The 193,820-nt window shown below is 66.5% G+C and carries 186 protein-coding genes and 1 pseudogene (1 of these 187 running past the window's edge); 103 read left to right on the forward strand and 84 right to left on the reverse strand.

Annotation, left to right across the window (positions count from 1 at the left end; all coding sequences use genetic code 11):
* Positions 1-2,128, reverse strand: partial view of a cadherin domain-containing protein gene (locus DES45_RS16540; RefSeq protein ID WP_114771123.1) — the 5' portion only. 1,280 nt of this gene lie to the left of the window's left edge; only the first 2,128 of its 3,408 coding nucleotides appear in the window; the start codon lies at positions 2,126-2,128; its stop codon lies off the left edge, out of view.
* Positions 2,129-2,344: 216 nt separating this feature from the next.
* Between DES45_RS16540 and xseA the strand changes: the two genes are divergently transcribed.
* Both xseA and DES45_RS16550 read left to right on the forward strand, forming a co-directional pair.
* Complete coding sequence (gene xseA, locus DES45_RS16545) at positions 2,345-3,919, forward strand: exodeoxyribonuclease VII large subunit (RefSeq protein WP_114771124.1); 1,575 nt, start codon at positions 2,345-2,347, stop codon at positions 3,917-3,919.
* Between the two features lie 72 nt (positions 3,920-3,991).
* Positions 3,992-4,207, forward strand: a complete 216-nt coding sequence (locus DES45_RS16550; protein ID WP_114771125.1) for a DUF2093 domain-containing protein — start codon at positions 3,992-3,994, stop codon at positions 4,205-4,207.
* On the opposite strand, the gene lpxK is transcribed toward DES45_RS16550, so the two are convergent.
* Genes lpxK through DES45_RS16575 form a run of 5 tightly spaced genes read right to left on the reverse strand, consistent with a single transcriptional unit; the run spans position 4,199 to position 8,360 of the window.
* The gene (gene lpxK / locus DES45_RS16555) at positions 4,199-5,218 is read right to left on the reverse strand and encodes a tetraacyldisaccharide 4'-kinase (protein ID WP_114771126.1); all 1,020 of its coding nucleotides are present in this window, start codon (positions 5,216-5,218) and stop codon (positions 4,199-4,201) included. The genes DES45_RS16550 and lpxK overlap by 9 nt on opposite strands.
* Complete coding sequence (locus DES45_RS16560) at positions 5,218-6,507, reverse strand: 3-deoxy-D-manno-octulosonic acid transferase (protein WP_114771127.1); 1,290 nt, start codon at positions 6,505-6,507, stop codon at positions 5,218-5,220. Before DES45_RS16560 ends, lpxK begins: the two co-directional genes overlap by 1 nt.
* Positions 6,504-7,259 carry a lysophospholipid acyltransferase family protein gene (locus DES45_RS16565; RefSeq protein WP_114771128.1) on the reverse strand — a complete coding sequence of 252 codons (756 nt, stop codon included), beginning with the start codon at positions 7,257-7,259 and terminating at the stop codon, positions 6,504-6,506. The genes DES45_RS16560 and DES45_RS16565 overlap by 4 nt, the downstream gene beginning before the upstream one ends.
* A gap of 12 nt (positions 7,260-7,271) precedes the next feature.
* Entirely contained in the window at positions 7,272-7,505 is a 234-nt protein-coding gene (locus DES45_RS16570; RefSeq protein WP_114771129.1) for a DUF4170 domain-containing protein, read from the reverse strand.
* 57 nt (positions 7,506-7,562) lie between these two features.
* Entirely contained in the window at positions 7,563-8,360 is a 798-nt protein-coding gene (locus DES45_RS16575) for a 3'(2'),5'-bisphosphate nucleotidase CysQ (protein ID WP_114771311.1), read from the reverse strand.
* Positions 8,361-8,600: 240 nt separating this feature from the next.
* Here DES45_RS16575 and DES45_RS16580 point away from each other — a divergent pair, with 240 nt between their 5' ends.
* Positions 8,601-9,059: a DUF6101 family protein gene (locus DES45_RS16580; protein ID WP_245571776.1), complete on the forward strand. Its 459-nt coding sequence runs from the start codon at positions 8,601-8,603 to the stop codon at positions 9,057-9,059.
* A gap of 3 nt (positions 9,060-9,062) precedes the next feature.
* On the opposite strand, the gene ubiA is transcribed toward DES45_RS16580, so the two are convergent.
* Positions 9,063-10,001 (reverse strand): 4-hydroxybenzoate octaprenyltransferase, encoded by a 939-nt coding sequence (ubiA, locus tag DES45_RS16585; protein ID WP_114771131.1) that lies wholly within the window; start codon positions 9,999-10,001, stop codon positions 9,063-9,065.
* Positions 10,002-10,016: 15 nt separating this feature from the next.
* A complete protein-coding gene (locus DES45_RS16590; RefSeq protein ID WP_114771132.1) occupies positions 10,017-10,487 on the reverse strand; it encodes a hypothetical protein in 471 nt (156 codons plus the stop codon).
* A 281-nt stretch (positions 10,488-10,768) separates the two neighbouring features.
* Here DES45_RS16590 and DES45_RS16595 point away from each other — a divergent pair, with 281 nt between their 5' ends.
* The 3 genes from DES45_RS16595 to DES45_RS16605 all read left to right on the forward strand — a co-directional run bounded on the left by DES45_RS16595 (position 10,769) and on the right by DES45_RS16605 (position 14,340).
* Positions 10,769-11,515, forward strand: a complete 747-nt coding sequence (locus DES45_RS16595; RefSeq protein WP_114771133.1) for a 16S rRNA (uracil(1498)-N(3))-methyltransferase — start codon at positions 10,769-10,771, stop codon at positions 11,513-11,515.
* A 172-nt stretch (positions 11,516-11,687) separates the two neighbouring features.
* A complete protein-coding gene (locus DES45_RS16600) occupies positions 11,688-12,827 on the forward strand; it encodes a carboxylate-amine ligase (RefSeq protein ID WP_114771134.1) in 1,140 nt (379 codons plus the stop codon).
* A gap of 142 nt (positions 12,828-12,969) precedes the next feature.
* Positions 12,970-14,340, forward strand: coding sequence for a glutamate--cysteine ligase (locus tag DES45_RS16605; RefSeq protein ID WP_114771135.1), 1,371 nt, complete (start codon positions 12,970-12,972; stop codon positions 14,338-14,340).
* Positions 14,341-14,358: 18 nt separating this feature from the next.
* On the opposite strand, the gene DES45_RS16610 is transcribed toward DES45_RS16605, so the two are convergent.
* The 4 genes from DES45_RS16610 to DES45_RS16625 all read right to left on the reverse strand — a co-directional run bounded on the left by DES45_RS16610 (position 14,359) and on the right by DES45_RS16625 (position 19,359).
* Entirely contained in the window at positions 14,359-15,852 is a 1,494-nt protein-coding gene (locus DES45_RS16610; protein ID WP_114771136.1) for a sensor domain-containing diguanylate cyclase, read from the reverse strand.
* A 21-nt stretch (positions 15,853-15,873) separates the two neighbouring features.
* Positions 15,874-16,191, reverse strand: a complete 318-nt coding sequence (gene sugE, locus DES45_RS16615; RefSeq protein WP_114771137.1) for a quaternary ammonium compound efflux SMR transporter SugE — start codon at positions 16,189-16,191, stop codon at positions 15,874-15,876.
* A gap of 181 nt (positions 16,192-16,372) precedes the next feature.
* Positions 16,373-16,702 carry a hypothetical protein gene (locus tag DES45_RS16620; RefSeq protein ID WP_114771138.1) on the reverse strand — a complete coding sequence of 110 codons (330 nt, stop codon included), beginning with the start codon at positions 16,700-16,702 and terminating at the stop codon, positions 16,373-16,375.
* 206 nt (positions 16,703-16,908) lie between these two features.
* The gene (locus tag DES45_RS16625; RefSeq protein WP_114771139.1) at positions 16,909-19,359 is read right to left on the reverse strand and encodes a glycoside hydrolase family 113; all 2,451 of its coding nucleotides are present in this window, start codon (positions 19,357-19,359) and stop codon (positions 16,909-16,911) included.
* A gap of 268 nt (positions 19,360-19,627) precedes the next feature.
* Here DES45_RS16625 and DES45_RS16630 point away from each other — a divergent pair, with 268 nt between their 5' ends.
* Both DES45_RS16630 and DES45_RS16635 read left to right on the forward strand, forming a co-directional pair.
* Positions 19,628-20,458, forward strand: coding sequence for a class I SAM-dependent methyltransferase (locus DES45_RS16630; protein ID WP_114771140.1), 831 nt, complete (start codon positions 19,628-19,630; stop codon positions 20,456-20,458).
* Positions 20,459-20,542: 84 nt separating this feature from the next.
* Positions 20,543-20,788 carry a hypothetical protein gene (locus DES45_RS16635; RefSeq protein ID WP_114771141.1) on the forward strand — a complete coding sequence of 82 codons (246 nt, stop codon included), beginning with the start codon at positions 20,543-20,545 and terminating at the stop codon, positions 20,786-20,788.
* A 9-nt stretch (positions 20,789-20,797) separates the two neighbouring features.
* Here the strand turns inward: DES45_RS16635 and DES45_RS16640 are convergent, their stop codons facing one another.
* Positions 20,798-21,235 (reverse strand): YqaA family protein, encoded by a 438-nt coding sequence (locus tag DES45_RS16640; protein WP_114771142.1) that lies wholly within the window; start codon positions 21,233-21,235, stop codon positions 20,798-20,800.
* A gap of 173 nt (positions 21,236-21,408) precedes the next feature.
* Between DES45_RS16640 and DES45_RS16645 the strand changes: the two genes are divergently transcribed.
* Together DES45_RS16645 and DES45_RS16650 are read left to right on the forward strand one after the other, a co-directional pair.
* A complete protein-coding gene (locus DES45_RS16645) occupies positions 21,409-22,470 on the forward strand; it encodes an alpha/beta fold hydrolase (RefSeq protein WP_114771143.1) in 1,062 nt (353 codons plus the stop codon).
* Between the two features lie 202 nt (positions 22,471-22,672).
* On the forward strand, positions 22,673-23,851 hold the full coding sequence (locus tag DES45_RS16650; protein ID WP_114771144.1) for a BaiN/RdsA family NAD(P)/FAD-dependent oxidoreductase: 1,179 nt from the start codon (positions 22,673-22,675) through the stop codon (positions 23,849-23,851).
* Between the two features lie 26 nt (positions 23,852-23,877).
* Here DES45_RS16650 and DES45_RS16655 read toward each other — a convergent pair whose 3' ends face one another.
* Positions 23,878-24,126 (reverse strand): DUF6894 family protein, encoded by a 249-nt coding sequence (locus DES45_RS16655; protein WP_114771145.1) that lies wholly within the window; start codon positions 24,124-24,126, stop codon positions 23,878-23,880.
* A 404-nt stretch (positions 24,127-24,530) separates the two neighbouring features.
* Here DES45_RS16655 and DES45_RS25800 point away from each other — a divergent pair, with 404 nt between their 5' ends.
* Both DES45_RS25800 and DES45_RS16670 read left to right on the forward strand, forming a co-directional pair.
* A complete protein-coding gene (locus DES45_RS25800) occupies positions 24,531-25,175 on the forward strand; it encodes a helix-turn-helix transcriptional regulator (protein ID WP_245571752.1) in 645 nt (214 codons plus the stop codon).
* 200 nt (positions 25,176-25,375) lie between these two features.
* Positions 25,376-27,970, forward strand: coding sequence for a peroxidase family protein (locus DES45_RS16670; protein ID WP_114771147.1), 2,595 nt, complete (start codon positions 25,376-25,378; stop codon positions 27,968-27,970).
* Positions 27,971-27,982: 12 nt separating this feature from the next.
* On the opposite strand, the gene DES45_RS16675 is transcribed toward DES45_RS16670, so the two are convergent.
* A complete protein-coding gene (locus tag DES45_RS16675; RefSeq protein ID WP_173945648.1) occupies positions 27,983-30,451 on the reverse strand; it encodes an ATP-binding protein in 2,469 nt (822 codons plus the stop codon).
* 397 nt (positions 30,452-30,848) lie between these two features.
* Here DES45_RS16675 and DES45_RS16680 point away from each other — a divergent pair, with 397 nt between their 5' ends.
* Positions 30,849-31,223, forward strand: a complete 375-nt coding sequence (locus DES45_RS16680; RefSeq protein ID WP_114771148.1) for a hypothetical protein — start codon at positions 30,849-30,851, stop codon at positions 31,221-31,223.
* A gap of 12 nt (positions 31,224-31,235) precedes the next feature.
* Here the strand turns inward: DES45_RS16680 and DES45_RS16685 are convergent, their stop codons facing one another.
* Positions 31,236-32,447: an FAD-dependent monooxygenase gene (locus DES45_RS16685; RefSeq protein ID WP_114771149.1), complete on the reverse strand. Its 1,212-nt coding sequence runs from the start codon at positions 32,445-32,447 to the stop codon at positions 31,236-31,238.
* Positions 32,448-32,701: 254 nt separating this feature from the next.
* Positions 32,702-34,144, reverse strand: a complete 1,443-nt coding sequence (locus tag DES45_RS16690) for an aldehyde dehydrogenase family protein (protein WP_114771150.1) — start codon at positions 34,142-34,144, stop codon at positions 32,702-32,704.
* Positions 34,145-34,341: 197 nt separating this feature from the next.
* Here DES45_RS16690 and DES45_RS16695 point away from each other — a divergent pair, with 197 nt between their 5' ends.
* The 4 genes from DES45_RS16695 to DES45_RS26125 all read left to right on the forward strand — a co-directional run bounded on the left by DES45_RS16695 (position 34,342) and on the right by DES45_RS26125 (position 39,130).
* Entirely contained in the window at positions 34,342-35,394 is a 1,053-nt protein-coding gene (locus DES45_RS16695; protein ID WP_114771151.1) for a phosphotransferase, read from the forward strand.
* Between the two features lie 5 nt (positions 35,395-35,399).
* Positions 35,400-36,740: an aspartate aminotransferase family protein gene (locus DES45_RS16700; protein WP_114771152.1), complete on the forward strand. Its 1,341-nt coding sequence runs from the start codon at positions 35,400-35,402 to the stop codon at positions 36,738-36,740.
* A gap of 35 nt (positions 36,741-36,775) precedes the next feature.
* Complete coding sequence (locus DES45_RS16705; RefSeq protein ID WP_114771153.1) at positions 36,776-37,822, forward strand: histone deacetylase family protein; 1,047 nt, start codon at positions 36,776-36,778, stop codon at positions 37,820-37,822.
* Positions 37,823-37,966: 144 nt separating this feature from the next.
* Complete coding sequence (locus DES45_RS26125) at positions 37,967-39,130, forward strand: hypothetical protein (protein ID WP_281024094.1); 1,164 nt, start codon at positions 37,967-37,969, stop codon at positions 39,128-39,130.
* Positions 39,131-39,245: 115 nt separating this feature from the next.
* Here DES45_RS26125 and DES45_RS16715 read toward each other — a convergent pair whose 3' ends face one another.
* A complete protein-coding gene (locus DES45_RS16715; protein WP_114771155.1) occupies positions 39,246-40,847 on the reverse strand; it encodes a catalase in 1,602 nt (533 codons plus the stop codon).
* A gap of 448 nt (positions 40,848-41,295) precedes the next feature.
* On the opposite strand from DES45_RS16715, the gene DES45_RS16720 reads away from it, so the two are divergent.
* Positions 41,296-42,984 (forward strand): methyl-accepting chemotaxis protein, encoded by a 1,689-nt coding sequence (locus tag DES45_RS16720; protein WP_114771156.1) that lies wholly within the window; start codon positions 41,296-41,298, stop codon positions 42,982-42,984.
* Between the two features lie 70 nt (positions 42,985-43,054).
* Here DES45_RS16720 and DES45_RS16725 read toward each other — a convergent pair whose 3' ends face one another.
* The gene (locus DES45_RS16725; RefSeq protein WP_114771157.1) at positions 43,055-44,182 is read right to left on the reverse strand and encodes a site-2 protease family protein; all 1,128 of its coding nucleotides are present in this window, start codon (positions 44,180-44,182) and stop codon (positions 43,055-43,057) included.
* A 2-nt stretch (positions 44,183-44,184) separates the two neighbouring features.
* On the reverse strand, positions 44,185-45,606 hold the full coding sequence (locus DES45_RS16730) for an NAD(P)/FAD-dependent oxidoreductase (protein ID WP_245571753.1): 1,422 nt from the start codon (positions 45,604-45,606) through the stop codon (positions 44,185-44,187).
* A gap of 204 nt (positions 45,607-45,810) precedes the next feature.
* On the opposite strand from DES45_RS16730, the gene DES45_RS16735 reads away from it, so the two are divergent.
* Positions 45,811-45,978, forward strand: coding sequence for a YqaE/Pmp3 family membrane protein (locus DES45_RS16735; protein ID WP_114771315.1), 168 nt, complete (start codon positions 45,811-45,813; stop codon positions 45,976-45,978).
* Positions 45,979-45,983: 5 nt separating this feature from the next.
* Here DES45_RS16735 and DES45_RS16740 read toward each other — a convergent pair whose 3' ends face one another.
* Both DES45_RS16740 and DES45_RS16745 read right to left on the reverse strand, forming a co-directional pair.
* Positions 45,984-46,691, reverse strand: a complete 708-nt coding sequence (locus DES45_RS16740; RefSeq protein WP_114771158.1) for a DUF502 domain-containing protein — start codon at positions 46,689-46,691, stop codon at positions 45,984-45,986.
* A 130-nt stretch (positions 46,692-46,821) separates the two neighbouring features.
* Positions 46,822-47,856: a patatin-like phospholipase family protein gene (locus DES45_RS16745; protein ID WP_114771159.1), complete on the reverse strand. Its 1,035-nt coding sequence runs from the start codon at positions 47,854-47,856 to the stop codon at positions 46,822-46,824.
* A 300-nt stretch (positions 47,857-48,156) separates the two neighbouring features.
* On the opposite strand from DES45_RS16745, the gene DES45_RS16750 reads away from it, so the two are divergent.
* From DES45_RS16750 to DES45_RS16775, 6 genes are all read left to right on the forward strand, one after another.
* Complete coding sequence (locus tag DES45_RS16750) at positions 48,157-49,584, forward strand: protein adenylyltransferase SelO (protein WP_114771160.1); 1,428 nt, start codon at positions 48,157-48,159, stop codon at positions 49,582-49,584.
* 57 nt (positions 49,585-49,641) lie between these two features.
* Positions 49,642-50,622, forward strand: coding sequence for an aldo/keto reductase (locus tag DES45_RS16755; protein ID WP_114771161.1), 981 nt, complete (start codon positions 49,642-49,644; stop codon positions 50,620-50,622).
* A gap of 82 nt (positions 50,623-50,704) precedes the next feature.
* Entirely contained in the window at positions 50,705-52,036 is a 1,332-nt protein-coding gene (locus DES45_RS16760) for a DUF2254 domain-containing protein (RefSeq protein WP_114771162.1), read from the forward strand.
* Positions 52,026-52,538, forward strand: coding sequence for a DUF421 domain-containing protein (locus DES45_RS16765; protein ID WP_114771163.1), 513 nt, complete (start codon positions 52,026-52,028; stop codon positions 52,536-52,538). Before DES45_RS16760 ends, DES45_RS16765 begins: the two co-directional genes overlap by 11 nt.
* 63 nt (positions 52,539-52,601) lie before the next feature.
* The gene (locus DES45_RS16770; protein ID WP_114771164.1) at positions 52,602-53,123 is read left to right on the forward strand and encodes a hypothetical protein; all 522 of its coding nucleotides are present in this window, start codon (positions 52,602-52,604) and stop codon (positions 53,121-53,123) included.
* Positions 53,124-53,204: 81 nt separating this feature from the next.
* On the forward strand, positions 53,205-53,450 hold the full coding sequence (locus tag DES45_RS16775) for a DUF3297 family protein (RefSeq protein ID WP_114771165.1): 246 nt from the start codon (positions 53,205-53,207) through the stop codon (positions 53,448-53,450).
* 4 nt (positions 53,451-53,454) lie between these two features.
* Here the strand turns inward: DES45_RS16775 and DES45_RS16780 are convergent, their stop codons facing one another.
* Complete coding sequence (locus DES45_RS16780; RefSeq protein WP_114771166.1) at positions 53,455-53,901, reverse strand: MarR family winged helix-turn-helix transcriptional regulator; 447 nt, start codon at positions 53,899-53,901, stop codon at positions 53,455-53,457.
* A gap of 147 nt (positions 53,902-54,048) precedes the next feature.
* Between DES45_RS16780 and DES45_RS16785 the strand changes: the two genes are divergently transcribed.
* Positions 54,049-54,495 carry a YybH family protein gene (locus DES45_RS16785; protein WP_114771167.1) on the forward strand — a complete coding sequence of 149 codons (447 nt, stop codon included), beginning with the start codon at positions 54,049-54,051 and terminating at the stop codon, positions 54,493-54,495.
* 41 nt (positions 54,496-54,536) lie between these two features.
* Here DES45_RS16785 and DES45_RS16790 read toward each other — a convergent pair whose 3' ends face one another.
* Together DES45_RS16790 and DES45_RS16795 are read right to left on the reverse strand one after the other, a co-directional pair.
* Positions 54,537-54,887 (reverse strand): hypothetical protein, encoded by a 351-nt coding sequence (locus DES45_RS16790; RefSeq protein ID WP_114771168.1) that lies wholly within the window; start codon positions 54,885-54,887, stop codon positions 54,537-54,539.
* A 120-nt stretch (positions 54,888-55,007) separates the two neighbouring features.
* Positions 55,008-57,647 carry an AMP-binding protein gene (locus DES45_RS16795; protein ID WP_245571754.1) on the reverse strand — a complete coding sequence of 880 codons (2,640 nt, stop codon included), beginning with the start codon at positions 57,645-57,647 and terminating at the stop codon, positions 55,008-55,010.
* Between the two features lie 342 nt (positions 57,648-57,989).
* Here DES45_RS16795 and DES45_RS16800 point away from each other — a divergent pair, with 342 nt between their 5' ends.
* From DES45_RS16800 to DES45_RS16825, 6 genes are all read left to right on the forward strand, one after another.
* Positions 57,990-58,430: a YsnF/AvaK domain-containing protein gene (locus tag DES45_RS16800; RefSeq protein WP_114771169.1), complete on the forward strand. Its 441-nt coding sequence runs from the start codon at positions 57,990-57,992 to the stop codon at positions 58,428-58,430.
* 86 nt (positions 58,431-58,516) lie between these two features.
* Positions 58,517-58,882, forward strand: coding sequence for a PepSY domain-containing protein (locus tag DES45_RS16805; RefSeq protein ID WP_114771170.1), 366 nt, complete (start codon positions 58,517-58,519; stop codon positions 58,880-58,882).
* A 78-nt stretch (positions 58,883-58,960) separates the two neighbouring features.
* Positions 58,961-60,091 carry a YsnF/AvaK domain-containing protein gene (locus DES45_RS16810; RefSeq protein WP_245571755.1) on the forward strand — a complete coding sequence of 377 codons (1,131 nt, stop codon included), beginning with the start codon at positions 58,961-58,963 and terminating at the stop codon, positions 60,089-60,091.
* Between the two features lie 609 nt (positions 60,092-60,700).
* Positions 60,701-61,381 carry a helix-hairpin-helix domain-containing protein gene (locus DES45_RS16815; protein ID WP_245571756.1) on the forward strand — a complete coding sequence of 227 codons (681 nt, stop codon included), beginning with the start codon at positions 60,701-60,703 and terminating at the stop codon, positions 61,379-61,381.
* 94 nt (positions 61,382-61,475) lie between these two features.
* Positions 61,476-62,597, forward strand: a complete 1,122-nt coding sequence (locus DES45_RS16820; protein WP_114771171.1) for an SDR family oxidoreductase — start codon at positions 61,476-61,478, stop codon at positions 62,595-62,597.
* Positions 62,598-62,608: 11 nt separating this feature from the next.
* A complete protein-coding gene (locus tag DES45_RS16825) occupies positions 62,609-64,249 on the forward strand; it encodes an alpha-amylase family protein (RefSeq protein WP_114771172.1) in 1,641 nt (546 codons plus the stop codon).
* Between the two features lie 45 nt (positions 64,250-64,294).
* On the opposite strand, the gene DES45_RS16830 is transcribed toward DES45_RS16825, so the two are convergent.
* Positions 64,295-65,032, reverse strand: coding sequence for an SDR family oxidoreductase (locus DES45_RS16830; protein WP_114771173.1), 738 nt, complete (start codon positions 65,030-65,032; stop codon positions 64,295-64,297).
* Between the two features lie 35 nt (positions 65,033-65,067).
* On the reverse strand, positions 65,068-65,463 hold the full coding sequence (locus tag DES45_RS16835; protein ID WP_114771174.1) for a (R)-mandelonitrile lyase: 396 nt from the start codon (positions 65,461-65,463) through the stop codon (positions 65,068-65,070).
* Positions 65,464-65,750: 287 nt separating this feature from the next.
* Here DES45_RS16835 and DES45_RS16840 point away from each other — a divergent pair, with 287 nt between their 5' ends.
* Positions 65,751-66,827, forward strand: a complete 1,077-nt coding sequence (locus tag DES45_RS16840; RefSeq protein WP_114771175.1) for a 50S ribosomal protein L11 methyltransferase — start codon at positions 65,751-65,753, stop codon at positions 66,825-66,827.
* A 141-nt stretch (positions 66,828-66,968) separates the two neighbouring features.
* A complete protein-coding gene (locus DES45_RS16845) occupies positions 66,969-67,388 on the forward strand; it encodes a nuclear transport factor 2 family protein (protein WP_170151533.1) in 420 nt (139 codons plus the stop codon).
* A gap of 18 nt (positions 67,389-67,406) precedes the next feature.
* On the opposite strand, the gene DES45_RS16850 is transcribed toward DES45_RS16845, so the two are convergent.
* The gene (locus DES45_RS16850) at positions 67,407-68,354 is read right to left on the reverse strand and encodes a PepSY-associated TM helix domain-containing protein (RefSeq protein WP_114771177.1); all 948 of its coding nucleotides are present in this window, start codon (positions 68,352-68,354) and stop codon (positions 67,407-67,409) included.
* Positions 68,355-68,588: 234 nt separating this feature from the next.
* On the opposite strand from DES45_RS16850, the gene DES45_RS16855 reads away from it, so the two are divergent.
* The 9 genes from DES45_RS16855 (at position 68,589) to DES45_RS16895 (ending at position 75,553) form a co-directional block, all read left to right on the forward strand.
* On the forward strand, positions 68,589-69,245 hold the full coding sequence (locus DES45_RS16855) for an SGNH/GDSL hydrolase family protein (protein ID WP_114771178.1): 657 nt from the start codon (positions 68,589-68,591) through the stop codon (positions 69,243-69,245).
* Positions 69,246-69,339: 94 nt separating this feature from the next.
* Positions 69,340-69,948: an exopolysaccharide biosynthesis protein gene (locus DES45_RS16860; RefSeq protein ID WP_114771179.1), complete on the forward strand. Its 609-nt coding sequence runs from the start codon at positions 69,340-69,342 to the stop codon at positions 69,946-69,948.
* Between the two features lie 101 nt (positions 69,949-70,049).
* The gene (gene chrA, locus DES45_RS16865) at positions 70,050-71,270 is read left to right on the forward strand and encodes a chromate efflux transporter (RefSeq protein WP_114771180.1); all 1,221 of its coding nucleotides are present in this window, start codon (positions 70,050-70,052) and stop codon (positions 71,268-71,270) included.
* Positions 71,271-71,392: 122 nt separating this feature from the next.
* A complete protein-coding gene (locus DES45_RS16870; protein WP_114771181.1) occupies positions 71,393-71,923 on the forward strand; it encodes an ankyrin repeat domain-containing protein in 531 nt (176 codons plus the stop codon).
* A 124-nt stretch (positions 71,924-72,047) separates the two neighbouring features.
* Positions 72,048-72,782: a hypothetical protein gene (locus DES45_RS16875; RefSeq protein ID WP_114771182.1), complete on the forward strand. Its 735-nt coding sequence runs from the start codon at positions 72,048-72,050 to the stop codon at positions 72,780-72,782.
* A 282-nt stretch (positions 72,783-73,064) separates the two neighbouring features.
* Positions 73,065-74,111, forward strand: coding sequence for a PAS domain-containing protein (locus tag DES45_RS26230; protein ID WP_114771183.1), 1,047 nt, complete (start codon positions 73,065-73,067; stop codon positions 74,109-74,111).
* Positions 74,023-74,589 carry a sensor histidine kinase gene (locus DES45_RS25810; protein ID WP_245571757.1) on the forward strand — a complete coding sequence of 189 codons (567 nt, stop codon included), beginning with the start codon at positions 74,023-74,025 and terminating at the stop codon, positions 74,587-74,589. The genes DES45_RS26230 and DES45_RS25810 overlap by 89 nt, the downstream gene beginning before the upstream one ends.
* A 149-nt stretch (positions 74,590-74,738) precedes the next feature.
* Positions 74,739-74,945, forward strand: a complete 207-nt coding sequence (locus tag DES45_RS16890) for a hypothetical protein (RefSeq protein ID WP_114771184.1) — start codon at positions 74,739-74,741, stop codon at positions 74,943-74,945.
* A gap of 62 nt (positions 74,946-75,007) precedes the next feature.
* Positions 75,008-75,553, forward strand: a complete 546-nt coding sequence (locus DES45_RS16895) for a pyridoxamine 5'-phosphate oxidase family protein (protein ID WP_114771185.1) — start codon at positions 75,008-75,010, stop codon at positions 75,551-75,553.
* A gap of 35 nt (positions 75,554-75,588) precedes the next feature.
* On the opposite strand, the gene DES45_RS16900 is transcribed toward DES45_RS16895, so the two are convergent.
* From DES45_RS16900 to DES45_RS16915, 4 genes are all read right to left on the reverse strand, one after another.
* On the reverse strand, positions 75,589-76,983 hold the full coding sequence (locus DES45_RS16900; protein ID WP_114771186.1) for a sensor histidine kinase: 1,395 nt from the start codon (positions 76,981-76,983) through the stop codon (positions 75,589-75,591).
* Complete coding sequence (locus tag DES45_RS16905) at positions 76,980-77,636, reverse strand: response regulator transcription factor (RefSeq protein WP_114771187.1); 657 nt, start codon at positions 77,634-77,636, stop codon at positions 76,980-76,982. Before DES45_RS16905 ends, DES45_RS16900 begins: the two co-directional genes overlap by 4 nt.
* Positions 77,637-78,162: 526 nt before the next feature.
* On the reverse strand, positions 78,163-78,621 hold the full coding sequence (locus tag DES45_RS16910; RefSeq protein WP_114771188.1) for a DoxX family protein: 459 nt from the start codon (positions 78,619-78,621) through the stop codon (positions 78,163-78,165).
* A 269-nt stretch (positions 78,622-78,890) separates the two neighbouring features.
* Positions 78,891-79,373, reverse strand: a complete 483-nt coding sequence (locus DES45_RS16915; RefSeq protein ID WP_147282431.1) for a hypothetical protein — start codon at positions 79,371-79,373, stop codon at positions 78,891-78,893.
* A 187-nt stretch (positions 79,374-79,560) separates the two neighbouring features.
* On the opposite strand from DES45_RS16915, the gene DES45_RS16920 reads away from it, so the two are divergent.
* From DES45_RS16920 to DES45_RS26130, 4 genes are all read left to right on the forward strand, one after another.
* Positions 79,561-79,797 (forward strand): BrnA antitoxin family protein, encoded by a 237-nt coding sequence (locus DES45_RS16920; RefSeq protein WP_114771190.1) that lies wholly within the window; start codon positions 79,561-79,563, stop codon positions 79,795-79,797.
* The gene (locus tag DES45_RS16925; protein ID WP_245571758.1) at positions 79,794-80,135 is read left to right on the forward strand and encodes an MliC family protein; all 342 of its coding nucleotides are present in this window, start codon (positions 79,794-79,796) and stop codon (positions 80,133-80,135) included. The genes DES45_RS16920 and DES45_RS16925 overlap by 4 nt, the downstream gene beginning before the upstream one ends.
* A gap of 199 nt (positions 80,136-80,334) precedes the next feature.
* A complete protein-coding gene (locus DES45_RS16930) occupies positions 80,335-82,983 on the forward strand; it encodes an EAL domain-containing protein (RefSeq protein ID WP_147282432.1) in 2,649 nt (882 codons plus the stop codon).
* Between the two features lie 118 nt (positions 82,984-83,101).
* The gene (locus DES45_RS26130; RefSeq protein WP_281024095.1) at positions 83,102-83,227 is read left to right on the forward strand and encodes a hypothetical protein; all 126 of its coding nucleotides are present in this window, start codon (positions 83,102-83,104) and stop codon (positions 83,225-83,227) included.
* A 140-nt stretch (positions 83,228-83,367) separates the two neighbouring features.
* Here DES45_RS26130 and DES45_RS16935 read toward each other — a convergent pair whose 3' ends face one another.
* A complete protein-coding gene (locus DES45_RS16935) occupies positions 83,368-83,760 on the reverse strand; it encodes a hypothetical protein (RefSeq protein ID WP_114771192.1) in 393 nt (130 codons plus the stop codon).
* Positions 83,761-84,185: 425 nt separating this feature from the next.
* On the opposite strand from DES45_RS16935, the gene DES45_RS16940 reads away from it, so the two are divergent.
* Positions 84,186-84,443 (forward strand): hypothetical protein, encoded by a 258-nt coding sequence (locus tag DES45_RS16940; RefSeq protein ID WP_147282433.1) that lies wholly within the window; start codon positions 84,186-84,188, stop codon positions 84,441-84,443.
* A gap of 146 nt (positions 84,444-84,589) precedes the next feature.
* Here the strand turns inward: DES45_RS16940 and DES45_RS16945 are convergent, their stop codons facing one another.
* Together DES45_RS16945 and DES45_RS16950 are read right to left on the reverse strand one after the other, a co-directional pair.
* Positions 84,590-84,889, reverse strand: coding sequence for a hypothetical protein (locus DES45_RS16945; RefSeq protein ID WP_114771194.1), 300 nt, complete (start codon positions 84,887-84,889; stop codon positions 84,590-84,592).
* Between the two features lie 148 nt (positions 84,890-85,037).
* Positions 85,038-86,141, reverse strand: coding sequence for a helix-turn-helix transcriptional regulator (locus DES45_RS16950; protein ID WP_170151534.1), 1,104 nt, complete (start codon positions 86,139-86,141; stop codon positions 85,038-85,040).
* 406 nt (positions 86,142-86,547) lie between these two features.
* Here DES45_RS16950 and DES45_RS16955 point away from each other — a divergent pair, with 406 nt between their 5' ends.
* Complete coding sequence (locus DES45_RS16955) at positions 86,548-87,228, forward strand: LysE family translocator (RefSeq protein WP_170151535.1); 681 nt, start codon at positions 86,548-86,550, stop codon at positions 87,226-87,228.
* A gap of 97 nt (positions 87,229-87,325) precedes the next feature.
* Here the strand turns inward: DES45_RS16955 and DES45_RS24810 are convergent, their stop codons facing one another.
* On the reverse strand, positions 87,326-87,619 hold the full coding sequence (locus tag DES45_RS24810) for a hypothetical protein (protein WP_147282435.1): 294 nt from the start codon (positions 87,617-87,619) through the stop codon (positions 87,326-87,328).
* Between the two features lie 8 nt (positions 87,620-87,627).
* On the opposite strand from DES45_RS24810, the gene DES45_RS16960 reads away from it, so the two are divergent.
* The 3 genes from DES45_RS16960 to DES45_RS16970 all read left to right on the forward strand — a co-directional run bounded on the left by DES45_RS16960 (position 87,628) and on the right by DES45_RS16970 (position 93,254).
* Positions 87,628-88,725, forward strand: coding sequence for an efflux RND transporter periplasmic adaptor subunit (locus DES45_RS16960; RefSeq protein ID WP_114771197.1), 1,098 nt, complete (start codon positions 87,628-87,630; stop codon positions 88,723-88,725).
* Positions 88,726-88,744: 19 nt separating this feature from the next.
* Positions 88,745-91,930 (forward strand): efflux RND transporter permease subunit, encoded by a 3,186-nt coding sequence (locus DES45_RS16965; protein WP_114771198.1) that lies wholly within the window; start codon positions 88,745-88,747, stop codon positions 91,928-91,930.
* Positions 91,931-92,033: 103 nt separating this feature from the next.
* The gene (locus DES45_RS16970; RefSeq protein ID WP_114771199.1) at positions 92,034-93,254 is read left to right on the forward strand and encodes an adenylate/guanylate cyclase domain-containing protein; all 1,221 of its coding nucleotides are present in this window, start codon (positions 92,034-92,036) and stop codon (positions 93,252-93,254) included.
* Here the strand turns inward: DES45_RS16970 and DES45_RS16975 are convergent.
* From DES45_RS16975 to DES45_RS16985, 3 genes are all read right to left on the reverse strand, one after another.
* The gene (locus DES45_RS16975; protein WP_114771200.1) at positions 93,251-94,273 is read right to left on the reverse strand and encodes a S1C family serine protease; all 1,023 of its coding nucleotides are present in this window, start codon (positions 94,271-94,273) and stop codon (positions 93,251-93,253) included. The two genes, DES45_RS16970 and DES45_RS16975, sit on opposite strands and share 4 nt — an antisense overlap.
* A gap of 76 nt (positions 94,274-94,349) precedes the next feature.
* Entirely contained in the window at positions 94,350-94,685 is a 336-nt protein-coding gene (locus DES45_RS26350) for a helix-turn-helix domain-containing protein (protein ID WP_114771321.1), read from the reverse strand.
* Between the two features lie 257 nt (positions 94,686-94,942).
* Entirely contained in the window at positions 94,943-95,860 is a 918-nt protein-coding gene (locus DES45_RS16985; RefSeq protein ID WP_114771201.1) for a S1C family serine protease, read from the reverse strand.
* A gap of 167 nt (positions 95,861-96,027) precedes the next feature.
* On the opposite strand from DES45_RS16985, the gene DES45_RS16990 reads away from it, so the two are divergent.
* The 3 genes from DES45_RS16990 (at position 96,028) to DES45_RS16995 (ending at position 97,600) form a co-directional block, all read left to right on the forward strand.
* Complete coding sequence (locus DES45_RS16990) at positions 96,028-96,504, forward strand: lytic transglycosylase domain-containing protein (RefSeq protein WP_114771202.1); 477 nt, start codon at positions 96,028-96,030, stop codon at positions 96,502-96,504.
* A gap of 102 nt (positions 96,505-96,606) precedes the next feature.
* The gene (locus DES45_RS25210; RefSeq protein WP_170151536.1) at positions 96,607-96,744 is read left to right on the forward strand and encodes a hypothetical protein; all 138 of its coding nucleotides are present in this window, start codon (positions 96,607-96,609) and stop codon (positions 96,742-96,744) included.
* 175 nt (positions 96,745-96,919) lie between these two features.
* A complete protein-coding gene (locus DES45_RS16995) occupies positions 96,920-97,600 on the forward strand; it encodes a transglutaminase-like cysteine peptidase (RefSeq protein WP_114771203.1) in 681 nt (226 codons plus the stop codon).
* Positions 97,601-97,639: 39 nt separating this feature from the next.
* On the opposite strand, the gene DES45_RS17000 is transcribed toward DES45_RS16995, so the two are convergent.
* The 6 genes from DES45_RS17000 to DES45_RS17025 all read right to left on the reverse strand — a co-directional run bounded on the left by DES45_RS17000 (position 97,640) and on the right by DES45_RS17025 (position 102,871).
* A complete protein-coding gene (locus DES45_RS17000; protein ID WP_170151537.1) occupies positions 97,640-98,050 on the reverse strand; it encodes an NUDIX domain-containing protein in 411 nt (136 codons plus the stop codon).
* Between the two features lie 22 nt (positions 98,051-98,072).
* Positions 98,073-99,539 carry an aldo/keto reductase gene (locus tag DES45_RS17005; protein WP_114771205.1) on the reverse strand — a complete coding sequence of 489 codons (1,467 nt, stop codon included), beginning with the start codon at positions 99,537-99,539 and terminating at the stop codon, positions 98,073-98,075.
* Between the two features lie 105 nt (positions 99,540-99,644).
* Entirely contained in the window at positions 99,645-100,916 is a 1,272-nt protein-coding gene (locus DES45_RS17010; RefSeq protein WP_245571760.1) for an ABC transporter substrate-binding protein, read from the reverse strand.
* Positions 100,917-101,035: 119 nt separating this feature from the next.
* Positions 101,036-101,467: a hypothetical protein gene (locus DES45_RS17015; RefSeq protein WP_114771207.1), complete on the reverse strand. Its 432-nt coding sequence runs from the start codon at positions 101,465-101,467 to the stop codon at positions 101,036-101,038.
* A gap of 5 nt (positions 101,468-101,472) precedes the next feature.
* Complete coding sequence (locus tag DES45_RS17020) at positions 101,473-102,522, reverse strand: aldo/keto reductase (RefSeq protein WP_114771208.1); 1,050 nt, start codon at positions 102,520-102,522, stop codon at positions 101,473-101,475.
* Between the two features lies 1 nt (position 102,523).
* Positions 102,524-102,871 carry a TIGR04076 family protein gene (locus DES45_RS17025; RefSeq protein ID WP_114771209.1) on the reverse strand — a complete coding sequence of 116 codons (348 nt, stop codon included), beginning with the start codon at positions 102,869-102,871 and terminating at the stop codon, positions 102,524-102,526.
* Between the two features lie 93 nt (positions 102,872-102,964).
* Here DES45_RS17025 and DES45_RS25820 point away from each other — a divergent pair, with 93 nt between their 5' ends.
* Genes DES45_RS25820 through DES45_RS17040 form a run of 4 tightly spaced genes read left to right on the forward strand, consistent with a single transcriptional unit; the run spans position 102,965 to position 106,339 of the window.
* Positions 102,965-103,723: an ABC transporter ATP-binding protein gene (locus tag DES45_RS25820; protein WP_245571761.1), complete on the forward strand. Its 759-nt coding sequence runs from the start codon at positions 102,965-102,967 to the stop codon at positions 103,721-103,723.
* A complete protein-coding gene (locus DES45_RS25825; RefSeq protein WP_245571762.1) occupies positions 103,720-104,442 on the forward strand; it encodes an ABC transporter ATP-binding protein in 723 nt (240 codons plus the stop codon). The genes DES45_RS25820 and DES45_RS25825 overlap by 4 nt, the downstream gene beginning before the upstream one ends.
* Complete coding sequence (locus tag DES45_RS17035) at positions 104,439-105,359, forward strand: branched-chain amino acid ABC transporter permease (protein ID WP_114771210.1); 921 nt, start codon at positions 104,439-104,441, stop codon at positions 105,357-105,359. Before DES45_RS25825 ends, DES45_RS17035 begins: the two co-directional genes overlap by 4 nt.
* Positions 105,359-106,339 carry a branched-chain amino acid ABC transporter permease gene (locus tag DES45_RS17040; RefSeq protein ID WP_114771211.1) on the forward strand — a complete coding sequence of 327 codons (981 nt, stop codon included), beginning with the start codon at positions 105,359-105,361 and terminating at the stop codon, positions 106,337-106,339. The genes DES45_RS17035 and DES45_RS17040 overlap by 1 nt, the downstream gene beginning before the upstream one ends.
* A 30-nt stretch (positions 106,340-106,369) precedes the next feature.
* Here the strand turns inward: DES45_RS17040 and DES45_RS17045 are convergent, their stop codons facing one another.
* Positions 106,370-106,726 (reverse strand): lysozyme inhibitor LprI family protein, encoded by a 357-nt coding sequence (locus DES45_RS17045; RefSeq protein WP_114771212.1) that lies wholly within the window; start codon positions 106,724-106,726, stop codon positions 106,370-106,372.
* A gap of 201 nt (positions 106,727-106,927) precedes the next feature.
* Between DES45_RS17045 and DES45_RS17050 the strand changes: the two genes are divergently transcribed.
* The gene (locus tag DES45_RS17050; protein WP_170151538.1) at positions 106,928-107,869 is read left to right on the forward strand and encodes a D-alanyl-D-alanine carboxypeptidase family protein; all 942 of its coding nucleotides are present in this window, start codon (positions 106,928-106,930) and stop codon (positions 107,867-107,869) included.
* 39 nt (positions 107,870-107,908) lie between these two features.
* Here DES45_RS17050 and DES45_RS17055 read toward each other — a convergent pair whose 3' ends face one another.
* Positions 107,909-108,898, reverse strand: coding sequence for an MBL fold metallo-hydrolase (locus tag DES45_RS17055; RefSeq protein ID WP_114771214.1), 990 nt, complete (start codon positions 108,896-108,898; stop codon positions 107,909-107,911).
* 273 nt (positions 108,899-109,171) lie between these two features.
* Here DES45_RS17055 and DES45_RS17060 point away from each other — a divergent pair, with 273 nt between their 5' ends.
* The 8 genes from DES45_RS17060 (at position 109,172) to DES45_RS17095 (ending at position 119,661) form a co-directional block, all read left to right on the forward strand.
* Positions 109,172-110,551, forward strand: a complete 1,380-nt coding sequence (locus DES45_RS17060) for an ABC transporter substrate-binding protein (RefSeq protein WP_114771215.1) — start codon at positions 109,172-109,174, stop codon at positions 110,549-110,551.
* On the forward strand, positions 110,548-112,452 hold the full coding sequence (locus tag DES45_RS17065) for an ATP-binding protein (protein ID WP_114771216.1): 1,905 nt from the start codon (positions 110,548-110,550) through the stop codon (positions 112,450-112,452). Before DES45_RS17060 ends, DES45_RS17065 begins: the two co-directional genes overlap by 4 nt.
* Entirely contained in the window at positions 112,449-113,798 is a 1,350-nt protein-coding gene (locus DES45_RS17070; protein ID WP_114771217.1) for a sigma-54-dependent transcriptional regulator, read from the forward strand. Before DES45_RS17065 ends, DES45_RS17070 begins: the two co-directional genes overlap by 4 nt.
* Before the next feature lie 199 nt (positions 113,799-113,997).
* The gene (locus tag DES45_RS17075) at positions 113,998-115,320 is read left to right on the forward strand and encodes an ABC transporter substrate-binding protein (RefSeq protein WP_114771218.1); all 1,323 of its coding nucleotides are present in this window, start codon (positions 113,998-114,000) and stop codon (positions 115,318-115,320) included.
* 70 nt (positions 115,321-115,390) lie between these two features.
* Positions 115,391-117,133 carry an ABC transporter permease gene (locus tag DES45_RS17080; RefSeq protein ID WP_245571763.1) on the forward strand — a complete coding sequence of 581 codons (1,743 nt, stop codon included), beginning with the start codon at positions 115,391-115,393 and terminating at the stop codon, positions 117,131-117,133.
* 29 nt (positions 117,134-117,162) lie between these two features.
* Complete coding sequence (locus DES45_RS17085) at positions 117,163-118,260, forward strand: ABC transporter ATP-binding protein (protein ID WP_114771219.1); 1,098 nt, start codon at positions 117,163-117,165, stop codon at positions 118,258-118,260.
* A gap of 92 nt (positions 118,261-118,352) precedes the next feature.
* Positions 118,353-119,021: a phosphoglycolate phosphatase gene (gene gph, locus DES45_RS17090; RefSeq protein ID WP_114771220.1), complete on the forward strand. Its 669-nt coding sequence runs from the start codon at positions 118,353-118,355 to the stop codon at positions 119,019-119,021.
* A 10-nt stretch (positions 119,022-119,031) separates the two neighbouring features.
* Positions 119,032-119,661, forward strand: coding sequence for a histidine phosphatase family protein (locus tag DES45_RS17095; RefSeq protein ID WP_114771221.1), 630 nt, complete (start codon positions 119,032-119,034; stop codon positions 119,659-119,661).
* Between the two features lie 5 nt (positions 119,662-119,666).
* On the opposite strand, the gene DES45_RS17100 is transcribed toward DES45_RS17095, so the two are convergent.
* From DES45_RS17100 to DES45_RS17125, 6 genes are read right to left on the reverse strand one after another with little or no spacing between them, the layout of a single operon-like run.
* The gene (locus DES45_RS17100) at positions 119,667-120,488 is read right to left on the reverse strand and encodes an SURF1 family protein (protein ID WP_173949473.1); all 822 of its coding nucleotides are present in this window, start codon (positions 120,486-120,488) and stop codon (positions 119,667-119,669) included.
* A complete protein-coding gene (cyoD, locus tag DES45_RS17105; protein ID WP_114771223.1) occupies positions 120,419-120,829 on the reverse strand; it encodes a cytochrome o ubiquinol oxidase subunit IV in 411 nt (136 codons plus the stop codon). The genes DES45_RS17100 and cyoD overlap by 70 nt, the downstream gene beginning before the upstream one ends.
* Positions 120,826-121,452, reverse strand: coding sequence for a cytochrome o ubiquinol oxidase subunit III (gene cyoC / locus DES45_RS17110; protein ID WP_114771224.1), 627 nt, complete (start codon positions 121,450-121,452; stop codon positions 120,826-120,828). The genes cyoD and cyoC overlap by 4 nt, the downstream gene beginning before the upstream one ends.
* 4 nt (positions 121,453-121,456) lie before the next feature.
* Complete coding sequence (gene cyoB, locus DES45_RS17115) at positions 121,457-123,460, reverse strand: cytochrome o ubiquinol oxidase subunit I (RefSeq protein WP_114771225.1); 2,004 nt, start codon at positions 123,458-123,460, stop codon at positions 121,457-121,459.
* Positions 123,461-123,477: 17 nt separating this feature from the next.
* On the reverse strand, positions 123,478-124,722 hold the full coding sequence (gene cyoA, locus DES45_RS17120) for a ubiquinol oxidase subunit II (RefSeq protein WP_114771226.1): 1,245 nt from the start codon (positions 124,720-124,722) through the stop codon (positions 123,478-123,480).
* A 3-nt stretch (positions 124,723-124,725) separates the two neighbouring features.
* Positions 124,726-126,069 carry an MFS transporter gene (locus tag DES45_RS17125; protein ID WP_114771227.1) on the reverse strand — a complete coding sequence of 448 codons (1,344 nt, stop codon included), beginning with the start codon at positions 126,067-126,069 and terminating at the stop codon, positions 124,726-124,728.
* Between the two features lie 373 nt (positions 126,070-126,442).
* On the opposite strand from DES45_RS17125, the gene map reads away from it, so the two are divergent.
* Positions 126,443-127,192, forward strand: a complete 750-nt coding sequence (gene map, locus DES45_RS17130) for a type I methionyl aminopeptidase (RefSeq protein WP_114771228.1) — start codon at positions 126,443-126,445, stop codon at positions 127,190-127,192.
* A 192-nt stretch (positions 127,193-127,384) separates the two neighbouring features.
* A complete protein-coding gene (locus tag DES45_RS17135; protein WP_114771229.1) occupies positions 127,385-128,866 on the forward strand; it encodes a DUF1254 domain-containing protein in 1,482 nt (493 codons plus the stop codon).
* A gap of 81 nt (positions 128,867-128,947) precedes the next feature.
* On the opposite strand, the gene DES45_RS17140 is transcribed toward DES45_RS17135, so the two are convergent.
* The 5 genes from DES45_RS17140 to DES45_RS17160 all read right to left on the reverse strand — a co-directional run bounded on the left by DES45_RS17140 (position 128,948) and on the right by DES45_RS17160 (position 133,888).
* Entirely contained in the window at positions 128,948-129,805 is an 858-nt protein-coding gene (locus tag DES45_RS17140; protein WP_114771230.1) for a c-type cytochrome, read from the reverse strand.
* A gap of 97 nt (positions 129,806-129,902) precedes the next feature.
* Positions 129,903-130,094, reverse strand: a complete 192-nt coding sequence (locus DES45_RS17145) for a hypothetical protein (RefSeq protein WP_147282436.1) — start codon at positions 130,092-130,094, stop codon at positions 129,903-129,905.
* Between the two features lie 173 nt (positions 130,095-130,267).
* Positions 130,268-131,428 carry a M20 aminoacylase family protein gene (locus tag DES45_RS17150; protein WP_114771232.1) on the reverse strand — a complete coding sequence of 387 codons (1,161 nt, stop codon included), beginning with the start codon at positions 131,426-131,428 and terminating at the stop codon, positions 130,268-130,270.
* 19 nt (positions 131,429-131,447) lie between these two features.
* Positions 131,448-132,683: a Zn-dependent hydrolase gene (locus DES45_RS17155; protein ID WP_114771233.1), complete on the reverse strand. Its 1,236-nt coding sequence runs from the start codon at positions 132,681-132,683 to the stop codon at positions 131,448-131,450.
* Positions 132,680-133,888, reverse strand: coding sequence for a diaminopropionate ammonia-lyase (locus DES45_RS17160; RefSeq protein WP_114771234.1), 1,209 nt, complete (start codon positions 133,886-133,888; stop codon positions 132,680-132,682). Before DES45_RS17160 ends, DES45_RS17155 begins: the two co-directional genes overlap by 4 nt.
* A 109-nt stretch (positions 133,889-133,997) precedes the next feature.
* On the opposite strand from DES45_RS17160, the gene DES45_RS17165 reads away from it, so the two are divergent.
* Positions 133,998-134,483: an Lrp/AsnC family transcriptional regulator gene (locus DES45_RS17165; protein ID WP_114771235.1), complete on the forward strand. Its 486-nt coding sequence runs from the start codon at positions 133,998-134,000 to the stop codon at positions 134,481-134,483.
* 8 nt (positions 134,484-134,491) lie between these two features.
* Here the strand turns inward: DES45_RS17165 and DES45_RS17170 are convergent, their stop codons facing one another.
* Entirely contained in the window at positions 134,492-135,289 is a 798-nt protein-coding gene (locus tag DES45_RS17170) for an AraC family transcriptional regulator (RefSeq protein WP_114771236.1), read from the reverse strand.
* 129 nt (positions 135,290-135,418) lie between these two features.
* Between DES45_RS17170 and DES45_RS17175 the strand changes: the two genes are divergently transcribed.
* Together DES45_RS17175 and DES45_RS17180 are read left to right on the forward strand one after the other, a co-directional pair.
* Entirely contained in the window at positions 135,419-136,738 is a 1,320-nt protein-coding gene (locus DES45_RS17175; protein WP_114771237.1) for a tetratricopeptide repeat protein, read from the forward strand.
* 17 nt (positions 136,739-136,755) lie between these two features.
* On the forward strand, positions 136,756-137,970 hold the full coding sequence (locus DES45_RS17180; RefSeq protein ID WP_245571778.1) for an MFS transporter: 1,215 nt from the start codon (positions 136,756-136,758) through the stop codon (positions 137,968-137,970).
* A gap of 43 nt (positions 137,971-138,013) precedes the next feature.
* On the opposite strand, the gene DES45_RS17185 is transcribed toward DES45_RS17180, so the two are convergent.
* Positions 138,014-139,249, reverse strand: a complete 1,236-nt coding sequence (locus tag DES45_RS17185) for a cation:proton antiporter (RefSeq protein WP_245571764.1) — start codon at positions 139,247-139,249, stop codon at positions 138,014-138,016.
* A gap of 535 nt (positions 139,250-139,784) precedes the next feature.
* On the opposite strand from DES45_RS17185, the gene DES45_RS17190 reads away from it, so the two are divergent.
* The 11 genes from DES45_RS17190 (at position 139,785) to DES45_RS17240 (ending at position 149,943) form a co-directional block, all read left to right on the forward strand.
* Entirely contained in the window at positions 139,785-140,762 is a 978-nt protein-coding gene (locus DES45_RS17190) for a phosphate acetyltransferase (protein ID WP_114771240.1), read from the forward strand.
* Positions 140,763-140,765: 3 nt separating this feature from the next.
* Positions 140,766-141,974, forward strand: a complete 1,209-nt coding sequence (locus DES45_RS17195) for an acetate/propionate family kinase (protein WP_114771241.1) — start codon at positions 140,766-140,768, stop codon at positions 141,972-141,974.
* A gap of 15 nt (positions 141,975-141,989) precedes the next feature.
* Positions 141,990-142,502, forward strand: a complete 513-nt coding sequence (locus DES45_RS17200; RefSeq protein WP_114771242.1) for a hypothetical protein — start codon at positions 141,990-141,992, stop codon at positions 142,500-142,502.
* 31 nt (positions 142,503-142,533) lie between these two features.
* Complete coding sequence (locus DES45_RS17205) at positions 142,534-144,972, forward strand: DUF3141 domain-containing protein (RefSeq protein WP_114771243.1); 2,439 nt, start codon at positions 142,534-142,536, stop codon at positions 144,970-144,972.
* Entirely contained in the window at positions 144,969-145,775 is an 807-nt protein-coding gene (gene fabI / locus DES45_RS17210) for an enoyl-ACP reductase FabI (protein WP_114771244.1), read from the forward strand. Before DES45_RS17205 ends, fabI begins: the two co-directional genes overlap by 4 nt.
* A gap of 39 nt (positions 145,776-145,814) precedes the next feature.
* Positions 145,815-146,924 (forward strand): AI-2E family transporter, encoded by a 1,110-nt coding sequence (locus DES45_RS17215; protein ID WP_114771245.1) that lies wholly within the window; start codon positions 145,815-145,817, stop codon positions 146,922-146,924.
* Between the two features lie 89 nt (positions 146,925-147,013).
* Entirely contained in the window at positions 147,014-147,496 is a 483-nt protein-coding gene (locus tag DES45_RS17220; RefSeq protein ID WP_114771246.1) for a hypothetical protein, read from the forward strand.
* Positions 147,489-148,724, forward strand: coding sequence for an HlyD family secretion protein (locus DES45_RS17225; RefSeq protein WP_114771247.1), 1,236 nt, complete (start codon positions 147,489-147,491; stop codon positions 148,722-148,724). The genes DES45_RS17220 and DES45_RS17225 overlap by 8 nt, the downstream gene beginning before the upstream one ends.
* A 23-nt stretch (positions 148,725-148,747) precedes the next feature.
* A complete protein-coding gene (atpC, locus tag DES45_RS17230) occupies positions 148,748-149,149 on the forward strand; it encodes an ATP synthase F1 subunit epsilon (protein ID WP_114771248.1) in 402 nt (133 codons plus the stop codon).
* A gap of 29 nt (positions 149,150-149,178) precedes the next feature.
* Positions 149,179-149,517, forward strand: coding sequence for a phasin family protein (locus DES45_RS17235; protein WP_114771249.1), 339 nt, complete (start codon positions 149,179-149,181; stop codon positions 149,515-149,517).
* A gap of 99 nt (positions 149,518-149,616) precedes the next feature.
* Positions 149,617-149,943 (forward strand): ATPase inhibitor subunit zeta, encoded by a 327-nt coding sequence (locus DES45_RS17240; RefSeq protein WP_114771250.1) that lies wholly within the window; start codon positions 149,617-149,619, stop codon positions 149,941-149,943.
* Between the two features lie 35 nt (positions 149,944-149,978).
* On the opposite strand, the gene DES45_RS17245 is transcribed toward DES45_RS17240, so the two are convergent.
* Positions 149,979-150,668 carry a hypothetical protein gene (locus tag DES45_RS17245; protein WP_210210231.1) on the reverse strand — a complete coding sequence of 230 codons (690 nt, stop codon included), beginning with the start codon at positions 150,666-150,668 and terminating at the stop codon, positions 149,979-149,981.
* A gap of 349 nt (positions 150,669-151,017) precedes the next feature.
* On the opposite strand from DES45_RS17245, the gene DES45_RS17250 reads away from it, so the two are divergent.
* The gene (locus tag DES45_RS17250) at positions 151,018-154,344 is read left to right on the forward strand and encodes a SwmB domain-containing protein (protein WP_170151539.1); all 3,327 of its coding nucleotides are present in this window, start codon (positions 151,018-151,020) and stop codon (positions 154,342-154,344) included.
* Positions 154,345-154,399: 55 nt separating this feature from the next.
* Here the strand turns inward: DES45_RS17250 and DES45_RS17255 are convergent.
* A pseudogene (locus DES45_RS17255) lies at positions 154,400-155,281 on the reverse strand (LysR family transcriptional regulator); the annotation flags it as partial.
* Positions 155,282-155,417: 136 nt separating this feature from the next.
* Between DES45_RS17255 and DES45_RS17260 the strand changes: the two are divergent.
* The gene (locus DES45_RS17260) at positions 155,418-156,845 is read left to right on the forward strand and encodes an MFS transporter (protein ID WP_114771254.1); all 1,428 of its coding nucleotides are present in this window, start codon (positions 155,418-155,420) and stop codon (positions 156,843-156,845) included.
* A 120-nt stretch (positions 156,846-156,965) separates the two neighbouring features.
* On the forward strand, positions 156,966-157,439 hold the full coding sequence (locus tag DES45_RS17265; RefSeq protein ID WP_114771324.1) for a VOC family protein: 474 nt from the start codon (positions 156,966-156,968) through the stop codon (positions 157,437-157,439).
* 135 nt (positions 157,440-157,574) lie between these two features.
* Here DES45_RS17265 and DES45_RS17270 read toward each other — a convergent pair whose 3' ends face one another.
* A complete protein-coding gene (locus DES45_RS17270) occupies positions 157,575-158,156 on the reverse strand; it encodes a DUF2239 family protein (protein ID WP_114771255.1) in 582 nt (193 codons plus the stop codon).
* Positions 158,157-158,311: 155 nt separating this feature from the next.
* On the opposite strand from DES45_RS17270, the gene DES45_RS17275 reads away from it, so the two are divergent.
* Positions 158,312-158,647: a GIY-YIG nuclease family protein gene (locus tag DES45_RS17275; RefSeq protein WP_114771256.1), complete on the forward strand. Its 336-nt coding sequence runs from the start codon at positions 158,312-158,314 to the stop codon at positions 158,645-158,647.
* Positions 158,648-158,847: 200 nt separating this feature from the next.
* A complete protein-coding gene (locus DES45_RS17280) occupies positions 158,848-159,558 on the forward strand; it encodes a L,D-transpeptidase family protein (protein ID WP_114771257.1) in 711 nt (236 codons plus the stop codon).
* Between the two features lie 43 nt (positions 159,559-159,601).
* Here the strand turns inward: DES45_RS17280 and DES45_RS17285 are convergent, their stop codons facing one another.
* Together DES45_RS17285 and DES45_RS17290 are read right to left on the reverse strand one after the other, a co-directional pair.
* On the reverse strand, positions 159,602-160,240 hold the full coding sequence (locus tag DES45_RS17285; protein ID WP_114771258.1) for a hypothetical protein: 639 nt from the start codon (positions 160,238-160,240) through the stop codon (positions 159,602-159,604).
* 40 nt (positions 160,241-160,280) lie between these two features.
* Positions 160,281-161,675 (reverse strand): selenium-binding family protein, encoded by a 1,395-nt coding sequence (locus DES45_RS17290; RefSeq protein ID WP_114771325.1) that lies wholly within the window; start codon positions 161,673-161,675, stop codon positions 160,281-160,283.
* Between the two features lie 280 nt (positions 161,676-161,955).
* On the opposite strand from DES45_RS17290, the gene DES45_RS17295 reads away from it, so the two are divergent.
* The 6 genes from DES45_RS17295 (at position 161,956) to DES45_RS17325 (ending at position 168,164) form a co-directional block, all read left to right on the forward strand.
* Positions 161,956-162,339, forward strand: coding sequence for a hypothetical protein (locus DES45_RS17295; RefSeq protein WP_114771259.1), 384 nt, complete (start codon positions 161,956-161,958; stop codon positions 162,337-162,339).
* Positions 162,340-163,559: 1,220 nt separating this feature from the next.
* The gene (locus DES45_RS17305) at positions 163,560-163,811 is read left to right on the forward strand and encodes a hypothetical protein (protein ID WP_114771326.1); all 252 of its coding nucleotides are present in this window, start codon (positions 163,560-163,562) and stop codon (positions 163,809-163,811) included.
* A gap of 505 nt (positions 163,812-164,316) precedes the next feature.
* Positions 164,317-165,063, forward strand: a complete 747-nt coding sequence (locus DES45_RS17310) for a Crp/Fnr family transcriptional regulator (protein WP_114771261.1) — start codon at positions 164,317-164,319, stop codon at positions 165,061-165,063.
* Positions 165,060-165,305: a hypothetical protein gene (locus tag DES45_RS17315; RefSeq protein WP_114771262.1), complete on the forward strand. Its 246-nt coding sequence runs from the start codon at positions 165,060-165,062 to the stop codon at positions 165,303-165,305. Before DES45_RS17310 ends, DES45_RS17315 begins: the two co-directional genes overlap by 4 nt.
* A 549-nt stretch (positions 165,306-165,854) precedes the next feature.
* The gene (locus DES45_RS17320; protein ID WP_114771263.1) at positions 165,855-166,196 is read left to right on the forward strand and encodes a hypothetical protein; all 342 of its coding nucleotides are present in this window, start codon (positions 165,855-165,857) and stop codon (positions 166,194-166,196) included.
* A gap of 270 nt (positions 166,197-166,466) precedes the next feature.
* Positions 166,467-168,164: a sensor histidine kinase gene (locus DES45_RS17325; protein ID WP_170151540.1), complete on the forward strand. Its 1,698-nt coding sequence runs from the start codon at positions 166,467-166,469 to the stop codon at positions 168,162-168,164.
* Between the two features lie 130 nt (positions 168,165-168,294).
* On the opposite strand, the gene DES45_RS17330 is transcribed toward DES45_RS17325, so the two are convergent.
* Positions 168,295-168,774, reverse strand: coding sequence for a toll/interleukin-1 receptor domain-containing protein (locus DES45_RS17330; RefSeq protein WP_342633533.1), 480 nt, complete (start codon positions 168,772-168,774; stop codon positions 168,295-168,297).
* 668 nt (positions 168,775-169,442) lie between these two features.
* On the opposite strand from DES45_RS17330, the gene DES45_RS17335 reads away from it, so the two are divergent.
* Positions 169,443-169,775 (forward strand): hypothetical protein, encoded by a 333-nt coding sequence (locus DES45_RS17335; RefSeq protein ID WP_245571765.1) that lies wholly within the window; start codon positions 169,443-169,445, stop codon positions 169,773-169,775.
* Positions 169,776-169,812: 37 nt separating this feature from the next.
* Here the strand turns inward: DES45_RS17335 and DES45_RS17340 are convergent, their stop codons facing one another.
* The gene (locus DES45_RS17340) at positions 169,813-170,529 is read right to left on the reverse strand and encodes a hypothetical protein (protein WP_114771267.1); all 717 of its coding nucleotides are present in this window, start codon (positions 170,527-170,529) and stop codon (positions 169,813-169,815) included.
* A 622-nt stretch (positions 170,530-171,151) separates the two neighbouring features.
* On the opposite strand from DES45_RS17340, the gene DES45_RS17345 reads away from it, so the two are divergent.
* On the forward strand, positions 171,152-172,081 hold the full coding sequence (locus tag DES45_RS17345) for a DMT family transporter (protein WP_114771268.1): 930 nt from the start codon (positions 171,152-171,154) through the stop codon (positions 172,079-172,081).
* A gap of 174 nt (positions 172,082-172,255) precedes the next feature.
* On the opposite strand, the gene DES45_RS17350 is transcribed toward DES45_RS17345, so the two are convergent.
* Positions 172,256-173,146 (reverse strand): LysR substrate-binding domain-containing protein, encoded by an 891-nt coding sequence (locus tag DES45_RS17350; protein WP_114771269.1) that lies wholly within the window; start codon positions 173,144-173,146, stop codon positions 172,256-172,258.
* Positions 173,147-173,410: 264 nt separating this feature from the next.
* Between DES45_RS17350 and DES45_RS17355 the strand changes: the two genes are divergently transcribed.
* Positions 173,411-173,740, forward strand: a complete 330-nt coding sequence (locus tag DES45_RS17355; protein WP_114771270.1) for a DUF1127 domain-containing protein — start codon at positions 173,411-173,413, stop codon at positions 173,738-173,740.
* A gap of 2 nt (positions 173,741-173,742) precedes the next feature.
* On the opposite strand, the gene DES45_RS17360 is transcribed toward DES45_RS17355, so the two are convergent.
* Genes DES45_RS17360 through DES45_RS17370 form a run of 3 tightly spaced genes read right to left on the reverse strand, consistent with a single transcriptional unit; the run spans position 173,743 to position 177,751 of the window.
* Positions 173,743-174,480 (reverse strand): DUF937 domain-containing protein, encoded by a 738-nt coding sequence (locus DES45_RS17360; RefSeq protein WP_170151541.1) that lies wholly within the window; start codon positions 174,478-174,480, stop codon positions 173,743-173,745.
* Between the two features lie 38 nt (positions 174,481-174,518).
* Positions 174,519-175,898 carry an MATE family efflux transporter gene (locus tag DES45_RS17365; protein WP_114771272.1) on the reverse strand — a complete coding sequence of 460 codons (1,380 nt, stop codon included), beginning with the start codon at positions 175,896-175,898 and terminating at the stop codon, positions 174,519-174,521.
* Positions 175,898-177,751 carry a monovalent cation:proton antiporter-2 (CPA2) family protein gene (locus tag DES45_RS17370; protein ID WP_114771273.1) on the reverse strand — a complete coding sequence of 618 codons (1,854 nt, stop codon included), beginning with the start codon at positions 177,749-177,751 and terminating at the stop codon, positions 175,898-175,900. Before DES45_RS17370 ends, DES45_RS17365 begins: the two co-directional genes overlap by 1 nt.
* Before the next feature lie 144 nt (positions 177,752-177,895).
* On the opposite strand from DES45_RS17370, the gene ispH reads away from it, so the two are divergent.
* Genes ispH through rnhA form a run of 3 tightly spaced genes read left to right on the forward strand, consistent with a single transcriptional unit; the run spans position 177,896 to position 180,282 of the window.
* Positions 177,896-178,855 carry a 4-hydroxy-3-methylbut-2-enyl diphosphate reductase gene (ispH, locus tag DES45_RS17375; RefSeq protein WP_114771274.1) on the forward strand — a complete coding sequence of 320 codons (960 nt, stop codon included), beginning with the start codon at positions 177,896-177,898 and terminating at the stop codon, positions 178,853-178,855.
* 3 nt (positions 178,856-178,858) lie between these two features.
* Positions 178,859-179,824 (forward strand): homoserine kinase, encoded by a 966-nt coding sequence (locus DES45_RS17380; protein WP_114771275.1) that lies wholly within the window; start codon positions 178,859-178,861, stop codon positions 179,822-179,824.
* Positions 179,821-180,282: a ribonuclease HI gene (gene rnhA, locus DES45_RS17385; RefSeq protein ID WP_114771276.1), complete on the forward strand. Its 462-nt coding sequence runs from the start codon at positions 179,821-179,823 to the stop codon at positions 180,280-180,282. The genes DES45_RS17380 and rnhA overlap by 4 nt, the downstream gene beginning before the upstream one ends.
* A gap of 115 nt (positions 180,283-180,397) precedes the next feature.
* Here the strand turns inward: rnhA and DES45_RS17390 are convergent, their stop codons facing one another.
* Positions 180,398-180,880, reverse strand: coding sequence for a peroxiredoxin (locus DES45_RS17390; protein ID WP_114771277.1), 483 nt, complete (start codon positions 180,878-180,880; stop codon positions 180,398-180,400).
* 40 nt (positions 180,881-180,920) lie between these two features.
* Positions 180,921-181,634 carry a protein-disulfide reductase DsbD domain-containing protein gene (locus DES45_RS17395; protein ID WP_170151542.1) on the reverse strand — a complete coding sequence of 238 codons (714 nt, stop codon included), beginning with the start codon at positions 181,632-181,634 and terminating at the stop codon, positions 180,921-180,923.
* 217 nt (positions 181,635-181,851) lie between these two features.
* Here DES45_RS17395 and DES45_RS17400 point away from each other — a divergent pair, with 217 nt between their 5' ends.
* A complete protein-coding gene (locus DES45_RS17400) occupies positions 181,852-182,460 on the forward strand; it encodes a YqgE/AlgH family protein (protein ID WP_114771279.1) in 609 nt (202 codons plus the stop codon).
* A 15-nt stretch (positions 182,461-182,475) separates the two neighbouring features.
* Here DES45_RS17400 and DES45_RS17405 read toward each other — a convergent pair whose 3' ends face one another.
* The 4 genes from DES45_RS17405 to DES45_RS17420 all read right to left on the reverse strand — a co-directional run bounded on the left by DES45_RS17405 (position 182,476) and on the right by DES45_RS17420 (position 188,852).
* Positions 182,476-185,355, reverse strand: a complete 2,880-nt coding sequence (locus DES45_RS17405) for an EAL domain-containing protein (RefSeq protein WP_173949471.1) — start codon at positions 185,353-185,355, stop codon at positions 182,476-182,478.
* 200 nt (positions 185,356-185,555) lie between these two features.
* A complete protein-coding gene (locus DES45_RS17410) occupies positions 185,556-186,839 on the reverse strand; it encodes a M16 family metallopeptidase (protein WP_114771280.1) in 1,284 nt (427 codons plus the stop codon).
* Complete coding sequence (gene thrC, locus DES45_RS17415; protein WP_114771281.1) at positions 186,836-188,251, reverse strand: threonine synthase; 1,416 nt, start codon at positions 188,249-188,251, stop codon at positions 186,836-186,838. Before thrC ends, DES45_RS17410 begins: the two co-directional genes overlap by 4 nt.
* A gap of 73 nt (positions 188,252-188,324) precedes the next feature.
* A complete protein-coding gene (locus DES45_RS17420) occupies positions 188,325-188,852 on the reverse strand; it encodes a GNAT family N-acetyltransferase (RefSeq protein ID WP_114771282.1) in 528 nt (175 codons plus the stop codon).
* A gap of 223 nt (positions 188,853-189,075) precedes the next feature.
* Here DES45_RS17420 and DES45_RS17425 point away from each other — a divergent pair, with 223 nt between their 5' ends.
* On the forward strand, positions 189,076-189,432 hold the full coding sequence (locus tag DES45_RS17425; RefSeq protein WP_114771283.1) for a hypothetical protein: 357 nt from the start codon (positions 189,076-189,078) through the stop codon (positions 189,430-189,432).
* Here DES45_RS17425 and DES45_RS17430 read toward each other — a convergent pair.
* From DES45_RS17430 to DES45_RS17455, 7 genes are all read right to left on the reverse strand, one after another.
* On the reverse strand, positions 189,420-190,178 hold the full coding sequence (locus DES45_RS17430) for an SURF1 family protein (protein ID WP_114771284.1): 759 nt from the start codon (positions 190,176-190,178) through the stop codon (positions 189,420-189,422). The genes DES45_RS17425 and DES45_RS17430 overlap by 13 nt on opposite strands.
* The gene (locus DES45_RS17435; protein ID WP_114771285.1) at positions 190,175-190,546 is read right to left on the reverse strand and encodes a DUF983 domain-containing protein; all 372 of its coding nucleotides are present in this window, start codon (positions 190,544-190,546) and stop codon (positions 190,175-190,177) included. Before DES45_RS17435 ends, DES45_RS17430 begins: the two co-directional genes overlap by 4 nt.
* A 122-nt stretch (positions 190,547-190,668) precedes the next feature.
* Positions 190,669-191,526: a cytochrome c oxidase subunit 3 gene (locus DES45_RS17440; RefSeq protein ID WP_114771286.1), complete on the reverse strand. Its 858-nt coding sequence runs from the start codon at positions 191,524-191,526 to the stop codon at positions 190,669-190,671.
* A gap of 68 nt (positions 191,527-191,594) precedes the next feature.
* Positions 191,595-192,188: a cytochrome c oxidase assembly protein gene (locus tag DES45_RS17445; protein WP_114771287.1), complete on the reverse strand. Its 594-nt coding sequence runs from the start codon at positions 192,186-192,188 to the stop codon at positions 191,595-191,597.
* Positions 192,189-192,196: 8 nt separating this feature from the next.
* Positions 192,197-192,358 carry a hypothetical protein gene (locus DES45_RS25215; RefSeq protein WP_170151543.1) on the reverse strand — a complete coding sequence of 54 codons (162 nt, stop codon included), beginning with the start codon at positions 192,356-192,358 and terminating at the stop codon, positions 192,197-192,199.
* Positions 192,359-192,361: 3 nt separating this feature from the next.
* On the reverse strand, positions 192,362-193,318 hold the full coding sequence (locus tag DES45_RS17450; protein ID WP_114771288.1) for a heme o synthase: 957 nt from the start codon (positions 193,316-193,318) through the stop codon (positions 192,362-192,364).
* Positions 193,319-193,445: 127 nt separating this feature from the next.
* Positions 193,446-193,820: cbb3-type cytochrome c oxidase subunit I (locus DES45_RS17455; protein ID WP_210210232.1), on the reverse strand; the 375-nt coding region annotated here is incomplete at its 5' end.

Here is a 193,820-nt window from a genome sequence, read left to right on the forward strand (position 1 = left end):
AGGTTACCTCCTTCCTGAGGGACGGATTCGCTCGATCGAAGGCGACCACGACGAGTTCTCTGGTGCCCGGGCTTTCGTCGAAGATTTCGTTGTTGGTTCTGATCTGACCGGTATTCTCGTTAATCGAGAAGCCGCCATTCGTGATGAGCAATTCGCCATTCACCAGGAACGCGAAGATGTTGTCGGCGTAACCGCTTGCTGCTCCGTCCGGATCCGCCCAGTCGGTATCGACAAGATCAACATTCTCTCCGGTGACGCCAACGCGGATTGAATGCTGTTGTCCGCCGAAAGTCACTGCCGTCGGTGCTTCGTTCACGTCCCTCACATTGATCGTGAGTTCCTGAACGGCGCTGTAGGACGTGCGGTCAAAGGCCTTCACATAGACCTTGTAGATCGCACCCGCTTCATAATCGAGGACGCCGCTGGCGATCTTGAGCTCCTTCGTGCTCGGCTCGATGATGAACTTGCCGTTGGCATTGCCACCGTCGGCTCGGGAATCGTCGAACACGAAGCTGATCCCCGCCGCAGCCGTATCGTCGTCCGTCGCGGTCAGCGCAGCGGCAAGATCTGTTCCTTCGTCAATCGTGATCTCGATTGCGTCTTCGATCTTCACATTCCTCGGGATGCTGTCCACGACTGTCACGATGGATGTTGCGGCCCGGTCGAAATCGTCCGTCACGCTGACCCGAATGTCGCGCGCTTCGAACGTGTCGCCAGCCGAACGTGTATAGGTCAGGGCCTGCACCAGTGCTTCTGCGGCAGCGGCGCTCCCGCCGCTGAGGAACGCGATCTCGATCCGGTCAGCTTGCAAAGTCGTCAGGATACCTTGGGCGACGCCACCGATCTGAATCCTTCCACCTTCCTGAAGCCCATCCGTAAGGACGATCTCATCGTCCGTCTGAATGCCGAGAAGGTCGCCGGCAACGCCGTCGACCATCTCGACTCTGACCTTGCGGATCACGTCGCCGTAGGTCACCGCAATGGGCTGGCCTGCATCGAGCAGGGTGGTTGCGCCGGGCGCGACTCCGACGGTATCGCCGTTGAGGTTCGTTGCCGTGGGTCCGCCCGCTGAGGGAGTGTTGAGGCTGTCATAGATGTTGCTCGCGGCAAAGCCGAGGGCCTCGAGTGCCGTCCTCTGGTCTTGCAGGAGAGCACCACCGGAGAGCCTAAAGACCGCGTTCCCCGCTCCTGAAGCGAACTGGAGGCGAGACATCGTGCCGGTGGCGTCGAATATCGCGCTGATGTTGCTCATGTCGAAAACGAAGACCGGGCTGGTTCCCGACATGTGCTGAATGGAATCGATTCCAGTCAGTGTCTTGCCGCGGAAGTCGAAGTAGCTTCCGCTGAGCCGGAGGGTGTTGCTTGTCGCTTCCGTTCCGTCCTGCAGGCCGCCGTCGATCCCGAAGAGGGCGAGCAAGTGCGCGCTCCGAAGGCTGAACGTATCTCCCTCCGCGGAACCGCGAATCGCCTCGACTCCTCGGAGCGTCGAGAAGTTCGAGAGGTCCAGAGTTCCGCCTCCGACGAAATGGAGTGCATCGTTCCCGTTGCCGCCAGACAGGTTTGCATTTTGCAGCGTGGTCGAGGAGCTGAGAACAAAGACATCGTCGCCAGCCGTGCCCGATATGAGCGTGAGATCCGAGGTGAGAACAATCGCATTGTTGGGACTGACGAGAACATTCTTGTCCGCGGCGTAGATTAAAGGAGAGTTCTCGTCTCCGTATGCAAGGGAGACCCTGACGGTTCTCTCCTCCGCGGTCGGTGTCACCGACGAGGTATTCGTGTAGCTGATCGCACGGAGAGCGGCCGTGACGCTTTCGTTCGTGACGGCAGGGCCGTCGAGCTGAAGAGTCAGTGCGCCGGTCACTCCATCCCGGCTGGCAAAACCGATATATTGGTTATTGTAATAGATCTCAGGACTCTCGGTGGCGAGATTCAGGGTGATGGGACCTACCTCCTTGACTTCTAGGAAGTCGAACGTGGGTGTGCCGCTGAACTCGATTAACTCGACCGTAATTGACCGGAGCGGTTCGGCCACTGCATTCCCTGTAATCGCCGCATCGGCGTCGAGAAGGACGTATTGCCCAGCTTCCGTGCTGACGGATCCGCCGAAGTTGACGATTGCGGCCATTGGAGGTCTCTTCCTTAATGGAGGCGGCTCGCGGCCGCGTCGCTATTTGTATTACGTTTTAACGTTACGAAAGGTCCGGCTGCGAAGCAACCCTGAAGGTCCGCAGCCGCGGCCGCTCGCCGCACCGTTGCACAAGGGAAACGCTTCCCCGCTATCCCCACCTGACGAACGGGGCGGCCTTGGCAGACCCCCGCCCGACCCGGTACTGTTCTCGGCATGTTCGCGGAAAAAGCCCCTTCCAACGCCCCCGAATGGTCGGTCTCCGATCTCGCGGGCGCCCTCAAGCGCACCCTCGAGGATGCGTTCGGTCATGTGCGCCTGCGCGGCGAGGTGTCGGGCTACCGTGGGCCCCATTCGTCGGGGCACGTCTATTTCTGCCTCAAGGACCAGAACGCCCGAATCGATGCGGTGATCTGGAAGGGCTCCTTTGCCAAGCTGAAGATCCGGCCGGAAGAGGGGATGGAGGTGATCGCCACCGGGCGCATCACCACCTTCCCGGGCTCGTCCAAGTATCAGATCGTGGTCGAGACGCTGGAGCCCGCCGGCATCGGCGCCCTCATGGCGGTGCTGGAGGAGCGTCGGCGCAAGCTCAACGCGGAAGGGCTCTTCGCGGCCGAGCGCAAGCGGCGGCTGCCCTATCTGCCGCGGGTGATCGGCGTCGTGACCTCGCCCACCGGCGCTGTGATCCGCGACATCCTGCACCGGCTGGAGGACCGCTTCCCGCGTCAGGTCCTGGTCTGGCCCGTGCGCGTGCAGGGGGATACCTGCGCGGCTGAGGTGGCGGCTGCGATCCGCGGCTTCAACGCGCTCCAGCCCGGCGGCCGGGTGCCGCGGCCCGACGTCCTGATCGTCGCCCGCGGCGGCGGCTCGATCGAGGATCTGTGGGGATTCAACGAGGAAATCGTGGTCCGCGCCGCGGCCGAGAGCGCGATTCCGCTCGTCTCGGCGGTCGGGCACGAGACCGACTGGACCCTGATCGACCACGCGGCCGACGTCCGCGCGCCGACGCCGACGGGCGCCGCCGAGATGGTGGTGCCGGTGCGCATCGAGCTCATGGCGACCGTCAACGACCTCTCACGCCGCCATGTGGAATCGGTGCTGCGGGTGATCGACCGGCGCCGCTCCGACCTGCGCGCCACGGCCCGCGCCCTGCCGACGCCGGAGGTCCTGTTCTCGCCCAAGCGCCAGCGGCTCGATCTCGCGGCCACGAAGCTTTACCCAGCCCTGTCCCGCAATGCCCGCGGGCACGAGGAGCGCCTGCGCCGGCTCGCGACCCAGCTGGCCAACCTGTCGCCGGTGGCCCGCGTCGCCAAGATGCGGGCGCGGCTCGACGCAGTCGAGGTCCGGCCGCAGGAGGCCATGAAGCGCATCCTCCAGAGCCGCGCCGATAAGCTCGACCATATGCGCCAGCGGCTGGAGGCGGCCCGCGCGGCGCTGCTGCGGGCCGAGGTGGTGCGGATCGGCCAGCGGCGAGAGCTGGTGACCGGTCTGGCCGAGCGCCTCGGGCCGGCCCTCGAGGGCCAGATCGCCCGCAAGGCCGATCGTCTGGAATCCGTGGCCCATCTCTTCGACAGCCTGAACTACAAGTCGGTGCTCAAGCGCGGTTTCGCCCTCGTGCGGGATCTCGACGGGCAGCCCTTGCGTTCGGCCGATGCGGTTCTGGACGGGCAGGCCCTCGTGCTCGAATTCGCGGACGGCAAGGCGGATGCGACCGGCGGGCGCATCGGGACGCGGCCGAAGATCGCCAAGCCCAAGATCGCGCTCGCGGAGGAGCAGGGCGCCCTGTTCTGAGGTGTCATTGAAAAGACCGGTCCCATGCCCCTATGTGAAGGGCAAGCCCTCTAGACATCGGCGATTCAGCGCATGAACAAGCATGAGCGCACCGGCGGCGAGGCCGTGGTGCAATATCTCGACAGCAACCTCAGGGTCGTGAAGCCCGGAGCCTTCGTGCGCTGCGGCGTCACGGGGCAGCCGATCCCCCTCGACGAGCTCAAGTACTGGAGCGTGGAGCTTCAGGAGGCCTATGCGTCGCCCGAGGCGGTGATGATGCGCATCACCGGCAAGGCCCCGTCACGGTGACATGGCGCCGATGCGCCGCTCCTCCACATGGCGGAGGAGGAAATTGCGGAAGGCGCTCTCGTCCTCAAGGGTGAGCCGCACCGGCAGGGCCATCAGATCCGTCCAACGCTCCGCCAGGTGAGATCCGGCCATGCGGGCAAGGTCCTTCTCGGTCGTCACCGCCTGAAGTCCCGCGTCCCGCGCCTCTCGTCTCAAGCGCTCGAGATCCACCATCCTGAAGGAATGATGATCCGCGAAGGCATGCATGCGCTCGACCGCGGCGCCGCATTCCCGCAGGGTGTCGAAGAATTTTCCCGGCCGGCCGATCCCGGCGAAGGCCAGGACCCGCTTTCCGCGCAGCGACCCGGCCACGGCCGGATCGGGAGCAAGGCGCCCGAAGAAGGCCCTTTTCCCGTACCGCTCCGCCTCACGGGCGACGGCTTCTCCGGCCGTGCCGCTTCCGATCACCAGCACCGCATGAACGGCTCTCCACTGCGCCGCCAGCGGCGCCCGCAGAGGGCCGGAGGGCAGGGGCAGGCCGTTGCCGATGCCGGTCGCACCGTCGACCACCGCGATGGCGCAGTCCTTGCGGAGCGATGGGTTCTGCAGGCCGTCGTCCATGACGACGACGGTCGCGCCGATCTCCACGGCAAGCCGCGTTCCGGCCGGACGGTCGCGGGATACGATGGTGCGCGCGCGGCGGGCGAGCAGCAGCGGTTCGTCGCCCACGTCCGTAGCGGTATGATGGCGTGCGACCTCGATCGGACCTGCGAGCTTGCCGCCATAACCCCTGGACAGGAAGGCCGGGCTCTCGCCGGCGGCTCCGAGCAGGTCCGCGACCGCGAGGGCGGTCGGCGTCTTGCCGGCACCGCCGGCCGTGAAATTGCCGATGCAGATCACCGGCAGCTCGGCCTGTATCCCAGGACGTCTCATACGCCGCCCGGCGATGCCGCCGTAGATCAGGCTTGCGGGACGAAGAAGGTGCGCGAGGGAAGAGGGCGTTGCCTGCCACCAGAAGGCGGGCGCACGCATCAGCGGCGCGCCCCGAGCTTTGCCTGGACGATGAAGGGCTCGATCGACTGCATGGTCCGGTCGACCGCGCCCCCGAGCACATGTACGGCGTCGGCCGCCGCGCGAGCCATGTCCCGGGTCAAAGCGGGGTTCGAGAGGAGCCGGCTGACCGCCCGCGCGAGCGCAGCGCTGTCCTTCACCATCAGGGCCCCGCGCGCCTCGTCGATCGCCGCGTAGATCTCTGCCGCGCTGTGCACGTGCGGGCCGTGCAGGATCGCCGCGCCGAGCTTTGCGGGTTCGATGGGGTTGTGGCCGCCGATGGGCACGAGCGTACCGCCCATGAGCACGATGTTGGCGAGGCGGTAGAACAGGCCCATCTCGCCCACCGTGTCGGCGACATAGACGTCTGTTGCCCGGTCGGGATGCATGCCCTGCGAACGCCGCCCGGCGCGCAGGCCCGCCCGCTCGGCCATCGCGGCGACCTCCGGGCCCCGGTGCGGATGGCGGGGCGCGATGATCGTCAGGAGATGCGGATGGTGCTGGGCCAGCGCCCGGTGCACCGCGACGACGGATTCCTCCTCGCCCGGATGGGTGCTTGCGGCGAGCCAGAGGGGGCGTCCGGCCACGAGGCCCGACAAATGGGCGACCACCCGGGGATCGGCCGGTGGCGGAGCGGAGTCGAACTTGAGGTTGCCCGAGACGAGCACCCGCGGCGCGCCGAGGCGCGCCAGGCGCTCCGCGTCCTCCTGCGTCTGGGCGAGGCAGAGGGCGAAGCGCTCCAGCAGGGACCCGATGATGCGCGGCAGCTTCTGCCAGCGCTGGAACGAGCGGTCGGACATGCGCCCGTTCACGAGCACGAGCGGGATGTGACGCTGGTCCAGGGCCATGACCGTGTTGGGCCAGATCTCTGATTCCGCCACGAGGGCGAGGTCCGGCTGCCAGTGGTCGAGGAAGCGCCGGATGTAGCGCGGCACGTCGACTGGGACGAACTGGTGGACAGCGCCCGGGGGAAGCCGGCGGGCGATCAGGGACGCCGAAGTCTTCGTGCCGGAGGTGACCAGCACCGCCACCCCGCGCTGGGTGAGGCGCTCCACCACGGGCAGGAGCGACAGGGTCTCGCCGATGCTGGCGCCATGGACCCAGACCAGATGCCCCTTGGGACGGGCGCGGCTGGGATAGCCCTGGCGCTCGCCCAGGCGGGTGCGGTCCTCGCGCCCTTTTCGCTGGCGCCAGTAGAGCAGCCCGACCACGGCCGGCTCGAGGATTGCAGTGGCGGTGCGGTAGGTCCTGACCAGGAAGGGAAGGCTCATGCGCGCGAGCCTCCCGCGAGCGCCGTCCCATGCCTCTCGGCACGAACCTTGGCGCCGGGATCCTTTTGGCCGATCAGCCCGTAGGCGCGCTCGTGCACGGCATCGAGCTCCCTCTCGACGGACTGGCGCAGGGCCTCGAGTGTCTGAGGATCAGCATCGCGCGGCACGTGGATGGGGTCGCCCAGCACCATGGCGCCCCGGCCGAAGGGCAGGCCGATGCTGGCCTTGTCCCAGCTGTCGAAATCCATGCGCCGGCTCGTCACCACCGCGACGGGCACGATGGGGCGCCCCGACATCTGGGCCAGGGTCACGATGCCCTCGCCGCAGACCCGGGCGATCTTCGGAATGTCGGCGGTCATGACCACCATCTCGCCGTCGCCCAAGGCCCGCAGCATTGCCCGCATGGCCGCCACGCCGCCCTTCTTGCGGATGTCGCGTCCCCGCGCGCCGGAGCCGCGGATCGCCCTCACGCCCAAGTGGCGCAGCGCGATGGCGTTGAACTCGCCGTCGCCGGAACGCGACACGAGGCTCGCGGCCCGGTCCTCGGGCCGCTTGGCGAAGTGAATCATGAAATGCTGCCCGTGCCACATGGCGGCGATCACGGGCATCATGGGGCCGATCCGGTCATAGGCATCCGCCGGTTCCATGACGAACCGGTTCGTGCGCCGCACGAGCTTGAGATAGCCCGCGACGAGCCCGCCCAGGGCTTCCTGGACGGGGCGCGCACGGATGATGCGTTTGACGAAGCTCATCGCCTGCGACGATCAGCTCTGCTGCGGATCCAGCAGGCGGTGCAGGTGCACAATGAAGTAGCGCATGTGCGCATTGTCCACGCTCGCCTGCGCCTTGGCCTTCCAGGCCGCATGGGCGGTTGCGTAATTCGGGTAGATCCCGACGATGTCCAGCTTCGAAAGATCCCGGAAATCCACGGAATCGAGATTGGTGAGCTCGCCTCCGAAAACCAGGTGAAGGAGTTGCTTGCCGGGCTGGTCGGTCATGGTGAAAGGATTCTCCTAGGGAAAACGCAATAGAGTTGCCGAACGAGGCTGTTCCGTTCAGGTCCTCATGGCTCCAATAGCACGGGGATGCAACCGTGACGCAACGGCAACCATCTCGCCATGGCGCGGTTGCGGCTTGTTGTAGGCAGGAGCGGTCCCGGCGAAGTCGGTCAGCAGGGCGCCGGCCTCGTGCAGGATCAGGTCGGCCGCGGCGATATCCCAGTCGTGGGCGTTGGACGAGACGAGGCCCACATCGATGGAGCCTTCCGCCACCCGGGCGAGGCGCAGCGCCAGGGACGGCACCTTCGGCAGATGCTGAATCGGGCCGATATGGCGGGCGAACCGGTCCACCAGCGGCTTCGGGCCGGCGACCCGCGGATCCTTCGGGACGGCTCCCGACAGTTGCAGCCGTTCGCCGTTGCGCCACGCGCCGCTGCCGATCCGCGCCTCGTAGAGATGATCGTGAATCGGCGCATAGATGACGCCGAGCACGGGCCGCCCGTCCTCGACGAGAGCGATGGAGACGGACCAATCCGGATGTCCGGTCGAGAAGGCGCGGGTGCCGTCGATCGGGTCGACGATCCAGACGAGCCGCTTGTCGAGACGCGTCGGATTGTCCGCCGTCTCCTCCGACAGCCATGCGGCCTCGGGCAGAAGCCCTGCGAGATGGTTCTTCAGGAAGGTGTCGACGGCGATGTCCGCCTCCGTCACGGGCGAGGAGTGCTCCTTGTACCAGAGGCGCGCCGCCGTCTTCGTGCCGGAGCGGTAGAAGGGCAGGGCGATCGCGCCCGCCTGACGCGCCGCATCGCGCACGGCCTGACCGAGGGAGGGGGAAAAATCGGAAGGAGCAAGCATCAGGAGGAGATGGGGAGCAGCGGCGGAAGATGCCACCCGGGCCGATACCATACCGGAGTTGCCTGAGCGAGATGGAAGGTTTTGTTGATCATCAGAGGCGAAACCATCCCGGCAACGCTCCCTTAACCTAAGCTCTTAAGCCGATCGGCACGGGAAGCGGTCCAGGTTGCTCCCGCCGCGAGCGGTCCGCAGAGGCAGCCGGCCGGCGCGAAACCAACGACTTCAGGGATGGGACAGGTGATGCACAGGAGCGGGCTCAATCCTTTAACCGGTGGCGCAGGCCATGCGGTCCAGGTTCACGCTTATCCCGAAGCCATCATCGGTCGGTTCGGAACCTCTGCCACGGCGCTGGCCCTCCAGGCCGACCCGAACGGACGAGACTTCCGCCTCGTACTCCTCGCCGGCACCCGGCCGCTCATGACCCTTGGCCCTTACGCGGAGGAGGACGTGGTGGCTGAGTGGCGCGCGCTTGGCGCCGCAGCCGGTCTTCCCCTGACCGTGAGGTTCTCCAACGGGTCGGTCATGGCCTTGTACCGGCAGGTCGGGCGGCTCCAAGTCGGGCCGTTGTGGCCGCGCAGCCGCCACAAGCTGCTCACCTCACGCCGCCCCCGCTTCCTGACGCGGCGAAAGACGGGGTGCATGCCTGCCCGGCCGCACGTGTTCCGGGAGCAGGAGATTATCGCGCGTCTGGACGTCTGAGCCTCAAAGAGCCCGGAGGGCGCTTTCCAGCGTCATCGCCGCAAACAGGATCAGGCCCGCATCGCGGTTGGAGCGGAACAGGCGCAGCGCGCCGGCCCCGTCCGAGCGGTCGATCCGGACCACCTGCCAGCCGAGGTGGAGGGCAAAGGCCGCAAGGCCCGCGAAGGCGATCGGGCCCGCATCGGCCAGGATGAACGCCACCACCATGAATATGACTGTCAGGGCGTAGCAGGCGGCGACGCCGAGCCGGACCTTCTCGCCGAAGAAGCGGGCGGAAGACTTGATGCCCACAACCTCGTCGTCCTCGATGTCCTGGAGGGCATAGATGGTGTCGTAGCCCACGACCCAAGCGATGCTGCCGAGATAAAGCGCGACGGCTGGGGCGCTCAAGGACCCGAAGGCCGTGGCCCAACCCATCAGGGCGCCCCAGGCGAAGGCCAGCCCCAGCACGATCTGCGGCATCCAGAAGAAGCGTTTCATGAAGGGATAGAGCGCCACGATCCCGAGCGACGCAAAGCCTGTGGCGATGGCGAAGCCGTTGAACTGGAGCAGGACGGCGAGGCCCACGAGGCATTGGAGGATCAGGAACGCGACGGCGCCCTTGAGGCTCACCTGACCCGACGGCAGGGGACGTCCGCGAGTCCGCTCCACCTTGGTGTCGAGGTCCCGGTCGACGATGTCGTTATAGGTGCAGCCGGCGCCGCGCATGGCGACGGCGCCGATGAGGAACAGGATACAATGGAACGGATCCGCCCAGGGACGGCCCGCCGCGAGGGCCGCAAGAGCGGCGGACCACCAGCAGGGGAGGAGCAGGAGCCACCAGCCGATCGGCCGCTCGATGCGGGCAAGGCGCAGATAGGGCCTTAGCCTGGCCGGAGCCAGGCGATCGGCCCAATGGCCCCGGACGGCATCGGGAAGGGACGGCGCGGCGGGGCGCTCCATCGGAGGGCCGTCGCCTTAGAGCGCACCCTTCGGCATGGTGTAGGAGCCGGTGAGACCGCCGCCGCCGAGCAGGCCCTGGCGGCCCTGCTGCTGAGCCTGCTGGGCCTTCTTCTGCATTTCGGCAATCTTCGCGGCCGCCGTGCAGGCCTGGCCCTTCATGTTCTGGGCGCGCTTGTGATCTTCCGTAAAGCTCTGGGCGAACTGGTCGGGAACCTGGCACCAGTCCTTGTTGGCGTTGAGCCACTTCACGCCGGTCTCGCCGTTCGCGACGAGCTTGGTGAAGATGCCGCAGGCGGCGCGCGGATCGATCTGCTTCTTCTTGTTGCCCTCGCCGCCGAGCTTGTTGATCTGCTGAATCAGGCCCTGGCGTTCGCTGAGGAATTTCTGCGCGTCCTGGCAGGAACTCGACTGAGCCAGGGCCGGAGCGGCCGCAAAAATGCCAGCGGCGGCAATCGCAGCCGTAAGGTGCGAACGGAGATGCGTCATTGGCAAAGTCCTTCAAACAAGCGCGCGACGTCTCGCGAGCCGGTGCTCTGTTAGCAGGTTAAGACCCTTCAGGCCAAGCGGCGAATGGCCCCGCGCAGGTAATAAGGTGTCCTGGCGCACCTAAATTCCGTGTGAGCGAGCGCCGCTCGCCTCTCCCATGAGAGGGGGCAAATTGCTAAGAGAGGGTTTCCCTCTGCCCGGGGCGGCACCTGTCCAGGCGGTCCGACGGGCTGCGGAAGCGCCGCTTCGCCTCATTCTCGATCGTCAATTGCGGGATGATCATGGCTGCTTACGACTTCAATGCTCCCCGCCTGTTCGTGGATGCCCCGCTCCGGACAGGGGCGCGCATCTCCCTGGATCGCGGCCAGGCCAATTACCTGCTGAACGTCCTGCGCCTCAAGGCCGGCGAACCGGTCCTGGTCTTTAACGGTCGCGACGGCGAGTGGCGGGCCGAGGTTTCGGTCGAGGGGCGCAAGTCGGCCGACCTGGTCTGCGTCGAGCAGACCCGCACGCAGATCCCCCAGCCGGATCTCGTCTATGCCTTCGCACCCCTCAAGCACGCGCGCCTCGACTATATGGTGCAGAAGGCGGTCGAGATGGGGGCGGGGGTCCTCCAGCCGGTCATCACCCGCCGGACCCAGAGCACCCGGGTCAATCTTGAGCGCATGCGGAGTAACGCCATCGAGGCGGCGGAGCAGTGCGGCATCCTGTCGATCCCTGAGATCCGGGACGAGATGAATTTCGACAAATTCATCAATGGGTTGGAGAAAGATCGACTGGTCGTTTTCTGCGACGAGGACGCCCCCGTCTCCAACCCGGTCGAGGCATTGTCAAGCTTCGGGAACAAGAAGGCCGGTCTTGTCGTTGTCGTGGGCCCCGAGGGGGGCTTTACCGACCCGGAGAGAGCGCTTGCTGTCGCCCACGAAAGTTGTGTTCGCGTATCGTTGGGACCGCGAATCTTGCGCGCCGACACAGCCGCCGTTGCGGCGCTGGCGGTCGTTCAGTCCGTGCTTGGCGATTGGAGCTGATCCGACCATCCGACGATGGCCGGCCGCGATCCTCCTCTAGCTTCAGAAGCTTAGCAGTTTATGCCAGACAGGCCCCAATCTCGCCCCATTCAAGGGCAGGTTGGAGCCCGCGCTCGCAAGAAGATCTCCCCAGATCGTCGGCAACAGGAATAATAAGTTTGAGGAAGACAAAATGAGCGGGGATTACAAGTTCGGTATCGAAGAGGAATACTTCGTCAACGACGCCGCCAAGCGGGATGTCGCTCGAGGAAAAGTGAAGGAATTCTTCGACAAGTGCCGTCATGAGCTCTCGGAAGACATTCAGCCCGAGATGCTCGAGCCCCAGATCGAGATCGCCACGAAGCCGTCCCTCGACTTCGCCGATGCGCGGACGCAGCTCGTCGACCTCCGGTCATCGGTGGGCGCGATCGCCCGCGACCACAACCTGACCGTGATGGCGTCCGGGACCCATCCGCTGGCCATGTGGGCGCGGGTGCGCCCGAATGCCCAGCCGCGCTACGGCAAGGTGATGCACGATCTGCAGATGGTCGGCAGCCGCGTGGTGGTCTGCGGCATGCATGTTCATGTGGAGGTGCCGGATCTGGCCGCCCGCGTGGACATCATGAACCGGATCCAGCCCTATCTGCCGCTGCTCCTGGCGCTCTCGACCTCGTCGCCGTTCTGGCAGTCGCAGCGCACGGGCCTGCTCGGCTATCGCCTCGCCGCTTATCGCGAGCTGCCGCGCACGGGCCTGCCCGACCTGTTCCAGGATGCGGCGGACTATCAGCGCTACATCGACACTCTCGTGGCGGCCCGTGCCATCGAGAATTCGAGCTACGTATGGTGGGTGATCCGTCCGTCGCTGAAGCATCCGACCCTGGAGCTCAGGGTGGCCGACAGCTGCACGCGCGTGGACGACACCCTCGCGATCGCGGCCCTCTATCGCTGCCTCGTGCGCCACCTCCACCGCGACCCGACGCTCAATGCCGGCCAGACCGGCGCCTCCCGGGCGATCAACGACGAGAACGGCTGGCGGGCGCAGCGCTACGGCATCCACGGAAGCTTCGTCGACGAGGCGTCGCGCAGCGCCAAGCCCGTCCGGCAGATCCTGGACGAGACCCTCGACCTCGTGGCCGACGACGCGAAGGCGCTCGGATGCGAGCGGGAGCTCGACCTCGCCCGCTGGATCGTCGCCCGCGGCACCAGCGCCGACCAGCAGCTCACCCTTTACACGGAGGCCCTGGGTCGCGGCCTGTCGAACCGGGATGCCCTGGCCGGCGTGGTGGATTGGCTGTCCGCCGAGACGGTCGGCGAGACGATGGTGCGGCACTAGCCGTTGCTGCTCCGTGCGAGGGCTGCATGGGTCCTCGCATCAATCTGCCTGCGGCGCATTGCAGCTCGGCCTTAACCCGCCTATCTACACTCGACTTGATTCAGCGCGGCACCCGGCCGCGCTTTTCTGCATGAGGTGATGCATGGCGCGCGACGTATCCGATGCGACTCCCATCGGCGCGCGGTCCGAGCTCGTCGAGTGGATCGCATCCGGCGAGAAGCCGCGCGAGAGCTGGCGGCTCGGGACGGAGCACGAGAAGGTTCCCTTCTACAAGGCCGACGCCACGCCCGTCCCTTACGAGGGCGAGCGGGGCATCCGTGCCCTGCTCGAAGGCATGCAGGGCCTCACCGGCTGGCAGCCGATCATCGAGAACGGCCACCCGATCGGCCTCGCCGACGAGGAGGGCGGCGGCGCCATCTCGCTCGAGCCGGGCGGGCAGTTCGAGCTGTCCGGCGCGCCCCTGAAGACTCTGCACGAGACGGCGGCCGAGACCGCGCTGCACCTGGAGCAGGTCAAGGCCATCGGCGAGCGTCTCGGGGTCGGCTTCCTGACGCTGGGCATGAGCCCGCTCTGGACGCGGGCGCAGACGCCGGTCATGCCGAAGGCGCGCTACCGCATCATGACGGACTACATGCCGAAGGTCGGCACGCTCGGCCTCGACATGATGTACCGCACCGCCACCGTGCAGGTGAATATGGACTACGCGTCCGAGGCCGACATGGTGAAGAAGCTGCGGGTGTCGCTCGCCCTGCAGCCCGTCGCCACCGCGATCTTCGCCAACTCGCCCTTCACCGACGGCAGGCCGAACGGGTTCCTGTCCATGCGTTCCCAGATCTGGCGCGACACGGACCGCGACCGCACGGGCATGATGGCCTTCGCGTTCGAGGACGGGTTCGGCTACGAGCGCTATGTCGACTGGGCGCTCGACGTGCCCATGTATTTCGTCAAGCGCGACTCGACCTATCATGACGTTGCCGGGGCCTCGTTCCGCGACCTCTTCGCCGGCAAGCTCGCGCAGCTCCCGGGCGAGCGGGCCACCCAGTCCGACTGGGCGAACCACGTCTCGACCCTTTTCCCGGAGGTGCGCCTCAAGCGCTATCTCGAGATGCGCGGCGCCGATGTGGGCGGACCCGAGCACATCACCGCCCTGTCGGCCTTCTGGACCGGCCTCCTCTACGACGAGGCGGCGCTCGACGGAGCCTGGGAACTCGTGAAGGCCTGGAGCGCCGAGGAGCGGGAGCGCCTTCGTGTGGACGTGCCGAAGCAAGCCTTGCGGGCAACCATCGGCGGTCGCTCGGTGCAGGATGTCGCCCGCGACGCGCTGGCCCTGTCGCGGCAGGGGCTCGCCCGGCGCGGCTGCCGCGACGCCCAGGGGCGCGATGAGACGCATCACCTCGACCATGCCGGCGAGATCGTGGAGACGGGCCGCACGATCGCCGAGCGCCTGCTCGAGCGCTATCATGGCGCCTGGGGCGGCTCGGTCCTTCCGGCCTTCCGCGAATGCGTGTTCTGAGACCCTGCGGGCAGCGGCTCAGGCCGCGCTCGCGATGGACACCCGGTTGCGGCCGTCGAGCTTCGCCTGGTAGAGTGCCTGGTCGGCGAGGCTCACCAGCATCTTCGGATCGGCATCCAGAAGCTCGAAGGCGGGCTTGAGCGTCGCCATGCCGATGCTGATCGTCAGGACGCATGCGGGGTGATTCCCGTTGTGCGGGATGGCGAGCGCTTCGACGGCGGAGCGCACGTCCTCGGCGACCATGCAGGCGCCCGTGGCGTCGGTCGCCGGCAGAAGCACGGCAATCTCCTCGCCCCCGTACCGCGCCACGAGATCGCCGGGGCGCTTGATTGTATCGCGGAGGATCCGGGCGACCGTCTGCAGGCACTGGTCGCCTGCCTGATGCCCGTAATGGTCGTTGAAGCGCTTGAAGCGGTCGAGGTCCATGAGCAGCAGGGACAGGGGCGTGTTGTGACGGGCGGCACGGTTCCATTCCGCCTCGAGGGCCTTGTCGAAGGTGCGCCGGTTCGCAAGGCCGGTCAGGCCGTCGGTCGCCGCCAGGACGGAGAGCTCGGCCTCCGCCCGCTCGCGTCGCCTGAGCTGTCCCGACAGGCTCCAGCCGAGGCAGGCGATGACGGCGACCAGGAGCAGGATGCCGACCGAGCGGAAGACGAACTCCTGGTTCCAGTCCGCCAGCGCCTGGTCTTCGCTGACCGAGGCGAGCACGCCGATCGGAAAGATGTGGTTGCGCTGGTAGCCGCCGATGCGTTTGACGCCGTCGATGGGCGAAACATATTCGAAAGAACCCGACGAGACGCCGATCTTGAACCAGGGTTCATAGGAGACGTTTCGACCCACCGCCGCCTCGCGATAGGGATAACGCGAGAGGAGCGTGCCGTCCGCGTGGAACAGCGTGATGGTGCCCTCGCTCCCCACGTCGAACCGCCCGAAGAAGCTCGCGAAGTAGACATGCGGGATGCTGGCGACGACGACGCCTCCGAAGCTGCCGTCGGGCCTGTTGAAGCGGCGGGAGAGCGTCAGCACCCAGTCGCTGCCGAGCGGATCGCGGATGAGCGGGCCGAAGAACCATCCGCTGGAACCGGATGTGCTGTGATGCCGGAAGAACGCCAGGTCACGGCCGTTGACCTTGAAGCGGTGCCCCGGCAGCGAACTGCCGAGGAGGGTGCCGTCGGTGCCGTAGATCGTCAGGGACTTGAAGCGCCGCAGGGTCTGGATCCGCTCGGAGAGGAACGGGTCCATTTCGGTGATCACCTCCGGCGAGCTGCCATCGTACTCGATGCGGTCGACGATATCGACGAGGATCGCGTCCGCCAGCTCGAAGGTGTCCTCCGCGTGCTGAACCAGGGACTTGGCGAGGTTCGCAACCTCGGATTCGATCCGCACGAATTCCTCGTGGCGCTCCGCCCAGTCCCGCCAGCCTTCGATCGCCACGATGGTGAGGCACACGGCCAGGACGAAGGCCTTGAGCCATGCGGCTGAGGAGAGGGATCTAAAGTATCCTGTGATCCGCATGGCCGTGCGATGCGCTCCGAGCTAGCCGGACGCGAGCTTCAGGCCGAGAATGCCGGCCACGATCAGCCCGATGCAGGCAAGGCGCATTGCGGTCGCGGGTTCGCCCAGGAGGTAGATGCCGAGGATCGCCGTTCCGACGGTGCCGATGCCGGTCCAAACGGCGTAGCCGGTTCCGACCGGAAGGGTCTTGAGGGCGAGGCCGAGCAGGATGACGCTCACGAGCATGCTGGCTGCGGTCAGCACCGTTGGGACAGGGCGCGTGAAGCCATCCGTGTATTTCAAGCCGATTGCCCAGCCGATCTCGAAGAGGCCAGCGAGAAACAGGTAAGTCCATGCCATGACAGGGCTCCGTCACAGGCAGGGCCGTCCCCACCGATCGCCGGGAAGCACGAGGTCGTCCCCGTACCTCTTTAGATATAGGGGAAAGATCTTAACGGCTCAATCTGTCGCCAGGCTTGAGCAAGTGCAAAGATGACTTTGCCAAATCCCAAAATCGTGAGCACCAACGGGTTAGTGGGACTTACTGCTGCTCGGCCTGCGTCTGGGACGGGATACTTTGTTCCTCGGCCGTCGGGCTTCCCTGCCCGAGGCGGGCGAGAGGATTGAAAGGGGCATAGATCTGATGCTTCCACGCGTCGCCGCAATTGATGCAGATGGAGCGCATCATGTGGTTGCTCTGCTCGAGGCGCCGCAGAAGCCGCTCCTGGCGCTCCTTGGCGTCGTTGGGCTCCATCTCGTAACCGGACGGGCGCACGACGAGGCGCATGGGGTCCGACCCTGGAGCATCCTGGGCGAAGGCGGCCCCCGTGAGGGACGCGATGACCGCGGCGGCAAGGGCCGTTCTCTTCATTCGCTCATCCTGTAAGATTCTTGCAATTGCCACAGGACTCCAGACGGAGGTGCTTCGTCAACCCCCGAAGGCGCGGTATGGGGACGCCCCTAGGAGCGATGCGAACTCCGCTTTTGGAGCAGACCACCATGCAGGCACGATCAAGCCCGTCCCAGGAGAGCTGGAACGGGCCAGTGACTCGACAAGGACCTTCTACTCGGTCCCGATCAGATGACGTGCAGGTCGAAATGGGTCAGCGCGAGCCCCTTCGACAATTGCGCGAACTGGACCGCCTTGGCGGCGCCGGTGCCGTCGGAGTCGTAGAGCAGCGCACCGGTCGCCTTGTTGTAGATGATCTTGTCGTTCGCATCGTGCGCCTTAAACCCGACCCAGAACGCGTCCTTGGACAGGATGCCCTTCTTGAGCTTCGTGAAGGCGCTCTTGGCGAGATAGAGCGTGTCGTCGCGGACGTTGTAGTCCAGGATCTTGTCGACGCTCGCCTTGCTCGGGCGCTTGTCGAACACGAAGGAGTCGGCGCCGAAGCCGCCTTTCAGGACGTCCCTGCCGGTTGCGGTGTAGAGCGTGTCGTCGCCGACGCCGCCTTCGAGCGTGCCGCCCGACTCGCTGCTTACCAGAACCACGCCCTTGGTCTTGGTTCCACCCTTCTCGTTCTTCACGTCGACGACCTTGATCGTGAAGGTCTTGTCGTATGAGAGCCCTCCCTGATCCGTCACGCTGAGGGTGACCTGGTGCGAGGTCTTGGTCTCGTAGTCAATGATCGCGCCGGCGCGCACCTGGAGCTGGTTGCCCACCACTTGGAACTTGGCGTCCGGATCGCTTTTGATCGAGTAGGCGAGCGTGTCGCCCGCATTGGGGTCGGTGGCGCTCAGAAGGCCGATATACTGCCCGCCGGCGGCGTTCTCCTTGATCGACGTGCCGGACAGGGAGAGGTTCGTCGGAGCCACGTTCGTGGAGCCTTCAGACACATCGTTGACCGCGATGGTGAAGACCTTGTCGTAGGACAGCCCGCCCTGGTCCGTCACCCGGACCGTCACCTGGTGCGCGGTCTTGGTCTCGTAGTCGAGAACCGCGCCGTTCCGGACCTGGAGCTGGTTGTTCACGATCTGGAACTTGGCGTCCTGATCGGCAACGATCGCATAGGTGAAGCTGTCGCCCGTGTTGGGATCGCTTGCGCCCAGCATTCCGATGACGGTGCCGCCGGCGCTGTTCTCGTTGATGGACGCATTGGAGAGCGTGACATCCGTCGGGGCCGCATTGGTCGGTGGTGGGGGAGGAGGTGTTGCGCCGAGGGCGACGGTCTGGTCGATGAACCGGGCGAACTGAACGTTCCGCAGCACGTCCACGCCGTCGCCTCCCTCGCGCGCATCCGTAATCGTGAAGCTGCCGTCGCTGTTCGCCACGATCGCGTAGTTGGCGCTCGAGCCGGAGAAAGCGGCCGTGTTGTCGCCCGCACCACCGTCGACCGTGTCGTTGCCGGTGCCGCCGGTGAGGAGGTCGGCCCCGTCGCCGCCCGTCAGGGAATCCTGGCCCGCGCCGCCCCAAAGGGTGTCGTTGCCGGCGCCGCCATTGAGGGTGTCGTTGTGATAGCCGCCGTCGAGCTTGTCGGCCGCGGTCGTGCCGGTTCGGTTCAGACCCGCTACATGGGCAGGGCTGCTGTAGTTGTAGGCCACCACCGCATTGGCCGGCTTGTTCTGCGTGGTAAAGTCCGTCGGCTGAACGCCGTTGGCTTCCGGATTCTCGAAGGGATGGTAGCTCCACAGGAAGGCGCCATCGAGCCATTGGCCGCCGTGGGTGGTCATCACCTTGAACAATGCCGTGTAGGCGTCCTGCTGCTCCTGGTAATCGACGGTGCCGCCGTCGGCCCAGAGGCCCGGGTTCATGGCGTTGCCGTCGCGGCTGCGATAGCCAACTTCGGTGAAGATGATCTTCTTGCCGTATTGCTCGGACAGGGACTTGTAGTAGTCGATCGCGGACTTGCCGCCATAAACCTGGTTGACCCAGCTGTTCGTCGAGGGCTGGATCCATCCGTTGACCAGCTGATCAACCGTCGGATTTGTGTTGTTGACCACGAGCGGAATGTAGGCGTCAACGCCGATGTAATCGACTTGGTCCCAGAAGCTCACCTGGGCCACCTCGTCATAGGTCGACGCATAGGTGACGAGGCCGCTATAGACGCTTTTGACGGCGGCGATCAGATCGATCCATTTGGCGCGATACTGCGAGCCGCTCATGCTCTTCAGCTCCGTGCCGATGCAGAGCATAGGCGCGCCGGTCTCCTGGGCGAGTTGCGCGTACTGCACCATCATCGCCTTGTAGTTCCGGAACCACTCGTCCGGGTTCGTCGGGGCGATTTCGGCGCGCCAGGTGTAGTCGAGGGACTCCACATGGGGCTTGAGCATCACGTTCATGCCGCGCGACGTGACATCAAGCATCGCCGCCTTGGTCTGGGCGATGGTCTCGCTGCGATACTGCTTCAGCTCCATCGTGTTGCTGTATTTGTTGTCCATGTAGAAGGACGGGATGATCGCGACCGAGCTCGCGCCGGTCGTCCTGATCTGGTCGAACGCCACGTCGGCCGTCCCCGTGCCCCAGTTGCCGCCCCAATACGAGGGCAGGCTGATGCCCTCCCATGTGAAGATCTTCTCGCCTGTCGGCATGGTGCTCTCCCCCTTATGTCAAGCCCTGCGAAGGCCGGTGGAGCGACCTCGCAGAACCGAAAACAGAGGAAATGTTATAAAATAATATTTCGGGTTTAAACTCTTAATTCGGCATAAGAATGTCAAAAATGTCGCGGCCATTTGGCCTAGGCCGTTCGGCCGGCTCCCCTGAAGGATGACCGCGAAAGAGTGCCTTCTCGGCAATGGGCCCGATGCTACGCTCAATTCGCATAAACTTGAGCTTCGAGGGGAGGCTCGGGAGGCGTGAATGGTGCAGCGCGGCGATGATGTCCGAGATCACTATGCAAGTCCGGACATTATTGACCGGGTCCTGGCAGCAGTTGCGGAGGCGGGTCACCGCACGGATCAGCTGGCTGCCGAAATGCTCTATCCTTTTGACCAGCTCCATGGCCGGGAAATCGTTGCCACCAGGGAGCATGTGGCGCGACTGAGGCTGACGCCGGGCATGCATGTGCTCGATGTGGGAAGCGGCATCGGCGGCCCTGCGCGCTACATCGCTCAGACATACGACGTGATGGTGACGGGCATCGACGTCACGCCCGAATTCGTGGCCACGGCGAACGAGCTCACGCGGCGCTGCGGGCTTGACACGAAGGTGTCGTTCCTCGAGGCGGATGCGCTCGCGCTGCCTTTCGCCGATAACTCTTTCGACGCCGCCCTCTGCCTCTATGTGGGCATGAACGTGGTCGACAAGGCCCATCTCTGCCGGGAGATCCGCCGCGTGCTGAAGCCCGGCGGACACCTCGTTTGGAGCGAGGCCGCCCTCGGGCCCGTCGGCCCGGTCCGCTTTCCCGTTCCCTGGGCGCGGTTCCCCTCGGCCAGCTTCCTGGTTCCCCCACAGGTCCTGCAGCAGACCTTCACCAAGGCCGGCTTCCACATCATCGAGTTCGTCGACGAGACGGAGCGCTTCATCGCGCCCGCGTCGCAATCCGGCGAAATGCCGCCTGCGCCGGGGGCGCAGCAGGTCGCCAATCAGGTCGTCCTCGGCAGCGACTTCATCGAGCGGCGGCAGAACTTCGTCCGCAACCTGATGGAAGGCCGCCTCGTCAGCATCCTCATCGAGGCCGTGAAGGCCTGACGGCGTCCATGGACCTGCCGGACGGAACGGTCGCGCGTCCATTTCCGTTAGCGTGGCAGGTCGAGACCTGAACGCGAGGGCATCATGCTGACCAAGGAGGATCTGAACTCTCCAGCTCATCTCAAGTATGAGGAGGTGGGCGTGACCATCGACCGGGAGCACCGCGACTGGGGCGGCGCGCGCGAATTTCCCTCCCTGCGTGAGGCCGTTCACGCCGCGATGACCGAAGAGGCTCCTGCGGGAAGGCATGCGGTAGTCCGCGCGGCCTCCGGCCATGTGCTCGAACCCGACCATCTCGAGGAGATCTGGGCGAGCGTTCAGGGGCCCTGAAGCCCTGTCTCACATCCAGCCGAAGCCGAGCGCCCCGACCATGAGATAGCGGACCGTCTTCGCAACAGTTACGAGAAGGATGAAGACGGGCAGCGGCTCGCGCAGCACCCCCGCCACGATCGTCAGCGGGTCCCCGATCACCGGCATCCAGGAGAGCAGCAGCGTCCAGCGCCCGTAGCGGTGATACCATCCCTCTGCCTTGGCCATCTGCTCCCGCTTCACCGGAAACCAGCGCCGCCCCTCGAAGCGAGCCAGGAAGCGGCCGAGAAACCAGTTCACGATCGACCCGAGCACGTTTCCGGTGCTCGCGACCGCGATCAGGAGCCAGACCGGGTATCGATCCGACACGAGCATGCCGAACAGCACCGCTTCCGATTGGAGCGGAAACAGCGTGGCGGACAGGAAGGCCGCGGCGAAGAGGCCGCCGTATTCGGCGATATGGGGCATCTGGGGCGTGCGTCCGGAGGGCTGGGTGGGTGAGCCACTAGCACGGAACGGCATGGCCGTTACAGGAGCCTTTGCCGCATGGGGCGCGGGCAACCGCCGTGAAGCCTTGCGCGTTGTCATGCCTTGATGGGCGAAGGAGATGTCGGGTGCAGGACATGAACAGGGTGAGGGATATGGCTGCACGCGACGTGCGGATCGGTCCTGCAAGACGTGCGTCGCGGAGCCATCCCTCGGACGCCGGCTCCTGGCTTGTTCCTGCGCTGATCGGAGGTGTCGCGGCCGTCCTGGGGGCGACGGCGCTCCACGTCCACCGCCGTGCCCGGGAGGCGGAGGAGCACGAGCCGCCGTTCGGCCGCTTCCTCACGGTCGAAGGTGTCAGGCTCCACTACATCGAACGCGGGCGGGGCGAGCCGCTTGCGTTGATTCACGGCAACGGCTCGCTCGTCCAGGATTTCCTGATCAGCGGCATCGTCGACGAGCTGGCGAAGCGCTACCGGGTCATCGTCATCGAGCGTCCGGGCTTCGGCTACAGCGCACGCCCCCGCCGGTTCTGGACCCCGCAGGCGCAGGCCCGGCTGCTCCATGCTGCGTACGAGCGGCTGGGCGTACGGAAGGCCCATGTGCTCGGCCATTCCTGGGGAGCGCTCGTGGCTGCGGCGCTGGCGATCGAGTTCCCTGATTTCGTCGAGAGCCTCGTGCTCGAATCCGGCTACTTCTACCCGACGGCGCGCGCCGATGTGGTGCTCGTCTCGCAGCCTGCGATCCCGGGCGTCGGCGACGTCATGCGCTACACCGTCGCGCCGGTGGCTTCGCGCATCCTGCTTCCGAAGATCTTCCGGAAGATCTTCGCCCCGGCGCCGGTACCGGAGCAGTTTCACCGCCGCTTTCCCAGGGAACTCGTCCTGCGCCCCTCCCATCTGCGCGCAGCGTCGGAGGACGTAGCCCTCATGATCCCGGCCGCCATGTCGCTCCAGCATCGCTACCCCGGGATCAAGGCTCCCCTCTTCATCATCACGGGCGGGGACGACCAGATCGTCGATGCCGGTCGCCATTCCATGCGCCTGCACCGCGCCGTGCCGGGCAGCGAGATCCTCGTCGTGCCCGGACTTGGTCACATGCTCCATCACCTGGCGCCGGATCTCGTGGTCGAGGCGGTCGATCGGGCCGCTCACCGCGCCGCACGGGCGCGTGCCGCGGCGTCCACGGACGGGACGGTGGAGGCGCGCTGGCCCTGAGGGCTGTGCGGTCGCGTCTCAGAACGCCACGGTGCTCAAGATGATGGCCCGGACGTCCGCCGAAGGTTGCCTTGGCAACGATTCCCGCCGATCCGCGGGCCGAGCGACGCGAGCTTGCCAGGGACTCCCGCCCCGTACTACTGGAACCTCGTCCCGGTCATGAGCCCGGGGCTTACAGCAAGAGGGTCGAGGAAGGCGTCGCGTGGATCTGTTCGATGTGGTGGTGATCGGGGCCGGCGCGGCCGGCATGATGTGCGCCATCGAAGCCGGGAAGCGCGGGCGCTCGGTGCTTGTGGTGGACCATGCCGCGAAGCCCGGCGAGAAGATCCGCATCTCCGGCGGCGGGCGGTGCAACTTCACCAACCTGAACGCATCGCCGCAGAATTTCATCTCCGGAAATCCGAGCTTCTGCATCTCCGCCCTGCGCCGCTACACCCAGCGGGACTTCATCGCGCTCGTGGAGCGCTACGGCATCGCCTATCACGAAAAGACCGTCGGGCAGCTCTTCTGTGACGGCCCCTCGACGCAGATCGTCAATCTGCTCCTGGCAGAGATGAGGCTCCATGGGGTGGTTCTGCGCCTCTCGACGAGCGTGGAGAGTGTCGAGAGGATCGGCGACGGATTCCAGATCACCCTGTCGACCGGTACAGTGACATGCCGGTCCCTTGTGGTGGCCTCTGGTGGAAAGTCGATTCCGAAGATGGGCGCAACCGGGTTCGGCTACGATCTCGCGGACCGGTTCGGCCTGAAGGTGACCGAGACGCGGCCGGCGCTGGTGCCGCTCACGCTCGAGCCCGGCATGCTCGAGCGCATGACGCCACTGGCCGGCGTTTCGGTCGATGCGGTGGTGGCATCGGGCAAGACCCGGTTTTCCGAAGCGATGCTGTTCACCCACCGCGGCCTGAGCGGCCCCGCCATCCTTCAGATCTCCTCCTACTGGCGCGAGGGCGGCGAGATCACGGTCTCGATGGTGCCGCAGGTCAACGTGTTCGAGGAACTGCGTGCGGCCCGCAGCCGCAACGGGCGCCAGGCGCTCCAGACGGCACTCGCGGCCTTGCTGCCCAAGCGCCTGGCGCAACTGATCGCCGAGAGCGAGCCGGGGCCGGCCAATTTGGCGGATTGTTCGGACAAATATCTTCGGAGGGTCGAAGCGGCCGTCAACCAATGGCGTTTCAAGCCGGCCGGTTCGGAGGGGTATCGCACGGCGGAGGTGACGTTGGGCGGCGTCGACACCCATGAACTTGACTCGAGGACCATGGAGGCGAAGCGTGTGCCCGGCCTCTACTTCGTCGGCGAGGTGGTGGACGTGACCGGCTGGCTCGGCGGATACAATTTCCAGTGGGCCTGGTCTTCCGGCTGGTGTGCCGGGCAGGTGGCCTGAGGGCGGTTCCGCCTTCCGGACGATGCTCAGCCATCTTCGGTCGCGTGGGATTTCAGCACGAGAGAAAACGGCAGCGTCGCGACCCTGCGGCGGTGCTCGTCCTCGATCTCGATCGCCCAGCGCGCCCAGTTGCGGAAGCGGCCCTCCCGAGTGGTGAGGTCGAGCACTGCGACGACCGCATGCTCCAGAGCCTCCCCGGGATTGGTGCAGTTCTCGCCGCGCGTGTCGAGCACGTGCAGATGGCCGTTCCGCAGGTTGAAGTAATAGAGGGGCACGGTGCGGCTGCTACAGCATATCGGCGCCTGCCGGTCGGTGATGAACGATCGGGAGACTGTGGGCGTAAAGCGCAAGGAAAAGCCCGTTCGACCGGGCATGATGGGTCATGGCGCAGCGGTCCCGCAGGGCGGTCGAGCGCGCCTGGTCCCTGCGCGAGACCCGAACGTCGGACGCAGCTTTGCCTTGTTCGGCAACGGACGCCGCTGCTTGGTCGCTTGCCGTCATGAAACGCCTCAGGAAGTGCAACTCTGGAGCATCGAGCGGGCGCTCCGATTCGGAACCACCGCTCCTGAGCTTCGGCCGAGTTACATCGAAGTTTCATCTCCCAGTTGGGATAAAAACGCGCAGGGATTGCGTTGAGTTAAGGTGAACTGGCGCCTTTCGCCGGATTCTGGTGTCCGTGATGGCGTGCTTCGATATCCCTTCGAGCCGGATAACGACGCTGGAATGCTTCGGGCGGATCTTCGACGCTCTCGGCTTCGCAACGGTGATCATCGGCGGCGAGGGGCAAGTCATGCATGTCAGCCACCTCGCCGAGCAGCACCTTGGAGCAGGCCTCGTCATCAAGTCGGGCACGCTGGCGGCGACCGATGCCGGCTCCGACAAGGATCTCCAGGCGATCCTGGGGGAGCACATCAGCGGGGCAAAGAGGGAGCGGGACGCCTTGGGCCTGCGTCGGATCGAGCGAAGGCCTCTGATCCTGCGGATCGTGGAGCTCACGCCGGACATGCGGCCGATCTTCGACGAGGCGAAATTCGTGGCCGCTCTCGTCGACCCGGACGTCTGCCCTGAACCTTCGCCGGCCCTGCTGCAGCAGATCTTCGGCCTGACGAAGAGAGAGGCCCACGTGGCCCTCAAGCTCATGTGCGGAGATACGCTCCAGGAAATGGCGGAGCAGACAGGCGTCAGCGTCGGAACGGTGCGGACCCAGGCCAAAGCGGTCTTTGCCAAGACCGGCACGAACCGGCAGGCCGAGCTGGTCGGAATCCTGACGAGGCTCGCCGTCATCTCGCACGAGCCGCGTCCGGCGGAGCCCACGAAATCCTAGAACGCATTCGAGCGGAAGTCGCAAAACGTTCCACCTGAGCCGATCATCCGAGGGAGTACGTCCGGAAATCGCCCGACGGAGTACCTCGTGGATCTTATTTGCCCGTTACCCAACCCTTGTCGTGTCTGGGCGGAGCGGCAGATTTTCCTCAGCATGAGCGCGATTTTTGATTCTTTGCTCTCAGGGTGGGGAGAACGAAGATGGCAATGCAGCTTCGCGATTCCGATATCGCTCAGATCTTCAACATGGTTCAGAGCGGCAATATCCGCGATGCCAGCGGCATCGGGAACAACATCGCCAATCCCACGTGGGGAGCCGCGGGCCAGCCGTTCATCCGGCTGACAACGCCAAGCTACAGCGACGGGGTTTCGGGTCTGCCGGTCACGACATTCTCGCCGCGCGAAGTGTCGGATATCGTGTCGAACCAGGACAACGACGGCGACGGCACCGAGGAGAATATTCCGAACGGGTTCGGCGGCAGTGCCTTCCTGACGTTCTTCGGCCAGTATTTCGATCATGGCCTCGATTTAATCGGGAAGGGCGGAGCCTCGATCCCGATCGGTTCATCGACCTTTCTGATGAACGCGACACGTGCCAACCCTATGCCGGGCACGGGCAACGCCGACGGCATTCCCAATTCCGGTGATGAGGTCCCGGCGCAGTACATCAACCCCGTTTCGCCCTATGCGGACCAGAACCAGACCTACGGTTCGAGCGAGGCGGTGACCGACCTTCTGCGCAAATGGGTCCAGGGGCCGAACGGGCCGGTCGAGACCGCATATCTGCTCATGGGCAACACCGACGGATCGGGCCACGCCCTGCTGCCGACGCTGAATCATGTCCGGCAGAACTACCGGATCATGACCGGCGGCGAGCTCACGTCGGACGACATCGCCAATTTCGACGGCACGGGCCACGCCCTGCTGCTCGATTTCATCCCCGCCTTCAAAGGAGGCAATCCGGCGAACGGTCTCGATCTCGACGCGCTCGGGAACTACTACATTGCCGGCGACGGACGCGTGAACGAGAACGTGGTGCTGACCTCGATCCACACAATCTGGGCGCGCAACCACAATTTCTGGGTCGACCACCTTCGAGCCCGTACCGGCAACACCTGGACCGAAGAGCAGTACTTCCAGGCTGCCAAGATCATCAACATCGCCGAGTACCAGAACATCGTCTTCGGCGAGTTCGCCGACGCCATGGCGGGCGGGATCAAGCCGGGCGATCCGGCGCACGGGTTCACCAGCTATGATCCAACCGTGAATGCGGCGATCTCGGCGGAGTTCGCAAACTCGGCGTACCGGTTCGGCCACTCCATGCTCAACGAGACCGTGAGCTTCAAGAACGCCGATGGGTCTTTGGGCAACATGTCCCTGGTTCAGGCCTTTCTCAGCCCGGACAAGGTAAACCAGATCGGCGTCGAGGAACTGCTGCTCGGCGCGACGGGCGTCACGCATCAGGCGATCGATGTCGACATCGTCAACGCCCTGCGCAACCAGCTCGTCGGCCAGCCGCTTGATCTGGCCGCCCTCAACATCTTCCGCGGCCGCGACACCGGCATCGCGCCGTTCAATGCCGTGCGTGCGGAGCTTTTTGCGAAGACCGGCGACGCCAGTCTTCTTCCCTATTCCGGCTGGGCGGATTTCCAGCAGCGCAACGGGCTCTCCAATGCCTTCATCGCACAGCTGCAGCAGGCCTATCCGGAAGGCTTCCAGGCCATGGACCTGTGGGTCGGAGGCCTTGCGGAACGGCCGTCGCGCGGACAGCTCGGATCGACCTTCGGCTACATCTTCATCGAGCAGCTCGATCGCCTGCAGAAGGGCGACCGCTTCTACTACCTGCAGATTCTCGACAACACGCTGTTCTCGGCGGCTTCGAACATCGAGACCTTCTCCGACATCATTGCGCGCAACTCGAACATCAAGGGGCTCGCCGCAAACGTTTTTCTGGCGTCGCCGAACGGATCCACGAGCGGCAGCAAGGGGATCATCGTTCCTCCACCAGACCAGCCGCCGCAGCAGCCTCAGGATCCGGTGACGCCCGATACGCCCACAGGACCGTTCATCGGCACGGCGAAATCGGACAATCTCGTGGGCTCAGCTCATGACGACCTGATGAAGGGCGGGCGAGGCAACGACATCCTGCATGGACTGGACGGAAACGATCGGCTCTACGGCGAGGACGGAAACGACCGACTCGATGGCGGCGCGGGAATCGACCGCATGTGGGGCGGGCGCGGCAACGACGTCTTCGTCGTCGACAATCGTCAGGACCGGACCTACGAGAGCCGGAACCAGGGCACCGACACGGTCAAGTCGTCCGTGTCCTATTCCCTTTCCGGAACGCATGTGGAGCGGCTCTATCTCGACGGATCGGCCAACATCAATGGCACGGGCAACAGTCTCGACAACCGCCTCTACGGCAATGCAGGCAACAACGTGCTGAAGGCGAGCTCGGGCAACGACATCGTCAGGGGCTATGCCGGCAACGACAAACTTTATGGCGGGAGCGGGAACGACAAGCTCTCTGGAGGAGCCGGCGACGATTGGCTTTACGGCGGCCCGGGACAGGATGTGTTCGTGTTCGAGAAGAACAGCGGACGCGACCGCATCAAAGACTTTCAGGTCGGCTTGGACAAGATCGACGTGCGGGCATGGTCGAACGTTCACGATCTAGCGGATCTGAGGATGACCCAGTCCGGCGCCCACGTCGTCATTCATCACGGTGCGGACATGGTGGTGGTCGAGCACGTCCAGCTCGCGGCCCTGAGCCTAAGGGATTTCCTTCTCTGACGGAGGCGGCCGTCAGTCCGAACCGCGTCGGCCCGGAAGCGGGATCACGTTCGAGCCGGCGGGCCTCGGCCGGAGCAATGCGCCGACGGCCGAGGCAAGCTGATCCTGCGTATAGGGCTTCGGGAGCCTCGGAATATCGAGAACCGAGCCTTCCGGCAGATCCGCATAGCCGGTGGCCAGCAGGATCTTCAGGTCGGGCCGGAGCTTCTGCGCCGCCCGCGCGAGGTCGAGCCCCGTCATTCCCGGCATGGCATAATCAGTCAAGAGAAGATCCACGGGCTGTCCCGTTCTCAAAATCTCCAGGGCCGCCGTTCCCGATCCGGCCTCGACTGCCGTGTGCCCGAGATCGTCGATCATGCTCACCGTGCTCATCAGGATGAGCGCATCGTCGTCGACCACCAGGATTGTCGACGGCGCAGCGGCCGGACTTGCGGCCGACACGCCGCTCGGTGCTTCGAGGCCGGCCTCGGTGATGGGCAGCCAGAGCTCCGCCGTCGTGCCTTCGCCGAGCACGCTCGACAGGCGCAGAGCCCCGCCGGACTGAGCGGCGAGGCCGTAGACCATCGACAGGCCGAGCCCGGTGCCCTTGCCGACCCCCTTGGTCGAGAAGAACGGTTCGACGGCGCGCTTGAGCGTGTCCTCGTTCATGCCTGTACCGGTATCCGAAACGCGCAGGCAGAGATATCGACCCGATTGGAGGCCTTCCACCTGGCCGTCCATGACCTGGTTCTCGGTGAGTTGCACGGTCAGCTCCCCGCCCATCGGCATCGCGTCGCGCGCGTTGACGGCCAGATTGAGAAGGGCGAGTTCGAGCTGGTTCGGGTCTACCATCGCAGGGGACAGGCCCGGCGTGAGGTCGTAGCGGATCATCACACGCGGGCCGAGAGACCGTTCGAGCAGATCGCGGATCCCTTCGACGAGCCCGCCGACGTCCACGGCCTTGGCCTGAAGATCCTGCTTGCGTGCAAAGGCAAGGAGGCGCTGTGTGAGCGCGGCCCCGCGCTGAGCGCCTTGCAGGGCACCGTCAAGGTAGCGCTGGGCGCGAGGATCGCCCGTGATTCGCTTGCGCAGCAGGTCGAGGTTGCCGATCACCGCCATCAGGAGATTGTTGAAGTCGTGCGCCACGCCCCCGGTGAGCTGGCCGACGGCCTCGATCTTCTGCATTTGGCGCACCTGTTCCTCGAGCTGGCGTGTCTCGGTGATGCTCATCGACGTGCCGAGGAGCTTCTGGACACGCCCCTGCGCATCCAGGATGGGAATAACGATCACCCGCCGGATGAAAGGTCCGTCCGGGCCTTCGCCGGCAGCCTCGTACTCGACGGGCTCGCGTCGCGTTACGCAGCGCAGGTAGGCGTCCTGAATGGTCTCGCCAAGCTCTCCCGGGAATGCTTCCACAGGGGTGCGGCCGACGATCCTGTCGGGCGGCACGCCCAACACCCGCGTCAGGGCGGGATTGACCTCGTCGAACACGAACGTGCCGTCCTCCCGCACGCGGGACAGCAGCAGACCAGTCGGCGACTGCCGGAACAGGGCCTCGTACCGCGCCTCGCTTTCACGCCAGCGGGCGAAAACGTGCTGTTCGTGACGCGCCCGGCGCATGGCCACGGTGCTGATGCTCAGGAGCGCCAGCATCCCTGCCAAGCCGACGAAGCCGTGGAGAGCGACGTCCTTGTGCCACTGGGACAGGATTGCGTCGACGCTGTGCCCGTAAGTGACATAAACCGGGTAGGACGCCAGCCTGCGGAAACCATAGATCCGCTCGATGCCGTCCACCTGGGAGACGGTACGGTAAAGGCCCTGGTCTCCGGCCCTGATCGCCTGCATGAATGTGCTCGACGGGCTGAGCACCGCGTTCTGGCGAAGAGGGGCCGGACCGCGTGCGAGGACGGCTCCATCGGACCTCAGGATAGCCGTCGAGTCGCGGCTCGATGCCATGAACGGACGGTAGAAGGTGGCGAAATAGTCCGGCTGGAGCGACGTGACGATCACGCCGTCGAACGACCCGTCCGGCGTCGACCGGCGCTTGGCCATGTTGAAGAACATCCGGTCCGGATTTGAGCGACCCGGATAGGGTTGTCCGATGAAGAGACCGGTGTCCTTTTGCCGAAGCGCGACGAAATAGTCGCGGTCCGGAACATAGGAGCTTGCCGGCGCGGGGAAGAATGTGCTGCTGGCGCGCCCGCGCGCCTGGCCGTCGATGATCCAGATCGTGTCGACCTGATCGAGCTTGTCGTCGATCATCCGCAGATCCCGGTGAAGATTCTCGGAGGAGGCGATCTCGGACCAAGTCATCCCGCGGACCCGCTCGTCGACCCTGTCGAGGATCAGGGCCTGCGTCTCCAGGACCCGCGTGGCATGCTCGCTCAGCACCTCCACCGTCCGCCGGATCATCTGCTCGGCTTCCTCGAAGCGCTGGGTATAGCTCTCCCACGCCGCGAAGGCGAAAAGGCCGAGGGGGACCAGGATGGCGGCAGCTATCATCAGCCTCAGCGACCTGAGGGATGGCGGCGTGGGCTGAGGGTGCGAGACGCTGGCGTCGAACAAATCGTGACTCACATACGCGACGGATGGGTGAGGCCGGCTGACACGTGCCGGAGAGAATAGGGCGGCCATCGCAAAGACAAGGGGCATGATGTCGCCGGCGAGCGGTTGAGGCTTCCAGCTTGACTGTTATATGATGCCTTGCGCCTCAGCATGCGATTCCTCCACCCTTGGGCAGCCGGGTTTGTGCGCCGATCGGCGGACGGGAGGATTCCGCCACAGCGCCGCCTTGAAGGCGCGCTGTCATGGCGCTGGACGTCCGGGAGCGGACGTTCCGCTCACCACGCTTTCGTCGCCATTCATCGGGAATGGCGCGTTTTCTCAAGGGGACCGCACCATGGGCGACGACAGGTTGCTGCGCAAAGAGATTCGGCTCCCGCTGGACATCGCGCGCACCCGGATCCGCCGCCATACGGGCCTCTATCCCGACGAGGATCTGACGCGCGACGTCCTGAGCGTCTGCGACGAGGTGCTGACCTTCGTGGCCATGACGCCCACCCTGCGTGACGCGAGAGAGGCCGTGGAGGCCTGCTGCATACGGCTCTCGCAGGTTTCGGACCGCTTTTCGGAGCGCAATCTTGCGGCGATCTCGAAAGCGCGCGCTCAGGCGGTTGCGGCCATCGACAGACTGCAGGACGTGCTTCTGGAACGCCGCCGGTTCGAATGCAGGCCCCGCGTCGAATCCGTCGTCCTGCGGCAGCGAAGCCGCTGAACCCCGCTGGTTTCACGAATGGAGGAGGCGGCGCGGCAATCCGGACACCTGTTCCACGCCCATGGCGGCCCAGCGATACAGCATCCGGACCAGCGGGATGCGTTTGGCCCGGTGAAGCGCGTAGTAGAGCCGCGGCGGCACGTGGGGGATGAGGCGCGAGCGACGGTCGAGCAGCAGGGCGAAGAGCTGCGGACCATCGAGCGTGGCGTAGCGGGCGATGTTTTCGAACCATGCCGCGCTGAGGCGCGCCTCGCGCTGCGGCCTGAGCATGGCGAACTGTCGCTCGCTCTCGTAGGCCGCGAGCGCCGCCGGGATGCTCTTGGTCCTGTGGAGGCTGTCCGCGAGAGCGATGGCGTCCTGCATCGCCAAGCGCGTACCGGAGCCGATCGAGAAGTGAGCGGTGTGCGCGGCGTCTCCCAGGAGCACCACGTTCCCCGCGTGCCATTTGCGGTTCGTCAGGTTGCGGAAGTTGAGCCAGGGCAGCGGTTCTTCCGTGCCGGACTGGCTGAGCAGGCGGTGGCCGCCAAGGTAGTCCGCGAACAGGTGCTCCAGAGCACGGAGGCTCTCGTCTCCCGGCATCCTGTCGAAGCCCAATCCCTGCCAGGTCTGTGGCGAGCATTCAACGATGAATGTGCTCATGGTGGGGCTGTATCCGTAGGCGTGGAACCAGATCCAGCCGGCCTCTGTCGGCACGAGCCCGAACGTGAAGGCCTCGAAGACGCGGGACGTCCCGAGCCACACGTACTTGTTCCGGCCCGGCTCGATGTGCGGTTCGAATGTATCCTCGTGCAGGCGCCGCAGATGGCTTCCGACGCCGTCCGCTGCGACGACGACGTCCGCATCCGGCACTTGAGACGGGCCGGTGATCTCGTGCTCGTAGCGGATTGCGACGCCGAGATCCGTCGCGCGCCGGCGCAGGATGTCGAGCAATGTCTGGCGGCCGATGCCGTAGCCGGTCCCGCCGCCGCGAGCGGGGCTTCCGCCCTTCACCTCGACCACCTGGTCGATCCAGCAGAACGATGCGTCGAGGATCGTGTTCGCCGACACCGGATCATTGGCGCGCAGATCCGCAACGAGATCGTCCCAGAACACGACGCCCCAGCCATGCGTCACGCCGGCCGGATTGCGCTCGAAGATCGTGATCTCGGTGCCCGGGTCCCGCAGCTTCATCAGGATCGAGAAGTAAAGTCCCGCCGGTCCGGCTCCGATGCATGCGATCTTCATGGCCACGTCCGATCCCTCCGTCCGGCACGATGCTCTCGAGACGAGTGCGTTACCGTGCATGGGCTCAGCCGCTCAGGGTTCTTGCCCAGGATCACCCGAGTGGAGGCGACGTTAGGGCATGCGGCCCAAAGGAAGGTATGGGAAGTCGAAACGGTTTTGCATGCTCCCAAATGGGTAGCGAATGGGACTTATGGAGGTTTGCGGAAAACTGCCGCAGCCGGCCTCCGAAGAAGCCGACTGCGGCGCGTTCCCGGTCAGGCCGCCTTTCCGGCGTTCAGGTACCCGAACATGGACTTGACCTCGAGATAGTCCTCGAAGCCGTAGCGACCCCATTCGCGGCCGTTGCCGGACTGCTTGTAGCCGCCGAACGGCGCCGCGTTGTCGCCGCGCGAGCCATTGATGTGCACCATGCCGGCGCGGATCTGCCGGGCGATCCGGCGAGCCCGCTCCGGGTCGCCCGAGGTGACGTAGCTCGACAGGCCGTAGACCGTATCGTTGGCGATCGCGATCGCCTCCTCCTCCGAGCCGTACGGCAGGATCGACAGCACCGGCCCGAAGATCTCCTCGCGGGCGATGCGCATGTCGTTCGTCACGTCCGCGAACACCGTCGGGCGCACGTAGAAGCCGCGATTCAGGCCCTCGGGCCGGCCAAGGCCGCCGGTCACGAGGGTGGCGCCTTCCTTGATTCCGGCTGTGATCAGGTCCTGGATGCGGTTGAACTGCACCTCGCTCACCACGGGCCCGATGGTGGTATCGGCCGAGCGCGGATCGCCCACGACGGTGGCTTCGGCGATGCGGCGGGCAATCGCCGCCACCTCCTCCTGCCGATTGCGCGGCACGAGCAGGCGGGTGGGAGCATTGCACGATTGGCCGCTGTTGTTGAAGCAGCCCCGGGCTCCGTGGGTGATCGCCGCCTCGAGATCCGCGTCGTCCAGGATGATGTTGGGCGACTTGCCGCCGAGTTCCTGGTGCACCCGCTTGACCGTGTCGGCGGCCGCCTTGGCGACCAGGATTCCGGCGCGGGTCGAGCCGGTGAACGACACCATGTCGATGTCCGGATGGCGGGAGATGGCCTCTCCGACCGTCGGGCCGTCGCCGTTGACGAGGTTGTAGACGCCCGCGGGCACGCCGGCCTCGTGCATGATCTCGGTAAAGACGAGGGCTGAGATCGGCGAAATCTCGCTGGGCTTCAGCACCATGGTGCAGCCCGCGGCGAGTGCCGGACCGACCTTGCAGGCGATCTGATTCAGGGGCCAGTTCCAGGGGGTGATGAGGCCTACGACGCCGATCGGCTCGCGCACCACGAGGGTGTTGTTGATCGCCCCCTCGAACTCGTAGGTCTTGAGCACCTCCACCACCCGGGTGAGATGACCGAGACCCGCGGCGGCCTGGGCCTGCTTGGCCAGGGTCATGGGGGCGCCCATCTCCTGCGAGATCGCCTCTGCAAGGTCGTCGTGGCGCTTGCGGTAGACCTCGATCACGGCGTTGAGGAGATCGAGCCGTTCCTGGCGGGTCGCGCGGGAATAGGATGGGAAGGCGCGCTTGGCGGCGGCCACCGCATTGTCCGCATCGGACTTGGTTCCCAGCGCGATGCGGGCAAAGGGCTCCTCCGTGGCTGGGTTGATGACGTCGAGGGTCTGGCGGCCCTCAGGCGTCACCCACTTGCCGTCGATATAGAAAGACAGATGCTCGTTCATGATCTGGCGTGATCCTCCGGGCGCGCCGCACCAGCGCGCGTACCGTTTCTGGTTAGCTCATCCCGCGGAGTTGCGGAACCCGCAGGACTGGAAGATAGGGCCGGCTCCCGGTCTCGGCGACAGCGATGCGACCAAGGGGGCGGACAGCGCAGGATCGATCGGCTAGGGTGAGGCGAACAACGACGCTCCTCAGGCCGATGACACTGCAACAGGATATCAATGTTTCGCTCGCCACTGCCGTGCCGGACCTCTCCGCGCAGGAGGCCGAGCAAATTGCCGCCGATCTCTATGGCCTCGATGCGGTCGCGAGCGAGCTCAAGGGTGAACGGGACCGGAATTTTCACCTCCGAACACAAGATGAGCGACATTACGTCCTGAAGGTGAGCAACCCGGCCGAAGACGTGCAGGTCACCCATTTTCAGACCCAGGCACTGCTGCACGTCGAAGACCGCGACGGAACGCTTCCGGTGCCGCGCGTGATCAGGACCCGCGAGGGCAGGGCGGAGGCGCTGCTGGCACGATCCGGCGCGGAGCCCCGCATCGTGCGCATCCTCACCTATCTTCAGGGAGAGCCGCTTCACCGCGCGCCGCACAGCAGCGCGCAGCGGCGCAATCTCGGCGCATGCCTGGCGCGGCTGGACCTTGCCCTTCAGGGCTTCACGCATCCGGGCTCAGGCCATGAGCTGATGTGGGACCTCCAGCACGCCAGCCGTGCGCGCGGCCTGCTCGTGCATATCGCCGACGAGGCGCGGCGCGCGCTGGCGACCCGCTTTCTCGACGCCTTCGAGAGCCACGCCCTGCCGCTGATGCCGGGCCTGCGCGCGCAGATCATCCACAACGACCTGAACCCGCACAACGTGCTGGTCTTTCCGGATGCGCCGGACGAGATTTCGGGCATCATCGATTTCGGCGACGCGGTCCACGCGCCGCTCGTCTGCGATCTCGCGGTCGCGGCCGCCTACCAGATGACCGAGGTTGGCCATCCTCTCGAAGGGCCGGGCCACATGGTCTCCGGGTTCCATGCCGTGCTCCCGCTGGAGCCTGAGGAGATCGACATCCTGTTCGACCTCATCGCGACCCGCATGGTCTTGACCGTAGCGATCAGCAACTGGCGCGCCTCGCGCTATCCCGAGAACCGGGACTACATCCTGCGCAATGCCCCGAGGGCCTGGGCCGGCCTCGAAAGTCTTGCGCAGCTCTCGCGGGACGAAGCCCAAACCTATCTGCGCCAAGCCTGCCAAGGAGCGTGACGGTTATGTCCATGATCAACGCCTACAGCGCGGCCAGTGAATCAGACCTCGCCCAATGCGAACGGGACATGATCGCACGGCGCCAGCACCTGCTCGGGCCGGCCTATCGCCTGTTCTATGCCAACCCGGTTCATGTGGTGCGGGGGGAGGGCGTCTGGCTCTACGACCCGGAGGGGCAGGCCTATCTCGACATGTACAACAACGTCGCGTCGGTCGGGCATTGCCATCCGCACGTGACGGCGGCCCTGTCCCGGCAGGCCGGGACTCTCAACACCCACACGCGCTACCTGCACGAGACGATCCTCGATTATGCCGAGAGGCTCCTCGGGCATTTCCCGTCCGAGCTCGCGCATGTGATGTTCACCTGCACCGGAAGCGAGGCGAACGATCTCGCTCTCCGGGTCGCGAAGGCTCATACGGGGGGGACGGGCGTGATCGTCACACAGCTCGCCTATCACGGCACCACGACCGTCACGGCGGAGCTGTCGCCCTCGCTGGGACGGGGAATGCAGCTCGGCACGCACGTCCGCACCGTGCCAGCGCCGGATGGGTATCGCGGCGACGCCCGGGATGTGGGCGAGGCTTTCGCGGCACATGTGCGCGCGGCGATCGACGACATGACGGCGAACGGGATCAGGCCCGCGGCGCTCCTCGTCGACACGATCTTTTCGAGCGACGGCGTCTATGCCGATCCGGCGGGTTTCCTTGCTCCGGCCGTCGCAGCCATCCGCCAGGCCGGCGGCCTCTTCATCGCCGACGAGGTGCAGCCGGGCTTCGGCCGCACGGGGGATGCAATGTGGGGGTTCGCCCGCCATGGCCTCGTGCCGGACATCGTCACCCTCGGCAAGCCGATGGGCAACGGCCATCCCGTCGCCGGAATGGTGGCGCGGCCCGAGGTGCTGGCCGAGTTCGGGCAGCGCACACGCTACTTCAACACCTTCGCGGGCAACCCGGTCTCGGCCGCTGTCGGCATGGCCGTGCTGGAGGTGATCGAAGGCGAAGGACTCGTGGAGAATGCGCGGCGCGTCGGCGACCATCTTCGCACGGGACTGCGTGCGCTGGCGCAGCGCCATTCGGTCATCGGCGATGTCCGTGGTGCGGGTCTCTTCATCGGCGTCGAGCTCGTGCGGGATCCGCTCACGAAGGAGCCCGCGACGGAGGAGACGGCGCGCCTCGTGAACGATCTGCGCGAACGGCGGATCCTCATCAGCGCGACGGGACCCGACGCCAACATCCTGAAGATCCGTCCTCCCTTGGCATTCTCGCGGGAGAACGCCGATCTGTTCCTGTCCGTCATGGACGACCTGCTCACCCGCGCGGCCTCCGCGCGGCCTCTTCATCAATAACGTCCCTCGATACTACTGACCGGGAGCCATCTCCGATGCGCGCATTCTTCCACGCCGACCAGCATCTGCACGATCCGCAGCAGTTCATGCGCGTCGGCAGGATCGTCGATCCGCAGGACCGCCCGGCGCGTGTGGATGCACTGCTCGCGGCACTGTCGTCCCGCGGCCTGACGCCCGAGGAGCCAGCCGATTATGGCATGGCGCCCGCGCTGACCGTTCACACAAAGCCGTACCTCGATTTCCTCGCCGGGGCCTATGAGCGATGGCAGCGCATTCCCGGCGCCGGCATCGAGGTTCTGCCCAATGTCTCGCCCTACTGGAGCGGTCGCCCCGACTGGGATCACCGTCCGTCTTGCCCATCGCAATCGGTCGTCGCGCAGGCCGGCTACTATCTCGGCGGCCTCTCGGTTCCGCTCGGGCCGCAGACATGGCTCTCATCCCTGAAGTCCACCCACACCGCCATGGCGGCCGCCGAGGCGATCCTGAGCGGGGCAGGGGAAGCCTATGCGCTGTGCCGTCCTTCCGGCCATCACGCCCGCGCCGACCAGGCGAACGGCTTCTGCTATCTCAACAACACCGCCATCGCGGCGCAGCACCTGCGCACGCGCTTCGCCCGCGTGGCCGTGCTCGACGTGGATGCTCACCACGGCGACGGCACGCAGGAGATCTTCTATCGCCGCCCCGACGTTCTCACCGTCTCGGTGCATGTGGACCCGAACGAATACTACCCGTTCTTCACCGGATATGCGCATGAACGCGGATACGGGGAAGGAGAGGGATACAACCTCAACATTCCGCTCGCGCCGAAATCGCAGGACGCGGTCATGTTCGCAGCCGTCGAGCGCGGCCTGCGGGAAGTCCAGGCTTTCGGCGCGGAGGTCCTTGTGGTGGCGCTGGGCTACGACAGCCACCGCGCGGATCCCATCGGTCTACTCGACGTGACGACACCTGCCTTTCGCGAAATCGGCAGGCTCATCCGCTCCGCGGGATTGCCGACGCTGGTCGTGCAGGAGGGTGGCTACCAGATCTCCGTCATCGGCGACTGCCTGAGCGCATTCCTCGGCGGGATGCTCGAAGGTTGATCCCTGTCGCCGTGAAAGGCGTGGCAAACGCGCCTTTCGGACATCGTCCGGATCCTTCGTGGTAGCTCCGTCCTTCTAGCCTTCTGAGTTAATTGACGCCCTCGCACGGGGGAGAGACGCTGATGCGGAGCTTGTGCGAGGGGCATGATGATGAAGCGCCTTCTGGTGGGATCCGTGGTCGCGTTGGGGTTCACGCCCGCCTACGCCGACATCATCGTCGACCAGGCTATGATCACGGGTGGCGAGCTGCGCGTCATCGGGCGCCTGAGCCGCCCACGGCAGACCACCATCACTCTCGATCAGACCCATCAGGTGCGAAGCGATGCCAATGGCCGCTTTGCCTTCCGCCTCGCCTACCACCCTGACGACTGCATCGTCGCGCTTCAGGCGGACGACGAGCAGCGCGAGGCGGTGGTCGGCTTCTGCGGCCAGCGTGGCCCGGAGGCGCGCAGCGACACGGCCGCCGTGCAGCCGGCACCCGTCGAGGGGCCTGCCGGGCCGACGGGTCCTCCTGGGCCAAAGGGCGATCCGGGTCCCCAGGGGCCCGGTGGCCCACCTGGTCCCGCAGGGCCTACCGGCCCGGAAGGTCCGCAGGGGCAGGCCGGCCCACCCGGCCCGCAGGGGCCCGAAGGCCCTCCTGGACCGCAGGGTGTCGCCGGCCGCGACGGTACGCCGGGTCCTCAGGGGCCTGCAGGGCCGCCCGGTCCTCCCGGTCCTCCCGGCCCGCCCGGACCCGCCGGCGAGGCGGGCCTGGGGGTTGCCGGTGGTCAGCCGGGACCTGCCGGCCCGCCCGGCCCGAAGGGAGATACGGGGCCGGAAGGCCCGCCCGGGCCTCCTGGTCCGCAGGGGCCGCAGGGAATTGCCGGACATCAAGGCCCGCAGGGGCCGCAAGGCGCCCCGGGGCCGCGCGGCGAAGCCGGGCTTGCCGGGCCTCCCGGGCCGGCCGGTCCGGCCGGCCCGGCGGGAGCTGACGGTCAGGCCGGCATGGCAGGATCCATGGGGCCTCCGGGTCCCCCGGGACCGCCCGGGCCCGTCGGCGAAGCAGGCCCAGCCGGTCCGCCCGGTCCACCGGGTGCGGCAGGGCCGGAAGGACGGCCCGGACCTGCCGGAACGATCCTGCGGGTTCTGGTGCAGCGCTGCGAGGCGCAAGGACGATGTGTCGCCCGCTGCGAGGACGACGAGTATCCGGTGAACGGCACGTGCGCCCGCGGCGACCGTCTCGATATGGATGAGGTCGGGATCTACTGCTTCTCGACCAGCGACAATGCGAGCGGGATGTTCGCACGCGCGATCTGCGCGAAGAAATAGCGGGATCGACGGTCCTGCGACGGCCCTGGGGCTGGGTTATGCGTGACAGAGGCCGAGCAGCAAAACGAGCCGGGGCGAGCCCGGCTCGTTTCGTTTCACCTTCAGGCGTCAGGCTCTACTCGGCAGCTTCGGTGCGCCGTGCGGGCTCCTCGCGCTTGCCGCTGGTATAGGTGCTGCCGGGCCGGTTCTCACCGGGAGCAGGCTTGCCTTCGAGAGGGGGCAGAGCGAGCGCCTTCTTCAGGTCGATCCCCGCACCTTCAGCGACGCGGCGGCCGTAATCCTCATCGCAGTGCCAGAAGTGCCAGACCATGCGGAGCGCGATGTGCTCCGGGCAGTCCTTCATGTCGGCCACGAGGTTGTTGATCAGGTCGTCTCGCTCCCAATCCTCGAAGGTGCGGTAGCGGTCGCCGGCCTGCCTGTAGTCGTCGGCCGTGCGGGTGGTCTGGTAGCGGCCGAGATGGCCCTCGACCCACTGGTGGTACTGCTTGGCGGGCTTCGGCGCCTCGACGAGGCCGCCCATCGAGCTCGGCTCGTAGTTCACGTGCTTGCTCTGGTCCTGGGCGCGGTCGACATAGTAGGCCATCTGCCCATCGCGCTGGTTGGTGTATGCGCGGGCCTGCTCCTGCGGTGCGTTGACGGGGAGCTGCAAGTAGTTGGGGCCGACGCGGTAGCGCTGCGTGTCGGAGTAGGACAGGGTGCGGCCCTGCAGCATCTTGTCATCCGAGAAGTCGATGCCGTCGATGAGCACGCCGGTGCCGAAGGCCGATTGCTCCGTCTCCGCGAAGAAGTTGTCCGGGTTGCGGTCGAGAACCAGGCGCCCGACCGGAAGGAGCGGGAACTGGTCTTCCGGCCAGCGCTTCGTGTCGTCGAGCGGATCGAAGTCGAGTTCCGGGTGGTCGTCGTCCGACATGATCTGCACGCACATCTCCCACTCGGGATAATCGCCGCGCTCGATCGCGTCGTAGAGATCGCGGGTCGCATGACCGACGTCCCGGCCCTGGATCTCGGCCGCCTGCTCGCTGGTGAGGTTCTTCACGCCCAGCTTCGGCTCGAAGGAGAACTTCACCAGCACCGCCTCGCCCTGATCGTTGACGAGCTTGTAGGTGTTCACGCTGGAGCCCTGCATGTGCCGGTAATCGGCCGGGATGCCCCAGGGGCTCTTCACCCAGGTCACCATGTGCAGCGATTCCGGGTGGTGCATCACGAAGTCGTAGAAGCGCCAAGCCTCCTGCCGGTTCGAGACCGGGTCTGGCTTGAAGGCGTGGATCATGTCCGGGAACTTGATCGCGTCGCGGATGAAGAAGACCTTCAGGTTGTTGCCGACGAGATCCCAATTGCCGTCCACCGTCTTGAACTTGATGGCGAAGCCGCGCGGATCGCGGGCAGTTTCGGGCGAGTCCTTCGAGCCGATCACCGTGGAGAAGCGCAGGAAAACGGGCGTGCGCACGCCCGTCTGCGTCAGCACCTTGGCGCGGGTGTACTTGGAGGCCGGCTCGTCACCGATCTTGCCATAGGCCTCGAAATAGCCGTGGGCGCCGGTGCCGCGCGCGTGCACCACGCGCTCCGGGATGCGCTCGCGGTCGAAATGCGTGATCTTCTCGATGAACTGGTAGTTCTCGAGTGTCGCCGGTCCGCGCTCGCCGACGCTGCGAAGGCTCTGGTTGTCGGAGACCGGATGGCCTTGCCGGGTGGTGAGAGTCGGGCGCTTGTCCGCCATGATTGTCCCCTGACGTTCTGGATTGTGGCTATGTGCATGTCCCCGATCCTCGGCTGGGAGCAGACCAGGGCTGACCCGTCAACGCCGTGGAACGGTGCTCGTTTCAGCTTCGCCGTCACAAACCGGCGGACTGCCAGCAGAGCATGTTTGCCGCGCATGGCTGGAGGCAGGATATCGGGCGTGATTGGTACGATATAACTAATGCTCTCGTAGTTAGAGACCTGTCCTCCCATCAGCTGCGCGACGATCCCTCGGCGTGCGGTCTGTCATACAGTGTCATTCGGAATGCGTGAGATGCAGCAGCAAAAACCATGCACGTGACGCGTGTCTTTTCACAATTCGGGTAAGGCCTCATTAAGCCCTGAACAGCATAGTGCCGCGTCCCTGAATATATTCGTGTCCTCCGCACGATCATGACCCAGCCCTGCGACGGGCGAGAAGAAGAACAATGCTGTCTCTGCGAAAACTCTCCATCAAGGCAAAGCTGATCGGCGCCTTCTCGGCGCTGATGATCCTCACCGTGGCGACCGGCCTTCTCGGGCTCAACGGCCTACGCACGATGAACAACCTCCTCGTCGACATCAACGGGGATGCGCTGCCCGGCGTGCGGTGGTCCAGCGCCCTGAACACCCTGGCGTCCGATCTTCGGGGCTCGCTGCTGCGCAACGTGCTCGCGACTGACGAGGACGTGGTGATCGAGACTGAGGGTACCATCCAGACCCGTCTGAAGGATCTCAAGGAGGCGCGCACGGCCTACGAGGCTTTGATCTCGACGGATGAGGAGCGGGTGCTCTACGACGAGTTCAGCAAGTCCTGGGCCATCTATGAGCGCGAAGCGAACGTTGTGCTCGACCACTCGCGGCGCAGCGAGACCTCGCAGGCTCGCGACCACTTCAACAGCACGGCCTTCCAACCGCTGCAGAAGGCGCAGCAGGTGCTCGGGATGCTGGTCGACCTCAACCAGCAGAAGGCGGACGAGGCAGCCGCCAAGGCACAGGCGGAATACCAGCAGACCCAGATCTTCGTCGTCGCGGCGCTGGGCGCCGCGGCGCTGTTCGTTGCGATGCTCGCCTTCCTGATCATCCGCTCCGTATCCGGCGGCATCGCGTCGGTCGTGGCGCCGATGCGGGCTCTCGCGGCTGGCGACCTCGCGGCCCATGTGCCGCACCGCGGCGAGCGAAACGAGATCGGCGCCATTGCGGACGCGGTCCAGGTGTTCAAGGAGGCGCTCATCGCCAAGCGCGACGCCGACGAAGCCGCAGCTCTCGAGGCCGACGCCAAGATGCGTCGCGCACAGGTTCTCGACGAACTCACCAAGCGCTTCGAGGCCAACGTCTCGGCGCTAACCCAGGGCTTGTCCTCCGCGGCCACCGAGATGGAGGCTACCGCACAGGGGATGACGGCGATCGCGGATCAGACCACGCGTCAATCCGTCAACGTCGCATCCGCGGCCGAGCAGACCTCCTCCAACGTGCAGACGGTCGCGGCCGCCACCGAGGAGTTGTCGATCTCCATCCGCGAGATCGCCACCCAGGTGATGCAGTCGTCGCAGGTCGCCGACCGCGCCGTGCAGGGTGCGCAACGCACGAATCTCACCGTTCAGACGCTCGCCGAGACCGCCGAGAAGATCGGCAACGTCGTCCAGCTCATCAACAACATCGCCGGGCAGACCAACCTTCTGGCGCTCAACGCCACCATCGAGGCGGCGCGGGCCGGTGAAGCCGGTCGCGGCTTCGCGGTCGTGGCGTCGGAGGTGAAGGAGCTTGCGAGCCAGACCTCGAGGGCTACGGACGAGATCTCGGCCCAGATCGCCGGCGTGCAGCAGGCGACCCAGGAGGTCGTCGGGGCGATCCACGAGATCGCGCAGACCATCTCCGAGATGTCGCAGATCTCCACCACCATCGCGGCCGCGATGGAAGAGCAGGGGGCGGCCACGCAGGAGATCTCGCGCAACGTGCAGGAAGCCGCCCGCGGCACGGAAGCGGTGACGGGCAACATCGGCGTGGTTCGCCAGGGTGCCGGCGAGACGGGCAGTGCGGCCGGCCAAGTGCTTGGCGCGGCGCAGGAGCTCGCCCGCCATTCCGAGGATCTCGGCCAGGAGGTCGCGAATTTCCTCGCTGGGGTCAAAGCGGCCTGACGGGCGCATACCGATCGATGAAGACACCGAGCCCGGCTGCCCAAGCCGGGCTCTTTCCGTTCGGGGCCGACTACTCCATCCGATCCGTCTGCGACGCTCGCTGCCACGGCATCGGTTTCGGGCGGGGAGGGCTTGCGGCCAGCACCATCATCATCTCGCCGACGTTCTCGGGCGTGATCAGGCCGACGAGGCGGGAGGCGCCGTCGGTGACGCCGATCGCCGGGACCTGGCTTTCCTGCATCAGCTGCAGCGCCTTCTCCAGCGGCTGGCGCTGATGGATGACGGGGATGTCGCCGCGCATCACCGCCATGACCGACGTGGTAGGGCCCTGGTCGCGCAGGGCGCGGATCATGTCGTCGCGGGTCAGCACGCCCCGCAGGATTCCGGCCCCGTCCACGATCGGGAAATCGTGCTGGGTCGTGTGGATCAGGCATTGCACCGCATCCTCGACCGTGCTGCCCGGCCGCAGGCTCTCGAACCGCGTGATCATCGCGTCCGCGGCCAGCATGCCGCGGGAGGCTTGGCGCATCTGGACCGCGTGAGCCTCGCCGGCCGCGCCGAGATAGACGAAGATCGCGATGAAGACGAGAACCGGGTTGCCCATGAGGCCGAGGAGGCCCAGGCCGAAGGCAAGGACCTGGCCGACCGTTGCGGCGATCTGCGTGCCGCGCTGGTAGCCGTAGCGCGAGGCGAGGAGGGCGCGCAGCACCCGGCCGCCATCCATGGGGAAGGCCGGGATCATGTTGAACACCACCAGGAACACGTTCACCGTCGCAAGGCGCGCCAGCATGCTGGTTCCGGGGTTCTGCACATCCACACTCTCGGGAGGCAGGAAGCCGCCGAGCGCGACGAGTAAAATGGCGGCGATCACCACGTTCACGGCGGGGCCCGCCAGGGCGATGATCAACTCCTGCGAAGGCTCCTCGGGGATCCGCTCGAGCCTTGCGACGCCACCGATCGGCAGGAGCGTGATGTCCGGCGTCTGCACGCCGTAGCGCCTGGCGGCGAAGACATGGCCGAACTCGTGCAGCAGCACACACAGGAACAGCAGGATGACGAAGATGGTGCCCTCAAGGGCGGCGTCGCGCCCGCCGCCGGCATAGTGCGACACGGCAATCCAGACGAGAAAGAGAAGAAACGTGAAGTGAATGCGGACGACCGTGCCCTTCACCGTTCCGACGGGGATCGACCACCCCATGCTCAAACCTCGCCCTGCTCACCGTGTCGGGAACGTTCGGCTGGCCGGAATGGATCCGGGACCGAACCTTGACCCTGATGGCCTTTAGCACGATCCCGCCGGCCGCCGACTTGAGATGCCCTAAAGGCGACGCTGGTTTTCGTGGGCCCCGGGCAGCGCCTGAACGTATCCTCGTCGATGATCCGGGAACCGTATTGGTGGGTCAGGTAGGACCACAGCCAGCGCAAGCTCACCAAGAGGCGGTTCTGGAAGCCGACCAGCAGGTAAACATGCGCGATGCCCCAGACGAGCCAGGCCGCAAAGCCCTTCAGCTTGAACGTCTCCCAATGGACCACCGCTTCGTTGCGGCCGATCACCGCCAGGTTTCCGCGGCTGCGGAACCGGAACGGCGCTGGGGCTTCGCCGCGCAGGATGCGCGCTTTCAGCGCCTTCCCCAGGTAGATGCCCTCCTGGTGCGCGACCTGTGCGAGGCCTGGCAGCGGCCGGCCTTTCTCGTCATGTGCGAGAGCGAGGTCTCCGAGCACGTAGACGCCGTCGAGGCCCGGCACGGACAGGTCGGGGCCGACGCGGACGCGCCCGGCCCTGTCGGTGCCGACGCCCAGCATGGCACCGACGGGAGATGCCGCCACTCCTGCGGCCCAGATCACCGTTGCGGTTGCAATGCGCTCGCCGCCAAGGGTGATGCCGTTCTCGTCGATAGCCTCGACCGGCCGCCCCGTCAGGATCGTGACCCCCAGGTGTTGCAGGGCCCGCTCCGCATAGGCCGAGAGATCTTCCGGAAAGGGGCCCAGGATGCGCGGCGCCGCCTCGATCAGGAGAATGCGGGCGGCTGCCGGGTCGATGGTGCGGAAGTCCCGCGCCAGCGACTGCCGCGCAAGGCCCGCGATCGCGCCGGCCATCTCGACCCCGGTCGGACCGCCGCCGATCACCGCAAAGGTCATCAGGCGCTCGCGCTCGGCGGGATCCGGCTCCCTCTCGGCGCGCTCGAACGCCAGCAGCACCTTGGCGCGGATCTGGCGCGCATCCTCCAAGGTCTTCAGGCCGGGCGCGAAGGGCTCCCATTCCGGATGCCCGAAATAGCTGTGGGTCGCGCCGGTCGCGAGCACGAGCGTGTCATAGGGCAGGATGTCGCCATCGATCCTGACCTCCCGCCGCTGCGGATCAATCCCGTCGAGCTCGCCGAGCAGGACGTGGACATTCGGGTGCCTCTTCATGATGCGCCGAACCGGCTCCGCGATCTCACCCGGGGTCAGCACCGCGGTCGCGACCTGATAGAGGAGCGGTTGGAAGAGGTGGTAGTTGCGGCGGTCCACCAGGGTGACGCGAAACGGCGTGCTGCCTAGCGTTTGGGCAAGCGAAAGCCCGGCGAAGCCCGCCCCGATAACGACAACGTGATGCCCATCGCTCGGGGAAGGCTCAGGCACGTCTCTCCGCCGGCGCGAAGGCAGCATGGTCCGCCAGAAGGAGCCTTCGTTCCCCATTCCCATCGAATCCCCCGGTCCTGAGGTTCGTCTTCCCGTGTGAACCCCTCAGACGCTGAACCGTTCAGCGCGGATGACGTCTTCGAGCTGGAACAGGCCGGACCTCCTGGCGTTCCCGCTCAGGTCAATACAACGGTCGAGCCACTCATGAGCAACCTGATCCGCATCCTGCTGGCGATCCTGCTGCCGCCCGTCGGCGTCTTCCTCACGGTCGGATTCGGCGGACAATTCTGGCTCAACATCCTGCTGACGATCTTCGGCTACATTCCAGGCATCGTCCACGCCGTCTGGATCATCGCGCGGCGCACGCGCTGAGACGGTCAGGGCGCGGTCGTCTCCGGCAGCGCCTCCCGCTCGGACCTGTCGATGGCATCGACATTCGCCGCACGGGGCCCCGGGGTCATCCTCACGCCCTTCGGGGTCATGGCGCCGCCCGACACGATGAAGGACATGGCGTCGTTGACGGTCCAGTCGAGCCAGACGAGGCGGCGGGTGGGCACGATCTCCACGTAGCCGGAGGTCGGATTCGGGGTCGTCGGAACGTAGACGGCCGCGAGTTCCTCGCCGGTGTCGCTCGCGTGGAAGATCGCCGTCACGATCCCGACGGCGCGCATGTCCTGATGCGGAAAATCGATGAGCACGGCTTTCTGGCCGCCCTGCTGTCCGCTCCGCACGGAATCGATCAGGGTGCGGGTGGCGCCGTAGATCGTCTTGGCGAGCGGAACCCGGTCGATCAGGCTGTCCACGAGGCGGAGGATGCGGCGCCCGACCACGGCGTTCGTCGCCGCCCCGATCAGGTAGAGGGCTGCGAGAACGATCACGATGGCGATGGCCGACTGGAACCAAGCGCGGACGAGGAGGTCGGAGACGTCGTCCGCATAGGGGCGGATCGCGCCCGCCAGCGCGAAGACGAACGGCCGGCCGAGATAGATGATGTAGTCGAGGATGAACCACATCATCCAGACCGTGATCCAGAGCGGGATCACGGTCAAAAGGCCGGCGAGGATGTTGCGGCGAAGGCGTTCCATTGCGGGTTCGGCATCCTTTCTGAGCTGCGGTGCCGCGAGCGGCACCCGTCAGGGGTGCTCCTCACGGGGCAGTCGGGTGATATTGGCACAGGCCCGCAGGGCGGTGGAACCCCGCCGAACGGACGAGGCGTCACTCCTCCAGCAAGGCGTCGAGGTCGAGGCTCGATTGGCGGCCCAGGTGCCGTGCGTGGTCCTTCAGGAAGCCCTCCGCCGAGCGCCGGCCCTCGTCGCGCAGGTGGCAGAGGAAATCCCATTCCGCATTGAGCTTCGACGAGTAGCCGAGCTCGGTCATGGCGGCGCTCGCGATCCGGTGGACCCGCATCTTGGCCCACAGGGCGCCCTCGCAGTTGCCCGGATTGGCCACCTGCCGGAGCAGGGCGATCATCTTCAGCTCCTTCAGCAGGGTGGCGTTGAACGAGACCTCGTTGATGCGGTTCGCGATCTCGCGGGCGCTGCGCGGCGTGCCGAGACGCTCGACCGGATTCACCTGCACGAGGACGATGTCGTCGGCTCCGCATTCGTTCACGAGCGGCGCGATGGTCGGGTTGCCCGAATAGCCGCCGTCCCAATACGGCTCGTCCTCGATCTCGATCGCCTGGAACAGAAACGGCAGGCAGGCTGATGCCAGCAGCACATCCGCCGTGATCGCCTCGTTGTGGAACACGCGGCCCTGGCCCGTCTGCACGTTCGTGGCGGTGACGAACAGCTTGATAGAGGCCCGGGTCAGGCGGCCGAAATCCACCGTCGCCTCGAGGATCTCCCGCAGCGGGTTGTTCTCTTTCATGACGTTCAGGTCATAGGGCGAGACCACCCGCGCCAGGATGTCGTAAGCCACGAAGGCGGGCGAGTTGTCGAGGGACCAGCGCCCCAGCAGAATGTCGAGCGGCGTGCGCCGGAACGGGCTGAGAAGCGCCGCATCAGACACTCTGCGCCAGAAATGCTCGAGGGCTGCCCGCGCCCCATCGGGTCCGTCTTTTACGAAGCCGTCTACGAGAACGGCGGCGTTCATGGCGCCGGCCGAGGTGCCCGAGATGCCGTCGAAGCTGAGCCAGGTCTCTTCGAGCAGCCGGTCCAGGACACCCCAGGTGAAGGCGCCGTGCGCTCCGCCGCCCTGGAGCGCGAGGTCGATCGGGACGGGGCTGCGGCGCGTGGCGGATTTCGGCATCGGGGCTCTCGGGCAGGTGGAGCGTTCAGGCCCAGCTTACACCCTCGGGTGCTGCTCGACACCTGGCCCGGCAGCGGCCTAGCGGCGACGCTTCATGAGCTTCCACGCCTGGCGGAGGATGATGAGGTTGCGGATGAGCTTGAGCATGGGACCTTTCCGTGATGGACATATGAACCGTCAACCCGGATCGCTCCCTCGGGTTCACGCCTCGGTACGGATGCCGGTGATAGAGCGTGTGTTCGGCGACGAAACCGCGTCTGGCGCGTTGACCTGTCTCGATTGCAATGCATTTGGTTCCCGATGCCCGTATCCGCGACCGCCCGTCCTTCGACCCGCCATGAAAGCCTCGGTTCCGACTTTTACGACGTCGTCAGCCCGGCCGCCTTCCCGCAGCACCTGCTGCGCTACCGGAATCAGGGCTGGGCCGCGCGGGTCGGCTTGGACACCCTGACGGATGAGGAGTGGGTCGCCCATTTCGGCCGCTTCGAACCTCTTCCGGGGAGCCTCGGCTCACCCCTGGCCCTGCGCTATCACGGGCACCAGTTCCGTACCTATAACCCTCATCTGGGCGACGGGCGCGGCTTCCTGTTCGCGCAGCTCCACGATGTCGCGGATGGACGCCTCCTCGACCTCGGCACCAAGGGCAGCGGCCAGACGCCCTGGTCGCGGCATGCGGACGGGCGCCTGACCCTCAAAGGAGGCGTGCGCGAGGTCCTGGCGACTGAGATGCTGGAGGCGCTCGGCGTGGAGACCTCCAAGAGCTTCAGCCTGATCGAGACCGGCGAGGAACTGGAGCGCGGCGACGAGCCGTCGCCGACACGCTCTTCGGTGCTGGTGCGCCTCAGCCACTCGCACATCCGCATCGGCAGCTTCCAGCGCTTCCTCTTCCTCGACGAGCCGGAGAACATCCGCAAGCTCCTCGATCACACGGTTCGAACCTACATGCCGCAGATCTGGCGCGACGATGAACCGGCTCGCGCGGTCGCGTTCCTGGAGGAGGTCTCCGGTCGCGTGGCGCGCATGGGAGCGCAGTGGATGGCGGCCGGCTTCGTCCATGGGGTGCTCAACACGGACAACATCAACGTCACCGGCGAAAGCTTCGATTACGGGCCCTGGCGCTTCATTCCTGCCTACGACCCGGCCTTCACGGCCGCCTATTTCGACGAAACCGGGCTTTACGCCTTCGGCCGGCAGCCGGACGCGCTGCTGTGGAACCTGTTCCGGCTGGCCGAATGCCTGCTGCCGCTGGCGCCGCAGGCGGAGCTCGAACATGCCCTGAAGTCGTTCGAGCCGGCGCTCCATCGCGAGTTCCCTGCCGCCCTGCTGCGACGCCTCGGCCTCGCTTCGGCGGGCTTCGAGCGTGACGGCCTGCTCGTCAGGGCGTTGTGGACTTTCCTGAACGAATCCAAGGCGCCGTTCGAGCAGACCCTGTTCGACTGGCGTGGCGGGCTCGCGAGCGAAAAGCGCGCGGCGCAGAGCCCCTCGGCTCCCTATTACGCCCTGCCTGCCTTCAGGAGCGTCTATACGGCGCTCGAAGGCTTCGAGCCGGCGACCGATGCCCGGCTCGACCATCCCTATTTCGGCAGAACTTCGCCCTACACCATGCTGATCGAGGACGTGGAGGCGACCTGGGCACCCATTGCCGACCGGGACGACTGGACCATCTTCAACGCGAAGCTGGCCGACATCGCCGTCATGGCGGATGCCTACGGCACGCGCACCGTCTGATCGGCAGGTGGATTGCGGCGTGTTCACGCCGGATCGCTCATAACCCAGGAGGTTCCCATGCAGCAGCGTCGACTCGGTCAATTGCAGGTTTCCGCCATCGGCCTCGGCTGCATGGGCATGTCGGATTTCTACGGCGGCCGCGACGAGGGCGAGGCCATCGCCACGATCCACCGGGCCATTGATCTCGGCGTCACCTTCCTCGACACCGCTGACATGTACGGCGTCGGCCGTAACGAGGAGCTCGTCGGCCGCGCGATCCGGGATCGCCGCGATCAGGTCGTGCTCGCGACTAAGTTCGGCAACATGCGCGCCCCCGACGGCACCTTCCTCGGCATCAGCGGCAAGCCCGAGTACGTGCGTCAGGCCTGCGACGCGAGCCTGAAGCGGCTCGGCGTCGAGACCATCGATCTCTACTACCAGCACCGCGTCGATCCGGAGACGCCGATCGAGGACACGGTCGGGGCCATGGCCGATCTCGTGCGCGACGGCAAGGTCCGTTACCTCGGCCTGTCGGAGGCGGGGCCGCAGACGATCCGCCGCGCTCACGCAGTGCACCCGATCACGGCGCTCCAGACCGAGTATTCGCTCTGGAGCCGCGACCCGGAGGACGAGATCCTAGGCGTCGTGCGCGAGCTCGGCATCGGCTTCGTTCCCTACAGCCCGCTTGGGCGCGGCTTCCTCACCGGCCAGATCAAGAGCATCGATGACCTCGACGCGGACGACTATCGCCGCAACGCGCCGCGCTTCCAGGGTGAGAACTTCCAGAAGAACCTGGACCTCGTGCGCGAGATCGAGGCCATGGCGCGCGAGAAGGGCTGCACACCTGCCCAACTCGCGCTTGCATGGGTGCTGGCGCAGGGCGACGACATCGTGCCGATCCCGGGCACCAAGCGGCGCCGGTATCTGGAGGAGAACGTAGGTGCGCTCGGCGTGACCCTCACGCGGGAGGATCTCGATCGGGTCGACCGCATCATTCCACCCGGCGCCGCCGCGGGAACCCGGTACCCTGAGCAGGGCATGCGCGCGTTGGGGCGCTGACCAGGTTGCGGGGGCGTTCGTGCGACGGCCGGACCGGATGCGGCCTGGCGGACGCTGTCCGGTCCCATCCGGCTGATCGTCCATGAGCCGCATCCGCAACATCGTCGTCCTCCTGCGGGGACAGCTCTGGATCATCCCGCTCGTCATCAGCGCGATGTTCCTCTCGCTTGCATTCTGGATCCTCACCTCGGAGGCCGCCTTCGTAACGCGGTGGGAGGATGCCGATCTCTGGTGGCTCTATGGCGGCGACGCCAGCAGCGCGCGGGGCCTGCTGTCGAGCCTCCTGTCAGGTCTCATGACCATGACGTCGCTCGTGGTATCGGTGACCTTCGTCATCCTTACGCTGGCGGCAAACCAACTCGGGCCACGCCTCGTGCCGACCTTCATGGCGGACAGGCAGATCCAGACCGTGCTCGGGCTCTTCCTGGGCACGATCCTGTATGTGCTGGTGGTGCTGCGAAGCCTGGACGAGACCCTCGGCACCAACGCCGTTCCGCATCTCGCAGTGACGATCGGCAGCGCGCTGACGGTGGTTTGCCTGTTCGCGCTGCTGTTCTATGTCCACAAGATCGCCCGCTCCATCATCGCCGACAACATCGTCGCCCGGGTGGCGGACGAGCTTCAGAGCAGCATCCGCAGCATGCTTCCCGACGACGATCGGGGCCAGGAGGACACGCCGCCGGACCGGATGCCCGCCAGGGTTGGCACCCTGTCCATCGGCCGGAGCGGCTACATCCAGGTCATCGACTATGCGCATCTCGTCTCCGTCGCCTGTCGGGAGGAGGTGCTGCTCGAGGTGAAGGTGCGGGCGGGCCACTTCGTTCTACAGTCGGGCGAGCACGTCGTCGTGCACGGCGAGAGGGCGCTCGGCAAGGAGGCGGCAGGTGCGCTCAGGAGCGCCTTCGTGGTGGATCGCGAGCGAAGCCCGGCGCAGGACCTCGAATACGGTCTGCGCCAGCTTGTGGAAATCGGCCTGCGGGCTCTCTCGCCCGGCATCAACGACCCGTACACGGCCGTGGCCGTCATCGACCGGCTCGGCGTCGCGATCGAAGAGATCTTTCAGCGCCCGCTCCAGCGCACGATGCTGCGTGACACAGAGGGGAGGGTTCGCGTCATCGCCCAGCGCTCCGACGTGCAGGGCTTGGTGGACGCAGCCTTCGACGCCATCCGTCAAGCCGGCCGCGACGTGCCTGCGGTGCTGATCCGCATGGCCGATATCCTGGGCCAGCTCGCCCCTGCCGTTCGAACCCGCGAGGCGCAGGCCGCCGTGCTGCGCCATCTGGCCAAGCTCGCCGAGACAGCGGACGCGGCCGCGCTCGTGCCGATAGATCGGAGCGCCATCCGGTCGCGGATCAAGGCCGCACGGGACATCCTCGTGGCCGGAATCCCGGAGGGTGAAAGCAGTGTTCTTTGACTCATGGTCCGGGCTCGGCCGCGTTCTAGTGGTCGGCACATTGGCTTATGTGGCTCTCGTCGCGATCCTGCGCATCTCCGGCAAACGGAGCCTTGCCAAGCTGAATGCCTTCGACCTTGTCGTCACCGTCGCATTGGGTTCGACCCTCGCGACGATCCTGCTGTCCGACCGCGTGGCGCTGGCGGAAGGCGTTCTGGCGATGGTGCTCCTGATCGTCCTGCAATTCGGCATCACCTGGCTGTCCGTCCGCTCGCCGGGTTTCCGCACGATGGTCAAGAACGAGCCGACCCTGCTCCTGCGGGAGGGCCGGTTTCTCGAGGGAGCCATGCGGACGCAGCGGATCACCCGCGACGAGGTGACGGCGGCGCTTCGTGCAAGCGGCGTCGCCGATGCGGCGCAGGCGGCGGCGGTGATCCTCGAAACGGACGGCAGCTTGTCCGTGATCAGGAGGGATCAGGCCGGTCCGGGGAAGGATATGCGCGAGTCGCTGCCCGATTCATGATCGAAATGGAGCGTACGACGCAACCGTAGGTAATGCGTTTCGGTTCCCCCCAAAGATCAGCCCATGAACGAGGCCCACGGCTCGGAAAACGATATCTCGTCTGCTATCGTGGCCACGACCGGGCGCCGATGGCTATGGGCGGAGGTGGGAATGATCGAGGTGGAGACGCTCTTTCGGGACCTCTGGCCCGCGCTGCTGCGCTGGGGCGACGAGACACTCGCCTTGGCGCGGACCCTGCATCCCGGCTTCTGGGTGGCCCTAGGGGCCCCGGTGCTGCTGGCGCTTCTGTTCCGCAGCGTTACGGCCGCGCTGCTCACCCTGCTTCTCGCCGCCATGGCGCTCTTCGTCTTCAGGCTCGGGACCGACGACCTCTTCCGCTGGACGTTCACGGGCCTGACGGATCTCGCCGGGCTCCTCGCGGTCTTGCTGGCTGCCTTTCTGCAGCGGAGGAAGAGACAGCTGCGCCAGGCGGAATGGCGCGTGGGCGAGATCCGCCAGGAACTGGACGAGGTGAACCGCAAATACGAGGGCGAGGTCCATTGGCGCCGTGCGGCCGAGCGGGTAGCGGCGCACGAAACCCGCTGAGTCCGTCCGATGGCCTGCATTGGCAGGCGCGGCGGGAGCGGTTAGGTTGCGGCCGACCAGAACCAACCGGACCACACAATCATGACCGACACCCCGCCCGACCGCCTGTCCTCCAACCCCAAGAGCCCGTTCTACGACGAGGCCCTGCTCGAACGCGGCGTCGGCATCCGCTTCAACGGCGTCGAGAAGACCAATGTGGACGAATACTGCGTCAGTGAAGGCTGGGTCCGCGTCACCGCCGGCAATGCCAAGGATCGCGCCGGAAACCCGATGACCATCAAGCTCAAGGGCAAGGTTGAGCCCTATTTCCGCGACCCGCAGAGCTGACTTGCTACGACAGGGCGAGCAGCTCCGCCCGCAGGAGGTCGGGGCTGGCCTCGGCGACGAGCTTCTCCACGGCCTCTTGCGTCTTCTCCCAGGCCGGCATCGCGGCGGCGAGCAGCGAACGGCCGGCCGGGGTCAGCGCCAGGAGGCGGCTGCGCCGGTCTTCCGGGTCGGCTGACACGGTAAGGAGGCCGCGCCGCTCCAGAGGCTTCAGATTGGCCGTCAGTGTCGTGCGGTCCATGGCAAGGAGCGACGACACCTGGCCCATGGTCGGTGCTTTCGGGCGGTTGAGCGACATCAGAAGCGAAAACTGGAAGTTCGTCAGCCCCATGGGTCGCAGGGCCTCGTCGTAGCGTCGCGCGACCGCGCGCGCGGCGCGCTGCACGTGCAGGCACATGCAGGTGTCCCGGACCCGCAGGGTCATATCGAAGGGAAGCTCGTCCTGGCTTGACATGCTCAATTATATGTTGATATCAACAGAATTGTCAAGGTCGAAACGGACGGGCATGTTCGCGCCCGTTCTCCCGACGCCGGAGCAGGGCGACGTCTCGTCCTGGGAAAGCCGGCTTTCCCCACTTCACCCCTGCCCGAGGAGAGGTCCATGGATACCGCAGCCTTCGTCGTCAGCTCCGAGGATCAGGTGCGGGATCTGCTGTTCTCATGGGCGAGGGCGGTGCGTGCGAAGGATGTGGGGGCGATCACGTCCCATTATGCGTCGGACGTCGTGGCGTTCGATGCGGTCTCGCAGCTGCGCATCTGTGGCATCGACGGCTACCGCCAGCACTGGGACGCCTGCATTGACCTATGCGACGGCACGAAGACTTTCGAGATCCGGGATCTCGCGATCGAGACCGGCGGCGATGTGGCTTTCGGACATTACCTGGGCCGATGCGGCGGCACCGACGCCCATGGAGAGGAGCGGTCATGTTGGATGCGCGTCAGCGTCGGCTGCCGCCGGACCGAGGGGCGATGGAGGATCGCGCACGAGCACGTCTCGGCGCCCTTCGACCTGGAAACCGGCCAGGTTCTCAACGACCTGCAACCATGAGGCACCGTCGCGCATCGGGCGCGGCGGTGCTCCCGATCGCCTCAGCGTCGGTGCTGGTAGGCGCTTGCACCATAGGTTTCGGGGCTCGTCACCTGTGACCCGCTCGCATTCGGCACGGGAACCGCGCGACGGACGCTGCCGGTGGTCGTGACCTCATGCCCGCGCCTCGTCATGTGGTGCTTCTTGCTGGCGGCATGATGTTTTTTAGTCGTCGCGACCTGGCGCTTCATGGTCGGGTGCTGAGCCCGGTTCTGGTAGGCCGTGGCCCGGTAGGTGCCGGGGGCGGTGACCTGCGATCCGCTGGCGTTCGGAACCGGGGTCTGGGCGATCGCGCCAGCGGTTCCGAAAGCAAGCGCAGCAGCAGTGAACGATCCGAGGAGAAGTGCACGCATCGAGGTGCTCCTTTGAAGGGCGGACCGGCAGCGGTCGTGCTGGAGATCCGCGCGGAAGGTGAACGCACCTGAGGCAACATGGTTTCGGATTGCGGCGGCGTGGAACGCGTGGCGCTGCGATCACCGCAAACGGGCCGGGACCTCGGACAAGGCATCGATCCGGTGCCGCAGGTGCTGCACCAGCAGCTCCGCGCCTGTGGTCAGGCAATAGTCGTGTCCGCCCGGCACCTCGATCACCTCGAGATTGCCGCTCAGGCGACGCCAGGCGCGGCCGTCATGACTTGCCGAGTAGAAGACCACCGGGACGTCAAGCGGAGCCGGAAGGTAGCGGGCCATTGCGACCGTGAAGGCTTGCCGTCGGAACGACGGGGGCAATCGATCGTCCGTGTTGACCACGACGTCATGCGCTTTGGCGAGGAACTCGCCGGGCGACATCTTCAGGACCCGCTCGAGCCGTCCGAGTTGATCGTAGATGCGGGCGAGGCGTTGCGGCGAGACGTGGTGCTGTGCCAGTCGCAGGATCGTTCGCATCATCGGCCGCGCGCTCACCGTCGGCGGGTCCACCATCGCAACCATCTCGACCCTGTGTCCCGCCGCCATGAGCAGGCGCGCGGCCTCGAAGGCCACGAGGGCGCCGTTGCACTGGCCTCCGAGCAGGAACGGCCCGCTCGCCTGCCGCTCCAGGATGTGAGGCAGCCGGTCGGCCGCCATCGCTTCGATGGACGACGGAATCGGCTCGCCGTGCAGGCCGTGCGGATCGATGGTGATGATGGGATGATCCGGCCCAAGGAGATGCACCATGCGCCGGACATAGAAGCCGCCGCTGGCGAAGTCGCCGTGAAAGAAGAACAGCGGCGGCCTGTCCCCGTCCGTGTGGAACTGAAACACAGGCGCGGGAGGTGCAGCCGCCTGTGCGGCGATGCGCGGCATGAACCGGCGAATGGTCTCCGCTTCGAACATGATCGTTTCGGGCAGAGGGTGACCGACGAGGCGTTCCGCCTCGATGAGCATTTCGGTCGCCAGGAGCGAATCGCCGCCGCTCTCGAAGAAGTCGTCGTCGACGGTGAGGGCCTCCGACTTCAGCAATCGTCTCCACAGGCGCAGAAGGTCGGCCTCGAGATGAGATGATGCCGGGCGTCCAGGCGGCGCGGCGTTGGCGCGGCCTTGTGGGCCGATCATCTCCGTCAGTCGCCGGCGCTGCACCTTCCCGGTCGTTCCCTTCGGCAAAGCGTCGAGGACGAGGATTCGGTGCGGAATTTTGAACGAAGCGAGGTCTTGCTGAAGGAAACGACGCAGCTCCGCGGGCGTCGTCCGTGCGCCCGGGTGCAGCACCACTGCGGCCGCAACGTCCTCGCCAAGACGTGGGTGCGGGACCGCGAAGGCGGCCGCCTCCGCGATGTCGGGATGACGCAGGAGCGCGATGTCGATCTCGCCGGGAGCGATCTTCTCGCCGCCGCGGTTGATCTGCTCGCTCAGGCGACCGTGGAGGGACAGGAACCCGTCATCGTCCAGGCTCCCGATGTCCCCGGTGCGGAACCAGCCCCGCACGAAGGCGGCGCGGTTGAGATCGGGGGCGTCGAGATAACCCTGGATGACGGTCGGCCCGCGCACCCAGATCTCGCCCTTTAGGCCCGGCGCAACCGGTTCTTCATCCTCGCCCATGATCGCAAGCGTGCCCGGACAGGGACGGCCGCAGGTGCCGGGCCTGCTTGCGCCGGGAGGTGGACAGTTCGCGGCAATCTGTGCGGCTTCGCTCGAGCCGTAATGTTCGAAGACAGGCACGCCGAGAACGGCCTGCAGATCCTCCCGCACGTCGTCGGGCAGCTTCGCGCCGCCGGAAATGAGCAGGCGCAGCGTGTGGAGGCTCTGCACATCCGCGATCCCTTGTGTGGCATCCAGCAATGCCCGATGCAGGGTCGGCCCCGCCGACAGCCAGGTAGGACGCAATGCGTCGAACCACTCAGGCAGATCGAGATGCCCGGCATTTGCCGGAAGAGCGATGCTGCCGCCCGTGACCAGCGGCGTAAAGACCGTCACCTTCAGACCGTGAGAATAGAAGGGTGGGGATACGCTGAGGCAGCGGTCGCGCGGGGTTAGCCCGAACCAAGCCTGCATCCGCATCGCGGCCGCCAGCATGTTGGCATGGCTGAAGGGGATCAGCTTGGGCTGCGCCGTGGTGCCCGAGGTCTGCAGGATGAAGGCGGGAGCGTACGGGTCGGGCTCCTCGTCCAATGCCGGAGCGCCGATAGCCGGGATGTCGAGCGCGAGGCCGAGGCGGTGCCATCCTGCGGGCGCTGCCTCGATGAGGGCGACGCCGTGCTGCTCCGCAATGGGGCGGATTACTTCGAATCTGTCATGCGGCAGGACCAAGGCGCTCAGGTGTAGGCGGCCGAGCCTCTGATCGATCTCGGCCTCGGTCAAGCGAGGGTCGAGCGGCACGGCGACCGCACAGCAGGAGAGGGCCACGATGCCGAGAACGGCCTCGGGCCCGTTCGGCATCATCACGCCGATCCGGGCCTCGCGATCGAATCCGGCATCGCGGAGATGCCGGCGCACGGTGTCGATCTGGCGTCCTAAGTCGCCGTAGGTGAGCGGCGCGGAGGTGGAGCAGACGATCGCGGGCTCGCGCGAAAAGAGGTACGCGTTCCGTCGGATCGCCGCCCCCAAGGTGAGAGGAGCATCGGGCTGATCCTTGTCGTCGCGCAAGTTGCCTGCGATGCCGGCGCCGCGATTCTCGAACGTCTTGCTCTGTCGAAGCAAATAGTCCTCCGCGAAAACAGGAATTGTTTTCTGAGCAGGTGCACGCGCCGGTAAAGATCACGGAAACGTGAGGTTGCGAGATCAGGCTGAAGAAAACGGCCACCGTTTTGTAGTTCCTCAAAGGGGCTATTGGTCGCCGAAAGGGGTAGGAAAGCCGACGCATCGGAGGCATTCACAACAGCAAAGGTCGCGCTCCACGACAAGGCCTGGAAATGGTGCGGCTCTTGAAGGCGCCTTGGTCGGACAAACGTCCTATTCGTCTTCCCTCTGCCGAAGCCCCGGCGGCCCAAACGGAACGATGGCTTTCCGCATCCGTTGGATGTTCCAACCTGGACCGATCCCATGACAGATTCACCCTCCCGGAAGGGCCTTCCCGACGACAGTGTTCTGCCTCTTGTCGAGGAAACGCTGCGGGTCGACGTGCATGAACGCGTGAGCGCGCGTGTGCGCGTGAGAACCGCCACCGACGTCGTGCAGGAGCTCGCCCGTGCCGACCTGCGAAGTGAGACCGTCGACATCACCCGGGTCCCGGTCGACCGACCGGTCGATGCGCCGCCGGAGATCAGGACCGAGGGCGACGTCGTGATCGTTCCGGTCGTGGAGGAAGTCCTCGTTGTCGAGAAGCGGCTGGTGCTCCGGGAAGAGCTCCATATCCGCCGCAGTGTCACGACGGAGCACGTGGAGATGCCCGTGAACCTACGCCGGCAGCAGGCCGTCGTCGAGCGCCTGGCGGCCGACGAAGCAGGTTCCGAGGAAAGTTCGTCGCAAGAAACGCAGGACTAGATGTCATCCGACAAGCGCGGCCGGAGGAACCCCGAAAGCGGTCGCACATTGAGACCCTGTACCTACGAACAACGGGAGATTCATCCGTGCGCCTCGCTTTCGCGACATTGGCGACGCTGTCGGTTCTGACCACAGCGGCCATCGCTCAGACCAGCACCCAACCCACGACACCTCAATCATCGACGACTGCGCCGTCAGGCAACGGCACGGGCTCGTCGAATCCGGCCGTCACGGTGAAGCCAAAAGGCAGTCCCGAGAGCACCGGCTCCCTCGAACCAGGCGCCAACAGCTTCACGGAAGGACAGGCGCGATCCCGTATCGAAGCGCAGGGTTTCACGAACGTGACCGATCTGCGCAAGGACGATCAGGGAATCTGGCGCGGCAAGGCCATGCGCAACGGCGCCTCGGTGAGCGTCGCGATCGACTACCGCGGCAACGTTCAGGCGCAGTGACGCACGCACCTCTCGACCGACGAAATCACGCAGCAGGGACAGGGCATAACCCGGTCCCCAGAATCAAGGACTTTCTCCATGGCCGATAAAACCATTACGTCGTTCTTCGACAACTACGACGATGCAGCCGACGCGGTTCGCCGACTCGAATCCGCCGGCATTCCGCGAAGCGACATCAGCCTGATCGCCAACAATGAGGGCGAACGCTATTCCTCGCATGCGAAGCGCACCTGGGACGAGAACAGCCGCTTCGACGACGACGATCATGACGGCGCCGCGACCGGTGCGACAGTTGGCACGCTCGCCGGCGGCGGCGCAGGACTGCTGGCGGGCCTCGGCATGCTGGCGATCCCGGGCTTCGGTCCGGTCGTGGCGGCTGGCTGGCTCGTGCCCACGCTCATCGGCGCCGGCGCGGGTGCTGCGATCGGCGGCCTTGCCGGTTCCCTGGTCGATGTAGGCGTGGACGAGAACGACGCTCATGCCTATGCGGAGGGCGTGCGTCGCGGCGGCGCGCTGGTGACGGTGCGATCGAGCGAAGAGAACGTCACGCGCATCGTCGGCATTCTCGATGACGAAGGTACGGTCGACTTCGAGGAGCGCCAGAGCACGTGGCGTTCCGAAGGCTGGACCGGCGGCACCAGCGCGGGCATTCCGGCTGCCGGTGTGATGTCCGGACGCGATGCCTTGGCGGGACGGAGCGCAATGGCTGCGAGCGACGCCGAGACCGGACCGGACTTCGCGGCCGGCAGCGCTGCAACGCGCTCGGCCGGCGTCTCGACCTCGGGTCGTGACTCGCTCGCCGGCGCAACAGGCCGCGACGAGGTCATCCCGGTGGTCGAGGAGGAGCTTCATGTCGGCAAGCGCGACGTGAGCGGCGGCCGCGTGCGCATCCACTCCCATATGGTGGAGCGCCCCGTTCAGGAGCAGGTGAACCTGCGTGAGGAACGTGTGCACGTGGAGCGGCGCCCGGTCGACCGCCCCCTGAGCGATGCCGACGCAGCCTTCCGGGATCGGACGATCGAGGCCGAGGAGCGCCGCCAGGAAGCCGTCGTCTCCAAGGAGGCCCGCGTGAAGGAGGAACTCGTCGTTCGCAAGGACGTGGATCAGCGCACGGAGACGATCTCCGACACCGTGCGGAGCACGGAGGTCGACGTGGAGGACGAGCGCCGCAACGGTCTCAACAGGTCCGGCACCACCGACCGTCGCTGATCGCGCGGCATTGCCGAATGAAAGAGGGCCCGGGGCGCATAGCTCCGGGCTCTTGTTTCCATCAAGGTCGCAGAGCCGCCGGTGGGTCCTCAAGCCAGCGAGGGTTTTCGACATCGAATCCACCGCGACAATCTCCGGGAGCCTCATGGCGGCATGGCACTCGGCATGATGGATCGACGCGTGGCACTCAGTCCTGAATTTCGCCTGCCGCCCAACGGTTTCGGCCAGTTTTCGGCCCTGATGTCCACAGCCGTTACAGTATTCGCGTATATTTTTTCTTCCTGGTCATTCGACTTAATGAAATCGGATTAGAGAGCAGAGTCTCTTCTGGTCTGAAAACCGGTAGTCGGCACGGCTATCCTATCGAGCGGCCCGGCATTGCTGATCAGGATTTTCCGTCTTCTCCACCAGCGTTTTAAGGGGCGCCGCCAAGCCGTCTCACCCTCCGCCGAAGACGTAACACAGGATCTCACCCGAAAGGAGGAAAGACTGCTCCGAAGAGCCGGATCCGGGAATGCTTTGGACTTGACGTATCGTAAGCTGCCTTTTCTGCGCCACATCCGGCTTCTACCAAAACGCTCGATCCAAAGGTCAATCCGCGAGGCTTTCATGCAGATTGGTGACCTTCCTCGGGCTCACAGCCCTGTCGATCACGGCGGCGGTCTTCCGCTCTGGGGCCGCTTCGTCGTTCTGGTGAGCATCGCCGTCCTGGCCGGATGGCTGGTTCTGCCTCCGCCCGGCGACGAGCCCGACGCGCAGGTCGCCTCGACGATCCAACCCTCCGGCGCCGGTCTGATGACGACCTCTCCGCCGCAGCCGGCCGCACCGGTCCGCGCAGCGATCGCGCAACCTCCAAAGATCGACCCGCCGAAGGCCTATCCCAATCCCGTCGTCGCGGAGCCCGTTGCCGCCGCGTCCGTGCCCATTCTCGAGCCCGCCGACATTCCGGCCTATACGGGCAGCACCCCGGCGGCGGTTCCGGCCCCGCCGAGGGAGGAGCCCAAGGTCGTGAAGGTTCCGGAATCCGAGCCGGTGCCGCTCCGGACCCAGGTCGCGTCTGCGGGCGATGTGGCGGGCGTCCCACCGGTCGCCGCGGCCGTGCGGCCGCCTGGTCTCGTGGACCTCAACGCAGCCTCCGTGCAGGAGCTGAACTCGCTGCGCGGTGCCGGCCTCATCGGCAAGGCGATCGTGCGCGGACGGCCTTATCGCGCGGTCGACGACCTCCTGAAGAAGCGGATCGTCAACCGCTCTCTCTTCGCCCGCATCAAGGACCAGGTGAAAGTGCGCTGACCGGGAGGCGCTTCGCCCCGGGGACGCATGGAACCGCCCAGTCGGAGGAGCCTTATACCAAGGCAAATCTTCCGTTCGTCCCGAAGGGCCCATTGTGACTGAGAACGTTCATGACACGCGTCGAACCGGCGCGAGAGCTTTCGGCGCGGAGCGAGGGCACGGGGCCGGTGCCTCCGTCGCCGTCGTCACCGGTGCTTCGGCGGGGATCGGCCGCGCCGTCGCGGTGGCGTTCGGCCGGGACGGGTGGCGCGTGGCCCTGATCGCCCGCGGGCGCGAGCGGCTCGCGAGCGCCGCCCGTGATGTCGAGGCGGCCGGCGGAACAGCTCTCGTGATCGAGGCCGACGTCGCCGACGCGGCCAGGATCGAGGCGGCGGCCGCGCAGGTGGTCGAGACCTGGGGGCGCATTGACGTCTGGGTCAACAACGCCATGGCGTCCGTGTTCGGCCCCGTCACCAGCCTGACGCCCGATGAGATCCGCCGCGTCACCGACGTCACCTATCTGGGGCAGGTCCACGGCACGCTGGCTGCCTTGCGCCACATGCGAGCGCGCGACGCAGGAACGATCGTGCAGGTCGGCTCTGCGCTGAGCTACCGCTCCATTCCCCTGCAGTCGGCCTACTGCGCCGCAAAGGCCGCCGTGCGCGGTTTCACGGATTCGCTGCGCAGCGAGCTGCAGCACGAGAACAGTCGCGTCCGCCTCACGATGGTGCAACTCCCGGCCGTCGATACGCCGCAGTTCGACTGGGCGCGATCCCATTTGACGCGGAGCCTGCAGCCTGTTCCGCCGATTCATGAGCCGGAGCCGGTCGCGGACGCGATCGTGCGTGCCGCACGGGACGCGCCGCGGGAATATTGGATCGGCGGTCCCACCATCCAGGCGATCCTCGGGACGATGGTGGCGCCGGGGCTCCTCGACCGCATGATGGCGCGAAGGGCCTGGGACGGGCAGATGACCGACGACCCGGCACGGCCCCGCGAAGGAAATCTGTTCGATGCGCCTCCCGGCGACCCGGGTACGAGAGGGCGGTTCGGCGCAAGGTCACGCAGGCGCGTGATGTCGGTCTCCGGCACGACCGCCCGTGGCGTGCTGGCCGCGACAGCGCTGGGCTGCCTCGCCGGCGCCGTCATGGCTGCGTGGCATCTCGGCGCCAGGCAGGCCAAGCCTGCGGACCGACGGCTGGCGGACCGAGAACGCGCCGCCCGGATGATCGGTTAGGATCGCGGGGCATGCTCAATCTCTGGTACAAGAACGCGGTCATCTACTGCGTCGACGTCGAGACCTTCATGGACTCGAACGGAGACGGGGTCGGCGATTTCGGCGGTCTCGCCGACCGGCTCGATCACATCGAGGCGCTCGGCGCGACCTGCATCTGGCTCCTGCCGTTCTATCCCACGCCCAACCGCGACAACGGGTACGACATCACGGATTTCTACGGCGTCGATCCCCGTCTCGGCACCCTCGGCGACTTCGTCGCCTTCGCGCACGCGGCGGAGGACAGGGGGCTGCGGGTCATCGTCGATCTCGTGGCGAACCACACGTCGATCGATCATCCCTGGTTCCAGCAGGCCCGGCGGGATCCGAACTCGCCCTATCGCGACTGGTACGTCTGGTCGGAGGAGAAGCCGAAGGACATTCACGAAGGCGTTGTGTTTCCGGGCGTGCAGGACACCACCTGGACCTACGACGAGGTCGCAGGCGCATGGTACATGCACCGCTTCTACAAGCATCAGGCCGATCTCAACATCGCGAACCCGCAGGTGCGCGAGGAGATCGAGAAGGTGATGGGGTTCTGGCTGCAGCTCGGCGTGTCCGGGTTCCGGCTCGATGCGGTGCCGTTCCTGATCGAGTATCGCGGCATTCCGGCCGATGAGAAGCCGAAGGAGGACCCGCACCAGTATCTGGTCGAGCTGCGCGACTTCGTCTCCTGGCGGCGCGCTGAGGCGATGCTGTTGGCGGAGGCCAACATCACCATGGATCAGGTGGACGAATATTTCGGACCTTCGGGGGACCGGCTCCACACGATCTTCAACTTCATGCTGAACCAGCACCTCTTTCTGGCGCTGGCGCGCAGCGATGCGAAACCCATCCGCTCCATCATGGAGAAAACGCCGCCCATTCCGCCGAAGGCCCAATGGGCGAGCTTCCTGCGCAATCACGACGAGCTCGACCTCGGCCGTCTGTCGGATGCGGAGCGGCAGGAGGTCTTCGCGGCCTTCGGGCCCGATCCCGACATGCAGGCTTATGAACGCGGCATCCGGCGGCGTCTTGCCCCCATGCTCGGCGGAGACGAGCGGCGGCTCAAGCTCGCCTTCAGCCTCATGTTCTCGCTGCCCGGCACGCCGGTGGTCTGGTACGGCGACGAAATCGGCATGGGGGACGATCTCTCGCTCAAAGAGCGCAACTCCGTGCGTACGCCCATGCAATGGTCCGACGAGCCCAATGCAGGATTCTCGACCGCGCCGGCGAGCCGTCTCACCCGCCCCGTCGTATCGGACGGGCGCTTCGATTATCGGAAGGTAAACGTCGTCGCGCAGCACGATCTCGACGGGTCATTGATGAGCACGGTACAGCGGCTCATTCGCACGCGCCGGGCGTGCCCGGAGATCGGCTGGGGCGCCTGCCGCATTCTCGAGACGGGGGAATCAAGCGTTCTCGCCCTGCGCTACGACTGGCGCGGCGAGACCGTCCTGCTGCTTCACAATCTGGCCGACAAGGCCATGAGCGTACGGGTGCCGGCCGACGGCGTCGGGCGGTGGCGTCCCCTGTTCTGCAACGGGGACGACCGCGACATGCACGATGCGTCCGCCCCGATCGCGCTCGATGGATACGGCTTCCGGTGGTTCCGGGCCGAGGGCGAGCGGCGTTAGGCTCTACCGCATCACCCAGCGCCGTTGCCTTCCGCTCGCTCCGGCTCAATATTCCTGGCTGGTCGGCCGGAACAGAATCTCGTTCACGTCCACGTCCTCCGGCTGGCTCATGGCGAAGGCCACTACGCTGGCGAAGGACTCGGCCGGGATGGCGCTCTCGTATGCCTTCTGCATGGCTTCCGCGATGTCCGGCTCGGTGATGCTGTCGGGGAGTTCCGTCGCGACCATGCCGGGCGAGATGATGGTCGTTCGGATGTTGTAGGGCTTCACCTCCTGCCGCAGCCCTTCGGAGATGACCCGCACCGCATGCTTGGTGGCGGAATAGACCGCGCCACCGGCCCGGACCTTGTGGCCGGCTACCGAGGACACGTTGATGATGTGGCCGCTCTTCTGCTCCTTCATGTAGGGGAGGGCCGCGCCGATGCCGTAGAGCACGCCCTTGATGTTCACGTCGATCATGCGGTCCCAGTCCTCGACCTTGCCGCGTTCGAGAGGCGAATGGGGCATGAGGCCGGCATTGTTGATGATCACGTCGATGCGCCCGTGTGACCGCACCGCTCCATCCACGAGCCGCTTGACCTGATCGTACTGCGTCACGTCCGTCTGCACCGCGGCATCGTCGCCCAGCGAAAGCTCCTCGGCTAGGGCCTGGAGCCTGTCGAGGCGCCTTGCGCCCAGCACCAGCCTGGCGCCGTCTCGGGCAAGGCGGCGCGCGGTCGCCTCGCCAAGTCCGCTGCTGGCTCCCGTGATGACGACCACCTTGTTGTCGATGCCCTGTGTCATGATCGAGCCTCCATCGTCGTTTCGGTTTCCTGACCTCAGCCCCGGTATTGCTCGTCCGTCACGTGCTCGAGCCAGTCGACAGCCTTACCGTCGAGCGCCTCCTGGATGGCGATGTGGGTCATGGCCGTGGTGGGCGCCGCGCCATGCCAGTGCTTCTCACCGGGCTCGAACCAGACAACGTCCCCGGTTCTGATCTCCTCGATGGGGCCGCCCTCGCGCTGAACCCGGCCGCATCCTGCCGTGACGATCAGGACCTGACCGAGAGGGTGAGTGTGCCACGCGGTGCGGGCCCCGGGCTCGAAGGTGACCGCGTTGCCGGCGGCACGGGCCGGGGAGGCGGCCTGGAACAGCGGGTCGATGCGCACCACGCCGCTGAACCAGTCCGCCGGCCCCTTGCCAGACGGTTGCGATCCGCTTCGCTTGATCTCCATCGGCCTTCTCCTGGGTTGATGGGGTGTCGGGATGATCTAGCGGGTGGGGCGCGGGGGAGTAGATGCGAAATGCGCATGGCCGAGGCTCGAACCCCTCCTAGACGTGGCTTCGGGGACAACGGGTCCCGTCGGCACGGGCATACCAATAATGGTCCGAGATAGCCTGAAGAGTTACTTGAAAGAGTTCCCACGTCCCAGAGAATGACTGCGACGACCACTCCCGCTCGCATGCGGCCGCAGCGCAAAAGGATGCTGCGTGACGGTGCGGGCCGGCCGGGACAGGGGGCATGCCGATGGAGAGAATCGCCGTTGCGACACTTGGCTTCGTACACAGGTTCCTGCGCAGGATCTGGCACTTCGCCAAGAAGGACGAGCGCCTGCAGTCCATCGCCTACCGGATCCGCAACAGCCGGGCCTTCAGCGACATCTCGCAGCATGAGAGGATGCTTGCCGACCATGTGCGGGTCGAGACCTACCACAAGGCGATCTGCAGGCACGTGCACGAAGGCGACACGGTGGTCGATCTCGGCACCGGCACGGGAATCCTTGCGTTCTTCGCCGGCCAGCAGAAGGCCAAGCAGGTCTACGCCATCGACCATTCCTCCATCATCGAGCTGGCGAAGACGCTCGGCGCGGCGAACAGGCTGGGAAACGTCTCGTTCCTGCGCATGCACAGCTCGCAGTTCGCACCGCCCGAAAAGGTGAACGTGATCATTCACGAGCAGATCGGCGATGCCTTGCTCAACGAGGACATGGTTCGGAACATCTGCGAGTTGCGCGACAAGGTGCTGGCCCCGGACGGCATCATCCTGCCCGGCAGGTTCGAGCTGTTCGTCGAGCCTGCTCGCCTGAAGGAGACCCTGCGGGTTCCCTATCTGTGGGAGAACGACATTCACGGCATCAGGTACGAAGCCGCCGAGGACTGGGTGCGGGCAAACGTCGAGAGCGTCCCGCAGAGCCGCAGGATCACGCCGGAGGACGTCGCGGAGTTCCTGTGCGAGCCCGAGAGCGTGCTCTCGCTCGACCTGCTGACCGCAAAACCGGACGGGGTGCCGAGACAGCTCACGTTCCGCAAGGTGGCGACGAAGTCCGGCTTCATGGACGGCTACTGCCTCTACTTCGACGCCCTGTTCGACAGCGAGGTCTCGCTCTCGACCAGCCCCTTCGCCGAGCGCACGCACTGGAACTGCCAGATCTTCCGCACCGAGCGCCTGTTCGTGCGGGAAGGGGATACGTTCGACGTCGTGTTCGACATTCCCAACGTCCGGGACGTCACGACATGGCGGATCAACCATAAGCTTGCGGCCCGTCAGGACGACTCGGCCGGGCAAGCTCCCGTCCCACTGCTCGCAGGCGTGCGGTGAGGCTCCAAGCATGGCCTCCCGGGCATACCCCTTGATGGTGAGTTAGCGCACGGGGCTTGCGGTCCTATGATCCTCCGAGGCGATGCTCCGACGGAGCATCGCGCGGGCATTCCGGCGGGATGTGGATTGCAGGAGGCTTCCATGACGACCGAAAGTGAAAACGTCGCGCGTCTCAAACAGGCCTATGCGCAATGGTCGGGCCAGAAGGGCGCCGATTGCCAGTGCTGGATGGACCTCATGGCCGAGGATGTCTCGCTCGGCTCCCTCGCGGACGGGGCGCCCGAAATGTCGTTCTCGGCGCCCCGCAGCAACAAGGACCAGATCCTCGATTACCTGAACGAGCTGACGCGCGACTGGGACATGCTGTCCTTCGACATGGAAGACTTCATCGCCCAGGGCGACCGCGTCGTCGCGATCGGCCGGGTGGCCTGGCGCAACAAGGCGACGGGCAAGATCGCCGACACGCCGAAGATCGACGTGTGGCGCTTCCGCGACGGGAAGGCGGTCGACTTCATCGAGTTCTACGACACCGCCCGGTCCTTCGAGGCGGCGAGGCCATAGCGTCGGGCGAATCCCGGATCAGGGCTCACCGAGGGCGCCCTGCGTCCTCAGGCGCTGCCGGCGGACGCCGGGCTGGGGCCTGCGCAGCTTGCGGCGCGCCCAGATCCAGATGCCGGTGACGAGCAGTCCCATGAGGGCCACCGAGGTGATCAGGTTGAGAGCGGGGAGGACCGGGCCGCCCCAGGTTCCTTCGTGGATCAGGCGCGGCCAGTTCCGGCCGCCCGGCAGAGCCCCGTCGCGGGTGAGCGTGTAAGTCTTCATCTCGCCATCCTCGAGCAGGCGCGCCACGAGGTTCCGGCCGATGGGGCGGATCCAACCCAGTCCCGACAGGTCGTGGTCCTTGCCCAGGACGCGCACAGCCTCGATGAGGGGCAGCGGAGGGCCGGCAGCGGCCGGAGGCGCAGGAGAGGCCGGGGTGAGCGTGACCCCGATCGCCAGCAGCAGGCCCGTGAGCGGGCTGAGGATGACGAGCGGCAGGATCCCCCAGCCGAAGCCCTTGTGCCAGCCCGACAGGGTGTTGCGCAGCCTCGGCCAGCCCATGAAGGTTCCGAGGACGATCAGTACCAGCATCGCCACCGTGGAGGCGATGACCAGCCAGCCCGCGTCGAAGATCAGGCGTTCGTGCACCTGACGGGCGACGCCGAAGAGGTCCGACAGGGTGGTGGCTTGCGCGGCCGGCGCACCGGTTGCGAGGTCCACCTCCGCGACGCCCCCCGGAATTCCGCCGCGGACCGTGAGCGTACCCTCGTGGGGACGCAGGAAAAGCGCCCGCGCGGCGCCCTGCGGATCGTGCCGCTGGAGCACGCCTTCGATCGTCGCGACCGTGACCGAGCCCGGCGCCACCGAGCCCTGGACCACCAGCGGCTCGACCGACAGGATCAGGCCCGTGGCGATGACGGCGGCGAGCGGCAGCCCGAAGATCAGCGCCACCCACCGGTGCAGCCGCAACAGCAAAGCTTTGTTCATGAGGGACCACCCGCAGCAGGTGAGGAAGGACAAGTTCCGTATCTCTGTATCGGCGCATCGCCTGACGGCTTCAAGTGAAGGTTCGGTAATGTTGCGGCGGCGGGTTCGGTTCCCCTTGCTTCGCGGCGGCGCGGTCGGGAAGAATGCGGCCACGGTGCAGGAACGGTCCGCCGAAGGGATCCCGCGCCGTCCCGACCGCTTCGACTTCAACGACATCTTGAGAGGACGACCGCTATGCCGGCCAAGCGCATCATGTGTTTCGGGGACTCCCTGACCTGGGGGTGGAATCCAACCGAGGCGGGCGTGCCGGTGGAGCGGTACCCGCGCCACGAGCGCTGGACCGGAATCATGGCGGCCGAACTCGGGGAGGGGTTCGAGATCGTCGAGGAAGGGTTGAGCGGCCGGACCACCAACGTGGACGACCCGACCGATCCGCGCCTCAACGGCGCCGCCTACCTGCCGTCCGCGCTGGCCTCTCACCTGCCGCTCGACCTCGTCGTCATCATGCTCGGCACCAACGACACGAAGGCGCTCTTCAACCGCACGCCTTTCGACATCGCGGTGGGGGCGGGGATCCTGCTCACGCAGGTCATGACCTCGGCGGGCGGAGTCGGCACCATCTACCCGGCCCCGCGGGCGATGCTCGTCGCCCCGCCGCCATTGGCCGAGATGCCGACTCCTTGGTTCGCCGAGCTCTTCAAGGACGGTCGGGAAAAGACGATGGAACTCGCCGGGAAGTATCGTTCTCTGGCGCAGTTCCTCAACGTCCCGTTCTTCGACGCGGGCGAGGTGATTGCGACCGAAGGGATCGACGGCATTCACTTCTCCGCGCAGAACAACGCGGTTCTCGGCCGGGCTATGGCCGAAAAGGTGAGGTCGCTGTTCGCCTGACGACCCTGCAGGGCGGGGAACCCATGCGGCGTTGGCGCGTCGTTCCCGTCTCAAGGATCACAGCGCCGCCCGCAGCCGAACCGTTTTTCCGCCCATGAGCCAACGTCACGACGAGCCCGTCTCCGAAACGGTGTCGAAGCTGAACCGCCTGCTGCCGCCGCGGCCGCGCCTGGAGGACCTCGTGGACGCGCTCGGCAAGCGCGCCTCGGGCCTCGTGCTCGCCGTCGTGGCCGTGCCGGCGATCATCCCGAGCCCCGGCCTTCCGGTCGGCTTCGTGTTCGGCAGCATCCTGGCGCTGGTGGCGCTCAGCATGGTGTTCGGCAGGGACAAGCCCCGGATCCCGGCCTGGCTCGGGCGGATGCATCTCAAGCCGTCGGTCGTCGATCTCCTGACCTCCCGCGGCCCGGCCCTGCTCCGGCGGGTGGAGCGGCACCTGAGGCCCCGCGCCGGATCCTTCCTGTCCGCGTCCAGCATCCGCCTGCTGGGACTGGTCAGCGTGCTGATGGGCGTGCTGATCGCGCTGCCGATCCCGTTCGGCAACACCCTGCCGGGCTTCTCGGTCCTCCTGATGGGGCTCGGGCTCGCCGCCCGGGACGGGCTTGCGGTCCTCGGCTCGCTCATTCTCGCGGCGGTCGCGACCGGCGTCTCGGTCGCGCTCGGCTGGGCCGGCTACTGGGCCGCGGCGCGCATGTTTGCCGCGTGAGCCTCGGATCGTCCGCCCGATGGCCTTCCTGCCAGTCGCTTGAGCCTCGGTGCGGCACGCCATAGGGTCCACGGCTCCCGATTATGAGAATCGATCCGACCATGAACGACGTCCAGGCTCCTCAGGTGCCGACAATACCCCAAGGCCGGCCAGGAGAGGTCTTCGCGGCCTTCCTCAAGCTCGGCCTGACCTCCTTCGGCGGCCCGGTGGCGCATCTCGGCTATTTTCGGGACGAGTTCGTGGTCCGCCGCCGTTGGCTGGATGAGCGGGCCTATGCGGATCTCGTGGCTCTGTGCCAGTTCCTGCCCGGCCCGGCCTCGAGCCAGGTCGGCATGGCGGTCGGTCTATCCCGCGCGGGCTATCGTGGCGCGCTCGCCGCCTGGACGGCCTTTACGCTCCCTTCGGCCATCGCCCTGGTGCTGTTCGCCTATGGAGTCGGCTTCTTGGGCGAGACCTTCGGTTCCGGCTGGCTGCACGGCCTTAAGGTGGCGGCCGTGGCGGTGGTGGCGCTGGCCGTGCTCGGCATGGCCCGGTCCCTGACGCCGGACCGGGAGCGCGCCACCCTGGCCGTCGCGGCCGCCGCCGTGACGCTCGCCTTTCCATCGGCCTGGGGACAGATCGGCGCCATCGTGCTCGGCGGCCTCGTCGGGGTCTCCCTGCTGCGGGGAGGGGGGCCGGCCGATCACGTGGCGCTTCCCCTGTCGGTGAGCCGGCGAGCCGGCACAGCCGCCCTCGTGGCCTTCTTCGCCCTGCTCGCCGGCCTGCCGCTCCTGGCGGCCGCCACGGGCAGCCAGAGCATCGCCCTGGTCGACGCCTTCTACCGGGCCGGTTCACTCGTCTTCGGCGGCGGCCACGTGGTGCTGCCGCTGCTCCAGGCCGAGGTGGTGCCGCCCGGCTGGGTGACGAACGATGCGTTTCTTGCGGGCTACGGCGCCGCCCAGGCGGTGCCGGGGCCGCTCTTCACCTTCGCGGCCTATCTCGGCGCCGTGATGGATCCGGAGCCGAACGGCTGGGCCGGGGCGGCCCTGTGCCTCGTCGCCGTATTCGTTCCGTCCTTCCTCCTGGTCGTCGGGGCTCTGCCTTTCTGGGAGGAACTGCGGCGCAGGCCGGTGGCGCAATCGGCCCTGAGGGGCGTCAATGCCGCCGTGGTCGGCCTGCTTCTCGCAGCCCTCTACCATCCGGTCTGGACGGCGGGCATCCTGAACGGCGGCGACTTCGCGCTGGCGGCGAGCGCGTTCCTGCTGCTGTTCATGTGGCGCGCGCCACCGTGGCTGGTGGTGATCCTGTGCGCTGTCGGCGGCGCGCTCCTTGCAACCCTTTGAGCCGATGGAGCGTGAAGGTACGTCGGCAATGGGTAGGCCGAACCCGCCGGGCTTCCATTCCGGCCGCCGGGCGGCCATATCCTGCTGCCGCCTTCCATCGGCCGCAAACCGGAGCCCGCATCATGTCGAACGACGATCCGCGTCAGCCGCCCGTCCTGGATGAGGAGACCATCGCGTTCGCGCAACGGGTCTTCCAGCATGTCCGGGCCGGGGATGCAGAGGCTCTGGCACCTCTGTTGGACATGGGACTTCCTCCAAACCTGCGCAACGAGAAGGGCGACAGCCTGCTCATGCTGGCCTGCTATCACGGCCACGCGGAGACGGCCGCGCTCCTTCTCCGGCACGGAGGCGATCCGGAACTGGCAAACGACAGGGGGCAGACCCCGCTCGCAGGCGCGGCCTTCAAGGGCGACGCGGGGATCGTCCGCCTGCTCCTCGACTACGGCGCGCAGATCGATGCCAGCGGACCGGACGGCCGCACGGCGTTGATGATCGCCGCCATGTTCAACCGGACCGACATCGTCGAGATACTCGTCGCCGGCGGAGCGGACGTCCACCTCCGCGATGCGCAAGGCCTCTCGGTCGAAGAGGCGGCCCGCAGGATGGGTGCCCCCGACACGCCCGCGCAGATCGCCCGGCTGTCGCGGGCGTGAGGAGGCGCCGCGGTTTCCTCGCGTTGGCCCCGAGAGGCCCGTTAATCCTAATTTCGGGAAGTCCCGCAACCCTTCGCCAACCCTGCTAGCTTCGGCCCCGTCGATGTCATCCGTGGCGTGAGGGATGTCCGTGCAGGTCGCGACCCGAATAGACGATCAGGATTTCACATTCTCCGTCTGGCGGGGGACGATCCGCGCGGTCTTCTCGGCCCCGAAACAGGGCTCGCGCGCGGTCGAGATCCATGTGCAGTCCGACGACGGCAACCGCCGCTCGGTCATCGTGAAGCCGCTGATCTTCACGCGCACGGACGACACGGTGTCTCTCGTCTATGCTCGCCCTGCCAGTGCCCGAAGCGGCGTTCTCGTCGGCCTCGTGAACCATACGACGGGCCGCTGGTGTTCGATGCCGCAGGGCATCGTGCCGATCCGCCTCAGGCCGTCCCTGCTCGTGGGCCTGATGCGCGACGTGCGGCGGATCACGATCCCGGGAGCGGCCATCCTGCTGACGGTGCTTGCGGCCGGCGGCCTGCACCTCGCCGAGAAAAGCCTGGAGGTGCTGACCTGGTCCCTCGTCGCCGGCGTGATCATGGCCCTGCTGTGGGCCTTCAACGAGCTGGCGAACTGGCAGGCGGAGGTCGCCGAGAGGCTCGTGGTGTCGCACACCGACGAGTTCCTGGCCGATTTGGCGATGATCGACGTGGAGGAAGCGCCTCCCGCCCTCGCGGACGGTGCCGGCCCGACGCGGATCCTGAAGGGTGAGCTCTGGACGTCGGATCTCGAAGCCGACGCGGCGGCGGAAAGGAACCGCGACGACCAAAGCCCCGAGGACCGGCCCTATGGAGCGCTGCGGCTCCCCTAGCAGGCGCGCAGGACGGCGACCTGCCCGTTCGCTCTATACCCCGCTCGCGGCAGGCGTTCTTTTGTTCACAAGTGAACAGACGGCCCGTCCCATGAGGGTCTACAAATGCCGGCGCACCTGTGGTCAGTGGCGCGGCCCGCCCGGCGGGTTGTCGGTTCCGTCTCGATCTGGCGCGGGTGAGCCCGTGCGCTAGGTTCATACTGGTTTTCTTCCAGAGACCATAGGCAGCGGACATCATCGCCTGGCGGCAGGGCCGTTTCCGGCAAATTTGGATGGGGGCCAGTGCACGGCAATCTCAGAACGGCGCCTGCCGATTTCCTCGCCGGGGGCGGGGAGATGTCGGCCCTCATGCAGACCTTCGACTGGGGCGGCACGTCGATCGGTCCGATGGATCTTTGGCCCCAGAGCCTCCGGACCACGATCAGCATCATGCTGCGGTCCCCGATCCCCATGGTGCTCCTCTGGGGGGCGGACGGGATCATGATCTACAACGATGCCTACACGGTGTTTGCGGGCGGACGGCATCCGCGCCTTCTCGGGTCCAAGGTTCTCGAAGGCTGGGCGGAGGTCGCGGATTTCAACGCCAACGTGATGCGGGTCGGAATGGCGGGCGGCACGCTCTCCTATCGCGACCAGGAGCTGACGCTCCACCGGCACGGCGCGCCCGAGCAGGTATGGATGAACCTGGACTACAGCCCCGTCATCGACGAGACGGGCAAGCCGGGCGGCGTTCTGGCCATCGTGGTGGAGACGACCGAGCGCATCCTGGCCGAGCGCCGGATCGCGGCCGAGAAGGATCGCCTGCGAGAGCTGTTCCACCAGGCTCCCGGCTTCATGGTTATCTACAGCGGTCCAGACCATGTCTTCGAACTCGTGAACGAGGCCTATTATCAGCTGGTCGGGCGCCGGGAGGTCGTCGGCAGGCCGCTTCTCGAGGCGCTGCCGGAGCTTGCGGAACAGGGCTACGACACGTTGCTCGACGAGGTCTACCGGACGCGGCAGCCCTTCGTCGGCCGAAGCCTCCCGGTATACCTGCTGCGCGATCCGTCGAAGGAGCCCGAGCAGCGTTTCGTCGACTTTTGTCTACCAGCCGATCTTCGACAGGGAAGGGCAGGTCACGGGAGTGTTTGCCGAGGGCAGCGACGTCACCGAGCGGGTTCGCTCCGAGGAGCATCAGCGGCTTCTGCTCAACGAGCTCAATCACCGCGTCAAGAACACGCTGACGACGGTGCAGTCCATCGTGTCGCAGACCCTGCGAACGGCGGGTTCGACGGCGGCCGCGCAGGAGGCGATCGAGGCGCGTCTGTTCGCGCTCTCGCGGGCGCATGACGTCCTAACGCGGGAGAACTGGGACGGCGCCTGGATCGGAGAGGTGGTCGCCCAGGCGATCTCGCCCTTCCAGGCAGCCGGACAAAAGCGCATTCACGGCCAGGGGACCGAAGTCCGTTTGCCTCCCAATGTGGCCCTGGCTCTCGCCATGGCGCTCCAGGAGCTGGCCACCAATGCAGTCAAGTACGGGGCTCTGTCGAATGGGACCGGTCAGGTTAGCATCTCCTGGACGGTCGACCGGGCACGGGACATCCCGCACCTCGTCCTGACATGGGAGGAGAGCGGCGGGCCACCCGTCACGCCACCAGCCCGCCGCGGGTTCGGCACGCGGCTCGTCGAGCGCAGCCTCGCCCAAGGGCGGATGGCCGGCAACGCCAGAATCTCTTTCGCCTCAACCGGCGTCGTTTGCACCATCGCCGCGCCGCTCGGCGCCGCGGTTGGGGAGAGCATGCCCTGGAGCCCGGGCGCTCCTTCCTGACCAAAGGCGATGAACTAGACGGGCCATCCACCCGTGCGGCCTTGATCGTGATCAAATCTCCCGGCCGAGAGGCTGATATGCTGGGGGCAAGCTCATGGAGGCTGTGCGGCAGGCGCTCGGCGATTCTCCGGACAGGAATGGAGCAGCGCATGATCGGCTGGATCGTCCGCGTCCTGATGATCGTCGCCGGTGGGGTGGCGGGCTGGATTATCGCGAAGGATGCGCCGAACTTCGGCGTCGTTCAGATGATAGTGGCCCTCTTTCTGCTCACGCTCGTGGTGGCGGTGTTCGCATTCTGGCCGGCCCGCTGGACGATCCGGCTCAATCGTTCGCAGAAGTCTCGATCAGGAACCTAGGATAGCTTGCCTGTGGAGGCCGACCTATGGGCCGTCTTGAAGCCATGTGACCGGAGGTTTCCATGAAATGCGCCCTTCGCGACGAAATCCTCGCCGTCCTTTCCGGTGCGAACGACATGACCATCGCCACGATCCGCAGCGACGGCTATCCGCAGGCGACGACGGTCAGCTATGCCAACGACGACCTGACGCTCTATTTCGGGTGCGGCAGCGACTCCCAGAAAGCGCGAAACCTGGCGCGCAACGGCAAGGTGTCGCTCACGATCAATCTGCCCTATGCGAGCTGGAGCGAGATCCGCGGGCTGTCCCTCGGCGGCCGAGCCGAGCAGGTGAGAGACCCGCGGGAGGTCGAGCAGGCGGCCCAATTCCTGGCCCGCAAGTTCCCCGAGGCGGTTGCGGAGTTCGCCTCCGAAGGGCTGGAGGGCATTTCCTTCTTCCGGATCCGGCCGGAGGTGATTTCCCTGCTCGACTACCGCAAGGGCTTCGGCCACACGGACCTGATCCAGGAGTTCGGCCAGGACGAGGCCTTGGATGTGGTCGAGGAGGCGGACGAGGAGTCCTTTCCGGCCAGCGATCCGCCTGCCTGGACGCGCACCACCACCCGATAGGGCATGATGGCCGGTGAGGCATTCATGCGCGGCGCCTACGGGTCCTCCGCGGTCCGGCCCCGGGTCCCTGCGATGGGAGACATCGCGTCAGCAGGCGCATGGCCCTGACGTTCCCGTGTCGAGGCGATCGGAAGCACGACCTGGGCGACGAGCCCGCTTCCGTCCTCCCTGTTGCGGAGTCGGACCTGCGCGTCGATCCGGGCCGCGAGGGCCTTGACGATGGAAAGCCCGAGTCCGGTTCCTTCGTGCTCCGTGTTCGCGCGAACGAAAGGATCGAACACCCGTGGGAGCATGTCGACGGGGATTCCCGGTCCGGTATCGGCGATCTCGATCGTCGCGTGTCGATCGTCGGACCGGACGGAAATGCCGACCCTCCCGCCGGGCGGCGTGTAGCGGATCGCGTTGTCGAGCAGGTTCGAGAGCAGCATCGTGAGGTCGTCCCGCCCGGCCTTGATCGGGATCCTCGGAATCCAGGCGGCCGTCAGCGTGATGCCCTTGCTCTCCGCCAGCGGAACCACCCCGGCGACGGCCTCCCGCACCGCCTCGATCAGACAAGATGGGTGATGCGCTTCCATCGGCGCCAGGGATTCCGCGCGCGCGAGCGCGAGCAGCTGTCCCGTCAGCGTGGACATGCGACGAAGCCCGATCTCCATCTCCTCCAGGACTTCGGCGGCCTCGGCGCCTCCCGACACCTGACGCAGGTTGCGCAGCTGGATCCTCAGCGCTGTGAGGGGAGTGCGCAGCTGATGCGCCGCATTGGAGACGAAGCGCCGTTGCGCGGCGAGCGCATCCCCGGCGCGTGCGAATGCGGCGTTCATGGCGCCGACGAGGGGAACGATTTCGCGAGGCACATCCGGTGCGGCGAGCGGTTGCGTGCTGTCGGGCCGGCGTGCGAGCAGCTGGTCCGCAAGTCCGTCGACCGGGTCGAGAACGCGGCCGACGAGCCACCGTACCAGAAGCCATGACATGGGAATGAGAAGAAATGTCGTGATGATCGCCGGCAGGGCAGCCTTGAGGGCGAGCGCCCGGCGCACGACGGCCTGCTGGGAAACCTGAACGGTGCCGTCGTCCAGGACCCAGGTGTAGCTGCGCCACCGCTCCGTCGGGGTGTCGAAGGTCGAGAACCCGGTCTTCGCCTGGCGGGGAAGGTCATACCCTGGAGGAAAGGATTTCAGCAGGCGGCCATCCGCGTCCCAGGCCTGGACGACGATGGCATCGGAGGCGTCGAGCGGCGGCGCCGGCATCTGCGCGAGGTCGTCGACCGAGCCCACGACGTCAAGGGCGACCTCTCGCATCTGGTCGTCGAGGAAATTGTCCGGATCCTGCTGGGCCGCGATGTAGGCTCCCAGGCCGCCGAGCGCGCCGAACAGGATCAGCAGCGCTGTGAACCAGACCGTCAGGCGCGCCCGAAGCGAGTTGCGGCGCTTCATTTCAAAACCATCCAGCCCACGCCGCGGATGTTGCGGATGATGTCGTTGTCGAACTTGCGGCGAATGTAGTGAATGAGCACGTCGACGGCGTTGCTCTCGACCTCCTCGCCCCAGCCGTAGAGGCTGTCCTCCAGCTGCTTGCGCGACAGGATGGCGCCGGGACGCTCGAGCAGGGCCTGCAGGAGGGCGAACTCCCGCGCCGGCAGGCAGTGCGTCGTCCCCTTGTACGTCACCTGATGGGCCGCAAGATCGAGCTCGATCTCCGACGACCGGATCCGTGAGGTGGCGTGCCCGGCGTGACGGCGGACGATGGCCCTGATCCTGGCCGCCAGCTCGTCGACGTCGAACGGCTTCACCACGAAGTCGTCGGCGCCGAGATCGAGCCCCGCCACGCGCGTCTCGACGTCGTCGTGCGCCGTGACGATCAGCACGGGCGTGCCGTCCTTGCGCCGCCGCATGTCCTTGAGGACGTCCAGGCCCTCCTTGTCCGGAAGGCCCAGGTCGAGCAGCACGATCGAATAGGGCGTCGTGCCGAGGGCTTCGAGGGCGTCGGTGCCCGTCTGGGTCCAGTCGATTGTGATTCCCGTCCCGTCGAAGACCCGGGTCAGGCTACGCCCTATAAGAGGATCGTCTTCGACCAGAAGCGCCCGCATGACGGCCGTCCTCGCTGCGAGGACGAGTTCACTCCCGTCGCGACCGTCGTTCAACCGCGCATTTTGCCACCTTCGTTCGGATGACGGGCGTCCTCATTCTGTCCTAAGTCGCCTCCCGTACCATCGTGGCCAGGTACCGACGGGTGCCATCATGCGAAGGAGAAGTGCGATGAAGAAGTTTCTGATAGCCACTTCGGCCTTGGTCTGCCTCATGGGCGCTCCTCTCGCCGCCCAGGCGGCCACGTCTTCCTCCCAGTCATCGTCCGAAATGCCCAAGGCTTCCAAGCACGCGACGGTGAGACACCATACTGCCCAGCGTCACACGACCCCGCGGCATCATACGGCGATGAACAAGAAGAATGTGAGCTGCCCTCCCGGCTCGGAGAACCCGGCGTGCCAGCCGTCTTCGACGGGGGCGATCCGCTGAGGCCCGAGCTTCGGGCCGAAACAGGCAGTGCCTTGAAGGGCTGACTGATCTGTTGGAAGGAAGATCCGGCGCCGCTCCATGCGGCGCCGGATGCCCGCGTCAGGCGCGGGCGGCTTCCCGCGTGGAGGTCAAGCCGCGGGGAGCGGTCGGGCGCGCCAGGATCGCCGGTAGGCTGAACCGGCCCGCGCCGCTGACGAAGTAGAACAGCAGCCCGCCCATGATGGCGAGGTTCTTGAAGAACTGGGTCTGCTGCGCGGCTTGCGCCTCCGCCGGGAAGGTCCAGAACGCGTGGCTGATCATGCTGGCCACGAGGGTGAAGCCTATGAGGAGCAGGGCGGTCACGCGCGGCGCGACGCCGAGAATCAGCGCCACCGGACCGAGGATCTCGGCCGCGACGGCGAGCATGGCCAGGAGGTCCGGATAGGGCAGCCCCTTGCCGGCCAGCATGGCCGCAAAACCGGACAGGCCGGACAGCTTGCTCAAGCCTGCGGGCAGGAAAAGGCCTGCGACGGCAAGGCGGGCGGCCAGAAGCGCCACGTCGTTCGTGCGGTTGATCATGAGGTCTCCATGTCGTGTGATCTCAGGGAAGGACGCCCCCAGGGGACGATCATCGATGCTGCGATGCAGCGAGGCGCGTCCTGCCTAGCCCGGCGGCTGCGGGCGAGGGGAGACACGTTTGCGTGAGATGAGCGCCCGAGCTGCGGGATATGCCTTTGCATGTGTGCAAGCAAAGCGGACGCCGCGCCGTCTTCCTCGGCTACGGCGTGACGCTCCCGGCCGATGAGCGCCTGACGGCTGACATGTCGCGTTCTGACGGAGCGCGTGTCCTATTCCTGCGCCGGTCGTTCCAGGTTGCGGGGCTGGACGCGCACGCGGCCCGTCCCACCCTCCGGGCTCGCGGGCACCGTGTCAGCCCTCGCCGGCGTCATGTCGGGCGATCCGGCGAGATCGCCGTCCGCTCGCGTGCCGGTCATTCCTTCGACAGCGGGCTCCTGCCATCCTTCCGCCCGCCAGGCGGTCTGCTGCTCGTCGAGATCCAGCACGCCCTCCTGGTCCAGGATTTCCACGGCCCGTCGGACGACGGCGCCGTCGCATTTCACGATCACCACGGATCCGCCGCGCAGCACGCCCTCCGCGTAGGCATGGGCGTCGGCGCGCGACACGCCCAGATCCTCCAGAAGCGGCGCGAGGTTGTGCGGGGTCGACCAGATGTCGATGTCGTCGCGGGGGATGCCGGCCTGCGCCAGGCGGTTCGCCGCGTCTTCCGCGTGCTGCGCGCTGTGGAAGAGCGAGGTGACGGTCTTGGTCATCGGATCGACCTCCTGCAAGCTGCAAGGCCGTGCGCTGAGACGGTGCCACTCTACCACGTCGCCCGTGGCTTCACCATGTGCCGGGACTTGACCGGCGATACGGCGCCGTCCGCGATGGGAGCCCCGCGGGTGACGCCCAGCACCGCATGAGATAGCCTGGGAATCACTGGCCGATTGGGAGGACGACATGTCGAGATCACCGGGAGGGCGCCGTCCGAGCGATCCTCTGAAGGCAGCCGAAGCGGCCTTCAGGAAGGCAACCACCAAGCCGGCCGAGGGGCCGCCCAAGGCCCCGGTCATTCCCGGCGTGAAGGAGACGGTGACCCTGCGCATCGACCAGGAGGTGCTGGAATACTTCCAGCAGGATGGTCCGGGATGGCAGGACCGCATCAATGACGCTCTGCGCAAGGCGGCCGGCAAGTGAGGAGCGGTTCCGCGGTCTGCACCGTTCGGGTCCTGGGCGCGGTGCTCCTGGCCGCGCATGTCCTGGTCATTGCGGGCGCCGAGGCCGCCGGTCCCAAGCCGGTCCGCTACACCTGCGCGGACGGCACGACGCTTCAGGCCACGTTCTCGCCACCGGGCGCCACGGCCGGGTCGGTCAGGCTGGTCTATGCGGAATCCGTGCCTGAAGCGACGCTCCCGCAGGTCATCTCCGCCGATGGTGGACGGTACGCGCAGGGCGGCGTGGAGTTCTGGATCAAGGGGAGCAATGCGACCCTCACGAGGGCGGGGCGATCCACGACCTGCCGGGCCGGCCTGTAGCGGGACCGGCCTGATCGACGCCGCGGTTCCTGCCATGGGGCGAACGAATTCGCTTCCGAATAACGTATCTTTTGCCTGTCCACCCGACAAATGTCTGTATGCATCCTGGGCTTTTTTGGGAGACCCGCCGCCGTCTCTGATGCATAAGAGTTCACGCGCCGCTGCCCGATGAACCATTCCGACGATTGCTGTGATTGCCTTGTCCTGGTTGAAGAGAGCTCTTGCCCGAAATCCGGTTGCGAACGTCCTGGTCCTGGCGGTGGTCTTCAACCTGCTCGGCGCAGCTCTCGTTCTCGACGAAAGGCAGAGCGCGCTGGAACACGCCAAGGCGTCGTCGAGCAATCTCGTCGCGGCGGTCGCGCGGGACATCTCCCGCAATATCGAGATCATTGACCTGACGATCCAGAAGATCATCGACAGGATCGACCAGCCTGATTTTTCCGACCTGCCGCCCGACCTCCGGCGCCAGCTGATCTTCGACCAGGTCGCCACGGCGCGCTATTTCGCGGCGATCGGCGTGACCGACGCGAACAGCAGGGTCATCTATCAGTCCCGGATGGCCGATCCCAGCATCCTCAGGGTGGCGAATTTCGATTACGTGAAGGTCCATCGGGAGCGTCCCGACGTCGGGCTCTATGTCTCGGTTCCCATCAAGAGCCCTCACGGGTTCGGATGGGGCATCGTGTTCAGCCGGCGCATCTCCGGTGCAGACGGGAGCTTCGCCGGGATTGTGTACGTGGCGCTGAGCCTCGACTATTTCACAGACCTCTTTCGCAGGATGGATCTTGGGTCGGAAGGCTCCATGTCGCTCATGCGAACGGACGGAAAGCTGCTCGTGCGCGAGCCCTTCAATGAGGAGCAGCTCGGCGCGAACGTGAGCTTGGCTGACTTGCGTCGCGGCCACGCGAATGTCCGGTCGGCGTCGTTCCTCTCCGGGCCGTCGCCGCTCGACGGCATTCCCCGGCTCTTCACCTTCACACAGGTGGGGGAGTTCCCGGTTGCGATCAGCGTCGGGCGAACCATCAAGGACGTCTATGCCGCGTGGTGGCGCAGGGCGGTCACGATCGGCGTCATTCTGATGGTCCTGACAGCCGCCATGATCGCGCTGGCAGTCAGCCTGCGGCGGGAATTCGGGCGCAGGCGGGCCGCGCACCAGGAGGCCCTGCACAACGAGGCGCTCTTCCGTGGCGCGATGAAGGGCGCTGGCATCGGAACGGCGCTGCTCAGCCTCGATGGGACCGTGTTCAAGGTCAATCCCGCCTTCTGCCGTCTGTTCGGGTATACGGAAGAGGACATGCTGTCGAGGACGGCGGCCGATCTGACCCATCCGGACGACGAGGCGCCGGACGACGGTCCTCTCCTGCGAGGAGAAACCGATTTCGCCGAGAGCGAACGGCGCTATCTGCGCAAGGACGGCACGGAGGTCTGGGTCCTCCGGTCCGTTTCGCTCGTGAGGGACGAGGCAGGCAAGCCTGCCTACCTGATCGTGCAGTTCCAGGACATCACCTCCCGACGGGAGGCGGAGGACCGGCTGCGGTACACCGCGACCCATGATGAGTTGACCGGTCTCCTCAACCGCTCGGCCTTCGAGCAGAGGCTCGACGAGGCTCTCGCGGAAAGCCGCGAGATCGGGATCCGGCACGCCCTGGCGTTTCTCGATCTCGACCGCCTGAAGATCATCAACGACTCAGCCGGCCATGTCGCCGGGGACTCGCTGTTGCGCAGCGTGGCGGGGGCGTTGCCGGGCTACCTGCGCGACGGCGACATCATCGGTCGTCTCGGAGGCGACGAGTTCGGCATCATTCTGTTGGGATGCTCGCTTGACGATGCGACGGCAATCCTCGAGAGGCTCAACGCGGCGGCGAGCGCGATCCAGTTCCGGTGGGAGGATCGCAGCTACACCGTCGGCGCCAGCATCGGCGTGACCGAGATCACGCCGGCCTCCCGCTCCCCCAGCGCGTTGCTGGCCCAGGCCGACATCGCCTGCCTGACGGCCAAGATGGCGGGACGGAACCGGGTCAGCATCTATCGGCCGGAGCAGAGCGACGCGGTCGACCGCCACCGCGAGATCGCCGTTGCAGCGGGAATCGCGCAGGCCATTCACGAGGACAGGCTGCGCCTCTTCGCTCAGCGGATCGTCGCGTTCGCGGACCCCTCCCAGGAGCGCTACGAGATCCTGGTCCGGCTGGTCGACAAGGACGGGTCCCTGGTTCTCCCCTCCGTCTTCATTCCGGCGGCGGAGCGGTACGATCTTGTCGGAGAGATCGACCGCTGGGTCGTCTGGAAGGCCCTGACTGTCGTCGGGCAGGCGGACATGCCCGACCGGCGCATCCGCCTGCATCTCAACCTGTCCGCGGCGTCTCTCGGCGACCCCGCGTTCCTGACCTACGTTCTGGACGCCATCGAGGGCACCGGCGTTCCACCGGAAATCCTGGTCTTCGAGATCACGGAAACTGCTCTCGTCAGCAACATGACCCTGGCCACCCTGGCGGTCGGCAAGCTGCGGGACATCGGATGCCAGATCGCCCTCGACGATTTCGGTTCGGGCCTGAGCTCGTTCAACTACCTGCGGCAGTTTCCGGTCGACATGGTCAAGATCGACGGCAGTTTCGTCCGCAGCATGACGACGAGCAACGTGGATCACCACATCGTCAAGTCGATCCATCAGATCGTTCAGGAGCTCGGTGCCCAGACAGTGGCCGAGTTCGTCGAGGACCCGATGACCTTCGCCATGGTCCGCTCCATGGGCATCAGCTTCGCCCAGGGCTACGCGATCCACGAGCCGCAGCCGTTCGAGGCCGTGCTGTCGGGAGCCGGAGCCCGCATGGAGACCTCGCGATCGGGCTGATGCCCTCGTTGGGCGCCCCGTCGATCACCTTATCGCGAGAAGGCGCCGCTGAACGCGCCGGACGGACGTTTCCTCCCTTTGGCCGCAGAAATGGCAGAGGTGGAGGACAAGGTTGCGCGTGCATCGGGACTTGAAGGCTTTCAGGCATGCTTGGATCTATCTCGTCGGGCTGGTGATCGCCGTCGTGCTGATCCTCGCGTTCTTCACCTTGAACCCGGCAACCGAGAGCCCACCCTTGCCATGACCTGCCGGCACGCGATGGGGCGCCTGTCCTGACCGAACCGCGCGAAGGCACATCGAGACTGCTGCGCGCTCCCGAAGCGGCGCGGCCCATCCTGCGTTGGGCGGCAGCGTTCGGAGCGAGACCTTGAATGGTCGACCGGCTCACTCGTAGGGAACGCTCTCGGTCTGCGAGTTCGCCCAGTTGGTCGTGACGCCGCTTCCGGACGCGCGGACGCGGAAATACAGCTCGGCCGAACTCTCCCAGCCCGGTTCGGAATTCGCCACCTTGCTGCGCGGCACGATGGCATTCAGCCCGAAAGTGTTGGGGCCGATGTTGAGGAGTGCCGGGCCGAGCTGAAAGCTGTCGTCCTTGTACACGGTATCATCGCTGAACGTGTCGTCGTCCATGACCCGGAGCGACACGGTCATGAGCCCGTCCCCGAGCTTGCGCCTGTCCGCTTCCGTCAGAATGATCGTTGCGGCACCCGTCAGGTTCACGTCATCGGTGGGACGTCGGGGCGCGACATACATCCATACGCCAACCATCTTGGCCATCTGAGTTCTCCTTCCACTTTCGGTGCGTTTCGACGCACCGGGCGACGGGCGTGAGCAGGGTCCCGGAAGGGTACGAACGGCGCGGGACGCTTAAACGAGCCTCATCACGTGCAACTTGGAACGGAAAGCCTGAATGCGTTGCGTCAGCGTTTCGCTTGCGATCAGTTTGCGCCTTCGCCTTTTTAAAGTCGAGATCACCTTTCCGCATGACACCCGTGGATCCCGCGAGCCTTCGGCCTATCCCCACCGGCGGGGACGAATACCCGGTTCACCGTATGGGCGCGCTCCGCAGGTCTCATCACGGTGAGCGTGCCCCTAAGGGGTATACTTACGTAATCGTACGCACTTCCTGCGTATTGAAGATAACTTATGTTAAATCCCGTCCAACAAGACCAATAATGTCCAATGGAGAGGAAGATATGCCGATGACGTCGGAACAAAAGCCGCGCGTGTATTCCGATCAGATCAATTTCGTCATGCGGGAAGTCCTGCAGACGCTCAGCAACATCGACTTCGCTCATCAGGTCGAGATCGAGAAGGTCGAGAACAGCCGGAGCGACGAGGCGCTCAAGGAATACATCAAGGACAAGCTGCGTCGGACGCATCAGCAGAGGCGCCAGCCCTATGTCGATCTTCTCAACGAACTGCGCTGGCAGCAGCACCAGCGGTCTTTCGCAGCCTGAGGCGGGCACAACCGAGCCGCCCGGGCCGCTCCCGGTCCCTGGATCCGTCGATCTGCCCCCCTGGCGGGTCCAGTCCTTCAAGCGCCTCTCGAGGCGCTTTCTTTTTGTTCATACCAGGATGCGGCCTTGGCCCTTGGTGGCGTTGCTCAGAGCAGCCCGCTGGAGGCTCCCGCCGTGGCGGACGTGCCGGTTGCCTCGTCGGGGGGCCGGTCCTCCTCGCACTCCGACTGCCTCAGCAGCATGCGCAGCCGCGCCAGATTGATCGGCAGGAGAATCAGATGGAGCATCAGTACCGGCATGAATTGGCCCATGGCGCCGTACCCGATGAAACAGATGTTCGCCCCGATGGCCATGATGCGCATCGGCAGCATCGTTCGCTGGGCGAAGGTGACGAGGGTCAGGAGTGAGGCAGCATAACCCAGAGCATCGATCGAGCTGAGAAACATGACAGCGTCCCACCATGATGCCGATGATTAGAGTGTCGTCGGGACCGTTCCGATGCCTTCCTTCCGCAACACGTTCGAACCGACGAAGACTGCTCTTGGAATGATCGAAGGAGCGGATAAGCGCGTCCTCCCCGATCTGGGGAGCTGATCACCGCCTGAGGGGCGATGCCAGGTTCATGATTCGGGAGACGAGCTCGGCCTGCCGGTTGGTCTGGGTTTTGCGATAGACTGCATCCAGGTGAGTCTTCACGGTGGAGCGTGCGACACCCAGGATCTCCGCCGTCTCGGCCAAGGTCCGCCCATGCAGGACCTGCCCCAGCACCTGGGTCTCGCCCGTGGTGAGGTGATACAGGGACACTGCGGCCGACAGCGGAGTCTCGAGGGCGGTCTCCGGCTCCCGCAGCAGAATGAGAACCGGACTTCCGATCTCTTCCCCGACCTGCTCCAGCGCCACCCAGGTCACGTGCAGCGTTCGACCGGTTGCATCCGTCAGGTTCGCATCGAGGCCTTTCTGCCTCGCACGATCCGGTGCAGAGGCGAGCGACGCCATGAACCTTCTCCCCTCGGACGTCACCGGAATCAGCCGGTGATCGTGCTCACGAAACACTCGAGCGTGGGCCAGCTCGGCCTCGGCGGCCTGGTTGCAGAACAAGATCGTTCCGTTCGGCCCGATGATCAGCGCTGCGGACGCGAGTGCCTCGAGAGCGGCCCGAAGCGTCCCGGCCTCGACGCGCTCGAGCCCGAGAAGGCCCGAGATGTCGACGGACCGCTTGATGTGGGGCGACAAAAGGCGAGCCAGCTCGATATCCTCGTCGCCGTAGGGACCTTTGGCCTCGTCCCCGATGACGCCCCACGTCGCGACCGAGGTCACGGTCCGTTGGATCGGCACCACGATATAGTCGTAAAGGCCGCGGCCGGCATAACACGATGTCCAGTAGCGGCTGCTGTGGAAAGCCTTGATGTCGAGATCCCGCGTGCTGCACAGCGGCTCGCATAACGGAGCGGTCAGGCCGAGCGGGACTCCGGGATTGATGTGGGCATTGGCCTGCGCGAGGGCCACCAGTTCGTCGGGCCAGTTGTAAAGGGCTGCAATTCTCTGGGTTCTCTCCAGCGGGTGAGAGACGATCATGTCAGCCATCTTGCCGCCGATCGCCTGTGTGATCTCGCCCAGAACCTCGGACCAGAGGCTCGTGTCGAGAGCACAGTCGTAGATTCGGCCGATCAGGTCGGAGAAGGCTTCGTCCGGCTTCATGGATCCCCCAGAGCAGACCACGGACCCCATCACGAACAAGTGTCGTTCAGGCTAACCCGCGAGCGTAACGTCGTCCTTCCCCCAGATGGGGGAGGTCGGCCTTGCCCGTGTGACACCGCACACGCACGCTCATGTTCGACCCGCGGCAGGCATCGTCTCCGCCATCTGGCGGAAGATCTTGCGCCGCATGACTGCGATGCTGGTTCCCGTTCGGCATCGATCTGAACTCACGGCGGGGAGCGCGATATGGCCAAGCTCCCGCAATGCCGGCGACTGCGCGCATGATGCCAAAGCAGGTCAGGAGGGTGCGAGCAGCGCATCGCGTTCGGCGCGGTCGCTACGAGCCCCAGGCGGGGCTGTCCCTCGAACCGGCTCGTCCGGAAATCGGAGCAATGAGGCTCTGCCCATGTCTGGCATAACGGGAAATGTTCTTGCTGGGATCGGCATCGGACTGGCTGTGGCGGCGCCCATCGGCCCCATGGGCATCCTGTGCATCCAAAGAACCCTCGAGGGCGGCATCCGAGCAGGATTGGCCACGGGGAGCGGCGCGGCAACGGTCCATCTCTTCTATGGCGCTGTCGTGGTGTTCGGCCTTTCGCTGATCACGGACGCGACATCCATTTACGCACCGGCTTTCAAGCTGGTCGGCGCCGTCTTGCTGTTCTGGTTCGCCCGGCGGATCCTGCGGCGAAAGATTTCGCTGGAGGTCCGTCGGAGCATGGCGCATTGCCTGCGCGCCTACCGGGACGCCGTCCTGTTCGGGCTGGCCAATCCGATCACCATGTTGCTGCTCCTGGCCTCGACCACGGGCATGCCCCTCAGCGGCGGCAGATGGACAGCGCTCCCGTTCTCGCTCGGGATCTTCATCGGCTCGATGGGATGGTGGCTCGTGCTGTCCGGAGCGGTCTGCGCCCTGCGGCAGCGCCTCGACGCGACACTGCTGCGCAGGACCAATCAAGGGGCGGCTCTGGTGCTTGCGGCGTTCGGCTGTCTCGTGTTCGTGCAGGGAGTCCAAGGCCTCCCGGGCTTTGGGGCCGAAGGACGGGCGTTGGCCCTCACCAAGTCGGGCGCGCTGCTTCCCCGATGAGCGCGCTCGACCGCGGCCGCCGGCTTGACAGAAATGCACGCATCCCTGGCCTCCTAGCCGATCGGTCAGGTGCCAAGCTCGAGAAGTTAAGCTATTATCAAACGACAATGTGCGCGCTTCCACAGCCGATCATGCTGTGGGACAGCGGAAGTTCGCGTCCAGATTTCCTTTTCAAACCGGTCATGTTCAGTGCCGGATGACCTTGAAGCGCTTCTAAGCGGGCGCTTTGCGGCACAATTGGACTCCCACCAGAGCGAAATTTATTCCAGCTGCAATTTTCCGGTTCGAAACGTGAGGCGCAGGGAGAGAGTGCCGCGTCAGTGCTGCTGATCAGGAGGATTTGCCGTGCGACAGTTCTGGCTTCTGTTTGTGATAGGCGTTGAATGCTCATGGCTGACCATGTCCGGTCCGGCCTTCGCTCAACCGGGACCGAGTCAGCCGCCGTCGGTCACGGTGGCAAGGCCGGTCGTGAAGGACATCGTCGAACAGACGGACTTCATCGGCCGCTTCGAGGCGGTCGACGAGGTCGATATCCGTGCCCGGGTTTCAGGCTATCTCGACAAGGTGCACTTTCAGGACGGAACGCTGGTCAAGGCAGGCGACGTTCTCTTCACGATCGATCCGCGTCCCTACCAGAATGCGCTCCAGCAGGCGCAGGCGGCGGTGACATCCTCCCAGGTCCGCCTGGAATTCGCGCAGAGCGATCTCGATCGGGCCGAGCAGCTCCGCAGGAGCGGGAACATCGCCGACCAGATCTATGATCAGCGGCGGCAATCGTTCCTGACCGCGAAAGCCGAACTGGACCGCGCGCAGGCGGCCCTGCGCCAGGCGCAGCTGGACGTCGAATTCACCCAGGTCAAGTCGCCCTTGTCCGGACGGATCTCCCGCAGGCTCGTCTCCGTGGGCAACTTGGTCAACGCCAACGAGACGGTGTTGACGAACGTGCTGACGCTCGACCCGATCCAGTTCTACTTCGATGTGGATGAGCGATCGTACCTCGCCTTCTCGCGGCAGACGCAGGGCGGAACCCGGACAACCGCCGAAGGGGCCGTGAACGAGGTCCTCCTCACGCTGACGGACGGACGTCTCGGCCAGCGCAAGGGGCAGCTGGATTTCGTCGACAACCGGCTCGATGCCGCAAGCGGCACCATCCGGGCTCGCGCGCTGTTCGAGAACAAGGATCTGTTTCTTACGCCTGGGCTGTTCGGGCGGGTGACGGTCGGGGCGTCGGATCCGTACAAGGGCATCCTGCTGCCCGACGAGGCGATCGGCAGCGACCAGGACCGGCGGGTCGTCTACGTGGTCGGCGAGAACAACGTCGTCAACCTGAAGCCGGTCCGCATCGGTCCGAGGATCGACGGCTACCGCGTGATCCGGGACGGCCTGACCGGTAACGAGACCATTGTCGTGAATGGCCTCGTCCGGGTCAGGCCCGGAGCCCCTGTCACTCCCCAGACGACGACGCTTCCTTTGACCAGGGAGCGGAACGGCACCTGATCCCGACGAGGATGCTGCCATGCGCTTTGCTCATTTTTTCGTCGACCGCCCGATCTTCGCGACCGTCCTTTCGGCCATTCTCCTGATCGTCGGCGGGATCGCCTACACGACGCTGCCCGTCGCCCAGTATCCGGAGGTTACGCCGCCCACGGTCGTCGTCCGGGCGAGCTACCCCGGCGCGGATGCCGAGACCGTTGCGGCCACCGTCGCGACGCCCCTGGAGCAGCAGATCAACGGCGTCGAGGACATGCTGTACATGTCCTCCTACTCCACCGGCGACGGATCGATGGCGCTGACGATCACGTTCAAGCTGGGGACGGACCTCGACAAGGCGCAAGTGCTGGTCCAGAACCGCGTCGCCATCGCCACGCCCCGTCTGCCGGACGAGGTGCGACGTCTCGGGGTGACGACGCTGAAGAGTTCGCCCGACCTGATGATGGTCGTGCACATGCTGTCGCCGGACGGGTCGTACGACCAGCTCTACGTCTCGAACTACGCCCGCAACTACGTCCGCGACGTGCTGATGCGGCTCGATGGCGTCGGCGATCTCATTATCTTCGGCGAGCGGCAGTATTCGCTGCGGGTGTGGCTCGATCCCGAACGCCTGGCCTCCTTCGGCCTGACCTCCGCCGAGGTGGTCCGCGCCATCCAGGAGCAAAACGTCCAGGTTTCCGGCGGCGCGCTGGGCCAGGAGCCGACCCCCGGAGAGGCCGCGTTCCAGATGACGGTGACGACCCAGGGGCGGTTCGAGGACCCGCGCCAGTTCAGGCAGATCATCGTGCAGGCCACCCGCGACGGGCGTCTCGTCCGGCTGCAGGACGTGGCCCGGATCGAGCTGGGTGCGCAGGACTACGTGACGAATTCCTATCTCAACGGCAAGCCCGCCGTCGCTCTCGCGATCTTCCAGAGACCGGGCACCAACGCGCTCGCCGCAGCGGACCAGATCATCCATACGATGGAGCAGCTCAAAGCCAACTTTCCTCCCGGGATCGCCTACCAGATCGTCTACAACCCGACGGAGTTCATCGCCGAGAGCGTGAACGAGGTCTACAAGACGCTCTTCGAGGCCACGGCCCTCGTGGTGCTCGTCGTGATCGTCTTCCTTCAGAGCTGGCGGACGGCCATCATCCCGATCGTGGCCATTCCGGTCTCCCTGGTCGGCACCTTCGCGGTCATGGCTGCCCTGGGGTTCTCGATCAACACCCTGACGCTGTTCGGTCTGGTGCTCGCGATCGGAATCGTGGTCGACGACGCGATCGTGGTGGTCGAAAACGTGGAGCGGAACATCGCCATGGGCATGTCGCCTCGGGATGCTGCGCACGAGACCATGGACGAGGTCGGAACCGCTCTCGTGGCAATCGCGCTGGTTCTGGTGGCGGTCTTCGTCCCGACGGCGTTCATCCCGGGCATTTCGGGCCAGTTCTACCGCCAGTTCGCGCTGACGATCGCCGTGTCGACGGCGATTTCCGCTTTCAACTCGCTCACCCTGTCACCGGCGCTCGCCGCCTGGCTGCTGAAGCCGCACAGCCACGAGCCTCCAAAGAACGTGCTTGTCCGCGCCGGCAAGGCCGCGGCCGGCCGGTTCAATCGCGGCTTCGACGCGACGTCGCGCGGATACGCGCGGGCGGTCGGCGCGGTCGCTCGCCACAAGCTCATCGTGCTGCCGGTCTATGTGGGTCTCCTGGCCGGCACCGTGTGGATCGCCAACCATGTGCCGCGCGGCTTCATTCCCACCCTCGACCAGGGCTACGCCATCGTGGTCGTCCAGCTTCCAGACGGGTCGTCCCTGTCGCGCACGGACGCCGTCGTGCAGAGAGCCTCGAAGCTCATCCAGGAGACGCCCGGCGTGCTCGATGCGGTGGCATTCGCGGGCTTCTCCGGCGCGACTTTCACGAACGCCACCAATTCCGCGGCGATCTTCGCCCGGTTCAAGCCGTTCGACGAGCGGGTGAAGGAGGGCGATTCCGCCTCCAAGATTATCGGCAATCTTTTCGGACGCATGCAGCAGATCGAGGAGGCCTTCATCATCGCCATCCCGCCGCCGCCTGTTCGCGGTCTGGGCAATTCCGGCGGGTTCAAGCTGCAGATCCAGAACAGGACCGGAGACGACGTCCGGGGCATCCTGGCGGTCGCCTATCAGATGATGGGGAAAGCCCAGCAGAATCCCAACCTGTCCGGAGTCTTCACGACGTTCTCGGCCAATTCGCCCCAGGTCTACCTGGAGATCGACCGGCAGAAGGCCAGCATCCTGAACGTGCCGATCCCGAACATCTTCGAGACGCTCCGGATCAATCTCGGGACCGCCTACGTCAACGACTTCAACGCCTTCGGCCGCGTCTACCAGGTGCGCGCTCAGGCGGACCAGCGCTTCAGGATCGACCAGGAGGACATCAACCGCCTGCGGGTCCGCTCGTCCACGGGCGCCCTGGTGCCGCTTGGAACGCTCGTCGAGATGCGGGAGGTGTCCGGGCCGGATCTGATCCAGCGCTACAACATGTTCACGTCGGTGGCCCTGCAGGGCAACGCCGCTCCGGGCGTCTCGTCGGGAACCGCCCTCGATGTGATGGAGGATCTGGCGCGCCAGAGCCTCTCGCCGGGCATGGGCTACGAGTGGACCGAGCTGGCGTTCCAGGAGCGACAGACGGGCAACACGGCGGTGTTCATCTTCGCGCTGTCGGTGCTGTTCGTGTTCCTGGTGCTCGCGGCTCAATATGAGAGCTGGTCCCTGCCGGTCGCCATCATCCTGATCGTGCCGATGAGCGTTCTCTCGGCTCTTATCGGCGTCATGATCCGCGGGCAGGACAACAACATCCTGACGCAGATCGGCCTCGTGGTCCTTGTCGGGTTGGCGGCGAAGAACGCCATCCTGATCGTGGAATTCGCCAAACAGGCGGAGGAGGAGGGCAAGGCGCCGGTCGAAGCCGTGATCGAGGCCTGTCGCCTGAGGCTGCGGCCGATCCTCATGACGGCCTTCGCGTTCATTCTCGGGGTGCTCCCGCTGGCGATCGCGACCGGGCCGGGCGCGGAGATGAGGCAGGCCTTGGGAACGGCGGTGTTCGCCGGCATGCTCGGCGTCACGTTCTTCGGGCTGTTCCTGACGCCGGTCTTCTACGTCGCCATGCGGCTCCTGGTCATGAGGTTCACGAGGCGGCGGCCGGCCGTGCCGGGGCATGCCGCCGATGCACGGCCATCGCCGGCCGAATAGGCGCCGGCCGCGGCCGATTTTACCTTCGAGACTGTTGTCGGGGCGCCGCAGGGTTTATATCCGGGCGCCTCACTTCTCTTCGCGGCCATGACAGGAGTCGTCCATGGGTTCGATGCAGGCGGCAAGCATAGTCAGATGGGTAACGGAAGCGGGCCTAGCAGGTACTGCCGAGCCCGATCTGCTGCGGGGCTTCTGCGAGCGGCTGGTCGAGGAAGGAATTCCCGTAGCCCGGGCGAACGTCATCATCGACACCCTGCATCCGATCTACGAGGGGCGTGCCTTCCGGTGGCGCCGCGACCAGACCGATCTAGATCCGGTCGTGGAGTACGGCCGCACGGACGAAGGGGAGGCTGCCGACAACTGGCGCCGCAGCACGTATTACTATCTCTTCAGCACCGGCGAGAACACGCTCCGCCGCAGGATCGGATCCGATCACGTTGCGGACTTCACGGTCCTCGAGGAGCTCAGATCCGAGGGGCAGACGGATTACCTGGCCCTATGCCATCACATCGGTGCGGACCGCACCATCGGCGAGATGGACCGCATCTATTCGTCATGGTCGACGGATGCCGGAGAGGGCTTCACGGACGAGCATCTCACGCTTCTGCACACCATCGTTCCGTCCCTTGCGCTGGCCATGAAGAGCGCATCCCTCGCCCGCATCGCCGAAACCCTGGTCGAAACCTATCTCGGCCGGGATGCGGGACGACAGGTCCTCAGCGGGCGGATCACGAGAGGCATCACGGACCGCATCCAGGCCGCGTTGTGGTTCAGCGACCTGCGCGGCTTCACGCATATCGCCGATACGGCCGATCCCGAACAGATCATCCCGTTCCTGAACGACTATTCCGACGCGATCATCTCCTCGGTTCACGAGGCCGGCGGCGACGTCCTGAAGCTGATCGGCGACGGCGTCCTCGCGATCTTCAAGGCCGATGAGCCCACGGAGGCATGCCGCATGGCGCTCGCGGCGGAGGACCTGATGCGATCGAAGATCCGCCTCCTCAACGAGGATCGGACCTTCCGGGGGCTCCCGGTCACCGAAGCCTATCTCGGGCTTCATATCGGCGAAGTCTTCTATGGCAATGTCGGCAGCCTGGATCGACTCGACTTTACCGTCGTCGGCCCGGCCGTCAACGAGGTGAGTCGGATTGCGGCTCTGTGTCGTTCGGTCGAGCGCGACGTCCTCGTGTCCTCCACCTTCTGCTCCGTCGCGCCCGACCAGGACCGGGCCGGCCTCGTCTCGGTCGGGCGCTACGCCTTGCGAGGCGTCACCCGTCCGCAGGAACTGTTCACGCGCGATCCCGAGTTCACGATACGCTAGGCCGGGCGAGCAGATGGCCTGCGCTCGACGGGCGTGACCGTCAGGGTGCGGATCTCGCCCCTTCGAAGAATGGTGACGTCGATCGCGCGTTCGATGCGATCGCCGTTCAGCAGGCGCACCAGATCGTCGACGCCGCCGACCGCGTCTCCGTCGAGGGAGATGAGAACGTCGCCCTGTTCGAGGCCTGCACGCGCGGCGGGGCTGTCGGGTTCGACGGCCGCGACGGCCACCGCAGAGGTCATGCTCCGGCCGACCGCATAGGCGACCCGGCGCGGCAGCGGGATGGTCTGACCGGCGATGCCGATCGAGGCGCGTCGGACGCGTCCATGGCGGATGAGTTCCGTGACGACGAAATTCGCCGTGTTGCTCGCGACCGCGAAGCAGATGCCCTGCGCACCCATGATGACGGCTGTGTTGATGCCGATCACCGTGCCCGCGGTTGACACGAGAGGACCGCCCGAATTGCCGGGATTCAGCGCGGCGTCGGTCTGGATCACGTCGTCGATCAGCCGACCCGACTTGGCGCGAAGGCTACGCCCGAGGGCGGACACGACACCGGCCGTCACCGTCGACTCGAATCCGAGGGGATTGCCGATGGCGATCGCGATCTGACCGCGCTTCAGCAGCTTGGAGTCGCCCAGGGACGCGAAGGGGAGGCCGGTCCCGTCCGCACGCAGCAGGGCGAGGTCCGTATCGGGATCGTCGCCGATGACGCGAGCCTCGATCGGCCGCCCGTCGGCGCCGATGAGCTTCGCGTCCCGCATGCCCTGCATGACGTGGCTGTTGGTCAGGAGGAGGCCGTCAGGCGAGATGAAGACCCCTGAGCCCATTCCCGAGGGGCTGCCGGCAACCTGCGGCTCCACCCGGACGACGGCCGGTCCGACGCGATCGACGACGGCCGTGACGGAGCGCGAATAGGAATCGAGCAGTTCGGCATCGCGGCCGTCGGAGGACGACGGATCCTGGGACGATGCGGCATTGCCCGCGTGGAGGATGTGAAGGGGAGTGCGGTCGAGCATGGGACGTATCCGAGACAATGTTTCACCTGATGTGGTGACGACGAGCCTCTGCGCCAAGGCCGCGCGGACGGCGCGCTCACAACATGATGAGGCCGAGGCGGACCGCCTGAGCGACGGCGTCCGTCCGGCCGGTCGCGTCGAGCTTCGCGGCGACGGACGCCACATGAAACTTGGCCGTGTGGAAAGAGATGCCGAGCCGGCGGGCGATCTCCTTGTTGGAGGCGCCTTCCGCGAGGAGGCGCAGGACCTCCCGTTCGCGGGCGGTCAGCAGGTCCGCCTGGGGAGGGCGCGGCAGCCCCGGCGCACCGTTCACGGCCATGTCGGCCGGCACGTCCAGGGGCATGATGGCATAGCCCCGTGCGGTCGCCTCGATGGCGAGCAGGAGATCCGAGCCGGCGCAATCGCGCGGCATCACGCTCACGGTCGCCCCGATTGGGAGGTCGGTCGTCGGCTGCGGCTCCGCGAGCAGGATCCGTGATGCGCCTCCATGCGGAAAAGCGGAAGCCGATCGGTCGGAGACCGAGACGTCGGCATCGTTCTCGTCATCGACGAGCGCGATGCCGGATTCGGCTGAGAGGATCGTGGCGACGCGATCCAGCAGATCAGGATCTTCGATCTGAAGGACGACCCGTCGCACTGCGTCACCTCTCCTCGCGCCTCATGCGGCCATCAAAGTCCGGGGCGCTCCCCGATCTCGATCGAAAGCGCGAGCCGTTCACCCGCTCTCAGGATCTCGATCCGCACCGATTGCCCGACGCTCTCGGGGCCGAGGAGGGAATGAACGCTCCTGACGGATTGCACGGCATGATCGTTCCAGCGGATCAGAATGTCGCCCTGCTTAATTCCAGCCCTCTGGCCCGGGCCGTCGGAATCGACGCTCACCACGATCAATCCGCGCGTGTCGTCACGTTCAGGGGCCGCGGCGGTTCCTCGATCGATCCGGACCGGCTGAAGCCCGAGCCCCAGATATCCGCGTGCGACCCGTCCATGCTGAAGCAGTTGCTGGGCGACCCGCTCGATGGTCTCGGACGGGATCACGAGAGCGCCACCCCGTGGGCCGAGCACCGTCATGCCGATGGCATTCCCGCCGGCGTCGATCGCAAGGCCGCCCTCCGCGCGGGGGTCGAGGCGAAGGTCGAGATGAATTCTGCGGTCGATCATGCCGCCGCGCAGGCTTCTCCACGGACCGCCCGCCAGAGACACGATGCCGAAGGCCGCCGTCGGGCCCTCGGGACGGCATCCGGCGGCGACCACCACATGCCCGGCCCGCAGGCTGGCGGTTGGCGCAAGGGCGAGTTCGCCGACGGGCTGCTCTTCGGTTCGAAGGAGAACGATGTCCGTGGTTGGGTCGCGGCCGACGAGGCCGGCCGCGACCGACGTTCCGTCAGGCCGCAGGATGGCGATGTCCTCATCAGCCTCGAGCGCCTCCTCGGCCGTAATGACGAGCCCGGGGCGCCAGACGAAGCCGCTCAGCGAGGTGCGCCGGCGGGACCGAATGGCCACGAGCTTGGACGCAACGCCGTCGACGAGTGCGCCGAGACGATCCGACAGGTCGGCAAGGGAGCGGTTGGCGGCTTGGGCGGGCATGGTCGATCTCCGCGGCATGGTGGATGCATCCTGCGGCGAATCCGGGACGCCGTGTACTGCCCGGGTGGCTAGGTGCCCGGAGGAGGCGCTGTCCGGCCGTTACGGCCAAGCTGACGCCCTCTTGCCACGATTGATGGAGACAAAGTCCCCAGCACAAGGGGAAAAACATGATCTCTCGTCTTGTTGCGGGCTGCGTCTTCGCAGCCTGTGCTCTGCCCGCGGCGGCCTCCGAACAGTCTGACATCGATGCGCTCGTTGCACAGCATGCGCGAGTGCATGGCGTGCCCGAAGCGCTGGTGCATCGGATCATCCGCCGGGAGAGCGGCTACAATCCGCGTGCGTCCCATCGAGGCAATCTCGGCCTCATGCAGATCCGTTACGCGACCGCGCGCGGCATGGGATACACAGGTCCGGCATCGGGTCTGCTCGATGCCAACACCAACCTGACTTACGCGGTGCCGTATCTGGCGAATGCGTACCGGGTGGCTGGAGGCAATGCGGACCGTGCCGTGTCCCTTTATGCGGGGGGATATTATTACGTGGCCAAGCGCAAGGGGATGCTGGGGCAGCTTCGCACCGCGTACAGCGCGAGCGATGCCGAGCAGACGGGATCGATCCGCCTGAAATCGGCCGGGGCCGAGTAGGGCCCGGCTGGCTCCGCCCGTGCAGGATCGAGGCCCGCCGTCATGCGGACTTGACGGCACACGACGCATGCTTTCAGATCATGCCAACAGGGAGCAAAGACTATGGCCGGTAAAGCCCGCATGAGACCGTCGTTCAAGAAGAACACACGCCGTTACAGGGAGATCGTTGGCCCGGAGAAAAGGCGCGAAGGGCTGAAGAACCTCACCAAGAAGCGCCGCTACGCCAATCGTCACGGATGACGATCGATGGGGCATGACCTGCCGGGACGGCTTGCGGCAGAGCGGGTTCGTCCTAGCTTCTGATCCCGGCGGCAGCGCCGCGGGAAGCACGGCGGATCCACGAAAAAACGGAGCGCGTTAAAGGTCGGTTTACCACGATTGTTCATCGTTTTGGTTCTGACATCGGAGCCACGCCATGGATGATCGTCATCACCGCCGCAATGCGCGTCGTCGCAGGACATCGGCCGGACGTGCCGTTCAGGCTGCGGTGCTCGCCGGCATCGGGGCGGTTGCCTTCAGCATTACGATCGGTGCCGCCGGCGCGGAACCGTTCCGGCCGATGCCGGCAACCACCAGCCGGATCCAGGAGGTCGGGACCGCTGCGCCGATCAATGCATGGACAGGGTTTTGCAACCGGCATCCCGAGGAATGCGAGGTCGATCGTCACCAGCTCGAACGGGTCGTGCTCACGCCCTCCGTCTGGAGCACGATCAAGACAGTCAACCGGCGTGTGAACGAAGCGATCCTTCCGGTCACGGACCGTGATCACTGGGGCGTCGTGGACCGGTGGGACTATCCCGATGACGGGATGGGCGACTGCGAGGACATCCAGCTTCTCAAGCGCAGACACCTCGTTGCCGCCGGGTTGCCGCATCGGGCGCTTCGGATGACCGTGGTGGCCGACGAGCGCGGCGACGGTCATGCCGTGCTGACGGTCCTGACGGATCGCGGCGACTTCATCCTCGACAACAAGCGCAATGCCGTGCTGCCCTGGGGGAGAACCGGATACACCTACCTCATGCGTGAGGGGACGAAGGATCGAGCCTGGGTGGCTCTCGCGGATCGGCCCGTGCCTCTCGTCACGGCCAACCGCTAGCTTAACGGACGAAGCGGTTCGCGCTTTTGGCCCGATGCTTCAGGCCGGATCCGCGTGTTCGAAAAAGTCACGAACCATTCGGGTGTGGAGCGCGAAAGCCGTTTCGACCGGCTGGTGGATGACGAGAACTTCGGAAACCTCCGCGTCGTGCACGAACGCGCCCTCATGCTCGACCGCGGGGCTGCGGCAGAAGAGCAGGTTCTGACGCCGGTCCGGGGTCGTCTCGACGGTTAGGACGCGCAGGGTCTCCGGTGCGACGACGACACCGGTTTCCTCCAGCACCTCGCGTGCGCCGGCCTCCTGCCAGGTCTGTCCGAGCATCTGGTAGCCACCGGGAAGGGCGAGCTGTCCATGGCCTTCACCGGGAACGGCGCGCCGGATCATCAGAAGGCCGCCTCGGAGCGGCACCAGCGCAACCACCACCGTTGGGGTGTTCTCGTAACGGATCATCGAGCATCCCCGCCGCTGTGACTTAACCGACGACGGCTTCGGCCTCGATCTCGACGGCGTACTCTCCGACGAGGCGTGAGACCTCGAGCAGCGTATTGGCGGGTCTGATGGTGCCGAAGTAGCGGCCATGCACCCGGGAGACGGGCTCCCAGTCGTCCGCATTGCTGAGATACACGCGCGTGCAAACCGTGTCCGCCAGCGTTCCGCCCAAGGAGGCGATGCTCGCCGCGATCTTGTCCAGGATGTAGACGGTCTGCCCTTCCGCGTCGCCCGGACAGATGACCTCTCCCGTTCCGTGCGTGGCGGTAGTTCCGCTGACGAGGATGCGGTCGCGGATCCTCACCGCGCGGCTGTAGCCGCAGATGGGCTCCCACACGCTGCCCGAGTCGATGCGCAGGCGGTCGGGCCGGTCGTCGACCGGAACGGCCTCGAAGACGGGCGGAAAGCTCTCGAGGTGATGGCTGAGATCGCCCGACGCGGTGAGGAATGGCGGGCGGCGGTACTCGTCGCCGCAATCGCCCGGTATGCGCCGGGTGGAGCCCAGTGCGTCGTCGATCCGCTGCTTGTCGTCCTCGTCCAGGGCGAACGAGAACAAGGCCGCATTGTCGGCGCGATGCTCGCGCTCGCCCAGCCGGGCCCCGACAATGACGGCCGCGACGGCCGGCTGCTCGAGCACCCAGCGCGTGGCCACGTTCGCGACCGAGACCAGATGCTTGCGGGCGATCTCATGAAGGGCTGCGAGGATCGTCTGGAGCGCGGACCATCCGCCGATCGTGTCGATGAAGCGCTTGTATTTCGACTTGCTCCAATCCGCGACGGAAGTCGGCTCCGGTGCGCCCACCCAGCGGTCGGTGAGAAAGCCGCCTCCGAGGGTGCCGTAGGCGAGCAGGCGCACGCCGTTGGCAAGACAGAACGCGCTCATGTTCTCCGCGGCGCGGCGGTCGAGCAGGGAGAAGGAGACCTGGTTCGACACGATGGGGAAGCCGTGCTTCACCAGGAGGCGCAGGTGGTCCGTGTCGAAGTTCGTCAGGCCGAGATGGCGGATGCGACCTTCCCGTTGCAGCGCCACGAGCTCCTTCATGGCGTCGATATATCCGGGGTGCTCGAACATCCACCAATGGAATTGCAGCAGGTCGACGGACGGGACGCCGAGCCGCTCCAGACGCTCCTCGATGCCCGCGCCCACGACGTCCGGCGTCATCGGTCCCGGAGTCGGGCACCACTTCGTGAAAGCGGCCGCACGCTGCTCCTCCGTTGCGGCCTGCAGGCTCAGGAAGCGGCCGGTGATCAGCTCCGCGCTGCCGTAGTGGTCGGCCATGTCGAAGGTGTCGAACCCGTCGCGCGCGTAGTCCGCCATGGCGGCGGCTGCAGCGTCGCGGTCCAGGAGGCGGCCATCGCGCTCCATATCGGCCACCTGCCAGAGACCCGTGATCACGCGGCTGATCTCGAGACCGGGTGCGAGCATCGTCCGGTCGGGGCGCAGGGACATGGCTTTCTCCAGAAGGCATGACAGGCTCCGCGTCGGTGCGGAGCCTGCTTTGACGGATGGTGGATCGGTGAGTCGGGTAGCTTCGAACGCTGGGGCGCTCGATTCCTAGCGGGCTGGAACCTTGTTCCGGATGGCGTTGACCTCGTCGACGCCCATCTGTCCGATGGTGGTGACCTCGCCGTTCTGGATGCGCCACAGCCGGAACGGGCCGGTGATGTCGCCGTACTGATCGAAGCTGACCGGGCCGACGACGCCCTCGTAGCGGACCGGCTTGCCTTCCTTGATCAGCTGGAGCGCCTTCTTGAAGCCGTCCGGACCGGCATGGATGACCTCGCCTTCGCCGCCCGTGACCTTGCGGATCGAATCCCGGATGGCCGCCGCCTCGAACTTGCCTGCCCGGGCCACCGCCAGGCCCAGGATGGCTGCGGCATCGTAAGCCCTGTCGGCGGCCGGCGCATTGGCGTCGAAGCCGCCGGACATCGCCGGATAGGCCTTGGCGAAATGCTCGGTCGAGGGCGTCGTCGTGGTGCCCGAGGACGTCCCGAAGGCGTCGTTCAGGTAGCGCGGACCGACGTCGCGGATGAAGTCGGCGCTGTTCATGCCGTCGTTCAGGAGAAATTTCGGCTCACCGCCCTGCGAGATCCAGGTACGGGCGATCGACGTGCCGTCGCCCGGATAGGAGACGAGGTAGAGCGCGGGCGGGTCTCCTGCGAGCGCGCGAGTGACTTCCGGTGCGTAGGAGGCCTGGCCCTGGTTGTAGGGCGTGACGGACGTGATCTCGCCTCCGAGGGCCTCGTAGGCGCGCTTGAACTCCGCCACCATGTTCACGCCGAAGTCGTTGTTGACGTGAATGATCGCGATCTTCTTCAGCCCCTGATCCAACGCGTATTTCGCGGCTGCCGTGCCCTGGAGCGCATCCGACGTGATGGTGCGGAAGAAGATGCCGTTGCTCTTCCCCTCCTGGGCGATCCGCGTGAGGGTCGGGGACGACGAGGCGGGGGAGATCTGCACCACGCCGGCCGGCGCCGTCACCGAGGTGAGGACGGGCAGCGACACCGATGAGATGATGCCGCCGATGATCGCCGGCACGCGCTTCAGGTCGACGAGCTGCCGGGCCTGGTCGACCGCGACCGAACCCTGGCTCTGCGAATCCCGCAGATCCATGGCGAGCTGGCAGCCGGCGGCGCCGCCCGCCTCGTTGATCTCCTTGAAGGCGAGCTCGACGGACTTGGCGGCGGCCTGGCCGAAGCGCCCGGCCGGACCGGTCAGCTCGACGACGACACCGACCGTATGGGTGCACGGCTGCTGCGCGGTGGCGGGCAGCGGAGCGAGAGCAGCCGCGAGGGCTGCGGCCGAAACGATGGATGCAAAGCGCACGGTGAACACTCCCCTGGTCTGGTCGCCGGTGGTGGGCTCTCGTGTCCTTGCTCCGCCCGGCCAGCAGGCAGTGTTCCGCCTCGGCGGCGGTTTTGCAAGGGCGGCGAGCGGGATCGTCCTCAAGAGCCCGGCGGAATCCAGGTCTCCTGCAGGGCAAGCCATCGCACGCTTCCGGCCTCCCCACCGACTTCGAACACGGCGGTCGCCCAGCGGCGCGTCACGATGCCGTCGGCCTCCTGCTCTTCCACATAGCGAAGAACGACCAGGGGCGCGCGCAGGAGCAGAAGCTCGGGCTCAACGGCGACGATGCGGAACCCTCCCGTCTTTTCCCTGGTGCCGTGGGCATCCCAAATCCAGGAGGTTACGTCGGACCGCCGGAGCCGGACCCCGCCCGGAGACACCATGCTGAACTCCTCGCCGAGGACGTTCTCCAGCCTGGCGAACACCGCGCCGGTCCGGTCGAGCCTTCCGCCGAGCCACGCCTCGAAGAAGGCGTGCAGGTCGGCGATCTCCTGCATCGCCGCGCGGGCGAGGGGATGGTCGAGACCCATGACGATCAGGCCTTGCTGAGATTGTAGTGCATGATGCGGCCGTGCCGGCCCTCACGGTCCCGCTCGAGCGTGTAGGTGTCGCCCTCGGGCCCCGTCTTGCGCGCGAGGACTCCTTCGATGGCGGCCCTGTCCTCGCCGTCGAGGGTAAAACGGAACACGTCTAGATTGTCGGCGAGGTGCTCGGCGTAGCGGGCGCCGACGATCGCGCCGGCCACGGCAGGCCGGTCAAGGACCCATCGGGTCGCTACCGACGTCAGGCTGACCCGGTGCTTGCGCCCGATCTCCTTCAGGGTTGCGAGAAGCTCCTGGAACAGGGACCAGCCGCCGAAATCGTCGATGATGAGCTTGTACTTGACGAGCGAACGGTTGGCGTAGGGCTCCTGCGGCTCCGGCGCGCCGAGCCACCGTTCCGACAGGAAGCCGCCGGCGACGGTGCCATAGCACAACAGCTTCATGCCGCGCTCCTGGCACAGCGCCACGAGGCCGTTCTCGGGTCTCTGGTCGAGGAGCGAGTACTGCACCTGCATCGACACGAGCGGCACGCCTGCGTCGAGCATCGCCCGCGTGTGCGAGGTATCGAAGTTCGTGCCCCCGATCTCGTGGATCTTACCCTCGTCCTGGAGATCCTTGAGGATGAGCGCGGTCTCGACGACACGCGGCACGTCGTAGTTCCACCAGTGGAACTGGACCAGGTCGAGGCGTTCCGTCCTGAGGCGACGCAGCGAGCGGTCGATCACGTCGCGCACGTAGGCCCGGTCGACGCGGGGGAGGGCGTCCCAGTCGGGCACGAACTTCGTGTGGACCTTGAAGGCCTTCATCGCGTCTGAGCCGCGCTCGGCGAGCATGCGCTCCCGGAACAGGCCGATCATCTCCTCGACGCCCGTGTAGATGTCGGCGCAGTCGAAGGTCGTGACGCCCTGGTCGACGAAGGCCGCCATGTCGGCGATGGCACGCTCAGTCTCGATAGCGCCATGGCCGCCGGCGAGTTGCCAGCCTCCGCGCAGCATGCGCGAGATCCTGTAGCCGGGGGCGAGCTCGATGGTTTCGACTGTCATGTCAGGCTTTCGGGTTGGACAGGGGAACGGCCGTGACCTCCGCGTGCCGGAACACGCGCTTCGCCATCCGGCTGATCCGGAACCGGCTCGGGCAGTTCGGATCCGGGCAGGCGACCTCGGCATCCGTGGACATCCAGTCGTTCGGATGGGTGGCGCGCTGCTTGGCCGGGAGGAGCGGCAAAAGCGCGGCAAGCGAGTAGATCGAGAAGCCCTGGCCCGGAGGCAGATGAAGCATCTCTCCCTTGAGTTCGAAATAGTCGCCGGGCTTGGCGCCACAATACAGCGTGGCGCCTTCCGGGGCGACGACCTCGACCTTCAGGTCGTAAAGCTCGAAGGAATCATCCGACACGGGACAACGTCCTTTGCCTGTTGCGCATGGGCATTGTCATGACGCAAAATCTGCGGCCCCGCAACATCGCCCGCCCGGGACGTCCCTCCAGTCATGCTCGCAGCGCAATCGATCACCAAGACCTTCGGCGGCAATCACGCCGTCAACGAAGTGTCCTTCGTGATCGAGGAGGGAACGATCACGGGCCTGATCGGGCCGAACGGGGCCGGCAAGACGACCCTCTTCAACTGCCTGGCGGGTCTTTTTCCCCCATCCTCGGGGTCGCTCAGCCTGGGGGGCGAGCGCATCGACGGGCTCTCTCCGGACCGGATCTTCGCCAAGGGCCTTGCCCGCACCTTCCAGATTCCGAGGCCCTTTCCGGAGATGACCGTGCTGGAGAACGTCATGGTGGCGCCGCTGCGCCAGCGCGGCGAGCGGTTTTGGGCCAACTGGCTCACGCCGGGCCGCGTCGCCGCCGAGGAACGGCGGCTAGCGGAGGCCGCCCGGCACTGGATCGATTTCGTGGGCCTGTCCCGTCTCACCCATCAACCCGCCCGCGTCCTGTCCGGCGGGCAGCGCAAGCTCCTCGAACTCGCCCGCGTCCTCGTTGCGGAGCCGCGCCTGATCCTGCTCGACGAGCCCGGAGCGGGGGTCAACCCCACCTTGCTGGATGCGATCGTCGACCGGATCGTGACCCTCAACCGCCAGGGCGTCACGTTCCTGATCATCGAGCACAACATGGATCTCGTGATGAACCTGTGCAGTCCCATCATGGTCATGGCGCAAGGACGCCTCCTGATGACCGGAACGGCGCAGGAGGTGCGCGGCGACCCGAGGGTGATCGAGGCCTATCTCGGCGGAGCCGTCGCGTGACGGCTCTTCGCGTCGTGGACCTGGAAGCCGGCTACGAGCCCGGACTTCCGATCGTGCGGGGCACGTCGCTTGCGGTCGAGCCCAACGAGATCGTCGCCGTTCTCGGGCCCAACGGGGCCGGCAAGTCGACCCTGATCAAGGCCATCGCCGGGCTCGTGCCGGTCAGCGCCGGAAAGGTTCTTCTGCACGACCGCGACATCACCGGGCGTGCGGCTCACCATCTGGCGCACGAGGGCCTCGGCTTCGTGCCACAGACCGAGAACGTGTTCGTGAATCTCTCGATCGAGGACAACCTCGATCTCGCGGCCTCGATCCTGAAGGTGCCGAAGAAGCAGCGGCTCCGTGACCTCTACGACCTGTTTCCGGACCTCGCGCGCCAGCGGCGTCTGCTGGCGGGGCGTCTCTCGGGCGGCCAGCGCCAGATGCTTGCGGTGGCCCGGGCGCTCGTGGGGGAGCCGAAGGTCCTGATGCTGGACGAGCCGTCGGCTGGCCTTTCGCCGAAGCTCGTGGGCATCGTGTTCGAGAAGCTCCTCGACGTGCGCGCCACCGGGGTCACGATCGTGCTGGTCGAACAGAACGTCAAGGCGGCTCTCGCCATCGCGGATCGGGGCGCGGTCCTGGTCGAAGGAAGCACCAGGATCGTCGGAACGGCGCGCGATCTCGCAGGCGATCCCCAGGTGGCCGCGCTCTATCTCGGACAACATCGAGGAGGCTCATAGTGTTGCAGCTCGTGGCCGATGGATTCATCATCGGCTCGGTCATCGCGCTCGGAGCGATCGGCGTGACGCTGGTCTACTCGATCCTGCGCTTCGCGAACTTCGCCCACGGCGAGCTCCTGACCTGGGGCGCCTATCTCGCCTGGACGGCGCTGATCGGGATCGTGGCGGTCTGGGGCCCGGCGGAGCCTCTTGGCCCGTTCTCCTTCGGCTGGCCGCTTCTCGTCGCGCTCGCGGTTTCGGCGGTCGCCACCGCGGCGCTGGCGCTCCTGGTCGACCGGCTGCTCTTTCGCCAGCTCCGGCGTCACGGGAACGCCATCACGCTGATCATGGCGAGCTTCGGCGCCGCCCTCGTTCTGCGCAACCTCCTCCAGTTCATCTATGGGGCGGTTCCGGAATATTACAGCCGCGAGATCCAGGTTGCGATCCGGCTGGTCCCGAGGGACGTGCTGGGCGGGCTGCGCATCACCCCGGATCAGCTCTTCGTCCTCGGCCTCACGGCGGTCTCGGTCGTCGGCCTGCACATCTTCCTCACGCGCACGACCGTCGGAAAGGCGATGCGCGCGACCTCCGTCAATCCGCAGCTCGCCCGGGTGACGGGAATCGACGTCGACCGCGTTATCCGCGCCACGTGGATCATCGGCGCGGTCCTCGCGGCGGTGGCGGGCGTCTTCTCGGGCCTCACCGTCCAGCTGCGGCCGCAGCTCGGCCTCGACCTGCTGCTTCCGCTCTTCGCCGCAGCGATCCTCGGCGGGATCGGCAGCGTCTACGGGGCGGTCGTGGGCGGCCTGATCGTCGGGCTTGCGGAAAGCCTGTCGGTGCCTCTCGTCGGAGCCGAATACCGCGCGGCGACCGCCTTCGTGGTGCTCATCGCCATTCTGCTCATCCGCCCCACCGGTCTCTTCGGCGAGAGAACGTGATGCCCGATCTCATCGGACTGCTCTCGTACGGCACGTTCTTTCTCGTCTTCGCCACGATCTTCGCGCTGGTGGTGCTCGGCCTCAATCTGCAATGGGGCTTCACGGGCCTGTTCAATGTCGGCGTCGCAGGGTTCGTGGCGATCGGGGCCTACACGTCGGCGCTCATCACGGCACCCGATTATCCCGATCAGCTCGGCGGACTGGGCCTGCCGATCCCGCTCGGCTGGCTCGGCGCGATGGCGACCTCCGGGATTGCGGCCTTCATCATCGGCGTGGCGGCGTTGCGGCTGCGGCACGACTACCTCGCCATCGCGACCTTCGGCGTCGCCGTGACCCTTCAGCTCGTCGCCCTGAACGCCAAGGGCCTGACGGGCGGCCCATTCGGGCTGCAGTTCATCCCGAAGCCCTTCGCCGAGGTGATTGACGACAACCTCGCCTGGAACGTGACGTACCTGGCAGTCGCGGCGGCGCTGCTCGGTCTCAGCTATGTGGCGCTGGAGCGTCTCGTGCGCAGCCCATGGGGACGGGTCCTGCGGGCGATCCGCGAGGACGAGACGGCGGCCGAATCCCTCGGCAAGAGGGCATTCCGGTTCCGGCTGCAGGCCTTCGTCATCGGCTGCATGCTCATGGGACTCGGCGGAGCGCTCTATGCGCATTTCGTCGGCTACATCGCTCCGGAGGATTTCCTGCCGATCCTCACCTTCCAGCTCTGGACGATGCTGATCGTGGGCGGCTCGGGCAACAACCGGGGCGCGATCCTCGGAGCCTTCGTGGTCTGGGCCCTGTGGACGCTGTCCGGGAACGCGCTGCGCGAGATCGTCCCGAGCGAGTATCAGGCCCGTGCGGCCACCCTGCAGGTCGTGCTCATCGGTCTGCTTCTCATGCTCATCCTGCTGCTGCGGCCGCGCGGCCTCCTCGGCGAGGAAACCGTCGTTTCACGGCACATGAGGGACGAGGCCGCCGACACGGCGGAGGAATGAGGGATCGGGCGCTGCCAACCGGCGAGGACCTCAGAAAGGCCCTCGCTTGGCCAATTCTTCAAAGACGCCCCTCAGCTGCAGCAGCCGGTCCGCATAGGCCTTGGCCAGACAGGCCCGATCGTCCCCGCAGGCCCGTCGCCGCTTCAGCCACGCGACCTGCCCATCCTCCAGGTCGCCTCGGGCGCCCATGGCGAGAAGCGGCTTGAGCTGGGTATAGAGGACGGAGAGCTCAACGTCCTGGTCGTTGAGTTCGCGATCGCCGCAGATCATCCGCTCGTCGGGAGCCTCGGCCTTCGTGCAGTCGAAGCTGGCCGCCCGGGCGGGCAGGCCGGCGGCAGGAAGCATCAGCAGGGCGACGAACGCGGCGTTGCAGGCTTTCGTGGCCATATGTCCCTCCGGATTGCGCTTGCATCGACGAAAACCGGCCGGGCGGCGGAAAGCTCCGCTTCATGCGGCTGATATCGAAATCAGGCTTAACGATCCCTTGCTGCCGCGGCGCCTCGGGGCAGGGCTCCCATAGCAGCGGTCCGACCCGCGGGTTGATATTCCGGGCTTGTGCAAGGCGGCAATTCCATGAAGGATGGGGGCATGAAGCCGCCCTCTCTCCTGCTGGCCGCCGGTCTTCTTCTGGCGGCCGCTCCCGCCGGCGCCTCTCCCCTGCTGTTGGTGGACGCGTCCTCCGGAGATATTCTGGTCGCCCAGGAGGCCACCCGCTCCTGGCATCCGGCCTCGCTCACCAAGCTGATGACGGCGCATTTGGCCCTGATGGCGGTCGGCTCGGGCCGGCTCACCCTGGACAGCTCCATCGTTCTGAGCGCGCGGGCCGTGGCCCAGGCCCCGACGAGGCTGGGTGTCCCGGAGGGCACCTCCCTCCGGTTGGAGGATGCGCTGCGCGTCATGATGGTCAAGAGCGCGAACGACGTGGCGGTCGCCATCGCCGAGGCGGTCGGCGGGAGCGAGGCCTCCTTCGTCGCGGCCATGAACGCCGAGGCCGCGCGCCTCGGGATGACCGGGACGCGCTTCGTCAACGCCAATGGCCTGCACGACGACCGTCAGGTCACCAACGCGAGGGACATGGCTGTCCTCATGATGGCCGTCGTGAGCGCTCATCCGGACGACCTGGACCTCTTCAGGACGGCGGCCGTCACGGTCAACGGACGGCTCCTGAAGAACACCAACAAGATGATCGAGGACTATTCCGGTCTTGAGGCGACGAAGACCGGCTATGTCTGCGCCTCGGGCTTCAACGTCGCCATCTCGGCGATCAATGGGGGTCGACGTCTCGTCGGGGTCGTGCTGGGCGCTCCAAGCGCGGCGGCGCGGACCCGGGTCATGCGGGATCTCCTCGACGAAGGCGTGTCGGGCACGGCAGGCCCGATCGGGCATGTCAGGACCGTAAGGGCCAATGCACCCTCAGCCGGTGCCGACCTGCGTCGCCTCAAATGCGGGCGAGGGGGCCCGGCGGTCGGAGCAGCCGTTGCGGCCGGCGACGTGAAACCCGGTGGAGCCGCAGCACGGGCCCGACCGTGATCCCATGCCGGTTGCGCATGGCGGTGCAGGCGCGTCGCCCTATTGGAAATGGTAACGCGCACCCTGTTCGGGGATCAGGAACCGGACGCCGAGGTCATTGTCCGCCTCCAGTTCCTTCAGGATGGCTTCCTGTGGCTGCTCGCCGGTCAGTGAATACTTGATGTGGCTGACGATCAGCGGCAGTCCCTTCAGGGCGCTTCCGCCCGCAGCCCGATCCAGCGCGCGCAGCAAGCTGTGGACCCATTTCGGCGTCATATGGCCGAACAGCAGATTGTCCGGCCGGTCGCTCGTATACGACGTCTCCAGGATGATGGCTTTCAGCTTCCGCTGCTTCACCCTGTCGGCGACGGCCGTCCAAATGTCCTGCATGTTGGTCGTCTTCTGGACCTCGTCGGGCCCGGTGTCCCCGAAGCACAGGATGGCGTCGTCGCCGCTTTCGATCAGGAAGGCGGTGGACTCCGTTCCCGCATGGTTCAGCGGATAGGGCGTGGCGGTCATCCTGGTGCCTGCGAGGGCCGTGGGTTCGCCGTGCTTCAGGTCCTGCAGGCGATACTTCTTCAAGTGCGGCGGCTGGCCCCGGTCCAGCATGTTCGGCCAGGTCCGCCAGTTGAAGTAGTTCCGCTCGATCTCCGCGCTGATGGACGGCAGGCTGTAGATGGTCTTCTCGCTGTCGTCCGGCGAGGCAATCACGAGGCCCTGCACGTGGTCGAGATGCGCGTGGCTGATCAGGTAGCCCTTGATCTCGTTCTTCAGCACATGTCCGACGACGCTGTCGGACGAGCCTTCCGGTCTTTTCACGTCCCCGAAGGCGCCCTTTTCCTGAGCGACCTTCAACCCGTTGACCAGGCTGCCCGCATCGCACGCAACGGCATTCCTGTCCCCGTGCGGCCGGATGAGAAAGGAACTGAGGTTGCCGTCCTGGATGCCGCCGGAAGCGCCGAGGACGATCACATCGAAGCCCTGCTGCGACAGAGCCGCGGCGGGACTCAGAAGCACCGAAAGTGAAACAAGCGAGGCGATCAGTCTCATGAGGGCTCCAGCACCATCGGACCAGTCTATCGTGCGGAAAGGCGGATACGGTGACCCGTCCATCCGATACGCTCAGGTTGGAATAACGCAATGGTGGCATGGGCAGGGCCTTGAGGCCAGCCGCCGTCCGCAGGCACCTGCTGACAGGACACCTCGGAGCCGCAGGGGCGCCGCCGTTATTGCTGGCGGTGATTGCAACCGAAGAATTGCACTTGATCGGCTCGTCTGTCTCGGGCCTATGATGCGGCCCGAGTACCGCCGCAACATCGATACATGCCACGTCCTTTCTTCATTCGCCTGACCATCGTGCTGGCCCATCTGGTCCTGCTGACGGCGGCCGGTTTCGCCGATGAGAAAGTGCGTGCGGTGCGCGTCCTCACGTCGTTTCCGCCGCAGTTCCTCGAGCCGTTCCAGAGCGCGTTCAGAACCCGCCATCCGGAGCTGTCGCTCGAATTCGTTCAGCGTAAGACGACCACGGCCGTGGCCGACATCGTCGGCGAGAGGCACAGGGCGGACATCTTCTGGGCCTCGGCGCCGGATGCCTTCGAGATCCTGAAGCGGGCGGGCCGGCTGGCGGCATTGAAGCCGCGCCCGACGGGAGCGCCGGATCTGATCGCCGGATATCCGGTGAACGATCCCGACATGACCTATCTCGGCTTCGCGCTGTCGGGCTACGGGTTCGTGTACAATCCCGACTATCTCGAGGGCAGGGGGTTGCCGGTTCCCAGGGGCTGGAGCGATCTCGCGGCACCCATCTATGCCGGGCACATCGGCATCAGCTCCCCGTCGCGGTCGGGCACGATGCACCTCATGGTCGAGGCCATTCTCCAGGTCTACGGGTGGGACCGCGGATGGGGCATCTGGTCCGAGATCGGCGGCAATCTCGCGACCGTGACGGCACGCAGCTTCGGCGTCTCGGCCGGAGTCGCCCGCGGCCGTTTCGGGATCGGCCCCTCGATCGACTTCCTGGCCAATCCGGAGGGCATGCCGAAGGACTCGACCCGGTTTGCCCTGCCCGAGGAGACCCTGTTCGTGCCGGCCAGCATCGCGGTCCTGAACGATGCGGCCAATCGGGACGGCGCCGAACGCTTCGTCGATTTCGTGCTGTCGCAGGAAGGGCAGGCCCTGTTGCTGGATCCGGCGGTCGCGCGGCTCCCGATCTCCCCCGCGGTCTATCCTGCCGGCGAGACGACGGACGGCAGTCCCTTCCGGCGCGACGGCCTGTTCTCCAAGGGACTGTTCGATGCGCGCCTCTCGGCCGCCCGCTACGAGCTCGTCAACATCATCTTCGACGAGATGATTACCTTCCGGAGGTCCGACCTGGTGCGGATGTGGCGGTCCGTGCGCGCGCTCGAAGCGGCCCTGTCGGGGCGTTCCGATGCGGATCTGGCGAAGCTGGTGAGCGACGCGCGCCACGCCTTGACCCGGCCGCCTCTGAGCGGCCCGGAGGCTATGGAGCTGGAGCGATGGAAGGATCTCGTGCGCGTCCGGCGCGGCCTTCCCACGCCCGCGCCCCAGGCCCAGCTCGAAGCCCGCATCAAAGCGCAGATCGATGGGAACATGCAGCAGGCCGCGCGCGCTTTGGCCGACGCCGCCGCGAGATTGGGAGGCGCCGATCGGAATGCGGATGGTGCGGAGGCCGCACGACCATGATCCGGCGGACGCGACTCGGCATCGGCGGGCGCCTCATCATCGCCTTCCTGGGCGTAGGCGGGCTCGCTGTCGGCGCCTGCATCGTCGGCTGGCTGTCCTATGCCCGTCTCAGCGAGGAGCTGAACTCCGTCGCGACCGCTCATCTCCCGGCTCTCGCATTCTCCGCCCGCCTCGCGGAGGCAGGCGCAAGCGTGATCGCCAGCACGCCGGATCTCGCGGTCGCAGAGCGGCGCGAGGCTTACGACCGCACGCGCGAGACCCTCGTTGCGCGCCTCTCCGCCCTTCGCTCCGTCCTGAACGAGCGCAGCGACGAGCAGTCGCTCTCTCCCGAGCTTCTCGTGGTGACGGACGGGATCGAGTCCAATCTCAAGGCCATCGACCGGGTCGCCGACCGGCGCTTTCCGCTGCACGAACGCTCGCGGGAGATCGGCGAGGAGCTGCGATGGCTGCAGGCCGATCTGATCGAGGAGATCGAGCCCCTCATCGACGATGCGCGGTTCAACATGGAATCGGCTATCGGCCGGGTCGCGCCGGGCGAGGCGGCCGAGGCCGGGCGCAGGACCCTGTTGGAGGAGAGCCGCAAGAGCCAAGCGCTCCTGACCATCAATGCGCACGCCAACCTGATCGTGGGCCTGCTGGGCCGGCTCGGAATCGTGCCGACAATCGAGGATCTTCAGGAGACGAGCAACTTCCTCGGCGAGATGACGGACCAGCTCGACCTGGAAACCAAAGCGCTCGCCAGCTGGACGGATGCGATCACCATCAGCCAGATCGCGGCGCGCCTGCTCGCCGTCTCCGATCCGGCTTCCGGGCTTGCGGCCGTGAAGCGCGCCGAACTCCAGGCCGTTGCCGACGCGCAGGCGCTTCTCGCCGAAAACCGGCGCCTCGTCACCCAGCTCGGCACCCTCGTGTCGCAGGAGGTCAGCCGAACGGAAGCGATTGCCAGAAGGGCTTCGGAGCGCTCTGCCGACGCCATCGCGATCGGGCGCAATCTCCTCCTGGCGATCGCCATCGCGTCGCTCGTCATCACGGTCGCGATCGGCTGGTTCTATGTCCGCAGGAATCTCGTCGTGCGCCTCCAGGGGCTGACGCTGGCGGCGACCACCATCGCTAGCGGCCCCACGATGCCGGTCCTGCCGCCGCACACGGACGACGAGCTCGGCGATCTCGGGAAGGCGCTTGCCGTCTTCAGGCAGACGCGGGACGACCTGGTCCAGGCTGCCAAGCTCGCAGCGCTCGGCCAGATGGCGGCGGGCATCAGCCATGAGCTGAACCAGCCGCTCGCGGCGATCCGCTCGCACGCCCACAACGGGACCGTGCTGCTCGAACGCGGCCGTCCTGAGGAGGCGAGGGCGAGCCTGGACCGGATTCAGGGCCTGACGGCCAGGATGGCGGAGCTGATCAAGCATCTCAAGCGCTTCGCCCGCCGCCCCGCCGCGACCCTCGAAGCGGTCGATCTCCGGGCCGTCGTCGAGGGAGCCTTAAGCCTGTTCGAGCAGCGCCTCGACGAGGAGAAGGTCGCGGTGCGGATGAGCGTCCCGGCCGCTCCCCTGACGGTTCTGGCCGAGGAGATCAGGCTGGAGCAGGTGATCGTCAACCTGATCTCGAACGCGCTCGACGCCCTCGAGGGGCAGGCGGACCGTCGCATTGACATCGGCGCCGAAGCCGGGGGAGGGCGAGTCCGCCTAATCGTTGCCGACAACGGGCCGGGGATCGCGGAGCAGCACCGCGCCGCCGTCTTCGACCCGTTCTTCACCACCAAGCCTGCCGGGCTGGGGCTCGGACTCGGCCTGTCGATGTCGTACAACATCGTGAAGGATTTCGGAGGAGACTTGATCTTGGCGACGACGGGACGGACGGGAACGACCTTCGTGATCGATCTGGCGGCGAGCCGGTCATGAGCGCAAAGCCCAAGGTCGTTCTGGTGGACGATGATCAGGAGGTGCGCGATGCCTATCGGCAGACCCTGGAGCTCGACGGGTTCGACGTCGCCGCGGTCCGATCCGCCGAGGCGGGGCTCGAGATCCTGTCGCCCAATCTTCCAGCCGTCGTCGTGAGCGATGTCCGCATGCCCGGTCTCGACGGCTTCGGCCTCCTCGATGCCGTCCGCGCGGTCGATCCCGAGATCCCGGTCGTGCTCGTGACCGGCCATGGCGACGTGCCGATGGCCATCAAGGCGGTCCGGGGCGGGGCCTGGGATTTCATCGAGAAGCCGGCCGATCCGGTGAGGCTCGTCGAGACGGTCAGGCGCGCCTCGGCACACCGCAGCCTCATCCTGGAAAACCGGGCCCTGAGGGCGGGGGCCGCCGATCAGGATTCCATCGACACCCGGCTCGTCGGCCGCTCAGCCGCCATCGAGCGGCTGAGGCGCATTCTCCGGACCCTCGCGGAGGCCGAGGCCGACGTGCTCCTTCACGGGGAGACGGGGACCGGCAAGGAGGTGGCCGCCCGCGCCCTTCACGATTTCGGCCGTCGTCGGAAGGGGCGGTTCGTGGCGGTCAATTGCGGCGCGATGCCGGAGACCATGATCGAGAGCGAGCTCTTCGGTCACGAATCCGGCGCCTTCACCGGAGCCCGCGAGCGGCGGATCGGCAAGATCGAGCACGCGAGCGGCGGCACGCTCTTCCTCGACGAGATCGAGTCCATGCCGATGGCGGCGCAGATCCGGCTGCTGCGGGTGCTTCAGGAGCGGACCATCGAGCGCCTCGGGTCGAACAAGGAGATCCCGGTCGACATCCGCGTCATCGCGGCCACCAAGGTGGATCTCACCGAACTCGCCGGCAGGGGCGCGTTCCGCGAAGATCTGGTCTACCGGCTGAACGTCGTCACGGTCCGCCTCCCGCCGCTCCGCGAGCGACGGGACGACGTGCCTGTGCTCTTCACCCACTTCCTGCATCTCGCGGCAGCCCGGCAGGCGAGGGCGGCGCCCTCGCTCGAGCCGTCCTTCCTGGAAAGGCTCCAGCAGCAGGAATGGCCCGGCAACGTGCGCGAGCTGCGCAACGCGGCCGAGCGGTATCTCCTCGGCCTCGACGAGGACGAGCCGCCCCAGGCGGAGCCGAGCCCCCATGGCGCCTTGACTCTCGAACGGCAGATGGAGATCGCCGAACGCCGGGTCCTCGAGGAGACCCTCTCGCGCTGCGCCGGGCGCATCGGCACCACTGCGGAGGCGCTCGGGATCACCCGTAAGACCCTCTACCTCAAAATGAAGAAGTACGATCTCGGCCGCACGGGAGAGATCGAGGCCTGATGTTACGCATCTGACCCATGCCGGCAGGCGCGGTTACCGTCATTTCCCCAGACGGCTCGCTGTTCGGGCGTTGCGCACGAAAATCGTTCCTTGAAACAATCGCGCTGCGGAGCGTCATGTCTTGGCACGATTGTTGCATAAGGCTCTGCGGCCGCCTCGCGCGGACCCAAGCCATAAGCCATCATGTTGGAGGAAACTGATGCTTCGCCATTCTGTCGCCGCGGCGGCATTGATCGGCACCGCCCTGTTTACGGGCTCTGCCTTCGCCCAGTCCGGCAAGGTCACGGTCGTGACCTCGTTTTCGAAGGACGTGACCGATCCGTTCAAGCAGGCCTTCGAGAAGGCGCACCCGGGTGTGACTCTCGATGTGCAGAACCGCAACACGAATGCCGGCGTGAAGTTCGTCGAGGAGACGAAGGCCAACAATCAGGTCGACGTTTTCTGGGCCTCGGCGCCGGACGCGTTCGAGGTGCTGAAAGGCAAGAGCCTGCTCCAGAAGTACAAGCCGAAGGCCGAGGGCATCCCGGACAAGATCGGCTCCTACCCGATCAACGATCCCGAGAATTTCTATTCCGGCTTTGCCGCCTCGGGCTACGGCGTCATGTGGAACGACCGCTACGCCAAGGCGAACAAGCTCCCCGAGCCCAAGGACTGGCAGGACCTCGCCAAACCGGTCTACTTCGACCACGTCGCCATGGCGGCGCCCTCGCGCTCCGGCACGACGCACCTCACCATCGAGACGATCCTGCAGGGCGAAGGATGGGATAAGGGCTGGCGCACCCTGAAGGAGATGTCCGGCAACTTCCGCCAGATCACCGAGCGTTCCTTCGGCGTGCCGGAGGCCGTCAATTCGGGACAGGTCGGCTTCGGCATCGTGATCGACTTCTTCGCCTTCTCGTCCCAGGCCTCGGGCTTCCCGGTGAAATTCGTGTACCCGACCGTCACCACCATCGTGCCGGCGAACGTCGCCGTGATCGCCAATGCGCCCAACAAGGCAGGGGCCGAGGCCTTCGTCGACTATCTCGTGTCTCCCGCCGGCCAGGAGGTTCTGCTCGAGCCCAGCATCCGCCGCCTGCCCGTGAACCCGGCGGTCTATGCCAAGGCGCCGGCGGATTACCCGAACCCGTTCAAGGATCCCTCCCTCGGAGCGCGTGTGAAGTTCGACGTGGACGTGTCGGAGAAGCGCACGAACGTCGTCGACGTCCTCTACGACCAGACCGTGACGTTCCAGCTCGACGCCCTCAAGGGCGCCACCAAGGCCATCCACGACGCCGAGGCCGCAATCGCCAAGAAGGACAATGCCGAGGCCAAGGCCCTGGTGAAGGAGGCCCGCGACCTCGTGGCCGCCATGCCGGTCACCGAGCAGCAGGCCTCTTCGCCCGAGATCGCCGGCGCCTTCACCGGCGGCAAGGAGAAGGGCGCGCGTCAGGCCGAGCTCGAGCAGAAATGGGCCGCCTTCGCCAAGGAGCGTTACGGGCAGGCCCAGGCCAAGGCCGAACAGGCCCTGAAGCTCGCACGCTGATCGTTCCGTCGGGCGGCCCGCACCGGCGGGCCGCCCGCAAAGGCCCTTCTCGGATTTTAGGAGAGCGTCCATGGCTGGCGCCACGACCGCCGGGCGAGCGCATGCGCCGTCCGCGTCTTCCAGGCATTTCTTGAAACTGTCGGCGACGCCGGGGCAGGTCGCCCTCGCGCTTGGGATCGCCGTCTTCCTGGTCCTGTTTCTCGTCATCCCCGTCGGAACGGTGATCTACGTCGCCTTCACGGAGAAGGGGACGGGCGAATTCACCTTGGTCAACTTCCTCGATTTCGCCCGAACGGACCTGTTCATCCGTTCGTTCTGGAATTCGGTCTACGTGTCCGCCATGTCGGTGGTGCTCGCATCGGTGTTCGCGCTTCCGCTCGCCTACATCACCACGCGGTTCGAGTTCCGCGGCGCCATGCTGATCCAGACCCTGGGCTTTCTGCCGCTGATCATGCCGCCCTTCGTCGGCGCGGTTGCGATGCTGCTCCTGTTCGGCCGGAACGGCACGGTGAACCTGCTTCTCGACGAGTGGTTCGGCATCAAGATCCCGTTCATGGAAGGGCTGAACGGCGTCATCTTCGTTCAGGCCGTGCACTACTTTCCGTTCATCCTCATCAATCTCTCGGCCGCCCTGCGCAACATTGACAGGGCCATGGAGGAGGCGGCGCAGAATCTCGGCAGCTCCGGGTTCCGCCTGTTCCGCCGCATCGTCTTCCCGCTCGCCATGCCGGGCTACATCGCCGGCGCGTCGCTCGTCTTCGTCAAAGTGTTCGACGATCTCGCGACGCCGCTGCTCCTGAACGTCAAGGACATGCTGGCGCCGCAGGCCTATCTGCGCGTCACCTCCATCGGCATCGCCGATCCCATGGGATACGTGATCTCCGTCGTGCTGATCTGCATGTCGATCCTGGCCATGTGGATCTCGGCCCGCGCCATGCGCGGCAAGGATTACGCCACGGTGCAGCGGGGCGGCGGCGGCCTGGCGAAACGTCGGATGCGCCCGTGGGAGAGCGTGCTCGCCTATGCGACCGTCCTTCTCATCCTGCTGCTGGTGCTGGCGCCCCACATCGGTCTGCTGCTGCTCTCCTTCGCGACCATCTGGTCGTTCAGCCCGCTGCCGGACGCCTATACCCTGGCCCATTACGGCCGCGTGTTCGGCGAGAGCTTCGTGTACGTCAAGAACACCCTCGTCTATGCCTCCATCGCGGGACTGATCGACGTGGTCCTGGGCACCGCCATCGCCTATCTGGTGCTGAGGACGAAGCTCATCGGCCGGGAGTGGCTCGACTGGGCCGCCACCGCAGCCTTGGCGATCCCGGGCGTCGTGCTCGGCATCGGCTATCTTCGGACCTTCTACGGGGTGCAGCTTCCCGACGGAACGCCGCTCGCCGCCCTCTGGATCATGATCGTGCTGGCGCTGGCGATCCGTCGCCTGCCGTACGCCCTGCGCGCATGCTACGCGGCCCTGCAGCAGATCTCGGTCTCGCTCGAGGAAGCGGCCGAGAATCTCGGCGCCACCAAGGTGCGCACGGTCCGGCGCGTGGTGCTGCCGCTCATGGCGGGTGGCATCCTGGCGGGCTTCGTCACGAGCTTCGCGACCGCCGCCGTGGAACTCTCGGCGACGCTGATGCTCGTCCAATCGAACGCCGACGCGCCACTCGCCTACGGCCTCTACGTCTTCATGCAGTCGCCCGCCGGGCGCGGCCCCGGGGCGGCGCTGGGCGTCATCGCGGTGCTGCTCGTCGCGCTGTGCACCTTCGCGTCGCATCTGATCATCGAGAAAAGCCAGAAGGCCAAAGCAGCCGGACACTGATCGCGTCCGGTCCCGAGGAAACGACACCCATGAATCAGCCTCTCTCCATTCCCGATCTCGGCGCCAACGCGGTCGATGTCGACATCCGCAACGTCGATCTGTCGTACGGCGCTAACCATGTTCTCAAGGGCATCAACCTCCATATCCGGCCCGGCGAGTTCTTCGCCTTCCTCGGCCCGTCCGGATGCGGAAAGACGACGCTTCTGCGCCTCATCGCCGGGTTCAACCAGGCCGATGGCGGCGAGGTCCTGGTCGGCGGCCGGGACGTGTCGCAACTGCCGCCCTGGAAGCGCGACGTGGGCATGGTGTTCCAGTCCTATGCCCTGTGGCCGCACATGACCGTGAAGCGCAACGTCGCCTTCGGTCTCGAGGAGCGGAAGGTCCCGCGGGCCGAGATCGACAGACGCGTCGCGGCCGCCCTGGAGCTCGTCGGGCTCGCACACCTCGCCGACCGGCGCCCATCGCAACTCTCGGGAGGCCAGCAGCAGCGCGTCGCGGTCGCCCGCACCATCGCCATCGAGCCGAAGGTCCTGCTCCTCGACGAGCCGCTCTCGAACCTCGACGCCAAGATGCGCGTGCAGGTGCGGCGGGAGTTGCGGGACCTGCAGCAACGCCTGGGCCTGACGACGATCTTCGTCACGCACGACCAGGAGGAGGCGAACACCATCTGCGACCGCATCGCCGTCATGAACGACGGCATCGTGCAGCAGGTCGGCACGCCCATGGAGCTCTACGAGAAGCCCGCCAACCTGTTCGTGGCGAACTTCCTCGGCACGGCCAACATCCTGCCGGGACGCGTGGTGCGCGAGGGGGGCGAGCGCTTCTTCGACATCGACGGCGGGGTCCGCCTGCCGATCCCGGCCAACGTCGTCGTGCCCGAGGGGGCCAAGCTCGTCTTCCGGCCGCAGCACGCGTCTCTGGGCCGGGACGGCGCCGGCGATGTCCTGCTGCCGGGCACCGTCGTGCACAGCGAGTTCCTCGGCTCCACGTTGCGCTACGGGGTGAGGATCGGCGCCGCGGAGGTCTCCATCGACACGCCGTTCCATTCGGGGGAGTCGCTCCGCCAGCCGGGTTCGCCCGTGGAGATCGGCCTGTCCCTTCGCTCGGCTCTCTGGCTCGCCGCCTGAGGCGCCACCCTGCACGACATTCCTCCGGCGGAAGGGGCGCTACGGTCCTTCCGCCGTCGTCACGACATTCCGCAAAATTTGGTACCGACTGCATGCATCCCCTGAAAGCCATCATCTTCGACCTGGACGGAACCCTCGTCGACAGCGCGCGCGACCTTCAGGACGCGGTGAACGTCCTGCTCGCCGAAGAGGAACTCCGGCAGGTCGACCTCGACGAGGTCAAGTCCATGATCGGCGACGGGGTGGCCAAGCTCGTGGAGCGGGCTGTCTCGGCGACGGGCGGGGACCTGTCGCGTCTCCCGGCCCTCGTCGTCCGCTTCCTGCAGATCTACGAGGCCAACGCGTCCCGCCATACCGAAGCCTATCCGGGCGTCGAGGAGACGCTGGCCGGTCTGCGCAGTCTCGGGCTTCCCCTGGCGGTCGTCACCAACAAGCCCTACGCCGCCACCATCGGCATCCTGGAGGCGCTCGGCCTGCGGGCCTATTTCGAGGCGGTCGTCGGGGGCGACACCCTTCCCGAGCGCAAGCCGCACCCGGCTCCGATCCTTGCGGCGCTGAAACACCTTGGCGCGGCGCCTGAGGCGGCGCTCATGGTCGGCGACAACTACCACGACGTGCAGGCCGCCCGGGCCGCCGGCGTGCGCGCCTTCGCGGTCACCTACGGCTACAGCCACAAGCCCCACGCGGAACTCGGCGCAGACCGCCTGATCGACAGCATGTCCGAGCTGCTGCCGATCGCGGCCGACGCCGCTGCCGCGTGAGACCTGAGCCATGAGACTGATCCTGGTGCGCCACGGCGAGACCGTGTGGAACGCGGAGCGCCGTCTGCAGGGCCACGCGGACGCTCCCCTGTCACCGCGCGGCATCGAACAGGCGCGGCGCGCGGCGACGTTCTTCGCGGATGGCCCGGCCCCGGCCCATGTCGTCACCTCGGACCTGAACCGCGCCCGCCATACGGCCGAACTGCTCGGCTTCACCGATTTCGCGACCGACGAGCGCCTGCGCGAGATGGATCTCGGCGACTGGACGGGCCGATGGATCGAGCAGATCGAAGCGTCCGATCCGGGCGCCTACCGCGACTGGCGGCTCGGGTCCTACACGCCGCCGCGCGGTGAAGGGTGGGGGCAATTCCGGCAACGCGTCGGCGCGGCGATCGGAGAGGCCGTCGACCGCTCCGACGGCGACGTGGTCGTCGTCGCCCATGAGGGCGTGGTCCGCGCCGCCTGCGACGTGCTGGTGGGCCTCGCGCCGTCCAGCCTGTCGCCCATCGCGCCGGCGGCCATCACCATCTTCGACGTGAATCGCTTGACGCAACCGGGCGGTGCGCGCCTCGTGGCATTCAACATCACGCCGTCACCGGATGACCTCAGAATGCGCGGCCTGGATCACGCCCCCGTCTAGATCCGTCAGGACTCGTGAACGCCCTCCTGCCGCGGCCTGAGCCAGCCGGGCCGCAGCAGGTCAAGGTTGACGAAGATCGCTCCCGCCGCGGCCATCAGCGCCAGGGCGCCCCAGGTGAACGTGTAGACGAGGTGGTTGTTCGAGAAGGCGATCACCGTCAGCCCCGCAACCGGCAGGCCGCTCCCGCCGGGCTCACGTTCGGCGTCGACGAAGTACGGCGCGACGTTGTTCAGGCCACGCGCCTCGGCGATCACGGCCACGTCGCGGGAGAACCAGCGGTCGGCCGCGGGGTCGTTCGCGCGCAGGAAGGCGCCGCCCGGCTCGGACATGCGCAGCAGGCCCACCACGGAGACCGGTCCGGAGCTTCGTGATCGCCAGGCTGCCGGGTCGCGCTCGGTTTCGGGAACGAAGCCGCGATTGACGAGGATTATCGTGCCGTCGTCCCGGGCCAGGGGCGCCATGACCCAGAACCCGCCGCCCAATTCCGTGACAGCCTTGACGAGCGCGGAATCGTCCCCGAGCCACCGGCCCGTCACGGATACGCGCCGGTACTCGTCCGCTGCGGTCGACATGCCGGCCCAATCGTCCGGCCCCGGCGCAGGCGACGGGGCCGCATGAACCCGCGCCTCCACCCGGGCGATCAGGTCGAGCTTGTAGGCGCGGCGATGAACCTGCCAGACGGCGAGCGCCACGAGACCGACCACGAGCAGGACCGCAGCGACGTCGAAGGCGACCAGCGCCGCGATGCGCCTTCCCGTCAGGGCTTTTGCAACGCCTCGTGCGGCGGCATCGGCATCATGTTCTGGTCCAGGTGGTACATGACCCATATCGAGCCCACCAGCGTGATGACAACAAGAATGAGCGTGAACAGCAGGGCCAGGAAGGTCCAGCCGCCCTCCGACTTCGTGTTCATGTGCAGGAAGTAGATCATGTGGACCACGATCTGCACCGCAGCGAATCCCATGATGACGATGCCAGTCAGGCGCGTGTCGTCCAGGACGTCGCCCATCACGAGCCAGAACGGAATGGCCGTGAGGATGACCGACAGGACGAAGCCGGTCACGTAGCTCCTGAACGTGCCCTGCGTGCCGTGGGGATGATGCTCCCCATGCGCCTCGCCGTGCCCGTGCGATCTCCCGGCGAGTCCGGGCTCTGCGGCCTGGCTCATTGCATGACCCCCATCAGGTAAACGAAGGTGAACACGCCGATCCAGACCACGTCGAGGAAATGCCAGAACATGGAAAGGCACATGAGCCGACGCTGATTCTCCACGATCAGCCCGCGCCGGCGCACCTGGACCATCAGCGTCACGAGCCACACGATGCCGAACGTGACGTGCAGCCCGTGCGTGCCCACCAGCGTGAAGAAGGATGACAGGAAGGCGCTGCGCTGGGGAGTGGCGCCCTCGCGGATCAGATGGGCGAACTCATAAAGCTCGATGCCGAGAAAGGCCGCCCCCAACAGGCCGGTGACCGCGAGCCAGGCGAGTGTCTTGTCGATCCGGTCCCTGTCCATCTCCAGCATCGCGAAGCCGTAGGTGATCGAGGACAGGAGCAGGAGCCCCGTATTGACGGCGACCAGCCGCAGGTCGAACAGATCGGCTCCCGATGGACCCGCCGCGAAATTGCGGCCCAGCACGCCGTAGCAGGCGAACAGGACCGCGAAGATGAGGCTGTCCCCCATCAGGTAGATCCAGAAGCCGAACAACGTGCCGCCGTCGCCGTGGGCGTGCTCCTCCTGCTCGTAGAAGACCGGCGCCGTAGCGCCGGGCGGGGGCGTCGTCTCGTGCATCGGCTCAGGCCCTTCCTGCCAGTTGCGCCATTCTTCGGCCTTCGATTCGCACCACTTCCTCCGCCGGGATGTAATAGTCGCGGTTGTAGTTGAACGTGTGGATGATGGCGGCTGCGATAAGAGCGACGAACGACAGGGCCGCCAGCCACCAGATGTACCAGACCAGGGCGAAGCCGAGCACGGTGCTGAGGCCCGCCAGGACGACGCCCGCGCCGGTGTTCTTGGGCATGTGGATCGGCCTGAAGCCTTCGAGAGGATGGTCGTAGCCGCGTTTCTTCATGTCCCACCAGGCGTCGAGATCGTGGACCACGGGCGTGAAGGCGAAGTTGTAGGGCGGGGGAGGCGAGGACGTCGCCCATTCGAGCGTCCGCCCATCCCAGGGGTCGCCCGTCAGGTCGCGCAGCTTCTCGCGCCGGAGATAGCTGACGAAGAGCTGGATCAGGAACGCCAGGATCCCGGCCATGATGATGAAGACGCCGAAAGCCGCGACCGTCAGGAAGGGCTGCACGCTCGGGTCCTCGAAATGCTGGGTCCGCCGCGTGACGCCCATCAGGCCGAGGATGTAAAGCGGCAGGAACACGGTCCAGAAGCCGATCAGCCAGCACCAGAAGGACGCCTTGCCCCAGAACGGGTCGAGCTTGTAGCCGAACGCCTTCGGGAACCAGTACTGGACGCCCGCCAGGAGCCCGAACACCACGCCGCCGATGATCACGTTGTGGAAGTGGGCGACCAGAAACAGGCTGTTGTGCACCACGAAGTCGACGGGCGGCACCGCGAGCAGCACGCCCGTCAGCCCGCCGATCACGAAGGTCGGGATGAAGCCCACCACCCAGATGAACGGCGTCTCGAACCGGATCTTTCCCCGGTACATGGTGAAGAGCCAGTTGAACACCTTCGCGCCCGTCGGGATCGAGATGATCATGCTCGCGATGGCGAAGAAGGAGTTGACGGTCGGCCCCGCACCCATGGTGAAGAAGTGATGCAGCCAAACGAGCCAGGACACGAGGGCGATCACCATCGTGGCGTAGACCATCGAGGTGTAGCCGAAGAGCCGCTTGCTGCAGAAGGTCGAGGTGACCTCCGAAAAGATGCCGAAGGCGGGCAGGATGAGAACGTAGACCTCCGGATGTCCCCAGATCCAGATGAGGTTCATGTACATCATCGCGTTGCCGCCGTAGTCGTTCGTGAAGAAGTGCGTTCCCACGTAGCGGTCGAGCGAGAGCAGCGCCAAGGTGGCGGTTAGGACCGGGAAGATCGTGACGATGATGGCGTTGCTGGCGAGGGTCGTCCAGCAGAAGACGGGCAGCTTCATCATGGTCATGCCCGGGGCGCGCATCTTGACGATGGTGGCGATCAGGTTGATGCCCGACAGTGTCGTGCCGACGCCCGCGATCTGGAGTCCCCAGATGTAGTAGTCGACCCCGACGCCCGGACTGTAGGCCGCCCCCGACAGCGGCGCGAAGCCTAGCCAGGTCGCCCGCGAGAACTCACCCACGAACAGGGACATCATCGTGAGGACGGCGCCGCCCGCCGTCATCCAGAAGCTGAAGTTGTTCAGGAACGGAAAGGCGACGTCCCGCGCGCCGATCTGCAGCGGCATGACGTAGTTCATCATGCCGGTTACGAACGGCATGGCCATGAAGAAGATCATGATCATGCCGTGGGCGGAAAAGATCTGGTCGTAGTGGTGCGGCGGCAGGTAGCCCTCGTTCACCCCGACCGAAAGCGCCTTCTGGGTGATCATCATGACCGCGTCGGCGAAGCCGCGCAGCAGCATCACGATGGCGAGCACGATATACATGATGCCGATCTTCTTGTGATCGACGCTCGTGAACCATTCCCGCCACAGGTAGCCCCATTTGCCGTACCAGGTGATCGCGCCCAGAAGCGCCGCGCCTCCCAGGGCCACCACCGCGAAAGTCACGAGCAGGATCGGCTCGTGGTAGGGAATGGCTTCGAGCGACAGACGACCGAAGATGAGTTGCTGGAGGTCGAGGTTCGAGAACATGCGGATGCTCGTTCCAATCAGTGCGGATGGCCTTCGGTAGGCTGAGTGTTCAACTGGGCCGGCGCAGGCCCCTTTTCGGCGCCCGGCAGGGCATTGCCCTGTCCCTGGTCGGGTTGGGTCTCGGGAGCGTTGACGCCGCCGCGTCCCAAGTGTTGATCCCGTGGAATCGCGCCCTGCGGTTGGACGGAGCCCTGGGGCGGACGGCCCGAGGCCGGGAAGGTCGCCCCGGACGGCTCGTCGCCGCTTTCCAGGCGACGGTTATCGTAATCGAGGCGCACGCGGTTCGCCTCGCTTTCTTCCGCCGCGCCACCCGTCCTGTCGATGTGATGCATTTCGCCGACGCACATCTGGCCCGGTGTGACGCACAGGCCGACGACGGCGTCGAAGAGGCCGTTGTCCACCGTGGCATAATATTGGACCGGTACCTCCTCGCTCGGCTTCTCGAGCTTGAGGTACGCTTCGCGGTCGAGGGCTGCTCCGGCCGATTTGACTTTCGCCACCCACTCGTCGAAGCCCTGCTGGCTGAGGCTTCGGAAGCCGAAGTTCATGCGCGAGAAGCCGGATCCGCTGTAATGCGCCGATTGGCCGGTGAAGTCTCCCTCCTCGTTCATGACGCCATGGAGCTTCGTCTCCATGGCGGGCATCGCATAGATCATGCCGGCCATGGCGGGAACGTAGAACGTGTTCCACACGGACGAGGACGTGATCCTGAAGGAGATCGGCACGTCCACGGGAGCCGCCATCTCGTTCACGCTCGCAACGCCGTATTCCGGATAGATGAACAGCCATTTCCAGTCGAGCGCGACGACCTCGACCGTCAGGTGCTTCATGTCCGGCGGAACGGGCTTGTTGGGGGCGATCCGCGTGAGCGGCCTGAAGGGGTCGAGCGTGTGGGTGCCGATCCAGGTCATCGCGCCAAGAGCGATGATGATGAGCAGGGGCACGGTCCAGATGACCACTTCGAGCTGGGTCGAGTGATGGAAATCGGGGTCGTAGGTCGCATCCGGGTTCGACGCGCGGTAGCGCCATGCGAAGAGGAACGTGAGCGCGATCACCGGCAGGATGACGAGCAGCATGAGCGCAGTGGACGCGATGATGAGATTGCGCTGCTGGACCGCGACGTCGCCGGCAGGGTTCATGACGACCAGGTTGCAGCCGGAGAGCAACCCTGCGAGAGCGAGCAGCGCCAGGCCGCGCGCGGATCTGCGCGTCAGCGACAGGATCGAGCGGCGGTATGCGTTCGGTCGGATCGGCTTGCTCATGGCTCAGACCTGCCGGATTTCGGAGCGGGACAGGCTGAGCGCCACGAGGGTCGTGACCGCCCCGGACAGCAGATACAGGCCGACGCAGGCGAGTCCGTACCGAGCCGACAGGAACAGGACGATCAGCGGCGCGAAGCCCGCTCCGAGCAACCAAGCCAAATCGGTGGTGAGGGCCGCGCCGGTATAGCGGAAGCGCCGGTTGAGCTGCGACGTCACCGCGCCGGACGACTGTCCGTAGGACAGGCCGAGCAATGTGAAACCGGCGTTGACGTAGATCGTCTGGCCGATCGCGTTCTCCTCGACGACCAGCGGAGCGATGATGCTGCCGATGGCGAAGACCGCGATGAGGCCAGCCGAGATCAGGAGGAGCATGCGGCGGCCGATCTGGTCGGCGATGAGGCCCGACGCGACGACCGCGCCGGCGCAGATGAAGGCGCCGGAGCATTGGATCATCAGGAACTCGCCTGCCGAACGCTGCGTGAACAGGGTGATCCAGCTGATGGGGAACACGGTGACGAGGTGAAAGAGGGCGAAGCTCGCCAGCGGAATCAGCGCGCCGACCAGGAGGGTGCGCCAATGCGTCCTGACCAGCGGAACGATCGGTGAGGGTTCGAGCCGCCCCTGTTCGAGAAGGCGGGAGAACTCTTCGGTGGCCACCAGCCGCAGGCGCGCGAAAACGGCCACGACGTTGATGGTGAACGCGCAGAAGAAGGGATAGCGCCAGCCCCATTCCAGGAAGTCGGCCTCGGACAGGTTGAGCATGAAGAACGAGAACAGGACGCTGGCGACCATGAAGCCGAGGGGAGCGCCCAGCTGCGCGACGGCGGTGTAGAAGCCCCGGCGGTCGGGGGGCGCGTTCAGGGCGAGAAGCGAGGCGAGCCCGTCCCACGCGCCGCCCTGGGCAAGTCCCTGTCCGATGCGCAGGATGCCCAGGAGATAGAGGGACCAGGCGCCGATCTGCTCGTAGCGGGGCAGGAAGGAGATCGCCATGGTCGAGAAGCCGAGCAGGAAGAGCGCGATGGTCAGCTTGACGCCCCGGCCGTGCCGGCGGTCGATCCCCGTGAAGATGATCGTCCCGATCGGCCGGGCGATAAAGGCCAGCGAGAACATGGCGAAGGAATAGAGCGTCGCCGTCACGGGTTCCGCAAAGGGGAAGAACACCTTGGGAAACACCACCACGGAGGCGATGGCGAAAACGAAGAAGTCGAAGTATTCCGCCGCCCGGCCGATGACGACCCCGATGGCAATCTCGCTGGGTGCGACCTTGTGATCGGTGGATGCCAAGCGGGCGTCGCGCTCGAGAGGCGTGGACGAGGACTGCGAACCTTGGACCTGATCTATCGTCATCCGGGCGATCGCCTTCCGTGAGAATAGCGCAGCCCAGCCAGTAGATCTGGTTCAGGCCCTGACGGCCTGTTCCCCAGCTACTCGAACTGAAGCCTCGCTGCCGTAATCCCGGTCGAATTTAACCATGGGTTTTAGGGCCGCCGACCTGTTCAGCAACCCGGGCGCCCTGGGTATTTTGACGCGAGACAGCGCTCCCGAAGACAGCGCGAGAGCTGTTCAGACCGCGGAAGCAGCAGCACACGGGACGGAGCTCCCGCGGGAAATGCAACTCTATCCAATCCCAGGGAGAGCTTCTGCAAATCGTCGCGTGTGCCCTTCCATTTGGAGGTCGCGCTCGCAGGCGTTATGTCCTGCTCTTTCGGAAGAGCCTGACATGACAATCTTGAATGACGATGACCTCACCTGCCTGAAAGAGATCGGGCGTATCGTCGCAATGACTCTCGAGGCGATGGGGAAGGCTCTCGAGCCGGGCATGACCACCGCCGAACTCGACCAGATCGGGCGAACGCTCCTGGAGGCTGCCGGCGCGCGCCCGGCCCCGGAGCTGGCCTACGCCTTTCCCGGAGCGACCTGCATCAGCGTGAATGAGGAGATCGCTCACGGCATCCCGGGTGCGCGACGGATCGAGCGCGGCGACTTGGTCAACATCGACGTCTCAGCCGAGAAGAACGGCTTCTTCGCCGATACGGGAGCCTCGCTCGCCGTTCCGCCCGTCACGCGCTCGATCGAGCGCCTGTGCCGGGACGGACGCCGGGCCATGTGGACCGGCCTGCGGCAGGTCGGAGCCGGCAAGCCGATCGCCGGAATCGGCCAGGCCATCGGGACCTTCGCGCGGAAGAACGGCTACAGCCTCGTCCAAAACCTTGCGAGTCACGGGGTCGGCCTGTCGCTCCACGAGGAGCCGACGGAGATCGCGACGTGGCCCGACGCCTCCGAGCGCCGCATCATGGGCGAGGGCTTGGTGTTCACTGTCGAGCCCTTCCTGTCCCTCGGCGCGGAGTGGGCGGAGGATGGTGACGATCCATGGACGCTCTACAGCCGCCCCGAGGCCCCGACCGTCCAGTACGAGCATACCGTCGTCGCAACCCGAAGCGGGCCGCTGATCGTGACGATGGCCGGGTGAGGCCTTAAGGCACCGGAGGGCCCGGCGCTCAGGAAGCGTCGCCGTTGATCAATGTCAATTCGATCCGGGTGAAGAGACCTCAGGATGTCCCGCACGGCGAAGGTCCCAGTTCCGTGCATCGTCCAAGGGCCGTCCGCGCCGTGCGTCGCGTCCTGATTGTCCCGTCCCATGGAGATCACGATGAAGCATGCAATGACGTCTCTTCCTGCGACCGTCCTGACGGTCGCTCTTCCAGCGTTGCTGACCATTGCCGCGATGGAACCGGCATCGGCCCAGACCCAGCCTCCGCAGGCGGCCAGGTCGACCGGCGAGCAACAGGCGCACGAGATCGCCCTCGATGCCTATCTGTATCTGTATCCGCTCGTGACCATGGACGTGACCAGGCGCCAGATCACGAACATCGAACCCGGCAAGGGATTCGGCGGTCCCATGAACACCATGGTCAACGTCAGGGCCTATCCGTCCGCCGAGGACAGGGCGGTGGTCCGGCCCAACTTCGATACCCTGTATTCGTCGGCGTTCCTGGACATCCGGAGCGAGCCCATGGTCGTGTCGGTTCCGGACACCGCCGGCCGCTATTACCTGCTGCCGATGCTCGACATGTGGACCGACGTGTTCGCCTCACCGGGCTGGCGCACGACGGGCACGCAGGCCGGAACCTTCGTGCTCGTGGCCAAGGGATGGCGGCCGGAAGCGCGCGAGCGCCTGGTCGCGGACTTCAAGCTGCCTGAAAACACGCAGGTCATCGAGGCGCCGACTCCGTACGTCTGGATCATCGGGCGTACCAAGACCGACGGCCCGGCCGACTACGAGGCGGTTCACAAGATCCAGGACGGGTACAGGCTCACGCCCTTGACGCAATGGGGGAAGACTCCTGAGCCGGTCGCCTTCAGGCCCGATCCCGGGATTGACATGAAGACGCCGCCGAAACAGCAGGTGGACGCCATGTCGTCCGGGCAGTTCTTCGCCTATGCGGCGGAAGTGCTGAAGGCGGTTCCTCCGCACCTCACCGATCAGCCGATCATGGCGCGGATGAAGCGGATCGGCCTCGAGCCCGGCAAGAGCTTCGACATCGAGAAGGTCGATCCTGCCGCCAGGCGGGGAATCGAACAGGCGGCCGGCGAGGCACAGCGCCTGATGGCCTGGAAGGTGCCGACCATCGCGCGAGTGGTCAACGGGTGGTCGATGAACACCGACACCATGGGCGTATACGGAAACTACTATCTGAAGCGTGCCATCGTCGCCCAGCTCGGGTTGGGCGCGAACCTGCCCGAGGACGCGGTCTATCCGCTCAACCTCGTCGACTCGACCGGACAACCCCTGGACGGCGCGAGCCGCTACAGGATTCACTTCGACAAGAGCAATCTGCCTCCGGTGGACGCGTTCTGGTCGGTGACGCTGTACGATCAGCAGGGCTTCCAGGTGCCGAATGCGCTCAACCGGTTCGCGGTGAGCAGTTGGATGCCGTTTGAGTACAATGCCGACGGCTCCCTCGACCTTCTCATCCAGAGCGAGAGCCCCGGCAAGGCGATGGAAGCGAACTGGCTGCCTGCGCCGAAAGGCTCTTTCAATCTCGCGATGCGCCTCTATGCGCCGAAGGCGGAGGTCCTGACCGGGCGGTGGAGCCCGCCTCCGGTGGAAAAGATCAATGGTGCACCCGTTCTTGCTCAATGAGTGGTGCCGATGCGCCGCTCCGGCAGTGGCGCATCGGATCGAACCCGAAGGCCAAGTCCACTCTTCACCACGTCCGGTGCGCTAGCGCAGCGAATAGAGGTATGCGGCGATGTCGCGGGCGTCGCGCTCGGTCACGCCCAGATCGGGCATGGCGGAGAGCGGATTGATCTTCTGCGGATCGCGCAGCCACTCGACCATATGGGCCGGCGTGTTCGTCAAATTGCCGGCGATATAGAGCCGCTCGGCGATGCCTTCGAGGGACGGCCCCACCTGCGCGTCGGCCCCCCGAATTCCCGGAATCACGTGACAGGTCGCGCACGCATATTGCTGGATCGCGACCCGGCCCCGCTCCGCTGCGCCGTCCGGCTCCCACCGGCCGCCTGAGTCGCGGGACGTCGCTTCTCCTACGCCCGCCGACGCCAATCGGTCCCGCTGCGCCCGGTAGTCGGCGGGAGTCAGCGCCGTCGAGCGTTTCAGGAACGCGACGAGCGCCCAACGTTCCCGCTCGCTCAGGCGAAACGCCCATGCGGGCATTCCGGTCAGCTTGATCCCGTTCGAGATGGCCCAGTACATCTCCTCCGCCGGGAGGTCACGTCCCATCTGGGCGAAGTTGGGCGGGGAGGGCGCCATCCCGAGGCCGATCGGACCTGGGGCGATCCCCGGGGCGCCATGGCACTGGGAGCAATGCCGATCGAACAGGACGAGCCCTGCGGAGACGAGATTTGCATCCGCGACATCGGGCGGCAACACGTCTCCGGCCGCATGGGTCTTGATCGACTGGCGTCGCGCCGTGCTCATGACCCAGTAGACGAGCCGCGTGTGCTGCTTGGTCGCGGAGATGTCGTAGATTCCGGAATAGATGTAGGCGAGCGATCCGCCGGCGCCGAAGGCCAGGAACAGGACCGTCCAGAACAAGAGAGACGAACGCGAACGTGACATCGAGGCTTGCAACGAAGAGGCGCGACCCGCCTCGGGTGGACGGGTAACTAGGGGTCCGTACGGCCAAGGCAAATGCCGCACGCTCCCCAATGTTCCATCACCGGCCCGCCTTTCCGGGATCCGGGCGCCTCCTGGGAGGATAGGGGTAAACGGGCCGGTCGAGCAGCCTGCGGGACTCCTCGATGGTGCGTTGCGTGTCCCTGACGGTCTTTTCCGTCAGCTTGAGCGACAGCCGGGCGGAATGGACGAGATTGCCTGCATTGCGGGGCCTAAGCGGAGGCTTGCTCATGATCCGCAGCATGCGCGATCCAAATGGCAGCCGCTTTCAACCAGGTTAAAAGCGGCTCCATAAATCGGGGCCGTGACATCGGCGGGCCGGAACATCTCTAGAGGCGGAGGTTCGAATCCGAAGCGGCCGTTCCGCGGCTTCTCCTGCCCTCCGAGACGCTCGTTTCGCGCCGGTCAGGCTATCGGCAGGCGCCGGCGAATGACGGCCGCATGGAAGCGTGCCCCATGGAGCAGCCCGTCATCGTTGAAGTCATAGGCCGGATTGTGCAGGGGCGCCGAATCCCTGCCGTTCCCGACGAACACGAAGCAGCCTGGCACATGCTCCAGGAACCGCGCGAAGTCCTCCGAGCCCGTCATCGGCTCCCGTGCGGTCGAGACGTGGTCCGGCTCGAACACGGCCCTAGCGGCCGCGAAGGCCTCCTCCACGAGGGCGGCATCGTTCAGGAGCGGCACGAACTCGCGCGTGTAGGTCACCTCGGCGGCGACGTTGTAGGTCAAGGCCGTGCCCTCGGCGATGATGCGCATCTGCTTCTCGATCTCGGCGCTGACGTCCGGCTGGAAGCTGCGGGCGTCGCCGAGGATGCGCGCCAGCCCGGGCAGCGCGTTCCGCGTGCCGTCGGTGATCAGTTCCGTCACCGACACGACGCCGATGTCGGTCGGGCTGAGCCTGCGGGACACGATGGTCTGGAGGTTCATGACGGTCGCACAGGCGGCGACCAGCACCTCGTTGCCCCAGTGCGGACGGGCGGCATGGCCGCCGACGCCCTTCAGGACGATCTCGAAGTTGTCCTCCGCCGACATGATCGGTCCCACCCGCGTCTGGAAGTGCCCGACGGGAAGCCCAGGCATGTTGTGCAGGCCGTAGATCTCCTCGAACGGGAAGCGCTCCATCAGGCCGTCCGCCAGCATCGCGAGCGCGCCCTTGCCCCATTCCTCGGCCGGCTGGAAGACGAAGCGCACGGTGCCGTCGAAGCCGCCTTCCTCGGCGAGCAGTTTGGCGGCTCCGAGCAGCATGGCGGTGTGGCCGTCGTGGCCGCAGGCGTGCATCGTGCCGGGATTCTGCGAACGGTAGTCCTGCGTGCCCTGTTCGGTGATCCGCAGGGCGTCCATGTCGGCCCGCAGCGCGATGGCGCGGTTGCCGCTGCCGCGTTTGAGCGTGCCGATGACGCCGGTGCCGCCCACGCCCTCGGCGACCTCATCGAGACCGAACTCCCGCAGTTTGGCGGCCACGAAGGCACTCGTGCGCGTCTCCTCGAACCCGAACTCCGGATGGGCGTGGAGGTCGCGCCGCCAGGCCGTCATCTCCCGTTCGAGGGCGCTCAAGTCGATGGTCATGTGTCTCTCCCGGCAGGCATTACTGGGCCGCGAGCCGACTGACAACATCGAGCAGGATGTTGGCGCCCGCAACAAGGTCGGCGTCCGGCGTACGCTCGCGCGGATTGTGGCTGATGCCGCCGATGCTCGGCACGAAGATCATGGCGGCGGGCGCGATCCGGGCGATCATCTGGGCGTCATGGCCGGCGCCCGAGGTCATCCGCTTCGAGGCCAGCCCGCGCCTGCGTGCGGCCTCTTCCACCAGCTCCACGATCCTCCGGTCGAAGGTCACAGGCTCGAACCGCGCCAGCCGCTCGACCGAGATCGTCACCTCCTCGGTCGCGGCCAGCTCCGCCAGGTAGGCGGCAAGCGCAGCCTCCTCGGCCTGGAGGCGCCCTTCGTCGGGATCGCGCAGGTCGACCGTGAAGGTGGCGCGGGAGGGAATGACGTTGATCGCGTTCGGCTCAAAGCTCATGCAGCCCACCGTCGCGACGGTGGGCGTGTTCGCGTTCCGGGCCCGGTCGCGCAGGAAGGTGACCACGCGGGCCGCGGCGTGGCCCGCATCCCGGCGCATCGACATGGGCGTCGTGCCGGCATGGTTGGCCTCACCCTCGATGGTGACGCGCTGCCAGGAGATGCCCTGGAGGTTCTCGACCGCACCGATGGGCACGCCCTCACGTTCCAGCACGGGCCCCTGCTCAATGTGCAGCTCCACGTAAGCGTGCGGCCTGAGGAAGCCCGGCTCTTCGGACCCGGCATAGCCGATGCGCTCGAGCTCGGCTCCAAGCACGGTGCCATCGGTGCCGAGCGTCGCCAGCGCCTCCTCGACGGGGAGCCCGCCGGCATGGACGAGCGAACCCATCATGTCGGGCGCGTAGCGCACGCCTTCCTCGTTGGTGAAGGCGGCGACCGCGATGGGCCTGGCTGGAACGAACCCGGCAGATTTCAGGGTCTGGATCACCTCCAGCCCGGAGAGCACGCCGTAGCACCCGTCATAGATGCCGGCGTCGATGACGGTATCGATATGCGAGCCGAGCAGGATGGAGGCCTCGTCGGCGTTGTCGGCCGTTCCCCAAATTCCGAAGATGTTGCCGATGCGGTCAATCGCGACCTCCAGGCCTGCGGCCCGGATCCAGGCCACGAGGGCGTCGCGTCCCGCCTTGTCGGCGTCGGAGCCGGCGAGCCGGACAAGCCTCCCGTCGCCATCCCGGCCGATCTTCCCGAGTTCGTGGAGGCGGCCGAGCAGGCGACCGGCGTCGATGGAAAGGGTGGTCATGCGTCCGCTCCTCGACGACGGGCTGCGACTTCGGCGGGTGATATGCCGACGAGCTCGGTGTATCGCGCCGGATCGGTGGCACCCTCCGTGTTGATGAGAAGAATGCGGGAGGCGGCATCGAGCCCGAGGGCCGCCTTCAGGGAGGGATCGGAGGCGGCCTTGCTCAAAGCCGCGAAGCCGACACCGCCGCTCTCGCCCGCGACGATGGCCGGATCGTTCCCGGCGGGGTAGGCGAGGCGCTTCATCGCTGCGACCGCATCCTCCTCGTCGACGGTCATGAAGGCATCGGCGACGCGGGACAGCACCCGCCAGGCGACGAGCGACGGCTCGTAGCATTCCAGCATCGCCATCACGGTCGGCTCGCCGTGGCCGATCTTGACCGGGCGCCCCGCGCGCGCGGTCTCGTAGATGCAGGCGGCCCGCGCGGGATCGACCACGACGAAGACCGGCCGCCGGTCGCCGAGGACGAGCGCGAGATGCGCCGCCACCGCCGCCGCGACGCCTCCGACGCCGGCCTGCACGAACACGTGGGTCGGCGGTTCGGGGAGCTGGCGCAGGGCTTCGCGCACCATTGCGGTGTAGCCCTGCATGACCAGCCCGGGAATGCGCTCGTAGCCCGGCCAAGAGGTGTCGGAGACCACAGTCCAGCCCGCTTCGGCCGCGACCCGCGCCGCCTCTGCGACCGAGTCGTCGTAGGTGCCCTCGACCCGGATCATCTTCGCGCCGAAGCGGGCGATGGCCGCCACGCGCCCGTCGCTGACGCCGGCATGCACGAAGATGGCGGCCCTGGCGCCGACGAGCTGCGCGCCCTGAGCCACCGAACGCCCGTGATTGCCGTCAGTGGCGCAGGCGAAGGTCATGCCGGCCGCGACGGCCCGGACCTCCGGCGCGTGCAGCTCGGCGACGTCGACGGGCCGTCCCAGCCGGCGGGCGGCCTCCTCCAGCACAAGCCGGATGACCGCGTAGGATCCGCCCAGGGCCTTGAAGCTGCCCAGTCCCAGCCGGAAGCCTTCGTCTTTGACGTGGATCGCGCCCACGCCGAGACCGGCGGCCAGGGCCTGCAGCATGTGCAGGGGCGTCGGGGCATGGTTGTCGCGATAGGTCAGGTAGCGCTCGACCTCCTCGGCCGCAGCCGCGCCCAGCGTGTCGGCATCGACCGGATAGAGGGGCCTGCGGTAGTCGGGGTGCTGGTTGGGCAGGATCATCGCCGTCCTTCACTGTAAGCCGGCGAGAAGATATTGCATCGGGTGTGAGAAAAGCGCTCTATTTGAGCCCTCTCAATGAAAGTTCTTTTCGTGCCAGCGAGGCCTCGGGGTGTCCAAGTCATCGTCGTCCATTGCCCTCGACAGCTTCGACCTGGCGATCCTGGGCATCCTGCAGCGGGACAACGCGACCCCGCAACGGGTGATCGGCGAGGCCGTCAACCTGTCGGCCCCGGCCGTGCAGCGCCGCATCCGGCGGATGGAGGAGGCGGGCGTCATCCGGGCCAACGTCTCGATCGTCGATCCGGCCCGGGTGGGGCAATCCATCACCATCTTCGTCGAGGTCGAGGTCATCAGTGAGACGGCGGAGCTGATCGATGCCGCCAAGCGGGAATTCGCCTCGGTGCCCGAGGTGCAGCAGTGCTACTACGTCACCGGCGAGGCCGATTTCGTTCTGGTGATCGTGGTGCCGACGATGGGCGACTACGAGGCGCTCACGCGCCGCCTGTTCTTCGGCAACAACAACGTGAAGCGGTTCCGCACCTTCGTGGCCATGGACCGCGTGAAGGTCGGACTGGAGGTTCCCCTGCCGGCATGACGTTGCGCTCACGCGGGCCGGTCCTCCCCGCGCCCGCGCATATAGGCTTGCGGGCTACACCCCATCTCGGTCCGGAACGCGTAGACGAAGGCCGAGGTCGAGCCGTAGCCGAGTTCCATGGCGGTCCGGGTCACGTCGAGACCGCCGCCCATGAGCTCGATCGCCTTGAACAGCCGCAGGCGCCGCCGCCATGAGCGCAGGCTCATGCCCATCTCCGCCTCGAAGCGGCGGGCGAGCGTCCGTTCCGACATCCCGAGCTCCCGGCCCCATGCCTCCGGCCCGCGTGCATCGGCGGGATCCCCGTAGAGCGCCTCGCACAAGGCGGTCAGAGAGGATGCTCCACGGGGCCAGGGGAGCGCGCCCGGAAGGGGCTGCGCCCGCCGGAGCTGGTCGAGGATGAGGTCCGTCACGCGGCCGGCATAACCGTCGCGATCCTCCTCGCCCTCGATCGCGGCGGCCTCGACGATGAGGGCCTTCAGCAGCGGCGTGACGCCGAACACGGTCGGGCTCTCCGGCAGGCCGCGGCCGGCCTCGTGGGCGATCCAGAGGCTGCGGAACTCGGCCCCGAGCAGGGAGCCGACCCGATGCGTCAGGCCCGTCGGCAGCCACACGGCCTGCTCCGGCGAGATCACCAAGGAGTGTCCCTCCACCGATACCGTCAGCACGCCGGAGATCGCGTACACCATCTGGTTCCAGCGGTGGGCATGCTCCGGGAAGGAGTGCCGCGCCGGGATCGTCTGCGCCCGCACGGTGATCGGTCGGGGCGGCCCCAGGCCGGGCGGCGCCTGGATCGTCTCCCATGTCATGTCTGGCCCCCAGTTTGGCTGTTGATCGACATGATATGGCAGACTGTCCAAATACGGACAGGGGGCGATCCCGTATAACGGCGGGATCGAGCGCCGAAGCCCGCCCGATCCTGGAATGAGGAACCTGCCATGTCCCGCCTCGACAGCCGCGGCCTGCCGCTCTCGACCACGTCCGACCTCGCGGCCGAACGCTACCGGCACGGGGTCGACCTCCTCCTCTCCGCCTGGCCCGGCGCCGCAGAGGCCCTGGAGGAGGCCATCGCGGCCGATCCGGACTTCGCCCTTGCCCATGCGGCCCGCGCCCGCCTGCACGCCATCCGGTCCGAGCCGACAAAGGCCCAGGCGCGGATCGCGGCAGCGGGGGAGATCGTCGCCCGGCGCGGGACCGAGCGGGAGCGCAGCCATGTGGAGATCCTGCGGCTCGCCATCAACGGCCACTCGGCCCAGGCGCTGGAGCGCGCGCTCGCCCATGCCGACACCTGGCCGCGCGACGTGCTGATCCTGTCGCTGCCTCTCGGGGCCTTCGGGCTCTTCGCCTTCTCCGGAATGGCGGATCACGACCGGGCCCGCGTCGACCTCTGCGAGCGCCACGCCCGACACTTCGACGCGGACGACTGGTGGTTCCTCACCTACCGGGGCTGGGCCCATGCTGAGAACGGCAACGTTTCGCATGGCCGCGCGCTGACACAGCGCGGCTTCGACCTGCGGAGAAACAACGCCAACGCGGCGCACGCGCTCTCGCACGCCATGTACGAAGGCGGCGCGCACGAAGACGCGGAGCGGCTGATCGCCGAGTGGCTGCCGGGCTACGACCGCTCCGGCACCCTCCAGGGCCACATCGCCTGGCACGCGGCGCTGGGCGCGCTGGAGCGAAGCGACCCGGAGCACGCGCTGGCGATCTACGCGGATTACATCCAGCCCTCGGTGACGGCCGGGATGCCGGTCAACGTGGTCAGCGACACCGCCTCGTTCCTGTGGCGGCTGAAGGCCTACGGCCACGACGTGCCGGCGGGGCTGTGGGACGACGCGGCGGCTTACTCCAGGGGGTACTTCCAGAAGGCCGGCTTCGCCTTCGCGGACGTTCACATGGCCTTGATCGCCGCAGCGACCGGCGAGAAGGCCGCCGTCGAGGAGCGCGTGAAGGCGCTGACGAGCCTGACCGAGGCGGGCGCATTGGCCGCCGGGCCGGTAGTGCCGGCGATCTGCCGCGCGGCGCTGGCCTTCGCGGAGGAGAATTACGCAGCCTGCGCCCGCATCCTCGAGCCGGTCGCGGCCGAGGTCGTGCGCATCGGCGGCAGCGGCGCCCAGCGCGAGATGATGGAGGACATGCTCCTCCTCGCCTTGATGCGCAGCGGCGAGGCCGCGAAGGCCCGTGCGCTACTCGACCGCCGCCTGCATCGCCGCCCGTCGCTGCGCGACGCGCGCTGGCACGGCATGCTCGCAGCCTGAGGAACCTCATGTCACAGATGAATGCCGATGCCGTCGCCGGAGCCATGCCGGGGGCCCGCTCCGGGGATGCCGATGTCTTTAGGCTCGCGGTCTCCCAGGCGCTTGCCGGGGCGAACTCGGCGGTCGTGTACGCCACCGGCGCCATCGTCGGCAACACGCTCGCCCCCAGCCCGGCGCTGGCCACGCTGCCGATCTCCATCTTCGTGGTGGGCATGGCGGCCTGCACCCTGCCGGCCGGCGCCGTCGCCCGGCGCCACGGCCGCCGCGCCGCATTCCTGACCGGGACGGGATGCGGCGTGCTGACCGGGTTGCTGGCCGCTCTGGCGGTCGTGCTGGGCTCGTTCTGGCTCTTCTGCGCCGCGACGTTCTTCGGCGGGGCCTACGCCGCCGTGGTGCTGTCGTTCCGCTTCGCGGCCGCCGATTGCGTTCCGGCCGCGCGTCGCCCGCGGGCCCTGTCCGCCGTCATGGCGGGCGGAGTGTTCGCCGGGGTGATCGGCCCGCAGCTCGTCACCTACACCATGGACCTGTGGCAGCCTTATCTCTTCGCCGCGACCTATCTGGCGCAGGCCGCGGTGGCGGCCGTGTCGGCCCTCGTGCTCCTCGGCGTGCGGGTGCCGATGCCGACCGCCGCGGAGCTGGCCGGCGGCCGCCCGCTCGGCGCCGTCGTGCGTCAGCCCCGCTTCGTCACGGCGGTGATCTGCGGGGTCGTCTCGTACACGCTCATGAACTTCATCATGACGGCCGCTCCCCTGGCGATGCGCCTGTGCGGCCTGTCGCAGGAATCGTCCAACTTGGGCCTGCAATGGCACATCATCGCCATGTACGGCCCCGGGTTCTTCACCGGACGGCTGATCACGCGTTTCGGCGCGCCCCGCGTGGTAACTGCCGGCCTGGCCCTGACCGCCGCCTCCGCCGCCATCGGGCTGACGGGCGTGGACGTGGCGCATTTCTGGCTCACCCTGGTCCTGCTCGGCCTCGGCTGGAACTTCGGTTTCACCGGCGCCTCGGCGCTCGTGCTGGAATGCCATCGTCCCGAGGAGCGGACCCGGGTGCAGTCGCTCAACGACTTCCTGGTGTTCGGAACGATGGCGGTGGGCTCCTTCTCGTCGGGCGGCCTGCTGACGGCCTATGGCTGGAACACGGTGCTGTGGGTGTCCTTCGTTCCCCTCGCCGTCGCGGCGGCGGCCCTCGCGGTCGCAGGCTCGTCACGCGCCGGCCACACGGTCGGATAAGGGCAGCGCGACCGCGTTCCATCACGCGGGGCTCCCGCCATGGCTATGGGACAGGAGCCTGCGTCGTGCCGATGCGGCGAGCGAAGGCGTTGGCCAACGGGCTGGCGGTCAGGCCATGGGCCAGGATGCTGAGGATCACCGTCCAGGCGACGGTGGCCGTCAGGGTCTCGCTGCCCGGCAGGTTCGCGTCGAGCACGATGACGGCGAACACGATGCTCGCGAGGCCCCGGGGCCCGAACCACCCCAGGAAGAGCTTGCCGTCGGCGCGCAGATCGGCGCCGACCAAGGCCAGCCACACCGGGATCATCCGGATCGCCGTCAGGCTCAGAACCGCATAGGCCAGAACCTCCCAGGTCAGCCGGCCGAGAGCCTGGCCGATGACCGCCGCCCCGAAGAGCACCCACGTCAGAAGGCCGAAAAGGTCGCCGGAGCCTTCGGCCGACAGTAGGAGTTCATGCTTCCGCTCCTGGTGCCGGGCCAGCGCGCCGGCCGCGATTCCTCCGACGAAGCAGGCGATGAACCCGCTCCCGCCCAGCGCCTGGGCGGCCGCGAAGGTGGTGAACGCCAGCGCGATCGCGGGAAGCTGACGCCAGGTCGTGGACAACCAGCCGCGATCGGCGGAAAACCGAAGCGCCCAGACGCCGGCGACCGCAAGCCCTGTGCCCACGACGAGCCCGATCCCGATCTCCTCCACGAAGTGGTGGAGCGCCAGATTCCACGATCCGGCGCCGCCGACCGGTTCGCCGGCAAGGGCCAGCAGGACCAGGAGAAGCGGCACGCAGATGCCGTCGTTCAGCCCGCTCTCCACGTTCAGGCCCTCGCGAATGGGCGCGGGAACGGCGGGGTTGACGACGACCGCCTTGCCGAGAGCGGCGTCGGTGGGCGCCAGCATGGTCGCAAGCAGCGCTCTCTCGATGATCCCAAGCGCCGGGAAGAGCACGGCGGCTGCGGCGGTGCCCAGCAGGATCGTCAGGGGCAGGCCGATCAGCAGGAGGCGTTCCGGGATCGTGTAGTTGAGCCTGAGCACCCTGAGATCGGCATTGGCCGCATCCGTGAACAGGACCAATGCCAGCGTGAACTCGGCCAGGGTCCGAAGGCTCTGCGCATGAACGTCCAGCCTGAGCCAGTTCAGCCCCTCCGGGCCGACGGCGAGCCCGAAGACCGTGAACACCAGAGCCCCCGCAACGGACGTGCGCTCGAGCCGCCCCGCGATGAGGGCGTACACGAACGCGAAGGCGAAGAGGATGGCGACATCCTGATACATGGCTGGACCGTCCACTCAGCCCTCGCGCCCACGGCGTGACCGATCCTTCGTTTCGTCTTCATGGGAGCTGACAAGATCATGGCCGGCCAGGATTTGCTTGACCGATGAGGACAATGTCTGAACCTTTTGCGACACCGTCGCTGCAAATCATGCGGAACCGCCGCCTGTTCGGGGACTGGCCCAGGCGCAGCGTCGGGAAAGGGCAACGCGCAGTCATCAGATGACGCATGCGATATGGCCACGTGCTGAGCAAGCTGCGACACCGCCGCGCTCTGCCGGATGACCTCCTGACGATCTCAGGCCAGCTTGCGAAAAGTCAAAGCGGCCTTCGCGGATCCCGGTAGCAATTCAGGCAAGACCTTCGTGGGCGAGGCCCTATTTCCTCGTCCCAAATTGTCAACGGAGTGACCCAATCGGTCAAGCAGCGGGCCCGGCAGGATCCAAACTGGAAAGAGCCGGCAAGCCCGCGATTGCGCGCATGCCTGACGGTGGTCCAGCAGCGGCCATGACGGCTGACGGGGGACAGACGATCGAAAGATCAGAGGTGGTCATGACGGTTGCGGCATCAAGTCAAAGCCTTTCTCAGCCGGCGCGGCGGCACGACAAATACGACCGGCTCGTGGCGGCGGCCCGGTCCCTGCCGAAGCTGAAGGTCGCCGTGGCGCATCCATGCGATGCGGCATCCCTAGGCGCGGTGTTCGAGGCGGTCGAACTCGGCCTGATCGAGCCGATCCTCGTCGGGCCGCAGGACAAGATCTCCGCCGCTGCCGAGGCGTTGGGCAAGCCGATCTCCACGATGCGCATCGTCGAGGCTCCGCACAGCCATGCAGCCGCCGAGAAGGCCGTCGAACTCGTCAGGGCCGGCGACGCGGAGGCGCTGATGAAAGGAAGCCTGCACACGGACGAACTCATGGGCGCCGTGGTACGCCGCGAGGGCGGCCTGCGTACGGCGCGCCGGATCAGCCACTGCTTCGTGATGGACGTTCCCGGCCATGAGACCGCGCTGATCATCACCGATGCGGCCGTCAACATCGCGCCGACGCTCGAGGACAAGGTCCACATCGTCCAGAACGCCATCGACCTCGCCCGGGCGATGCGGGTCGACCCGGTTCGGGTCGCGATCCTGTCCGCCATGGAGACGGTCAACCCGAAGGTGCCCTCGACCATCGAGGCCGCGGCGCTGTGCAAGATGGCCGACCGTGGGCAGATCACGGGCGGGATCGTCGACGGTCCGCTGGCGCTCGACAATGCCATCGATCTCGGCGCGGCGAAGATCAAGAAGATCCAGTCGCCGGTCGCCGGGCAGGCCAACGTGCTCGTCGTGCCGGATCTGGAGGCCGGCAACATGCTCGCCAAGAGCCTGACCTTCCTGGCCGATGCCGATGCCGCCGGCATCGTGCTCGGGGCCCGCGTGCCGATCATCCTCACCAGCCGGGCCGACTCGGCCGTCACGCGGCTGGCCTCCTGCGCCGTGGCCTCGCTCGTGGCCGACGCGCAGCGCAGGCAGCTCACCGTCCCGGAGGTCTGAGCCATGATCCCCGTCCTCATCGTCCTCAACGCGGGCTCGTCGAGCGTCAAGTTCCAGGTCTTCGACATGCCGGACGGCGCCGAGCCGCGGCTCGTCTGGAAGGGCCTTTATGAAGGCCTGGGAGGCGCGGCGCACTTCGTCGTCAAGCATGCCGGAGGAGCGAACCTCGACGAGATTTCGTGGGCGTCCGGCGAAGACTTCGGGCATGAGGAGGCTCTGATGCACCTCGTGTCCTGGCTGCGGCAGCATCAGGAGGGTCGCAGGCTCGCGGCGATCGGGCACCGGGTCGTCCACGGCGGCGAGGCCTTCTCGGCCCCGGTTCTGGTCGACGACGGCGTGATCCAGACGCTCGACGCGCTGGTGCCGCTCGCGCCCCTGCACCAGCCCCACAACCTGGAGCCGATCCGTATCGTCCGCCGGCGCCTGCCGGGAATGCCGCAGGTCGCCTGCTTCGACACGGCCTTCCACCAGACCCAATCCGGGATCGCCAGGATGTTCGCCCTGCCGCGTGAGATGCGCGAGCGCGGCGTGAAGCGCTACGGCTTCCATGGGCTGTCCTACGACTACATCTCGTCCGTGTTGAAGGACTACGATCCACGCCTCGCAGAGGGGCGGGTGGTGGTCGCCCATCTCGGAAACGGCGCGAGCCTGTGCGCCCTCGACAAGGGGGTGAGCATCGCCACGACGATGGGCTTCTCGGCGCTCGACGGTCTCCCGATGGGAACCCGGTGCGGCGCCGTCGATGCGGGCGTCGTCTTCTACATGCTCCGCGAAATGAAGCTCAGCCCGGAGGAGGCCGAGCGCGTGCTCTACACGAAGTCCGGCCTTCTCGGCGTGTCCGGCCTGTCAAACGACATGCGCGTGCTGCGGGCCAATGCCGCGACCGATACGGATGCCAGGCGCGCCATCGACCTCTTCGTCTATCGCATCACGCGCGAGATCGGATCACTCGTGGCGGCGCTCGGCGGTCTCGACGGGCTCGTCTTCACGGCCGGCATCGGCGAGAACGACGCGGCGACTCGCGCCGAGGTGATTGCCGGGCTCGCGTGGGCCGGGCTTACGCTCGATGAGGCGGCCAACCGCGCCGGCGGGCCGCGGATCTCCGCCGGACCCGGACCCGCCGCGTGGGTCGTTCCCACCAACGAAGAACTCGTGATCGCCCGGCAGACGCGCGGCGCGCTCGGCGCGGTGCAGGCCAAACTCGCATCCTGAACGGAGACTGACGTCATGGAAACCCTGAAGACCAAACCGAATGAGGCCAAGGCGCAGCAGGAACTCGGCGACGAGACGTTCATGTCGGCCGCCGACCTGCGCAGCTACATGACCGAGATGCAGATGGCGAAGGCCATGAAGTCGGTCGACGGCATGGATCGGGCCGAGAAGGCGCGCCAGGACCTGATCAAGCGCATGGCCGAGCCCATCGACCTGACGCCGGAGCGCCTGAAGGAGATCCTGCAGCCGCTGAAGTCGAAGCTGAAGGCCGCGGCGGAGCGCGGCCAGACCGAGCTGATGGTCATGCGCTTTCCCAACGCGCTGTGCACCGACAAGGGTCGCGCGATCAACAACTCCGATCCGACTTGGCCCGAAACCCTCACCGGGCGCCCGCGCCAAGCCTACGAGCTGTGGCGCGATCAGCTGAGGGATGCCGGATTCAGGTTGAGCGCCTTGATTATCGATTGGCCGGGCGGCCTGCCGGGCGACGTCGGCTTCTTCCTCAAGTGGGGCGACACCAAACACTGAGCGTCTTCTGAATTTCGACAGGACAGGAACGATGCGAGAAGCCGAATCCAGGACTGAAGAGCGCGACGACGGCGGGCAGCCCCTCCTGACGGAGATCGCCCGCGCACGAACCAAGGTCGCCGAGGTTTATCAGGAGCGCTGCACCAAGGCGGTGCAGCGCTACCTCGATGCCGCGAAGGCCGCCGCTGAGCCCTTGAGGGAGGAGTCGGTCCGCTCGGCGTCGCCTCTCGACGTCTGGCGCGACGCCAGCGCCTACTGGCTCGACTTCACGCAGCGATCCGTCCTTTACTGGGACACGCTGCGCCAGCGCGGCAACAACTGGGTCGAGCACGAGAAGGCCGGCAAGCCGCCGCTGCTGGATTTCGCGTGGGACATGGTCGCCGACGCCCGCACCTTCGAGCGGCCGGTGAACTACGCGCTCGTGCGCATCGTCCCGCCCGACGGCATCAAGACGGATCCCGAGCGCCGGCCCTTCGTCATCATCGACCCGCGCGCTGGTCACGGGCCGGGCATCGGCGGCTTCAAGCAGGACTCGCAGGTCGGCGTGGCGCTCAAGGCGGGACACCCGGTTTACTTCGTGATCTTCTTCCCCGACCCGATGCCCGGGCAGACCCTCGCGGACGTCTCCCGCGCCGAGGCCGAGTTCCTGCGGATCGTCGGCGAGCGCCATCCCAAGACCCGCAAGCCCGTCCTGTTCGGCAACTGCCAGGGGGGCTGGGCCTCCATGCTGGTCGGCGCCGTCGAGCCGGATCTCGTCGGCCCCATCGTCATCAACGGGGCGCCGATGTCCTATTGGGCAGGCAACGACGGCGAGAACCCGATGCGCTACGCAGGCGGGATCCTCGGGGGCCTTTGGCCGGCGCTCCTCGCCAGCGATCTCGGCGCCGGCAAGTTCGACGGGGCCAACCTCGTCGAGAACTTCGAGTACCTCAACCCGGCCAACACCTATTTCGACAAGTACTATACGCTCTTCTCGAAGATCGACACGGAGCCCGAGCGCTTCCTCGAATTCGAGCGCTGGTGGGGCGGGTTCTTCCTGATGAACCGGCAGGAGATCAAGTGGATCGTCGAGAACCTGTTCGTCGGCAACAATCTGGCGGCCGGCGACGCCGAATGGTCGGAAGGCCGCGCCTTCGACCTGCGGTCGATCAAGTCGCCGATCATCCTGTTCGCGTCGCTCGGCGACAACATCACGCCGCCGCAGCAGGCCTTCAACTGGGTGGCCGATCTCTATCCGACCACGGAAGCCCTGAAAGCGAACGGGCAGGTGATCGTCGGCCTGATGCACGAGAGCGTCGGCCATCTCGGCATCTTCGTGTCGGGGTCGGTCGCCAAGCGGGAATACACCCATATCGTCGACCTGATCGAATATATCGAGCACCAGCCGCCGGGCCTCTACAGAATGCAGGTGGAGGAGCATCAGGCGGACGGGAAGGTCCGCTATGATGTGACGCTGACCGAGATGCGCGTCGAGGATCTGCAGGTCCTGCAGAAATACAGCCGCAAGGACGAGATGCCGTTCGAAGCGGTCGAGAAGACTTCGGAGGCGCTGGCCTCCGCCTACGAGACCTTCGTGCATCCGTTCGTTGCGCCCATGGTCACGCCGGCCGCAGCTGGGCTCGTCAGGGCGTTCAATCCCCAGCGGGTGCAGCGCTGGGCCGTGTCCGACCTCAACCCCTTCCTGTGGCCGCTGAAGGGCATGGCCGACATGGCCAAGGCAAACCGGGCGCCGCGCAACGATGACGGCCCGATGGTGGCGATGGAGCGTTGGGCCGCCGCCATGACCTCGGCCTCGTGGGATCTCTACCGCGACCTGCGCGATGCGGCGGTGGAGAACACCTTCTTCCGCACCTATGGCCCGGCCGGCATCGGTCTGGCCGCGCAGGGGGGCGAGGCCGTCGCGGAAGAGCCCGCCGACGTGCGCAACGCCCTGCTGGTGAAGGAGGCGCTGTCGCATATCGAGGAAGGCGACCGGACGAAGGCCCTGGTCCGCGCCGCGCTCCTGCTGATGAAGGCCGGCACCGGGCGGCGGCGGCTCTCGGCCATGAAGCGGACGCGGGAGCTCGTCGGACAGGACATCGGCCTGCTCGACATGCCGATCGAGGCTGCGCGGGAGATCATCCGCGAGCAGTCCTACATCGTCGACTTCGAACCCGTGAAGGCGCTCATGGCGCTGCCCAAGCTTCTGCGGACACCCGAGGAGCGGCGCCGGCTGCTCGATCTGCTCGACCATGTGGAGGGCCGGATCGAAGCCAACGAGAAGCAGGTGACCCTGCTCGGCGAAATCCGGCGGCTCCTCGCCGAAGAGGAGACGGGAGACAAGACAGGCGGCAAGGCGAAAGCCGAGCCGATCACCGTGACCTTGGTGGAGCGTCAGGCGGACGGCCGTCCCGTGGCGGCCGCCAAGAGCGCCAAGCATGGTGCCACCCGTCGCTCCGGTGACACCCGACGCACGAGGGCAAGCTCATGAACGATCAACCCACCGACCTGACCAAGGTCGCCATCCAATCGAAGATCCTGCACGGCAAGCGGGCCCTCATCGTCGGCATCGCCAACGAGCATTCGATTGCCTATGGCTGCGCCCGGGTGTTCCGCGAGCTCGGCGCCGACCTTGCCGTCACCTACCTCAACGAGAAGGCGAAACCCTATGTCGAGCCGCTCGCGAAGGAACTCGGAGCCTCGATCTTTGCGCCCTGCGACGTGGCTCAGGGCGGCCAGCTCGAATCCGTCTTCGAGCGGATCCGCAAGAGCTGGGGCAGCCTCGACATCGCGCTCCATTCCATCGCCTTCGCCCCGAAGGAGGACCTGCAGGGAAGGCTCGTCGACAGTTCGGACGAAGGCTTCAAGGTGGCGATGGACATCTCGTGCCATTCGTTCATCCGCATGGCGCGGCTCGCCGAGCCGTTGATGCCGGACGGCGGGACGCTCCTGGCGATGAGCTATCATGGCGCCAACAAGGTGGTGCCGAACTACAACCTGATGGGTCCCGTGAAGGCGGCGCTGGAGAGCGCCGTCCGCTATCTCGCCTACGAGCTGGGCGACAAGCACATCCGGGTGCATGCGGTTTCGCCTGGCCCCTTGAAGACCCGGGCGGCGTCCGGCCTCAAGGACTTCGACGTGCTTCTCACCGAGGCCATCGAGCGGGCGCCCATCGGCGAGCTGGTCGATATCGACGACGTGGGCCTCACCGCCGCGTATCTGACGACGCCGTTCGCCCGCCGGCTCACCGGAACGACCACTTACGTCGACGGTGGGCTCAGCATCATGGCGTGAGGAGCTCCTGCAGGAGAGCGTCTTCAGAAGGGGGGAGTCGTGCGTTCAGCGGATCCGCGCGACACGATGAACAGCCGGGAACGGACAGCCTCTCCCGAGGCTTCGTACGTCGAGAAGGCGCTCGGGCTCGTGCTGCTTCTGATGCTGGCCGTCGGCTGCATCTATGTCCTGACGCCGTTCCTCAAAGCCATCCTCCTCGCCGTCACGCTGTGCGTGTCCACCTGGTCCCTGTTCCGGAAGGCCGAGAAGCGGCTGGGCGGGCGCCCCACCGCCGCGGCCCTGCTCATGACGCTGATGACCGCCGCCCTGCTCGTGCTCCCGTTGCTGGCCCTGGGCGCGAACCTGACGGACGATGTCGCCCGGCTCGCCGCAGTCGTCCGGTCCGCCATCGATCAGGGGCTGCCGCCGCCCGGTTGGCTGGGACGCGTGCCTCTGGTCGGCCGCGAGGCGGAGCGGGTCTGGCTCGAGGCATCGCAACAGGGCCAAGGGCTCGGGCCGGCCCTGGCGCCCTATGTGGGAACGATACGGGAATGGGCGCTCCGCCAGGGCGGCACGCTTCTGTCCGGGACGCTTCAGGTCGCCTTCGCCATCGTGCTGGTGTTCTTCCTCTACCGCGACGGCGCCTATGTGGAGCGTCGACTCGAATGGGCCATGGCGCGCCTGGGCGGCTGGCGGGCCCGGCACGTGCTCAAGGCGGCTGGCGCCGCCATCAAGAGCGTGGTCAACGGGGTTCTCGGCACGGCGCTCATCCAGGGCATCCTGCTCGGCTTCAGCTTCTGGCTTGCGGGCGTCCCCGGTGCTATCGTGCTCGGTGCCGTGGGCGTCGTCCTGACCCTTGTGCCCATGGGCCTCCTGCTGCTCTGGCTGCCGGCGGCCCTGTGGCTGATGTCTAACGGCCACACCGGATGGGGCGTGTTCGTGATGGCATGGAACGGTCTCTTCGTCGGCAGCCTCGACAACGTCCTGCGTCCGTACCTGATCAGTCGCGGGATCCGGATGCCCATGGTGCTCATCTTCCTGGGCGTGCTCGGCGGCCTCCTCACCTTCGGAATCATCGGCGTGTTTCTCGGCCCCGTCCTGCTCGCCGTCGCCTACACCCTGTTCCAGGACTGGGGCCGTGCCGGCGTCGTTGCGCCCGATTCCACCTGACCGCCCCGGGGGAGGCAGCCGATGACCATTTCCATCCCGATCAAACCAAGCGCGTCCGGAGCCGCAACGCCGTCCATCGGAGAGGCCATATGACTGCAGCGCTCAATCCTGCCGCTCCCCACCATCTGCCGATCTTCATCACCGCGCCTGGGGAAACGGATGTCCTGACGGTGGTCGTGGCGGTATTTCTGGTGCTCGCCGTACTGGCGGTGGGGCTGCTGTTCCTGCGGCTGCACACCTTGCCCGAGCGCATGGCGCATCGGTCCCACAAGCTGCAATTCGAGATCGTCGCCGTGCTGGGTCTGCTGGCCCTGTTCACGCATCAGCACATCTTCTGGGTGGCCGGTCTGCTGCTCGCCCTGATCGATATTCCCGACTTCGGCACGCCGCTGCGCCGGATCGCCGGGTCCCTGGAAAAGATTGCCGGTCTGAGGCCCGGCGAAGGCGCGGGTGAAGCGCCGGACGAGACCGGCGTCAGCGCCACGCCTGCCGAAGCGGCCAATCAGGGCGCAGTCGAAGTGCCCAAGACCATCACCTTGCCCCGGACGCCGAAGGAGCGGACCCATGCTTGAGCTTCTTCTCTGCTCCCTGCTGACGATCCTGCCGGACTACCTCTACCGCCGCTATGGCCAGGGCAAGCGGCTCGGCAAGGAGATCACGCTCTACTCGGTGTGGTTCGAGCTGCGGTGGGGCATCGTCACCTGCCTGATGCTCACCATCGGGCTGATCACGGTCGTCTTCTACAATCATCCGGCAACCACGAACGCCACGGCGTTCTTCCGCACCATCCCGATCCTGCCCGAGATCAACGGGCGCGTCGCTGAGGTCCATATGGACGGCGTGAGCGGCGCGGTGAAGCAGGGCGAGGTCATCTTCCGGCTCGACAGCGCGAAGCAGGAGGCGGCCGTCGAGACCGCCCGGCGCAAGATCGCCGAGACCGAAGCCGCCATGGTGGTGGCGCGGACCGATATCGCGGCGGCCGAGGGCAAGATCGTCGAGGCCAGGAGCGCCTACCAGCAGGCGGTGGATGAGCTGGCGACCAAGCAGGAGATCTACCGACGCAATCCAGGCGCCGTCGCCACGCGGGACATCGAGAAGCTCCAGGTCGCCGTCGAGGGCCGCCAGGGCACCATCGATGCCGCCACTGCCGCCAAGGCGCAGGCCGAGGCGCAGCTTGCCACCCTGCTCCCCGCCCAGAAGGCCAGCGCCGAGGCCGAACTGGCCCAGGCCGAGGTGGACCTGTCGAAGACCGTCGTCCGGGCCGGCGTGGACGGGCGTGTCGAGCAGTTCACGCTGCGGGTGGGAGATGTGGTCAACCCGCTGATGCGCCCGGCCGGTGTCCTGATCCCTGAAGGCGCCGGGCGGGGCCGCCTGCAGGCCGGCTTCGGTCAGGTCGAGTCCCAGGCGCTGTCGGTCGGGATGGTGGCCGAGGCCACCTGCGCATCGAAGCCCTGGACGATCATCCCGATGGTGATCACCGGGGTGCAGGACTACATCGCCGCCGGCCAGGTCCGGAGCGGCGAGCAGTTGCTCGAGGCGCAGCAGGTGACGCGGCCGGGAACCGTTCTGGCCTTTCTCGAGCCGCTCTACGAGGGCGGGTTCGATGGCGTGACGCCCGGCAGCAGTTGCATCGTCAATGCATATTCCAGTCATCACGACGAAATCGTAGCTCCCGGGACGGGCACGATGCGGGGACTCGTTCTCCACGCCGTGGATGCCGTCGGGCTGGTGCACGCCATGATCCTGCGCATCCAGACATTGCTCTACCCGATCCAAACCCTCGTGCTCGGCGGGCACTGACGACACCCCCAGGGAGGAAAGCGGTGGCGACCATCCTGTTCGAGTTGATCACGCCGGAGCGGGTTCTGTTCTCCGGCGAGGTGCGAGCGGTGATGCTGCCGGCGACCGAAGGCGACATGACGGTCATGCCGGGCCATGAGGCCACGATGGTGATGCTCAACCCCGGCGTGATCGCGGTCACCGACACGCAGGGGCATGGCCATCGTGCTTTCGTGCGGGGCGGCTTCGTCGAGATCACAGGCGCCAGCGTGTCGGTTCTGGCCGAGCGGGCCCTGCCGCCCGAGGAGCTCACCCGCGACCGCCTCGATGAGGAGATCCTGCGCCTGGAGACCGCCCGCGAGGCCACGGCGGACGATCGGGCGCGCCGGGAGGCGGACTTCGCCATCAGCCGCCTGGAGCAGGTGAAGACGACCCTGTCATTCTGACGAAGACGTCCGTTCACGGAGGATGAGCCATGACCACCATGCCGAAAAGTGCAGGAACATCGGACACGCTGCGGAGCGGTGCCGGACTTGCTTTGCCCGACGGCGGCGGCCGGGCCCTGGCGAGCGCGGCCGAAGCCTGGTTCTCCGCGACCGCCGAATGTCAGCGCGAGATGATCGGCTTCGTCTCCATGCGGCTTGAAAAGGATGGCGAGGCGATGCGCGACATGGCGGCCTGCAAGAACGTCGCGGACGTGGCGGCGATCCAGTCCCGCTGGCTCACGGAAACCCTGCACGACTACAATGCCGAAATGGGCAAGCTGATGGCCATCTGCGCCAAGTCCGCCAATGGCGGAGCCATGGCGCGATGACGGCCTTCAGGCCTCGTCCGTCACCCGCACGCAAACGGTTCCGTCTGCGGACGGGAAGGATCCGCGAGGCATTCTGCGACGGCCATCGGAGGATCCCGCATGACCGGCTCCGTTGATTTGGAAAAGACGATTCTCCGCAACAAGCTTCTCGGCAGGTGGGCCGCCGGGAAGCTCGGGATCACGGGTCGGGACGCGGAGGCCTATTCGGACTCCCTCGCGCGTGATGCGGCCGATCCCGCGCGCAGCGACGTGTTCGGCACGATCCGCAGAGACTTCGACGCCGCGGGCGTCGTCCAATCGGACGAGCAGATCAGGCACGTCATGACCGAGCTCACCCTCAAAGCCGGGAACCTGATGCCGACCAGGCGGGGCGATTCCCTCGACGGCGCGGCGGTGACCCTCGCCCGCAATCTCATGTCGCGGTGAGAGCGGCCGGGCCTCGGGAGGCTGCGGCGTCCGGGTCACGGCCGTGCTGCCTGTTCGGCCTCGTGCCCCAGGAAGCGGAGGAGCGCCTGCGGCATGCCGTCCACCGCCGAGCGCGGCGGGGCGTCCGCACGGAGTTCGAGATAGAGTTCGGTGGCGGCAACGAGGCCCGCCTTCACCGACTCCACATCATGGCGCGCGACGGTTGCGGCCAAGGGCCTCGTTTCGGCGAGCCCGTACGCCTCGATGCGCCTTACGCCGCGCTGCGGGCGCCCTGCGCGGCGGTGGAGCATCGGCCCCAGAACCTGCTCCCGGAAGAAGGCGAGCATGCCGATGGCCTCGAACAGCTCGCCGCGCAACGCCCGGGCGGCTCCGTAGTGGAGCCAGATCCACGCCCGGGCCTCGAACCAGTCCGGATCGCGGTTCGGCCAGGAGATCTCTGCCCGGTCCAGCGCCTCCTCGACGATGGCTTCGTCCCGTGACCAGAGAACGACCGGACGCTCGACGAGGCGATCCAGGTCCGGCATCGTGACGAACTTCAGGTCGATGTGGAGAAGCTCGGGCCCGTAGAGGCAGATCAGGAGGCGGGGCTCCCCGACATGCTCGCCCGTGAAGGCGCTGAGCAGCGGTCCCAGGCGGCGGGCGATGTCCGTTCTGGAGGCGAGCACCTCGGGATAGGCATCCTCCGAAACCACGACGACGAAGTCGAGATCGGAGAACGCGTCCATGCCGCCGTGGATCATCGAGCCGCCGGCCAGCAGGGCCTCGATGCGGGGGTCGGCGGAGAGGATACGGCAGGCTTCGTTCAGGAAGGCCGCATGGTCCTCGGGAAGGGTGCTCGTCTGTCGTCCTCCAGGCCGGTCCGTCAGGATAGGCGAGAAGGGGGACGGGTTTCAAAACCGGGCCTTGTGGAAGCGATATTCTAGATGTTCCAAAGTTGCAAGATCAGTAAAAGTCTCGTGTGACGTAAAGGAAATTGTTCCCTTTTCCATCGGCTGTCCTTGCCTTATGAGAGGATCGACCTACCGCAGGATCGTATTCGGGGCGGCCGCGCTCCTTCTCGCATCGGGGGCATCATTGACCAGCGAATCGTCTTTCCAGGCCCTTGTCGCCACGGCCGCCGCCATTCCGGACCAGGATTTCGAATCCGCCCCTTTGATGGCCACGGGCATGATGAGCTTCCCGCTCGGAGGGCTTCACTACGTTCAGGAATACGGTCAGACCCCCTACACCCGGGTCATCGACATGTACGACCGGAACATGGGCCTGAGCGGGAAGTACGCTGTCTTCAACTTCTTCGAGGAAACGGGCGTCAACGTCTTCACGATCTCGTCCCTGGACGGATCGAACTTCGGGATCGCGTCCTTCGAGACGTCCATTCAGCTGGCCGGCGTGCTCAACCCGGGACGGCAGGGGGCGAGCTCCTTCCTCATCGAGGGATTGTCCGAGGGCCGCGTGGTGGCGACGGCCGAGATCGGCGACGCTCGAAACAGCACGACTGACGGTGGGATCGTCTACAGCGCGCAAACCTCGTACCTGAGCATGTTTGCGGTTGGCCAAATCACCTTCGACCCGTGGGGCGGCTGGGGCAACATCGATTCCATCCGGATCACGGGATTGGGCGGCGACTTCGCTACAATCGGCCTGGACAACCTGGATATCGAGCCTGTCCCACCTCCGCCTGTGGTGACCAACGTGTCCGCTTCGACGGGCAACGGAACCTACAAGGCCGGGGACGTCGTCACGATCACCGTGACGTACGGTTCCGCCGTGACCGTCACGGGAACGCCGACGCTCACCCTCGAGACGGGGAGCGTCGACCGTGCCGCGACCTACGTATCGGGATCGGGCGGCAACACCCTGACCTTCACCTACACGGTCCGGGCAGGCGATCTCTCACAGGATCTCGATTACCGCTCCATCAATGCGCTGAGCCTTGCCGGAGGCCGGATCAGCGACGCCTACGGGAACGACGCTTCCCTGACGCTTCCTTCTCCCGGCACCGCCGGGTCGCTCGGCGCCAACAAAGCCATCGTCATCGACGGGGTGGCGCCCACGGTCACCCAGGCGACGGTGAACGGCGACACGATCGTCCTGCAATACAGCGAGGCGATCTACGGGGTTATCATCGGATGGGGCAGCGGCTTCTCCGTCACCGTGGACGGAAGTCCCGCGGACGTCGTCCACAGCCGGATCGACGGCGATCGGGTCATCCTGACTCTCGCCGGCAAGGTCGAGCACTCCCAGTCGGTCAAGGTCACCTACGCGGCCCCCGGTGTGGCCATCCAGGACCGGGTGCACAACGAAACCCCCGACTTCGTGGATTACCTCGCCAGCAACCTGACACCTTATGTCCCAGTCCCCGTCATCGAGGGCGTGACCATCGCCGACGGGAACTTCGCCGTCGGCGAGCAGGTCACGGCCACGATCACGGTCGCGGCCGATGCGGACACCTACGCCCTCGTGGCCGGCAGCGTCGGCGGCTATGCTTTGTCCGGCCTCACCAAGGTCAACAACACCACCTACACGGCGGTCTTCACCGTCACCGAGGGCGGCCAGAGCTTCGCCCCGGGACAGGGCGTCCCGGTCACCATCGCCGTCAGAGACAGCGCAGGCAACCAGAGCTCCGGCTACACGGCCACGGTCACGCAGGGCAACGGCTCGATCGACACTGTGAAGCCGGTATTCGTCTCCTCGACCATCCTTGGCGACCGCATCGTCATCACCTACAGCGAAGCGCTGGATGCAGCGGGCGGAGCCAACGCCCTGATCGGCGGCTTCGGCGTCAAGGTCGACGGCCGGTCCGTCGGCATCGCCGGCCGCGCCTTCGGGACAGACGGGAAGAGCATCGTCATCACCCTCGCGTCGCCGGTCACCAAGGGACAATCCGTTTCGGTCAGCTACACGGATCCGACCGCGGGCGACGACGCGGATGCGATCCAGGACGTGGCCGGCAACGACGCCGCCTCGTTCACGGATGCGCCCGTGCGCAACCTGACCGCCGGCACCGTGATCGACGGAGTCGAGGTCGTCCGCTCCGAGATCGTCAACCCGGACGGCAGCCGGACCCACGTCATCCAGACGGGCATCGTCCAGCCGGGCCGCGTCGACGAGACCGGCGGCTCGGCTTATGCGGACATTCCGTTGTCGGGTGACGACAGGGTGCAGGCCCTCATGGCCCTCCTCAGCGAAGGGGGCGGCCTGGACGCGAGAATCACGCGGGCCGAACTGGCGGCCGTGATCATGCGCGCCTTGAACATGGAAGTGGGCCCCGTGAGCAGCCCGACCTTCTCGGACGTGACCAACGCGTGGGCGACGTCCTACATCGCGGCCGCGGTCGAAGCGGGCATCGTGAGCAACGTGGTGGGCATCGACCTCTACGGCCTGCCCTCGCGCGACACCGTTCTCACCGGGGCGTCGGAGTACAGCAACCTGCTGGTCCTGAACGCCGCGAACGACGGCATCCATCGCAAGGTGGAGATCAACGACATCGGTTTCATCGTCCTCAGGGGGGACGCCGAGATCTACGGCGGCAGCGGCGCCCAGTTCATCTCCGCGGACGGCGCCAGCCAGCGCATCGTGATGGGGGCCGACGACGACACGATCCACGGCGGCGCGGGCGACGACTACGTCGGCTCGCTCGGCGGCGACGACTGGCTCTACGGCGACGAGGGCAACGACACCGTCTCGGGCGGCATCGGGGACGACCGCCTGTTCGGCGGCGCAGGCGACGACCGGATCCTCGGCGATGCCGGCCACGACCGGCTCTACGGCGACGAGGGCGCCGACCGCCTCGACGGCGGGACGGGCCATGACCGGCTCGATGGAGGGACCGGCAACGACCTTCTGTACGGGGGATCCGGCAACGACACGCTCGTGGGCGGCACGGGCGCCGACAGCCTGTGGGGTGGCGCGGGCAAAGACCGTCTCGACGGCGGCGACGGCAACGATGTGCTGAAAGGCGAGAGCGGCAACGACCGGATCGTGGGCGGGCTCGGCCGCGACAAGATGTGGGGCGGTGCCGGCGCGGACGTGTTCGACTTCAACGCCGTCCAGGAGAGCCGCGTCGGGTCGCAGCGCGACATCGTCCAGGACTTCGAGACCGGGCGCGACAGGATCGACCTGCGGGACATCGACGCCGACGCGCTGCTCAAGGGCGACCAGACGTTCACCTGGGCCGGCGCGGACGTGTTCTTCCCGTTCTGGCCCGGCGCGGAGAAGGGCTTCCCGTTCCCGTTCTGGCGCGCCTTCGAGTCCATCTACCTGAAGGCCGACTTCACCGGCAGGGCAGGGCAGCTCCGCTACGACAACGGCATCCTGACGGGCGACACGAACGGCGACCGCAAGGCCGACTTCGAGATCAAGATCGTCGGCCATTTCTCCAGCTGGGACGTGCTCCTGTAGCCTGTCGATGCGGGGCGGGCAGGGCCCCTTCCGCATCGCGCCGGCTCCGATCGGCGCAGATGTCCCGCACGCAGCCGCGCAGCCAGCGATGCGCCGGATCCGCGTCGAGCCGCGGATGCCAGAGCAGGGACACCGTGATCTCGGGGATGGCGACGGGCAAGGGAAAGCTGTGCATCCCGGCCCGCAGGGCCTCCGTGTGCCGCTCCGGGACGGTGGCGATCAGGTCGGTGGTCCGCGCCAGCGCCAGGGCCGTCGCGAACCCTCCGACGATGGTGGCGACCGTCCGTTCCAGCCCCGACTGCTCCAGGGCCTCGTCGACCGGCCCGCGGTCGAGGCCCCGCCGCGAGACGAGGATGTGCCGTCCTGCGGCGTAGCGTGCGGGAGTGACCGCGCCCTCGCCGAGGGGATGCCCGGCTCTCACGACCCCGATGAAGCGATCCCGAAACAGGCCCTGCGCACGCACCTCCGGCCCCATCGTCTGGCCGACCACCCCCGTCTCCAGGTCGACGCCGCCCTCGCGAAGCGGCGCGCTGTCCCGGTCAGGCTTCGGCAGGAAGCGCAGGCGGACGCCGGGTGCCTCCTGGCCGATCCGGGCGATCAGAGCCGGGCCGAAGGTCTCCGCGAAGCCTTCGTTGGTCCGCAGCGTGAACGTCCGGACGAGCCGCGCGAGGTCGAGCTGCTCGGCCGGATGCAGGACCGCCTGCGCCTCCTGCACGACCCGTCCGACCCGCTCGCGAAGCTCGACGGCCCGGGGCGTCGGGACCAAGCCGCGGCCGGCCCGGACCAGCAGTGGGTCGCCCGTCGTCTCCCGCAGCCGCGCCAGCGCCCGGCTCATGGCGGATGGGCTGAGCCGCAACCGCTTGGCCGCACGCGCCACGCTGCCCTCCGTCAGCAGGACATCAAGGGTGACGAGCAGGTTGAGATCGGGATGCGGCATGGCCCGAGCGTAGCACGATCCGGCCCCAATGTGGCGTCCCGTGCACGAATGACGTGCAAACGGTGCGCGTTCCGCCATGATGGGCGAGGGACTACGTTCTGCGGACTCCAATGCCGGAGAGCCGGGGAACGCCGCCATGCTGAAAGAGGCCGTTTGCGACAATCCAGGGGGTGAGGGCGCGTCGATCGCACCGTCGGCGCGGTGGGGACTGGTCAGCCTGTCCGCGTCCGCATTGCTGTCCGCGCTGGGGACCGGCATCGCCAATATCGCCTTGCCGACGCTGGCACAGGAATTCAGCGCATCCTTCCAGGAGGTCCAGTGGGTCGTCCTCGCCTATCTTCTGGCCGTCACCACCCTGGTCGTGGGCGCCGGACGGCTCGGCGACATCGTCGGCCGCCGGCCGCTGCTGCTGGCCGGCATCGCCCTGTTCACGGCGGCCTCGCTGCTCTGCGGCGTCGCCCCCACGCTGTGGTTGCTCGTCGCTGCCCGGGCGGCGCAGGGGCTGGGAGCGGCCGTCATGATGGCGCTGACGATGGCCTTCATCGGCGGGATGGTTCCGAAGGCGAAGACCGGCAGCGCAATGGGCCTGCTCGGAACGATGTCGGCGATCGGCACCGCTCTCGGGCCGTCGCTCGGCGGCGCCCTGATCGCCGGTCCCGGCTGGCGGGCGATCTTCCTGGTCCAGGTGCCGCTCGGGGCTCTGACCCTCGTTCTCGCGCATCGCACCCTTCCGGGCGAGCGGCAGGCGGCGAGGACGGAAAAGGCGGGCTTCGACGGGGCCGGGACGATCCTGCTGGCGCTGAGCCTCTCGGCGTATTCCCTCGCCATGACGGTCGGACGCGGCGCTTTCGGCCCGGTCAACCTGGCCCTGCTGGCTGCCGCCCTGCTCGGGACGGGAATCTTCGTGCTCGTCGAGGCGCGGGCGGCCTCGCCCCTGATCCGACTCGACATGTTCCGCGACGGCGTGCTGAGGGCCGGTCTGTTCATGAGCGCGCTCGTCATGACGGTGATGATGGCGACCCTCGTCGTGGGGCCGTTCCATCTCTCCCGCGCGCTTGGGCTCGATGCGGTGCAGGTGGGGCTCGTCATGTCCGCTGGCCCGCTCGTGGCAGCTGCGATGGGGATTCCGGCGGGCCGCCTCGTCGACCGGTTCGGCGCCAGGCGCATGACCCAGGTTGGACTCGCGGCATCGGCTATCGGCTCGTCCGCGCTCTCGCAGGTCCCGCTGGATCTCGGCGCGCTGGCCTACGTCGTCCCGCTCGTCGTGATCACCGCCGGCTATGCGTTGTTCCAGGCCGCCAACAACACCGCCGTCATGATGGAGGTCGGCCAGGATCGGCGGGGCATCGCGTCGGGTCTGCTCAACCTGTCGCGCAATCTCGGCCTGATCACCGGCGCGTCCGTCATGGGGGCCGTGTTCGCGTTCGCGTCGGGTGCCGCCGAGATGCCGGCCGGGGATCCCGGCGCCGTGGCCGCCGGCATGCGGGCCACGTTCGCGGCCGCGGCGGCCCTGGTGGCGGCCGCGCTGGCGATCGCGGTCGGCGGTCGTGGCCGCAAGGGATGAATGGCCTTGCAGCAGCAGGGGCGCGGGACGTCCAGGAAGACAGACGCCCCGCTAACCATTTCGGAAGAGCTTGAGCCGAGAATGGCCGGCGTGCCGGCTTCCAGGCGAAAGGAGCACGCCATGGCCAAGAACACGATCTGCCTCTGGTACGACAAGGACGCCGAAGCGGCCGCCCGCTTCTATGCCGAGACCTTTCCCGACAGCGCCGTGCATGCGGTGCACCGGGCGCCCAGTGACTTTCCATCCGGCAAAGCGGGCGACGTGCTGACGGTGGAATTCACGGTGGCGGGCGTGGCCTGCCTCGGCCTCAACGGAGGGCCCGCGTTCAAGCACAACGAGGCCTTCTCGTTCCAGATCGCCACCGACGATCAGGCCGAGACCGACCGCTACTGGAACGCCATCGTCGGCAACGGCGGCCAGGAGAGCGCGTGCGGCTGGTGCAAGGACAAGTGGGGCATCTCCTGGCAGATCACCCCGCGCGTGCTGACAGAGGCGCTGGCGGCAGGCGGCGACGAGGCCAAGCGGGCGTTCACGGCCATGATGGACATGCGGAAGATCGACGTTGCCGCGATCGAGGCGGCCCGGCGCGGCTGAGGCCCGTTCCGAAGGCGGCTGATCCGCCGGCGCCGACGCGTCGCCCGCCCCGGACGGAGCCGGACGGTCCGATGCCCAGCGGTCGTCGCGGTTCGACCTGATGGAGAGCCGGCTTCGTGACCCCGACCGGAAGGGTCATTCGTCACGCGGGCCGAACGCCATGCGGATCGTGTGGATCCTTACGTCCCCCGGCCAGGTCGCGACCAAGGCCTCGAACCGGTCTCGATCGTTCGCGAACAGGGCTCTCGAGGCCTCCTCGAAGCCCGGAAGATTTCCGGCCATGGCCGCCATGAAGGCGTAGGCTGCGTTCCGGGCCGACCTGCCGCTCTGTGCATCCTTGCGCCGGGCCTCGTCCACGAGCCGCCGCAAGGTCGCCGAGGCTCCTCCGGGCTGTGCGCCCAGCCACTCCCACTGACGCGGCAGAAGCGTCACCTCCCGGGCCGTCACTCCCAGCTTCGGACGCCCCCGGCCGCGGGGGGCGGCGGGAGGCGCCGCCTCGATGCCGGTCGGAGCGAGCCGAGCGAGAATCGCTTCATCGTCCCCTCTCAGGTCGAGATCGATCTGCTGCCCCGTGGCATCGTCGAAGATCAGGATGGTCTGCGTGGGATCGGCCTTGCTCGCCCGCTTCACCGCAAGGGCAACGGCGGGCAACGTGTCGCGCGCCAGCAGACTGGGGCCGCGAAAGGCGCTGTACGTGAGGGGGGAGGGAGCGGTCATGATGCCTCGCATGGGCCGGCCCGGAGGCCGGTCGGGATCGGTTGATATTACCCGGGTATAATTGACATCGCCGCGGGCCGCAACTATACCCGGATCGGGAACGCGCCAGCGCATCGAAGCCGCGCCGAGTTGCGATTCCGCCAGGAGATCGAGGCATGGGCATCATCGACAGAAAGGCCGCCATCGCGGCCTACAAGGAACGCAAGACACCCGCCGGCATCTTCGCGGTGCGCTGCTCGGCCACGGGCCGGGTATGGGTCGGGCGCAGCCAGCATCTCGACACCCAGCAGAACGGCCTGTGGTTTTCGCTCAGGCTCGGCTCCGGCATGAACCGCGACCTGCAGGCAGCCTGGAAGGCGCATGGCGAGGCCGCCTTCACCTTCGAGGAGCTGGAGCGCCTGTCGGACGAAACCCTGCCTTACGTGCGCCAGGCCATGCTGAAGGAGCGCTTGGCCTTCTGGAAGGCCGAACTCGACGCCGCCCTGGTCTGAGGAGATCCGGGAATGACGCGGGATGAGCCTGGGAGACGGCGTGGACATGACCGACCCCGGGAACCGGACCGGCACCGCGTCGGGAGGGCCCCGGCTTGCAAATCGGGCTCCGCGACGGCACTCTCCAGCCAAGCACAACCTTGAGCGGGCGGATGCCGGGCGATGATCGTCGGGCGACAGGACATGGGAAGCAACCAATCATGATCATGGACGGTGTGAATGCCGGTGCCGGCGAGACAGAAGACGTGGCTTTGCTCGGGCGTCGGGCGGGGCTTCTCAGCCGCCGGTCGTTTCTGGCCGGCTCGGCCGCCGGGATCGGCGCGCTGGGGCTGGCCGGCTGCGTGACGTCCGACGGCATGAGCGTCGCCGAGGCGGCGAAGGTCTACGGGCCGGTGCCCGACGAGAAGTTCCCGATCCCGGCCATCGACGTCACCAAGGTCGACCCGAAATATTACCGCCGGACGGTTCGCTACGAGACCAAAGAGGCCCCCGGAACGATCATCGTCGACCCGGGCAACTACTTCGTCTACCGCGTCGAGGACGGCGGAACCGCCACCCGCTACGGCGCCAATGTCGGCCGTGACGGGTTCCGGTGGAGCGGGGATGCTTATGTCGGGCGCAAGGGCGAATGGGCGACCTGGACCCCGCCCAAGGAGATGATCAAGCGTCAGCCCGAGGCGGCCAAATACGCCCGCGGCATGCCGGGCGGCCTCGACAATCCGCTCGGCGCCCGCACGCTCTATCTCTATCAGAACGGCGCCTACACGCTCTACACGATCTACGCCAGCCTCGACGCCGAATCGATCGGCAACGGCATCACGAGCGGCTGCGTCGGCCTCCTCACCCAGGACATGCTGCACCTGTACGAGCGTACCCCGGTGAAGACGAAGGTGGTCGTCCTGCCGGCCTAAAGCCGCCGCCCCTTCCGCCGCTGCCGGCATCCGGATTCTGACCTTACCCTGCCAGCAGGACGATGCCGCCTGCCACCAGGGCGAGGCTCCAGAGAACATCCATGTTGATCCAGCCCCGCCTGAGGAAGACGAGGCCGCGGTCGTAGGCGATCACGCTGATCGTTCCGATCACCGCCAGCATGGCGCCCGTGTGGACCGCGAGCGCCGCGAGCGAAACCGGGAGCGAGGTCGTGGCGGCGAGCCCGCCGCCCGTGCCCGGAGTGACGCACAGCGATAGGAGCGGCGGGATCAGCATGAAGCCCGCCCCGTGCACGCCCGCCATCATGAAAGACCAGAGGGCGAGGCCCGCGAGGCCGGTCTGCATCCCGATGCGGATCGGCGTGCGGTGGCCGGACAGGACATGCACGGCCGCCCAGAGCAGCAGGACGATCCCGGCCCCGCGCCCGAGGAGGGATCCGTCCAGGATCGTCCCGAAGAGCAGAACCGCCAGCAGGACCGCTCCTACGGCCGCGGCATGGCCGAGGGCGATCGGCGCCAGGGCGAGAACCACGAGACCCCGGCTCTGCCGGTGAAGGCCGAGCGCGACCGCGAACAGCCAGCCCATGGCGGGGTTTAGGCCGTGGAAGGCGCCGAGCCCCGCAAGCGCCAGCCAGGGCCAGAGTGCGGACGAGATCGCGGTCATTGCGGGTCACGGGCCATGGCGCGCCCGGCGCACGGCTCCCTCACGGATAGCAATAGGAATCGGACGAACAATCGCCGCCTTCGAGCCGGACCTGATGCGGCCGGAGTCCCTTCGGCCACTCGATGAAGAAGTCCTCGTCGAACGCGAGGCCGCCGTTCGGGTCCGCGTCGAGCTTCACCATCCAGCCCTCGAAGCCGCGGTGATAGAACTGCTGGTCGATCGCCCCGTAGAGCGAGTTGGTGAAGTACACCCGCCGGCCGTCCCGGCTGATCTCCACCATCTGGGGCCCACCCGTCAGATGCCCGTTCCTCGCCTTGGGGTGGGAGGCCCGCGACACGATCCCGCCGATCCGCACCTTGCCGGTGAGCCTGGGGTTCAACGGGTCGGAGACGTCGTATTGCTGCAGGTCGCCCGTGCCCCAGCAGGAGACGTAGAGGAACCGGTCGTCCATGGAGAGATCGATGTCCGTCACGAGCGGCGGCACCGCCCCGAAGCCCTTGAGCATCTCGGGCAGATCGTCCGGGCTCGCGGGCTCGGCCGGGATGGTGATGACCTTCTTGACGGCCCAGCGTTCGCCCTCGCGGTACCAGGTCCAGATGGAGGACGAGAGGTCCTTGAGGCTGATCACGCAGTTCACGAACCCGTAGGCCTTCGTCGGATCGTGCGCGGGCCTCAGCTCGAACACGAGCTGGTGCTCCTCGCCGAAGTCGATCTCCTGCAGGTGCCTGCGCTTCAACAGATCCCAGAAATGGAGGCGCCGGCCGTATTTCGAGCCGAGCAGGACCTCCGGCACGAGGCCGTTCTCGAAGGTGTCGGGCGTGCCCCATTCGCTGGTCACCAGCGTGTCGTAGCCGAGATGCCACCAGCCGTCATAGGCGAGCTGCTGCGGACCCCGTTCCACCTCCCAGCGCCCGAGCGGCTCGAAGGTCTCGTGGTCCATGACGAAGATGCCGCCCGGCGCCTTGCCTTCCTGATTGCCGAGGGCCGTGACGTAGATGCCCTCCGGCCCGCAATGGACGGTGTGCGGCCGGGAATAGCCGGTGCGTTCGGCGATCACCTCCGGCTCGATCACCTTGACGATCGTCGGATGGCGCGGGTCGGGCTTGGTGTCGAGGATGTGGATCCGCGACGAGCGCAGTCCGGGCACCACGAGGTAGCGTCGCTCGACATGCGGATGAGGCATGTTGGGGCACAGGCAGGACGAGCACGCATTCCATCCGAAGTGATGCAGCTCGTCGCCCGTATTGGGCATCGCGACGGACCCGACGATTTGGGCATAGGACGGGGAGGCCGGGTCGAGATCGACGACCGCGATGCCGTCGGGCTGCTGCCGGTCCGGGTCGAACATGGCCACGTAGGCCAGCGTCTCGGGCGGGGCTTTTTCGGCCAGGCGGGGAGAAGGATAGAAACTCGGATCTGGCTGCCAACGCGTCACGACACCCTCCCGTGATCGCCCCCTGAGGTCGATGGCAAGTGTCATTGTCTTTGGGCTGACCCTTGCATCATACTGCATCTTCCAGGGCGTGTCGCCCCGACCATGACGGCCGATCCGCACATTGCGAACGGCCCTTGCGCGACCGTCCCGGCCTCGACGTTGTGCCTGAGGCGTATGGGGCCTAAACTGATTTCAACCGCGAAGACGCAACCCCTCTCACGGCCTTCGGGGCTCTCGGAGCGAAGGGCCCTGGATCCACTCGGTGGTCAGGGTGCGTATCATGTCTCCGAAACAGATCTCGCTCGTTGCCGGTCTTCTGGTGCTCTGGCCAGGGCCGATCCAGGCCCATGACATCTACACCGATCTGCTCACCCGGTCGGGTCTGCCCTGCTGCCATGACGGCGACTGCCGGCCCGTGCCTTATCGTCTGACACCCAAAGGGGTGCAGATGCTCGTCGACGAGCAGTGGCTCGACATCCCGAGGGGCAGCATCCAATACCGCGCCCTTGCGGGCGACCGTGGCGAAACGGGGGGAGCGCACTGGTGCGGGTCGCGGGACGCGATCGGGTACTTTACCCGCTGCGCGATCCTGCCGCCCCAGTCCGCCGCCATTCGCGGGAACGCAGTGTCGACGCCGGGTTTCCATGCTGTTCCGGATCCATGATCGTAATGGTCTATCGGCGGCACTCCTGAGACGCAGCGGAGTTTGCCCCTGCCGCGGTTCCGCAATCCCGTTCCACGAAACTCCCCCGGCTGTTCGGATCCGAACTCGCAGGCGGACAGGAACGGGAGGCAAAAGAAAACCCCGCGCAGCCGGGGGACTGAACGGGGTTTGGCAGGGCATACGCGAGACGCGGCCCGCAGCCTTCCTTTCAACGGTCACGGTTAATATTCGGTGCATCGCCGCCAGCCGGCGGGCAAAAAGAAGCGCCCTTGCCGGAAGCGGGAGGGCGCCAGTTGAGGAGGAACGAGCCAATGAGGCCCATCGCGAGCCTAGACGGCCCAGGGGATCCGCCTATCACCCAGGTTAAGCGGGGCAGGAGATTCCACTCCCGTGACCTGCGAGGATCGGGTCAGGATTCGTGTGTGCCTCAAGGCGGCTCCGCAAGGCGCGTCATACCGGTGCCATCGTCGACCGGCCGCCGCCGTTGATCGGGAAAACTCCGGAACACGGCGGCACACCCGTTCGTCCGGTTCCATGAACGGGCTCATCGGAAATTCGCAGCATCGTTTGGGCGCGGCCGAGGACCACAAAATCGTCCCAAGACATGATCCATGTGAATGCGGCTTATTCCGAGACGACTAAATGCTGCCCGATGAGTGAACAACTGTTTCAGGTCGTTGCCGCCATCAGCAGACGCGTCAGCCAATCCTCCTCCAAAGTGCACCAGCAGGTGAAAGACAGCCGGGAGACGGTCCTCCGGTCCCATCATTTGCTGAAGACGCAACAGATTTACCCTTATGCCTGGAATGCGCCAGGTGACCCCGCAATCGTCTCCGTTCCATAAGCGGCTTCCGCGCCAGCATGGACGTATGGGCCCCATGGGCGCATAGTGCGCCGATCACTGGCCGTTTCCGAGCCCGCGGGCGTCAGTGACCGAGAGACATGTCTGTGCTCCCGCCTGCAAGGCTATGGAGCACCGTCGTGTCTGGCGATCGAACACCGCAAGAACAATGGTGGGAAACCATGGTTCGCGAGACCGAAGCGACAATCGGGCGCTCGCTTGAACTCCTCAGACAAACGGTCCCCTTGGCCCACCACTGGCCTTCCGCTCAAGGGCAGGTGCGGAAGCCCGCCTCAAATCCTGATGTGCGCACCCCACACACGGCCTTATCGGAATTTCCACCGCCTCGCGCGCAATTGGAGGCATGATCGGCAGCGCCATGTCCCGGATCCGGAAAGAACGCGAGGACCTCGCCAAGGCGAATGTCCACATCGCCGAGGGCGAGAGGCGCGTGGCCCAGCAGATCGGCCTCATCCAATGGATGACCAAGAAGGGACACGATACGGAGGAAGCGACGAAGCTGCTCTGGAACTACCAGACGACCCTCGAGACGTGGCGCGAGCATCGCCGCCTGATCCTGCAAGAGATCGCGCGCCTGGAGGGACGCGACCCCGAAGCCCCTGTTCCATAACGCCGCTCGCGAGAAATGCGGAGGTCGGCTGGGATGACGATCAAGAATGAAGAGCAGGTGGGGATGGCGCCTCCCCCGACCCGGCGATGAGCGCCTGATCCTCGACGACCAGGCAGTGGGGTTGATCTGTCGCTTCTCTGCTCATGACCACCTTCGCTTAAAGGAGATCAGAGAAGACAGCATTCACTTGAGTTGACCTGAGCAGTATCAGGCCCAGGTGAAAAAAGCGTCTTACGCCGACACGACGACCTCGAAGACCTCTTCCGCAAGGTGAAACTCGTCCCCTCGCGCACATCGAAACAGAACCGAGAAATCAATCCTGCCCGAAAACCAAATAAAAAGTTGGTTTTTCTAGCCAAACGCGATGTTTCTCGACCAACCTAACATAGGTTTATGGACAATATTAATCTGTGTGCCATATTGAAATGATTGTCAGCAACCGAACCTTAGGCGCTGATACCTGAGAGAGACGTGCGCTCCCGCCTTGCAACAGGAGGAGTGTCGCATGCACGCTTCTTTCCATCCTCAAGACAATGCGCTCATCCGCAAGCTGGAAAGCGTCTTCGCCCTCACCGACGACGAGCGGCAGGCGCTCGATGACCTGCCCTTGCAGGTGATGGACATCAAGGCCGATCAGGACATCGTGCGCGAAGGGGACCGTCCCTCCCGGTCCTTCACGATCCTGAGCGGCTTCACCAGCACCTACAAGGTCACCGGAGACGGCAGGCGCCAGATCGTGGCCTTCGGCATCGCCGGCGACATTCCCGACCTCCAGAGCCTGCACCTGAAGGTGCTGGACATCAGCGTGGCCACCCTGACCCCGTGTCGCGTGGGCTTCATCAACCATGAGGATCTGTGGCGACTCTGCATGCGCCATCCCCGGATCGCCGCCGCCTTCTGGCGCGAAACCCTGATCGAGGGAGCGATCTTCCGCGAGTGGGTGGTCAATGTCGGCCGGCGCGACGCCTACACGCGCATGGCGCACATCTTCTGCGAGTTGCTGGTGCGCCTGAAGGCGGTAGGTCTTGCGGAGGGCTATGCCTGCAACCTGCCGATGACCCAGAGCGAGTTTGCCGATGCCATCGGCACCTCGACGGTTCACGTCAACCGGGTCATTCAGGAGCTGCGGGCGAATGGCCTGATCGAGCTGAGCGGCGACCGGCTGAACGTTCCCGATTGGGAGAAGTTGAAGCATGCAGGGGACTTCGACCCAACCTACCTTCACCTGGAGAACGCGCAGGCCGCAGCATGACCTTGACCCTTCAGCCTGTGCGGGTTGCCACCGGGAGCGACGAGGAAGGCATGCTGGTCTTCGATGAGGAGCAGCGGCTGGTGGCGGTGCTGACCCACCTCGGCGAGCAGTATGACGGCCTGTCCGGCCGTTGGTATCTCGAAGCAGGGTTCGGGCGCCTGGGCGTGCAGGACCACCCGACCTACGCCGATCTGGACGAAGCCCAAGCATGGATCCGCCAGCGCCTCGCAAGGGAACGATAGACGGGTGCCGCCCGGATGCGCTGGCCTTGCCCAGGACGTGACGCACCTGTCCGCGCGTATCCTGGTTAAGACGAAGGTGATTGTCCTGCCGGCCTAGGCGGCCTTGAACATGGGACGCACTGGTCGCCATTCCGGGACTCCGAAACAGGGCCCGGCCCGAAGGCGCCCCCCGGAAACATGACGATCTCAGAAGAGCTCACTCGGCGTCCCGCCGCGTTCTGCACCGTCAGCGGGTCTGGGTTCCGGGTTCGGCCGTTGGCCGCCCCGGAATGACGAGAAGGCGTCATCTTTGACACGCCGCCATTGACCCTAGGCCGCCTCCTTGTGTTATCTCGTCACCGAAGCCGGGCGCACCCGGCTTTGGGTGTGAGAACCCTTCCCAGAGCGGCCGGCATCGGCCGCAAACGATGCCTCCTTGCCCTATGGCCGGGAGGTGTTGGCGCATGTCCAAGGTGAAAGCCCAAAGGCCAGCGCAGCCGTCTCTGGGCGGTTTCTCAACTCCCGGCCACCAGGACGTTCCTGGTGGCTGCTTCCAAAAGGGAGTTGCCGATGGAGCCGCAGGCCTACAGCGCGTTCGCCGATCTGCTGAACAAGTTCCACACCTCGTCCGAAGCGATCCAGGCGCTCTGGCTGGTGGCGGTGCCGGTCACGGTGCTGGGCGTCGCGTGGTGCCTGACGCAGGCGCTGCGCGATGTCGCGGTCGCCTTGATCGATCGGCGCAGCATCGCGCGGGGTCAGGTGGTCCATGGCATCCATGAGATGCCGGACGGGCGCATCATGCTCGATCTCCGCGGCGCGGTGCGGGAGCTGAGCCGCGAAGACACCCGAGGGGGCTACCCTGTGGCACTGGAGCGGGACGCACCGCCCGGGACGCGATGGGAGCGAGACTGACTGGCCCGGCGCCATCCGCTTCCCATGCAGAACGCGGGAGGATGCCCTGCGGGCCTCAAATTCACGAGGGTGTTCTCTCCCTTGGTCACGGTTGCCACGACCTGATGCCCGGCCGTCTCGGGAACGTCCGCGATGCCTTCCTGCCGGCCGCTCGTCCCGCGCACGAAGAGCGTCGCGCTCGGATGCCGATGCGTGCTATGGCTCGGTCCGCCGAGGATGCTGTCTGCATCCTGTCGGTTCGCGGTGTTCAGGGCAGGGGAAGATCGGAGCGTGCGCAAGTCCTTGGCGGCCCCCGAAGGCGGATGGTGGAAGGCTGCGCGTCCGCATCTCCGGTCCGTGCGCTCGCGCCTGCTCCTTCTCACCCTCGCGCTTCTGCTCCCGGCGCTGGCGGCAGGGGGCCTGCTGGTCTATGCAGGCTACCGTCACGACCGGCAGGCGGTCGAAAAACATCTTCAGGAGACGGCCCGGGCGTTGTCGCTCGTCGTCGACCGCCAGTTCGGGCAGGCCGAGGCCCTGCTCTGGGCGCTATCGACCTCGCCGCAGCTTCTCGAAAAGGATTACGCGGCGTTCGATGCCCGCGCGCGGGCCGCGATCCGCCTGCCCGGGGCCTGGGTCAGCGTCGCCGACGACAGGGGGCAGGTCGTCAACACAAGGCTCCCGCCCGGCAGCCCGCTGCCGCTCATCGACAACAGGGATCACCGAAAGGGACTGACTGTCGGGACCCTGCGGGTCAGCAACCTTTTCAGCGGGCTTGTGGCGAAGCAGCCGACCGTCGGCATCGACACGCTCGTGCGCACGGATGACGGCTCCGAGCTCTACATCAGCGTCAACATGCTTGCCGATACGATCACCCGGATCCTTGCGGACCAGGGCCTTCCCCCGACCTGGATCGGTGCGATCCTCGACCGCAACGGGACGGTGGTGGCGCGCAGCCGGGATGCCGCGCAGTTCGTGGGCAGGCCGGCAACGCCGGAGAACGTGGAGCGGGTTCGAGCCGGCATGCGCGAGGGTGTCGCCGAGAGCATTTCGCTCGACGGGGTGCAGACACTGCTTGCGCTGGCACGCTCTCCGGGCTCGGGCTGGTCGACCATCGTGGCCGTCCCGCGGTCGGAAATCACGGCGCCCGCATGGCGATCCGCCCTGTATCTTGCCCTGGCGGGGGGATTGCTGCTCGCGCTCGGGCTTGCCATGGCCTGGAAGGTGGGGCGCAGCATCGCCGGGCCCGTGATGGGACTGGCCGGCCTGGCGCAGCACGTCGGCCGCGGAGAGCCGATCACGGCGCCGGCAAGCGGATTGGTGGAGATCGACAGGGTCACCGATGCGCTTGCCTCGGCCTCGATGCAGCTTCAGGACGCGGACCGCCGGCAGAAGCTGCTCATCGACGAGCTGAACCACCGGGTGAAGAACACGCTGGCCACCGTGCAGTCCCTGTCCTGGCAGGTGATGCGGCAAGGCGTGTCGCCGCAAGTGGCGCATGAGCGTTTCCAGCAGCGTCTGCTGGCGCTCTCGCGCACGCACAACCTCCTCAACGAGACCCTGTGGGAGGGAGCCTCGATCAGGACAATCCTGGAAGCCGAATTCAAGCCCTACGCGGCGGACTCCGCCCGGGTCCGCCTCGACGGGCCGAGCGTCGATCTCCCGGCGCGGCTGGCGGTGGTGCTGGGCATGGCCTTCCACGAGCTTGCGACCAACGCCGTCAAGTACGGCGCCCTGTCGACGGCATCGGGTCGGGTGCAGGTGGACTGGAAGCTCGGCGGATCGGGAGACGAGGCGGTTCTGGTCATCGACTGGTGCGAGGTCGGCGGGCCCGCTCTCGAAGCGGAGCCTGTTCCCGGCTTCGGCTCACGCCTGCTGCGCCAGACGATCGCCCACGAGCTGGCCGGGCAGCTCGACCTGCGGTTCGAGCGGGAAGGCGTCTGCTGCACGATGACGATCTCCTTGCAGCCGGCAGGCCGACAGGCCGCCTGACACGGGCTCTGCAGCATCCGGCACCGGGATTCGGAACGTCTTCCGGCACCTTCCGTGCCGCCACCATTGACCTCTCGCCCTCTCCGCGTGTTATCTCGGCGGCGAAGCCGGGCGCACCCTGGCAATAGAGCTAGATGGCGACCAGCTCCGCTAGCTTAGCCGCGACATCTGCTATCGGATCATCTTTAGTGCTCAAGCCGCTTCGCGAGCCGAGCAGAGGGCTAACTTCGCGGAGAGCTTCATACGTCGTGTCATGCACGATGGGAACGAGCAGGTCACGCGCTAGGAGTGCCGAAAGCTCTTTGTCGGCGATGCCCTCTCCTTGCACGCGGCGCAGCAACGCGGGGGTCACCAGCACAACCCCGACTCGCGACTTCGCCAATCCCTTGTCGATTTCGCGGAGCAACGACGTGCCGAGAGCGACGTCCTTCTCACTGAACCAGACCGAGACACCGCGTGCCTCAAGCAGATCGTGCAACTCCTTGGCAATCCCTTTGCGGTCGTCCCACGCATGGCAGAGAAAGACGTCCCGAAGATCAGGCAGGGACGCCCGCTTCTCAACGCTGTCACGGACCGGCGTGAGTGCCCGCACCTCGGCAGGCGTGTACACCACGGACGAACCGGCCCGCGACCAGCGCGGCCTTGCGCTGCTGCCGGTCCCGCCGCCGCTGCTCCCGCCAGCCCTACTGCTCCCCGAAGAGGAGAAAGAAGGAGAAGAGTACGACCCGTAGCCGCTGTAGCCGCTGTAGCTGCGAAAGCGGCTACCACCACATGCGGGGCAGGCCGCTGCGCCGCTAGCTGAGCGATGGCCTTGTATTGGTGCTGTGCATCTTGCCATACAACCATCGGTATCAGGAATCTTTTCTGATTTCAACCGCTGGCACAAAGCGACTTCGCCTCCTTGGCTTTGGCTCGATTTCAACCATTCTAGGTCATTCGGTTTATGGGTTCACGACCTAGGTTTCCCTGCTTCGTGAGGCCCTTGTCATTCCGGCGCGGACGTGCGGTGCGCGCCGGAATGACAAGAAGGGTGGTGCCATGACTTGCCGCCACCATTGACCTCTCGCCCTCTCCGCGTGTTATCTCGGCGGTGAAGCCGGACGCACCCGGCTCCGGGGTCTAGTAAGCCCCTCCTGTAGCGGTCGGCACCGACCGCAATGGTGCCTCCCTCGCCTTAGGGTCGGGGAGGTATTGGCGCATGTCCAGGGCGCAAGCCTAAAGGTCAATGCGGCCGTCTACAGGCGGTCTTACTACTCCCCGGCCACCAGGGCGTTCCTGGTGGCTGCTTCCAAAAGGGAGTTGCCGATGGAGCCGCAGGCCTACAGCGCGTTCGCCGATCTGCTGAACAAGTTTCACACCTCGTCCGAAGCGATCCAGGCGCTCTGGCTTCTCCTGGTGCCGGCGACGATCCTCGGGATCGCGTGGCTGGTGCTGCGGACCCTGCGCGACATCGCAGCCCTGCGAACGCCGCCGCCTGAAGCTCCGAAGAGCCTGCTGGTCTACGGCGTGGCGCAGGACGAGGACGGCCGGTGGCTTGTCATCCGCCACGGCGCCGAGCCGATCCCCCTCGACCGGTCGAACCCGCCGCGCGAACTGGCGGAGCTCGATTGAGCGGCAAACCATCGTCCTTCGGCAAGCGCGGCCGGCGTCAGATCCCCGCGCCATGCTCGAAGTGCCAGGCGTGGCGGTCCCACCACTCCGCTTCCTCCCGGTCGATGCGGGCGAGGTGAGCCGCCAGCTCGTCGCGCAGCTCGTGAATGGAGCGCGGGGGCCTCTCGGGCGGGGGCTCCTCCTCCGGCGCGGGGCCGGGACCCGGCTTCGGCGAGAGGGTGCCCAGCGCCCGGGTGAGGCTCGCCAGGGGCTGCAGGGACTGGCGGGTAACCTCGGGATCCTGCTCCTCCAGCGTGGCCGCGTGGCGGGCGGCGAGCTTCCACAGCTTCTCGGTGGTCTTGTCCCGGTGGCGGGCGATGCGGCCCTGCCGGCCCGCGTCGGGTGGACGGCGCCACTGGCCGTCGGCCGCATAGCGCCAGACGGTCGCCGCGGCGAGGCCCAGCTCCGCGCCGATGCGCCTGTAGGACAAGGTGGAGCCCTCCACCAGCGCCCGCATCTCGGCGATGCGCTCGGGCGGGAGCCGGCCACCGGTCTCGCCCTCGGCCGGGGAGGGGATTTCGGCCGGGCCGCACCGTTCCGCCGGCATGGGGTCCATCCCCGCCTGGACGGAAGCCCTCGTGGGCTGCGGCGGCGCGGCGTCGGCCGCCGGGAAGCCTTCGGGCCGTGGCGGGGCGGAGCGATCCGTCGGGCGGTCTCCTTCGGGCGGCGGCGCGGAAGCCGGGCGGCCGTCCGGCAGGGCATCCTGTGCGGCCATGGCGGAGGCGGCCGGCGCGGGTCGGGAAGGGGGCGTCTGCCCGGCGGGCGGCGGACCTCCCGTTCGCGCATCGGATGTCGCGGGGGAGGTTGGTGGGCCGCCGCCACCCGGCCGGGCGGAGCCCTCAGGGGCGACAGGCGGACCTGCCTCGACCGGCCGGGTCGGGGAGGCCGGCAGGGGCGCGCAGGCGGGTCGGGGCGGCTCGGGCTCTGACGATCCGGCGGGCATAGGCGGTTTCGGCGGAGTGGCGGAGTCTCGCGCTGGATCGGACGGTCTGTGAACGGTCAGTCGCAAAAGCTCGAACATGTCAGGGGCAATCATTAGGTGAGTACAAAACGTGAACATCATAACATGGCGAATGCTTCCGTCAAGCTTGGGTTGAGCAGTGCTCGTTCATTTCCCGCAGGTTGTGGATAAGTCGATGGGAGGAGAGGGGGATGAAACGCGTTTCAGGCTTGTTTCACGATATTTCAGGTTTGTTTCACGTTGTTTCAGGGGTGTTTCAGGAGGTGTTTCGCAAAACTCCGTTTCATCACCGTTTCAGCCAAGTTCGATGACATTTCATCATTTGTGCTGATGAAAGATCCGGCGTACATCGATGGCCTTCACAAGGTCAGCTCCCATGTCCCATGCCACCGCCCTGCCGGGCCAAGCGCCCGCCCGTTTCGACGGCACCACCCTCGGGCTCTACGTCATCACGGTCTTCATGTGGGGCGTGAGCTGGATCGGCATGAAGGCGCAGGTCGGCATCGTGGCGCCGGAGATGTCGGTGCTGTGGCGCTTCGTGCTCGCCGCCGGCGTGATGTGGGTCTGGGTGCTCGCCACGGGCAAGCCGATGCGCTTTTCCATCGCCGATCACCTGCGCTTCGCGGTGCTCGGCTGCTGCCTGTTCTCGTTCAACTTCATCTGCTTCTACTACGGGGCGATCCCGATCCCGTCGGGCCTGCTCTCCGTGGTGTTCTCGCTGGCCTCCGTGTTCAACCTGGTGCTCGGGTTCCTGCTGTTCCGGCAGCGGGTCGAGCCGCGCCTAGCGCTCGGCGGCGTGATCGGTTTCGCGGGCGTGGGCCTGCTGTTCTGGCCCGAGATCACGGGCGCGGGCTTCAACGCGGCCGCCCTGTGGGGCCTGGGGTTGTGCGTGATCGGCACCCTGTTCTTCTGCTCCGGCAACATGATGTCGACCGTGGTCCAGAAGCGCGGCGTGCCGCTGCTCTCGGCCAATGCCTGGGGCATGACCTACGGCACGCTGGTGCTGTTCGTGATCAACCTGGTGCGCGGCAACGCCTTCATCATCGAGCCGACCGCCAAGTACGTGGGCTCGCTGCTCTTCCTGGCCATCGGGGCGTCGGTGATCGCGTTCGCGGCCTATCTCACCCTGCTGCGGCGGCTCGGCGCTGCGCGGGCGGGCTATGCGACGGTGCTGTTCCCGATCGTGGCGCTCGCCGTCTCGACCCTGCTCGAGGGCTATGTGTGGACGCCGCTCGCCGTCGCCGGCGCCGCTCTGGCGCTCGGCGGCAACGTGCTGGTGCTGCGGCGGCCGGCCGCGAAGGCGTGACGATCGGGCCATAGCCCTCATGTTGCGGAATGGCTGTCCCGCAGCCTCATCCTGAGGAGCAGCCGTAAGGCTGCGTCTCGAAGGACGAGGCGCCTCCGGTGCACACTGGAAGCATCTTTCGAGACGCCGCTTTGCGGCTCCTCCGGATGAGGGCGGGAGGAAAAGGGCTCGGTTCTATTCCGCCGCCGCCGGGAAGACCGTGCGGGTCGAGCCGAGATTGTCGAGCGACTGCTTGATGTGGAAGCAGAGCGCGTCCGCCAGCGGGCTCTCCTCGCCGCGGGCGCGGATCAGGCCGATCTTGCACGAGGGCAGGGCCGGGAAGCCATCGGAGGGGCCGAGGATGCGCATGCCCGGCCGCACCGCGCTCTCCGGCAGCACCGAGACCGCAAGCCCCGACAGCACCGCCGCGCCGACCGCGGTCGAGTGCCAGCTCACATAGGCGATGCGGAAGGCGCGGCCCGCGCTCTCCAGCGCCTCCGTGGCCGAGTGGCGCCAGTCGCAGTTGGGGCGGCCGAGGGCCAGCGGCACCGGGCTCTCCTCGTGCACCCCGTGGCGGGCGGAAGTCACCCAGAGCAGCTGCTCGATGCGCACGATGTCGGACGGGCCGCGCCGGTCCACATGGGTGATGATCGCGAGGTCGAGGTCCCCGTGCTGGATGCGCTCGATCAGGTTGTGCGTGGGCTCGCACATGACCGTCACCTCGGCCTTCGGGTTCGAGCGCGAGAAACGCGCCAGGATCTCGGGCAGGTATCGGTCCGCGTAGTCGTCGGGCAGGCCGAGGCGGACCCGGCCGCTGAGCTCGTTGTCGTTGAACGAGGCCATGCACTCGGCGTTCAGCCGCACGATGCGGCGCGCGTAGTCGAGCAGGCGCTCGCCTTCCTCCGTGAGCTTGGACAGACGTCCGTCGCGCTCGAAGATCGGCCGGCCGACCCGGTCCTCAAGGCGCTTCATCTGCATGGAGACGGCGCTCTGCGTCTTGTGCACGATCTCCGCCGCCCGGGTGAACGACCCCGTGTCCGAGATGGCCACGAAGGTCCGCAGCTGGTCGATGTCGAGAAGATGCATGGCGTCCGGCTCCCCATATCAATTCATGTGATGATACATATCTCAAACAATCGTTTCAAGTGATGAAATGGCTTTGCTATATTCATCTCGTGAAAAACATGAATTCTTGTTGATTTACAAGGGCTTGAGCAGTGTTTTCGCGGAGAGGGGCACTGCCCTGGAAACATCCCCGAAACAAAGTGAAACAACCCTGAAACAACCCTGAAACAACGTGAAACACCGCTGAAACGCCGTTTCATTTGACGTATCGTAAGGAGAACAGCCATGGTCGGGTCCATCGGTTCAGCCACATCGCTTTCCGGGCGGGTCCTCGTCCAGTGGGTCTCCCGCACCGGTCGTGAACTCGTCAGGAACCTCAGGCAGCGCCATGAGATCAAGGCGTTGACGGAGCTCGACGACCGCATGCTGAAGGACATCGGCCTCACGCGCGGGGACGTTCAAGGCGCCCTGTCGGAATCCTTGCTCCACAACCCATCCATGGTGTTGGTGCGATCGGCCGAGCGCCATTCGCGAGCCGAGCGGGCCGTTCCTCCGGCACGTCCGGTCCGTCCGGTGGTTCCTCTCGTGACCCGGTCCGTCCGAGCATCAGTCTGAGGCTACTTCTCAGGCTTTTTCGAAGCCTCTTCGAAGATTGACTGAAGGGACGCGAGATATTGCTGCTGCATGTCGCGTCCCGTCTCCATCATCTCGGCCCATGGCGCCGGAGGAGGGGGCTGCTGCGGCTGAGGCGGCTTGGTCTGGGGCGGCATGAAGGCCGCCATCAGCTCCTCGAAGGGATGGGGCTCGGGCTTCTTCTCCGGGGTCGCGGCCTTCATCCAGATCGCCCAGAGCTGGCCCCAGGGATCCGTCGGGTTGTCGCTTGACGGCGGAGGCGCCGCGGGACTTTGAGGAACCGTCGCCTGGAACGCGCGGCCCTGCTGGGCCATCCATTGGTACATGCCGCCTGCCAGGATCCCCGTCATGAGCGGCAGGATCTGCTGCATGGTTTCGACGCTCACGCCCACGTAGTCGGCCGCCTGGTGGGCCACGCGGCGGGTGACCTCGTCCGAGCCGAAGAGTTGGTCGAGCATGCGCCGGCCCTCCTGTTGGGCCTGGGACGAAAAGGCCTGTCCGGCGCCCTGCCAGAAATTCTGGTAGGCGCTGCTCATCATGGACTGCATGAGCCGGCCCGGGTCGTTGGGGGCTCCGGCGTGCTGGAGGCCCATGGCGAAGGCCGGCAGCAGGGCGGCCATCGCCTTCTGGGTCTGCTCGCTGGACAGCTGGTACTGGTTCGCCAGCATCGAGAAGGCCGCACTCGTTTGAGCTTGGCGCATCAGATCGAACCAATTGAACATCGTCGGCTCCTTCATGCGCGGCCGCCCGGTCCTGTCGGTCACGAAGAGGCGCTAGCTTGCCTCTCCAGGCGCCGGATTGTCCAGAACGCAGTGATGATGGCCGCAATGCCGAAGGCGACCGAGCCGAGCCCGATGCCGATCAGGGCGCCTTTAGGGCCCCCGATCTCGGCGCCGAAATAGGCGAACGGGATCATGCCCAAGGTCGCCCGGCCCCAGTTGAAGAAGGTCGACAACAGCGGATAGCCGAGGTTGTTGAACGAGGCGTTCGACACGAAGACCAGGCCGACGAAGAACCAGATCGGCCCACTGAGCTGGCAGAAGAACTGGACGAGCTCGGCCGTCAGCCCCTGCGCGTGGAACGCATCCGTGATCGGGACCCGGACCAGGTAGAGGATCATCCAGACGCAGGCCACGTAGATGATCGTGAAGTTGAGGGCATCCTTCAGGACCTGCTTCATGCGGTCGTAGCGCTGCGCTCCCCAGTTCTGCCCGAGGACCGGACCGATGGCGCCGGCCAGGGCGAACAGGCCTCCGAACGCGACAGGTGTCACGCGGTCGATGATGGCCGAGGCGGCGATGGCCGGGTCGCCGAAGCGGGCCATGATGCTGGTGAAGAACGCGTTCGCGGCCGGGGCCGCGATGTTGGTGAGGATCGCCGGCACGGCGATCGCTGAGAACGGCCGCGCATCGGCCATGACACCCTTCAGGTTCGGCCTCGTCAGCAGGCCATGGAAGCGCGTGACGAACAGATAGGCGACCACGAGATAGACGACGCGGGCGATGTTGATCGTGATGGCTGCGCCGTTCGTCCTGAGGTCGAGGCCGAAGATCAGCACCGGGTCGAGGATCACCGTCACGGCGGCGACCGACAGGGTGGCGTACATGCTGCGCTTGGCGTCGCCTGCCGCCCGCAGGATCGTCGAGAAGGCCATGCCGAGCGCCATCAGCACGTTGGTCGGCAAAGCGATCAGGAGAAAGTTGTGCGCGACGGTGAGCGTTTGCCCGTGTGCTCCCAGCGCGCGAAGGATCCAGGGCAGCAGAGGCAGGAGCACGATGCTGACCAGCGTCGCCAGCACCGCCATGAGGATGCTGCACGACGTCGCGAGACGCCGGGCATCCTCGGGCCGCCGGGCGCCGAGCGCGCGCGAGACGAGCGCCCCGATCGGGATCATCAGCCCGACATTGATCGAGACCGTGAAGAACATGAGCACGGTCGCGAGGCCCACGCCGGCCGTCAGGCTCGGGTCGCCGAGCCAGGAGATGTACAGAAGGGAGACCAGGTCGACGATGAAGATCGCGATGAGCCCGGCCGTTCCCGTGGCCGTCATCACCAGGACGTGGCGCAGGGTCGAGCCGACCACGAAACGGGGCGGCGGGTCCGGCTGCTCCGCCGTCTTCCCCGCAGGTGCTGCGTCCATCAGATGACCCCTTCGCCGAGGATGTCGCGCGTTTCCTCGCTGAGCGCACGTGCCTTGCCGGCAGGTTCCATCAGGGGCTCCGGTGTGATCTTCGCCCCGACGACGAGTTCCGCGCCGCCCATCGCGCCGACCTCCTTCTGCAACACGAGACGGGCGGTGTCGCGCTTGCGGATGTCGGCAGCCGTGCGGGCCGCGGCGTCCGCCGGCGTGCCGAGCTCCTCGAGCGCCACGCGTCCGAACGTGATGGCGGATTCGAAAGCCTCGCGTATCTGGTAGTCGACATCGTGCTTCATGAGCTCGACCGCGTGGATGCGGTCGTAGGCGCGCACGAAACTTCGGGCGTTGCCGAAATTCTCATGGATGATCTCGACGATCTTGAGCGTGATCTCCGGCTCGTCGGTGCAGACGCAGATCATCTCGGCCCTCTCGGCGCCTGCCGCGCGCAGCACGTCCAGCCGTGTGCCGTCGCCGAAATAGACGTTGAGCCCGAAGCGGCTGGCATCGCGAATGCGCTCCACGTCCTTGTCGATGACGGTCGCCTCGATGCCCTGGGCGAGGAGCACCTGATTCACGATCTGGCCGAAGCGGCCGAAGCCGATCACGAGAACGCGGCTCGCCAACTCGCCCTCGTGGCCGTGCAGATCGTCGGGTCCGGCCGTGAGGTCGGCTCCATGACGGCGGGCCAGCGCCCGTTCGAGCAGGGTCGAGGCGATCGGCCCGAGCAGCATGGTGATCGCCGCCAATGCGGTGACGAGCTGGGCCTGGCTCGACGGCATCATGCCGAGCCCGGTCGCCACCGGCAGCAGGACGAAGGCGAACTCGCCGGCCGTGCACAGGAGCGCCCCCGACCGTAGCCCTTCCCGCCACGAGGCGCCGAACAGGCGGGACAAGATCGCGATGATGAGCGTCTTCGCGACGATCACGCACGGCGCCGCGATGGCGAGCATGCGCCATTGCTGCACCACGAGCGAAAGGTCGATGGACATGCCCACGCTCATGAAGAACAGGCCGAGCAGCATGCCGCGGAAGGGCTCGATATCGGCTTCGAGCTGATGCCGGAAATTCGACTCGGCCAGCAGCAGGCCTGCCAGGAAGGCCCCCATGGCCATGGAGAGGCCCACCTCCTGCATCAGCAGGGCTGCGCCAAGGACCACAAGGAGCGCCGAGGCCGTCATCACCTCGCGGGCGCCGCTGCGGGCGAGGATTCGGAAGAACGGGTTGAGGCCATAGCGGCCGACCAGCACGACCGCCGCGATCGCGGCGACGGTCTGGCCGAACGTGACGAGACGGTCCGAGAGCGTCACCTCCTCCATGGCCGTCGCTCCGGACGCCAGGACCGGCAGGATGGCCAGAACCGGCACCACGGAAATATCCTGGAAGAGCAGGATCGCGAAGGAGCGCTGGCCGTAGGCCGTCTGGAGATCGTTTCGCTCTCCGAGCATCTGGAGCGCGATGGCCGTTGCCGAGAGGGCCACGGCGATCCCGGTCACGAAGGCGGCCTGGGGGCCGAAGCCGATCCAGAAGGACGCGCTGCCCAGGCACAGGGCCGTGATCGCCAATTGCGCGAAGCCCAGGCCGAAGATGTCCCGCTTCATCGACCAGAGGTGGGACAGCTTGAGTTCCAACCCGACGATGAAGAGAAGCAGGACGACCCCGAGCTCCGCGACCGTCACGATGGTTTCGGGATCCCCGACCAGGCCGAGCCCCGACGGGCCGATCACGACCCCGGCGGCCAGATAGCCCAGCACGGCGCTAAGCCCAATGAACCTGAACAGGGGAACGGCCACGGCCGCTGCCCCGCAGAAGGTCAGGATGGGAGGGAGAAAACTGACGTGGGAGGCCGCGCTTGCCATGGGAATTCGGTGATATGACCTAACGTCCACCTTTCTAGGGAGTCTTTTCCCGAAGAGCGAGCGTTTCTTGAGCATGAGCTTGGGCGCGAATAAGCGTCGCTCCCGCTTGACAGGAAGGGTTCGCTCTCGCCACATCGCCGCATCATGACGAAGCCGCCTCTCGACATTCTCCTTTGCGCCCCGCGCGGCTTCTGCGCCGGGGTGGTCCGCGCCATCGACGCCGTCGAGAAGGCGCTCGCGATCCACGGGGCGCCCGTCTATGTCCGCCACGAGATCGTGCACAACAAATACGTGGTGGAGAACCTCAAGCGGAAGGGAGCGGTTTTCGTGCGGGAGCTCGACGAGGTTCCCGACGGCGATGCTCCGGTGATCTTCTCGGCCCACGGAGTTCCCAAGTCCGTTCCCGAATCGGCCCTCGCCCGCAGGCTCTTCGCCATCGATGCGACCTGTCCGCTCGTCACCAAGGTCCATCGGGAGGCGCAGGTCCACCATAAGCGCGGCCGCCACATCATCCTCATCGGCCACGCGGGCCATCCGGAGGTCGTCGGCACCATGGGCCAGCTCCCGGACGGAGCCACGACCCTGGTCGAGACCGTGGACGACATCGCGCGGCTCGCGCCGGCGGACGCTGACAATCTCGCCTTCGTGACCCAGACGACCCTGTCGGTGGACGACACCCAGGAGATGGTGGACGCCCTGAAGGCGCGCTTCCCCGCCATCGTCGGCCCGCACAAGGAAGACATCTGCTACGCGACCACCAACCGCCAGGGGGCGGTGAAGCGGGTTGCGCCGTCGGTGGACGCCATGATCGTGGTAGGCTCTCCGAACTCCTCCAATTCGCAGCGCCTGCGCGAGGTCGCCGAGCGTGAGGGCTGTCCCACCGTCCGTCTCATCCTGCGGGCGGACGACATCGACTGGTCCGTCTTCGGCGGCATCCGGCGGCTGGGGATCACGGCGGGAGCCTCGGCTCCCGAAATTCTGGTGGAGGAGATCATCGACGCCTTCGCCGAACGATATGCGGTGTCGGTGGAAAGCGTTTCGACGGCGGATGAAAGCGTCTTCTTTCCTCTGCCTCGCGAGCTTCGCGAGCACGCGGCGGAGTAAAGAGTGGCAGTCTACACGGAAGTCCCCGACGAGGAGCTCTCAGCTTTCCTCGCCACCTACGACATCGGCACGGTCCTGTCCTACAAGGGCATTGCCGAGGGCGTGGAGAACACGAACTATTTCCTTCACACGACGGGCGGAACCTACATCCTCACCCTCTACGAGAAGCGGGTGCGGGAGGCGGATCTGCCGTTCTTCCTCGCCCTCATGCAGCACCTCGCCCGGAAGGGGCTGAACTGCCCTCTGCCGGTCGGCAACCGCCAGGGCGAGCCGCTCGGGCGGTTGGCCGGGCGGCCGGCCGCCATCATCACGTTCCTCGACGGCATCGCGGTCCGCCGGCCCAGCGCGCAGCATTGCGCCGCCCTCGGCGCGGCTCTCGCCCGGCTGCACCTGGCGGGCGAGGACTTCCCGATGGCCCGCCCCAATTCCCTGTCCCTCGACGCCTGGGCGCCCCTGTTCGCCCAGGCCGAGGCGCAGGCCGACACCGTATCGGACCGTCTGGCCGAGCGGACCCGGCGGGAGCTCGACCACTTGGCCGGCGCCTGGCCCCAAGGGCTGCCGACCGGGGTCATCCACGCGGATCTCTTCACCGACAACGTCTTCTTCATCGGTCCCGAGGTGTCAGGGCTGATCGACTTCTACTTCGCCTGCACGGACGCCTTGGCGTACGACCTCGCGATCTGCCTCAACGCCTGGTGCTTCGAGACCGACGGCTCGTTCAACCTGACCAAGGGACGGGCGATGCTGGCCGGCTACCAGTCCGTGCGGCGGCTCTCGCCCGACGAGGTCGAGGCCCTGCCGGTTCTCTGCCGCGGCTCGGCCATGCGCTTCATGCTGACCCGGCTGGTCGACTGGCTCAACGTGCCGCCCGGCGCGCTCGTGAAGCCCAAGGACCCGCTGGAATACGACCGCAAGCTGAACTTCCACAAGCACGTGCGGCACGCGCGCGAATACGGGCTCGACGCATGAGCCAGGACGAACGCGTGCTGATCTACACGGACGGAGCCTGCTCGGGAAATCCGGGGCCGGGCGGCTGGGCCGCCATCCTGTTCTTCAAGGGAACCGAGAAGGAGGTCTCGGGCGGCGAGCCGCACACCACCAACAACCGCATGGAGATCCGCGCGGCGATCGAGGGGCTGAACGCCCTCAAGCGCTCCTGCACGGTCGATCTCTACACGGACTCCCAATATGTCCGCCAAGGCATCACGGCCTGGATGCACAACTGGAAGCGGCGCGGCTGGCGCACCGCCGACAACAAGCCGGTGAAGAACGAGGACCTGTGGCGGGCGCTCGACGAGGCGGCCTCGCGCCATCAGGTATCGTGGCACTGGGTCAAGGGCCATGCGGACGACCCGACCAACATCCGGGTCGACGAGCTGGCCGTGGCGGCCATGCGTCCGTTCAAGAAGGGCAGGGGGGCGGCCTAGAGCATCGAACGCAAAAGTGGGAACCGGTTTTGCGTGAAAAGATGCGTCTAAGTAAAAGCTCGGAGCATCGGACTCGAATTCGAGTCCGATGCTCTAAAGCCGCCCGAAGTCGGAATCAGAGGTCCTTCAGGAGGTTCTCGGCGCCCGAGATCTGCGCCTTCGAGGGCGCATCCTCGACGTTGAGCGCCTTCACGACGCCGTCGTCGACCACCATCGAGTAGCGCTGGGAGCGGATGCCGAGGCCGAAGCCCGTGCCGTCCATCGACAGGCCGATCGCCTTGGCGAAATCGCCGTTGCCGTCCGATAGGAACTCGATGCCCTCGGCGCCTGCGGACTTTGCCCAGGCGTCCATGACGAACACGTCGTTGACGGCGGTCACGAGCACGGCGTCTGCGCCCTTCGCCTTGATCTCGCTCAGCTTCTCGACGTAGCCCGGCAGGTGGTTGCGGTGGCAGGTCGGCGTGAAGGCGCCGGGAACGGCCACGAGCACGACCTTGCGGCCCTTGAAGAGATCGTCCGTGGTCTTCGCCACCGGGCCCTCCGCCGTCATGATGCGGAACGTGGCCTGGGGCAGACTGTCTCCAACCTGAATCGTCATCGGCTCTTCTCCAAACGCTGTGCCGGAATCCAGCTCCTCACTAGCGTGGCTGCTGGCCGGCGTCGAGACGGACTTCGGTTTCGATCGCGTGAGGACCTGCCACAAGGGTCAGGCGTACCGGAATCGGGCCTGTGGCGTCCTTCGGCCGGTCTTCGACCGTGACCGTGAAGGTGTTTCCAGCATCCGGGAACGAGGTGGAGAGATACCAGTTTTCCGGGCCTTCCGCGAAAAGGGTCGGCTTGGCTCCGTCCGGGGCTCGGACGGTCACGCGGAAGGCGGATTTGTCCTGCGCGGCCTGTTCGATTCCCACAATGGCGAGAGCAGCCCGGGCATCCAAGGGTTGTGGCCTTGGCACGTGAGCCAGAGCACCCTCGATGGCATCACGATGGGCGCCATCGGCTGGTAGAGCCTCGGACAGTTCGGCCCGGGCCGGGATGCAGATGTCCTTGCAGACCCCGTAATCGATGGCGAGCCTGAGGTTGACGGGTTTGTCACGCTCCCTGGGCGTGACCAGCACGGGCAGCACGAGGTTGCCGCCATAGACATAGGCGACGCCGCCCGCATCCTCCTGGCGCTTGGGCGCGGGCCAGCGAAGCTCGACCGTCGCGACGTTCTCCGACCCGGACCAGTCGAAGTTCGGGGGCAGCCCGGAATCGCCAGGGGTCCGCCAGTAGGTCTTGAACCCGGGATCGAGCGTGATCTCGATGCCGGCGAGATGCTGCGCGCCGTCGAGGCCGCCGGCGATCAGACGCACGCGAGAGTGAAGGCCCTGAACCCAGGGGGAGGCCGAGGGGGACTGGGCGGCGGCGGGAAAAAAGCACAATATCAAAAAAAGGGCCGCTGTGACGGTGCGGAACATGATTGCCATGGAACTGACGCCTCCCTGACGCGCTTCCCTTATGCGGGTTATTTTCGGGCAGGCCATCCACGATCCCGTGATCGGGTTGGGCCTGCAATGCAGAAGTCGAGACATGATTCAGACGACGACCTTCACTGCCGGTTCCACCTTCCTCGACGGCCAGTTCCTCGTAGCCATGCCGGGGATGACGGACGAGCGCTTCGCCCGGGCGGTGATCTATGTCTGCGCCCATTCCTCGGAAGGGGCGATGGGAATCGTGCTCAACCGGCCCGCCTCGAACGTGAACATGCCGGACCTCCTGGTCCAGCTCGAGATCATTCCGGAGCTGGAGCGCATCAGCCTGCCGCAGAAGGTGGGCCAGATGCAGGTGCTCATGGGCGGCCCGGTCGAGACGAGCCGGGGGTTCGTCCTCCATTCGCCGGACTTCCACATCGCCCAGTCGACCCTGCCGATCGACGACAGCGTCTGCCTGACGGCCACGGTGGACATCCTGCGCGCCATCGCCCGCGGCAACGGGCCCGAAAATGCGGTCCTGGCCTTGGGATATGCCGGCTGGGGCGCCGGGCAGCTCGAGCTCGAGATGCAGTCCAACGGCTGGCTCAACTGCCCGGCCGACGCCGAGCTGATCTTCAAGACCTCCGTCGACACCCGCTATGAGATGGCCCTGCGCCGGATCGGCATCGAGCCCGCCATGCTGTCGATGCAGGCCGGCCACGCTTAACCCTCACGCGTTCCCTCAGGCCGCCTCCGGCGCCGCTCCGACGAGCTGGCGGGCCTGGAGCGTCGACATGGGCTCTCCGAAGACAGGACCCTGCGCGTATTCGCAGCCGAGCTGGTAGAGCTCGATCGCCTCCGACTCGGTCTCCGCGCCCTCCGCCACGATCTCCATGCCGAGCTCGTGCGCCATCTTGACGATGGAGCGCAGGATGACCGGCTTGCCGCCAGCCATCTGGCGCACGAAGGACTCGTCCACCTTGATCGTATCGAACGGGAAGCGCAGCAGGTAGGACAGGGCCGAATAGCCGGTGCCGAAATCGTCGAGCGACAGGCCCGCACCGAGATCCCTCAGGCGCGCGAGCATCTGGGCCGAGTATTCCGGGTTTTCCATCACCAGGCTCTCGGTCATCTCGATCTTGAGCGAGCCCGGCAGGACCCCGTTGCGGGTGATCACCGCCTTCACGTCCTGGAGAAGGTCGTGACGCAGCAGGTGCTGGCTCGACATGTTGACCGAGGCGAAGATCGGCGGGTCCACCTCGAGGGCGTTCTGCCATGCGGCCAGTTCGCGGGCGGTCTGCTCCAGCAGGAAGATGCTCAGGTTGAAGATCAGGCCGGTCTCCTCGGCGATCGACAGGAAATCCTCCGGCCCGATGCGCCCCAGGCGGGGATGGTCCCAGCGCAGCATGGATTCGAAGCCCGCGATCGTGCGGTCCTCGAGCCTGACGATCGGCTTGAACAGGACCTTCATCTCGTTGCGGTCGATCGCCCGGCGAAGGTCGGACTCCATGGTGAAGTGGTCGCTCCGGTCGGACCTCATGGTCGGCCGGAACACCTCGATCCGGTCTCCGCCGTGACGCTTGGCATGCGCCATCGCGATCTCGGCGTTGCGCAGGACCTCCTCGCGGCGCGCGGCGATCTGCGGATCGTGCAGCGCGAGACCGATGGAGGCGGTGAGGAAGATCTCACGCTCCGCATAGGTGATCGCCGTCGTCACCGCCCGCCGAACCATGTCGGCGAAGGCGATGATGCGGTCCGGCTCGCGCTCGGAGAGGAGGATCATGGCGAACTCGTCGCCGGAGATCCGCGCGAGGGTGTCCTGCGGCCGGAGCAGGCGTCCGAGCCTTCGGGACAGGGTGAGCAGGATCGAATCGCCCGCCGCATAGCCCACCGCATCGTTGACGTTCTTGAGCTTGTCGATGTCGATCACCAGCACGGTCGGACGCAAGGAATCGTCCTGGCTCGCGAAGGTGAGCGCCGCCTCGAGGCGATCGTAGAAGAGCTGGCGGTTCGGCAGGCTCGTGAGGTTGTCGTGCACCGCATCGTAGAGCAGGCGCTCCTCGGCGGTCTTGGCATCGGTGACGTCCGAGAGGGTGCCGACGATGCGCATCACCTCGCCGTCGGAGCCGATGACCGGGCGGGCCTTCAGGCGGTACCAGTGATGGGAGCCGGAGGCCGAGCGCAGGCGGAAGTCCTGCGACAGGCGCCCGCGGCGCTGCTCGATCACCGCATCGAGGGCGGCCCGGTAGCGGTCCCTGTCGAACGGGTGGATCAGGTCGAGCCAGGCCGAAGCCGGCCCCTCGAGGGCGCCGCGCTTCAGGCCGAGCTGGTGCTCCACCTCGGGGCTGACGAAGATTTTGTCGGACGCGACGTCCCAGTCGAACACGATGTCGCCCGCGCCCGACAGGGCCAGCGCCCTCCGCTCCGTGTCGCTGACGAGCCCGTGGGCGAAGGCGCCGCCCGCGAAGGCGTGCTGCATCACCGTGAAGCCGATCAGCATGACGATCAGCACGAGGCCGCCCACGAGGGCCGGGGGCACCAGATCGGAGGGAAGCTGTCCCAGCACCGTGAAGCTTGCGGCCACCACCCATGCGATGAGCAGCAGCCAGGTCGGCACCAGCATCACGGCCCGGTCGTAGCCGTGGGTCGCCAGATGGAGGACCAACACGAAGCCGATGCCGGCGACCGCCGCGATGGAGATGCGCGCCACGCCCGAAGCCACCGGCGGATCAACGATCGCGAGCGCCACGAGGGTGCCCAGGAAGGCGAGCCAGAAGGTCGCCACGTGGCTGTAGCGCACGTGCCAGCGGTTGAGGTTGAGATAGGCGAACAGGAACACCAGGAGCGTCGCGGCGAGCACGGCCTCCGCGCCGGCGCGATAGATCTGCTCGGTGGTCTCCGTGATCGGGAAGATGCGCTGGAAGAACCCGAAGTCGATGCACGCATAGGCGAGCACCGCCCATGCCAGCGCCGCCGCCGCCGGGAAGATCAGGGCGCCCTTGACCACGAAGATGATCGTCAGGAACAGGGCCAGCAGGCCCGCGATGCCGATGATGATCCCCTTGTAGAGGGTGAGGCCGTTGATGCGCTCCTTGTAGGCGTCCGCATCCCACAGATGGAGCTGGGGAAGGTCCGTGGAGCGCAGCTCGGCCACGAAGGTGACCGTGGTGCCCGGGTCCAGGGTGATGAGGAAGATGTCCGCATCGGCGCTGTCGTCGCGCTCGGGCCGGATGCCCTGGCTCGCGGTGATCGCCGCAATGCGCGACGAGCCCAGGTCCGGCCAGATCACGCCCGAGCCCGTGAGACGGAAGTGCGGCGCCACCAGAAGCCGGTCCACCTGCTCGTCCGTGTCGTTGGTGAGCGCGAACACGATCCAGTCCGGCCGCGTGCCGGATTCGCGGGCCTTCACGGCGATGCGGCGGACGATGCCGTCCCGGCCGGGTGCCGTGGAAATGCGGATCTCGTCCCCGTCCGAGCGGTACCGCTCGACCATCGGGGTGAGATCGATGGCTCTCATCTTCGGGTCGACGCGAACGGATTCCACGGCCCAGCCGCTGGAACTCCCCGCGAGACAAAGGAATGCCGCCAAAAGGAAGGTTATGGCGAAAGAAACGATCCGCAACGCTTCGGTCTTTCGTCCGGTACGACAAAATGGAATGAAATTGGTACCGGTCAGGAGGCTTGAGGGCAAGGCGAAGTCGGGGGCCGGCCCGACTTGTCCGCAAGACTCAGGTGGGTGTCAGCAAGCGGCCATGGAGCCACTTTGCGGCGGGATTGAGGAGCGACAAGCTTGACCTTGGGGAAGGTCGAGGCGGGAAAATCTCAGCCGATCAGGCCTGATTTGATGCGCGCCAAGGAGGGCAGGCCCTTGATGGGGCCGATTGCCGCGAGCGTCGGCTCCCCATGGAGAAGACGCTGCCCCGCCTCGCGAACCTGCTCCACGGTCAGAGCATCCACTTTCAGCACGATCTCGTCGCTCGGGATCACGCGTCCCCAGGACAGAAGCTGCCGGGCGACGCGCTCGATCCGGCCACCCGGCGTCTCCAGGGCGGTCAGGAGCGCGACCTTCATCTGGGCCTTGGCCCGGGTCATCTCGATCTCGCTGATGTCCTGCGTGGCCTGCCGCATGGTCGCGAGCGTGACGTCCATCAGCTCGGCCACGTCGGAGCCGGCCGTTCCGGCCCCGATGCCGAACAGGCCCGTATCCGAGAAGGGCCAATGGAAGGAATCGATCGAATAGGCGAGGCCGCGATTCTCCCGCACCTCGTGCCAGAGCCGGGACGTCAGCCCGCCACCGAGGATGTGGGCGAAGAGATGGGTTGCATAGTAGCCCGGGTCCTTGAAGGAGAGGCCCGGCAGGCCGAGCACGATGTTCGCCTGTTCGAGCTTGCGCGAAATGCGCCGTTCGCCGCCCGAGTAGACTCCCGCCTCCGGCTCGCGGAGCGGGGCGGACGGCATGGACCCGAAATGGCGCTCGGCCATCTCGACGATCCGGGCATGGTCCACATCGCCGGCGGCCGCAAGGACCATTTTTCCGGGCGTGTACTCGCGCGCCAGAAAGGCGCGGATCGTCGCCTCGTCGAAGCTCTTGATCGTCTCGGGCGTGCCCAGGATCGGCCGGCCGATCGGCTGCCCCGCATAGGCGGTTTCCATAAAGGCGTCGTAGACGAGGTCGTCCGGCGTGTCCTCGACGGCGGCGTATTCCTGCAGGATCACGCCCTTCTCGCGGGCAAGCTCGCCGGCCTCGAAGGCCGAGTGGATGAGGATGTCGCCGAGGACGTCGAGAGCCACGTCCACATTCTCGCCGAGGACGCGGGCGGTGTAGCTCGTGTACTCGACGCTGGTCGCGGCATTGATGTCGCCGCCGACGTTCTCGATGTCCTCGGCGATCCGGCGTGCGGAGCGGCGCGTGGTGCCCTTGAAGGCCATGTGCTCGATGAGATGCGACAGGCCGTGCTCATGAGCCGTCTCGTGACGCGAGCCGGTGCCGACCCAAACGCCCAGCGTCGCGGTCGCGATCTCCGGCATCTGCTCGGTCGCGACCGTCAGTCCGTTGGCGAGCCGGGTGATGTCGATCCGCTTTTCGCGAACGAAGTGATGGTTCATGCGGCCGCGCCCCTGACCGCACGGCCGCGGTCGCGAATGAAGCGCTCGACGGCGCTCTGGTCGTTCGGGAGGACCGTGAAGCTCTCCTGACGCTCCATGAGATCGGCCATGTGCGGGGGAAGGGCCGGGCGGATGCCCGTGGCGCGCTCGACCGCGTCGGGGAACTTGGCCGGATGCGCCGTGGAGAGCGCCACGACCGGAACCTCCGGCCGCTCGCGCAGCAGCGCCCGGGCGGCGCGGGTGCCGACGGCGGTGTGCGGGTCGAGCACGTAGCCTGTCGACCGGAAGGTCTCGGCCATCTCGGCCGCCACGTTCGTCTCGTCCACGGCCTCGGCCGAGAATTCCCGGCGGATGCGCGCAAGGGGCTCGGCATCGACCAGGAAGGCCTTGGACTGGGCGAGATTCGCCATCAGGCGCCGGATCGCGCCGGCGTCGCGCCCGTAGGCCTCGAAAAGCAGCCGCTCGAAGTTGGACGAGATCTGGATGTCCATGGAGGGCGAGGCGGTCGGCCGCACGCCCTTGATTTCGTAGGAACCGGAGCTGAGCGTGCGGGCCAGGATGTCGTTGGCATTGGTGCCGATCATCAGCCGCTCGATCGGGAGCCCCATGCGCTTGGCCACCCAGCCGGCGAGGATGTCGCCGAAATTGCCGGTCGGGACCGAGAACGAGACAGGGCGGTGCGGCGATCCGAGGCTGACGGCGGCCGTGAAGTAGTAGACCGCCTGCGCGGCCACGCGGGCCCAATTGATGGAGTTCACGCCCGAGAGCTGAAGCTCGTCGCGGAAGCGGGCATGGTTGAACATGCCCTTCACCATGGACTGGCAGTCGTCGAAGGTGCCTTCGACCGCGAGCGCATGGACGTTCGGCGAGGCGACCGTGGTCATCTGCCGCCGCTGCACATCCGACACGCGGCCATGGGGGTAGAGGATGAAGACGTCGACCTGCTCCAGGCCCTTGAAGGCCTCGACCGCGGCGCTGCCCGTGTCGCCGGAGGTGGCACCGACGATCGTGGCCCTGGCACCCCGCGCCTTGAGGACATGGTCCATCAGGCGGCCGAGGAGCTGCATCGCCACGTCCTTGAACGCGAGGGTCGGGCCGTGGAAGAGCTCCAGCACGAAGAGGTTGTCGCCGAGCTGCGCGAGCGGGCAGGTGGCGGCATGCCGGAAGGTGGCGTAGGCCTCGTCGATCATGCGGCCGAGATCGGCCGCCGGGATGTCACCATCGACCAGCGGGCCGAGCACAGCCTTGGCCACGTCGCTGTAGGACTTGCCTGAAAAGGCCTGGATTGCCGCAGGCTGTAGCGTGGGCCAAGTCTGGGGCACGTAGAGGCCGCCATCGCGGGCGAGGCCGGCCAGAAGGGCATCGGAAAAGCCGAGCGCCGGGGCTTCTCCCCGGGTCGAGACGTGCAGCACGGTCGATCTCCTGAAATTCCGCGGGACATTAGGTGCCGCGGCCGGGTACGGCAAGCCGCATCCGGCCGCAGGGTCAGGGTTTCAGCCGCGCCATGGCGTGGGCGTCCACATAGGAGCCGTTCCTGAACGCGAAGACCTTGTGGGTTCCCTCGACCCGGAAGCCGTTGCGCTCGTAGAGGGCAATGGCCGGTGCGTTGTCCACATAGACCGTCAGCTCGATCCGGCGCAGGTCGAGCCAGTCGTCGGCGATTGTCAGAAGTTCATTCAGGAGCCTGGAGCCGACGCCCCGGCCGCGCCAGTCGTCGTGGATTCCCATGCCGAGGCTGGCCGCATGGGCGCGCCGTCCCTGGAAGCGGGTCAGGCCGCCATTGCCGATGATCGTGCCGTCGTGGACGGCCACCAGTCCGACGTCGGCAGGCGACCCGCTCTCGATCCGCTTGCGGACGTCCTCGGGCGTCCTGTGCGGAAGGGCCAGGGTTCCGAAGCGGAAGCCGGGCAGGGACACCAGCGCGGCGATCTGCTCGCAATCGTCGAGACGGACGGCCCGAATCGTAACATCACGGTCGTTCGGCGGTTCGGAAGGGGATTGTTGAGGCTCCATGGTGCTCTCCTAGGAAGCGGAGGCGAACGGAACCGAAAAAGCCCTGCTCGTCTCCGCAGGGCTTTGGAAATGCTCACGCGTCAGATGCGCAAAGCCTCTCCTGCACGCCCTGCCAGGCGCGTCATGAGATGAGCTGCGGTCATAAGAAGGGCGAACATGGGCGCCATGGTACTATCGTCCCGCCGACAAGCCAAGCTCGGCCATGGGCCGGAGGACCACCGCGATGCGCATGACCCGAGCCGACTGGATCCTGCTGCCGTTCCTGGTCGCCACGCTGGCGGCCGTGGTGCTGGGCGCTTTCCTGCTGGCGGGCTTCCTGGGCCTTGGCGTGCTCGGGCTCGTCGTCGGCGTGATGGCGCAGCGCATCGAGCTGGAAAAGGATGGTGCCGTGAGCAACTACATGGCGACGTCACTCTATGCGCAGCAGATGGAGGCCCGTGAGCGGATGAGCCGGGCCGAGCGGGCGGGACACCGTGCCGAGACCGAGGCTCTCCTGAAATGGCTCTTCGTCGCCAAGGTCGTCAGCGCCGGGCTGATCATCCTGGGCTTCGGCTTCTTTGTGATGTTTCAGCTCGGCTGAGAGAGCGGGTGCAGGCGTCGCCAGGCGAAGGCCGCGAAGACGCCCACGAGGGTCAGGGCTATGCCGTACCAGGTCAGGGCGTATTGCAGGTGGTTGTTGGGGAGGTCGAATTTCGTCTGGCCGCCCTTGGGCCAGCCGCCGGGATTGGGCGTCGCGTCCGCCTCCACGTAGAAGGGAGCGACCGGACCCGCGTTCCGGCCTTGCGCGATCGCCTGCGGGTCCCTGGCGAACCAGGCGTTCTTGGCAGGGTCGTCGGCCGGCGTGAAGGCGTTGCGCTCTTCGGGCGCGCGCACCAGACCGGTGACCGTCACCTCGCCGGCGGGCTGGCTCTCGGGCCGTTTGGCGGGATCCTTCAGCTCCATCGGGACGAAGCCGCGGTTGACCATGACGAGGGCGCCGTCCGAAAGGCGCAGCGGGGTCATGAGGTAATAGCCCTGCAGGGCTCCCCGCTGGCCCGGCGCCAGGCCGTAGACCGGGGTCTCGAACGGGTGGAGGAAGGTGCCGGTCACCCGGACCCGGCGGAACTCGTCATCGGTAGCGTTCCAGCGGGACCATTCGGCCGGCGGCAGGATCGCGCCGGGCTCCCCGTGCGAGCGCGCCTCGATCCGGGCGATCAGGTCTTCCTTCCAGCCTTTGCGCTGGAGCTGCCAGGTGCCGAGCCCGATCAGGATCGCGAAGGCCACCAGGGCCGCCAGGCCGGGAACAACGAGGGAGCGGGCGGTCGGCGCCGCAGCAGGCCGGGTCACTTCTGGATCCGCCCTTCTTCGGCCTTGTGGTGGTACTGTAGGGCCATGAGCACGCCCTTCGACGGCCGCACCAGCAGGAGGCTGAGAACGACGCTCAGGGCGAACCACATGACGAGGTGGAGCCAGATCGGCGGCGCGTAGGCGAACTCCACCCACAGGGCGAGGGCCACCACGACGATTCCCACGATGGACATGACGAAGAAGGCGGGCCCGTCGCCGGAATCTGCGAAGGCGAGGTCGAGGCCGCAGACCTCGCATCTCGGCCGCACCTTCAGGAAGCCCTGGAACATGTGGCCCTTGCCGCAGCGCGGGCACTTGCCCAGGAGGCCGGCGGTGACCGGGGAGGGAGCCGATGAATCCTGAGCCAAAGTGGATACTCCTGAGATCTTCCGTTGTGGAAGATGTGCCTGTCAGTTGGTGGGACAACGCCCAAAAGCGAAGGGCGGCTTTTCAGCCGCCCTCGTTTTTGTCGGTCGTGGTGAGAGCGGCGTCAGTGACCCGCTGCGTGGCCCCCGAAGCCCCACACGTAGATGGCGGCGAAGAGGAACAGCCAGACCACGTCGACGAAGTGCCAGTACCAGGCGGCGAACTCGAAGCCGAGATGCTGCTTGGGCGTGAAGTCGCCCCGATAGGCGCGCAGCAGGCAGACGGCCAGGAAGATCGTGCCGATGATCACGTGGGCGCCGTGGAAGCCCGTCGCCATGAAGAAGGTGGCGCCGTAGATGTTGCCCTTGAAGCCGAACGTGGCGTGGCTGTACTCGTAGGCCTGGACGAACGAGAACACGATGCCGAGCAGGACCGTGAGCCAGAGGCCGGCCTTCAGGCCCTGACGGTCGTTCTCGAGGAGCGCGTGGTGCGCCCAGGTGACCGTGGTGCCCGAGGTGAGCAGGATCAGGGTGTTGAGCAGGGGCAGGTGCCAGGGATCGAAGGTCTCGATGCCCTTGGGCGGCCACATGCCGCCGAGCGCCTCGACGCGGGCGTACTGCATCGGGTCGTTCGGGTAGAGGGCGGCGTCGAAATAGGCCCAGAACCAGGCCACGAAGAACATCACCTCGGAGGCGATGAACATCATCATGCCGTAGCGATGGTGGAGCTGGACCACGCGGGTGTGGGAACCCGTGTTGGCCTCGCGGACCACGTCGCTCCACCAGCTGATCATCGTGTAGATGACGCCGATGATGCCGGCGCCGAAGATGAAGCCGCCGATATGCATGCCCGCGATGGCGAGGCCCTTCCACCATGTGACGAAGCCCGACGCCATCAGGAAGGCGCTGATCGAGCCGATGAGCGGCCACGGGCTGGGGTCGATGATGTGGTAATCGTGGTTCTTGGCGTGGGCCTCGGCCATTTCGTGTCGTCTCCGTGCCTCGAAGGTGCGCTCGCTTTAAGACGTTTCTGTCTAGCTTGTCACGTCGATTATTGAACGATGGGTTTCGGTGATGATGTCGCGGCCTCCGCCACCGGCTTGCCGCCCTTTGAGGGGAAGTAGGTGTAGGAGAGCGTGACGGAGCTGAGATCCTTGATGTCCGCATCCTCGACGAGGCGCGGGTCGATGTAGAAGACGACCGCCGATTCGATCGTCTCGCCGGGCTTGAGCGTCTGCTCGGTGAAGCAGAAGCATTCCAGCTTGGAGAAATAGGTGCCCGCCAAGTCCGGCTGGACGTTGTAGGTGGCGATCCCGGTGGCCGGCTTGTCGCCCGTATTGGTGACCTTGTAGTAGACCGTGGTGGTCTCGCCGAGCTTGACCTTCACCTCGGGCGTCTCGGGCGAGAACCGCCAGGACAGGCCGGGCGAGACGTTGGCGTCGAACCGGACCGAGATGATCCGGTCGGCCACCTCGGAGCTGTTGTTGGCGCGCACGACGGGCGTGCCGCCGAAGCCGGTGACCTTGCAGAACAGGTCGTAGAGCGGCACCGACGCATAGGCCAGCCCGACCATGCCGACGACGATGCCGGTGCAGGCGTAGACCGTGCGGCGCATCTTCCGTTGAAGCTGGAGCGGATCGGTCATGGACGGCCTCACAAGGGTCTTTGCAGGACCTGCGGTCCCATCTTGGCGATGGTCACCACGTAGAACAGCACGACGAGCGCGCCAAGCGTCAGGGCAATGACGAGCGAGCGCTTGCGGCGGCGCTTCTGCTCCTCGGGAGTCAGGCGGGGAGGGGGGATCTGGTCAACCATCGCTTACCCCATCACCGGCCGGAAGAAGCCGAGGCCATGCTCCGCCAGGAGGGTGGCGAAGAGCAGGAAGAGATAAAGGATCGAGAAGCCGAAGAGCTGCTGGGCCACGCGCATGGCCGGCTCGCCCTCGCGCAGGCGGTAGACCTGGGCCGCGAGCGCCAGCATGCCGAGCCCGCCGATCGTGGCGATGATCGCATAGGCCAAGCCGCCGAAGCCGTAGAGGACGGGCGCGAGGCCGAGGGGCGCCAGCAGGATTGTGTAGGCCAGGATCTGGCGGCGGGTGGAATCGGGGCCGGCCACGTTCGGCATCATGGGGATGCCGGCGCGCTCGTAGTCGCCCGACTTGACCAGCGCGAGCGCCCAGAAGTGGGGCGGCGTCCAGATGAAGATGATGGCGAAGAGGATGACGCTCTCCCAGCCCACATGGCCGGTGACGGCCGCCTGGGCCACGATCGGCGGAAGGGCGCCGGCGGCGCCGCCGATGACGATGTTCTGGGGCGTCGAGCGCTTCAGCCACATGGAGTAGACGACGACGTAGAAGAAGATCGTGAAGGCCAGGAGCCCGGCGGCGAGCCAGTTGCTGGCGAGGCCGAGCACGATCACGGAGCCGGCAGAGAGGGTGAGGCCGAAGGCCAGGGCCTCGCCGGGCTGGATCTTGCCGGCCGGAATCGGGCGCTTGCGCGTCCGGGTCATGACCGCGTCGATGTCCGCATCCCACCACATGTTCAGGCAGCCGGACGCGCCGCCGCCGACCGCGATCATCAGGAGCGACGCGAAGGCCAGGACCGGGTTCACGTCGGGATGGACCACGACCATGCCAACGAGGGCCGTGAACACGACCAGGAACATCACCCGCGGCTTGAGCAGGGCGAAGAAGTCCGACACGTCGCCCTGCGAAACGCCCGCGGTGACGCGGCTCTCGGCGGGGGCTTCGGTCAAACTGTTCGATGCAATGGTCATGTCGATGAACTCTCGAAATGCTGGAGCAGGGCTGGAGCCCCTGGAGCCAGCTCCTCGCCGGAAAGCTTCCATATAGCAAGCTCTCGGGGGAGGAGCGGGCGGCATGATGCCGCCCGACTCTCTGATTTTAGTGACCCGTATCGACGATGCGGGGCAGGGTCTCGAACTGGTGGTACGGAGGCGGCGAGGGCAGCGTCCATTCCAGAGTCGTGGCGCCTTCGCCCCACGGGTTGCCGGCGGCCTTCTCCTTGCGGCTGAAGGCAAGGATCACGCCGAAGATGAAGACGAAGAGGCCGGCGAAGAAGATGTAGGAGCCGATCGAGGAGACCAGGTTCCAGCCGGCGAACGCGTCCGGATAGTCGGCGTAGCGGCGCGGCATGCCCGAGAGGCCCAGGAAGTGCATCGGGAAGAACAGCACGTTGGCTCCGATGAAGGAGATCCAGAAGTGCAGGCGGCCGATCCAGTCCGGATAGACGTAGCCGGTGATCTTCGGGAACCAGTA

This window comes from Microvirga subterranea (genome assembly GCF_003350535.1).
Classification (GTDB): Bacteria; Pseudomonadota; Alphaproteobacteria; order Rhizobiales; family Beijerinckiaceae; genus Microvirga; species Microvirga subterranea.

Excerpts from the sequence above, each read along its gene's own strand:
- xseA (WP_114771124.1), top strand. The coding sequence starts at position 2,345 with ATGTTCGCGGAAAAAGCCCCTTCCAACGCCCCCGAATGGTCGGTCTCC.
- DES45_RS16550 (WP_114771125.1), top strand. The coding sequence starts at position 3,992 with ATGAACAAGCATGAGCGCACCGGCGGCGAGGCCGTGGTGCAATATCTC.
- lpxK (WP_114771126.1), bottom strand. The coding sequence starts at position 5,218 with ATGCGTGCGCCCGCCTTCTGGTGGCAGGCAACGCCCTCTTCCCTCGCG.
- DES45_RS16560 (WP_114771127.1), bottom strand. The coding sequence starts at position 6,507 with ATGAGCCTTCCCTTCCTGGTCAGGACCTACCGCACCGCCACTGCAATC.
- DES45_RS16565 (WP_114771128.1), bottom strand. The coding sequence starts at position 7,259 with ATGAGCTTCGTCAAACGCATCATCCGTGCGCGCCCCGTCCAGGAAGCC.
- DES45_RS16570 (WP_114771129.1), bottom strand. The coding sequence starts at position 7,505 with ATGACCGACCAGCCCGGCAAGCAACTCCTTCACCTGGTTTTCGGAGGC.
- DES45_RS16575 (WP_114771311.1), bottom strand. The coding sequence starts at position 8,360 with ATGCTTGCTCCTTCCGATTTTTCCCCCTCCCTCGGTCAGGCCGTGCGC.
- DES45_RS16580 (WP_245571776.1), top strand. The coding sequence starts at position 8,601 with ATGCACAGGAGCGGGCTCAATCCTTTAACCGGTGGCGCAGGCCATGCG.
- ubiA (WP_114771131.1), bottom strand. The coding sequence starts at position 10,001 with ATGGAGCGCCCCGCCGCGCCGTCCCTTCCCGATGCCGTCCGGGGCCAT.
- DES45_RS16590 (WP_114771132.1), bottom strand. The coding sequence starts at position 10,487 with ATGACGCATCTCCGTTCGCACCTTACGGCTGCGATTGCCGCCGCTGGC.
- DES45_RS16595 (WP_114771133.1), top strand. The coding sequence starts at position 10,769 with ATGGCTGCTTACGACTTCAATGCTCCCCGCCTGTTCGTGGATGCCCCG.
- DES45_RS16600 (WP_114771134.1), top strand. The coding sequence starts at position 11,688 with ATGAGCGGGGATTACAAGTTCGGTATCGAAGAGGAATACTTCGTCAAC.
- DES45_RS16605 (WP_114771135.1), top strand. The coding sequence starts at position 12,970 with ATGGCGCGCGACGTATCCGATGCGACTCCCATCGGCGCGCGGTCCGAG.
- DES45_RS16610 (WP_114771136.1), bottom strand. The coding sequence starts at position 15,852 with ATGCGGATCACAGGATACTTTAGATCCCTCTCCTCAGCCGCATGGCTC.
- sugE (WP_114771137.1), bottom strand. The coding sequence starts at position 16,191 with ATGGCATGGACTTACCTGTTTCTCGCTGGCCTCTTCGAGATCGGCTGG.
- DES45_RS16620 (WP_114771138.1), bottom strand. The coding sequence starts at position 16,702 with ATGAAGAGAACGGCCCTTGCCGCCGCGGTCATCGCGTCCCTCACGGGG.
- DES45_RS16625 (WP_114771139.1), bottom strand. The coding sequence starts at position 19,359 with ATGCCGACAGGCGAGAAGATCTTCACATGGGAGGGCATCAGCCTGCCC.
- DES45_RS16630 (WP_114771140.1), top strand. The coding sequence starts at position 19,628 with ATGGTGCAGCGCGGCGATGATGTCCGAGATCACTATGCAAGTCCGGAC.
- DES45_RS16635 (WP_114771141.1), top strand. The coding sequence starts at position 20,543 with ATGCTGACCAAGGAGGATCTGAACTCTCCAGCTCATCTCAAGTATGAG.
- DES45_RS16640 (WP_114771142.1), bottom strand. The coding sequence starts at position 21,235 with ATGCCCCATATCGCCGAATACGGCGGCCTCTTCGCCGCGGCCTTCCTG.
- DES45_RS16645 (WP_114771143.1), top strand. The coding sequence starts at position 21,409 with ATGGCTGCACGCGACGTGCGGATCGGTCCTGCAAGACGTGCGTCGCGG.
- DES45_RS25800 (WP_245571752.1), top strand. The coding sequence starts at position 24,531 with ATGGCGTGCTTCGATATCCCTTCGAGCCGGATAACGACGCTGGAATGC.
- DES45_RS16670 (WP_114771147.1), top strand. The coding sequence starts at position 25,376 with ATGGCAATGCAGCTTCGCGATTCCGATATCGCTCAGATCTTCAACATG.
- DES45_RS16675 (WP_173945648.1), bottom strand. The coding sequence starts at position 30,451 with ATGATAGCTGCCGCCATCCTGGTCCCCCTCGGCCTTTTCGCCTTCGCG.
- DES45_RS16680 (WP_114771148.1), top strand. The coding sequence starts at position 30,849 with ATGGGCGACGACAGGTTGCTGCGCAAAGAGATTCGGCTCCCGCTGGAC.
- DES45_RS16685 (WP_114771149.1), bottom strand. The coding sequence starts at position 32,447 with ATGAAGATCGCATGCATCGGAGCCGGACCGGCGGGACTTTACTTCTCG.
- DES45_RS16690 (WP_114771150.1), bottom strand. The coding sequence starts at position 34,144 with ATGAACGAGCATCTGTCTTTCTATATCGACGGCAAGTGGGTGACGCCT.
- DES45_RS16695 (WP_114771151.1), top strand. The coding sequence starts at position 34,342 with ATGACACTGCAACAGGATATCAATGTTTCGCTCGCCACTGCCGTGCCG.
- DES45_RS16700 (WP_114771152.1), top strand. The coding sequence starts at position 35,400 with ATGTCCATGATCAACGCCTACAGCGCGGCCAGTGAATCAGACCTCGCC.
- DES45_RS16705 (WP_114771153.1), top strand. The coding sequence starts at position 36,776 with ATGCGCGCATTCTTCCACGCCGACCAGCATCTGCACGATCCGCAGCAG.
- DES45_RS26125 (WP_281024094.1), top strand. The coding sequence starts at position 37,967 with ATGATGATGAAGCGCCTTCTGGTGGGATCCGTGGTCGCGTTGGGGTTC.
- DES45_RS16715 (WP_114771155.1), bottom strand. The coding sequence starts at position 40,847 with ATGGCGGACAAGCGCCCGACTCTCACCACCCGGCAAGGCCATCCGGTC.
- DES45_RS16720 (WP_114771156.1), top strand. The coding sequence starts at position 41,296 with ATGCTGTCTCTGCGAAAACTCTCCATCAAGGCAAAGCTGATCGGCGCC.
- DES45_RS16725 (WP_114771157.1), bottom strand. The coding sequence starts at position 44,182 with ATGGGGTGGTCGATCCCCGTCGGAACGGTGAAGGGCACGGTCGTCCGC.
- DES45_RS16735 (WP_114771315.1), top strand. The coding sequence starts at position 45,811 with ATGAGCAACCTGATCCGCATCCTGCTGGCGATCCTGCTGCCGCCCGTC.
- DES45_RS16740 (WP_114771158.1), bottom strand. The coding sequence starts at position 46,691 with ATGGAACGCCTTCGCCGCAACATCCTCGCCGGCCTTTTGACCGTGATC.
- DES45_RS16745 (WP_114771159.1), bottom strand. The coding sequence starts at position 47,856 with ATGCCGAAATCCGCCACGCGCCGCAGCCCCGTCCCGATCGACCTCGCG.
- DES45_RS16750 (WP_114771160.1), top strand. The coding sequence starts at position 48,157 with ATGCCCGTATCCGCGACCGCCCGTCCTTCGACCCGCCATGAAAGCCTC.
- DES45_RS16755 (WP_114771161.1), top strand. The coding sequence starts at position 49,642 with ATGCAGCAGCGTCGACTCGGTCAATTGCAGGTTTCCGCCATCGGCCTC.
- DES45_RS16760 (WP_114771162.1), top strand. The coding sequence starts at position 50,705 with ATGAGCCGCATCCGCAACATCGTCGTCCTCCTGCGGGGACAGCTCTGG.
- DES45_RS16770 (WP_114771164.1), top strand. The coding sequence starts at position 52,602 with ATGAACGAGGCCCACGGCTCGGAAAACGATATCTCGTCTGCTATCGTG.
- DES45_RS16775 (WP_114771165.1), top strand. The coding sequence starts at position 53,205 with ATGACCGACACCCCGCCCGACCGCCTGTCCTCCAACCCCAAGAGCCCG.
- DES45_RS16780 (WP_114771166.1), bottom strand. The coding sequence starts at position 53,901 with ATGTCAAGCCAGGACGAGCTTCCCTTCGATATGACCCTGCGGGTCCGG.
- DES45_RS16785 (WP_114771167.1), top strand. The coding sequence starts at position 54,049 with ATGGATACCGCAGCCTTCGTCGTCAGCTCCGAGGATCAGGTGCGGGAT.
- DES45_RS16790 (WP_114771168.1), bottom strand. The coding sequence starts at position 54,887 with ATGCGTGCACTTCTCCTCGGATCGTTCACTGCTGCTGCGCTTGCTTTC.
- DES45_RS16800 (WP_114771169.1), top strand. The coding sequence starts at position 57,990 with ATGACAGATTCACCCTCCCGGAAGGGCCTTCCCGACGACAGTGTTCTG.
- DES45_RS16810 (WP_245571755.1), top strand. The coding sequence starts at position 58,961 with ATGGCCGATAAAACCATTACGTCGTTCTTCGACAACTACGACGATGCA.
- DES45_RS16815 (WP_245571756.1), top strand. The coding sequence starts at position 60,701 with ATGCAGATTGGTGACCTTCCTCGGGCTCACAGCCCTGTCGATCACGGC.
- DES45_RS16825 (WP_114771172.1), top strand. The coding sequence starts at position 62,609 with ATGCTCAATCTCTGGTACAAGAACGCGGTCATCTACTGCGTCGACGTC.
- DES45_RS16830 (WP_114771173.1), bottom strand. The coding sequence starts at position 65,032 with ATGACACAGGGCATCGACAACAAGGTGGTCGTCATCACGGGAGCCAGC.
- DES45_RS16835 (WP_114771174.1), bottom strand. The coding sequence starts at position 65,463 with ATGGAGATCAAGCGAAGCGGATCGCAACCGTCTGGCAAGGGGCCGGCG.
- DES45_RS16840 (WP_114771175.1), top strand. The coding sequence starts at position 65,751 with ATGCCGATGGAGAGAATCGCCGTTGCGACACTTGGCTTCGTACACAGG.
- DES45_RS16845 (WP_170151533.1), top strand. The coding sequence starts at position 66,969 with ATGACGACCGAAAGTGAAAACGTCGCGCGTCTCAAACAGGCCTATGCG.
- DES45_RS16850 (WP_114771177.1), bottom strand. The coding sequence starts at position 68,354 with ATGAACAAAGCTTTGCTGTTGCGGCTGCACCGGTGGGTGGCGCTGATC.
- DES45_RS16855 (WP_114771178.1), top strand. The coding sequence starts at position 68,589 with ATGCCGGCCAAGCGCATCATGTGTTTCGGGGACTCCCTGACCTGGGGG.
- DES45_RS16860 (WP_114771179.1), top strand. The coding sequence starts at position 69,340 with ATGAGCCAACGTCACGACGAGCCCGTCTCCGAAACGGTGTCGAAGCTG.
- chrA (WP_114771180.1), top strand. The coding sequence starts at position 70,050 with ATGAACGACGTCCAGGCTCCTCAGGTGCCGACAATACCCCAAGGCCGG.
- DES45_RS16870 (WP_114771181.1), top strand. The coding sequence starts at position 71,393 with ATGTCGAACGACGATCCGCGTCAGCCGCCCGTCCTGGATGAGGAGACC.
- DES45_RS16875 (WP_114771182.1), top strand. The coding sequence starts at position 72,048 with ATGTCCGTGCAGGTCGCGACCCGAATAGACGATCAGGATTTCACATTC.
- DES45_RS16890 (WP_114771184.1), top strand. The coding sequence starts at position 74,739 with ATGATCGGCTGGATCGTCCGCGTCCTGATGATCGTCGCCGGTGGGGTG.
- DES45_RS16895 (WP_114771185.1), top strand. The coding sequence starts at position 75,008 with ATGAAATGCGCCCTTCGCGACGAAATCCTCGCCGTCCTTTCCGGTGCG.
- DES45_RS16900 (WP_114771186.1), bottom strand. The coding sequence starts at position 76,983 with ATGAAGCGCCGCAACTCGCTTCGGGCGCGCCTGACGGTCTGGTTCACA.
- DES45_RS16905 (WP_114771187.1), bottom strand. The coding sequence starts at position 77,636 with ATGCGGGCGCTTCTGGTCGAAGACGATCCTCTTATAGGGCGTAGCCTG.
- DES45_RS16910 (WP_114771188.1), bottom strand. The coding sequence starts at position 78,621 with ATGATCAACCGCACGAACGACGTGGCGCTTCTGGCCGCCCGCCTTGCC.
- DES45_RS16915 (WP_147282431.1), bottom strand. The coding sequence starts at position 79,373 with ATGACCAAGACCGTCACCTCGCTCTTCCACAGCGCGCAGCACGCGGAA.
- DES45_RS16920 (WP_114771190.1), top strand. The coding sequence starts at position 79,561 with ATGTCGAGATCACCGGGAGGGCGCCGTCCGAGCGATCCTCTGAAGGCA.
- DES45_RS16935 (WP_114771192.1), bottom strand. The coding sequence starts at position 83,760 with ATGGCCAAGATGGTTGGCGTATGGATGTATGTCGCGCCCCGACGTCCC.
- DES45_RS16940 (WP_147282433.1), top strand. The coding sequence starts at position 84,186 with ATGACGTCGGAACAAAAGCCGCGCGTGTATTCCGATCAGATCAATTTC.
- DES45_RS16945 (WP_114771194.1), bottom strand. The coding sequence starts at position 84,889 with ATGTTTCTCAGCTCGATCGATGCTCTGGGTTATGCTGCCTCACTCCTG.
- DES45_RS16950 (WP_170151534.1), bottom strand. The coding sequence starts at position 86,141 with ATGAAGCCGGACGAAGCCTTCTCCGACCTGATCGGCCGAATCTACGAC.
- DES45_RS16955 (WP_170151535.1), top strand. The coding sequence starts at position 86,548 with ATGTCTGGCATAACGGGAAATGTTCTTGCTGGGATCGGCATCGGACTG.
- DES45_RS24810 (WP_147282435.1), bottom strand. The coding sequence starts at position 87,619 with ATGAGCATTCAACGCCTATCACAAACAGAAGCCAGAACTGTCGCACGG.
- DES45_RS16960 (WP_114771197.1), top strand. The coding sequence starts at position 87,628 with ATGTCCGGTCCGGCCTTCGCTCAACCGGGACCGAGTCAGCCGCCGTCG.
- DES45_RS16965 (WP_114771198.1), top strand. The coding sequence starts at position 88,745 with ATGCGCTTTGCTCATTTTTTCGTCGACCGCCCGATCTTCGCGACCGTC.
- DES45_RS16970 (WP_114771199.1), top strand. The coding sequence starts at position 92,034 with ATGGGTTCGATGCAGGCGGCAAGCATAGTCAGATGGGTAACGGAAGCG.
- DES45_RS16975 (WP_114771200.1), bottom strand. The coding sequence starts at position 94,273 with ATGCTCGACCGCACTCCCCTTCACATCCTCCACGCGGGCAATGCCGCA.
- DES45_RS26350 (WP_114771321.1), bottom strand. The coding sequence starts at position 94,685 with ATGCCGCGCGATTGCGCCGGCTCGGATCTCCTGCTCGCCATCGAGGCG.
- DES45_RS16985 (WP_114771201.1), bottom strand. The coding sequence starts at position 95,860 with ATGCCCGCCCAAGCCGCCAACCGCTCCCTTGCCGACCTGTCGGATCGT.
- DES45_RS16990 (WP_114771202.1), top strand. The coding sequence starts at position 96,028 with ATGATCTCTCGTCTTGTTGCGGGCTGCGTCTTCGCAGCCTGTGCTCTG.
- DES45_RS25210 (WP_170151536.1), top strand. The coding sequence starts at position 96,607 with ATGGCCGGTAAAGCCCGCATGAGACCGTCGTTCAAGAAGAACACACGC.
- DES45_RS16995 (WP_114771203.1), top strand. The coding sequence starts at position 96,920 with ATGGATGATCGTCATCACCGCCGCAATGCGCGTCGTCGCAGGACATCG.
- DES45_RS17000 (WP_170151537.1), bottom strand. The coding sequence starts at position 98,050 with ATGATCCGTTACGAGAACACCCCAACGGTGGTGGTTGCGCTGGTGCCG.
- DES45_RS17005 (WP_114771205.1), bottom strand. The coding sequence starts at position 99,539 with ATGTCCCTGCGCCCCGACCGGACGATGCTCGCACCCGGTCTCGAGATC.
- DES45_RS17015 (WP_114771207.1), bottom strand. The coding sequence starts at position 101,467 with ATGGGTCTCGACCATCCCCTCGCCCGCGCGGCGATGCAGGAGATCGCC.
- DES45_RS17020 (WP_114771208.1), bottom strand. The coding sequence starts at position 102,522 with ATGACAGTCGAAACCATCGAGCTCGCCCCCGGCTACAGGATCTCGCGC.
- DES45_RS25820 (WP_245571761.1), top strand. The coding sequence starts at position 102,965 with ATGCTCGCAGCGCAATCGATCACCAAGACCTTCGGCGGCAATCACGCC.
- DES45_RS17040 (WP_114771211.1), top strand. The coding sequence starts at position 105,359 with ATGCCCGATCTCATCGGACTGCTCTCGTACGGCACGTTCTTTCTCGTC.
- DES45_RS17045 (WP_114771212.1), bottom strand. The coding sequence starts at position 106,726 with ATGGCCACGAAAGCCTGCAACGCCGCGTTCGTCGCCCTGCTGATGCTT.
- DES45_RS17050 (WP_170151538.1), top strand. The coding sequence starts at position 106,928 with ATGAAGCCGCCCTCTCTCCTGCTGGCCGCCGGTCTTCTTCTGGCGGCC.
- DES45_RS17055 (WP_114771214.1), bottom strand. The coding sequence starts at position 108,898 with ATGAGACTGATCGCCTCGCTTGTTTCACTTTCGGTGCTTCTGAGTCCC.
- DES45_RS17060 (WP_114771215.1), top strand. The coding sequence starts at position 109,172 with ATGCCACGTCCTTTCTTCATTCGCCTGACCATCGTGCTGGCCCATCTG.
- DES45_RS17065 (WP_114771216.1), top strand. The coding sequence starts at position 110,548 with ATGATCCGGCGGACGCGACTCGGCATCGGCGGGCGCCTCATCATCGCC.
- DES45_RS17070 (WP_114771217.1), top strand. The coding sequence starts at position 112,449 with ATGAGCGCAAAGCCCAAGGTCGTTCTGGTGGACGATGATCAGGAGGTG.
- DES45_RS17075 (WP_114771218.1), top strand. The coding sequence starts at position 113,998 with ATGCTTCGCCATTCTGTCGCCGCGGCGGCATTGATCGGCACCGCCCTG.
- DES45_RS17080 (WP_245571763.1), top strand. The coding sequence starts at position 115,391 with ATGGCTGGCGCCACGACCGCCGGGCGAGCGCATGCGCCGTCCGCGTCT.
- DES45_RS17085 (WP_114771219.1), top strand. The coding sequence starts at position 117,163 with ATGAATCAGCCTCTCTCCATTCCCGATCTCGGCGCCAACGCGGTCGAT.
- gph (WP_114771220.1), top strand. The coding sequence starts at position 118,353 with ATGCATCCCCTGAAAGCCATCATCTTCGACCTGGACGGAACCCTCGTC.
- DES45_RS17095 (WP_114771221.1), top strand. The coding sequence starts at position 119,032 with ATGAGACTGATCCTGGTGCGCCACGGCGAGACCGTGTGGAACGCGGAG.
- DES45_RS17100 (WP_173949473.1), bottom strand. The coding sequence starts at position 120,488 with ATGGGTCATGTACCACCTGGACCAGAACATGATGCCGATGCCGCCGCA.
- cyoD (WP_114771223.1), bottom strand. The coding sequence starts at position 120,829 with ATGAGCCAGGCCGCAGAGCCCGGACTCGCCGGGAGATCGCACGGGCAC.
- cyoC (WP_114771224.1), bottom strand. The coding sequence starts at position 121,452 with ATGCACGAGACGACGCCCCCGCCCGGCGCTACGGCGCCGGTCTTCTAC.
- cyoB (WP_114771225.1), bottom strand. The coding sequence starts at position 123,460 with ATGTTCTCGAACCTCGACCTCCAGCAACTCATCTTCGGTCGTCTGTCG.
- cyoA (WP_114771226.1), bottom strand. The coding sequence starts at position 124,722 with ATGAGCAAGCCGATCCGACCGAACGCATACCGCCGCTCGATCCTGTCG.
- DES45_RS17125 (WP_114771227.1), bottom strand. The coding sequence starts at position 126,069 with ATGACGATAGATCAGGTCCAAGGTTCGCAGTCCTCGTCCACGCCTCTC.
- map (WP_114771228.1), top strand. The coding sequence starts at position 126,443 with ATGACAATCTTGAATGACGATGACCTCACCTGCCTGAAAGAGATCGGG.
- DES45_RS17135 (WP_114771229.1), top strand. The coding sequence starts at position 127,385 with ATGACGTCTCTTCCTGCGACCGTCCTGACGGTCGCTCTTCCAGCGTTG.
- DES45_RS17140 (WP_114771230.1), bottom strand. The coding sequence starts at position 129,805 with ATGTCACGTTCGCGTTCGTCTCTCTTGTTCTGGACGGTCCTGTTCCTG.
- DES45_RS17145 (WP_147282436.1), bottom strand. The coding sequence starts at position 130,094 with ATGAGCAAGCCTCCGCTTAGGCCCCGCAATGCAGGCAATCTCGTCCAT.
- DES45_RS17150 (WP_114771232.1), bottom strand. The coding sequence starts at position 131,428 with ATGACCATCGACTTGAGCGCCCTCGAACGGGAGATGACGGCCTGGCGG.
- DES45_RS17155 (WP_114771233.1), bottom strand. The coding sequence starts at position 132,683 with ATGACCACCCTTTCCATCGACGCCGGTCGCCTGCTCGGCCGCCTCCAC.
- DES45_RS17160 (WP_114771234.1), bottom strand. The coding sequence starts at position 133,888 with ATGATCCTGCCCAACCAGCACCCCGACTACCGCAGGCCCCTCTATCCG.
- DES45_RS17170 (WP_114771236.1), bottom strand. The coding sequence starts at position 135,289 with ATGACATGGGAGACGATCCAGGCGCCGCCCGGCCTGGGGCCGCCCCGA.
- DES45_RS17175 (WP_114771237.1), top strand. The coding sequence starts at position 135,419 with ATGTCCCGCCTCGACAGCCGCGGCCTGCCGCTCTCGACCACGTCCGAC.
- DES45_RS17180 (WP_245571778.1), top strand. The coding sequence starts at position 136,756 with ATGAATGCCGATGCCGTCGCCGGAGCCATGCCGGGGGCCCGCTCCGGG.
- DES45_RS17190 (WP_114771240.1), top strand. The coding sequence starts at position 139,785 with ATGACGGTTGCGGCATCAAGTCAAAGCCTTTCTCAGCCGGCGCGGCGG.
- DES45_RS17195 (WP_114771241.1), top strand. The coding sequence starts at position 140,766 with ATGATCCCCGTCCTCATCGTCCTCAACGCGGGCTCGTCGAGCGTCAAG.
- DES45_RS17200 (WP_114771242.1), top strand. The coding sequence starts at position 141,990 with ATGGAAACCCTGAAGACCAAACCGAATGAGGCCAAGGCGCAGCAGGAA.
- DES45_RS17205 (WP_114771243.1), top strand. The coding sequence starts at position 142,534 with ATGCGAGAAGCCGAATCCAGGACTGAAGAGCGCGACGACGGCGGGCAG.
- fabI (WP_114771244.1), top strand. The coding sequence starts at position 144,969 with ATGAACGATCAACCCACCGACCTGACCAAGGTCGCCATCCAATCGAAG.
- DES45_RS17220 (WP_114771246.1), top strand. The coding sequence starts at position 147,014 with ATGACTGCAGCGCTCAATCCTGCCGCTCCCCACCATCTGCCGATCTTC.
- DES45_RS17225 (WP_114771247.1), top strand. The coding sequence starts at position 147,489 with ATGCTTGAGCTTCTTCTCTGCTCCCTGCTGACGATCCTGCCGGACTAC.
- DES45_RS17235 (WP_114771249.1), top strand. The coding sequence starts at position 149,179 with ATGACCACCATGCCGAAAAGTGCAGGAACATCGGACACGCTGCGGAGC.
- DES45_RS17240 (WP_114771250.1), top strand. The coding sequence starts at position 149,617 with ATGACCGGCTCCGTTGATTTGGAAAAGACGATTCTCCGCAACAAGCTT.
- DES45_RS17245 (WP_210210231.1), bottom strand. The coding sequence starts at position 150,668 with ATGGACGCGTTCTCCGATCTCGACTTCGTCGTCGTGGTTTCGGAGGAT.
- DES45_RS17260 (WP_114771254.1), top strand. The coding sequence starts at position 155,418 with ATGCTGAAAGAGGCCGTTTGCGACAATCCAGGGGGTGAGGGCGCGTCG.
- DES45_RS17265 (WP_114771324.1), top strand. The coding sequence starts at position 156,966 with ATGGCCAAGAACACGATCTGCCTCTGGTACGACAAGGACGCCGAAGCG.
- DES45_RS17270 (WP_114771255.1), bottom strand. The coding sequence starts at position 158,156 with ATGACCGCTCCCTCCCCCCTCACGTACAGCGCCTTTCGCGGCCCCAGT.
- DES45_RS17275 (WP_114771256.1), top strand. The coding sequence starts at position 158,312 with ATGGGCATCATCGACAGAAAGGCCGCCATCGCGGCCTACAAGGAACGC.
- DES45_RS17280 (WP_114771257.1), top strand. The coding sequence starts at position 158,848 with ATGATCATGGACGGTGTGAATGCCGGTGCCGGCGAGACAGAAGACGTG.
- DES45_RS17285 (WP_114771258.1), bottom strand. The coding sequence starts at position 160,240 with ATGACCGCGATCTCGTCCGCACTCTGGCCCTGGCTGGCGCTTGCGGGG.
- DES45_RS17295 (WP_114771259.1), top strand. The coding sequence starts at position 161,956 with ATGTCTCCGAAACAGATCTCGCTCGTTGCCGGTCTTCTGGTGCTCTGG.
- DES45_RS17305 (WP_114771326.1), top strand. The coding sequence starts at position 163,560 with ATGTCCCGGATCCGGAAAGAACGCGAGGACCTCGCCAAGGCGAATGTC.
- DES45_RS17310 (WP_114771261.1), top strand. The coding sequence starts at position 164,317 with ATGCACGCTTCTTTCCATCCTCAAGACAATGCGCTCATCCGCAAGCTG.
- DES45_RS17315 (WP_114771262.1), top strand. The coding sequence starts at position 165,060 with ATGACCTTGACCCTTCAGCCTGTGCGGGTTGCCACCGGGAGCGACGAG.
- DES45_RS17320 (WP_114771263.1), top strand. The coding sequence starts at position 165,855 with ATGGAGCCGCAGGCCTACAGCGCGTTCGCCGATCTGCTGAACAAGTTC.
- DES45_RS17340 (WP_114771267.1), bottom strand. The coding sequence starts at position 170,529 with ATGGCCGCACAGGATGCCCTGCCGGACGGCCGCCCGGCTTCCGCGCCG.
- DES45_RS17345 (WP_114771268.1), top strand. The coding sequence starts at position 171,152 with ATGTCCCATGCCACCGCCCTGCCGGGCCAAGCGCCCGCCCGTTTCGAC.
- DES45_RS17350 (WP_114771269.1), bottom strand. The coding sequence starts at position 173,146 with ATGCATCTTCTCGACATCGACCAGCTGCGGACCTTCGTGGCCATCTCG.
- DES45_RS17355 (WP_114771270.1), top strand. The coding sequence starts at position 173,411 with ATGGTCGGGTCCATCGGTTCAGCCACATCGCTTTCCGGGCGGGTCCTC.
- DES45_RS17360 (WP_170151541.1), bottom strand. The coding sequence starts at position 174,480 with ATGTTCAATTGGTTCGATCTGATGCGCCAAGCTCAAACGAGTGCGGCC.
- DES45_RS17365 (WP_114771272.1), bottom strand. The coding sequence starts at position 175,898 with ATGGACGCAGCACCTGCGGGGAAGACGGCGGAGCAGCCGGACCCGCCG.
- DES45_RS17370 (WP_114771273.1), bottom strand. The coding sequence starts at position 177,751 with ATGGCAAGCGCGGCCTCCCACGTCAGTTTTCTCCCTCCCATCCTGACC.
- ispH (WP_114771274.1), top strand. The coding sequence starts at position 177,896 with ATGACGAAGCCGCCTCTCGACATTCTCCTTTGCGCCCCGCGCGGCTTC.
- rnhA (WP_114771276.1), top strand. The coding sequence starts at position 179,821 with ATGAGCCAGGACGAACGCGTGCTGATCTACACGGACGGAGCCTGCTCG.
- DES45_RS17390 (WP_114771277.1), bottom strand. The coding sequence starts at position 180,880 with ATGACGATTCAGGTTGGAGACAGTCTGCCCCAGGCCACGTTCCGCATC.
- DES45_RS17400 (WP_114771279.1), top strand. The coding sequence starts at position 181,852 with ATGATTCAGACGACGACCTTCACTGCCGGTTCCACCTTCCTCGACGGC.
- DES45_RS17410 (WP_114771280.1), bottom strand. The coding sequence starts at position 186,839 with ATGAACCATCACTTCGTTCGCGAAAAGCGGATCGACATCACCCGGCTC.
- DES45_RS17420 (WP_114771282.1), bottom strand. The coding sequence starts at position 188,852 with ATGGAGCCTCAACAATCCCCTTCCGAACCGCCGAACGACCGTGATGTT.
- DES45_RS17425 (WP_114771283.1), top strand. The coding sequence starts at position 189,076 with ATGCGCATGACCCGAGCCGACTGGATCCTGCTGCCGTTCCTGGTCGCC.
- DES45_RS17440 (WP_114771286.1), bottom strand. The coding sequence starts at position 191,526 with ATGGCCGAGGCCCACGCCAAGAACCACGATTACCACATCATCGACCCC.
- DES45_RS17445 (WP_114771287.1), bottom strand. The coding sequence starts at position 192,188 with ATGACCGATCCGCTCCAGCTTCAACGGAAGATGCGCCGCACGGTCTAC.
- DES45_RS25215 (WP_170151543.1), bottom strand. The coding sequence starts at position 192,358 with ATGGTTGACCAGATCCCCCCTCCCCGCCTGACTCCCGAGGAGCAGAAG.
- DES45_RS17450 (WP_114771288.1), bottom strand. The coding sequence starts at position 193,318 with ATGACCATTGCATCGAACAGTTTGACCGAAGCCCCCGCCGAGAGCCGC.